The following is a 230,686-nucleotide window of genomic DNA, read 5'->3' on the forward strand; positions in this document are numbered from 1 at the left end:
GCGCCTTGTGAATATCTGGTGCCGAAAGGCATTGCGAGGCACGAGCAAAAGAGATTCGCACAGCGCGATGCCCGAAGGCGGGGCCTCCCGGCCGTGAGGGCACCAAAGCTAAAGATGAAACTATAGGTAAGTTAAGCTCCCAGGATTGGAGTTGATTTGAATCGATAGCTTGGTTTAGGTTGGAAAAAACAAACTATAGAACCCGGATTTCTCCTTGCGTCGAAATGACAATTGGGATAGGACATATAAGATCCCTCGGCTGACGCTCGAAATGACAATTGTAAAACTATAGAACGATAGCTAAGCTCCTTTCCCTGTACTCAGGAGAAGGCTGGGAAGGGGTAAAACTGAACAATAACCCTTAATTTATCCCGCCGATAACAAACCGTTCCGGATGAAACTGCTCATAAAGTGAATGGATCATGCCATCTTTCAAGCCAACATTTGGCACCATCATGTTCTCCAGTTTGGCCCAGCGCATGGCAGATAAATAAATTTCAGCGGCAGGAAGGATTACGTCGGCGCGGTCGGGGTTAAGGAGGAGTTTGGTAATACGTTCTTCCATGCTCATTTCCGAAACAATACCTACCACTTCCTCGATCTGTTTCCTGAAAATGGGTTTGCCGGCTGTTTTACCGGCCATGTCATAGATCTTATTAATGTTGCCACCTGTACCTATGGCGCGGGAGAGCTGGTATTTCCGAGAATTTTCTTCGATCCAGATGCGCATGTTGTTCCAGAGTTCCTGCGAGTCGCGGCCGTGCATGTGCCGGATAGAGCCTTGCTCAAAAGACTGGGAAGCTACTTTCTGGCGGTTTACATAAATGTTAAATTCGGTGCTGCCACCACCTACGTCAATGTGCAGGTAATTGCGCTCATCCAGGAAATTAACGATCACTTTGTTTATAAGCTCCGCTTCGGCTACACCGTCAATCACGTCTATTTTCATGCCCAGGCGTTCTTCTACCAACTGCAGAATTTCAGGTGCGTTCTGGGAGTTTCGCATGGCCGACGTGGCGCAGATCATAAAATGATCTACATCATGCACATCTAAAAGCAACTGGAAAGCGTGGAGTAACTTTACAAACTTATCGATCTTAATATCGCTGATATAACCTGAATTGAACACGTCTTCGCCGAAGCGGATGGCGTAGCGGATGTATTCAATCCGTTTAAAAATTACACTGGCATCCTGTTTCAGGGCACTCGAGATCTGGCACCTTACGGCGTTAGAACCTATGTCGATGGCGGCTAATTTCAAACGGTGATCGGTTAAAGTTGTAAATCGCTTCTCTAGTTCAAAGATAATCAGAAATAGGTTTCCGGTGAAACTATAGTGCAGGTATACGCGCACATTAGCAATTGTTTTTATTTCAAAATATGTGCACTTCAAACGTCTCTGATAGGGATAATACATACAAACTATAGCCGGAAAGTTGCAACAGGTCAGCTATTCCAAAACTAAACTGGCCAAGGTTTAAAATTAAACTATGAGAGGTGCAGGGCGTACAATAAGGAGTTAAAAGACGGATTTTAGAGGATAAGAATATGAAAAACCCACGCTGGCGTGCACGCAAACGAAAGGTAGCTAAAAGACTTTTTCCGCTGTTTGCGCCGCTTATATTTTCGCCGATGGCTGCCCCTATTAGCAGTAGTGCAGCTAAAACAAAAACCAAAAAGACCACCAAGGCATCTGTATCCAACTATAAAATTATGCAGTTTGACCAGGTGGCTTATAGTTTATACAATGAGATGGGACTAAGGCAAGCCGGCCTGAAGTACGAAATATTTACAAAGGCGCTTACCGGTTACTATAATATGAAACACCAGGGCAAGTTATCAGGCAAACCGGTGCTTACCATGGTCGATTTTACTAAGTCATCTACTAAAAAAAGATTATGGGTAGTAGACATCGAAAAGAAAGAACTGTTGCACCATACCTACGTGGCGCATGGCCGCAATTCGGGAGAGGAGTTTGCCGAAAATTTCTCGAACGAAAACAAGTCGTTTATGAGTAGTATCGGCTTTTATGTAACCCAAAATACCTACCAGGGCAAGCATGGTCTCTCTCTGAAACTAGAAGGCGTGGACGAAGGGTTTAACACCAATGCCATGGAGCGCTGCATCGTTATTCATGGTGCCGAATATGCCAGCCCTAAGTTTATAGACCAGGCCGGCAGACTTGGACGAAGTTTAGGTTGCCCGGCTTTACCTATGGAGGAGCATGAGGAAATCATAAACACAGTAGTAGGCGAAACGGCAATGTATGTACACGCTAAGAACGATGACTATACATCAAATTACCTGGACCATGCTACTGCGATGGCAGAGGTCGTGAACGGAAACCCGAATAATGCCTTGCCGCCTAATACGGATGTTTCCATTTAATACTGCATCCTATGGCTGGTTGCTGCGCTACTGTTGGGTGTTGGCCTTGCAGGAGAGCATCGAGCGCATTTGTCAGGTCTTCGCCGGTTACAGGGGCATCTGATTTTGGCCTCGAACTATCAAACTGACCATGGTAAGCTAAACGCTTGTTGGCATCGAATACAAAAAACTCTGGTGTACAAATTGCCCGATAGGTGCGTGCTACCTGCTGGGTCTGGTCGTAAAGGTACGGGAAGGTAAAGCCGTATTGCTGGGCCAGGGCTTTCATTTTTTCTGGTCCGTCCTGTGGCTGTATAGTTGCATCGTTAGAGCTGATGGCAACAAAACTTACTCCTTTTTGCTGGTACACTTTCGCAACTTCTACCACCTTATCCAGGATATGCAGCACATACGGGCAGTGGTTGCAAGTAAACATGATAACCGTTGCTTTAGTTGATGCCACATCGCGCAGCGAGAAAAGTTTACCGGAAATAGTATCGAGTAACGCGAAGTCGGGTGCGAGGGTACCTAAAGCAATTTCAGAAGTTGCGTAAGCCATAGTTTTAGGTTTGGAGGTGAAAGTTGCGCCGGAGGGTAATCTGCCGGCACTTCTAAAATAAGCTTTTTGCCCGACATAACAAATTAGCGGCAGGTAAATTAAGGCTTGGGGTTACTGTTGTGCCGTTGGTTTTGCTGCGTGTATGAGATATTAAAGCGTAATGCTGGCGCGAGTCTCCAGACTCGTGACTTAGGATGGTGTTGAGTCTCCCGACTCAACTGGCCCGATAGGGACAAGCATGGTAGTAACTATGGCGATAGTTTGCAATATCCAGCCCCCCCAATACCTCTCCCGAAACAAGTCCTGGACTCTTCGACTTCTCTAATGCGGGGAGCTTTCTGCCTTTACCAAGTTTCAAACTATAGTTTAATAGTTGCAGCCTATCACGCGAACAGGTCGCGACCTGTCCCTACGGAACTATGACCACGATCAATTTCGAAGCTTAGCATTTAAACTATAGATAGGCAGTTACTATGCGAAAGATCGCAGTCTTTGGGTTGAGCGCCTTTGATTTGTTGCGGTGCCGCAGGCAACCCGAGGTACGAGGGTAGCAAGAAAGCAGCAGCGCGATGCCCGAAGACAAGGCCTCCCGGCCGTGAGGGCACCAAAGCTGGTTTGAAACGATAGGTAAGTAAAGCTCCCAGGATTAGAAGGCATTTAAAAAGATAGCTTGGTTCAATTTAGAACTATTGCCAACTATAGGACATATAAGATCCCTCACAGCTACGCTGGCTCTCTTCGACACTCGTCTCGAGAATGCTCGGGATGACAACGGAGAAACTATAGAACGAATAACTATGATCTGCCATAGATCTCTGTTATTTTCCTCAACCACTTTATCGCTTTAGTATCGAACTGATTTTTTTGGAGGCGCCATTGCCAGTTTCCGTTAGTAGTGGAGGGTTTATTCATGATGCCCTCATGGCCCAGGCCAAGCACATCTTGTATCGGAACTATAGCCAACTGTGACACGGAGGCATATGCCAGTCGCAGCATTATTTCATGCGCATTGTCTTTTGTAACCTGCTGATTGGTATAGTTGCGGAGCATTGTTCTGTCTTCGGGTTTTGCATCTTTAAACCAGGCGCGGACGGTGCTATTGTCGTGGGTACCGGTATACACCAGGCTGTTACGCGTATGGTTATGCGGTAAAAACGAACCTTCGAAGGCCTTGTCGTTACTCTCAAAAGCAAACAGCAATACCACCATACCCGGCAGGTCAAAGTCACGGATCAGGTCGCGCACCGGCTGGTCAATGTCTCCTAAGTCTTCTGCAATAATAGGCATATCAGGGTGTTGTCGCTTAATGAGGGTGAGCAGTTCGTTGCCCGGCGATTTTACCCACTTCCCGTTAATGGCAGTTTCTTCGCCGGCAGCTATTTCCCAGTAAGCCGAGAAGGCCCTGAAATGATCTAAGCGCAGTATACGGAATAGTTTCAGGTTGTGGCTGATGCGGCGCAGCCACCAGTCGTAGTTATGGTTTGCCAGGGCTTTCCAGTTATAAACGGGGGTGCCCCAAAGCTGGCCGGTCTCACTAAAAAAATCGGGTGGCACCCCGGAAACTGCGCTGGGCTTTTCGTCTTTGTCGAGCTTAAAATAGTCGGGATTTGCCCAAACATCGGCACTGTCATAACTTACATAAAAGGGCATGTCACCGATAAAGTGTATGTCTTTTTGCTGACAATAGTGTTTCAGGTTCTCCCATTGCCGGTAAAACAAAAATTGCAGGAATTGCTCCTTTTCTATTTCATCGGCCAGATCTTTGGCAAGCGCACTCAAGGCGGCAGGCTTCCTGGTTTTAATGTCTTTGTCCCATGCTACCCAAACCTTGTGCCCGAAGTGTGCCTGGAAAACAACAAACTGACTATAATCCTCGAGCCAGGAAGCATGCTCATGCCGGAAAGCATTAAATTCCTTTGCAAGCCTGCGCGTATGGCTGGTTTTATAGTTTATATAAACCCTCTGCCAGATATATTTCTTGAAAGCTGTTGCGGCTTCGAAATCTACTTTATCGTCGCTGAATTTATAGGAATGCCTGAGGTCTTTTTTCTCCAAAAAACCATCCTCTAACAGCAGGTCAGGGCTCAGCAACAAAGGGTTTCCTGCAAATGCTGAGTGGCTACTATAAGGTGAATTTCCCATCCCGATCTCGGTTGGGTTAAGCGGCAGGATCTGCCAGAAACGTTGTCCAGCTAAATTCAGTTGGTCTGCAAATTTGTACGCTTCCGGACCCAGGTCCCCGATACCGTATTTTGATGGAAGGGAGGTAATATGGAGCAAAATGCCACCGCTGCGTTTTTTAATAATCATGCGTTTATACCGGTTAATAAGGCCACAGGAAAAGTCTCAGTTATAGTTGCTATACTTAGTTTGCCAGTTGCAGTTACCTTGCGGTTGCCAAGTTCATCCTTCCATTGTCCCGGCGCATTCTCTGGGAGCAGCACTGCTGTATCTTCCCAAATCTGTTTACCCAGCGGAAGTTGTTTTTCAGGTACCAGTTGCACCAGCAGGCGCGGAACTATAACAAGGCACCACTGCTCTTTTAGCTGGCGTGCAAATGCAATTACATGGTCTTTATGTTTGCCGGATGTTTGCAGCGGGAAGTAATTACCCTGCTTAAACAGCTCCTGGTTAACATTACGAATGGCCAGTGTTTTCCAGAGCAGGTATAGTTTTACTTTCCCGGTTTCGGGCTCCTGCAGCAGTTGTCTGTGCAAATCTGTGGTATCTGTCGTATCCTGTTGCTGTTGATCGTTTAAATATTCCTGGCGCAAACTATAGTCTACTTCTCTTCGATTGTCGGGGTCCACTAAGCTCAGGTCCCATAGTTCGCAACCCTGGTAAATATCGGGCAAACCGGGGCAGGTCAGTTTTAGCAGCAACTGGTTTAAACTATAGAGCCAGCCATAATGTGCCAGCTTCCTGAAGAACGGCAGAAACAATTCTATAAAGCGCTTGCTCTTCAGTAGTTTGGCTGCCAGCTCTTTTGTAGCCTCTTCGTATTCTTCGTCCGGGTTTGTCCAGTTGGTGCGGGCTTTGGTTTCGCGCAGAGCTTTGGTAATGTATTCTTGCACCCGCTCTATCAGGGTGTCATCTATCGTTTCATCGATCGGCACAACACCCAGCAGCGCCTGGAAAAAAAAGTACAGGTCGTTGCGGCGTGGCACCATGCCCGGCGCTACATCCACTGCAAAATCTATCCATTGCTGCACCTGTTCTTCCCATTCTTCCGGCAGTTCGCTTATCACGTTAATGCGCATGCGGGCATCTTCGCCGCGTTTGGTGTCGTGGGTAGCGGTGCCGTTTATGGAATGCTCGAACTGCTGCTGCCGGCGCTTCATATGCTCATGAAACTGCGCTGTTGTCAGGTTAAATATTTCCGGGCTGTTACCTACTTCGTTCAGCGAGATCAACCGGTTATAGTTGTAAAAGGTAGTATCTTCCACACCTTTGGCTGCCAACGGACCTGTAAACTGCTGACTGCGCATTACAAAATATAGCTTATCGCTCAGCAGGTCTGCCGCTTCATTCAGGTCTGGTTGATACACTTTGCGAAGTGCTTCCAGTTGTTCTGATCTGTCGGGAGCTTTCTCTAGGGCAGTGGCATAGGCTTTTTCAATTACGTCATGCGCCACGTCGGGTAGCGGAAAGCTGTTGCCATATACTCGGTAAACCGGGAACGATGCCAGCCACACCGCCAGCGCATGGTACCAGGCCTCATCTGTTTCTTCAGGCACGATTTGAAGGTGTTGCAGCAGGCGCAGCAGGTTCTGCAGTTCGCCCTGCATGCGTTTTTCCAATATGAACAGCTTCTTGTCGAATACCAGCTTTTCGTAATCGGTGGTGGCGGTGGGTACAACACGTTGGTAAACTTCGGTCAGTTTTTCTTTGCCATCCGGGTCTGTTAAAACGTTGCTTACCCAGGCTAAAAAATCGTAACCGCTGTTGCCTTGTATCGGCCAGTAATCGGGCATCTGTTCTTCCCCTTCCAGTATTTTCTCAACTACCAGGTACATTTCATCGCCAGCCATTTCGCGGAGATGCTGCAGGTATTCATCGGGGTCAAACAGGCCATCAACATGGTCTACGCGTAGACCCTGCACCAACCCCTGGTTACAAAGCTGTTTTATAAACTGGTGATACTTTTCAAAAACTTCCGGCTTCTCAATACTTAAACAGATCAAGTCGTTGACGGTAAAAAAGCGGCGGTAATTTATCTTTTGCTGCGACTCCTGCCAGAAACATAGTTTAAAGAACTGCAGATCGAGTAACTGCTGTAACTCCTTCTGGCTCGCATTTATAGTTTGAAGTAAATTTTTTAGATCAGCGTTATCCTTTATAGTTGTATACAGATCCTGTTTTGCCTGTTGCCAACGGGCTATGTCCAGCTTATCCGAAGCTATAGTTTGTTCCAGATGCTGTCGCTTTTCAACTATAGTTTTATCACCTGATTTATCTGTTAACTTTTGCAACAGGTAAGGGTAGGAGTTTATGCTGGCAGGGTAACTGTTGTCGAAATAGTTGATGTGAAATCCGGTCTCATCAAAAGTAAGGTGAAGCTGTTTTTGCTCCAGTACTTTCTCCAGCGGGTCACCTAAGAATGGTACCATCACTTTGCCTTCAAACTCGGGGTGGGTAAAGTTGATGTCGAAGAAACTATAAAAGTTAGATTTCTGGCCTTTCTCCAGTACATCCATCAGCCACACGTTGGTTGGGTGGTAGGCCATGTGGTTGGGCACGATGTCCTGCAGCCAGCCCATGTTGTGTTTGCGCAGTTCATTGGCTATTTCTTCCAGTTCTTCCAGGGTGCCAATTTCAGGGTTTATCTGGTGTGGATTTACCACATCATACCCATGCTCGCTGCCGGGGGCGGCTGTAAAAAAAGGCGCTGCATAAATGGTGCTGATGCCCAGGTCGCGCAGGTATGGGATCAGTTGTTTTACTTCCTCTAGTTTAAGTTTTGGCGAAAGCTGCAGGCGGTAAGTGGCCAGTGGTATATAAGTCATGTTATGCTTTCATGTTTAGGTTATCGGATAGGGAACTGAACTGTTCTCTCCATTCGGAATCGTTGGTGTGCTGTGCATAATGCTGTTGTTTTATCCGGAAGGCGATATTCTGGGCATGCCAGAAGTCAGGTTTCAGGGTAGTAGCCTGTAATGCAGTTAGAAGTTTGTTGAGCAGCTGCATCAGTTCCAGGTTATCCGGTTGCTTTTCGAGTTGCTGCATAAACCGTTCTACGCGCCGGGAAATGGCAAACGTAATGGGTTCAGTTTCCAGTTTCAGCTGCATGCGCTCAGCCTGGTCGTTCAGGCGTTTCATTTCTTCCAGGTCCGGAACATCCGAGGCCAGTTCTTCCAGCATTTTCTTGTTCAGTGTATATTCTACAATTACCTGCAGCGGGCGCGGAAGCTTTACATTTAACGTGCGCATGGCAGCCAGCAGGGGGTAATTGTTATAGTACACCTGCTCAAAATCTCCTTCAATGGCATGCATCGTATAGCCCAGCACTTCGTTCAGTATCTTATTCTGATCATCGCGGAACAGGTGCCAGAACGAATAATTATGCGACTCGAAGTGTTTGTCGAGCAGCATAATCACTTCACTGATCATCCCTTTCTTAAAGGCTTCTTCCATCTCGTTGTACAAGGTGTCAAATGCTTCGTTACCCCTGAACTCGCGCACCCCGCCCAGCAACTGGTGATCACCAATGTGCAGCACTCCATAAGAAATTATAGTTTCATCCCAGGTAATGGCAGATCGGATCTTTGCACGGCCTACAGCCAGCTTCTGCCGGCCTGCCTCTGCTATTTCGTGCTGTTGAGAAGTTACATTGTAACAGTATAGTTTGCTCTCCGTGGCATAGTCAGAGAACAGCGAAGAGACGGCATAATGTGCACCAACCCGCAGCAGGTCGAGCATGGTGGTTTTGGCAATGGCCCAGTAGGCTTCTGCTGCATTCTTGTATTCTTTTTTATTGCTCTCGGCGTTGGCCAGGTATTCCAGTAAAGTGGTTTCGTAGTCCTTCCCGCTGATACTTTCTGCCAGCTGCAGGGCACGTGTTGCGTATAGTATATCCTGCATAGTTTCTATGCCGGTCACTTCATCAAAAAACCAACCGCAGCTGGTATACATCAGCATGGCATGGTACTGCATCTCCAGCAATTTCAGGAAGGTGCGCTGCTCAACTATAGTTAGCTCACGGTTGCAATGGTTAGCTATAAAGCGACGTACATTTTCTTCTGATCTGTCTGAGATAACCTGGATATAATCGTTGCGGGTTTGCCATGGGTCAGCGCCCAGTTGCTGCATTTGGGTTGCATATAGGGGCCCCAGTGCATCGCGCAGCCAGTCAAAAGCTTCTCGCAGAGGTTTGCGCCATTTCTGGTTCCAGGTAGGGTTGCCCCCGGTGTTACAGCCGCAGTCGCGTTGCCAGCGCTCCACCCCATGAAAGCAGCTCCAAGAGCTTTTTTCGATGATCTGTGCTTCGTATTGTGGTGGATGTTTTTCCAGGTACTCCCCGTAAATTGTCAGATTAACATGATGGTCGTGGAAGAGATGATGCAGGGTGTACGATAAAGCCATTTCCCCGAAGCGGTGGTGGTGCCCATAGGTTTCGCCATCTGTGGCAATATGCAATAGTTGTGGTTCGGGATTATGGCTATCCAAAGCGCCCAGTAACCTGTTTGTAAATTTCTCGCCGTTGTGCAGCAAGCCTTCAAATGCCACACCTTGCGATATCGGTGCCTGGTAAAAGAACAGAACTATAGTTTTGCCAGATGGCAGGTTGCACAGGTAAGGCCGGTTGGTGTTGATGTGTGCGCCGGTTGCATCGTGCCAGTTGGCTTCACCAATCTTTCGGTAACTTTTGGCCTGGTATGGCGATAATATCGTGAATTTGATGCCATGATCTGCCAGCACTTCCAGAGTTGGTGTATCGGCGGCTGTTTCGCCCAGCCACATGCCTTCAGGGTCGCGGCCAAAGCGTTTTTTAAAGTCATAGATTCCCCAGATTACCTGCGTATGCTTGTCGCGCTCGTTGGCCAGCGGCATGATCATGTGGTTGTAGACCTGCGCCAGTGCCGAGCCGTGCCCCGAAAACCGTTGCTGACTTTCCTTGTCGGCAGCCAGTATGGCCTGGTAAGTTTCCGGTGCTTTTTTCTCCATCCACTCCAGCAGCGTAGGCCCGAAGTTGAAACTCATCCAGGCGTAGTTATTCAGAATATCAACTATAGTTCCTTCGTGGTCCAGTATGCGGGATGCGGAATTTCGGGCATAGCATTCGTCTGTAATGCGCTCGTTCCAGTCGTGATACGGTGCAGCCGATTCCTGCATTTCCACTTCGTTTAGCCACGGGTTTTCGCGCGGTGGCTGGTAAAAGTGACCGTGTATACAAATGTATTTTTCCATAGTTAAGCCTTTGCCTGAAGTACTATAACGGACTCGGGCTGTAGTGTGATGTCTCCGGAACTATAGTTGCTGGAATAGGAACCCGGCCCGCCCCATTTTTCATCCGCAGAATCAAGCACAACTTCCCAGCCTTTTAGCTCTGGAGCTATAGTTTGCGGCTCTTTACTGAAATTGATGATACAGTCTAAACCTGCCGAAGTATGCGTGAATCTCAAAACCGTTTCGTCGTCGTTCAAGATAGCTTCCAGGTTTTCCTTGCTAAGTTTCTGAACTATAGATTTCCGAAGCTGGATAAGCGATTTATAAAACTCGCGGAGCTGGTTCTTTTTTTTGTTGTTGCTATAGTTGTGCTGAAGTTTAGAGTTGTTGAAAGTCTCTTCGGATTGCGGGTCGGGTGCTTCGCCCTGCCAGGCAAATGCTTTAAATTCTTCCTTACGGCCTTTGCGCACGGCTTCTACCAGGTCCTTATCCGTATGGCTCACAAAAAACTGGAACGGGTTTTCTTCGCCGTACTCTTCGCCCATAAACAACATTGGTGTATAAGGCGAAAGTAGAACCATAGCAGCTACAGGCTTCAGCATTTCAAAAGATACAAGTTGGGTCAGGCGCTCGCCCAGCATGCGGTTGCCTACCTGGTCGTGGTTTTGGCTGCAAACAACAAATTGTTTGGCCGGGTTAATAGTTGCATCAGTGCCTATAGTTCGCTTGCGGTACTCCGAATACATGCCGTTGTAAATAAAAGAATGCTTCAGTGTTTTTACCAGATGCTCCGGCTTACCAAAATCAGCATAGTAGCCATCGGTTTCACTGGTAACTATAGTATGTATGGCGTGGTGGTAATCGTCCATCCACTGCGCGGCCAACCCGTATCCACCTTCCTTTATCGGGTCAATGAGCCGGACGTCGTTCAGGTCACTTTCCGCTATCAGGTAATATAATTTGTTTTGCTGTGTAGCCAGGTGGTCTACGTGTTCCTGCAGTTCCTGCAAAAAGTGTTTGGCTCCGGTGTCCAGTATCGCATGTACAGCATCTAATCTCAACGCATCTATATGGAAATCTCTCAACCACATGAGCGCATTCTGGAAAAAGAAATTCCGGACATGGTCGGAGTGGGCATCATCAAAATTCAGGGCTGCGCCCCAGGGTGTGTTGTATTTGTCGGTAAAATAAGGGCCAAAGTTAGAAGTATAGTTTCCTTCCGGACCCAAATGGTTATACACTACATCCAGCACCACAGCTATACCTGCATTATGGCAGGCATCCACCAGTTTTCTCAAGCCATCAGGCCCGCCGTAAGAGTTTTGCGCAGCAAACGGGTAAACACCATCATACCCCCAGTTTCGCTTCCCCGGAAATTGGGCTATCGGCATCAACTCTATAGCGGTTATTCCCAACTCTTTCAGTTCGGGCAGTTTGTTAATGATACCTGCAAAAGTACCTTCCTCTGAAAAAGTGCCAACATGCAGTTCGTATACTATATACTCTTCCAGTGGCAGGTTTTTCCAGTTCTGGTCGGTCCAGCTATAGTTGGGGTCAACTACTTCCGAAGCTTTGTGCACGCCATCGGGCTGCGACAGGGAAGCCGGATCTGGAAATTTGTTGTCGTTATCGAGCTTAAAAGTATAGCGGGTGCCGGGCTTTGCATCTTCTGCAAGCCCTACCCAATAGCCATAAGCCTCACGCTGCAGCGCTATAGTTTGGTCTGATTTTCCGTGAATAATTACCTCAACCTGTTCTGCCGCTGGTGCCCAAACCGTGAATGTAGTTCCTTCCTCCTGCGCGTAATGTGCGCCTATCGCTCTGGTTATTCCCATATTTCAACATGTATACTATGGAGGATTAACTGTACCTGAACGGTTTAGGTTGTAGCAGATTTTGACAGCAGGCCCTGAAATAAGGGTTTGTACTTACAAGTGAATAATATTTTATACTTCAGGTAGTAAATGATACTCTGTAAAAAGACGCCAGGTTAAGTTGAATAGGGGTATAGCGTTGACCGATGCTTATACCTTTTCCAGGAAAGGCAAACCCATCAAAGGCTACGCATTCATATTGCCCATTAATTCTGAGTAACCCTTGTTTTTGAAGTTAATAATGGACCTATTATAGTTCAGGTTTATGTTACACAGTTACTTCACAAATCTTTAAACATCTTATAGTTCAGGCGGTTTATGAACTGGAAAACAATACTGTTATGAAAAATATAAAAAGTAATACCCCAATAGGTCCCGATACCCGAACCCGAATTATAGAAGCTTTTGTACAACATGTGCTGGAGACTGGAAGAGAGCCTGTGTCGGTCTTTAAATTTGCTCAGAGTTTAGGTATCAAAGAAGAAGAGTTTTATACCTATTACACTTCGTTCCTGGGTGTGAAAGGTGGCGTTTGGGAACAGATTTTCGAGCGTACTGTTGCCCAGATGGAAGCACAGCCGGTGCATGCTTCTTACTCGGCCCGCGAAAAACTGCTGGCCTTCTACTTCACCTGGATCGAGGAAATGAAGAAGAACAGAAGTTACCTGCTGGCATTGTACTTACAGCCGGATGGTTTTAAGAAGGCAATGCCAGAAGAGTTGAGAGGTTTTAAAGCGAAATTCCAGGCGTTCGCCAACGAACTGATCGTGGAAGGGAAAGCGACCGACCAGATAGCCGAAAGAAAGTACATTTCAGATAAATATGCGGATGCCCTGTGGCTGGAAACGCTGTTCATCCTTCAGTTCTGGCTGAAGGATACCTCGCCTTCTTTCGAGAAGACCGATGCCGCTATTGAGAAATCAGTAAACCTGGTGTTTGACCTGATGGGCAAAACGGCTGTTGATTCCTTAGTCGATTTTGCCAAGTTTCTTTACCAGTCTAAATAACCCTTATGAGTAATAATCCGCAGGAACAAAGTCATATACCGACCTCCAAAGTGCAGCGGGCATCAAAGTTTATAGGCACGGGTGCCAAAGTAGGAGGCAATTACATAAAGCATTATGCTAAAAAGATGGTAAACCCATCGTTAAGCAAAGATGAACTACATGCCAGCAATGCCGAAGATATTTATGCCTCGTTGAGCGAACTGAAAGGCAGCGCCCTGAAAGTAGCCCAGATGATGTCGATGGATAAGAATGTGCTGCCGGGCGCTTACCAGGATAAATTTATGATGGCCCAGTACAGCGCGCCACCCTTGTCTTACCCGCTTGTTGTCCGTAATTTCCAGAAGTCGTTTGGTGCCACACCAGATAAGCTATTTGATACCTTTACAACTTCTGCTGTAAATGCAGCCTCTATCGGGCAGGTGCATAAGGCAACCAAAGACGGGAAGATATTTGCGGTAAAAGTGCAGTACCCGGGCGTGGCTGATAGCGTAAGCTCGGATCTGAAAATGGTGCGGCCTTTTGCTTACCGCCTGCTTAACATGAATGCCAGGGAACTGGACCATTATATGGAAGAGGTGGAAGGAAAGCTGCTGGAAGAGACGGATTACAAGCTGGAGGTACAACGCTCCGAGGAAATTTCGCAGGCCTGCAGCCACATCCCGAATCTGAATTTCCCGAAATACTACCCGCAGCTAAGCAGCGAGAAAATAATTACGATGGACTGGCTCGATGGCGTGCACTTAAAGGAGTGGCTCAAAACCGATCCGTCGCAGGAAGAACGCAACAAGATCGGGCAGGCGTTGTGGGAGTTTTACCACCACCAGATACACAACCTCAAAAAAGTACACGCTGATCCGCATCCGGGCAATTTTATCATACAGGATGGTGTAACGCTGGCCGTTATAGATTTTGGTTGTGTTAAAGTTATTCCGGAAGATTTTTACCAGGGCTACTTTTCGCTTCTCCGCAAAGATGTGCTTTTAAATGAGGCAGAGCTTGACCGGCTGTTCCGGGCCCAGGAATTTATCAGCGACCAGGATACGACAGCAGAGCAGGTATACTTTAAAAGTGTTTTCAAGGAAATGATCTCTTTGCTGGGCAAGCCTTTTCATACAACTGAGTTCGACTTTGCTGATGATGCCTATTTTAGCCAGTTGTACGCCCTTGGTGAGCGGGTATCGAAAGATAAAATGTTCCGGAACTCTCGGCAGGCGCGTGGTTCCCGACATGGCCTGTTCATCAACAGAACATACTTCGGCCTTTACAGTATTCTAAACCAGCTTCGGGCCAGAATCCATACCACCAAACCTGATTGGTTCATTTAACAAAAAGCCGTTTGACTTACATCAAACGGCTTTTTACTTTATGGCCCAGCTTCTATAGTTTGATCAGTCAGCTTTGCTATAGTTATGCCCCCTTTACCAAGATCAGGGCAAGAAATGATCCGATTCAGAATGAAGGCTTCCATCTTTTGGTCAGCACTTCGGGGTATGTTGCGTTCCAGTAGCTTTTACAAACTAAATTCTGCCTTAAACCACCCTGCAGAATACTTTCACAGGTATTAATGGTAACCTAATTCCAATACTATAGTACCTATTCTGAGGCAAACCTTATTATAATTCATGGAAGGACTGGACGGAACCCACAGAGTAATCATAGAGAATGTAAAACCTGAATTAAACTGCGGACAGTACCCTGTAAAACGGGTGGTAGGCGAAGAGCTGACTGTAACTGCCGATATATTTGGCGACGGCCACGACGAAGTGAAAGCAGCCTTGCTATGCCGCCACGGCCGCAAAAAAAACTGGAACCAGGTACCTATGCAGTTCCTGGGCAACGACCATTGGCAGGCCACTTTTGTACCCGATACTATGGGTATGTTTGAATACACGATACAAGGCTGGATCGATCATTTTTATACCTGGCAGAAGGGCCTCCGCAAAAAGTTTGAAGCCAACCAAGACATTACCGTAGAACTACAGATCGGTGCCCAGTTAATGGAAGAAGCCGCTGTTACCGCCAAACCGGGCCAGCAGAAGCGGTTGCGCAAATGGGCAGAACAACTTCGCGGTAACATTTCGGGAGCAAGCGGCGTGGAACTAGCCACAAGCACAGATGTGTCGGACCTGATGCATGCCTGCTGCGATCGCAAAAATGTAACGACTTATAAAATCTTACGGGTTGATGTGGAGCGGCAGAAAGCCCTTTTCAGTACCTGGTACGAGTTCTTTCCAAGGTCTGCGGCGCAGGAAGCCAACCGGCATGGCACGTTCCAGGACTGTATAAGATTGCTGCCACACATTGCCGAAATGGGTTTTGATACGATCTATCTGCCACCTATTCACCCTATTGGCCGTGCCTTCCGGAAAGGAAAAAATAACTCGGTTACAGCAGAGGCGGGAGAACCGGGATCACCGTGGGCCATCGGTGCCGAAGAGGGCGGCCACAAAGCTATACTTCCGGAACTGGGCACACTGGATGATTTTCGACATTTTGTGCACGAAGCCCGCGAACATGGCATAGAAGTAGCCCTGGATTTTGCCATTCAATGTTCACCGGATCACCCGTATGTAAAAGAGCACCCACAGTGGTTTAAATGGCGACCGGATGGTACGGTACAATACGCCGAGAACCCACCTAAAAAATACCAGGATGTATTGCCTGTAAACTTTGAGACCGAAGACTGGCAGAACCTGTGGCAGGAGCTCAAAAGTATAGTGTTGCATTGGATAGAACAGGGCGTTTACATTTTCAGGGTTGATAATCCGCATACTAAAACTTTTCATTTCTGGGAATGGATGATCCGGGAAGTTAGGGCGCAGCACCCGCAGGTCATTTTCCTGGCTGAAGCCTTTACGCGCCCACGTGTAATGGAGCGACTGGGCAAGATCGGCTTTACACAATCCTATACGTACTTTACCTGGCGCAACAGTCCGCAGGAAATGCGCGAGTACCTGACGGAGCTCACCCAGACTGACATGCGGGAATACTATAGACCGAATTTCTGGCCGAATACGCCGGATATTTTACCGGAAGTACTGCAGCATGGCGGCGAGCCGGCACACATCACGCGCGTTATTTTAGCAGCTACTCTTTCATCAAACTATGGCTTGTATGGGCCAGTGTATGAGTTTTCGATGGGCACGCCGTATCCGGGCAAGGAAGAATACATCGATTCCGAAAAATACGAAGTGAAGCATTGGGACTGGGGCAAGAAGACCAAGGTGTCAGAAGTGATCACGCTCATTAATAAAATACGGAAAGTAAACCCGGCCCTGCAAACCACCTGGAACATCGCGTTCGGGGAAGCCGACAATACCAACTTGCTATGCTTTGCCAAATGGGACAGCGCTAAAAAGAATAAGATACTGGTAGTTGCCAACATGGATCCCTACCATACCCAGGCGGGTTGGGTAAAAGTGCCAATACGCGAACTACAACTACCGGAAGGTGAGCAGTACATGGTGCACGACCTGCTTACCGAACACAAGTATACCTGGCAAAACGAATGGAATTACGTAGAGCTGCGCCCACATGAGATGCCGGTACACGTTTTCCGTATAGAAGAAGCTAATACCGGAATGGGCCACAATAACCTGGATGATACCTGGCTACCAACCGAACATACCACCCACGAATAAAAAATAAAACGATACTATGGCAGCGGACAAAGATCTGTTAGACGACAACTTACACTGGTACAAAGATGCCATTATTTACGAACTGCACATTAAAGCTTTTAAAGACGGAAGCGGGGATGGCATAGGCGATTTTAAAGGCCTGATGCAGAAACTGGATTACCTGGAAAGCCTGGGCGTAACGGCCATCTGGCTGCTGCCTTTTTACCCCTCGCCACTTCGCGACGATGGCTATGATATTGCCGACTACTATAGTATAAACCCGAGCTACGGGGAAATGCGCGACTTTAAACTCTTTGTAAAAGAAGCGCACCGCCGTGGCCTGAAAGTTATCACCGAGCTTGTCATCAACCATACTTCCGACCAACACCCGTGGTTCCAGCGGGCACGCAGGGCAAAACCAGGCTCAGCGCACCGCAACTATTATGTGTGGAGCGACGACCCGACCAAGTATAAAGATGTCCGCATCATATTTACCGACTATGAGCCAAGCAACTGGACCTGGGACCCGGTAGCTAAACAATATTACTGGCACCGCTTTTTCCATCACCAACCCGATCTGAACTTTGAAAACCCGGTTGTACAGAAAGAAGTATTTAAGATGCTGGACTACTGGCTTGATCTGGGTGTAGATGGTTTCAGACTGGATGCTGTACCATACCTGTTTGAGCGTGAAGGAACCAACGGCGAGAACCTGCCGGAAACACACGACTTCCTGAAAAAACTCCGTGCTCACGTAGACCAAAAATACACAGGCAAGCTGCTTCTGGCAGAAGCCAACATGTGGCCGGAAGATTCTGCGTCCTATTTTGGCAATGGCGATGAGTGCCACATGAACTATCACTTCCCGATCATGCCGCGTTTGTTCATGTCGGTTAAGATGGAAGACCGTTACCCGATCATCGACATTTTTACGCAGACGCCCGAAATACCGGAAACCTGCCAGTGGGCGATGTTTTTGCGTAACCACGACGAACTGACCCTTGAAATGGTAACCGACGAAGAGCGTGACTACATGTACAAAGTATACACACGCGATCCGCTGGCTAAGATTAACCTGGGTATCCGTCACAGACTGGCGCCGCTGCTGGGCAACGACCGCAATAAAATAGAGCTGATGAATGTGTTGCTCTTCTCGATGAAAGGAACGCCGGTGGTGTACTATGGCGATGAGATCGGGATGGGGGATAACTTTTACCTCGGCGACCGCGACGGCGTGCGTACCCCAATGCAGTGGAGTGATGACCGGAATGCCGGATTTTCAAGCGCCAACCCTCAGAAACTATACCTGCCGGTTATCATCGACCCGGAGTATAAGTATGAATCTGTGAATGTAGAAACGCAGGAACAGAACAGCAACTCGTTACTCTGGTGGACACGACGCATCATAAACATGCGCAAGCGTTACAGGGCATTTGGCCGTGGTAGTATCCGGTTTCTGAATCCATCTAACTCAAAAGTACTGGCTTTTATCCGCTCTTATGAGGACGAGAATATACTGGTGATTGCTAACCTGTCGCGCTTTCCGGAGGCTGTGGAGCTGGACCTGAACGAGTTCAAAGGCTATACCCCGATGGAAGTGTTCAGTAAAAACAAGTTCCCGGCTATAAAAGATGAGGAATACCTGTTTACGGTAGGCGCACACGGCTATTATTGGTTTGAGTTGCAACCACAGGATGTTTCGGCACAGCAGGTGCTGGATATGCAGCATTCGGCCATGCAAATCTCGTCGTTAAGCAACCGCTTGCCACAGGAAGTTATCCGTCAGCTGGAAAATAGAGTGTTGCCACCTTACATACTGAACAGACGCTGGTTTGGTGGCAAGGCACGCACCGTGCAGCGCATGCAAATTGTAGATAACATGCCACTGCAGATCGGGAACAGGGGAGCAACTATACTGCTGATCGAGGTAAACTATAACGAAGGCCTACCTGAACTATACCAGTTGCCACTAGCATTTGCCTCCAAAGAGCAGGAGCAGCAATTGATCAGTCAGTACCCGGTTAGTGTTATTGCGCGTGTTACGCAAAACGGGGAGGAAGGTATATTATACGATGCCCTGTATGGAGAAGAGTTCAGGCAGTTACTGTTGCAACTGATAAGCAAGCGTCGCCGCGTAAGGGCAGATCATGCAGAGTTGCAGGGCCACAGTCATCAGCAGGTAAGTGCCATACTACGTGAGAGCAATAACACGCTTTCGTCTAAAATACTGGGCGCGGAGCAGAGCAATACCTCTATCATTTTTGATAACCAGTTCTTCCTTAAAATTTACCGCAAACTGGACCGGGCACTTAACCCGGATGTGGAAGTTGTGCAGGCACTTACGGAAGGGGTTGGCTTTAAACAGGTACCACGCTTCCTGGGTGCCCTGGAACACCATACACATGGCGCTGCCCCTATGGTGCTGGCTATGCTGCAGGAACTGGTGCCAAACCAGGGAGATGCCTGGGAGAACATGGAAGACTCGCTGAAACGTTTCTTTGAGCGGCTTGAGACACAGAATGAGCAGGTTAACCTGGGTAAGAAAGTAGGTACTTTGTCAAGGCCTGTATCTTTCAGTGATACGCCCGAAGAAGTGCAGTTGCAACTGGGTGGTGCATCTGTGAACAGGATAGAGTTACTGGGTTTACGCACCGCAGAACTACACCTGGCGCTTGCCTCCATGACCGATCAGAAAGACTTTGCTCCTGAAGATTTTTCACTGCATTACCAGCGTTCTCTTTATTCTTCACTCACATCGCTGGTACGCTCCAACTTCGACAGCCTGCGTAAGCATTTGCCAAAGCTGCCAGACAATGTGCGTGCCGAAGCAGAAGAAGTGCTGAACATGCGGGCCGAGATACTGGAAAAACTGAAAATGATCTTCTCCCGCAAAATTGATACACTGAAGATAAGAACCCATGGCGATTATCACCTGGGCCAAGTACTCTTTACCGGCAAGGACTTTATCATCATCGATTTTGAAGGGGAACCGGCACGTGCCTTCAGCGAAAGAAGATTAAAACGCTCGCCACTGCGTGATGTGGCCGGTATGCTTCGCTCGTTCCACTATGCGGCTTACAATGCGCTGTTCCAGCAGGATATTACAAACAAAGAAAACGGGGGCTACCTTGAAGAATGGGCAGAGCAATGGTACCATTACGCCAGCAATTTCTTTATGCATTGCTATCTCGATAAAACGATGGGCACAGGTATAGTTCCGGCTAAAGAAGAGGACTTTGAAATACTGATGGAGACCTTCCTGCTGGAGAAAGCGATCTATGAACTGGGATATGAACTGAATAACCGACCGGACTGGGTATTAATCCCGATCCGGGGCATTAAGTACATCATGAAAAAGTATCAGAATGGCTAAGAAGAAACTAGAGAAGGCACCGGAAACAAACTTAAACTCACCAGCAACTGACACAGGCAATGTTACACCTGCGCCAAAACGCGGACGCACTAAAAAAGCGGACCTGGCAGCAGAAATGGGCGCGCCTGTAACTTCTGAGGCAGCTGCTCCCAAACCCAAAACCAGGAAAGCTAAAGCTGTAGCCGTTGAAACTACAGAGCCAAAACCAGCTCCTAAGATAAAAGCGAGTAAAAAAGCAACACCGGCAACTATAGCTACCCCGGAAACTATAGTTGCTGCACCACAGGAAAAGAAAGCGGTTTACCACGATGTGAGCCGATTTACAGAATTCGATATTTACCTGTTCAAAGAAGGTCGTCACTTCTCGTTGTATGAAAAACTGGGAGCGCACCCAATGGAACATGCCGGGCACAAAGGGACTTACTTTGCGGTATGGGCACCTAACGCAGAGCATGTAACGGTCATCGGAGACTTTAATATCTGGAACCGCGACAACCATCCTTTAAAAGTGCGTGATGATGGCTCCGGCATTTGGGAAGGTTTTATTCCTGACATGACCGGTAGCGAACTTTATAAGTACCATATCAAATCGCAGTATCATTTTTACCATGTAGATAAGAGCGACCCCTTTGCTTTTGCCCGCGAAAAACCACCACAAACTGCCTCCCGCATCTGCGATCTGAAGTATGAGTGGCAGGACCAGGAGTGGCTGGAGCATCGCAAAACTATAGCCGGACAGGCCCAGCCTATGAGCGTGTACGAAGTGCATTTAGGTTCGTGGCGCCGCAGACCGGAAGACAATAACCGCCCGCTGACCTATCATGAATTAGCCGAAGAACTGCCGCAATATGTAAAAGAAATGGGCTTCACGCACGTAGAGTTCATGCCTGTTATGCACCATCCCTTCCAGGGGAGCTGGGGCTATCAGATAACCGGGTACTTTGCAGCTGCCAGTATATATGGCTCGCCGCAAGAGCTCATGCATTTAATAGATGTGCTGCACCAACATGGCATCGGGGTAATTCTGGATTGGGTTCCTTCACATTTTCCGTCGGATGAACATGGTCTGGCTTATTTTGATGGAACACACTTGTACGAGCACGCCGATCCGCGCAAAGGCTACCACCCGGACTGGAACAGCTATATCTTTAATTATGGCCGCAACGAGGTCCGTTCTTTCCTGATAAGCAATGCGCTCTTCTGGCTCGAGAAATACCACATTGATGGATTACGTGTAGATGCAGTGGCCTCGATGTTATACTTAGACTATAGCCGCAAAGAAGGGGAGTGGATACCAAACGAACACGGTGGACGTGAAAACCTTGAAGCCATATCTTTGATAAAAGACTTTAACCAGGCTGTGCATGAGAAATTCCCTGATGTACAAACTATAGCTGAAGAGTCTACGGCCTGGCCTGCTGTTACCGGCAACGTACACGACGGTGGTCTTGGGTTTGATATGAAGTGGATGATGGGCTGGATGCACGATACCCTGCACTATTTCTCGAAAGACCCGATCTACCGGAAACACCACCAGGGCGAGATCACGTTCAGTATCATCTACGCTTTTTCAGAGAGATTTATGCTGCCGCTCTCGCACGATGAAGTGGTGCATGGCAAAGGCTCGCTCATACGCAAAATGCCAGGCGATGAGTGGCAGCAGTTTGCAAACCTGCGCATGCTCTATAGTTACATGTATGCGCACCCAGGCACGAAACTGATGTTTATGGGTGGCGAACTGGCCCAAAGTGCAGAATGGAACCATGACCAGAGTTTAGACTGGCATTTGCTGGAGTATGGTCTCCATAGTGGGGTACAACGACTACTGCAGCAACTAAACAAACTTTACCAGCAGGAACCGGCTTTATATGAACTGGGCTTCAAAAGCAGTGGCTTTGAATGGGTTGATTACCAGGATGCCCACAACAGCGTGATCAGCTTTTTGAGAAAAGGAAAAGAGCCAGGAAGTGATCTGCTTATAGTTTGCAACTTTACGCCAATCGTTCATAACCATTACCGCCTGGGTGTGCCAACAGGAGGCGAGTGGCGACAGCTGTTTAACTCTGATGATCAAATGTTTGGCGGCAGCAACGTGCAAAACGATGAGCCGCTTCAAGCTGTGGCAGAACCATCGCACGGCCGCGACTACTCCCTGGAGCTAAAGCTTCCACCACTGGCTGTAGTTTATTTTAAGAAAAACCAATAGAGTTCCAGAGTTTGTAAGTTTAGGAGTTAGAGAGTTTGTGAGTTTTGGAGTTACAGGGTTAAATAGAAATTATAAAAACTATAAAATCACTTTCTAACTTTTTAACTCCTAAACTCTCTAACTCACAAGCTCTCTAACTCCTAAACTATAAATCATTTTCCTTTACGGAGCGGGAAGATGCGACGTAAGCTTAGTCCTCTTTCAGATTCTTCCTGGGGCGTTCCATGGTCAGAAACCGATCGTACGTCTTCTATAGAATAAAAAGCCTGCGGATTATACTCCCGGATAATATCAATAACGTGCTGTAACTTTTTGCGCTTCACGATCATGAAGAGCAGATTTACTTTGCCACGGGTTCCGCGGGCATCTACACAGGTTAGCCTGTAGCCATGTCCTTTTAGTCTGTCAATCAGCTGGGTGGCAGAGTCTACGGTGATAACACGTACCACCATCTGGCCAAGCGCCAGTTTCTGTTCTATGCGCAGCCCCAGGAAATTGCCGGTCGCAAAGCCACCTGCCCAGGCCAGATAAGAGGCCACATTGTTCAGGTTCTGCATTACCTGTGTTATAGCCACCAGCCAGATCAGCACCTCCAGGAAACCCAGTGCAGGCGCTATCATCTTGTCACCTTTCGAGATAAATACAATGCGCAACGTACCCAGCGTTACATCTATAATTCGGGCAAAAAAGATCAATAGAGGAATAATGACCCACTCTACTATAGTTGGGTCCAGTCCGTTAAATAAGTTCATGAGCAAATAAAGTTATAGGCAGGCAGCTATAGTTCTAGTTCGGTGCGATGTTGCCTGTTACGGATGCCCGTAGTTTAGGTAACGCATCCGGATAGTTTTTCTGGATAAAGAAAAGTAGTTTTTCCCGCACAATGCAACGCAGGTCCCAGGCTTCGCCGGAGTTTCGGGCACTGAAAAGCGCACGGAGCTGTACATTATCCTGTTGCGCATCTGTTACCTGCAGGCCGGCCACTTCCCCGCTCCATAGTTCAGTTTCCGTTAGTATGCGGTTCAGCTCTTTTCTAAGTACATCAACAGGTACGTTGTAATCCGTGTAAAAATAGACCGTGGCCAGAATTTCGGTACTTGTGCGTGTCCAGTTCTGAAAGGGTTTCTCGATGAAATAATTGAGCGGAATAATAAGACGCCGGTTGTCCCAGATGCGCACTACCACATAGGTCAGCGTTATTTCTTCTACACGGCCAAACTCATTTTCAAGCACCAGTACATCATCTATACGGATAGGTTGAGTAAAAGCGATCTGCAAACCGGCCAGCAAATTTGCCAGCGACCGCTGCGCTGCAAAACCGACCACCACACCTGCAATACCCGCCGATGTAAGCAAACCTGTACCCAGCGACCTTACTGCCTCGAACTGTAGCAAGACCATAGACCCGGCAATAAACGCGATCATGATAATTGAAAGCCTCCGGATAAACTGCAGTTGTGTAATAAGTTTGCGTTCCCTGAAATTGTCGGCTTTGCCAATATCATATTTATGGCGAACCATGTCCTGAACTACAGAAACCAGTTTTATCAGTATCCAGGCAAACACAAGAATATTGAGTATCTCTAAAATACGCCGTAAGGTGTGGATGCTGTTATCTGAGAGCGGTACCGTAGGCAATGCCATGGCCACAAAAAGTAAGGGCAGAAACAGCGTAAGTGGCTGACTGAGGTGTTTGGTAAGCGAGGATACCAGCCGCGGATCAGCGTTGCGGTTGTACAGGTCCAGCATCTTAAACAGGATGTATTTGAGCAACAGGCCCAGTAGTATGCTGATGAAAAAGATCAGCAGCGTAATGGCCAGGTTATCGAGGTGGTCAATAAAAGTTCGGAGTCTATCCATGAGCTATAGGTTGTCAGCAGGTTTCATGCTGCTTTTACTTCTGCATAGGTACTGTTTAAGTTTGCCAGAGGTTATCGCCAGGCTTTTGCAGGTATAGGTTGGGGTGGGGATGAACTATAAAACAGTAATAAAGAAAGCTTTATAGTAAAAACTGAATATAGTCGGAACGTAACATGATTTCCTACGTAATATTACAAGAGCCACCTTGGATTCAGCTCAGGCTCATACCACATATTGTACTATAACCGGCTGAAAAGCCATTAAATAAGCTAGTTTAATTGCCAGTTTATAACGTTACTTTTTTCTAATGGCAAAACTCATTATCGTATCTAACCGGCTGCCGGTAAAACTGCAGGAGAAGGATGGAAAACTTACTTATACAACCAGTGAAGGGGGCCTGGCTACAGGCCTCGGATCGATCTATAAAAAGCAGGATAACCTCTGGATAGGCTGGCCAGGAATGGTAATAGAAGATACCGGGAAACAGAAAATCGTTATCGAGGATATCCGGAAGGATAATATGTACCCTGTTTTTTTGACAGAGAACGAGGTAAAAGAATTTTACGAAGGATTTAGCAACGAAACCCTTTGGCCCACCTTTCATTATTTCAGCCAGTATGCCATTTACGAGCAAAACCTGTGGGAAACATACGTTGAAGTAAACCAGAAATATTGCGATGAAATAGTAAAGCATGCCAGCCCTAACGATACCATTTGGGTGCATGACTACCAGTTGCTGTTGTTGCCCTCTATGCTCCGCGAAAAGCTGCCCGATGCAACGATAGGTTTCTTTCAGCACATACCTTTCCCGAGTTACGAAGTTTTCAGATTATTGCCGTGGCGTAAAGAGTTGCTGGAAGGCATGCTGGGTGCCGACCTGGTAGGTTTTCATACGTACGACGATATGCGCCATTTTCTGAGTTCGGTTAACCGCATTATTGGCTACGGCGGCATGCATGGCTGGATAAACACCGGTAACCGTTCGCTTTTAGTTGATTCATTCCCGATGGGTATCGACTATGATAAGTATTCTGAAGTTGCAGCCTCTGAAAAGGTAATGAAACTGGAGCAGCAATACCGCAAAAATGTAGGTACCGAAAACATCATTATCTCCATCGACAGGCTTGATTACTCTAAAGGTATTCCGCAACGCTTACAGGCTTTTGAGTTGTTCCTTGAAAAATATCCTGAGTTTCATGGCAAAGTAACGCTGGTAATGCTGGTGGTGCCTAGCCGAGATGCTGTTGAGAAGTATAAAGAACTGAAAGAAGAAGTTGATGAGTTGGTTGGCCGCATAAACGGTAAGTACAGCGATATTCACTGGAACCCTATACAATATTTTTACAGATCGTTGCCTCTGGAGGTGCTTTCTGCATTTTACCGCATGGCCAATGTAGCGCTGGTTACGCCAATGCGCGATGGCATGAATCTGGTCTGTAAAGAATATGTGGCCAGTAAACTGGACCAAACCGGTGTGCTGATTCTAAGCGAAATGGCCGGAGCATCCAAAGAGTTATCTGATGCACTGCTGATCAACCCGAATGATATAAATAAAATGGTAAGCGCTATGTACGAGGCCTTAACGATGCCTGTTGAGGAGCAAAAGGTACACATGGCCACCATGCAGGACACTCTTAAGCGCTATAACATCCACCACTGGGTAGGCCTGTTCATGGATCGCTTGTCTTATGTGAAGATCAAGCAGATGTCGCTGGAGACAAGCTATCTTGATGATGCTACGTTCCAGGAAATGAGCGACTCTTATGAATTAGCCGGTTCACGCCTGATATTCCTGGAGTATGATGGCGCGCTAACCAACTATAAAGCTAAACCACTGATGGCACGTCCGGACGAAGACTTGCTGGAGTTGCTGGAGAATCTGAGTAATAACCCGAAAAACAGGGTAGTCGTGATCAGTAGCCGCGAAAAAGCAAACATGGAAGACTGGCTGGGTCACCTGAACCTGGATATAGTGGCAGAGCACGGTGTCTGGCTGAAACAACGAGGGTCGGGCTGGAAAACCATGATGAGCCTGATGGACGACTGGAAAAGCGATATCCGCCTGATTCTGGAACTATATGTTGACCGCACGCCGGGATCGTTTATTGAAGAAAAGGAATACTCGCTTGTATGGCATTACCGCCGCGTCGAAACCGGGTTAGGCGAACTGCGTGCCCGTGAACTGGTAAATCACCTGAATTTCCTGGCTACCAACAGTAACCTGCAGGTGCTGGATGGGCAAATGGCTGTAGAGATTAAAGCCCAGGAAGTGAATAAAGGCAAAGCAACCAGCCACTGGCTGAACATGTACCCGCATGAGTTTGTGCTGGCCGTAGGCGACGACTGGGGCGACGAAGAAATATTTAAAGCCATGCCGCGCAATGCATACACTATAAAAACCGGCAACTCCTATTCTATAGCCAAGTACCATTTAGATGGCCCGGGTGAAGTAAGGGATATGTTAACTAAGCTGGTGAAACAGGAATCGAAAGAAATTCCTCCTAATGCTAAAATGACGGGATGAACTTAAACAAGTAAAGCCACTGTAAAGTGGCTTTACTTGTTTAGAGGAATTTATATGAATATCATCCCGAGCGATCTTATTTGTCCTATAGTTTTACTTTTGTCATTTCGAGCATTCCTGAGATGCGAGTCGAAAAGAGCCAGCATAGCTGCGAGAAATCTTATATGTCCTATAGTTAGCCATAGTTCTAAATCGTACCAAGCTATCCTTTCAAATGCCTTCTAATCCTGGGAGCTTTACTGACCTATAGTTCTATAGTTAGCTTTGGTGCCCTCACGGCCGGGAGGCCCCGTCTTCGGGCATCGCGCTGTGCGAATCTCTTTTGCTCCTTCGTCGCAATGCCTGCGGCACCAGATATTCACAAGGCGCTCAACCCAAAGACTGAGATCTTTCTCATAGCAACCGCTGAACTATAGTTAGAACCGGTAAGCTGCGACATTTATCGTGGCTATAGTTCCGTAGGGACAGGTCGCGACCTGTCCGTGGATAGAATGTAACTATAGAACTATAAAGAAACTATAGCAATGGTGGAAAGTCCCCCTTTGAAGGGGGCAGGGGGATGACAAACAGTTAAAATGAAACTACAAGGCTAACTATAGCTGTATCAGATAAAACTCCCCGCCTTAGACTACCGAGAAGTGATTTCGAAGGTAGATATCGTAGCTCTGAAGGGTTGGGGGTGGTTGGATTACACAGACTATAAAATTATAGCTTCAGCCTTTGCCATGTTTGTCCCTATCGGGCCAGTTGAGTCAGGAGACTCAACATTCACAGGAAGTCACGAGTCTATAGACTCGCGCCAGTAACGCCAACTATAGAACTATAGCCCAAACTATAGTTAAACCCTAAAACAAAGTACCGCTTGCCTTACCTTCTGTTTTCTTTGGCTTGGCTGGTTCTTCGCAGTTCTCTTCGTTAAATACCTGGTCTATTGCTTTTTCGGCGGCGCGTAGCTTATCCTTGCACAACTTTATGAGCTGCGACGAGCGCTGCACTTTCTGGGTTAGTTCATCTACATCAACCGCGTCGTTTTCAATGGCTCTCAGAATTTCTTCAAGTTCCTGCGTTGCCTCGCGGTAAGTCATGCTGCTGATATCTTTAAAGGGTGTCATTTGCTTCTTTGTTTACAATTATACTATGGATGGTGCCGTCCTTCATTCTGGTTTCTACTACATCGCCATCCTGCACCTGGGCTATACTTTTTATGATCTTGCCATTAACCAACGTTAAGGTATAACCACGCAGCAACAGCCTTTCCGGGTTATTAGCATGTATACTTGCCTCAATTAACCTGAGACGGTGTTCGTCGTTCTGCAGTTTTCGGGTTGTGGCAAATGCCAGCTTATCGCTTTGTTTGGTAAAACTGATCTGTTTTAGTTTAATGTTCTCTTTCACTTCCGTCTCCACACAATGGCTGAGTGTGTTCAGTTCGTGCTCTTTCATGTGCAGATAACGCTGTGCTTTTCCTTCCACGCAAACGGCAAGTTCGCTCAAATAACGTTCCCGCTGGTGCATCCGGTCTTTGGTGGTCGCACTTATATCACGCTCCAAGTCACTTACAACATGCTTCTGTCCTTCGAGGAAAGCTTTTGGTTTAACCAGTAAACCCCGCGATAAATTCTCCAGTAACTCCCGGCCTTCTGTCAGGAAATCTTTGGTCGTGTTTGAGATGCGTAGCCGTACACGCTCCAGTTTATCTTCTGTCAGGTTCAGTTGCTGTGCTGTAAACATCCGGATGCTGTCGTATAGGCTTTCGGTATATTCTTCTGCCGTTCTGAAACGATCGATCAGGAAAGTAGCTACGGCTGTCGGTGTTTTTAGCCGCGTGTGTGCTACCAGGTCGGCAATACTTTCGTCGCGCTCATGGCCTATACCTGTCAGTACCGGCAACGGGGCATTCCCAATAGCTGCAGCTATAGTATAGTCATCAAAACAACTCAGGTCGGTCTGCGAACCACCACCACGAATGATCACAATAGCATCAAACCGCTCTTTATAGTTTGCGATCTGCGCCATGGCTTTGTTTACAGAAGCCGGTGCTTCGTTGCCCTGCACTGTGGCGGGGAAAAGCGTGGTATGGAAACTATAGCCGTACGCATTATTTTGTAACTGATGAATAAAATCCTGGTAACCGGCTGCTGTGGCTGATGAAATTACAGCCAGACGTTGAGGTACTTCATTAAGCTCCAGTTCTTTGTTGGCTGTCAGTAAGCCTTCTGCTTCCAGTCGCTTAAGGGTTTCCTGTCGCTGGCGTGCAAGGTCACCGATGGTATAGTTCGGGTCAATGTTCTGGATATCCAGGCTAAGGCCATACAGTTCATGGAAACGCACCGTTGCCTGAAACAGGATCTTTAACCCGGCTTTCAATGGCTGGCCGGTCTTGTCTTCGAAGAAACGGCTTAGCATGGAAAAACGGGCGCTCCAGATTGTAGCCCGTGCCTGTGCCACTACATTGCGGGCATCGTCGCCTTTGTCAACAAGAGTCACATAGCAATGGCCTTTTCGCCGGTCAGGAGTGATCTGGGCTATTTCGGCTACTACCCAATAACTTTCCGGGAAAGCCACTTCCAGCTCCTCCCTGATCTGCTGGTGCAGCTCAAAGAGCGATAGCGGAGTCTGGAACTCCTCGTACACGGTGGTTTGCCGGAAAAATAACTGGGACATCTGCCGGATTAATGGTTAGCCTAATACAAGTAGCAAATTACAAATTGATTTTATAGATATAAGATTAAGATACCGGAATTTTTAAATTTTTAGCTTTCGTAACTTTATATAGTACTATAACTATACTCTCAAAGTTGCTAATATATTTGGATTTATAGTTGCGTTTCAGGTTTCTGAAGTTGCTGCAATACCTTGTTTACCTCTTGTTGCCATTGTTGTTTCTGAAGTATAACCGGACGTGCTGCGCGTTCCATACAATCCAAAGCGTTTGTAGGTACCGGTTACTTCGATGCCGTGCAAAATACTGTAACCGCCGGAGCAACTTCAACGACTGCCTTAGCAGGTTCTACCGAGGCAGAACAATTCCATTAGAAGCTTCTCTTATAAACAGCAAAAACCGTTGGCGCCTGGATGCCAGCGGTTTTTTGTTTTATAGGTATGAGACGGAAATCCGTTAAACTATAGGTTGTTAATGTACAACACGTAGCACTGGTTCAGGCAACGGCTGGCGGGTTTCGTGATCGATGGTGAAGTAACCAACCATGCTTGGGCCATAGCCAAGGTTTATTTCTATGAATTTATTTTTCTCAGGAAGCATTTGTATGAGCTCGGAACGAAGGTGGTTATACTTGTCCAGAAGCTCTGTCATTTTCTGCTCCTTATCATTAAGGTCGCTTTTTCCGGCTCCCTCGTTCATCCCCTGCTCCAGGTCGTGCTGCTCCGGGTTAAAGTCCGATTTTATGCTTTGCAATGAAAGTAGTTCTACATCCAGTAAGCGAATATCACGCTCAATGTTAAGATATTCTTTTACTTTATCTTCCAGCGGCAAAAGTGATTTGTCTAAGTATTGTGTCAGGTTCTCCATATTAATTTGTAGGGTGATCGTGTTAAAGAAGTATACGCAACTCACCGAAATTATATGCACCTTTTTTAGAGATCACTTCCGGAGCTATAGTTTGCCGGTCAATCAGCTTACAGCCTGTTACAGCCAATCAAAGAATTTGCGGAGTAGTTTTAGCTTATTGCCGTAAGGCGGGTACCGGAAAGGTAGGTCAAGCCAGGTGCCACGATTCAGGATACTTTTCTGGTGCGAAAACACATCGAAGCTGGCAATTCCATGGTAACTACCAAGACCACTATTGCCCACTCCACCGAACGGCAGGTTAGGGTTAGCCAGGTGTGAAATGGTGTCGTTTATGCAGCCTCCTCCAAAAGTTACTTCTCTGAGTATGCGTTGCTGCTGGCTCTTGTTTGTAGAGAAAAAGTAAAGCGCGAGCGGCTTCTCGTGCCGGTTAACCATGTTAATAGCTTCGTGCAGGTCATTAAAAGGGATAACCGGTAAAATCGGGCCGAAAATCTCTTCCTGCATAGACGGATGATCCCAGGAGGATATCTCTAAAATGGTAGGGGCAATGTAGCGGCTTTCCGCATCTGTTTTGCCACCAACCCGGATGCTTTCCGGAGTAAGCATGTTGCAAAGCCGCTTGAAATGACGGTCGTTTATGATACGGGCAAAGTCGGGGCTGTCGGCTGGCTGGGCGCCGTAAAATTCCTGTAAGCTTCGGGCCATTTGCTGTATCAGTTCCTCTTTCACATCTTCCTGCACCAGCACATAATCCGGGGCAACACAGGTCTGGCCTGCATTCAGGAATTTACCCCAGCAAATGCGACGGGCAGCCAGCTCCAGGTCAGCATCCATATCAACTATAGCCGGACTTTTTCCGCCAAGCTCCAGGGTTACCGGCGTAAGATTTTCGGCTGCGGCTTTCATAATTACTTTACCTACCTGGGTACTGCCGGTAAAAAAGATATAGTCGAAGCGTTGAGCCAGTAAATGCTGTGTCGTCTCTACGCCACCTTCCACAACGGCAATATAGCGCTCATCAAAATTTTGTGAGATGATACGCTTCACGACTGCAGCTGTATTTGCTGCAATTTCAGATGGTTTTAAGATAGCGCAGTTGCCGGCTGTCATGGCCCCGATGAGAGGGGTAAAAAGCAGGTTAAGCGGATAATTCCAGGGAGAGATGATGAGGGCCACACCATAGGGCTGCGGGTAAACATAGCTTTTTGCCGGAAAATTGATCAGCGTTTCAGGTACTTTGCGGGGCTTGGTCCAGTCGTCAATGTTTTTAATGGCAAGCTTCAGTTCCAGCTCTATAAACCCGATCTCAGTACCAAACGCTTCCAGGGCTGGTTTTCGGAAATCGGCATATAGAGCATCAAACAATTCCTGCTCGTGTTTTTTTAGTACACGCTGCAACTTTCGGAGCTGCTCTTTCCGGAAAGCGACAGGTTGCGTGTTGCCTTCTGTAAAATACCTGCGCTGTAACCCGCAAAGCAACTGCACCTGGTCCAGGGTTGTTTGGTCAGCAGTGTTTGGTTGAGCAATGGACATGGCTTAAGCTGTTGGTTTGGTATAGTTGGAAGTTTGCTCAGTTGCAGGGCGACCGGTAAACTGATCCATAGAGGTGTATACGTTAAAAATCCGACCAACTATAAAGTCGAATACGCGTGTTGGCAGAAGCCCCCTAAACAAGGGTAAAAGGTGCACGATGGCAGGTTTACGAACTATAATTTTATTGGCAACTATAGCCTGTACAATAGCTTCCGAAATAACTTCGGGGTCGAGGATGGGGGTGAGGAGTGGGCCGCGTGCGCCGGCAAACATACCTGTGTTTATGTAGCTTGGCGTAACCGAGGTAACATGCAGATCTTTGCCTTGCTGTTCCAGTTCCAGGCGCAGGCTCTCGGACCAGCCCAATAGTGCCCATTTGCTGGCGGCATACACACTCATGCGAGGATTGGGGGTTAAGCTTGCTGCTGAGGCAATGTTTACAAAATGACCGTTTCCCCGGTCAATAAATGCCTCTATAAAAGCTTTGGTAACATACATTGGCCCGGCTGTATTAATGGCAAGTGTACGTTCAATATCGCGGTAACTGTGCCCCTGAAACGTATTGCCTACCACTATACCGGCATTATTGATAACTATAGTTGGGGCACCAATTTCGTTCAGCACCTGTGTTGCTGCCTGTTGCACTGCCACTGCATCAGAGACATCAACTATAGCCCCGCTAACTGTAAAACCTTCGGCTGTAAACTCAGTTATAGTCTGTTCTAAAAGAGTTGGATTTAAATCCCATATAACAAGCTGGCTGGCGCCGCGTTGCAGACACTTCCGGCCCATTATTTTACCGATGCCCGATGCACCGCCTGTAATCAGAACTATACTTCCTGAGATCTGTGTCATAAACCGGCTATAGTTTACAGGTGAGAGTCATAGATTATTATCAGAATGAAGTTACGCATGATTTTCGAAATTAAAACGAAGTACCTGTTAAAAGTAATCGCGCAGGCAAATACTATAAATTTGTATCTTTGGTATTAAAAGTAACCCGGAAACAACAGCCCAAACTATAGGTAACCAAACTATGAAGCTAATTGAATGTCCGCGCGATGCCATGCAGGGCCTCCACAAGTTTATACCCACCGATGTTAAGATCAGCTACATAAACCAGCTGCTGCAGGTAGGGTTTGATACTATAGATTTCGGGAGTTTTGTGTCGCCTAAGGCCATACCGCAACTTAGCGATACGGCCGAAGTGCTGGCTAACCTTGACCTGGATAACACCACATCTAAACTGCTGGCTATAATTGCCAATGTGCGCGGTGCCGAAGATGCTGCACAACACAAGCAGATCGATTACCTGGGGTTTCCGTTATCTGTTTCCGAAACGTTTCAGCAGCGCAATACCAACAAAAGTATAGCCGAAGCCATGGAGCAACTGGCTCATATCCAGGATATCTGCCATAAGCACGATAAAACATTGGTAACTTATATCTCCATGGGTTTCGGAAATCCGTACAACGACCCCTGGGATACCGAAACTGTGTTGCACTTCGTTAGCGAACTGGATAAACTACAGGTAAAGATCATTTCGCTTTCTGATACCATTGGCGTTTCTAACCCGGAGAATATTGATTACCTGTTCAGTTCGTTGATACCGGAGTTTGAACATATTGAGTTTGGGGCGCACCTGCATACCACGCCAACCACCTGGAAGGAAAAAGCAGAAGCCGCCTATACAGCCGGTTGCCGCCGTTTTGATGGCGCTATTCGTGGGTTTGGTGGTTGCCCGATGGCGAAGGATGAACTGGTAGGTAATATGGCGACCGAAAATTTAGTAGCTTACTTTAACACGATTGGTGTAAATTTGAACCTGAACAACGCCGCACTTCAGGCGGCCATTGCACAGTCTGATGCTGTGTTCTCTTAACCTATGGCAAAAAAGATAATTGTAGATATTTTCATTCCCTGCTTCGTGGACCAGATGTTTCCGGAAACAGGCATGAACATGGTAAAAGTGCTGGAAAGTGTTGGCTGCGAAGTTAACTATAACCCAAACCAGACCTGCTGCGGACAGCCTGCATTTAACGCCGGTTTTTTTAGCGAAGCCCGCGAAGTTGCAACCAAGTTTTTAGATGATTTCTCAAACGAGACTTCCAGTTACATTGTAGCGCCTTCGGCCTCGTGTGTGGGCATGGTGCGCAATGCTTACCAGGATATTTTTGTGAAGTCGTCGAACCTGGTGAAGTACCGGGCTATGCAGAAAAAAGTGTACGAGTTTACCGAGTTTCTGACTGATGTGTTGGGCATAACAGCTATTCCAGGAGCATCGTTACCGGCTAAGTTTACCTACCACGACTCCTGCAGTGCCCTGCGCGAATGCGGTATAAAAGCCGGCCCTCGTGCGTTGCTGCAAAACGTAGAAGGCTTTGAACTGGTGGAGATGGAAGACAACGAAACCTGCTGCGGATTTGGTGGTACGTTTGCCGTTAAGTTCGAAGCGATCTCCTCAGCAATGGCGGAGCAAAAAGTAGACAACGCGTTAGCTACCGGAGCTGATTTCATCGTTTCGACGGACAGCAGCTGCCTGATGCACTTAGAAGCTTACATCAAAAAACAGAACAAGCCTATCAGAACCATGCACATTGCCGATGTGCTGGCAAGTGGTTGGTAAGTATAAATTGTTGAATTGCTTGATTGCTGATTCAGAAGAAATAGAAAAGCCTGTGCAACTATAAATGCACAGGCCTTTTTGTTTATACAGTTCGTACTTGATGTTTAAAAATGATAACTGAAGCCGATACCGAATGTGCTGCTGCTTAAATCCAGTTCAAAATCTTTACTAGTTGATTTGTAACCATTATTTTCATTTTCTGAAGTAGTATAATGATATCCTAAATCGCCAAAGCTAGCAGATATGCCAAACTTCTCTGATGGGAAAAATGTGATTCCGGGAATAAAGTTTGCAGAAATACCTTTAGACTTATATTCTGAAGTAGCTGGGTAGGCATTCGTACTTTCATAATTGCTTCTGCCAAAGCTTAAGCCTGCAGAAAATTTTGTGCTTAATGCTACCTTTTCTGATATCGTAAAGTATTTTTTCAGATAAGGGCTAAAACCATATGTATTGCTTTTGTTGGCACTATTATAATCATCCGAAAGATCTCGATCCTGAGTAGATTCACTTTCATTATATGTATACCCAACTGATAAACCTGCTTCAAGGTTTTCTTTAAATAAATAGCCAAAACTAGGAGAGAAATACAAATACAATGATGAGTAATTTTGACTGGAATATCCCTGATGCATACTATTATCAGAATCGGTTGAAATTCTCATAGATCCCGATACCACTTTAGTGCCCTGACTAGTTTGTGCAAATGCGCCTGTGCTTAAAAGGCCTATAATAGTAATTGTAAATAATTTCTTCATGTTTGTTTTAGGTTAAGATTAGAAGATATTTAAGTATAGCGATGTTGCAATATTTATGCCAGAAGTAAGTGGTTCATGTGCATCCATCTTATAACCTATTTACCAATTAGAAATTCTGGGTTTGCTAAACAGAAAGGCCTGTGCAACTATAAAATGCACAGGCCTTTTTTGATGTTACTTAACTATAATTTGTTAACGGTTGATATAGTAGCTAAAGCCGATGCCAAATGTGCTGCTGCTTAAGTTAAGGCCAAAATCTGACTGAACTTCTTTGTTTGACCCCTCTTCAGATTTCCATGTCGTTGCACTATATCCAAGCGAACCAAAAGTGGCACTCAATCCTATCTTTTCAGTTGGAAAATAGTAAACACCAGGGGTTATGTAAGCAAAAGCTCCCTTTGTTGAGGATTCTATAGTAATTGGGCTAGTGCTACCCTCAAATTCATGCTTACCTATAGAAAAACCTGCTGATGCAGTTCCTGTAAAAGCAAACTTATCAGAAAGCATAAAATACTTTCTGATAAATGGGCTGAAATCAAATCTAGTGTTAGTGTCTTTACTTTTGTAAGTATCCGATTCTTTATTACTGTCTAGCTTATAGGTAGAGTAGTTAAGTCCGAAAGAAGCTCCTAACTCAAGACCGTCATTAATAAAATAGCCAACACCCGGTGTTAAACTCACACTTGTTAGTGTCGTTGTACGAGGGTTGTAAAGATTTTCGCTTTTAACATTATTCCTGTTAATTCCTAAAGAACCAGAAATGACTATAGTGCCCTGCGTAGTTTGTGCAAATGCGCCTGAGCCCATTAAAGCGAAGATTGCTGTAGCAAGTAATTTTTTCATGTTTGTTTTCAGACTAGTTTACGCAAAAATATAGAAACATCTATATAACACAATGTAAACTATAGTTTAGGCTTAATCTCTCACTCCATATCTATACAAATTCTTGGGTGTAGTAAAACGGTATAATACCTGTATAACTGCTGAATTTTAGTGCAATCTCAGGATGCCATTAACATGATTTCTTACAAAAGCTCGAACTATAGATCTTACAAATTTTATAGTTGGTTGGAGTTAAATTGAAATCAGTTACTAGTACCTGTCAGGCTATGCCTATCCTTAAATATTACACAAGCGTATACTGCCATAAAATAACTACAGTACAAAAAAATAGAGCTGCTTGTTAGGAAACAGACCTGTAAAAAAATCGCTGAAAGAGTATGCACGGGGCATAACAGGAGGCCTGCTTTTTAGTTTTCCGTTGCTGTATACCATGGAGGTTTGGTGGGCCGGGTTTAGTGCTACTCCGCTGCAATTGCTCCTGCTGGTAGTGGTAACCTACCTGTTACTGTTAGGCTATAACCGCTATGCCGGCATGCGACCCGGCGTTTCGTGGCGCAGCGTCATGATCGACTCGGTAGAAGAGATGGGTATTGGGCTGGTACTTTCTTACGCTGTACTTCTAGTGCTAAACCGTATTCAAATAGCAGATATGGCGCTAAACGAGATAATGGGTAAAACGATTATTGAAGCGATGGCTGTATCTATAGGGGTATCGATAGGGACGGCTCAACTTGGCTCCGATGGCCAAGAAGAGGAAGAGCGCGAACATAATGAAGAGCTGGAAGAAGAGAAGAAGCCAGGGCATATAGGTATGGCGGTGCTGGCTTTTTGCGGCGCGCTGCTGATCGGCGGAAACGTGGCACCTACCGAAGAAGTGGTGATGCTGGCCGTGGAGGCAACCCCGGTGCATGTGTTGCTGATGGCTGTAGCCTCCTTGCTGTTGAGTGTAGTAGTGGTCTATTTCAGTGATTTTAAAGGTACAACTGGTAAAAAGCCTGGTGACCTGTGGTTCTGGCTGACCTTTGATACCTGTGTAAGTTACCTGGTGGCACTTATGGCTTCGGCGTTTGTGCTCTGGTTCTTTGGCAGGTTCGATAACGTAAGTTTCTGGACTGCATTTTCTCAAACTATAGTTTTAGGCGTACTGTCGTCGCTGGGTGCATCAGCCGGCCGTTTGCTCATAAAATAAGAAAGCGCACATGGATACCCATCATCAAAAAGATAAACAGAAAGATAACAATCATGACGAAAAGAACTGGCTGGAATGGCTTGTTTTCGGAATCAGCCTGCTCATGTTGCTTGCCATATTCGGCTACCTGGGCTACCAGGTAAAAACGTACAACCCATCTGATCCGGAAGTGATGGTAGAAGCCCGCCATGACCCCTCTGCTGAATCGCCAAACCGGTACCAGGTCACTGTTATGAACAAAGGCGGCACTACCGCCGAAGAAGTTATTGCTGAATTTACACTGTTTAGTAATGGCAAAGAGAAAGAAACATCGGAATTGCAGATCGCTTTTGCGCCTAAGGATTCTAAACGGGAAGGATGGGTCATATTCTCTGTCCAGCCCACCGCTTCCGATTCGGTTGTAGCCAGAGTAAAAAGCTTTAAAAAACCCTGAAATTATGATTAACCTGTAAAAGCTATGGCAAAGAAGAAAAACGAACCGCAGAACATGACTTCTAAAAAACGCCAGGCTAAGTTGCCTGTGCCAAAAGGCAAGTTACTGGCCATTGGTGGCAAAGAGAGCAAAGACGATGAGGAGACCGAAGTGCAGCGCCTTAGTTCTGACTTTATAAAAGAAGAGATACTGAAGCGTTTTGTAAAGGAACTGAAAGGTGTTAATCCGATGGTGGCAGTTTTACCTACCGCATCAGCAGAGCCCGAATTAAGTGCCGAAAGTTATGTGAAGGTGTTTACAGAGCTTGGTGTTAAAAATGTGCAGGTCATCAACATACAGGACCGGAAAGATGCTGAGAACGAGGAGTACTGTGATATTGTGCGAAAAGCGGCCGGCATTATGATAACCGGCGGTGACCAGCTTAGACTTACAGCTATACTTGGCGGCACTTGTTTTCTGGAGATAATTAAAGAACGCTATACCTTCGATGACTTTATAGTTGCCGGAACCAGTGCCGGAGCGGCTGCCCTCTCAACCCCGATGATCTATGAGGGCGAAACAAATAAAGGCATGCTGAAAGGCGATGTGCGCATAACCACCGGGCTGGAGTTCATGAAAAACGTGGCGATAGATACCCACTTTATTCAGCGGGGCCGCATAGTGCGCATGACCCAGTGCATTGCTACTAACCCAGGTTGTATAGGTATAGGCCTGGAAGAAGATACTGCTATACTTGTTACGAACGGTGAGGACATAGAAGTGATCGGGACGGGACTTGTAACTGTAGTTGATGGCATGAACATTACCCGCAATACCATTTTTGAGATAGAGACCGGAGAGCCTTTTACGGTGTGTAATTTGAGGGTCCATTTAATGGCTGATAAAGAAACGTTTACGCTTCCTACCTTCGATCAGCTGCATGCCTGATCTGATAGCATGAAACTACATACAGTTGCCATACTGCAAGGGCTTTACTGGTTTATAACCGGCTTATGGCCCTTTTTGCATTTAGGCAGTTTCCTGTTTGTGACCGGGCCTAAGCAAGATATCTGGCTGCTCTACACTGTAGCTACGCTTATAACTATAGTTGGCGCTGTGCTGCTCTCGGCAGGTTTCCGAAAGCGGGTGACTCCGGAAATAAAGTGGCTTGGAATTGGCGGTGCCTCCGGCCTTATTGGTATCGATGTATATTATTCGCTGATGGATGTGATCAGTAACATTTACTTGTTGGATGCTGCAGGTGAAGGAGTGTTTATACTGCTATGGTTGTGGGCCGGCAGGAAAGGTATGGATATAGTACAAACCCACTCCTGATGCCGGAGTGTTGTTTTCGCCCTCGCTCGTGTCCCGCGAGCGTGAGTTACATGCGGACTCTGGCCGCTTTAAACTGTGCCTAAGGCAAAAGTGGTAAGACGTTGGTAAGTAGTTCACAACTTGGCTAACACCCCTATAATCCCCTCAAGGGGATAGTTTTTCAGAACTTAACGGCCTAACTCCTGATATCGGGGATAGCCATAAAAAAAGTGCCCCGTTTATCAAGGCACCTTTTCTATAGTTTGTGATCCTATCTTATACTGCTTCAGGTTTCAGCCTTACCACAAGCCCATCCATATCAGGGGTTACACGCAGCTGGCACGATAAACGACTGGTTGCCGTTGCATGCGGCAAAGATTCGAGCATAAAAGCTTCGTCGTCGTTCATTTCGGGTAATTCACCGCTTTCGAGCACTTCAACATGACAAGTAGCGCAAATAGCCATGCCGCCGCAAATAGCAGGTACATTCAGTTCATTGGCTTTCATTACTTCCATAACCGAAAGGCCCATGTCAGTCGGGGTTTCCAGTTCTACACGCTGGCCATCCTGGGTCTCAACTATAATCTTTATTAAATCTTCCATGTGCTATAGTTCCTGTATGCCGTTTACGGTGGTGTATTTCAGTACGAATTTCTTATCCGGGTATACAATGTTGTAAGCACTCTGCGCCATCAGAGCAGCCTCATGAAAACCGCAAAGGATCAGTTTTAATTTACCCGGATAGGTATTGATGTCGCCGATGGCATACACCCCCGGAATGTTGGTAGAATAATCCACGGTGTTCACTACGATCGCACTCTTATCCAGTTCCAGTCCCCAAGCATCGATAGGGCCAAGCTTTGGCACCAACCCGAAGAGCGGGATAAAGTAATCGGTTTCTATATTATGAGGCGTGGCATTATCTACAAGTACTGTTACAGCATTCAGTTTACCGTTGCCGTGCACATCTGTTACATTCGATTTCAGGAGAAGCTTAATGTGTCCTTCTTCAGCCATGCTTACTACCTTTTGCGCCGATTCGGGAGCTCCACGGAAAGAAGTTCCACGGTGCACCAGTGTCAGGTCTTCGGCAACGCCGGCCAGGTAAATAGCCCAGTCCAGAGCAGAGTCGCCGCCGCCGGCTATCACTACTTTTTTGCTTCGGAAGGTTTCCGGGTCGCGTACCATATAGTTCACGCCTTTGCCTTCAAAGGTTTCCAGGTTTTCGATGGCAGGTTTGCGTGGCTCAAAAGAACCCAGTCCGCCGGCAATAACCACCACTTTACAGGCTACTTTGGTGCCTTCCGATGTCTCCACTATAAAGCTGCCATCTTCCTGTTTGTGCAAGTGCTCTACGCGCTCGCCAAGGGTAAAAGTAGGGTGGAAAGGCTCGATCTGTTTCTCAAGGTTCTTTACCAGGTCGCCGGCCAGAACTTCCGGGAAACCAGGTATATCGTAGATCGGTTTTTTAGGGTAAATTTCTGATAACTGTCCGCCAACTATAGGCAGGGCATCGATAACGTGGCAGCGCATTTTAAGCAATCCTGCCTCAAAAACGGCAAACAAACCCACCGGGCCTGCGCCAACTATACATATATCTGTCGTTAACATGTGTAAAATTTATATTCTCGTTTCAGCATCCGCTGATGGTGTAAATGTAAGAGCAACAGACGAGCATCCATAACCTTTTCTTGATTAATTAACCCTTCTGCAAGCCTATTGTTTTAGCTGTTCTGCAGCGGGTTTGTCCATCGGTTTATAACAGGTTTTCTGGCAGATTTTGTTCCGGGTTTCTGGTCTGCAAACGCTGTGTGGTTTTGTGGTTTTAAATCAGCCATACTATGTGAAAAATATCTCTGAGCAACCGTTTTTATGAGGTAAGAGAGCCTCTGTAAACTATAGCTAATGTTGCTTTTGAATTGATTTTAGTAAACTATAGATCTTATAGTTCGGCTAGTTAAGCAGCGATTGAGTTATCAGTAAAAGTCTGGTAATTAAATGTGTAAAGCAGAACCGCAACCGGATGGGGACGTTTATAAAAGAATGTTGTACGCTTAAACCAATGAACTATGAGAAGACGAGATGAGTATGACCGCGACAGATCTTATGGCGGATTTTATGGTACAAGCTCCGATGGCGGCTATACCCATGATTACGATAACCAGAACAGATCGGTGGGAAGAGACGGCGGACATGAATTGGGTGCGGCGCGAAGCATGCGTGGCAACGATTATTACTTTAATGCCGACCGGGATAGCGAACGAAACAGCTTTTACCGACAAGGCAGACATGACTACAACGATGGCGCTGCATATGGCTACTCCAACTATAGCCGCCAACAAAACCAGGACCAATACAACACAGCTCCGTACGAAGATTATATAGACTATAGCAGCCGAAACTATGGCAGCTTTGAAGGTAGCCGCGAACCAGACTATAGCAGCCGGGGAAATTACAACACCGGTGGCCGCGACAGAAACAACGACTACGAATCACGGAACTATGGCATCGATAACTATGAACGTAACCAGGGTTTTGACAGATCTTTTGAAGGAATGCCGCGTGGCTATGGCTCAACCCGATACGACGAGCGTGACTTAGACCGCGAACGCAGTGTTTTTGGCGGCAGCAACAACTATAACCGCTCCTGGGACCGCGACAACGAAGAGCGATACCGTTAACTATAGAAGCAAAATGCAGTGCCTGTACTCCAGGCGAGTTTCTTTTTTTAAAAGGATGCAGATCTATAGTTGTACACTGGAAATAAACTGTAAAACCAAATTTAGAAAGCTATGGAAAGATACGATAGAGATAATTATTACCACAGCGGACTTGGTGCTGAAAACCGCAGAGACTGGGACCGCTCCACCCGTGATGGCGACTTTGGCCGCGACTATGAGAACCGCTTCCGTACAGACCGCGACCGCAACGAAGAGTACCGACGCCGCAACCAGGACATGCGTGATAATTACAACCGGAATGTAAAAGGAGATACAGGCGGTTTAAGTAATATACGGCAGAGCTATGGCATCTCGGGTTTTGGGAGCCAAGGCCGCTTCACTGATACCGGCGAAGATATAGCACAGCGCATGCGTCGGGACCGGGATCGACTTCACGATCAGGGGTATGGCTCGGGCAGAATAAGCGGCTATAGTGGTTCCGCTTTCGGAGGATCGAACTATAGCGCGCATGGCGATTTTAGCGGCTCTTCTGATTATGGTGCCATGAGTGGCGGAGAAGGCAATGTTGAGGATTATGTTTCGATGTCGGGGTATGGCGGTGGCCGGGGTAATTTCTCAGGAAGTTCTGGCAGAGATGCTTCAGACTATAGCAGAAGAAGCTACGGGAATCGTTATGGTGACGAAGGCGCAGGTTTCGAAAGAAGAACATCCGATTTTGAAAGCAACACAAATGTAGGCCGTTATAGCCCCGATAACCAGCGTAGCTTGTACACCAGTTTCAGCGATATCAGGCACAAAGACAGCGAAAACGTTAGATACGGTCGCAGCCAGAACAGTGGCGGCTACGAGACTTACGAACCTTATAACAGGTAGCGTTCCTGCTAAAACTATAAAAGGTCGGCTGAGAAGTCGGCCTTTTTGTTTGCTGGCTGCTATAAACTATAGTTGTACGGTTGGTTTGCATAATTTTGCTGTCGATCTCGTACGTTGTAGAAAAACTAACTATAGTTACCATGAAAAACAGAACTGTAGCGCGCCTGCTGTATGCCGAAGAAGTAGATATGAACGGAGCACCTGTGCGTCAGCCTTTTCCTACGGAGCAGGTAGACCAGATAGATCCGTTCCTGATGCTGCACCATCATGTCTCCACTATTTCACCCGACATTGATCCGCGCAAGGCTGGAATCGGTCCACATCCGCATCGTGGCTTTTCTCCGGTTACGTTCATTTATAAAGGAGGCGTGCACCACCGCGATTCCAGGCGCAACAACAGTATAGTTTATGAAGGCGGCACCCAATGGATGGATGCCGGAATAGGTATTATGCATAGCGAACGCCCGCCACACGACATACAGGAAAGGGGAGGAGTGCAGGAAATAATACAAGTGTGGGTAAACCTGCCACGCAAATACAAAATGAGCCAGCCCAACTACCAACCCCTGCACGCCCACGAAACACCTGTTGTAGCCGGAGATGGTTATGAAGTACAGGTTGTAACCGGAAGGTTTGAAGACGTAAAAGGCCCGATACGAACGCTAACGCCGCTACTGATTCTGCGCATCACTATTAAAGCAGGCGCTACATGCACCATACCCATTCCTGAAACCTATAATGCTGTATTATACCTGCTGGATGGAAAAGTGACCTTGCAGGGGTATGGTTTGATAGAAGGTCACCATGCTGCAGAGCTTAACTTAGATGGAGAAGGCTGTACATTAACGGCTAAAGAAGATGCCCGGATACTGCTGCTTGCCGGAGAGCCCATAGATGAAGAAGTATCGATGTACGGACCATTTGTGATGAACACCCAGATAGAGGTGATGCAGGCCATGCGTGACTACCAGCTGGGCAAAATGGGTATCCTGATAGAAGATTAATGTTGTGAGTTAACTATAACTATAGTTTGCTGGCATCCGGATACAAACTATAGTATCGGGTTTAAGCCATTAGCTGTTCCAGCATTTTTTGGATTTCTGCTTCGGTGCTTACCAAGCCACAGTCTTTTAGCACACCATTTTTGAAGGTAGCTATAAACGGGGAGCTGCTGAATTCTACTTCCTTCCGGGAAACCGGATTTTCTTTTGCATCCATTTTCAGGAAAAGCACATCTGTATACCTGTCCTGCTTCGAAAGGGCTAAGAACGATGGAGCCAATGCTTTACAAATCTCACAGTTCCGGTCTATAAATTTCACTATCACACGTTCCTGCTGAAAAACTAGCTGCCTCAGATCTGCGTCGGTTGCATTTAAAATGGTAGTCATGTTGCTTGTTTGGTCCATAGTTAGATAACGTAGAAAGACAACCATAGTTAGCTGCTGAAGAAATCCATCATCCCGTCACTACCAGTTTTATATCATTTATCCATTAAATATGTGTGTTTACCAATTACACTACAAAGTGCTGGATACTTGTAAAAGTTAGTATTAATTTTATAAAAAAATGAACTTAGTGAGTTAGCCGCTTGTATAGTTAGTAGATATGTTAATTGAAATGGAAGAGCTTGAGAGATTAAAGATGGGTCTGGAAAACAGCCAGACAATGGTTATTAAAGATAGTGAAGACGGGCTGAACTGTTCTTTTATCCGCTACGGATTAGTGCAGGATAATTTCCTGGTGAAGGACGAAGAGCTTGTTAATGTACTTTCAGAAACCGGGTTTAAGGGTATTGTGGAAGGTAACAATTTTGAGCGCCTGCGCAGTAACTATGGCTGGCTTTCAGTTCGTGTAAAATCAAGAAAACTGCTGAAAGAACTGGCGTAACAACTATAGGCATGCTTTTAAAACGAGGCATGGCTGGATGCGCTATTTATTTTTATAGATAAGACTAAAAGATATTTCAATAAGGTTTACCTATTTTAAAGCCATTTTTTAATGGCTTTAATTTTTTGTGGATGATGTGAATTCTTTGATCATTTTATTGCTCCCGTCTTTCATTTTAACCATTCTTCACTTCATCCCAAGCCATTGTTGGTGTTTTCACCAACAATCTAAGTACCTAATTGTATACTTGCTGGTGAAAACACGCAGCAAGGGCGTAATCTATAGCCATATAAAACACTAATCAGCTTCTGAGGTAAACGAATATACCTGTCATTATTCCCTCCTTTCATTTTTAACACACTGCATTTCATTTGGCTTTCTTAATTCTATACTTGCAGTATTTTTTCTTAAATAGATTTTCTGCCGGTTAAGTTAAACGCTACCATCCGTAGCGCGCCATACTATATAATTATACTTGGAAAAGAGTAGGAACTATAGCTTGAAAATAGCAACTATAACTTGGTATAATGAACCATAGGCTGCTAAGGATAGTTTTTGGTAAGATATCGGGCAGAAATGTCCTTTTATCCAAACCCTCTACTTACACTATCTTGAAGGAAACATTTAAATCGTACTATGCTGCGTTAATGGCCGAATTACCGGCCTTATACACGCCAAATGCTTTTTGCAGAAACCAGGTGTTGCCGCTTGTAGCAGAAGAAGTGCCAGTTCCGCTATCCAAAAAAATAACGTATTACATTGAAGAACTGGATAAACTGGAAACGATACCGGCCTGTTTACTCGAGTTCTGTGGTTACGAAGCGATAGATGCAGAACACTACTTCTTCTTTTTTAAAGCTGACCCTAACAAACTGTATGGTAAGTTTAAAAAGCTGCAGCGGATATTGCGGGCAACTATAGCGCTGGTTCCTATACAAGGCTTCAGGCATTTACTGGTGCAACACGTAGAAGCTATCCCGGAAAACTGTTTTATAAAAGATCACCAGCCCCTGATAAGTTACCGGCAGCCTATGGCAGGTTAAACGGATATTTTTATCCGGGCAATTTCTTGCTCATCCAGTGGCTTTCTGAGGAACCCGCTTACAAGTTTATAGCTTTGGGCCAGTTCTTTTTCCTGCTTATCAACAGAGGAGGTCAGGATGTAGATGCTGCATTTGCCTAGATACCTGTTCTGTTGCTCGGTCAACGAATCAAGGAAGTCCCAGCCGGTAAGTCCGGGCATGTTCAGGTCAAGGAAAATAACTTCGGGGAGCTGTTGGTCAGGTATATGCTGCAGCTTTTCGAGGGCTACTTGGGCAAATTGGTAACACTCTATATGCCGGGCAAATGCTGCTGACTCCAGCAGTGTCGATGTCAAAAAAACGCTTATTTCGTCATCGTCAATTATATACGCTCTTTCGATCATGCTGCTGCGTCCTGAAGAATACCCGGAATGTAGTGCCATGCCCTTTAGCACTTTCTACATCAATGGTGCCACCCATAGCTTCTACCTGAGACTTAACAAGATACAAACCAAGGCCCGTTCCTTCAGTATGTACATGAAAACGTTTATAAAGTTTAAAAATATGTGGTCGTACAACTTCCATATCCATTCCCAACCCGTTATCGCGCACCTGTAGCGTTGTGCCCTGTGGCTTGTGTTCTGCTACCAGTTCAATGTGCAGCGTTCTTTCTTCAGCGCGGTATTTAATGGCATTGGTTACCAGGTTATGTATGATGCTATGCAGATATGCTCTTTTAGCGTTCAGTATAATGTCATCGGGTATGTGCAGCCTTACTGTAGCATTCAGGTTATAAAGGGTATCCTGCATACTGGTAATCACTTCTTCACTGATGCTTTTCAGCTCTATAGTTTCAGTTGTTTCCGCGTTTTCAGGGTTCTTAACAGATAGAATTTTGGTCAGGTCGCAGATCACGTTATCGAGACGCAATACCGATTTATCCAGGCTTAGCAGGGCAGTTGTATAGCTCGGCGAGTTTATATCAAGTTTAGGAAGTATGCGTGTCAGGCCCATCATGTTAGCCACTGGTGCCCGCAGGTTATGAGATACAATGTAGGTGAACTGCTGCAGGTCGCGGTTCTGCATCACCAGGTTCTCATTCATCTGCAAAAGCTTTTCTTCTGCAAATTTACGGTCCGATACATCGGTATAGATCACGATGAACTTTTCGATCTTATCCTCGTCGTTCAGGATCGGGGTAATATCAGCGGCTATCCAGATCCTTTCGCCATCTTTTTTGTAGCTAAGCAGTTCCTCCGAAAAAGGGATAGCCAGGCCCAGCAACCTTCTGAGGTTAATAATGTCTTCTTTATTTGTGTCAGGGCCCTGTAATTTTGATATCGGGTCCTGTTGCTGCATCTCCTCCTGGGTATAGCCAGTCAGTTTTGTAAACGAATCGTTTACCCATTCAACTTTTCCTTTTTTATCTGTAATAATAACACCGTTGGTCGTTTTGCTTGCCACCAGCGACAGTTTTTTCAATTCGTTCTGTGTCGCGTTCTTAGCCGTTATATCCGTAAAACAAACCGCTACCCCATCCTCAAAAGGGTATATCTTATAGTTGATGGTTGCCTCTATAGTTTCAATGTACTCTTCAAACTCCGTTGCCTCGCCGGTTGCCATTACCTGCAGGCATTTATGGTAAAAAAGGGTGTACACCAGTTCCGGCGAGTTCTGCCAGATGTTGCGGTTAATAATGCTTTCGGCAGGTACTTTAAAGTAATCGGCAAAAACACGGTTAGCATAAGTAAAACACCACTGTTTGTTCAGGGCAAAAAAGGCCTCGGTTATGCTGCCCAGTATGTTGCTTAGCTGTGCAGCCTGCTCTTTCAGTAATCTTTCGGATAGTTTTACCTGCGTAATGTCTTTTGCAATGCAATGCACTGCCGTTATTCGGTTACCAAGCCACACGGGCACCAGGGTCACGCAAAGGTCTATTAATTCCTGGCTTTTGTTAATGATCCTGGTTTCGAAGGTATGTGCTCCTCCGTCAATAACTTTGCGAAACGCTTGCACCGCTTCCTGCAGGTGAGAAGAAGCAATATAATGCGTGAAGTGTTTGCCTATGGCCTCGGATGGTAAGTAACCCGAGATACGGGATACACTGGCATTGCTTTCATCTATTAGGCCATTTTCGTTGAGCGTAAAAACAAGATCCGGGTGGTTAAAGAACAATGCCTTATAGTATGCCTCGCTCTTTTCGCGCTTCCGGTCCAGTTCAACTTCGTCGGTTATGTCGTGCGCGTTAGTTACATAGCCCTGTATTACCGGGTTTTCGAGCATGTTAGTTAATACCAGGCTGAGCCAGCGCCAGCTACCATTCTGGTGCAGGTACCGGAACGGCTTCACTTTTATCTGCTTTTCGGATGGTATCGCCTGTAGTACTTCTAAAATATATGGCAGGTCATCGGGGTGGATGTAATGCAGTGCATTATTGCCAACCAGCTCACAGGGCTTAAAGCCTACATGTAATTCTACTGAATTGCTCACGTATTTATAAACCCCGGAAGGATCTAAAATCGAGATCATGTCGTGGCTGTTCTGTATAATAGTACTATAGAACTCTGAGGTCAGCGTGCTATTCATTCAATACCCGGCTAAAAGTTGACTTTTACCCGATATGTGTTCAGGTAAAAGAGCTACAAGTATAGGCGGATAATACCTTATAACCTAGCATGAAAGCGCATTTATGTTTAACGGTGTAATTTGTATAATTTAAGGAAGTTTGCTTTTTGTTTAGATTTGATAACATAGTTGAATATTAATATTTTAAACGCGTTTTTGTTGGATTTTAAATAAGCTGTCAGTAGGAGGGAATTGTAATTTTACAAAGTGCGTAACTGAGTTCTAACCGCGTTCTTTTGCTTCTGGTAAACTACAACTATAGTTCGTGAAAACTATCCAAAGGAGTAGTGTGAACGTATGAGCTTATAAAAGCAGATATGCAGAAAATCATATACTGGATAGAGGAGAATACGGGTATCTCAGCTGAGATACTAGAGAATCTGCTGCTTTCCGTGGCGGTTGTACTGGTGCTTTGGTTGCTGAGCCACATTTTCCTAAAGATCATCTTCAAAAATCAGCTGGACCTGCGGAGGCAATACTGGTGGCGCAAGGTTACCAACTATACGGTTATGCTGCTCGGGTTCCTGTTACTGGCCAATATCTGGTTTAAAGGATTTCAGCCTATCGCTACTTTTCTGGGTTTGCTTTCTGCAGGCCTGGTGCTGGCCTTAAAAGAGCCTGTACTTAATATGGCAGGCTGGCTGTTAATTATCTGGAAGCGGCCGTTCCGGGTTGGCGACCGCATAGAAATTGAAGGGCAGATAGGCGACGTGATCGATATCAGGTTGTTCCAGTTTTCATTAAATGAAGTGCACGCCTGGGTGGATGCAGACCAGACTACCGGACGTGTAGTGCATGTGCCCAACGGAAAACTATTTACAACACCGCAGGTAAACTATAACTATGGCTTTCCGTTTTTGTGGCACGAAATAAGTGTGAATATTACCTTCGAAAGCAACTGGAAAAAAGCAAAATCAATCCTGTCAGCGTCTGCAGGGCGGCATGGCGAACAACTAAGCAAAGAGTCAGAAGAACAACTAAGGCGTTTGTCGCAGCGGCATCTTATTTTTTATGAAAGCCTTGCCCCTAAGATCTATACCAAAGTAGTAGAAAACGGTGTGCGACTAACCATGCGTTACCTGTGCAGTGTTGGCCGCCGACGCGAAAGCGAGCACCTGGTATGGGAAGAAATACTGGATGCCTTTATGGCCTCTGACGACATTCGTTTTGCCTACCCAACTATGCGGTTTTACCAGCCTGGCGGTACGGCAACTACACAGCCCATGCCTTAATTTATAGTTTATCCTTTCAGCCTAACAATCACGCCTTCATTCGCTCTCACTTCCAGTTTGTCGTTCACCTGCTCAGTTCTTCGTTTCAGGTTTGTGTCAAGTATGATCTGTCCTTTGAGTGTTGCATGTTCTGGTGTAAACATCGTATCCTTATCGCCCAGGTTTAGAACAATAAGCAGGTTGGTGTTTTCGTGCTCGCGGCGGTAAGCCAGCAGATCGCCTTCTGTTTGAACCGGAATGTATTCGCCAATACTTAACGCCTGTTCGGCTTTGCGCAATTGTATCAGTTGTTTATATAGCTCCAGTGCCGACTCCTTGTCCTGCTGCTCAGTTTCTACATTTAAGTTTGTATAGTTGTCTGCTACCCGCAGCCATGGGGTGCCGTTTGTAAAGCCAGCGTTGTTACTGGTATTCCATTGCATGGGTGTGCGGGCAGGGTCGCGGCTAAGGTTAAGCCCAGGCATATTCAGTCCCTGCGGATCTTGTATCTCATCTTCGGGTATAGTTACATCGGTCATGCCTATCTCATCGCCATAATACATGGTAGGTGTTCCGCGCAAGGTCAGCAAAAGCATAGCGGCCACCCGTGCCTCTTCTATCCCGATCCGCGTTCCAATCCGGGATTTGTCGTGGTTGCCTAGTACCCAGTTTGGCCATCCACCTTCCGGCAAAGCTCCTTCGTATTCGTTTATGTGCGCCCCTATTTTCTGAGCATTCCAGGGCAGGTTTAACAGCATAAAGTTAAATGGCAGATGTGCGCCGTTACCGTTTTTGCCATAGTAAGTTACCAGTTTATGGATGGGAAGGTAAATTTCCCCTATGATCACCCGTTCTTTATAAGCATCTACTACTTTTCTCATTTCCTGAACAATGTGGTGGATCTCAGGCTGGTCCGTAGAGTAAGCCGGGATCAGTTTCTCGTAAGTGGCCATCTCGGGTTTATAGTCCGGGTTAGGAGGGTTGTCGCGTAGCTTTTCGTCCTTTATCATGTGCCACATCACATCTACCCTAAAACCATCTACTCCTTTATCGAGCCAGAAACGCATGACATCAAACATGGCTTTTTGTACGTCGGGGTTTCGCCAGTTCAAGTCAGGCTGCTCTTTCAGGAAAGCATGGTAATAATACTGTTCTGTTTTCTCGTCCCATTCCCAGCCGCTGCCGCCAAACATAGCCAGCCAGTTATTGGGTTCGCTGCCATCAGGTTTTGCATCTTCCCAGATGTACCAGTCTCGTTTCGGGTTGTCTTTGGAGGAGCGGGATTCCAGGAACCAGGGATGCTTATTGGAAGTATGGTTAGGCACCAGGTCGAGGATCATTTTCATGCCCCGGGCATGCACTTCCTGCAGCAGGTCATCAAAGTCAGCCATCGTTCCAAACAACTCATGAATACCGGTATAGTCTGAAATATCATAACCGAAATCAGCCATAGGGGAAGGGTAGATAGGGGAGATCCAGATCGCATCCACTCCCAGCCACTGCAGGTACTCGAGTCGTTGCTTTATACCATTCAGATCGCCAATTCCATCGCCATCACTATCCTGGAAAGACCGGGGATATACCTGGTAAATGATTCCGCTTTGCCACCAAAGATATTGTTCGTTACCTACTGCCATACCTGCTTTCTAGTTTGTTTTATAGTTCTGTTTGTACGGTAGTTGCGGGTTGTGGATATGGTTCGTGGTTTTGATTTGTCGTTCTGAGGGGCAGCAGAGGGTTTTTATATGTTTTATAATTATTGGATTTACCCCTTCCCAACCTTCCGCTAAGAACAGGGGGAAGGAGTTTGGCTATCGTTCTATAGTTTTACCATTGTCATTTCGAGCGTTTGCCGAGAAATCTTAATAGTCCTATAGTTGGCTATAATTCTAACGAGTACCAAGCCATCGTTTCAAACTCCCTCTAATCCTGGGAGCTTTACTTACCTATCGTTTTATAGTTGGCTTGGCTCCCTCACGGCCGGGAGGCCTCGTCTTCGGGTATCGCGCGGTGTACATTTCCTTTTCTCGTGCCTCGAAATGCCTGACGGCAACGGAAATCTACAAGGCGCTCAACCCAAAGACTGAGATCTTTCTCATAGCAACCAGCATCTATAGTTTCAACCAGTAAGCTTCGTTATTTATCGTGGTAGTATTTCCGTAGGGACAGGTCGCGACCTGTCCGCTCAGCAGGCTGTAACTATAAAACTATAATGCTAACTATAGCAACAGCAGAAAGTCCCCCTTTGAAGGGGGCGAAGGGGGATGTTAAGCCGTACCAGATCTCTCACGCTGTTCGAGATGACAAAGTAAAAAGCAATATCAGAAAAACTCCCTCTCCTGTTAAAAGGAGAGGGCTGGTGTGAGGTAAATACTATAACCTATACTTTACTGCAAAGCCCTTGTCCCGAAAAAATCATCTTTATTCCAGGTGGGTCTTTCAGGTTGGTTGGCGATTAGATAACCGATCAGGAAATTGAGTTGGGTGTACTTTTTGCCGGCATTATAATCGAAAATACCATCCGGGCCATCCTGTGGTTTGTGGTAGTACACCTCGCGCCATTTCTTTACGGTTTCATCCAGGTTGTTCTTTCCGTCTGCGGTTTTGTTGCCATATTTAATATGTAATGCTGGCACGCCCTGCACTACAAAACTATACTGGTCACTGCGGATAAAGCGGTTCTGCTCCGGTTCAGGGTCTTCCTCTACAGTTAAACCCATGTACTTACTAGCTTGTGCTACCTGATTTGCCAGCGACGAATTCAGAGCTCCCAAAGCCACTACCGATAACAGAGGCGCAATAATAGCTGGCATATCGGTATTCACGTTGGCCACCATGCTTTGAGCAGGCACAGTTGGAAAATTTGCAAAATAAGCGGAACCCAGCAAGCCCATCTCTTCGGCAGTAACCATAACCAACAGCACCGAACGCTTCGGTTTTGCTTTAATGTTTTTGTAGATGCGGGCTATCTCCAGCAGTCCGGCTACACCAGATGCGTTATCATGAGCACCGTTGTAAATAGAGTCGCCGTCTACAGGTTTACCAACACCAACATGATCCAGGTGGGCGCTATGCACGACATATTCATTCTTCAGTGTTGGGTCAGATCCGGGTATTTTGCCAACTACATTGTAGCTCTCGATATCCTGGTAAGCAGAACTATAGTTTGCTTTTATACTTGCCTGAAGTGCTGCCGAAGCTGGATTGCCTGATCTGATACTTGCCTGTGCTTTGGTCAGGTTCAGGTTGCTGTCTTTAAATAATTTCTCGAGTGTATTGTAACTAAGGTTGGCCAACAGTTTAATGTCATCAGAAACGTAAGAACGCGATGCACCTACTTTACTATCAGCCGTCATAACACTATATACACTGTTCTGCAGATTTGGTACTCTGGCACGTTCGTTAGGTGCGGCTACTATAACACCAACTGCGCCGTGGGCTGCTGCATTTTTCAGAGTGTTCTGCAGGTCCATGCTATAGTTTGCGATCGTGTTTGGGAATTGCTCCGGCGCACCTCTGAAAACAACCACTATCTTTCCCTTTGCATCAATACCAGCATAATCGTCATAGCCCATATCAGGAGCAGAAATTCCGTAGCCTGCAAAAACCAATGGCGCCTCTATAGTTACATTTTGCAGCACCGGGTTCGGGTAGATCACGGCATCGCTACCGAGCGCTAATGCCTGCTGTTCGCCTTTGCTGTTGATGGCTGTTATAGTTGCATCGGGGCCGGTTTTAGCCTGGCGCAGGCGCACTGTTTGCAGGTAAGTGTCGTTTTCGCCGGCAGGAGCCACACCGTTGTTTTTAAACTGATCGATCACATAATCCACGGCCATCTGGTAACCCGGAGTGCCTGGTTTTCGGCCCAGTAATTTATCATCGGCCAGGTAATCGATATGAGCTTTTATGGCAGCCGGCTCTACTGCTTTCATAGCTTTTGCTACTTTCTTATCAACTTTTATAGTTTGCGTAAAAGCGGGTCCGGTAGCCAGTATGCAGCTAACTAGGGCGTATAGTATGAAGTGGCGCATAGTTACCTATGGTATTTAAGATAAGTGGATATTTATTAAAAGAGGAACAAGTAAACGTCAGGCGTTTTGCTCTGAAAGTGACATTATCTTTTGCAGCGATGTTTCGGCAAACTGAACTGACATATCGTAATATTGTTGCCCATTGGGCACCGGGGCAAAATCGCCTATCTCAAAATCAAGCACGGTCTGGTCGTTGTCGGGGAGTAGTATAAAACGATAGGCAATGTTATACGCATCAGGGTCCATGTCAACGTTGGGCAGGTAAACAGTTAAAACCAACAGCTTGTTTACTTCAAAGGTTGTCACTGTCAGCCTCGAGAATCCTTCGTAATTAATTACACTTCCTTGTTGTAAATATTCATCCCCAAAGTTCTCAGGCATTTCTTCCCATTGGCGCATGTAAGCAGGGTTTGTCAGCACTTCCCATACCTTTGCTGCGGGTGCCTGTATCTTAACCTGGTCCTTAACTATAAATGTATCTTGCATCGCTTCGTTGATCCTACTTTTATCCCCGAAAATATCAAATCATCAGGATAAACAAATATAAGATTTGTAACCGGAAATGCGCAGTTTATAGTTTAGAAAGGATAGCCGATGGCGATGTTCAGTGTCAGGCTGTTATCACCTTTAAAACCGAATTTAAGATCTGAGAGCACATTCTTTTCGCCGTCAGGCATGCTGGGTACGCGCACAGGGATACCTACATCAAAGCGCATCACAAAGAACTCAACATCTATACGTAAGCCAAAGCCTGTACCAACGGCCAGCTCGCTCAGGAACTGGCTGCTTTCAAATTTGCCACCTTCCCGGTCTATCGAGCCATCCGGGTTTACCTCGTCGCGGAGCAGCCAGATGTTACCGGCATCTAAAAACAAAGCGCCTTTAAAAAAGCCTGCCAGCGGAAAACGATACTCCACGTTGGCTTCCAGTTTCATTTCGCCCGTCTGGTCGAAGTAAGAGAAAACAAGTGAGTCTGCATCCTGGGAAACATCGTAAGTGCCGGGGCCAATGCTACGTGCCCTGAAAGCGCGGATACTGTTAGGGCCACCAATAGAGAACTGCTTTACATAAGGCAGCACCGTAGAGTTGCCATGCGCATACCCGATACCAGCCAGCAAACGGGTGGCTATCTGGCTCTCTGTACCAAAGTTAAAGTAATAGCGGAAGTCATTTTGTGCCAGCACATACTGCGAATACGGTTTGCCAAAAAGGGTGCGGGGTTTGTCGTCTTCCGGCTCGGCGGCGCCGGTTAAGGATTGCAGGCCGTTTATCAGGTTGCCTGATCCATCCAGTATAAAGTTATCGAAGAACTGGTGTGTGCGGTTGGTTTCCAGCTGGTTAGTAAATGTAAACTGGTACATAGAACCAATAATGAATTGATCCTCAAAACTACGGCGCAGAAACTGGTTCCTGTCCAGCAGTTCCTGAAACGTTTCGGTGATCTTGACCAACTGCACATACTGTAAATTGATAGGGGTAACATCGTGGGTAAATTCTTTTTTAGGCCGCCAGTTGTAAGCATAGGCCGCATTAAAAGAATTCATCTGGAAATACTGCACCCGGTTCAGGAAGTTAAAACCCAGGCCAATGCGTGTTTTAGGCAAAAACTCGGTACGCAGGTTGCGCAACTCAAACGGCGACACAATGCGCGGTATGGTAAGGCTGGTTTGCACGCCCAGTTCATAAGAGCTAAGGTTAGTGTTTGTATCTTCCTGGCCTTCGGGCGGCGTTCCGGAGCCACGGCCACCTACCTGGCTTTCAAAGTTGCCTGTAAACTCCACCGTAAGCAGTTCTGATCCTTTCAGCGCATTCCGGTTACGGAACGAGATGGTTATGCCCGGCCCCGCAAAATTGTTGGACTTGCTGACGTACCGGCCCTCTATGCGCAGTGTTTTTTTGAAAGCAGGGGTCAGGTAAATAAAGCTGTCGAGTTTATTTTGCTGGGTGGTGTCGGGTTTATAGTCTATGTTCACAAACTTGTAGGCTGGCAGGGCAGATAGCCTGTTCATAGTAAGCAGGTGGTCCTGGCGGGAGTACAAACTATCCTGCTCTAAAAAAACACCCCGAAGCAAATGGCGCGCCCGTACATAGTTCTCGTTAGGTATATAAAAGTAGCCCTTATAGTCTATGGTATCGCTTACCGATAGGCTGTCGCCCAGGTTATAGTTGGCGAAAATGTAAACGTCATCAATTTTATAAGGGCGGAGGGAAGCACTCGGCACCTCTCTTTTTAATCGCATTAAAACATCGGCTTGGCGGTTTCCTACGGTGGTATCGACACTAAAGATCAGCATGTCGGGACTAAAGTAGTAATAGCCTTTGTTTTTGAGATTTGCATCTATCCGTACCCTTTCGCCGGTCATTTTCTCGAGGTCGTAAGGTTCCCCGGGAACAATGATAGACTCCGCTTTGGTCTGCTGTATGTCCTGGTGTACAGGCAACGAATCGGTTAACGTGTATTCCAGTTTACGGAAGCGGTACGGTTCACTTACATAGGCGGTCCAGTCTATAGTTGCTTTTTTGCCTTTAATGTTGGTCTTGCTTAGTACGGCATTATTAAAGTAACCACGGTTGTGCAAACGGCTGCTCATTATCTCGCTTACAGTTCCGGTATCTACTGCAGAGATCAGCACCGGTGGCTCACCCAGTTTGGTTTGTATCCAGTGCTTAAGGCCTTTCTCTTTTTCGGTATAAAACGTGTTGTAAATAGCGAGTTTAGGGCGCATCCCCAGGATAGAGAAATTTGGCTTAGGTCGCACTGTTCCAGCTAATTCTGTTTCCATCTGCTTCTGGCGGTTGCTGCTATCGTTTTTGCCTTCTACCTGTACATTAAAGCCTGTAAAAAGGGCGTCGTCGGCGGGTATGCGTTTGGTGCCGGCACACCCCGAAACTATAAGCAGCACAATGGCAGCCAGCACTTTGCTGTATTTTCTGAAAGTAAAGGTTACAGGTAAAGCTGCGAGCATATAGGGTTATTTTGTAATGTCTTCTCTTATTTTTTTTGCTGCCTCCAACTGGCGTTCTCGTTCTCTTATATGGCGGCTTTCCAGGTCACGGAACAGGTCTGAAAAGTTATCGTACTCGCGCTGGTAAATAAGGCCGGCACCGGTAGCACGCACATCTCCCTCCAGGAAATCCTCATACTGGTTACGCTGGAATGCCTGTATTCGTAGCCTGCCATCCTCGGTAAGCGAATATTCTACAGAGATATCACCTGCAAAACCGCTCATGTTGCTTTGTTCGCGCTGTCCACCTTCCAGGCCTATGTCGGTACCAACCCGTACGGTCATGCGGTCGTTCAGGAACTGCTGGCGCAGGGCTACGTTCAGGTCGGTGCGTCCCTGTGCATTGCCGGTCGAATAATCTTCGTAAGAATCTACACCTAGCTCCAGGCCAAGACCACCGGCGTAGCGCTGGGTAAGGTTGTTGAGCTGGTCGGTCATGACCTGGCTTAAGCTGTTGCGGGCCGTAGAGGCAAACCCACCACCGGAACTTGTAAACGGATCGGGCGCCATAAAGCGGTTAAGGACCAGTAACGAGAATACCTGTTTGTTCATTTCAGATTCGTCGGTGCGCAGGTTGCCAAGGCTGGTTACCACTTCGCGCGGCAACTGGCCCCGCTGGTTTTCTGCAGCCTGTATATCAAAATTTATCTCCGGTTTCAGCATATCACCTTCCACATCTACAAAAACCTGGAATGTAAACTGGTTACGAAGCACAGGGTCCTGTGTACCGCCTATCTGCGAAGCAACTAGCTCTAATGGGGCGGTCTCTACGTTGTAAATAGCGGTAACCTGCATATTAGCCTGCAACACATCGCCGGTCCAGGCTATGTAGCTGCCTTTCGCAATTTCCAGTTCCCGCGATACTAAGTCGTAAAAATCCATGCTGTACTTGCCTTCCGTTATCTCGTACCTGCCGGCCATATTTATCTGTCCGGCCGGTGTCATGCCGATGAACATCGGGTCGGCGTTGCCTTTCACAACCAGGTTATCGCCGGTTATCGGGTCCAGGATTATAGTTACAGGGGTCTCATCGGTAATGGTTAATTGCGTGCTTACATCAGCCCCAACAAAGCCTGTGACCTGGGTAGTATCGTCCTGTTTCTGCCCTCCGATGATAGCTGTAAGCGAGTCGTTCAGGTTCACAAATTCTACAATACCATCCCGCTCTGCAGCGCCCGCTTCCGCAGCCGGAATAACAAGTGTAAAATCAGAACCGGGCAATATCTTAACAGTTGATTCTATGACAGGCACGGAAAAGTCGCCGCCTATAGTTGCATCCGCATCAATGTACACGGTGCCATAGTATAGTTCATTGTCCTGGGCTGTGGAGTTTAGTGCCAGGAATTTGTCGGTACTGGCTGTCAGGTCGTAGCGGTATTCGGTATAGTTCTGTGTAAAGATGTTGCCGTTCAACTCAAGTGTATTTCCGAGTGAATCGGTCAGGGTGAAATCCGGTAAGCTTATGCCGCTTTCGTTAAATACCATGCGCTCATTCTGTAGTTTGTAAAGCGAGCCGAGCTGGGTAATGGTAAACTGGGCCTGGTTAAAGTTAAGGGTACCGAGTATGTTCGGATCATCTAGTGTGCCGGTAATGCGCAGGTTGCCGTTGGCGCTGCCATCCATGTTTTTAATGGCTCCGGCTGTAAAACCCTGCAATGATTTTAAGTTGATGCTGGATATGTTGGCAGTAAGGTTAAGCAGTGTAGCATTAGGTCGCATTTCCACAAAACCGTCTATCAGCATCTGGTTTCCTTCGTCTGTCAGGCGGGCATCTATAGTATAGCGGTTATTTGCTGCTGTGCCAGCCAACAGCGCCAGGTCCCCGACAGGCACGCCATCGTAGGTAAAATCTGTAACAGTTATGTCAGAGGTAAAGCCCGGTGCATCAGACATAATATTCCGCAGCGTTGCTTCCCCGTTTATAGTTCCGGTCATCAGGCTGTCCTTTTGCTGGAATGAGCGCGTAAGATACCCTATCTCGAAATTCTCGAAAGTGGCTATCATTGGTGCTCTCGGACCAACCGGACCCTGGCTGTTTAAGCCCAACGTCATGTTATTATGCTGCAGGTTAATGTTGTTGGCGTAAACAAAGTCGGTGTCGAATTGCAGGTAATTATCTTCGGGCACTGTCCAGGTGTCGCCGTTTATAACCAGTTGTTCCGGGTTAAAAGCAAACCTGTAGCCACGGCCCAAACTGTTGAGCACGCCTCCTACTATAAATTTGGCATCCGTGCTGTCTTCCGCTACCGAAAGCCGCAAGAGAAGGTCGTTGTCGCGGGCGGCACCGGTAAGCGCAACATCTTTTGCCCGCAACGATGGCGAAAGTAGTTGTGTGAGATCGGCGCTATAGTTCATTTTTTCGCGGTCGCCGCGCACCTGCAGGGTAAGTCCGTTGAGTGTATAATCGGTGTACTTTATTTTGCTGAAGACACCATCCATCTTGAAATTTTGTGTTTCTCCGTCGTACGTACCGGTTATCGGGCCGGATGTTCGGAGCTCCTCCAGGCCGGGCACAAAGGAGGTAACTATTGCCGGTTTTTTCAGGTCAATATCAAAAGTAAAATCTCTGAGACTCAGGTTAGCGGGGTATGGCGGGTCAGGCTGCAGGTCGAAGTAGTTGGAGAAGTGCTTCATGAGCGCAGTCGGCAGCGTCTCGAGTGAGTTTCCAAACTGCATGTTGGCTGCCATCACATCAGAGCGCACCTGCACTTCGGTATTGCCGGTTTGTTGTGTCAGGGTAAGCATCAGCGAATCTATAGGGTACTCTTTCTTGTTATGCTGCACTACTAACTGTCGGGCATCCATGGTTCCGCTCAGGGTGCTGGCATCGGCCCCGGTAAAATTGGCTTTAATATTCCCTTTTATGCTGAGTGGTTCGGTGTAAAGATTAAGTGCCTGCAGGTTGGCCTGGTTCAGGTCTAAGGTAAAGTTATAGTTTGGTTTCTCAGCGTTACGCAGGTTAAAGTTACCGTTAAGTGCTAAGTCGAGGTTCTGGTCTTTGGTGCGGGCTTTTACAGTGTACAGGTTCCTGTTGATGTCTGCATCGAGGTTTATGTCTTGGTATGTATAGTTGTTGTATTCAAACTTGCTGAGATCGGCTTTTACGTCGGCAACCATCGTTTCAGGTGTTAAACCCCGGCCTTTGGCGGTAATAGTGCCGGCTATAGTTCCCAGGCCCAGGCTGTCTGTAAACAGTTCATCCAAAGCAAAACCGCCGGTTTTTATAGTTGCGTTAAATGAGTCGTTTGCTCCCATATCCACATCAGCTACCAGGTTACCGATAGAGCTGTTGATCCTGGTGCGGGCATCAAAGTTGGTCAGGCTTCCTTCCACAACACCTTCTATACTTATCCTTTTCGGAATGCGGATGTTTGGCGGAATGGAGCCGGCAGGAGCGAAGGCCAGTATCGTGGCGCGGGTAGTCTGCAGTTGGTTCACATCCAGGTCCAGGAACAAGTTGTCGGGGTCGGTAGCGTTGCGGATGTTGCCGCTTACATTTACTATCGTTCCATTCAGCCCCGAGGCCCGAAGATTACGCACGATCATGTTGTCTATAGTTCCTTCCACGTCGCCGCTGAGTTGCACCGTAGAGTTGGCTATGTTACTGAAAGATGGATTTTCGCGCAGATCGGGCACAAAGTAAAGCACGTCCTGCATGGCAATGCGGCTATCCACAATATTCAGATCCAGTTGGGTATTGCCGGGATTTTCGGCCAGCGCATCCAGCGAAGTATAGCGCATGGCCAGGTCGCGCTGTATGTGGCTGTTTGGCGTGCGCAGATCTAAGTCAGCCAGTTTGGTCTGAACAGAATCGAAAAGTACGTTTACCTGCAGGTTCTCAACTATAAAACCACTTTTCTCTTTTAGTTTGAGCTGGTTTATGTCGGCTTGGGTTCTGTTTAAACTATAGCTCAGGTCGCTGGCCTGCAGCACTACATCGGTAAATAACAGGTGGTCGTAATCCATGCCGCGCGGCTGGGCAGGCGTGTTAAAGTTGTCGAATTTTATGTTGACGCCCGAGATATCTGTTTTATCTAAACTTACTACCCAGTTAACCTGCTGGCCTTGTTTTTTCTCTACTGATTCGTCCAGGTCGCGCACAATTTTAGCCGGATTTACGGCCAGCGAATCAGATGGCTTATATTTTTCCTGGGCATAAACTATAGTTGTGTTGTGCAGGTCCAAGTTGCTGAGGTCTACGCGGGCGTTCGGCAGATCGATGTTATCTGAAGTCAGGTTGGCTTTACCTAAGTCTACTTCAATGCGCTGTTCGGCTACACGGTTCTCGTAACGCAGCCGTATATTTTCCAGGTCTACCTTGTTCAGCCCGAAATCAAAGGCAATCGGTTCGGGTTCCGACTCAGGCGCCAGTTTGGTCTGAATGATGTTGATCCAGGTGTTTTTCAAAGCCACGTTATCTACCAGGTATTTCTGTTCTTCCAGGTTCAGCTCGTCCATGGTGGTGTTTAGCTGACCGATGTGTGTTTCTACCAGGTTGCCGCCGGCTTCGTCTTTAAAGCTGATACGCACATCATCCAGGTTTATCACACCCAGGTTTATGGTCATGGCTGTGGTATCGGCAGGGGTAGTAGTGGCAGTTGTATCGGTGGCGAAGGCCTCCATCAGGAAATCGAAGTTGGAAGTGCTGTCGGGGTTAATGTGCAGTTTTAGGCGGGCGTGGTCGAGATCAATTTTACTGATATCTATCTTTCCGCTCAGCAGGCCCAGTATGTTCATATCCACACCCAGGCGCTGGCTATACCAAAGGGTGTCCTGTTGCTGGTCTTCAATGTAAACGTCAGTCAAAACCATGGCATTGCGCCAGTCAGTGGTCAGTCCGCCGATCTCTACCTTCGTGTCGAGCATTCCCTCCAGGTAGTCTGCGCCTTTTTTGGCGGCATAGTTCTGCACCCCCTGGAACTGCAGGGCGATAACGATGATAATGATCAGGGTAATAATAAACAGCAACAGGCCAAGGATGACTTTGGCTGTTACTTTACCGATATGTTTGGCAGTTGCGATATAAATTTCCGTTTCAGGTTCTGACTTGCCTTTACGGAATTATGCAACTAAAGATAAGGTACTATATAGTTGATTTGATGATTTTTGTAAAAACAGCTATAATTTATAGTTGGGCTGTACTTGAAAAGTATAATTAAAAGATGCAATTTATAGTTGACGGAGGAAGATAAAATTGAAACTATAGTTCGTGAAGCAAATCGTTTGTTATTGTGATCCCTGTTATAGTTGATACAGATTCAGTCAAGCTACAGTATTATAGTTATGCTATAATTTATTACTTTAACCTAGAATCAACTATAAGCTGATGTTCCAGAAAGTAGTAAATGCTTTGTTTGCTCTGTTCTTTTTTGCCTGGGGCTTAAACAATTGGTTTCATGGATTTAAAATACCTTTTTTTACAAAGTACCCAGGATTTATGTGGACCTATGTGTACTATACCTTGGTCTTGTTTGTGCCTGCACTGCTACTGTTTATAGTTTACAAAGCAGGTTTGGGATTGGCTAGCAAACATAAACATGACAAATGGAGCTTTATAATGTTGGGGTTTGCACTGTTTTCTATAGCAGCTTATCTGATTTTAATTAAGTTAGGAGTCTTCCAATTCTCATAATTCCAGCAGTTTTAAAATAAAAAGAGAGCCGCAACTATAGTTACAGCTCTCTTTTGCTTTAGGCTATCTGCAAGCTTAACTGGCTTCCTTCAGCGATTGAACATACACATAATTCACAAAATCATCTACGGTATACACCGGCACTTCATCCGGAATAGTTAACTGGTAGGTTTTTTCTACTTCCAGGATAATATCTACTACATCCAGTATATCAAGGCCTAAGCGGGCCAGGTCCTGATCTTTTTGCAGTTCGGTGGTTTTAAGGTTGGTAACAGAGGTAATGATGTTCATTACTTCATTGTAGATTGCCTGTATGTCTGGAATTATATTCTGCATGGCATATAAAAGTAAAAAGTAAATCTTATCTGCTTCGTGCTTCAGATCGCGGGCTAAGCAGAGACTGCAGCGGCTGTGAGCCACCGCAGTCTCATTACTAAACACACGTATGAAAAACAGGTAATGCTGCTTAGTGCACGAACTCGTGTGCCATTTTCTTTTCTTCCAGTTCCCTGGTTTCGTGTTCTAGTTCTTCCACAGTCTTGTCTACTAACTCGATCTTGGTCTTTTTATCCAGGCCAAACTTGGCAAGTATCCTGTCGAAACCATAATAGATGATCGGAACCACGATCAGAGTAAGGAACATGGAAGAGCTCAGACCACCGATAAGTGCCCAGGCAAGACCGTTCTTGGTTGCAGCCACAGAGCCACCTGCCAATGCAATTGGCAACATACCAATCACCATCGCCAGCGTTGTCATCAGGATCGGACGGAAACGGATTCTAACAGCTTCTGTAAGGGCTTCTTTTACTTCCACACCTTCTGCTTTTAGCTTGTTGGTAAAGTCTACCACCATAATGGCGTTCTTGGCAACCAGACCGATCATCATGATGATACCAAGTATAGAGAAAATACTCAACGACTGGGCAGCAAGTGCCAGGGCAAGTAAGGCACCGATAATCGCAAGCGGGATAGAGAACAGAACCACAAGCGGATACACATAAGAGTCGTACAGCGCCACCATGATCAGGTACACGAAGATGATGGAAGCCAGCAGGGCAATGCCCAGGGTACCAAAACCTTCGCTCTGGTTTTTAAGGTCGCCACCAAATTCCACGCTTACACCTTTCGGCATATCTATCTCAGCCAGTTTTGCCTGTATGTCGGCACCAACCGAGCCAGACGGACGGCCGATTACCTGGGAGTTCACGTTAACGGAAGTTACGCGATTAAAGCGCTCCAGCTGCGAAGGACCAGTAGACTGACGGATGTCAGCGAACTGAGCCAGGCGAACGATCTGACCTTTGTTATTTACAAAAGACAGGTTACCAATGTCATTCACGCTTCGGCGGTCAAACTCATCCAGGCGAATGTTGATGTCATAGTCTTCGGTGCCTGAACGGAAGGTAACATCGGAGTTGCCACTAAAAGCCAGCTGCATGCTTGCACCTACACTCTCAAGCGACAGGCCAACGTTTGCCATCTTATCGCGGTCCACTACTACTTCAATCTCGGGGTTTCCACCTTCTACAGATGTCTCCACGTCGGCGGTACCATTCACACTTTCCGTAATAGCCATTACCTTTTGAGAGAAAGCCATCACGCTATCCAGGTTTGAGCCAGAAATAATGATTTGGATCGGAGCCTGAGCGTTACCCACCAGACCTACCGGCACCGGCGTTACTTCCACATCCGGAATTCTACTTTCGATGTCGGCTTTTGCCTGTCGGCTGAACTGGTTTGTGCTGAAAGCACGTTCCTTCACATCAACCAACGATACATATACATCTGATTTATATGCCGTGTTCTGACCTGCCTGTGCCGAAGATGTTGTACCTACTGTTGTAAATACTTTCTCTACCTCAGGTATAGTTTCTAAATATTCTTCTACCTGGCGTGTGGCAAAGTTTGTCTGCTCCACGGTAGCATTTTTTGGTAACTCCAGCTGTAAGCTCACTTCGCCACGGTCGCCGGCAGGTATAAACTCCGAACCTATAAAGCCGAACGGCACCAGCGCAAACGAAGCAACCAGCATCACTATAGTTACAGCCAATGTGATGAACTTATGGTTAAATGCCCACTTCAGTGCTGCTGTAAAGCCATCGATGATTCTGTCTAGGAAGCGCTCAAAAGCAAGGATAAATCTTCCGAAAATGTTCTTGTCCGAGATGTGCTCCAGGCGTGAGAAACGGCTGGCAAGCAACGGGATCAGGGTAAAGGCTACGAACAACGAGATCATAGTTGCAACGGCTACCACCACCGCAAACTGACGCAGGATATCCGAAACCAGACCTGTTGACAAAGCGATCGGGATAAATACCACCACAATTACCAGTGTAATGGAAGTAACTGTAGCAGATATCTCCCGGATACCATCATAAGCCGCCTGGGCAGGCTTTTTACCCATCTCCATGTGGCGGTGAATGTTCTCGATCACAACTATAGCGTCATCAACCAGGATACCTACCACCAGCGAAAGTGCCAGCAGCGACATCAGGTTAAGTGAGTAACCCAGCAGGGACATGGCAATAAAGGTAGCCACCAACGATGCCGGGATAGAGATCATAACGATGACCGCGTTGCGCAGCGAGTGCAGGAACAGCAACATCACAATGGCAACAAGTATAACCGCGATCACCAGGTCATGTATAACCGAATCGGCAGCTTCTAAAGTAAAGTCAGAAGAGTCGTTGGCGATGTTGAATTTCAGGCCTTCGGCAGCATACGTTTTCTCCAGTTCGGCAAGTGCTTCCTTTGTCAGACGGCTTACTTCCACGGCATTCGCATCAGACTGTTTTTGTATGGTTATACCCACCGAAGCTTTCCCGTTGATGCGGTTCATTACTTCAATATCTTTCTGCGTGTCCTGTACTTCGGCCACATCCGAAAGGCGAACTATACCTTTGTCATCTTCGCGGATAATCAGGTTATTTAACTGCTCCAGCGACTGAAACTTACCAGCCAAACGGATCTGTGTCTGGCCGCTTTCCTGCTTTATTTTACCGGTAGGGAAGTCCAGGTTTGAGTTGCGGATCTTCTGCTGTACCTGAAGTATAGACAGGTTATAAGCTTCCAGTTTATTGGCATCAATATTTACTTTGATCTCACGTTCCTGGCCACCCAAAACTTTAATGGCAGCCATACCTTGTATGCGCGAAAGTTCGGGCTTTATCTTTTTATCGATAAGGTCATAGAACTCGGTAGCGGACATGTTGGCCGTGGCACCCATCTTGATGATAGGCAAATCGTCGAAGTCAAATTTGTTCAGCGTTGGCGCATCCGCATCTTCAGGCAACTTAGCCAGAATGGTGTTAATCTTACGCTGCGCTTCCTGTAAACTTAAGTCCACATCCGTGCCTTGGTTCAGGTTTATCACGATCATGGAAAAGCTCTCCAGGGAGGTACTTTTCATTTCCTTCACGTTCTCCAGCGAGGCAAGGGCATCTTCTATCTCTTTGGTTACAGAGTTCTCCACCTCGTTTGGCGACGCACCCGGGTAAATAGTACTTATAGTTAGTACAGGAGGGTTGAACTTCGGTAGAAGCTCATAGTTAAGCGATTGGTAGCTGACAACCCCAAGCAGTGTGAGGACGGTAAAAACCACCACCACCAGGGTTGATCGCTGTATTGATAATTTGGTTATGTTCATTTCTTAGTTCTTCTTTAAAGAAACATTCTTGTTTTTGCTCTGCTAAAGTGAGTCATCCACCGTAATTAAGCTGCTTCGGATTTGTAAACCGTTTTTTACCTATAGCCACTGCCTTTACTATTGCGGATTACAAATCCGCAGGTACTATACTTTCGGATTGCAAATCCGAAAGAGCAGCAGAACTATACTTGAGAACAAGTCCCCTTCTGAAGGGGGTTGAGGGAAGACAACTATAGCACGGTTCTTACTTCAGCACAGACACTTTAATGCCTTCGCGCAGGTTTATCTGGCCGCTTTGCACGATCTGCTCGCCTGGTTTTACACCATCAAGTATCTCTACTTTATCCTGTGTAACCACACCTACTTTTACCTTGCGCTGGTTCGCAACACCATTGTTCACCACATATACACTTGGGTTCTGGATGCTGCCAACTATAGCTTCGCGCGGTAAAAGAAGTGCATCGCGCTGATCGGCTACTTCGAAGTAAGCTGTGCCGTACATACCTGCTCTCAGGTTATTGTTAGCATTGTTCTTAACTTCAATCTCCACGTCAAACTTCAGGGTAGGGTCGGCTTGTGCGCCTATGGCTGTAACCGTTCCTTCGTACTGCTGGCCTGCACCGGCATCTGCTTTTATAGTTACCTTCTGGCCTTTGTTAATAAGCAGCACTTCGCTTTCGTTTACCTTAACTTCCAGTTTCAGCTTGTCCACGTTCACGATGTCGTATAGTTTGGTACCCATGTTCAGGTAAGATCCAACTTCAATGTGCATGGCGTTTATTTCGCCGCTAATGGGAGCAGTGATGCGGGTCTTGTTCATGCGCTGGCGGGCAGCTACTAACTGTGCCTGCGTGGATTTTGCAGCTAATCGGGCATCTTCCAACTGACGCTGGGTAATTGCGTCGCCGGCAGCCAGGTTCTCGAAACGTTCTAAGTCACGCTTTGCTTTTTCAGCATTGGTCTGGGCAGTTGCCAGGTCTGCGGCCATAGTGTTGCTTTCTACCTGTATCAGTAACTCACCTGCTCTTACTTTATCACCTTTGCGTTTTAACACGCGCTGTATCTGGCCAGTCGTTTCCGACAAAAGTGTTAAGCTCTGGATAGGAGCGAAGTTACCCTGCGCCGTGAAAGACTTGTCCAGCCTGGCTGTTTTCGCTTCAGTTACGCCCACCGGTATGGCATCGCTTTTAATTTCTGCCACAGCTGCATTGGCGGCCATCTGCTCTTTGTTATCCATCAGCTTAAAGCCAATAGCGCCCAGAATTAAGATAACAACTACGATATAAATTAACTTCTTCATTTTAGTATATGGTGTATGTCTTACTTTGTTATGGATTCTAATTCACCTCTGGCTTTCATGTAATTAAGCTGTGCCAGCTGGTATTTAAGTCTTTCGTTGTTCAGGTTTGTCTGTGCCTCGCGCAGGGCGGTCTCTGCATTCAGCAGGTCGCTTAGCGGTGCCAGGGCTTCTTTGTATAGTTGGTTTGTAGTGTTGTAAACCTCTTGTGCCAGCTCCACATTCTTTTCCTGCGATGTGATGTTGTTCTGGCTGTTACCTAACTGGCTAAGGGCATTACTTAGCTCTACCTGGGTGCTTTTGTTGTATTGCTGTATATCCAGGTCCATTTTCTTCAGCTCAATTTCGCGCTGCTGCACCTGGCTCTTCTTGCGCAAACCATCAAAAATCGGGATGTTAAGCTGCAGGCCTACCTGCGAGTTCGGAAACCACATGGCATCAGAATTTCCGATCATGCGGCCATCGTACTGCGACTGGTAGTTATAGTTACCAAAGGCAGCCAGCGAAGGGTAGTAGCCTGCCCGGATATTCTCGATCTCCAGAGCTTTCAGTTCTTTCATCTTGTTAAGTACTTTAAACTGGGCACGTTCTGTAGCAGCTTCTGTTAAGCCGGCCATAGTTGGGTGCGTATCCAGTAACTTGTCTTCTGCCGAGCCTGTTAAGGTTATCTCTTCTTCCAGGGGCATGCCCATAAAGAATTTAAGCACATTCAGTTGCTGCACATAAGCTGCCTGCAGGTTCTCTTTCTGGTTCTGGAGGTTTATCTTATTTACCTTAATGCGGTTCACATCTACCTTTTTTACCAGGTCGTTCTTGTACTGCAGCGTCAGTATCTTTTCCAGTTGTGTAAGTTTGGTCAGGTTGGCGTTGATGCTGTTGAATTGCTCTTCGGTTTGCAACACCTGGTAATAAGCGCTGCCCACGTTATAGATCACATCTTCAGTAGCCATTTCTTTGCGGATGCGATACAGGTCTTCTGCACTTTTAACAGCCTTTAGGCCCACAAAGTATGATTTGCTGAACAGCAACTGTGTTACCGACAGACCAGCCATTACCGTATTGTCGGTACCCATCGGTTTAATAAGCGGGCCTGTACCTTCGGGGTTAAATTCGGCAGGAAGCGCGATCATCGATTTTTCAAGGGTTCGTACTGCCGATCCTTTTACATCAACCTGTGGTAAACCTGCACTGCGTACTTCGTTAACCTGGTATTTGGAGCCAAGCTCATCGTAAGAGGCCTTCTTTATAGACTCGTTATTTTCGAGTGCGTATTTTACTGCCGTTTGCAGGTCCAGTTCCTTCACGTCGGGCTGGCTTTGTGCAAAAGCAGGCGACATAGAGAAGAGCGCTAATCCTACTAATAAGTGTTTGATATTCACGTTTATAGTTCTTTTAGTTTTGATATGTATAGTTGGTTCTGAATTTAGTGAACTAAAAAGACAAAAAAATTATGCTTTTTGTTTTTCGTTTTCCTTCTCCCACTGCTCGATCAGGTTCGGAAGCTGTGTTTTAAGGTAATCCAGGAAGCTGATGAAGTATTGTAATTTCTCGTCGTAAATAGGGTTATCTCTTTTTCTTACTTCCAGCACACGCTTCAGTATGTCGTTGAGTTTGCCGAGGTCTTCCATCTTTTTGTTAAACAGGTCGCGCCAGTTAGATGATTTTATCCGGAAGTAGCGTTTCCTGTCGCCATGGAAGGTGGTGTATTCTATATGGCCCGTGTTGAGCAGCATATTTAACGCATTGCTGGTAGCACTTTTGCTTATATTCAGGGTCTCAGAAATTTCCTCGAATGTAAGCTCCGGCTTGTCAGATACCAGTAACAAACCCATAACACGCGCAACAGCCGGCTGAAAACCATTGTTCTCATGGTAAATCCCGATCTCCTCGATCAGCTCCAGTTGTTTATCGCTTAATGTCATTGTTATTATATCTGTTACATACTCTTAACAGCACAAAGGTATAGATTCGTTCCGTTAGTTTATAATTTACAGAACCAAATTTTGTAAATATTTATTAAGATGGTGATTTTTATGAATTGTAATTTTAACGGACTTGGCCATAAGGCGGCGTAGCTGGCTTATGGGGGTGGTTAGCCTAAGTAGTTTTTATCTGATTTCGTACTCAAAAATTCTTCTTTCTGTAGTCGAATTATTTATGGAGTCGAAAATTATGGTACTAAAAACATACTTGTCCTTAAACTCTTTTTCAGTGACAATAGCGACCTTTTCTAAAGTACTTGAATCTGCATGAGCTGGCTGTACAAGTTCTATTGACAACATTGCAAAATCAGCTTCTTTCCATAAATTCAGATTAACTCTTTTGCTGTTTGTCATTTTTTTGATTCTGATCGCCAAATCATTTTCTTGAATATATTCCCCATGATGGATTAGTTCATCACCATTCCATTCTTCCCATTCTCCAGTTGGTAAACCATTTTTAAATTCTTGTTTAATAACTGTCTCTCGTGAATAAGGGCGTAGAGTCACACTTTCAAACTTTCCATCTAGAAATTTACCAGTAGATTTATCAAAGTAGAGCCCATCCTTATTTTGTATGTTGTCATATTCGATACTTTGGCTGCAAGAGGACAAAAGCATCAAGACAAGAAATATAGCTACAAATTCAAACTTCATGATTGCAATTAGCTCTAACGTGCTGGTGCAGCCTAAGCCCTTAGCTTAGTAAGGGTTAAGGCTGAACTGTGTTGGGTAAAGTTGTTTTAATTGTTTTAATGGCTACCTTATCATTATTACAAATAGAGAGATAAATAATATAAGCAGTATCCCTAGTTTGATTAGCCAATTAAGATAGACTTGTTTTCTGGTTTTTAAATATAGGCGGTATAGTAGGATTAAATCAAAGAAAGTTCCATAAAACCAAGTTACCTGGTAGCCATGCGTTCGCAGCTCCGCTTTGATTTTGAAGATGACTATATTCAAATAGAGAGCAATTAGTGCTTCTACAACGATAAATAAACCGAAAAGCATTGCATGAATGTTACTTGCATCCATAGTCCAAGGTGTGGGTATAAACTGAATCCTGCCGAATGAGTGTTACTACAAAAGATCCTTTTTCCTTTATGATAGAATCTCCTACCTGGATATGATCATAGGTGTCACTGCCTTCTAAAACGAAGAAACTATTGTCTACTCTAACTTTCCCCCTTCTATAAGCAAAATGCCTGAGATCCCTTTTGTCTCTGTACTTCGCAATCACTACACCTATAATACTTTTTTCCTTTATCAAAGCTGCAGTCTCGCAACGTTCTTTATCACCATTTTCCCTTGTATTAGTTGAAATCAATGGCTTGATAAACACCCAAAACACAATAAGTATAACAAAAGGAAAAATGAAACGAAGAAAGCGGTTCGTTAGTAAAGATTCTAAATTCATATTAATTGCTATTTTACCCAACTATAGTATAAACCAAAACATACGCTTATCTGCACTATATCTGTAGGTATAGAACGCTATAGTTTATACTTCTGAAAGCAATATAATAAATATCTAATGTAATCTTTAACTATAGTTTCCCGGTTTCGTGCCAGCGCATGCGGTAGGCGTTCATGGCGGTTTGGCCAAGTTTGCGGAGCAGTCTATAGTTCACAACAGCCCCTACAGGTGCCCCGATAATGGGTATGAGCTGGGCCATCTTGGCAAGGTCAATATAGTCGCGGTACTCCTGCTGAAAGCTGCGCCAGTTAAATTCGTTTATATCGTCGGGGAGGTGTTGTTTGCGGGTTTCCCAATCGGTCATGTGCAGGTACACGTCGCGGCGGTGCTCGTGGCTGCTAAAAGCCAGCTGAAAAATGTAAAGCAGGTATAAGCGCTCCCTGTAGTCGTTCACATCATAACCGTAAAGTGCAGCGATCTCGAAAAGCAATTTCATTTTAAACCCGAACAGTAACGGAAAATCTGCCAGGCCCAGCAGTATGCCACCGGCGCCGGTTATGCCACCTTCTGCGGCCGCAGCGTGTTTATAAAAATCAATACGACCCAGTACCAGTCCTTCCTGTAGTTGTAGGTTTTGTGCTTCGGAAGGTTTGCGGGTTACATAGCCCGCCCCGAAAAGCGTGGCACGCGTCATTTGCTTTATGGCTGCGGTTATGGCGTTATGTACTTTGTCGGGTATGTAACTGTTTATCTTGTGTTGCGCTTTGCGGGCGAGGTTGTTAAAGAAGGAGGGAGGCCGTTGCATTTCCTGCTGCCAGGTACGCAGCTCCTGTAAGGCCATCAGGTTATAGTTGTTCTCAGGAAGCGGAATAGCCATCAGTTCTATAGTTTGTGTGTTTAGAAGTAAGTACGTAAAGCTAAGCTACAGAAATAAACTATAGTTTTTGAGCATCTGTTTTTAGTATGCTGAGTAAAAGGAGACGAAAAGAATTACTTCTCTACAATTTTATTCCGTAGGGACAAGTTGCGTCCTAATGCCGTCAACTTAAGCAGAGATTGTCATCTCGACGAAAGGAGAGATCTATCTTGAATACATCTTAAATAGATTTCTCACTGAGTTCGAAATGACAGTTAGGAACGTAAAAGTTATTCACTTGACGACATTGGTCGCGACCTGTCCGTGAATAGGCTGTGACAATAAAGCTGTTGAGTCAACTATAGCAAAGGAGGGAGCATTCCCTTAAGGGCAGGGTCGTTTCATTCTATTATTTGCCCTCGCTCGCCTCTGGCGAGTGTGAGTTACCTGCGGACTCTGGCCGCTTAAAACTGTGCCTGAGGCACAAGTGGCGGGACGCCACTAAATAGCTCACACTCGCCAGAGGCGAGCGAGGGCGTTATTTTATATGATTTTAATATAATGAAACGACCCTGCCCTCAAGGAAACACTCCTGGATTAAAAACAGCACCAGTATATAGGTTCGGACTAACTATAAAAGCGACAAGCCACCCAAACTATAGTTCGGGCGGCTTGCCATTTATAAAACAGGAAAAGAAATTATGCTTGTTTTACCAGCTGTATTTCACAGTGGAGTTTTATTTCGTTGCTAACTACTACCTGGCCGGCTTCAGTTACGGCATCCCAGGTAAGATTAAAGTCTTTACGGTTTATTTTACCATCTACCGTAAAACCAGCTTTTGTCTGGCCATATGGGTCAACTACAATACCACCATACTCAACGCTCAGGGTAACCGGTTTGGTAATATCTCTGATGGTCAGGTCGCCGTGCAGTTTATAATCGTCGCCTGATCCTTCGTAAGTTTTACCTACAAAAACCAGCTGCTTGTGCTGTTCAGCATTAAAGAAGTCATCCGACTTAAGGTGCGTATCGCGCTGTTCGTTATTGGTGCTGATAGAGTCAATATCTGCTGTAAACTCGATGCGGGAAGCTTTGGTAAAGTCCTCGTCTTCTGTTTCTACTTCCAGGTCAAACGATTTGAAGTAACCCGTTACAGTCGTGATCATCAGGTGTTTTACCTTAAATTGTATTTCGCTGTGTGTCGGGTCAATTACCCATTTTGTAGTTGCCATAATTATCTTTCTGGTTATAAATTTTATGTAAGTTTAATTCTACGGTACTAATTACAAATGTATAAACATTTAATGTATATACATGTAATTGGTGTTAAAAGTTTCAAAAAATCTCAGAAAGTGTTTTAAGATGCTCGGAAGCAGGCTATAGTTGTAAATGCAAAAAGCCGCTCCGGTATAGTTCCGGAGCGGCTTTTTAGTAGTTTGATATCTTATTTTAAGCGTGTTGCTTTTTCTGAATGGCGGCCAGTTGCTGGCTCAGTTCTTCGGCACGGTTAAACTCAGTCTGCATTTCGCGCTTCAGCTTCAATTCGCGTTCGCGGGCAGCTTTTTTGTATTCGTTAAACTCGTTGTCGATGTCGTTAAAGGCTTTTACCTTTTCTACAGTCGTGCTCTTGCTGCTCTTATACTGCATCATAACTATAGCCAGTATAATAATAAGCGCCACTATAATTACAGAGTTCAGGATCACGTAAAACTGCTTGCCCATATCTATCCCGAAAAACGAGATGTTATTGATCAGGTGCTGGCTTTTCTGTACTTCCAGTTCTTTGCGGGCCGTTTCTTCGGTCAGGGCTTTCAGTTCCTTTTCCTGGGCTGCTACGTTGGCGCGGGCTTCAATCAGTTCTTTGTCGGCGCCTGCACGCGCATCGGCCAGTTTTTTACCAATTACCTGCAGGCTATCGTTTACGCTGCTATAAAAAGTATTCAGCGTTTTTACGTTCACTACCTTGTACTGCTGGCCTTTCTCGTTATAAGAGTTGGCATTGTCTTTAAGGTTATCGAACTGGCTTGATAACGAGTTTTTAGCTGCTTTTGCTTTCTGAGGGGCTGGGCTCTGGGCCTGTACAGCCGTAAACATTACAACTAAAATGAAAGATAAAAAGGTTGATTTCATGGTAATTTGATTAATGTCTGGATGCTATACCAGAGTAAACATAAAATAAAGTGCTATAACGCGCAATAAAAATGTGAATATGGACTAAACTTATTTTACGGATTCTCCCCTTAAACTCCTTAGCGGGCAATTTATTGTAGTTTAATAGCTTGTAAACTATAGTTATTGCCTATTCGTGTTTATAAAGAGCTCAGTATTAGCTGCTTTATGGTATACATAATCATAAAAACGGTGTTATAGTTCCTGAAACAAAAGAGCCCTGCTAATTGGCGGGGCTCTTTTGCATTATAGCTGGCTTTTAAGCCTTGTTATAGTTATAACTACTCGTGTTATTGTACGTCTACATTTGCTTCAATAACAGTCTCTACGTTATCAGCTACCAGGTTAAAGAAGTCGTAACCGGTCTTAGCTTCAATGGCATCCACGGTGGTGCGGTAAGCTCTCCAGTCCGATAAAATGTTCTGGTCATTTGGCATATCAACGGCAATAACGCGGGTGTTTGATGTTACACGGGCTGCATCGTTGTCGCCATCCGGAATGATCAGGATAACTTTCCAGGTGTTGGATGGTACGGTAACGTTGCCGTTGGCTATAGTTGTGGCATAACCATTAGAGCCGGAGCCACCAATACCATAACCTCCCGAAATAATATAGATCTCGTAACCACCCGCTAACATAGAACGGCAGTAACCTTCTAAAGTAGCCCAGGCGCCCTGGTTGTTGCGCGGAGCCTGCGGTATCATGTTGGTCATTAAGAACGTAGCAGAGTTATCAGCTACAGTTGCTGTTCTGTCTGCTGATGGAGACATATGGCCTCTGTCGAAACCGCTTCCGGAGTAGTCAGTAGACCCGACACGGTACCAGCCCGATGGCAGCGTAATATCAGCACGGAAATCGTCCTGGCGTGGTGTGCTGCCTATCCAAGATTCATCCAGGTGCCAGCTTACCCAGTTGGCTGTTCCTTTGTCGCGGCTATACGACATCACAAATTGTGGCTTCTGCAGCAGGTAATTGTTAGGGTAATTTACATCTGTAATGGCCCCCGACGGGTTACCCATTGTCAGATTTACATTATCTATAGTTGGGGGAGGAGTGGTTGGGTCGCCAGTACCCGGGTCGCCGCCACCACCGTCTCCGGCAGCTGTACCACTTATCACAAAGTCATCAATATTAATGCGGATACCGCTGCCCGAAAGCTTCACTACCCTGAAACGAACGGCCGAACTATAGTTTACCGTGAAAGTAACAGGCTGTAATGTAGTAGAAGTGGTGTTAACGATGTTGCCTACAGCAGTCCATGACGTTCCGCCATTTGTTGAGGCTTCCAGTTGCCAGGTGCTTGGGCCATCGGTGCCGTACAAAGCATGGGCTATAGTTACCGACTGTGCGCCCTGCACATCAAATTGCATTTCAAGGGTGCCCAGGTCACGGATACGAACTGATTTTGTGCCTGATTTACGGTCGCCATCCAGTGTTCCGATCAGGGCTTCGTTCAGGTACCAGTTACCAGATGTCAGCGCAACTGTTCCGGCAGCATAACTTCCCTTAGAGCCCGTTTCATAGTCTTCCGTGATAGTTTCCGTGTTCTGTACCGGAGCAGGGTTCGACTCGATCTGAATATCATCAATGTTGGCACGGTTGGTGCTTCCATCTGTCTTCCTTATCTCGAAACGGACAGTACCGGTTACATCTAACGGATAGGTTATAGTTTGTAAACTGGTTTTGCTTACACTAACGGCAGCACCGGCGCTTGTCCAGCTGGTTCCTCCGTTAGTGGAGTAAAACACCTGCAAAGTGGTAGCTTTATCGCTCCCAAACTTGGCATAGCGCATCGTAAACGATTTTGCTCCTTCAGCCAGGTCGAAGGCCATCGTTAGTTTACCACTGTTGCGTACACGTGCCGACTGCGTTCCTGATTTTCTATCGGAGGTAGAGTTCCCGGTCAGGGCATCATCAAAGGTCCAGGTGCCGTTTACAAAACTTACCTGCTCTGTAGCATAGCTTGATTTGTAGGCACTCTCATAATTCTCAGTAAAGTAGGTAGATAAAGTGGTTGCGTCCGGTTCAACCTCAATTATTTCCTGTGGTGTAATTTCCTGCTCCTGGTCGCAGGCGGTAAAAGAAAAGAAGGCCACCAGGATAAAGGCCCATCTGGTAAGGTAACTGTGTTTCATTTGTATGGTGTTAGAGTTGATAATACAAAGTCGGGGAACAGTATAACTATAAAATTCCGGTAATATTAAAGGATGCAAATATAGCATAATTAAATATCTATAAAAGCTGATAACATATTGATAATGTGAAAGTTGTTGTTGCAACATGTAATAAGGCAGAATATTTATACCAGATGTTTTTATAGTACCTCAAAGATTGTCTTAAAAAGTTTCCGGAGCCTGACTATAGCTATGTGAGCAGAGCGGATGTAACCCGGCAGGCAGCTGAAAGTATAGTTAAAAACACGTTTTAACCGTAATCCTTTAGATACCCGCCTGCCGGTGCAGGAGACTATAAGATGAAACCAGATAGCTATGAACAATAAAATTAACCTTGCCGACAACCCGGATGTGATACTGATAGGGGCCGGCATAATGAGCGCCACCCTGGGCATGTTGCTAAAAGAACTGGAGCCTAACCTGAAAATAGAAGTGTATGAGCGGCTGGATGTAGCCGCCGCCGAAAGCTCTGATGCCTGGAACAACGCCGGAACCGGACACTCTGCTTTTTGCGAACTCAACTATACCCCCGAGCGCCCCGACGGATCGATAGACATAAGTAAAGCAGTTAAAATTGCGGAGTCGTTTGAGGTGTCCAAGCAGTTCTGGTCTTACCTCATCGAAAAGAACCAGGTCAGGCTTCCTGACTTTTTTATCAACAGTATTCCGCACATCAGTTTTGTGTGGGGCGACAAAAATGTAGACTTCTTAAAAAAGCGTTACGATACCCTTACCGACTGCCATTTGTTTAAAGGCATGCAATACTCCGAGAACGCGCAGCAACTGAAAGAATGGATGCCGCTTGTAATGGAAAACCGCGACCCGAACGAAAAAGTAGCGGGTACCCGCATAGAGATAGGCACGGACGTGAACTTTGGCGCACTAACACGCCGCATGCTGGAGCGCCTGGGTAATGACGGACAGGTAAAGCAATATTTTGGGCATGAGGTGCGCAATCTTCAGAAAAAGAACAATGGCTACTGGCGCGTAAAAGTGAAAGACCTGGCCACCGGCGAAAAACGAAAAGTGTATGCCAGGTTTGTGTTTATAGGAGCTGGCGGTGGAACGTTGCCATTACTTTTAAAATCTGATATTCCGGAAGGGGATGGCTATGGTGGTTTCCCGGTGAGCGGGCAGTGGCTGCGTTGCACTAACCCCGACATTATAGAGCAACACAAAGCAAAAGTGTATGGCAAGGCTTCGGTTGGTTCGCCGCCTATGTCGGTGCCGCACCTGGATAGCCGCTTTATAAACGGTAAAAAAGAGCTGCTTTTTGGGCCGTATGCAGGTTTTTCTACCAAGTTCCTCAAAAAAGGCTCTTTCCTGGATCTGGCCTTATCCATCAGACCGGATAATTTGCGGCCTATGATCTCGGCAGGTATCAAAAACATACCACTTACCCAGTACCTTATAAATCAGGTAAGGCAGGAACCCGAAGACAGGCTGGCAGCACTGCGCGATTATTACCCGAATGCAAAAGAAGAAGACTGGGAACTGGAAATAGCCGGACAGCGGGTACAGGTCATCAAAAAAAGTCCGGAGGGCGGTGGTGTGCTGGAGTTCGGTACCGAAATGGTAACTGCTTCGGATGGCTCGTTAGCAGCGTTGCTGGGAGCTTCGCCGGGAGCTTCTACGGCAGTGTCTATCATGCTGGAGCTTGTACAGCGTTGTTTCCCTAAGCAGGTGCAATCGCCGGAGTGGCAGGCCAAACTAAAGCAGATGATACCATCCTACAACCAGTCTTTGGCAGAGAACGAGGAACTGCTTTATAAAGTAAGAGCCTGGACAAGCGACACCCTGGACCTTCCCAAGATAGGTGCCAACTATAAACAGGAAGCCGGAAAAGTGTAGATTGTAATTTAGCAGTATAAAGGCTGCTTATTTACTTTTTTAATGGATGTAACATGTAAATTATGTTGTGCTATAGTTACTTAAACGGTCTTATACCCGCCAACTATAGGTTTGAATTAAATAAAGCCGTGTATCCTGTGTTTTTGGTTTTACGTTGAAACTAAGCCTTTACATTATATATTCTGCTTATTATAAGGTAACTTACTAATTCCTGCTATCAGGCAGCGATCATAAATATATACTTAATGCCTTCAGAATCTATACAGAATACTACAACTACGCCGGCCTTTTTGCAGGGTGGTGGAGAAATGGGTGCCTTGATCCGGGAGTACGACTGGGAAAACCATCCGCTAGGTAAACCAGAAAACTGGGAGGAGACGCTGAAGACCACTGTCCGGATCCTGTTGAATTCTGCTTTTCCGATGTTTTTATGGTGGAGTAAGGATTTGTTCATGTTTCATAACGACGCGTACCTGCCTGCCCTTGGTAATAAACACCCGAAAGCACTGGGAGCAAGCGCCCGCGATATGTGGGCCGAAATATGGAACACGGTTGGTGTAGTAGCTGAAGATATATTAGAGAATGGCAACCAGTTTTATGCCGAAGAACTATACCTGGTGCTGGAGCGGAAAGGTTTTCCGGAGGAGACCTACTGGACATTTTCTTACAGCCCAGCCTTTGATGATAATGGAGACGTTAACGGCGTTTTCTGTGCCTGTACCGAGGTAACTAAAACAGTGCTGAACCAACGTCGCATCCGCACCATGAAAGCCATAGCAGATGCCACCGCATTGGTGCAAACCCTGGAACAAGCCTGCCAGACAGCCAGCGACATACTTAGTCATAACCCTCAGGATATTCCGTTTAACCTCATTTACCTGTTTAATGCACAAGGCTCCGAATGTAAGTTAGTTGGTAAAGCAGGAAACATTGCTGATGATGACGCGCCAGATCTAATACTGATAAAAGGTAAGGAAGCTGGTGCCCCGATCCGCAGACTGATCGAAACAAGACAGCCTGTTCTATTAGATCAGATGACACATAACGACGCTGCTACAGATGTAGCGTCAGGCTTGTCGATACCAGGTAAAGCGGTTCTGCTTCCCATCTTCCGGCCGGGGCAGGATGAAATTATCGGGTTGTGTGTCTCCGGTATCAGTTCATTTCTGGAATACGATGCAGATTATGTGGGCTTTCATCAATTGATGATCGGACAGTTTGCTACTTCCATTACCAGCGTGCAGGCCCGCCAGGAAAGTATAAGGCAACAGAAATACCTTAACGAGATTTTTCAGCAGGCACCGGTGGGTATAACTATACTGCGCGGACCGGAATATATTATAGACCTGGCAAACCCGGGTGTTTGTGAAATATGGGGACGTAATCAGGTAGATATATTGGGTAAGCCAGTGTTGGATGTGTTGCCGGAAGTAGCCGACCAGGGCATAAAAGAGCTGTTGGATAACGTGTATAATACCGGCACTCCTTTTATAGCCAATGAACTGCCGGTACATTTTGAGCGCGATGGCAAAATGGAAGAAGTGTACCTCAACTTTGTGTACCACCCGATGCGCAATATGGCAGGCGAAATTACAGGCATTATTGCAGTAGCTATCAACATTAACGAGCAGGTAGAAGCCCGGATGAAAATAGAAGAAATGAACCGAGAGCTGCTGGGTATAAACGCTGACCTCGACAACTTTGTATATTCCGCCTCCCACGACCTGAAAGCGCCGATCTCCAACATAGAGGGACTGATGAAAGCGCTTGTAGATTACCTGCCCTCAGAAGTGGTACAATCTGAAAAGGAGATTCCACGCGTGCTAAACCTGATCCAGAACTCAGTAGATAGGTTTAAACGTGCCATAGCAGACCTGACTGAAGTTGCCAAGATACAACGCGACAGCGTAGAGGATGTAGCGAAAGTTAACCTGAAAGAGGTAATTGAAGACGTTAAACTGGATTTTGAAAGACTTATCAGGGAGAAAGATGCAACTATAGATGTGCAGTTCAGTGACGATACAGTAGTAGAGTTCTCGGCTAAGAATGTGCGTAGTATCGTTTATAACCTGCTCAGCAATGCACTGAAATACAGCTCGCCGGAGCGCAAACCCCTGATAAAAGTAACAATAGAAAACAACCCGGAGTTTACTGTTTTATGTGTATCTGATAACGGACTTGGCTTTAACCCTGCCGACGAAAGCAAGATATTCGGGATGTTTAAGCGCCTGCACGACCACGTGGAAGGCTCGGGAGTTGGCTTATACATTGTAAAACGTATCCTCGAAAATGCAGGTGGCCGCATAGAGCTCGACAGCGAACCAGGCAAAGGCTCTACCTTTAAAGTTTACTTCAAACGCTGATAAACTATAATTTTTTGTGCTGATAATCAGGTACAACTATAGTTACGGTTGGTTAAAGTTGATGCGTCCGGAATTAAGGCAGCTGCTTTGCGGTTTTCTATTTGCCCCCGGTTGGTATAAACTATAAATTACCTTTTCTTTGTAGGCACATGCAATTGCAGATCACATCCTTAAATTCTGGCAGTAACGGTAACTGTTATTACATCGGTAATGAGCACGAAGCAGTGTTGGTAGATGCCGGTATTTCGTGCCTCGAAACTGAAAAGCGAATGAAGCGCCTCGGCCTTTCGATGCGCAAAGTAAAAGCCATTTTCATCTCTCACGAGCATTCCGACCACATCCGGGGCGTATCAGTAATGGCGCGCAAATATGAGATACCGGTTTACATTACACCCGACACTTTATACCATGGCCGTCTGACCCACGAAAAATTTACCTCCATTTCTTTTCTGGCACATGAGCCGGTGCAGGTAGGTGGGCTGATGATAACTGCCTTCCCGAAATGGCACGACGCATCCGACCCACATAGTTTTATAGTTAGTTACCAGGATATCAACATTGGGGTTTTTACAGACATAGGTGCACCCTGCGAGCATGTTATCAAGCACTTTGGTATGTGCCACGCCGCTTTCCTGGAAGCCAACTATGATGATGGTTTACTGGATAAAGGCCGTTACCCTTATCACCTGAAACAACGCATCCGCAGCAATCATGGGCACTTATCGAACGAGCAGGCACTGGCGCTTTTTATGGAGCACAAACCGGCGTTCATGAGCCACATTCTGCTGTCGCATTTATCAAAAGATAATAACTGCCCAAAGCTGGTGCAAAACCTGTTCCGGTTAAATGCTGCCGGCACTGAGGTAGTGGTGGCCTCCCGTTACCAGGAAACCCCGGTCTATACCATAACCAATTCCTTTAAACCGATAAAGCATTATAAAGGCGAACAGCTGCAGCTTTTATAGTTTAGCTATAGTTCAATTTAACAGAAAATCCCGCTCAAACTATAGTTCAGGCGGGATTTTCTGTTTTTGGTATTGTTGTTTTTACTTTCTGATTCTGTGGCCTTTGGTAGCGAAAAACCAGATAAACAGGTAACACGGCACCATGATCCAGTAGGCTTGCTGCGCATCAGCCAGATCCGTGAAGCGGCCATACACCAACGGGATAATAGCACCACCGGCAATACCCATGATCAGTAAAGACGAACCAATTTTAGTAAAGCGACCCAACCCCGCAATAGCCAGCGGCCAGATAGCAGGCCACATCAGGGAATTTGCCAGACCAAGCAACGCGATGAACAGCACCGAAATGTAGCCTTCCGTTAGTATGGCAGCGATAGTGAACAACACTCCCAGTATGGCAGATATCTGCAGGGCTACATCCTGTTTCAGGTATTTTGGTATTGTTACAATGCCAATAAGGTAACCCACCAACATAGCGCCTAATGTGAACGAAGCAAAGAACTTAGCATCATCAAGTGTAAAACCTTGTTCCTGGCCATAGCTGATGATGGTATCTACAGAAATAACCTCTACGCCCACATACAGGAAAATAGCCAGCACCCCCAACAACAAATGCGGAAACTGGGTAATGCTTGTTTTGCCTGTGTTGGTCGTAGCCACCACTTCATCTTCCTGGTCGGTGTCAATTTCCGGCAGCGAAGAGCGCAGCACCATAAAAGCCAGTACCACTAGCGATGCAGCCATGATAATATAAGGAACTATCACCCGGTCCAGGGAAGCAGTCTCCTGACTTTGAAGCGAATCAGAATCCAAAAATAAAACGGTACCCAGCACCAGCGGCGCTATAATACCGCCTACTTTATTTGCAATGCCCATTACACTAATGCGTTTGGCAGCACTTTCGGCTGGGCCAAGTATAGTTATGTAAGGGTTTGATGCTGTTTGCAGCAAGGTTAAGCCGGCGCCCTGTATAAACAGACCTACCAGGAAAATAACAAAAGTGCTCGATTGTGAGGCAGGTATAAAAACAAGTGCACCGGCAGCCATTACAGCCAGCCCGATCGCCATTCCTTTTTTAAAGCCTGTCTTTTTAAGTACCCACGCAGACGGTACCGCCATGGCTACATAAGAGATGTAAAAAGCAAACGTAACAAAGTACGACTGGAAATTACTGAGCTCAAAAGCTTCGCGGAAATAAGGTATGAGTACAGAGTTGATCCAGGTAACGGACCCGAAAATAAAGAACAGCGCCCCGATGATGACAATCGCGCGGGTGTCGTTGTTACGTGTGGCAGATTGCTGAGACTGCATAGGTTTTGTATTAACAGACATAAAAAGTTGGTTAAGGCTGTTCAAGATAACCTATTTTTTTAAAAATACAGCACAGCAGCTCCGCAGGAACTATAAACCGGCTACAAGCTATAGATTTTTGATCAAAGCGTGTAGTTGGGGCATTGAGGACGTTCAACACTTTTATCTTGTCAACCTGAGCGAAGCCGATGAATCATATTTGTCTTTCAATTTCTCTATTTGTTATTTCGACGACAGGAGAAATCTGGGTTCTATAGTTTGATTCTTTGCTCCTTTGAACCAAGCTATCCTTTCAAATAAACTCTACTCCTGGGAGCTTTACTTGCCTATCGTTTCAAATAACCTTTGGTGCCCTCACGGCCGGGAGGCCCCGTCTTCGGGCATCGCGCTGTGCGAATCTCTTTTGCTCGTGCCTCGCAATGCCTGCGGCACCAGATATTCACAAGGCGCTCAACCCAAAGACTGATACGTTTCTCATAGCAACTGCTTTTCTATAGTTTGAACCGGTAAGCTTCGACTTTTATCATGGTCATAGTTCCGTAGGGACAGGTCGCGACCTGTCCGTGGGAGATCGTCAACTATAAAACTATGATTTGAAAATTGGTAAAGGCGGATAATTCCCCTCTTGGGAGGGGCAGGGGTGGGTTAATACTCTCGGGAGAGGTAGGGGTGAATTAAACCTGCAACTATACAAACTCACCGGATGAAATGTGGTACGATCGGCCTTTAGGCAGAACATGTATGATCAGGTTCTCGACACAGAGAGCATCGCCGGAATCTATAGTTCTATAGTTGTTCTCCAGCAGTTTTCGTCCGTCCAATACAATGACCAGCCCGGAGCCGATGGTTTCGATGCAGTTATTTTCTGTTATCAGGATGCCCGTATCTTCGCCAAGCCCAATGCCGATATGGGTCGGATTACTGGCGATGGCTTCTATCAATCTGGGAATGCGACGGCGGTTCACGAAGTGAGTGTCAATGATGATCTTATCCAACAGGTCCAGCCCCGTTGTAAGTTCAACGTTTCCTTTCAGCAGAGGCGCAGTCTCAATGGACCCGTTTATCATAACTCCCGATAACGCCATGGCGCCTGCGCTGGTACCCGATACCAGGAATTTTTCTTCGTGCTGGTAACGTTCCTGTAATATGCGTAGAGCTTCCGAACCGCTAAAAGTAGTAGTAATGCGCTGTTGGTCTCCGCCGGTAAACATTACTGCATGGGTTTGTTTCAGGCGCTCCAGGTATTCGGGTCGGTTGGCATCTTCTGGGGTTTGAATTGGTAAAACACCCACGTTATCACAGCCCAGCAGTAAGAATGCATCCGTATAAACCTTGCCGGCTATTTCGGGATTTATAGTTGCCGTAGTTACCACTTCTATGCGGGTGCCCTGGCCATGCAGCTCATCATGTATCCGTTTCAGAATACCTTCGTCTACAGAATGAGAATGCTCATCTATGGGTACAGGAACCGGCTCATTCCCTTTTCTTTCGTTGCCACCGATAGCCATAATCTTACCTTTTGGGATATTCATAAGCTGCTGTTATTTAACTATAAAACGGTAATCAGAGCCTGACGGTGTAAAGCTTTTACACTATAGTTCAGATGCAGTAACAGTCGGAAAAGTTACTCGACCACTTAAGATGAACTATAGATTTTTGATCATATCGAATAGTTTGCGGGCATCGAGTACGGCGTTTCCTAAAATAGTATTATTAAAGAAAATCCAGACCTGTTTTTCATCCTCCAACCAATCTTTTACCATGTAGGCGTAGCGTTCCAGTTTTTCGTCGGAGTAAGCAGAGGAGTACATTTTTTCGTCGCCGTGCAGGCGCAGATAGGCAATGTTGGTGGTGGTTGCTTCGGTGCCCGGAAAGCGCTTGCCGGCGCTGGCTATAACAGTTGTAATGTCGTAATCACGCAGCAAATCCATCGACTCATCGGTAAACCAAGACACATGGCGGGCCTCCAGGGCAAAAGGCTGGGCTGGATATTTATCGCGGAGCAATCTGTAAAAATCCTCCGCAGTTGGTCTGTCGAACCGGAAACTGCCGGCGATCTGGACAAGCACCGGACCTAACCTGTCGCCCATTAAACTATAGCTGGACATAAATTTATCCAGGGGTGCTTCGGCATCAACAAACTTGCGCTTGTGTGTTATCTCCTGGTTCAGCTTAGGTGCAAATTTAAAGTAAGCGGGTGTGGTAGTCAGCCATTTCTCCACGGTTTTGGCCATGGTAAAGTGGTAAAAGCTGCTGTTTATTTCGGTGCAGTTAAAATTGGTAGCATAGTAGGCCAGCCGGTCTGCCGATTTTAGTTCGGGTGGGTAAAGTACTTCCATCCAGCGGTAACTCCATCCAGACGTGCCCATATTTAAGTTCGGTATCTGTTCCATAAACTATAGTTGTTGCAGCTACCTACGTATGTTGTGCCTGGCTGTTCATCCCTGTTAAGTGCAAACCAGTAAAACATTCACAAACTATAGTTGTTAGGTCATCCTATAACAGGTTTATCATTTAAAGCTTGCAATTTTTGAGGCAGTGGTCTTACCTTTGCAGCATCTTTATCAAGATTTATAAAGAAGAGGGAAGAGAGCAGGCTCCGAGAACCTCTAGCAACCGTCAATAATATTGAAATGGTGCTAACACCTGCCCAGTTTTTGGGAACTATAAATTACTACACATGTACTTACCACACACTCTTTCAGTATTTATTCCGGCTATTTTGCCCGTTACCGCAACGCCTGTTGCTATGGCAAACTGTTGTTGCTGTTGTAGCTAATTCCCACTGATGGCTGCCTTACAGTGTGGCCACACCTTAATATTCATTTCAATTCTTTTATCAAAATGGCATCTGTGGTTAACAGTAAGTTTACTGTGGCTATAGTTCGCTTTTCTTTCAGGTTTAACTTTACAATGGATCAGATTCAAAAGACGGGCGGATTAGCCCTGTTTCCCTTTTTAGTATTCGTATTTATTTTCCTGGGCGCCGGTATTGTGCTCAACGACTTTTATGCTTTGCCCTCGCCGGTTGCTGTAGTATGCGGTATCATAGCAGCATTTCTGATTTTAAAAGGAAACATAAATGCCAAAGTAGATGCCCTGGTGCGCGGTTGCGGCGATTCCCAGATCGTGACCATGTGCGTTATTTACCTGCTGGCCGGCGCTTTTGCGGTGGTTTCTAAAAGCATTGGCGGCGTAGATGCTACCGTAAACCTGGGCTTAAACTATATTCCGGTGCAGTACCTGGCGCTGGGCGTGTTTGTGCTGGCAGCATTCCTGTCTACGGCTACAGGTACGTCGGTGGGAGCTATAGTTGCCCTGGGGCCGATAGTAGTGGGGCTGGCCGAGCAAAGCGATACCTCGATGCCGCTGATGTTGGGTGCATTGCTGGGTGGTTCCATGTTCGGCGATAACCTCTCTTTTATTTCCGATACGACTATAGCGGCTACTCAAACGCAGGAGTGTGAGATGAAAGATAAGTTTAAAGTGAATTTCCTGATAGCGGGTCCGGCTGCGTTTGTTACCATCGGGCTTTTGCTTTTCGCTGGTTTTCAGAACGATGCAACCCAGGCTGTTTTACCTGTAACACGTGAAATTGAGTTTCTGAAGATAGCGCCTTACCTGTTGGTGTTGTTTTTAGCGGTGTATGGGGTAAATGTGTTTGCGGTGCTAATAGCGGGTATTGTGGCTTCGGGCCTGGTTGGTATAGTTGGCGGCGAACTGGATGTGCTGCTTTTCAGCAAAAAAATATACGAAGGCTTTACCAGCATGACCGAGATCTTCCTGCTATCGATGCTGACCGGCGGACTGGCCGAAATGGTGCGGCAGGCGGGTGGTATCCAGTTTCTGCTTAGCAAGGCAAACAAGTTTATCAGTGGCTACCGTTCTTCGCAGGTTGGTGTGGGCTTGCTGGTGAGTGGTGTAAACAGTGCCATAGCCAACAACACGGTTTCTATAGTTATAACCGGGCCTGTAGCCAAAGATATAAGCCAGCGCTACCACATAGACAAACGCAAAACAGCTGCCATACTCGATATTTTTGCCTGCATTGTGCAGGGCCTGCTACCCTACGGCGCACAGATCCTGATCATGCTGAACTTTACAAACGGAGAAGTTTCTTACCTGGAGGTATTGCCTTACGCGTGGTATTTATACTTATTGCTGTTCTTTACCGTGTTGGCTATCCTTACACCTTTTATAGATAAGTTTCTTCAGCAAAAACCTGTTCTGGCAGTAACCAAAGAGGCAGTCGTAAATTAAGCCATGCGGTCGCAGACTATAGTTCAGGTTATGTAGGGCCAACATAAAAGAACCACTCAGGCCATAGTTTAAGTGGTTCTTTTTAATGGTATCGGGTACACTATATTCAGCTATAAACCAGCAACCGGGTTGCCGTCGAACAGCCAGTTAAGTGCCGCTTCTTTAGAGCTGAAAACTTCGAGCTGGGTCTTTAATTTAAACTCCGGCAATTGTTCAATAGTGTTACAAACGCGGGCGCCATCCATCAGAGCAATACTCTCCAGTGTGTTAACTCGCGCAAACTTCAGTAGGTTTGCTTTTGGCAACAAAGGGTAAACAAGTTCTAATATCCAGTTCTGGTCTGCAAACTCCAGGTAATGTATAGCACGAGAGTCGCTCAGCCAATATTCACATTTTTTATCGATACATGTTTCCACAGCCTTCATAAAATTTTGCCTGAACACTTCGCTCGGCGGGTGCTGAAGCCACTCCACATAAACGAATTTTAACTGGTCGTTCAGCTGAATGTTGATATAGTTATCCTGGTACACGATGCTGAAGCACTGGGTGAGGGGGGCTGTAGTTTGTACTGTTGTCATGCTGTTGCTTGTAAATTGTCGTGAAGCAGGTTTAGCCATTCAATAGCTTCGTCCTCAGTCATAAAATATTGTATAGTTTGCGGGCAAACATGCTTTGTTACCCGTTTATTCATGCTTTCGCTGGCCATTTGCTGCATCACATCCGGTGCCGAAACAATTGCTAAACGTTCAATCGGGTTCTTTTTGAGAACAAATACTGTAACGCTCACGGCCCACGTCTGGTCTTCGAGGTTGATAATGCCTAACTGTTGGTTGTTCACCAAAACGGAGCGAATGTTATTGTTGATGACAGCGCGTGCCGTTTTTAAAATAGCATACCTGTATTCGCGGCTGGTTACCCTGCGGAGCCAGCGTAGTTGCAACTGTTTTGTGTTTCTGTCTGTCGTTATGCTCACAAAATCGGTCTGGCAACGGGTAACAGCTTGTGGGGGCTGGGGTATACTGGTTGTTATAGCATTGTTGCCAGGTGCGATCTGCTTTTCAGGAGTTGCTTTAGGATAAGCCTGCGTATATTTTTTCAGGGTTTTTAATCCCGATTGCAACGAAACAGAAACTTTACTGCTGTGCAGGGCTGCTTTTGGGAACGGTGCCTGTAAAAGCCATTCTTTAGCCTCTGCCTGGTCGTAAAAAAAGCTTACCTGGTAAGGTAAAGCAGGACCGTTTTTTATAACTGCCTCGTAAGCCCGCTGCTGCGTACCTGTTTTAGCGAGTACCCTGGCGCTCCGGATCAGTGGCGACTTCTTTTTTACCTGTGCCAGAAAGTGGTTTGTATTCTGCTGGTCTTCTAATGTAGGGTCTCCCATCTTCGTGAAATCTATCAGCAAAAACTCTACACGCAGTGCAGCAATACATAACCCAATAAACCGGATGTACTGGCGGTATTCGCAACTGCTGACAGGGCGTTGCCACACAGCTTCCATAAGCCTTGTTTCCGGCTGAAAATCTATAGTTAGTGGCGGTATTAATTCAAAGCCAGATACATCATTCCTCTTGAAAGACTGCTGTAACTGATTACCGTCTAATACTACGCCTTCCGAATTGTTATAAGTTTGTTTTGGTGTGTGCTGCATTACAAATACTCCTGCTCCCGATTATTTATGAAAGCTATTTTAAATACTCTAAAAATCAGATTATCACAGCTTTATAAACCTATTACGATTGGGTCTGGTTCAATAGTTTTACTAATTCCCTGTATAGTTATAGTTTGTTCAGCCTTAAGATGCTTTAATTGAACTACTGTACCTGATAAGTCTATGAAAATTAATGTGGGAGCTTGTTGTAAGGGCCTGTTATTTAGGTTGATATTCTTGTTGGGGTAGGTGTAAACGCAAGTATGGGAAACGATAAAAGCCATGCAACGGATGGCTGCATGGCTTTCAGGTGATGGGTTTAAACTATAGCTTTCTAATCCAGTTTGGCTAAGAACTTACGGATATATTTCTGGAAATCCTTTGGTTGCTCCTGGTAAGGGCAGTGGCCGGTTTTCATAACGCGGTAGGTCGCCTTCGGAAACTGGAACGATTTATAGTGCTCAGGACCCACAGAGTAATCGTAAATACCCGCAAAAACCAGGGTAGGTACATTTATGGCAGCGGTTTTAAGGGTAAAGTCCTGTTCATATTCCGGGTAATTCCAGACGTTGCTGCCAAAGTGCCAGTTTAGCGTTGTGTCCATTACTGCAGCCATTTCCTGGAACTGTGCTTTGTCGCGGTACATCATTTTATATGCCATGTCCTTTTCGTTCAGTTTGCTCCACACGGCTCCAAACGCCTGCGTTTTGCTTACTCCCGGCTTCAGAAAATCCGATTCAGGTACGTTTAAGATGCGCGCAGCCTGTGTAATGCCATTCGATTTGGCATAATCAAGGTTAAGGGTGGTATTAACATAAATGGTGGCCAATACACGGTTCGGATGGCTGTAAACGTACTCGGTAGCTATCGTTCCGCCAAAAGAGTGCGGCATCACGATCCATTTTTCGTAGCCCAGGTGTGCCCGTATCTCTTCCAGGTCTTTTACCACACGCGCCAGCGAATAATCGGTGCTGCCATCGCCACCCGAACGGCCGCTGCCGCGCTGGTCTACGTAGATCATGGTCATGTCCTGCTCGGTAATGTTGCCGCCCAATGCATAGTAGTATTTTGGCCATGAGCCCGGCCCGCCGTGTATGAACACGCATGGTTTGCCCTGTCCGGCTACCCTCACGTATAGTTGCACCGAGTCGGAAGTAGTAAAGTAAAAGTTTTTGTTTTGTGCCTGCACGCTGCCCGCAGCAACTATAAACAGGAACATTAAAAAGGCAAAGATGTGATTTCTCATAGTAAGGTATCTGGCTAAAAATATAGTTGAACTATAGACGCGGCGAATGTACAAAAGACGCATGAAATATTAATTAAAAATTAAAAAAGGCGCTCCTTACTATAGGAGCGCCTTTTAACTTAAAGTTCAAGAACTGTTATTTTGGATTTACACCTCAGCACTTGGGTCTACTTTTTCAACTTTAGAGCCTACGAAGCCATAGTACACAATATACAGGTAGCAAAGCATCGGCACTATGAACGACATTTGCAGGTTGCCTGTAACATCGGCTATATAACCTTGCAGTGGTGGAATGATAGCGCCACCAACTATAGCCATAACCAGCAGCGATGATCCCTGGCTGGTATGTACGCCCAGGCCTTTAATAGCCAGCGTGAAAATAGTTGGGAACATGATAGAATTGAACAGACCTATCGCGATAACAGACCACATGGCTACCGAACCAGTCGCAAAAATGGTGATCAGCAGCAATACGATAACCGCAGTGGCAAAGAAACCAAGCGTACGGCCCGGCAGGAATCTGCCCAGCAGCAATACCAGGAAGTTCACAACGATCATGCCTAAGGCAATTAAAGCCTCTTCCTGTCCGTAAACAGTGAACATAAGCGTAAACACGATAGCCGTAATAGCACCGATGATCAGGTATTTGGTATTGTTGTTTTTAAAATCAGCCAGAGCTACTGCTCCAAAGAAACGACCGATCATGGCGCCACCCCAGAAAAAGGCAAGATAATGTCCGCCTTCTGCCTCAGTAAGGCCTGCAATTTGTGGCAGTTTAAAGAAGTTTATCAGAGTGCTGCCAATTGCTACTTCACCGCCAACATACATAAAGATACACACAATGCCCAGCACCAGGTGGCGGTACTTAAGTGCGCCGGAGTCAGGTATAATTCTGCCTTCGCCTTTTACATGGGGCAGTTTGGCAAGTTTTATCAGTATGGCAATAACTATAAGCGTGGCAGCAAGGCCCAGGTAAGGCATTTTAACCGACTCAGCACCGGCTGCAGCTACTGTATTTACAGTCTCAAAAATAAGGTAACCACCAATCAGTGGGGCAATGGTAGTACCGAAAGAGTTAAGGGCCTGCGTCATGTTCAGGCGGCTGGCAGCACTACTGGCCGGGCCAAGTATGGTTACGTACGGGTTAGCCGCGATCTGCAGTATGGTTATGCCCGATGCAAGCACGAAAAGCGCCATCAGGAAGAAGCCGTAGCTCTGCATATCGGCGGCAGGGTAGAACAGTGTACAACCTACAGCTGCCACTACAAGCCCTACAATTATCCCGTTCTTGTACCCGATCTTCATAATAGGGTCGCCTTTGGTAACCGAGAAAATGAAGTATAGCAACGAAATGAAAAAGTAAGCCCCGAAGAAAGCTGTCTGTATAAGCATGGCCTGCCAGTGCTGCAGTACAAATACCTGCTGTAGTTTCGGTATCAGGATGTCGTTCATGCAGGTAATAAAGCCCCACATAAAGAAAAGAAGGGTCACGATAATCAGCGGACCTGTAAAGTTCTTAGCCGTAACTTGTTCGTTAGCTGGCGTACTTTGGGTAGTTGGTGCAACTCCGGCCATTGGGTAAAAATGTAATAGTTATAGTTGATTTAGTTTTGGTTTGTATTGCGTTATGCCCTTGCGTTTTTGGTTAGGGGCGCTGCATATAGCAGTTGTTATAGAAATACTCGTCAAGATAAATAAAATCTCTACGCTTCGTCTATTTTCCTCTTAAATCTTTTCTGACGATGTTTTTTATGTCCGCTTGTTTGCCTCTTTCAGTGATAACAAAAAAACCAACTGACCCGACACATTGGAACCGACTATAAACTGCCGGAAGGAATTGGTATAGTTATAATTTTAAAGGTGTGTAAATGGTTGATTTATAGTTTTGTAGAAGGGACGGAAAGTGGTATGAAATAATTGTGAGCTCATAAATTCTTTATATTTTAAATTCTTTGGTAGATTATCTTTAACTTTAATCGGTTTATATTACTTTATTTATATGCGACAATTTTACTTTGCTCTGACCCTTTTTTTTAGCTTTATAGTTTGCCTGCCTGCTGTAGCACAGGTAGTTACTGTAAAGCCAGTTCTGCCAACTTCCGAAAAGCCTATCACGCTGATCTTTGATGTCAGCAAGGCAAAAGACTCCCGTGCCGCCAACCTGATCAGCAATCCAAATGACGTTTACCTCTGGTCCGGAGCCGGCTCTGCTGACACCGAGGCAGGCGCTTTTGAATTTGAACCTGCCGGACAAACCAACTGGGCTGCCCCTTTTGCTCCCGGAAAAATGACACACCTGGGCGGGAGCCGCTGGTCCATCACGCTTACGCCACGCACATACTATGGCGTTCCGGCCGGTACCCCGATCCGTAAACTTGGCCTGTTGCTTAAAAACGGAGCAGGAACCGCCCAGACCGAGAACTTTTATGTGTCGCTTTACCCGGCTACCGGTATCGTTGGGGCATTTATCGCACCAGCAGAGAAATCCTTTTTTACAGATGCCAACACCACGATCCCGGTAAAAGCTTATACTTCCGTAGATGCCAGCCTCTCGCTTAAAGTTGACAATACTATCGTTTACACCCAAACCGACAAAGACTCCCTGATCTATAGTTTAAATACCGGCTCCGAAACCGGCCTTAGAAGAACCGTAGTTTTTGAAGCAACGCTTGGTACTGATGCCGTTACGGATACTTTTTTCTTCACTAACCGCCCGGTTCCGCCAGTAGCGCAGCTGCCGGCCAATGCAAAAGACGGTGTAGTGTATACTGGTCCTGATAAAGCCTTGCTAACCCTGTTTGCCCCGAACAAGAAGTTTGTGTACGCAATAGGAGAGTTCAGTAACTGGGAGGCCCTGCCGGAATACCTGATGAAGCGCACACCGGATGGCAACCGCTATTGGATCGAAATTGACGGCCTGGAGCCAGGCAAAGAGATCGCGTACCAATATTTAGTAGATGGAACTATAGCCGTAGCCGACCCTTACACACACAAGATACTGGACCCGAACAACGACAGATACCTGACAGCTGTCAACTACCCAGACTTAAAACCTTACCCGACTGGCGCAAAAGGCATTGTGTCTATTTTGCAAACCAACCAACCAACCTATAACTGGAAAGTACAGGACTTTAAAAGACCTGCTGCTGATACATTGGTTGTGTACGAAATGCTGCTGCGCGATTTCCTGGCAACGCAGAACTATGGAACCCTGGCAGATACACTTTCTTACCTTAAAACCCTGGGTGTTAATGCTATTGAGCTGATGCCGATCATGGAGTTTTCGGGTAACATTTCGTGGGGCTATAACCCTAATTTTTATTTCGCGCCAGACAAGGCATATGGCACTGCCAACCAGCTAAAGGCCTTTATAGATAAAGCACACGAAATGGGAATTGCCGTTATTCTGGACATGGTACTGAACCAGGCCGACTGGGAATTTCCGTACATGCAACTATACCGCAACGGCGACCGCCCGTCTGCCGACAACCCTTTCCTGAACCAGCAGGCCACGCACCCGTTCAGCGTTTTCTTTGACTTTAACCACGAAAGTGAAGCGACCAAGGCATTTGTGGAGCGCGTAAACCGTTACTGGCTCGAAGAATTTAAGTTTGACGGTTTCCGCTTTGACCTTTCGAAAGGATTTACCCAGAAAAATAGTGGAAACGATGTAGGAGCCTGGAGCGCCTATGATGCCGGTCGTGTTGCCACCTGGAAGCGCATTTACAACGAGATCAGAAGCTACGACGAAACCGCCTATGTTATTCTGGAGCACTTTGCCGACAACGCCGAAGAGAAAGAACTGGCCAACTATGGCATGATGTTCTGGGGCAACATTAACCACGAATACCGCGACTTTGGAAAAAGCTACGATGCCTACCTGGATGGAATATCCTACAAGAATCGTGGCTGGAACGAACCACACCTGATCGGGTACATGGAAAGTCACGACGAAGAGCGGTTTGTTTTTGACGTAAAGAAAAACGGACGCTCGTCGGGCACTTACAACACCCGAAATGTAGAGACAGCCCTTAACCGTGCAAAATTGGCGGCAGCCTTCTTTATTCCGGTACCGGGCCCGAAAATGATCTGGCAGTTTGGTGAGCTTGGTTACGATGTATCGATCGACTCTATTGGCCGTACAGACCCTAAGCCGATCCGTTGGAATTACCGTGCCAGTGAGAGCCGCATGAAGCTGTATAAAGTATACGCCGAGTTGATCAATCTTAAAAAGAACTACCCTGTTTTCAGTACCACTGATTTTAACCTGGCATCCGATAACATGATCAAGCGCCTGACGCTGGTTGATAATTCGATGACCGTCTTTATTATTGGTAACTATGATGTGAAGCAGGTGAGCCCACAGGCTAATTTCCCGATGGCTGGTACCTGGTACGACCACTTTACCGGCGAAGCCGTGAATGTTACCAACCCTGCCGAGGTGATGATGTTGCAGCCTGGCGAATTCAGGATGTATACTTCTGTAAAACTGCCTACGCCGGAGGCTAACCTGTTGCCTTGGAAAAGTGTAGTGCTGGATGCAGAAGATGAACTGCCATTAGCTGAAAGAATAGAAGTTTACCCTAACCCAACCCTGCATATTGCCCAGATGGAGTTTACAGACGACTACAGAGGCGATGTTTCTGTGCAGGTAACAGATATTACAGGTCATGTGTTACGCACCGTGAAGTATAAAAAAGGCCAGCAAGCCTTCAGGCAACAACTGGATCTGAGAAATGTAGCTGCCGGCGTTTACCTGGTACAAATAGAAGCCGGAAAGCGCAAAGTAGTGAAGCGACTGGTTAAACTTAACTAATCGCCCACTAGTACATGGCATTTATACTGCTATAACAATTTAAGCCCCTGCCAGCGACTGTACTTTTACACGCTGGCAGGGGCTTTTTCTTTTAAGACCTCCACCCAACTATAGTTTATAGTTACCATGATGAACCCGTTCAGATTTTTGCTTGCCGCCTGTGCTATAGTTGTACTGGCCCTTAACCCGAAACAGGCAACCGCGCAGCAGAAAAGTAAGGAAGAAGTTGCGCCTGTTTATGTAGATAAGCTGGGCGTGCTCCGCTGGAAAAAAGGTAACAAGGAAGCTACCTTTTTCGGGGTGAACTACACGGTGCCGTTTGCCTATGGCTACCGCTCACACAAAGCGCTGAATGTTGATCTTGAAAAAGCCATTGACCAGGATGTTTACCACATGGCGCGGCTTGGTTTCAATGCTTTTCGGGTACACGTCTGGGACACTGAAATTTCAGACTCTACGGGCAATCTTTTAAATAATGAGCACCTGCGTTTGTTCGATTACCTCATCTATAAACTAAAGCAGCGCAACATTAAAATACTGGTAACGCCGATCGCTTTCTGGGGTAATGGCTACCCTGAGCGCGACGAGAAGACCACCGGTTTTTCGAGCATGTATGATAAGCAAAAGGCCGTAACCGAAGAGGACGCTTTTAAGGCACAGGAACGCTACCTGCAGCAGTTCTTTGAACATGTTAACCCTTACACCAAACTTACTTACCAGAACGACCCGGACATTATTGCCGCCGAAATAAATAACGAACCCAAACACACCGGCCCTAAAGCCAGGGCCACCGAATACGTGAACCGCATGGTAGCCGCCGTGCGCAGCTCCGGCTGGACAAAACCGATCTACTATAACATCAGCGAGTCGCCGACCTATGCCGATGCCGTGGCCAAAGCAAATATTGATGGAGTAAGTTTCCAGTGGTACCCGACAGGCCTGGTAGCCAACCACACTTTGCAGGGCAATTACCTGCCGCACGTAGACCGCTACCAGATCCCGTTTGATACGATTCCGGCGTATGCCAACAAAGCGCGTATGGTATATGAGTTTGATGCCGGAGATATTCTGAACTCTACCATGTACCCGGCTATGGCACGTAGTTTCAGGGCGGCTGGCTTTAACTGGGCAACCCAATTTGCTTACGACCCTTTGGCAACCGCTTACGCCAACACCGAATACCAGACACATTACCTCAACCTGGCTTACACGCCATCCAAAGCCATCAGTGCCCTTATTGCCGGCAAAGCCTTTACCAGATTGCCACGGCTAAAAACATACGGTAACTACCCAGCGGACAGTGTTTTTGATGTGTTCAGGGTGAGTTACAAAGAGAACCTGAGCGAGATGAATACGCCTCAGGAGTTCTATTATTCTAACACAACGCGCACCAAACCGTCCAATGCAGCCAAATTACAGCATGTGGCTGGGGTGGGCAGCTCAGCTATAGTTCAGTACCCGGGGCGCGGGGCTTATTTTATTGATAAACTGGAAAACGGCGTCTGGCGACTGGAGGTAATGCCCGATGCCATTCATATCCGCGATCCGTTTGCAAAAACCTCTCCACAGAAAGAAGTTACACGCATCCAATGGGAAGCACACCCAATGCACCTCAACCTTCCGGACCTCGGCAACGATTTTACGATTAAGGGACTGAACACAGGAAACACAGATTCCGGAAAAGCGACAAAGGGCAGCTTTACTGTTGCACCGGGTACTTACCTGCTGGTTAAGAAAGGTAAAAACGCCAAACGCTGGACTGGCGCGAGTAAAGCCGGAGAACTCAGGTTAGATGAATTTGTAGCACCATTGTCGGTTAAAACAGAACCTTACGTCAGCCATGAACCAATTTCAGAGGTTTCTGCGGGCGCACCTTATACCATAAAGGCAACTATAGTTGGTATTAAACCAGATTCCAAAGTAACGCTGCAGATCAACAACCTTTCCGGGGTATACAAAACTATAGACATGCAGCGCAAGGCACCTTATAGTTACGAGGCTATAGTTCCAGCTGAACTGGCAACACCGGGCATGGTGAACTATCGCATTATGGTGCAGCGGCCTGATAACTCTATTTACACGTTCCCGGGCGGGCATAAAGGTGATCCTTGGGCATGGGACTACTACCAAACCGACTCCTGGCAAACCTTTATTGCTGGGGAGCAAAGCGTGCTGGAGCTCTTCAACGCCGGAAACGACCGAAACATTAAAGTATACCCGAACCTATGGCGCAGCGACGAACGCCAGTTAATTACCGCTGACAAACCGGGCCAGCTGGTACTTAAACTTTCAGCTAAAGAGTTGCCTGCTGAAGGCGTCATGGGTTTTCAGTATTATTTCGGTGATAAGTTACAGGACAGAACTAAGGAGTTAACCAACTATAAAAAACTTGTCATCAGGGCCCGAACAACAAACCCGGAACCGGTAAAAGTTAGGATAGCGCTTATTTCTGACGACGCCACGGCACACGCTGCTACGTTTACAGTTGACCAGAATTTTAAAGATATCGAGATACCGTTAAGCAGCCTGAAACCGGAGGAGTTTATGTTGTTGCCAAGGCCATATCCCGGTTTTCATCCGTTTTGGTTTAAGCCAAACAAACCTGAGGCATTTAACCTGAATCAAGCAGAGAAACTGGAAATTATAGTTGGCAAAGATCTCCCGGAACAGGACAAAGCAAAACCGTATAGCCTGGAAGTTGAAACCATCTGGCTCACCAAATAACCTGGCAAATCAAACTAAAACTATGCATCTGAAAACGATACACTATAAGCTAAGTCAACTGGCAACTATAAGCTTCTTGCTTATGCTAATGGTTTCGGCGTGCAATACACAAAGCAAAATCCCTGCATCGAGTGAAGCAGCAACTATAGCTACGGAAGTTATTTTTAATGATGACTGGGAGTTTGTACGCGATGAGGCTATAGGTGAAGATACAGAAATTACTGATATACCTCTTGATGAAAGCTATTTGAAGCAGGTTTCTTTACCGCATACAGCGCGCTTAGAGCCTATCGAGAAAGCGGAGCAACAGTGGCAGGGCGATGCTTTTTACCGAAAAGCTTTCACCATTCCGGCATCAGACAAGGGTAAACACATAGCTGTAAAGTTTGAAGCGGCTATGCAGGTGGCCGATGTGTATCTCAACGGTAAACATATTTTCAGGCATTTGGGCGGTTATCTTCCCTTTTATATTGACATGTCGGATAACGTGAAGTTTGGAGAAGAGAATATGCTGCTGGTAAAACTGAATAACGAGGATAACCCGAAAGTGGCACCTGGTAAACCGCTCGCCGACCTGGATTTTAACTATTATAGTGGCCTTTATCGCAATGTATATCTCATCACAAAAGATAAACTCCACATTTCAGACCCGATCGCGGCAGATCGTGTAGCCGGCGGCGGCATATTGCTGCATTACGATACGGTGAGCCAGAAATCAGCCACGCTAACTATACAAACCGACCTGAAGAACGACCACGTCCAAAACAGAACAGCCCAGGTCAGAACTATAGTTACAGACAGACAAGGAAATAAAGTAGCTGAAATTATCTCAAATCCTAAAATCGTTGGAGCCGGCGCTTTCGAAACTATAAAACAAACTATAACTATAGCAAATCCGCAACTATGGTCTCCCGAAAGCCCTTATTTGTATAATCTTTCGGTAGCGCTGGTACAGGATGGAAAAGTGATTGAAGAGCAGAAGATGCGGACAGGTGTAAGAAGTTTCCGGTTTACGGCTGGCGCATTTTACCTGAATGGCGAGAAGCTGTTTCTGAGAGGCACGAATCGTCACCAGGAATATCCTTATGTGGGTTATGCGATGTCTGATAACGCCCGTTTTCGTGATGCCTGGAAGATAAAAGATGCCGGTTTCAATTTTGTGCGTTTGTCGCATTACCCGCAGTCGCCTGCGTTTCTGGATGCCTGTGATGAGTTGGGACTTTTGGTGATGGATGCGATACCGGGCTGGCAGTTTTTCGGGGATGAGGAGTTTCAGAAGAATGCCTTGCAGGATGTTAGAGATATGGTGCGTCGCGACAGAAATCATCCTTCTGTAGTCTTGTGGGAAAGTTCCCTTAACGAATCAGGCATGACAAAAGAATTTATGAAACTGGCGCATGAGGCTGTGCACGAAGAGTTTCCTTTTGAAGACGTGTATACCTGCGGCTGGCTGGATGAAGCTTACGATGTGTTTATACCTGCCCGACAGCACGGAAAAGCCCCTGATTACTGGAACAAATACAGCAAACAGAAACCACTTTTCATTGCTGAATATGGCGACTGGGAATATTATGCGCAGAACGCGGGCTTTAACCAGAAACAATTTGCAGACCTGAAAGAAGAAGAGCGCACGTCGCGGCAGCTGCGTGGTTTCGGGCAGAAAAGACTTTTGCAGCAGGCACTTAACTACCAGGAAGCACACAACAGCAACCTGCAGGGACCGGCCGTAGGCGATGCCAACTGGCTTATGTTCGACTATAAACGTGGCTACGCAGATGATATTGAATCGTCAGGAATTATGGACATTGTGCGCCTGCCCAAGTTTGCTTTCTACTTTTACCAAAGCCAGGCCGACTCCAGAACAGGTAGTGAGTTTGATAAATTAATGATCTTTATCGCCAACTACTGGAATGACCCGGAATTGAAAACGGTACGGGTTTATAGTAATGCCGATGAAGTGGAATTAAAGTTGAATGGCAAAACGATAGCGCGTCAGAAACCGGACAAAGACAAATACTCCACACACCTGAACCACCCGCCTTTTACATTTGAAGTACTAAAGTATGAGCCGGGTACACTAACGGCTATCGGTTACACAAACGGCAAGCATGCAGGTGAATTTACACGACGCACTCCTGAAAAAGCTGCAAAGCTGCACATGACGGTCGACAAAAGTGGGAGAGAGGTGACCGCCGGCGTAAACGATGTGGTATTTGTGTATGCCTACATTCAGGATCAACATGGTACTATGGTGCCGGACGCTACCAACAAAGTAACGTTTAAAGCCGAAGGTGATGCAGAGATTGTAGCGACTAACAAAGTTAATGCAGAAGCAGGCATTGCCGCCATTCTTTTAAAGATAGGTAAGAAGCCCGGAGCTATAAAAATAACTGCCACTGCTGATGGCCTGCAACCTGCTACTATAACTATAGATGCTAAACCGAAAGGTCAACTATAGTTTGGTTATCTTGCTTTCTGCAAACTGTAAATTGATTATCTTAAACAACGAAATACCGACTGCCTTATAGTTGGCTATAGTATAAATGGAATATAATATAAAATTCATTTCAGGAAACAGACTTATAGCACTTGGAACTATAGGCGTGATACTTTCTATAGCCATTCCGATTTACCTCCGAATCAATTTTAGCATAGGCAGTGGCCTTATGGGTGGGCTTATCTTCTCAGGCATCCTCCTGTCTTTTCTTTTTGCATACCTTAATTCAAAGCGAAACGAATACTTTGTAATAAATGAGCAGGGTATGACTACCAGAAAATATGGAGAAATTAAATGGGAGGAAGTACTGGGCCTTAATTTAGATGACAGGGATGAACATGAGGTATTTACTATTAAATTAAAGTCGAATCATAAAATCTCTATTCCGAGCAAAATTGATGATAGCCTTAACAGAAAAATATTCGTGGCCTTTCAGGAAGAAGTTACCAGAAGAGTCGCTGAAAATAAAAAATCGGGTGATGAAGTTTTGCAGTACTCCAGCACTTATGATGGGAAAGTGTATAGGTATATTGCCTTTGCAATGGCTATTGTCTTGATTCTGGTCACTCTCTATGTTTTATACCTAATCATTACAGGCGAAATCACTTTAAAAACATTGAGTGCTGTCTTTTTGATATATGCTTCATGTTTACCTCTGATCATAAAAGTTGCGCAGGCTAAAATGGTAAAAAGTAAGCATCGCAGAGGCTAAAAAGTAGCAGTGTTAAACCCTGATTATGCTGCACGCATTAAGCGTACAAAATGATTTACCGCGCTTTACAAATACTTACATGCAACAAGCAATCATAACTAAATTCAAAGAACTATACGGGCAGGAGCCTTTGCTTTTCCGTTCGCCGGGCAGGGTAAACCTGATCGGGGAGCATACCGATTATAACGACGGTTTTGTGCTGCCTGCCGCTATAGATAAGGAAATACATTTTGCCATTGCCCCCAACCAAACCGAAACTATACGACTGTACTCTTTTGACATGCAGGAGCAGGCTACCTATAGTTTGCAAACTATAAAACGCACCGAAAACAGCTGGGCAAATTACCTGTTGGGTGTGGTGGCGCAGTTTCAGGAGTCGAACTATAAGCTTAACGGTTTCGACCTGGTATTTGGTGGTAATGTTCCGATCGGGGCCGGGTTGTCGTCGTCAGCAGCAGTAGAGTGTGGGTTGGCATTTGCTTTAAACCAAATATTCGGTTTCGGGCTGGACAGGTTTACGCTTGCTAAAATGGCCCAGAAAGCAGAGCATGAATTTGCCGGGGTGCGTTGCGGCATCATGGACCAGTTTGCCAGTTTGTTTGGTAAAAAAGAGCACGTTGTAAAGCTGGATTGCCGTTCGTTGGCCTACGAGTATTTTCATTTTGATATGAGCCTTTACCGCATCGTGCTTTGCGATACGCAGGTAAAGCATTCACTGGCTTCATCAGAGTACAATACCCGCCGCATGGAGTGCGAAACCGGCGTAGCCACGCTTCAGAAACACTACCCCGACATAACCAGCCTGCGCGATGTAACGATATCAATGCTCGAAAAACACCAGCCCGAACTTGACCCGGTGGTGTACAGGCGCTGTATGTATGTGGTGCAGGAAAACAGTAGGGTAGAGGAAGCCTGCCAGGCATTACAGAATGGAGATTTAAAGTTATTCGGCGAAAAAATGTACGCTTCACATAACGGCCTGCAGCACGACTACGAAGTAAGCTGCCCGGAGCTTGATTTCCTGGTAGAAGAAACTAAAAAGCATGACTCTGTATTAGGTGCCCGCATGATGGGTGGCGGTTTTGGTGGCTGTACTATAAATATTGTAAGCATAGCAGCCCTCGATGAATTCACTCAGAAAATGAGCGAAGCCTACCAGAAACAGTATAACGTACAGCTCAAAACCTACATCACCGAAATTGTGGATGGCAGCAGCCAACTATAGTTTGGTTTAAATTTAGAGTTTATTCTCCGGCTGTATAGTTTGCTTGCGCCGGACCTTAAGATTACATAAATGGATGCATTTAATTTAACGGATCACCCGCACAGGCGCTTCAACCAGTTAACAGGCGAGTGGGTGCTTGTGTCGCCGCACCGCGCAAAACGACCGTGGCAGGGGCAGGAGGAAAATATAAACAAGGAGCAACGCCCCGAGTATGACCCAACCTGTTACCTGTGCCCGACCAACGTGCGCGCCAATGGTGCCAAAAATCCTGATTACCCGGCTACTTTTGTTTTTGAGAACGACTTTGGTGCATTGCAGGAGACTACGCCTGGTGGTAACTATGAACTGGGTGGTTTACTTAAAGCGGAGAGCGAACGGGGCATCAGCAAGGTGATCTGTTTTTCGCCGCGCCACGACCTAACCCTGGCTGATATGGAAGTTGCAGACATCCGTAAAGTGGTAGATTTGTGGCAGCAGGAGTATGAAGAACTGGGTAGGCTGGACTTCATAAACTATGTGCAGATCTTCGAGAATAAAGGTGCTGTGATGGGTTGCAGCAACCCGCACCCACATGGCCAAATCTGGGCGCAAAGTTCTGTGCCAAACGAGCCGGCCAAAGAAACCGAACAACAAACCCGCTACTACACCCAACACCACCGGAGTCTGTTGCAGGATTACCTTGAATTAGAGCTGAAAGAAAGAACACGTGTGGTGTATGAGAATGCTGCCTTTGCCGTGCTGGTACCTTTCTGGGCTGTCTGGCCATTCGAAACTATAGTTATCAGCAAGCGCCACTTTCAGCACATCGGCCAGATGACACAGGAAGAAAAAGATGCCTTTGCAGATGCCATTAAACAGATAACTGCTATTTACGACAAGGTATTCAACGTTTCGTTCCCGTATTCTGCCGGTATTCATCAGCAACCAACCGACGGGCAGGAGCACCCGGAATGGCATTTTCACATGCATTTTTTTCCGCCACTGTTGCGCTCTGCCAGTATCAAAAAGTTTATGGTCGGTTACGAAATGTTGGGGAGTCCGCAACGCGACATTACCCCCGAAACAAGCGCAGAGCGCCTGAAAAGCCTCCTCTAACTATAAATTTTAATGCAGGCTACTGAGAAATAAGAAATTATATTCATATTTATACATATTTTCTCCCAAACTAAGCTATAGCTTTTAACACTTAATCAAACCTTATTTCCTGGACTAACTTTACAGCTTCATGAATTTTTCTACACTGGATTTTATAATCTTCTTCGGGTACTGTGTGTTCATTATCGTGTTCGGCCTCTGGATATCGCGCGAAAGAAAAGGACACATAAAGAACTCAACCGATTACTTCCTGGCCAGTAAATCGCTGCCATGGTGGGCGATAGGTGCCTCTTTAATTGCCGCCAACATCTCCGCTGAGCAGTTTATCGGTATGTCGGGCTCTGGTTTTGCCATTGGTCTGGGTATTGCCAGCTACGAGTTTATGGCGGCCGTTACGCTGTTGCTGGTAGCAAAATATTTCCTGCCTATCTACCTGAAAGAAGGCATTTTTACGATGCCACAGTTTCTTAAACTTCGCTACGACGACCGTATCCGTACCAGCCTTGCCGTGTTCTGGATCATGCTCTACATATTTGTTAACCTGACCTCAGTGCTTTACCTGTCGGCGCTGGCGCTTAGCGTTGTGCTGGATATCTCTACAACACAGGCTATCATCGGGCTTGCCTTTATTGCAGTGGCTTACTCTAGTTACGGTGGTCTTACTGCCGTAGCCTGGACGGACGTAGTGCAGGTGATCTTCCTGGTTTTTGGTGGTCTGGTTACAACGTACCTTGCGCTGGATGCCGTTGGTGGTGGCCAGGGCGCTTTGGTTGGCCTAGGTGACCTGTATGAAAAAGTGCCGCAGAAGTTCGATATGATCCTTTCAGAAGATAACCCATTCTACAAAGACCTGCCCGGCATGACCGTGCTTTTTGGTGGTATGTGGATCGCAAACGTTAGCTACTGGGGTTTTAACCAATATATTATTCAGCGTGCGCTGGCTGCCAAAAGCTTAAAAGAAGTGCAGTGGGGCCTGGTGTTTGCCGCTTTCCTGAAACTATTAATTCCGCTGGTAGTTGTGTTGCCGGGTATTGCGGCCTTTGCGCTGAACGCCGATATCGACCGCTACGACCAGGCTTACCCATGGCTGCTAAATAACCTGGTGCCAACCGGTGTGAAAGGCCTTGCCTTTGCTGCCCTTATCGCTGCTGCCCTGTCGTCGCTTAGCTCTATGATGAACTCAACGGCTACCATTTTTACGATGGATATTTACAAAGCCCACTTAAAGCCTGAAGCAACCGAAAAGCAGCTGGTAACTATAGGCAGGCTGGTAAGTTTGGTGTCTATTATAATAGCTGTGTTTGTAGCAGAGCCATTGCTTGGCGGCGAAGAGCAGATCTTCCAGTTTATTCAGAAATATACTGGTTTTGTAAGTCCGGGTATAGTGGTGCTGTTCGTGTTTGGCCTTTTCTGGAAAAAAGCTACCTCAAATGCTGCTTTGGCAACAGCTATTGCATCGGTTCCTGTCAGCATTCTGATTGATGTGCTATTCCCGGCCATGCCGTTCCTGGACCAGATGGGGGTTGTGTTCCTGTTGCTATCCACTCTTATCATCGTGTACTCCTTAATAGAGAATAAGACCAGAGGCACAGTGCCGGAGAACTATATCAGGATAGAAAAGCAACTGTTTAAAACGGACTTTATATTTAACGTGGCAGCTATGGTTATCCTGCTTGCTACAGCGGCGATCTATATTATCTTCTGGTAAGCTATAGTTTGCAATCTATAGTTTTAACTGAAAACGATGCCTGCTCTTTTTATACAGTTGCGTATAAAGAGGGCAGGCATCACTGCTTTTTAACGCAACTACTATAATTATTTGGTTTCAAGCATTTAGCAATATCTAATATGCCCCATCGCGCAGGTAGGTTTTCACTTCTGTTAACTTTAAAATAATGTCCTTTACAAAATTCTGGTCAATCTGGCAATGACAAAAAACTATATATAATCACTTGTTTTTTATAGAATAATTTCCGCTCTTAGCATGAGAGAAGTAGTGGGCAAAGTGTGCCCTGTATAACCGGAGGATCAAATACATAAACCAAATAATAACTGCTCTTCAGCTTTTGTTATTTACACCTGATAAAACACCAATCTTGCGACCTGAAAATAACAGGAGCTATACATCGTGAACCCGTGTTTCTGCCAGCCTGTAGGGTAAGCGAAACACTTTTATTACATACACTATTGATTTAAATTTTACTCAATTGAACAACTATGCGAGACAAGTCTAAAAGACGAATGAGCTTTGGCTTAACTGTGGCTATTTGTTGCCTGTACATGACGGGTAATGCAAATGCCGGTAATGTAGGAGGCACTATAGCCGAATACAAAGCAGAAAGCAGTTACATAGCACCTGGCAAACAACAAGGTGTTACGTTAAAGGGAAAAGTGGTTAATGAAAACGGGGAGGGTCTGCCGGGTGTAACTGTCGTTCTGAAAGGAACAACAACTGGTACATCAACAGATATAAATGGTAACTTCTCGCTTAATGTTCCGCAAACTGGTGGTACACTGGTGCTTTCATTTATTGGTTATACAACTCAGGAAGTAGCAATCGGAGGGCAGACAACATTTAATGTTGCGTTACAGCCTGATGTAAAAGCACTTGAAGAGATTGTAGTAGTTGGTTACGGTACTCAGAAAAAGAGCGACGTAACAGGTTCTGTAACCTCCGTTAGTTCTGATGATTTTGTGCAAGGCCAGGTAACTACCCCGGAGCAGCTGATCCAGGGTAAAGTAGCCGGTGTGGCGATCACGTCTAACAGTGGTGCACCAGGTTCAGGTAGCACTATCCGTATCCGTGGTGGTTCATCACTTTATGCAACCAACGATCCGCTTATCGTTATAGACGGCGTACCTGTTGACAATGGTAGTATCTCTGGATCTGCCAATGCACTTTCCATGATCAACCCGAATGATATCGCTTCGTTCAACATCCTGAAAGATGCATCGGCTACGGCTATTTATGGTTCACGCGCTTCGAACGGTGTAATTATCATTACTACTAAAAAAGGCAAGGCCGGAGATAAACTGGCTGTGAACTTCAGCACCCTGCATTCACTTTCAACTGTTCCGAATACGATTGATGTACTGTCAGGCGACGAGTTCAGAACGCTGGTTAATCAGTATGGCAACTCGGATCAAAAAGCATTGCTACGAGGCTTTAATACTGACTGGCAGGATCAAATTTACAGAACTGCTTATACAACAGATAACAACATCAGCGTAAGTGGATCTGTTAAAGATATTCCTTACCGTGTATCTGTTGGTTACCTGAACCAGGATGGTGTACTTAAGACCTCCAACTTCGAGAGAACCTCGCTTGGTGTGAGCTTAAACCCTAGCTTCCTGGATGACCACCTGACAACTAACGTGAACTTTAAAGGTTCTCAGACAAGCAGCGTGTTCGCAAACGAAGGAGCTATAAGTGCAGCTATTATTTTCGACCCAACCAGACCTGTATACACAGGTAGCACCAGAAACGGTGGTTTCTTCCAGTGGGAGAAAAACGGCGTATTTAATCCACTTGCTCCAACTAACCCACTTAGTTTACTGATGCAGCGCAACGACCAGGGCGAAGCAAACAGATGGTTAGGTAATGTGCAGCTGGACTATAAATTCCATTTCCTGCCTGAGTTAAGAGCAAACCTTAACTTAGGTACTGACCGCTCAGACAGTGAAGGCTACATTCTGACGGATGCTGACCACGCACCGAACCAGTGGAAAGTACAGACAATATCGGAGTACGCCCAGGAAAAAGAAAACAACCTGGCTGACTTCTACCTGAACTATCAGAAAGAGTACACTTCTATACAAAGCCGTGTTGATGCAACTGCTGGTTATTCTTTCCAGGAGTTCATCGCTGAGTCTCCGGAATTTGCATTCCGTAACAACGAAACAGGCGAGCCACTAGGGCAGGAGCCGGATTACATTCCGTCTTACTCACAGCACCGTCTTAAGTCTTATTTTGGTAGACTGAACTATACGTTCATGGACCGTTATATTTTAACAGGTACTGTTCGTTACGATGGTTCAACCAGATTCTCAGAAGATAACCGTTGGGGTGTGTTCCCAGCGCTTGCATTTGCCTGGAGATTAGGTGAAGAAGCATTCCTTCAGAACGTAAATGCACTATCTGACCTTAAACTACGCCTTGGTTATGGTATTACAGGTCAGCAGGATATCGGACGTTTATTCCCTTACCTTGCCTTTTATACAAGAGCAGATAATACAGCGCAATACCAGTTCGGTGATACATTCTACCCAACTTTCCGTGCACAGGGATATGACGAGAAAATTAAGTGGGAAGAAACTGCTACGTTTAACGCAGGTTTAGACTTCGGTTTTGCCAATAACCGTGTAACTGGTACTATTGATTACTTCTTTAAAGATACAAAAGACCTGTTAGCTGAGATCACAGTTGCAGCCGGTACCAACCTTACAAACCGTTTAGCTACGAACGTAGGTAACATGGAAACAAAAGGTCTGGAAGTTGCCCTTGATTTTGTAGCTGTAAGCAACTCAAAGTTAACCTGGAACATTGGTATTAACGGTACAGTGATCGATCAGGAAATTACAAGCCTTAGTAAAGTAGATAACCCTGAGTTCTCTGGTTATGATGTTGGTGGTATTACAGGTGGAACAGGTAACTTTATTCAGAAATATGCTGTCGGATATGCCCCTAATACATTCTATGTATACAAGCAGGTATATGATGAAAGCGGAAAACCGGTAGAGGGACTTTATGCTGACATGAACGGTGATGGTGTGATCGGCTCAGATGACAGATACTTGTTCAAAAAACCAACTGCTGACTTTACCCTTGGCTTTAACACGCAGGTAGCTTACGGCAACTGGGATCTGAGCATGGTGTTGCGTGGTAGCTTTAATAACTACGTGTACAACAACGTGTACTCTAACCTTGCTGCAAGGCAGTCATACTCATTTGGTGACTACCTGAACAACGTATCTAGCAATGTGCTGGAAACAGAGTTTGGCAACTACCAGTACTTCTCTGACTATTATATTGAGAATGCATCTTTCCTGCGCATGGATAACATCAGCTTGGGATACAATTTCGGTAATATCATCGGTGATAAAGTAGGCCTGAGAGCAACAGCAAACGTGCAGAATGTGTTTACGATCACAGACTATAACGGTCTCGATCCTGAACTGGGCACAGGTATAGATTATTCGCTGTACCCAAGACCAAGGGTTTTCTCTGTGGGCTTAAATGTTAACCTGTAATTTTAAATTTCTGAAATCTATGAATACTAGATTTATAAAAAATATGGCACTTGCCGGTGTAATTACACTTACGGCAGCAGCCTGCGACCATAGCCTGGATATAACACCGAAGTATGATGTTGTATCTTCTAAAGTGTACCAGGACTTTAATAACTATAAGCCAATCCTTGCTAAACTATATGCCGGTTATGCGGTTACAGGGCAGCAGGGCCCGGCTGGCAGACCTGACATAACTGGTGGTGATGAAGGTGCATCGAACTATCTACGCCAGTACTGGCAGGCACAGGAGCTTACCACCGATGAGGCAGTAATTGCCTGGAACGATGGTAACCTGCGCGACCTGCACGAAATGGACTGGACATCAAGCAACGAGTTTCTTCGTGCCCTGTACGATCGTATATTTTACCAGGTAGCGCTTACAAACGAATTTGTACGCGAAACTACTGACGCCAAACTTGGCGAGCGTGGTATTACAGGTGCAAACCTGGATGCTGCGAAGGAGTTCCGTGCGGAGGCCCGTTTCCTGAGAGCACTTAGCTACTGGCATGCTCTTGACCTGTATGGTAATGTACCTTTCGTAACAGAAGCTGATAAAGTAGGTTTCTTCCTGCCAAAGCAAACCAACAGAGCCGAGCTGTTTAGTTACATCGAGTCTGAATTACTTGCGATTGAGAACGAACTGGTAGCAGCCCGTCAGAACGAGTATGGCCGTGCAGACCAGGCAGCAGCCTGGACGCTTCTGACCAAATTATATCTGAACGCTGAAGTGTACACAGGTCAGGCGAAATATACCGAAGCCATTACGTATGCTCAGAAAGTGATTGATGCAGGCTTTACACTGGAGCCTGAGTACGATCACCTGTTCCTGGCTGATAACCATACATCTGATGAGATCATTTTCCCGATCACGTTTGATGGCTTGAGAACTACTACCTGGGGCGGTATGACCTACCTGGTACATGCACCGGTTGGTGGTAACATGGTTCCTGCTGATTATGGTATCAATGGTGGCTGGGCAGGTCTTCGCACTACTAAAAACATCGTAAACTTATTCCCGGATATTTCTGGTAATACCGATGAGCGTGCCAACTTCTTTACAAATGGCCAGAACCTAGAGATCAACGATGTGTTTACTTTTAAAGATGGTTATGCTATCGAGAAGTTCAAGAATATTACATCTGAAGGTGTAAAAGGATCTGACGGAGAAGGTAACCACCCTGATACTGACTACCCGATGTTCCGTTTGGCAGATGTGTACTTAATGTATGCTGAGGCTGTATTGCGTGGCGGTTCAGGCGGTAGCGTGGCCCAAGCAGTTGACTATGTGAATGAACTGCGTGAGCGTGCCTTTAACGGTACATCAGGTAATATTTCGCAAAGCCAGATGACGTTGCCATTTATACTGGAAGAAAGAGCCCGTGAACTGAAGTGGGAAGCACACCGCAGAACAGACCTTATCCGTTTTGGCAGATTTACTTCTGATGATTATGTATGGCCTTGGAAAGGTGGCGTAATGGAAGGTAGAGGCGTGGAGTCGTTCAGAATTCTGTTCCCGATTCCGGATACTGACCTGACTGCTAACCCTACGCTGGAGCAAAATACAGGATATACACGATAGTAACATGATGAGGCTGCAGGTCTTTTCTGCGGCCTCATTCATATAAAAACATTTTTAATTAATTGGTTTATGAAAAACTGGCTAAATAAATATTTTATGTTCTTCGTCGCATCGCTGGCACTAATGAGCTGCGAGAAAGATGAAGATATGGCTATAGTTAGAGCGGGCTCGGAGCCTGTGCTTGCTTTAACTACAAACACCGTGGTGCTAACCGAAGAAACTGCTGCTGACGAGGCTGTAACATTCTCGTGGGATAAAGCAGACTTTGGTTATAACGCCGGTGTTACGTACACGATTCAGTTTGATGTTGCTGACGACGATTTTGCATCAGCGCACAACATTCTGGTAGGTGGCAGCAACGAGAAAACATTTACTGTAGAAGAGCTGAACGCATTGCTTACAAAACTGAAGTATGAGGCTGATGTTGCCCATAACATTGATGTAAGAATCAAAGCTTCGGTTTCTGATAAAGTAAATGCTACTTATTCTGATGTAGAGACGATTACAGTAACACCATATTCTACTTACATTGAGCCTGGTTACCTGTATGTACCGGGTGGCTACCAGGGCTGGAGCCCTGAAACAGCTCCGGCGCTTATTTCTGTAGAGAACAATGGTATCTATAAAGGAATCATCAGCTTTGTAGGTGCATCTGGTCTTACCTTTAAGTTTACTCCTAACAGAAATTGGGATATGGACTATGGCAATGGTGCTTCAGCAGGTTCGCTTGCTGAAAAAGGCAGTGACCTGAGCGTGCCAACTGCTGATACCTACGAGATAACTGTAAATACCAACACCATGACATGGTCTTACAAGTTACACTCATGGGGCCTTATTGGTGATGCAACGCCAGGTGGCTGGGGTGCTGACACTAACCTGAAGTATGATAATGCTGCAGGTGTGTGGAAAGCAACTATGGACCTGACTGTCGGTAACATCAAATTCAGATATAACGATGACTGGGCTCTGAACTATGGTGACGATGACACATCAAACAATATCCTGAACCAGGGTGGTAAAGACATTCCGATCGCTACGGCAGGTACGTATGATATCGTATTTGACAATGAGAATGAAGACGGAAGCGTTACTTACTCTGTTACCAAAAAGTAATTAAGCTTCATCCTGAAAAGGAAATCATAGTAAAAAGAAACCCGGCAACTATACATTGCCGGGTTTCTTTTTTTAATTTAGGAGCAGTAACTATAGTTTCAGGTATAAAGCTGCACGCATGAAGATATTCTACCAATCCTTTCTGATACTAAGTATAGTTTCTGGTTTATACTTGCCCACACAGGCACAGACTGACCCGGTGAAACCAATAGGCAAGGTAAGTACTGTAACTGTAAAAGAGCAGCAGGTTATACTTACCACCGACCAGCAAGCACATATAGAAGTCAGTGTTTATAGCCCAACTATAGTGCGTGTCCGGATAGATAAGCAAAAGCTGGGCGATGATTTCTCGTATGCCGTAGTGGGCAAACCCAAACAGACCAAGGCTGCCATAACACAGAACAGTAACGAGATAACTATAACCACCGACTCACTTGTTACACGAATCAGTAAAAATCCATTCGCGGTAGCTTTCCTGACTAAAAATGGGAACGTGATAAACCAGGATGAAAAAGGTCTGACTACTTCGTGGATCGGGGAAGAGGTTACTACCTATAAAACCATGCAGGAAGGTGAGCGCTTTATTGGTCTCGGCGAGAAAACCGGCGGCCTGGACAGGAGAGGTAGCGGCTACACTAACTGGAACACCGATGCCTATGGTTACAGCACCGGACAGGACCCGCTTTATGCCACCATTCCGTTTTACATTGGCATTCACAGCGAGCTTAACTATGGCATCTTCTTCGATAACACCTACCAGAGCGATTTTAATTTTGGGGCCAGCAACAACCGCTTTTCTTCTTTCGGGGCGCAGGGTGGCGAAATGGATTATTACTTTATTTACCACACCAATCTGGCCGATATCATCACCTCATACTCAGATCTGACCGGCCGCATGGAAATACCTCCGCTTTGGAGTTTAGGATATCAGCAGAACCGTTATTCATACTACCCCGATACCGAAGTATACCGCATTGCCCAGACCCTTCGCGAAAAAGAAATTCCGGCAGATGGCATAACGCTGGATATACATTACATGGATGCCTACAAGCTGTTTACCTGGAACCCGCGCCGTTTCCCGAACCCGATGGAGATGAACAAAAAACTGGAAGAGATGGGCTTTAAAACTACAGTAATTGTGGACCCGGGTATTAAAGTAGAAGAGGGCTATGGTGCTTATGAGCGTGGCAAGAAATCCGATATTTTCCTGAAATACCCCGATGGTACCAACTATACCGCGCAGGTATGGCCGGGCTGGACTCACTTTCCTGATTTTACAAGCGAAAAAGGGCGTGACTGGTGGAAGGATGAGATCAAATTTTTTGCAACGACCGGCGTAGATGGTTTCTGGAACGACATGAACGAGATAGCTACCTGGGGACAGAAAATGCCAAACAATGTGCTGTTTAACTATGATGGCCACCTGACAACCCACAAAGAAGGCCGCAATGTGTATGGTCTGCAAATGGCCCGCGCCAGCTACGAAGGTGCCCGCAAACATACTTCCAACAAACGTCCGTTTCTGCTAACCCGTGCTGCTTACTCCGGCATACAACGCTACTCCGCTATCTGGACAGGCGACAACCGCTCAGAAGACAGCCACATGCTGTTAGGTATTAGATTGCTGAATAGCATGGGTGTGAGTGGTATACCTTTCTCGGCGATGGATATCGGTGGCTTTACGGGTAACCCCTCAACAGGTTTGTATGCCCGCTGGATACAAATGGGTGCCTTTACGCCATACTTCCGGAACCATACCGGTGTCAATTCAAAAGCATCGGAGCCGTGGGCTTATGGCGAAGAAGTAACTGAAATTGCCCGGAAATATATCAGCCTGCGGTATAAACTGATGCCATACATCTACTCGAGCTTTTACGAAGCCTCCCAGAACGGGCAACCGCTGATGCGAACGCTCGCCATAGACTATACCCACGATCCGAAAGTGTACCAGGGCGAATTTGATACCCAGTATAAGTTTGGAGAAGCCTTCCTGATCATGCCATTCGAGAGTGGCAAGAATTATGGCAAGGTATACTTCCCGAAAGGCAACTGGTATAACCTGTATACCGGCGAAAAGGAAGCAGGTAACCGTGAAGAAGTGATCGGGATAGCGTTCGATAAATTACCGATCTATGTAAAGGAGAGTAGCATAATCCCGATGCAGTCGCTGGTGCAAAGTACTTCCGAAAAACCAACGGATACGCTGACCGTGCATATTTACAAAGGTGACGTGAATAACTCGTTTGTATACTATGAGGATGATGGCGCCACTTATGATTACCAGAAAGGTGAATACCATAAGCGAACTATAAACTACGATGCCCGCAAAAAGACCATTACATTTGAGAAAGCGGAAGGCAACTATAGCTCAAACTTTAAGCATGTGAAAGTGATGCTGCATGGTTTTGGCGGAACAGGCAAAGTAAAAGTGAACGGAAAAAGCCAGGCTTTGCGCCAGGAATTTGTTTCGTTCCTGGGACCTGTTTCCCGCTTCGACCCACACCGTGAAACCGGCCCTGCCGAGGGATATAACGTGCAGAGCATCCTGCTGAAAAACGATAAAGACAGATTTACAATAACTTACTAAGTATAAAACACCTGAAACAGGCATAACCATTAACCGGCAACTCATGAAAAAACGAAATTTACTCCGACTTATCCCTTTTGCTGCATTCGCGCTTACTGCAGGCTGTAGTGCACCGGCCAATGTTACTACCCAACCACAGGCTAAAGTAAGCGAATGGCCGAAAGGGGTATCGTATGAGATATTTGTACAGTCTTTCTGCGACTCTGATAATGATGGAATCGGGGATATAAAAGGGATGACCTCGAAACTGGATTACCTAGATGAGCTGGGTGTAGAGGCAGTGTGGTTAATGCCGATAAATCCTTCACCGTCTTATCACAAATATGATGTTACCGATTACTATGCCATTCACCCGGACTATGGCACCATAGAAGACTTTAAAGCGTTTATAGCCGAAGCACATAAGCGCGGAATTAAGGTGGTAATGGACCTGGTGATCAACCACTCGGGCAGCGACCATCCGTGGTTTAAGGCAGCAGCAGACCCGAAAAGTCCGTACCGCGATTACTATGTGTGGGCGCATAAAAGTGACCCCAGAACCACAGGCGAAGGCAAAACCACCGGGGCCGACTCTTACAACACCCGCCACTGGCACGAAGTGAAAGGAGACGAGTACAAATATTTTGGTTACTTCTGGGGAGGTATGCCTGATCTGAATTTTGATAACCCGAAGCTGCGCGAAGAAATATATAAAGTAGGCCGTTACTGGCTGAAAGAGATAGGCGTAGATGGCTTTAGATTGGATGCGGCTCGCCACATTTTCCCGAACGAGCGCGAGCAGGACAACCACGGATTCTGGCAGGAATTTAAAGCTGAGATGCAGAAAGCAAAACCGGATGTATATCTGGTAGGCGAAGTATGGGCCGAGGCTGAAACAGTAGCACCTTATACCAAAGGCTTGCCGGCACTTTTTAATTTCGAGATGAGCTGGGCTATATTACGCGCCCTGAAAAACGGCTATGGCGATACATTGGCCGTGAAGCATGCCGAGATAATTGACCTCTACAATAAGCAAAACCCGGACTTTATAGATGCGACCATCCTGAGCAACCACGACCAGAACAGGATCATGAGTGAAGTAGGCGGTGACATGAACAAAGCAAAACTGGCTGCAGCACTTCTGCTCACGCTGCCGGGCTCACCATACATTTACTATGGCGAGGAGATCGGCATGAAAGGCAAAAAGCCGGATGAAGAAATACGCGAGCCATTTTTGTGGGATGTAAAAGCCAACGATGAGTGCCGCACTACCTGGATGACACCAAAAAATTCGACAGAGCAAACCGTGGCGCCAGTGGCTGTTCAGGAGCAGGACCAGGCCTCTATACTAAATCACTATAAATCGCTGATAAAACTACGTAACAACAGTGCTGCACTTACATACGGAACTATAGAACCTGTAACCTTAGAGAATAAAGCGATCAGTGCGTTTGTGCGTGCGCACGAGGGTGAGTCTGTTTTGGTATTGCATAACTTATCAGGTTCGTCGGTAACTATAAATTTACCAGCTGAGGTGCAGAACTATAAAACAACCACTTTCCAGCTCAATAATGCAGAGAAGGTTAATAAATCTGTTGTGTTGCCAGCTTATAGTTCGCTTGTGCTTAATAAGTAACTCAGGATACACAATTTAACCGGGTTCAAGATCACTTATGAAAAAACACAATATTAAATGCACCCTTTTACTGCTGGCACTTTTTGGAAGTGTTTCGATGACAGGACTAAGCGGTTGTAATAACAAAGAGAACAGCATGGAGCAGACCGGGACGACAGCAACTGAAACAGCCGAAGCAAAGATCAAAAAACAGACCTTTGGTATAGCACCGAACGGCGAAGAAGTACAGCTTTATATCCTTACAAACAAAAATGGGATGCAGGTGAAAGTTACCAACTATGGTGCTATCGTTACATCTATCCTTACCCCGGGCAAAGACGGAACTATGGGCGATGTAGTGCTTGGCTTTGACGATGTGAATGGCTACGTACCGAATGACCCACACATTGGCGGGATTATTGGGCGTTATGCCAACCGCATTGCCAAAGGTAAATTTACTATTGACGGGAACGAGTATACCTTAGCCACCAACAATGGACCGAACCACCTGCACGGCGGTAATATTGGTTTCGATAGAGTAGTTTGGAAAGCAGAAGAATTGCCGGCACAAAATGCCCTTAAACTGACCTACGTAAGTAAGGATATGGAAGAAGGCTATCCGGGTAACCTGACTGCAGTAGTAACTTATACCTTGACCGATGACAACGGCCTGAAGATAGACTACGAAGCCACTACCGACAAGGCTACTCCGGTAAACCTGACCAACCATAGTTACTTTAACCTGAGCGCCGGCAAAAACAAGGATATTCTGAATAATGAAGTAACTATAAATGCCGATACCTATACCGCATCCGACGAAACACTGATTCCGACAGGAGAGCTGAAGCCTGTAAAAGCTACGCCTTATGATTTTACTACGCCGCAGGTAGTTGGCAGCCGCATCAATAACCTGCAGGGCTACGGTTACGACCTGAACTACGTCATCAATAACGGAGGCGAAAAATTAACCCATGCAGCTACGGTTTATGAACCAACTACAGGCCGTGTAATGGAAGTGCATACCACGCAACCGGGCATACAACTATACACTGCTTACCACCTGGATGGGAGCCTAACCGGAAAGAACAACACGCAATATGAAAGCTACGCCGGCTTGTGCCTCGAAGCGCAACATTACCCGGATTCTCCTAACAAGCCGGAGTTTCCGAATACAGTCATAAAACCAGGTGAGAAATATCAGGAAACTACCATCTATAAATTCTCGATAAGAAAATCGTAAACTATAGTATCGTAAAATAAACATTGGGCTGGCTGCGTAAAGTAGTCAGCTCTTTTTATACCGCATCAACCTATCATTTTAAGCCGGAATTGTGCTGGGGCATCATCAAAATTATAGTAAATTTAGGCTTTACAACTATAGTTGAAGGCTCTCGAAGCTCTTTCCAAAACCTAACCTCAACCTCATGAAATACATCTCGCTCAGGTCAAGTCTGCTGTTTTCTTTGCTCGTGATGGGCGCCTGCCAGTCGCAGAAACCAAGCTCTGAAACAACTATAACTTCCGAAGTTACAGCTGCCAACCCCATTTACAAATCAGACGCTTATGCTATTTACCCGGACAGCGTGGTGCAGGGCGAACATGTGGCGCGTATACTTTCGCCTACCGAAATAACATCTAACTATAAGAGCCCTGTTAATTTGTTCATGAGCCCGGGTGTTACGTTTAAGTTTGCCATAAATGGCCGCGACAACGAAATGGTACCCGGTACCGATCACTTCTTTAACTGCATTCCTGCTGATGGCGCCTGTGTTACGCCGGTTATCACGTTTGGTAAGCAAATGAAAGATGATGCCGAAGTGCCGAAAGATGTGTACCTGGCTCCGAACAGTAAAATGACGGTGCGCCTTAACATGAGCCCGGTGCTGGATGCTTTTAAAAAACAGGGTTTCTACACAACGCCAACCGGTGACAAGATCTATAAAGAAGATTTTAAAGGCGTTTACATTGCCGGCGGCACCGACCCGCTGAGCTGGGATTTCGATAACCTGGGTGGCAAAAAAGAAGCGGAACTGACTGACCCGGACAGCGACGGAATTTACGAGATATCGTTGCTGATGAACGAGAACCGCGACGAGAAAATGACTGCCCAGCAATGGACCATGTCGCATAATACAAGCGCTTTCCCACAGTACCTGTCTGATTACCCGGTAGCGAATGCGTTATACAACCTGGCGTTGGAAGAGATGATAAATGCCGTGGAGCCGGATAGTACCTTAAGAACAGGAAAAGAATGGGCTGGCGTCTGGACCCGCGATATCAGCTATAGTATCATTTTGTCGATGGCGCAGGTACAGCCCAAAGTATCGATGTATAGTTTGATGCGCAAAGTGAAAGATGGCCGCATTGTGCAGGATACAGGTACCGGCGGCGCATACCCCGTCTCTACGGATCGGGTGATATGGGCAGTGGCAGCCTGGGAAGTTTATAAAACTACCGGCGATGAAAAGTGGTTGCGTGAGACCTATGCGATCGTTAAAAAGTCTTTGCTTGATGACCAGAAAAATGCGCTGAACCTGGAAACTGGTATGATGCGTGGTGAGTCGTCGTTCCTGGACTGGCGAGAGCAAACCTACCCACGCTGGATGCAGCCTGCCGATATTTTTGAATCCGAGAACCTGGGTACCAACGCGGCACATTACCAGGCAAACATAGTAGCCGCCCAGATGGCCGATCTGCTGAATGATAAGGAGTCTGCTGCACTGTTCAGAAAAGTTGCGGAAGGCATAAAGGAGGGAATAAACAAACAGCTGTGGCAGGAAGATAAAGGGTACTATGCGCAGTACCTGTATGGCCGTAACTATAAAATCCTATCGCCGAGAGCTGAGGCTTTAGGGGAAGCCTTAACCGTAATTTTTGATATTGCCGATGATGCGCGCAGCAAAACTATAGTTGCCAGCACACCAGTTACGGACTTTGGTATCCCGAACATTTACCCACAGATTCCGGGCATCCCGCCGTATCATAACAATGCTACCTGGCCGTTTGTGCAGTCGTACTGGAGCTTAGCCGCCGCCGATGCCGGCAATGAAAAAGCCCTGACCGAAAGCATCAGCGCCATTTACCGCCCCGCTGCCCTGTTCCTGACCAATAAGGAAAACTTTGTATCAACCTCCGGCGATTACGCAGGTACTCAGGTTAACTCTAGTAACATGTTGTGGAGTCTGGCCGGCAGCCTGAGCATGGTGTATAAAGTGTACTTCGGGATGGATTTTAAAGCCAACGAGATTGAACTGAAACCTTTTGTACCGAAAGCCTTTGCCGGCACACACAAACTGACCAACTATAGCTACCGAAAGGCCGTGCTGGATCTGGAAGTAAGCGGCCATGGCAACCAGATAAAATCGATAACGATGGATAGCAAACCCATGGATAAACCAGTGATACCTGGCAACTTAACCGGAAAGCATACTATAAAAATAGAGCTGGCAAACAACGAAGTTGGAGGGGAGTTGAATCACACAGAAGGTTATACATCACCAGATACTCCGAATGTAACTTATAGTTCAGGAAAGCTTAGCTGGCCAGCTGTAGATGGCGCTGTTGCCTACCAGGTTATGAAAAACGGGAAGTTGCTGGAAAGAACTATTAGCACTACCCTGAATGTGAACCCTGGTACCTATGCAGAATACATGGTGCTGGCTGAGGACAAAAATGGTGTTACTTCGTTTGGGAGCGAGCCGCTGGCTATAGTTGCCGATAAATACAAACTGGTTTATGAACTGGAAAAGTCTGCACCAAAAGCAACCCAGCCTTACCGCGATTTTTCAGGATCCGGTTTTGTAGAGATCAGCAAGCAGAAGAACAAAGAAGTAAAAGTAACTATAACTGTTCCGGAAGATGGCGTTTATGCTGTCGATTTCCGCTATTCGAATGGTAACGGCCCGATCAACACCAGCAATAAAGCAGCCATCAGAACGCTGAAGCAAAACGGTACATTTGCCGGTACCGTTGTGCTACCGCAGCGCGGCACCGACGAGTGGAATAACTGGGGCTTTACCAACTCCGTGGAAGTACCACTTAAAAAAGGAAAGCAAACTATAAGCCTGACCTTTGAGCCGCACAACGAGAACATGAACGGCGATGTGAACCAGGCAATGCTTGATTATATGCGTGTCGTGAAGATCAGGTAAACTATTGATTTAGGAATAGAAAGAGCTGACTTGTTTAGGTACCGGTCAGCTCTTTTTGTTGGTGTTTATGTTGCAGTTCTGTTCTGACCTTACAATTCACATCAAAACCGCCTACCTTTGTGAGCCAATACGGATTACTATAGTTTACACCTGGGCGAAGCAACTACGCTTACAAACTGCAATCCAGCCCAGATCAAAAGCATTGGTAACTATAGTTTTATTGCTGCATTTGCAGTTTTAACATGAACTTAAATTCCCATCCAGCATGAAAAAATACATGACCCTGTTGCTTGTTTTAGTATGTAACATTGTAGCCTATAGTCAGCATACTTTTCAGGTGGTCATCAAGGATAGTGAAACACAACAACCACTGATTGGGGCGACTGCTGCCATACAAGGAACCAGCATTGGCGCGAGTACGAATGCCAACGGCGAACTTGAACTTACAAATGTGCCTGCCGGCAAACAGGTCATCAGGTATAGCTATGTTGGGTATGAGGAAAGATCAGATACTGTTACTTTTCCTATAGTGCAGGCAGGTCCGAAAGTAATATTTTTAATGCCGGGCGGAGAAGAACTGGAAGAAGTTGTAGTTACTACCACCCGGAGCAGCCGAACTATAGAAGACATTCCTACAAGGGTAGAAGCCATCACACTGGAAGAACTTGGTGAGAAAGCCAACATGAAACCCGGTGATATACGTATGCTGCTAAGCGAAAGTACCGGTATTCAAACCCAGCAAACATCTGCTACCAGTGCTAATGCCAATATCCGAATTCAAGGTTTGGATGGACGTTATACCCAGATCTTACAGGATGGATTTCCGCTTTATTCAGGGTTCTCGAGTGGGCTGAGCATTATGCAGATACCGCCGCTTAATCTGTACCAGGTAGAAGTGATAAAAGGCAGTTCGTCTACACTATACGGTGGTGGTGCTATTGCCGGACTCGTAAACCTGATCACAAAAAAACCGACAGAGGAGGGTGAACTGAGCTTTATGGCGAATATTACCAGCGCTAAAGGACTCGACCTGAGTGCGTTTTATGGTAAGAAGTTCGGCAAGTTTGGTGTTACCGTGTTTGCGTCACGCAATGCCAACCAGGCCTATGACCCGGCTGATATAGGGTTATCTGCCATTCCGGACTTTGAGCGTTACAGCGTAAATCCGACCTTATACTTTTATCCTGGTCAGAACACACAGGTATCGTTCGGTATAAACGCATCCGAAGAAGACCGTTTGGGTGGCGACATGCGCTACATAAATGGTGAAAGAGGTGACTACTATTTTGAGCAGAACAACACTGAAAGACTCTCTACCCAATTTAACCTCGAACATAAACTCTCAGAACGGGCTGTTTTTTCTGTAAAGAATAGTGTTAGCTTTTTTAACCGGGACATTGCAGTGCCTGACTATAACTTCAGGGGCAAGCAAACTGCCAGTTTCAGCGAAGCAGCCTATAGTTTAAATAGCGGAAAACTGGACTGGGTGTTAGGGGCAAACCTATGGACAGATAAGTTTTCGGAGCAGCAGGCTGATGCGGTAGGCAAAAGAGATTATGACAATACTATAGTTGGTGCTTTCGTGCAGAACACATTTACCCCGGTAGATTGGTTTGTACTGGAATCAGGGCTTCGAACAGACTATGTAACTCCAGAACCGGCAAACAAGTCGAAGGGTGTTTTTGTACTGCCTCGTGTATCTGCTTTATTTAAAGTAAGCGACAGACTTACATCACGTATCGGTGGGGGAATGGGCTATAAAACACCAACTATTTTTACCCAGGAAGCTGAGAACCTTACTTTCCGGAATATCCTGCCGCTCAATATCAGCCAGACAGAAGCAGAAACATCCATTGGAGGTAACGCTGACATAAACTATAGCACCCTGATCGGGGAGGATGTTACCTTCAGCATTAACCACATGTTCTTTTACACCTACCTCAATAACCCGCTCATCCTGACACTGCGCCCCGATAACCTGTATGAGCTCCGAAACGCAAACGGACACATAGATACTAAAGGAGTAGAAACGAACATGAAGTTTGGTTACGAATGGGTAAAACTGTTTCTGGGCTATACCTACACCGACGCCAGGCAGCATTACAACGGCACTGTTACCGATATGCCACTTACGCCAAAACACCGGGTAAACACGGTACTGATGCTGGAAAAAGAAGATAATTTCCGTATTGGCCTGGAAGCCTACTATTTTAGTAAGCAGCAACTAACAGATGGCAGCCGCGGCCAGGATTATTGGATAAATGGCGTGATGATTGAAAAGATGTTTAACCGGTTCTCCCTATTCCTGAACTTCGAAAACATCTTCGACACAAGACAAAGTAAGTTCGGAGATATCTACACAGGCAGCATCACGAACCCGCAATTCAATGAGATTTATGCACCTGTAGATGGTAGAGTGATAAACGGTGGAATAAAACTGAATTTGCTATAAGTTAGAATTGAATATGGCTTTACTGATTATTTTCCTGCTCATAATTACACTTGGAGTTTGCTATTTTTGCTACTGGCTACCGATGAGATTGGGCAACAAGAAGCTTGGTTACTTTATAGCTTTAACTTTGTTTTCCTTTATAAGCTATAAAACTTATGAAGGGTTCTACCCTTCCGATGATTTTTATGAAAAAGAATTTATAGAAGTTACTGGATTAGAGTTGAAGGATATGGAAGTAGTGGAAAGCGACGCTTCCTATCCTGATATGCAAGGTGATTATTGTTCTGCCGCCCTGATTAAATTGGGGGAAAAGGAATATCAGGATCTGCTTTTTAAAATTCAGGCTGATACCGCATTTAACGGAAGTGAACAAATGGGTAGCCTGCCATTAAAGAATGTGACAAATGGGGTAAAGCTGGATTTTGAATTTAAAGCCTCTAGAGGCACAGATGCAAGTGAAAATTTCTTTATTGGTTTTCTATCAGATAATAGAACTATAGTGATTGAGAAGTGCAAAACTTAGTATCTATATGCCCGGTTGTTTAAGCAGATACTTCCTGCAATAAACTGCTTAATTCTGATTGCTGCAGATGGCGCCATTCGCCGGGAGCCAGTTCACCCAACTCTAGAGAGATGATGCGGACCCGAACAAGTTTTAGTACCTGGTAGCCCAGCTTGTAACACATCCTCCTGATCTGGCGGTTAAGGCCCTGCGTAAGAATGATGTTAAACGTTTGCTCATCTACCTGCCTGACATTTGCGGGCCGCGTTCTTTTACCCATGATAACAATACCGGCAGCAAGCCGATCAATAGCCTCTTGTGTTAACGGTTTATCTACTGTTACCCTGTATTCCTTTTCCTGTTGTTTTTCTGCATGGATGATGTTGAAAAGCGTTCTTCCATCATTGGTTAAAAGCATCAGGCCTTCCGATTCTTTATCCAGTCGCCCCACAGGAAACACACTCTCAGGAAAGTCCAGCGCCTCTAATAAATTGTTCTCGATCGCAACATTTAAAGTAGACTCTATGCCACGAGGTTTATGATAGGCCAGGTACACATTCTTTCTGCCCTCTTTTAGTACCTCTTCATCCATCCGAACCTCATCTTCCGGTAAAAGGACTTGGCTCAAAGTCCCTTTTTGTCCGTTCACCAATACTCTCCCCGAAAGAATATACCCGATAGCTACCTTGTTGGATACATTCAGTTTCTGGACGATGAAATATTTTAAAGAGGAATTAAGGATCTTCATGTAAAAGCAGTCAGTCAGCCAGTTATAGGTCAGGATGTTTGCTCTGACTTAATAAGTTAACGACCTATATAAAACAACTGTTCCCCTTAGGATAAACTGAAAAGTCTATAGTTGTAAATGTACTTACCGCACTAAATACAGAAAGTCTTACTCAACTTAAAACTGACTATGTACTAAATTATACGTGTATAGCCTTTGTTATAACGTTAGAATCATAAAGATGCGAGCACATCATCTAAGAGTGTTGTTTCAAGTGGCTTTACAAGATAGCCGGCTACATTGTTAAAATTTTCTGCTCTTTTCCGATCCAGATCGCTGGTTGATGATGTAAGGATATAGACTTTGTGCTGCATTTGTTGTTGTTGCATTTGTTCTAAAAACTCCCAACCGTCCATTACCGGCATATTCAGATCCAGGAATATCACATCGGGGTTGATGTCGTTTACTTGTGTAATAGCCTTTTCCGGTTCTGTAAAATCATATACACTGTATTGTGGATTGATGTGCTGGATAAACTGAATGGTGATGAAATTAGTGATTTCCATATCATCCACTAACAGTATTTTCTTCATGATGGGTTATGCTTTTAAATTGGCTACTTCAGCGGTAGCTTTGGTAATTACTTCTTTCAGGGTTTCGTCCAGGTCTGCTGCCGATTGCTTTAGCCGGGGGAGCACCTGCAGTTTCATTTGCTCAGGAGTCTTGCAAAAATCTACAAGACTTATCAATCCTAAAATACGACTGAGTGGCTCTCGTACCTGGTGCGCGTTCATGATAGAAATCTCTACCAGTTTTTCATTTTTAGCTGCAATTTCGCTGGTGCGCTGCCTGATAACTTCCTGTTGTTGCTGGTTAATGTTTGATATAACCTGGTTTTTCTTATCCAGTACCCTGAACAGGCAAAGTTCCAGCAGTTTAGACTCCAGGCTTTCGGCTACCAGTTTAATAAAAGTAGCGTCACGACCCGAAAAATACTTGCTTTTGCCAGATAACAACGAAATCACAAGCTGACAATCTAAGCGCTCAAAACGCCAGCCCCACAACTTTGCTTCTTCATCTGGTGGCATCGAAAATTCATCCGGTAAGCTAAGCGAACCAGGATCAGTCCAGTGCATAGGGCGCTTGGCTTGGTGCAGAATAACTTCATGCGGAAGTAAACTGTCCAGCTCTTTTACCGTGGCATTTGTCGGACTGACATTGATCTGGATACTATATTCTTCCCAACTGAAATTTACTCTGAATACATGAAAGTTGAACAGGTACTTTAGATGAATCCGCAAGGTATATGCGATCTCATCTATAGTTCGGCACCGCATTAAAGTATTAGAGAACTTCGAAAAAGCCTCGTAGGTAATGCGGTAAACCTGACTGTCTGTACCGGAAGGTTGTTGCCTTATCAGATTTTCCACAGGTTGTTACAGGGTGGGCTCCAGCAGTTCGTTATCTAACTTTATACCTGAAATGGTAGCAATTGTATTCAGCATATTTACAAGGTCTGCCTGTGCCATCAACTCCTGAACTTCATCTTGTGTGAAGCCTTCCTGCATCAGTTCTGCAAAGTCAGTGTCGGTTATAGTATCGGTATAAAGCGCTGCTTTTGTGGCAACACGAATGGCCACTTTATAGCTGGTAGGCAGAACCGGGGACTCTAAATCTTCTGTGGCACGGTAATCTTCTTTGGTACTGATCAACTGACTCATGCTATCAGCAAAAATACCGTGGGCAGCAGCGCAATATTCACATCCACGTGCTTTAGAAGCATTATAAATGATCAACTGCTTTAATACGTTGGGCACCTGACCTTCCAGTAAAGTCGACTTTAGTTTCTCCCAGTTACCTCGCAATAGAGTAGCGTTACTTCCCTGGCATTTAAACCAGTTAAGTACAAAAGGTAATTGCAAAGATTGCATGGTTTCATCATAAATAGCCTTTACTTCAGGGCTGGCTTGGTTGTATTCTACCAAGCGGTAACGGGTAGAAGGGGTATGGGCAATAATTGTCATTAGATAAAAGTAATGTGCGATTCCTTCAAAGTTATAACCATTTTTCTACATAATTACTATTAATCTGAACGATAACTCTTTTTGATTTTAAACATTTAAAGCGCGGGAAAAATTTTGCAGAATTGCACTGGATAAAAGGCGCACTTCCACTACCATCCAGGCTTTCCGGACACATCTTAAGGGTTAAACTATAGATTTGTCATATCCTTTAGAATTCAACTATAAAGCCAAGTGTTGGTACAAGGTTTCCGTCGTTGTTTTTGAGGATGACAGGGATGGCATTGCTTCCGTCAGTGCGAAGCGGCTCACCATCTGTAGTGGCGAAGCTAGTGTTATCTTCGTTCCGCTGGAAGGTATACCGGTCGTAACCCGGCGTGTTGCTGCCCAGCACATTGGCAATATCCAGGAAGAGGTCGAGCGTGATACGGTTCAAATTCCACTTCTTATCAATACGTACATCAAGCTGGCTGAATGCGTCTAGTCGCTCGGAGTTTAACCTGGTGTAGTCTAGCACGCCTACACCCAACGAAGCATAGTTTAGCTGTGATGCCTCCAGGTCGAATGGGGTGGCTGGCGCACCACCGGCATACCTGTACTTAGCCCCGAATTCCCAGTTTCGCGGCAGCTTCTTGCCGAGCAAGCCCGATAACAGGTGGCGATAATCCCAGGCACTTGCAATGTAACGGCCATCTGTTCCTGTAAATTCGCTTACCACATAGGTATAAGACAGAACTGAAAACACAGTACCAGTCAGTTTTTTCTGCAGGTAAAACTCGGCCCCGTACGCTCTGCCTTTACCGCCTGATGTTACAGCCTCATTTCCGATAGCGCCAAATTCACCGCCCTGGTTCGCCAGCGAAATGCCATCTCTGATAGAAACCGGATAGTTGCTATAGTCTTTGTAAAAACCCTCCAGTGTAAAGCGAAGATCCTGGCGTGGCAAAAACTCTGTACCCATTACATAATGTACAGATTTAATGTAATCGGCTTGCTGGTTCAGGTAAGTATTGTCGTCCTGGTAACCCAGCACGGTATAGGAAGGAAGTTTATAGTAGATACCCGATGAAGCGTTGATAGTCCATCTGCTACTAAACAGGTACGACAAGGACACTCGCGGTGATAGGGTTTTCAATGGGTTATTGCCTTCTTTTGTAAATGAGTTCATATCTGTACGGATACCCAACGACAAACCCAGCTTATTGTCCAGTACGGACCTGGAAACCTGCCCGAAAGCCCCATACCGGAAGAAGTCCAGGTCAGCGTTATAGTCCAGGGTCACGCCTGGCTGCACCAGATTATTTTGATCATCGCGCAGCTCTTTCCGGATCACGCTGTAAATATCATTTGTAAACTGCACATACTGTCCCGCTACACCATAACTATACCTCCAGCCATTTTTATATTTATTGATGTCCAGGCGCAGCTTGTTCTCTGTTTCGCGGGAGCTGGTGTTTAGCGTCATCTGCTGGTTTTCTCCTTCTTCAGCGGCCTCGTATTTAGTGAGCCCATTATCAAAAGCGTTACGGCTCAGGGCCAGGTTTATGTAGCCGTCATCCACAAGTCTTTTTACTGCTACACCGGTCGTATAATTCCACTGTTTAATGTAGGGCACCGAGCGCAGGATATATTCATTCTCCGGAGTACTTTCGCGGGGCACACCAAACGAAAAGTCATCAATAGCCCCAACACCAATAAAAGAAACGGTTGTTTTATCATTCAGCTTATGGTCTACTTTATACTGGAAATCCCAGTAACTGGGGCGGATGGGCAGGTCGAGTAACTTGAACAGGAACTGTAGATAGGACCTTCGTGCAGATACCAGGTAAGTTGTTTTTGCACCTACAGGCCCCTCCAGGGTAGTGGCAAACTCTGAGCCGCTCAGACGCACATTACCTGAAAAACGCTCGAGGTTGCCGTAACGCTGGTTAAACTCGAACACAGATGCCAATGCATTATCGTAACGGGCATCAAAAGCCGACGAACTTACTTTCAGGTCTTCTATAAACGAGACATTGAGAATGCCGGTAGCTCCACCGGCGCTGCCTTGAGTGGTAAAATGGTTTATAAGCGGTATCTCAATGCCATCGAGGTAGTACACGTTTTCGTTTGGTGCGCCACCACGTATGATCAGGTCGTTGCGGCCTCCGCTGGTTCCGTTGGTGGCTACACCCGGCAACACCTGCACTACCTTCGAAATATCGAAATTACCGCCCGGGTTGCTGCGGATCTCTTCTGTGGTAAGGCTCTGCACCGACAACGGCGTGATAAGATCAGCCACAACTGCACTTTGCCTACGGTTGGCTACTACTTCTATCTGTTGCAACTGGCTTGTGGCAGGCACCATTTCAAAATTCAGTATCTGAACATTGCCAGTCGTTACATTTACATTAAACCTTGAAACAGGCTGGTAACCCAAATAAGAGCTCTGTATGGTGTAACTGCCCACCGGTATGCTTTCTATCCTGAAAGCGCCTTCTGCATTGGTTATAGTGCCCAATTGGCTTCCGATCACTTGAACCGTTACACCGATCAGGGGTTCCTGTGTATTACGGTCGCGTACTGTCCCGGTAACAATACCTGTTTGCGCACTGGCAAAGAACGGCAGTAGTAAAGCAAGTAAAAATATAGATCTCATAGTTGTGGGGCTACCTCTGATGTTGGTATGACAAGCTTCCTGCAAAATTGTTTAATTGCAGAGTGCGCTTTAATTTAAAAAAGGTATTTATTTTCTGAAACCCATTTACCATAGGACATTATTTGTTTGTTTACTGCTTGTACAAAAGATGCCTGTTATAGTTGATCGCTCAACTTTTGCCCTATGTGTAGTGTTACTTACCAGCATGAAATTCTTTCTATAAAAGCTTTGATTTGAGTTGGAATGGGGTGAGTTTTTAAATCAAAAAGCCGCTCCAGATCAATGAAGTGGCTTTTTAAGAACTGGTATAACTATAGGTAACTATGAAATTATAGTTTTTACAACTTTGTATCTCTGTCCCAGTTCCTCACCATATCAGCATAACTTTTATGAGCCTTTTTCTCCAAGACAGATACTAATTGCTGATCGCTTAATTTCTGTTTTTCGCTTTTGAGGGCATTCCATAGTTTCCTGCTTACCAACCTGCCTCCGGTATCATAAATTTGTCTGGCTGCCATGTGCCACCTGCATTGGTACCAACCATAGTTTTTAGGATGTTCCTGACCTATTTCATCATATAGCTGGTCTATATCCTGCAGGCTGGTGTAGGTATATGCTTTTGCGCCACTGCCAACTACCATCTCCGGGAAAAGCGTTAAGGCAGGTAGCGATTCGGGTTCATTTTCTGCTACATAAGTATGCAGCAAGGTATTAACAAAAAGTTCTCCCATCCATTTGCGCTGCATGTTTAGCCCCGCCTGGAAATGGAAGGCATGGCCAAGTTCGTGCAGGGCCAGCAGGTCAAAGAAGGGCTGCATACTCAGGTTTCCGTTTTCATCTTTATATACCTCCTTTATTTGTTGGCTTAACTGTTGCGGAAGCTGATCAAGCGGAGGAGTAAAACTCTTCCAAAAGGCATTGTCTTCGGCAGCCATCACCAGTGTATTGGTATTTGCATAGTGGGGCATACCATATACTACAGGCACGCTCGTATACTTTGTCCAGTCATCGGGGCTAAGTATAAGCAGAGTTACGGCAGGTTTAAAGCCAAGTAATTGCTGGTAATAGGTCATAGCTTTATCCACCCGGTTGGCTATAGTTTTTGCCCGATCCGCATGACCAGTACTATAGTATACTTGTGCTTTGTGGTTATCTAAAGCGTGGAGTTGGCTGTATTGCTGTGCCTTTATTGGCTTGGCCAGTAGCAAGGCTGCTACCATGTAAAGTAAAATGTACGGTTTCATAAATCTGATCTTTAGTTTGATCAAATTTCGACTTATAAACCGGCAGAGAATAGTATAAAAACGACAACTATAGACGTAGTTCAGCCTGCAAACGCACCGGTGTTTGCTTCAGTTCTTTCTCTATTATACCGGGTGCTACACCGGCAAATTGTTTAAAGTCACGGATAAAATGCATCTGGTCGAAATACCCGCACTCGTAGGCAATGTGTGTCCAGCTTAGTTCGGGAAAGTTCTCACGCATCCGGTAGGCTTTGGAGAAACGAATGAGCCGGGCAAAAAATTTAGGAGGAATCCCGATGCGTTCTTTGCTGACCCGCTCGAACTGGCGCAGGCTCAGGCAGGCAAGGGAAGCTATCTGTTCAATAGGAATATTGCCGTTTACGCGCATTAGTTCCAGCATAGCTTTATCAAATGGCAAAGCGGGTTTTAGGGCAGACACCTTCTGGAGCAGGAACTGTTCTACTACATCCTTAATCTGGTCAAAACTCTGCGCTTCCTGCAATCTGTTGTTTACCTCCGCTATTTCATTTCCGAAAACTGTTGTGGCATCGTAATGGTCATCTATCATTTCAGCCATCGAAATACCCAGGAAACGATGTAAACCACCCGGATGAAATCCGACACGCACAGCTTTATGACTTTTATTAATATCAAGCAAAACACGTGTAACCATGGGCCCTACCACTACGCTTCTTGGCTGCATGGTAAATTCCGTATCGCCATGTTTCTGCACGCTGATACAATCGTTAATGTAAAAGAAAAGTGAGTTTTGAGGAGCAGGAGGATAGGGGCATATGACAGCAGGTGAGTTTGCTTCTATTTCTGCATGTATAACCATGATACAGTTGATGAACTCCTGTAGCAGTACATGCGGCTTGTAGAATTTTGTCTGCAATGTCGTAGGTTTAGGAAGTAAAGAGTTTTCCGGTTTAACAGCTGCAATCCGTTTATGAAATTACTAAATATAGTAAAACTCCCAGTTGGATAGTAAGTGCTCTTTAACACAACCTGGTAAAATCTCCTTTTTATTAGTAATGTTTTTTCATACGTCCAGCGGTATGTGGTGTTGTCAGGTATGGAGGTAAAGGTTGGAGTCTGAAATGTGCAGCTGGTTCCAGGCTTTATGACAATGTTTAAACTATAGCAATTTTGAAGTACGGAATAGAATTGTATAGCCTTCTGTAAGTCGAGATACAGGCAAAGTATCACTACTAACAAAAGGCTTTTCTAATTTCTCTTTATCCCGAACTCAATTAATTTGAAAGGTGTAAGATTGGATTACTTTGCTTTTTCCTTTGCTGCTATAATTTGTTTGAACGGGCCATACTTGTGCTGTTTTTCATCAAAAGTGTCTGCATAAGGGCCAAATGGGTGGTCGAAAGGTTTTCCAGAAATATCCGGCCAGTCTTTGCTCAGGTCCTTTTTGGGGCGAGGCTGTGAGTTTACAAAAGCTGCCACATCCCAGGCCTCTTCATCGGTTAACTGCGGGTTTATATGGGTAGCGCCGAGCGGCATGTTGGCTTTTGCATACTTGGCAAAGTTGGATATGCGGTAAAGGCCGGCACCGTCGTTATAGCTGTTTTTACCCCACAGTGGCGGGAACTGGTATTCGGCGCTTCCTTCTGCTTTTATGCCTTCTCCCTCTTTGCCATGGCACACCTGGCATTTCTGCGCATACACTACTTTGCCTTTTTCGGGGCTGGCAGCACGGTCCAGTAGCTCAATATCCAGCAGACCTGCACCTTTCGGTTTTTCCCCTTTCTGTACATCTTTGCCAACCCAGTTTATATAGGCCATCATAGCCTGCATTTCCTTTGAGTCTTTGGTAAGTGGTTTGCCGTTCAAACTGCGCTCCATGCAGTCGTTCACGCGCTTAAAAATATCTTCCTCCCGGCCCGATCTGGCCCTGAATTTTGGGTAGGTGGACGCTACCAACGAGTAATTATTTCCAAACGGTTTGGTACCGGCATCCAGGTGGCAGTTCTGGCAGTTCATACCATTGGTAATCTGCAGCACGCTTCCCTGTGGGCCCAGGTATTTGGCCGTATGGGCTATGAGCTCGCGTCCATAAGCCAGTTGCTCTTTTTGGGCACCTTCTGGTAAGGCATTCAGGTCAGCCGGATGCCACAGATCATCGGCAGAGGCTTCGGTTTTTGCCATAGGAGCAGGTGTCGTTTTTGGTGTAGCAGGTTGCTCCTGTACTGTTTCACTAACTTCAGGTCTGAAAAACAACTCTGGCTTTACAACCATATACACTATCAGGCCAAGTAGTAATAAACCTGCTACAGAGCTAACAATTTTCAATGTTGTCGTACTTCCAAGAAAATCTTCTTTTTCCTTATCCTCATTCGGTTTCATATCTGTTTGGTTTAGGTGATCTATAGTTTAATAAAAGACAAGTTATCAAGTCTGCGTTCGACTTTATGTAACATTTGTCACACTTGGGAGGGCGGGGTAACTTTATCAGCTGGAACTGAATTATTATACTGTTATTTTCTGGAATGGGTGTATAGCTACGAAAGCCTTTTTTGTAAGAACATCGTTCTGGTTTAAGGAGTGTTTTTTTAGCTGTTTGCCTACAATTAAGTGTAATGTAAACACTGTTTTATCTGACGACTGACTTGTGTGACTTGTATCACTAAACAGGTGATTTTAGATTAGGAACTTGCATCAATAAAGCTTCCCAAAAAACTGAACAGAAATGATACCGATAGGCGGACCGAAGATGAGAAATTATACTATAGCGCTGGCTATAGTAGCGGTTATCCTGCTGGCGAAGGCTGGTATAGTAAAAGCGCAGCAGCCTGGTTCACCTGATACTATAGATCAAGCAACTACTATACTGCAACAGGATACGATAAAGGCAGGTCAGCAGCAAGTCGCGGTTAATGCAGCACAGCACAAAACTATAAAGTCGTTTCTGAAAAGCGGGAAGTTTACGGGGCATGCGCGTAGCTTCTTTATGTATACCGATAACACCGATGATTATCCAGATTACCACGCTCTGGCGCTGGGGGCAGGCCTGTACTATGAGTCGCCGCAGCTTTATGGTTTCCAGGTGGGAGTGGGTGGCTTTTTTGTTTCTAATGTGTGGTCAAGTAACTTGGGTACGGACCCGGCGACCAAACTAAACAGCCGTTACGAGATCGGTCTTTTTGATCTGCTGGACCCAAACGATAAGCAAGACTTGGGTCGTATGGAAAGCCTGTTTCTGCGCTACAACTATCGCAAATCGAAGGTAACGCTGGGTCGTCAGAAAGTAAACTCTCCTTTCCTGAACCCCCAGGACGGACGTATGCGCCCCACGTTGGTAAGCGCGCTTTGGCTTGAGATAAATGAATTGGAGAAGGTGCGTTTTCAGGGTGGTTGGGTCTATGGCATTGGGCCGCGCTCTACGCAAGACTGGTTTAGCGTTGAGGAAAGTATAGGCTCTTTGCCGGCTGGACGCAGTGCTTATGGCGGGCCCTCACAATTTGTCGGTAATATCAAAAGCGCCGGCATGGCTGTGGGTAATGTAGCTTACGAGCCTTCCAAAGTCTTTAAAACCAGCCTGTGGCATTACTTTGCCGAGAACTTGTTCAACTTCACCTTTGCCCAGAGCGATGTGAGCCTGCCACTAAGCCAAAATGATGAAAACGCCATTGTGCTGGGCTTACAGGCCGGTTACCAGGCAGTTCACGGCGATGGCGGGAACAAAGATCCACTGAAAGCCTACATGGCCCCGGGTGCTGAAATCTGGCTGTACAGTGGCCGGTTGGGCTATAAAACGTCACTTTTTACCACTAGCCTCAACTATACCCGCATTGGAGACGGTGACCGCTGGCTTTTTCCGAGGGAGTGGGGCATCGAGACCTTTTATACGTTCATGCCGCGTGAGCGCCTGGAGGGCACAGCGGATACGCGCATGGTCGCGCTCATCACCGATATCAACCTGAACAAGCAGTGGAAAGCAAGAGTTGGCTACGGGTTGGCCGAGCTGCCAGACGTGAAGAATGTGGCCCAAAACAAGTATGCCATGCCATCTTACTCGCAGTTGCAACTAATGACCAACTATAGTTTTGCCGGAATGCTGGATGGACTGGATCTGCAGGCACTTTACATCTACAAAGGTGAGCGCGGTAACACATATGACACCCCAAACTTTATCGTGAACAAAGTAGACATGTCGCACTATACTTTTGTGATGAACTATAGATTTTAACCAAATGCCTATACACCCGGTTTGCTTGCTGAAAGCAAAGTAAGAAGCTGGTTTGCCCAGGAAGATGTTACGTGACTTTTAATGATTGACCTGATGCCAGTAGACTGAAATTTTCAGGCGTTTTCGAGTTCCTTTGTTGCTTTAACAGGGTTTGCTTCTGCTTTGGTGTTTCCTTCTGTAAAAGGATATAATTGCTGAGCAGCAAATGACCTGGGATACTTCTCCACTTCCTCAAAACCGAGCTCTATATCCCGTCCATCTTCGGGCATATAATATGTTTTGAAAAGATAATCCCAGACGCTTAAGCTGATGCCATAATTAGCCCCGTAGCGGTGCGGCATGTGCTTGGCGTGGTGCCAGATATGCATCTGCGGGTTATTGAACAGGTAACGCAACGGGCCCAGCGGCACACGGATATTAGAGTGGTTAAAATGCCCGATAGCCGTCGCAAAGATGTGCACCAGAAAAAAGTCCTGGATGCCGAATCCGATCATGGCCAGTGGAATATACTCCAGGGTACGGTAAACTATAGTTTCGCCCCAATGGAAACGCAGATGCGCGGCAAAACCCATCTGCTGGACGGAATGGTGTACTTTATGGAACCGCCACAAAAAATCGGAGTGGTGCAGCAGGCGGTGCACATTCCATTGTATAAAATCGCGAACTATAAATAAGGTAAGCAACTGTGCCCAGACCGGCCACGACTGCACTTCAAATGCCACCAGGTTACTAATGCCAAAAAATCCCAAAAAGTCATTGAAAGCCTGCACACCAATAGTAGAGATAGCATTAAAACCTACCAGCGAAAACAGGAAAAAATTGAAGAACATGTAAAAACCATCGAGCCAGAAATCCTGCCGGATCTTGGCCTGGTGCTGCCGCCACGGAACGATAACCTCCAGCAGCCAGAAGACCAGCGAAATACCCAGCAACCAGTAAAAATAGTTTCCCCAGCCTGGGTGCAGCATTTCGTGCCACAGGTAATTGCCGTAGTCGGTAAAAGAAGAGGTAAATATGTTCCGGTATTTTTCCATGCAGGAGGTTAACAACTATAGCCGGCTCAGAGTTTAATATAGCTCCAGCCTTCTTCCTGTTTTATCACTATTTCACCGACTGCCATTGGTACTGTTATAACAGCTGGCAGCAATTGTGCTTTGGTTATTTTACGAGCACGCATAGTATTCTCGCATGCTGCAAAAACTACTCCCTTCGCCTGAAGTTCTTTTATAGCTGTTGCCTTTGTAGTGTTTTCTGTAACAAGTAAATTCAGTGCTTTGCCATACACAACCACTTCTACCCGGGCATCGGGCCAGGCGCGTTTCAGGTTATTCAGCTGGCGTATTAAACCGGCGTGTTGTGCCGTGTCTGCAGCATTTACATCATATATAATGCGGTGCTGTCTGGTTTGTTCTGTTTTGGCAGATTTCTGTTTTACCTGGGCAAAGGATGCAGGTGCTGTTACTGCAAAAAAGGCCAGCAAAAGGATAACTCTTAGTTTCATGGCGGTAAGTTTAAATGTGCCTGCACGTTTTTTACGCAGATTGGCAAGGTATAAGTACAAAAAATAAGTTGGAAGATACGTTATCTCTGCCAGGTTATTTTTCTTTTGAATGCTTTGCCGGAAGTTGCGGAAGGTATTACAAACAGCCATAACTTTCTACATTGTTGCTAACTAACATACCGAAGAGTTGAAGATTGTAGCCACGATGGCGATAAAGCAAAACTACTGCGGGAACTGTATGGCTGCTTTGCGGCTTGATTTTAAACCTGTTGGTAGCTCATGCAAACTAGAGGTATAAATTACCCTATATGCAACAAATTCTTACAGTAATTCCAGCACTTTAATAAAATGAAATCAGCCCGATAACACAGAACCGGGAAAATTAATTTGAGTTTAAGCAAATAAAACAATTTGTATAATATTTTGAAACATTACGGCCCGATAAGAGTTAAATTCTAATATTATTCAGGCCATTTTTAGCCTCTTACAGAGAAGTGATAATAGCCTGTTTGCCCATAGTTTTATTCAGGTTTTGGGTATGGCAGAGGAAACAAAAGTTTTGTTAACTGGTAGTGCCGGGTTTATCGGGCATCATTTAATACAGTTATTGGGACAAGCGGGCAAAACCATTCTGGGGCTTGATGTGCTTAATTCCTTTTATGATCCTGGGCTAAAGTATGACCGCCTTGCCCTTCAGGGTTTTGAAAAAGCTACTATCAACTATAACACGGTTATCCCTAACCAAAATAACCCCAATCTATACTTTGTTCAGTTAGATCTGGCGGATGCAAAAGGGATGCAGGAACTCTTTGATACCTATCAGTTTGATATAGTGATAAACCTGGCCGCGCAGGCTGGTGTCCGGCATAGCATTGATAACCCGCAGACGTATATTGATAGCAACATACTGGGCTTTATGAACCTGCTGGAATGTTGCAGGAAATTCAAAACCAGGCACTTGCTGTTTGCTTCTTCCAGTTCTGTATATGGCAATAGTGCTGAAGTGCCTTTCAAAACGGACCAGTGCACTGATTATCCCGTTTCGTTATATGCGGCTACCAAAAAAGCGAACGAAATTTTAGCTTATAGCTATGCTCATCTTTACGGCATTCCAACCACCGGATTAAGATTCTTTACGGTCTATGGGCCATGGGGAAGGCCTGACATGGCGTATTATAATTTCACAAAGGCCATTCTGAATGACCTGCCTATCCATGTGTTTAATAACGGCGATATGCAACGCGACTTTACCTATGTAGGAGACGTGGTAAACTGTATTGCAAAACTACTTGAACTTCCACCTTCAGCCGGCCAAAGCAGTGCTCCCTTTAAACTCTACAACATCGGGAAAAACAAGCCCGAAATTCTGCTGGAACTGATCGCCATACTGGAGCGCCTGTTAGGAAAAAAAGCCATGCTACAGCTTGAGCCCATGCAGCCGGGAGATGTGTACACGACCTACGCGGATGTAAAAGAGCTGGAAGAGAAAATAAACTATAGACCAGCCACTTCCTTGGAAACCGGTTTAGCTCAGTTTGTACAGTGGTTTAAACTATACCATCATTATTCAGAAATGGAGGCCACAAAGCAATGAACTTTTAACTATTACGATGCATGCCTATGGAAGCTACCTCTTTAACTATACTAGTGCCGGTTTACAACGAAATTGAATGCCTTGACAGGTTCTGCGAGTCAATGGACGCTTTTCTGCAGCAGTCGCCCATGCCAACCCAGGTGTTGTTTGTAAATGATGGGTCCACGGATGGCAGTCTGAAAAAGATAAAAGAGATCTGCAGCCTTAAACCCAACTATAGTTTTATTTCCTTTGACCGGAACTATGGGCTAAGCACTGCCATTAAAGCAGGTATTGATGCGGCCGATAGCACCTACATAGGTTACATAGATTCTGATCTGCAGACCTCCCCGCTGGATTTTTTGTTTTACTTTGAGCACCTGCCCGGCTACCAGATGGTGAATGGCATCAGGGCAAGGCGCAAGGATACATTCGTAAAAAAAATGTCTTCTAAAATAGCCAACAATTTCAGGAGGTTAATGATAAACGATGGCATACAGGATACCTGCTGCCCGCTAAAGATCATGGAAGCTACCTATGCCAAACGGATTCCTTTTTTTGATGGCATGCACCGCTTTTTGCCGGCCTTAATTAAGTTGCAAAACGGAAGAGTGAAGCAATTGCCGGTGCAGCACTTTGAACGTTATGCAGGCACAGCAAAGTACCACCTTTTCAACAGGCTGTGGGGCCCTCTTAACGATACATTTGCTTTCAGGTGGATGCGGAAGCGTTACATAAACTATAGTATTGCCGAGCATGCGGTAGCCCAAACAACTCAAACGCATGAGCAGGTCTGAGATCGGGGTCTATAGTTTAGGGCTGTTAGCGCAGGTACTATTCTCGTCGCGCATACTTGTGCAATGGATAAAGTCGGAGCGGGCAGGCAGGGTGCTTTCGCCTACCTCTTTCTGGACCTTCAGCATACTAGCCTCTTTTCTGCTGATGGTTTACGGAATCTTACGCAACGACCTGGTCATTATCGGGGGCCAGGTGATCTCCTACTTTATCTACTTGCGTAACCTGCATTTCAAGAATGTATGGCAGGAGTTGCCCTGGTGGGTTCGGTGGCCTTCGGTGCTTTTCCCGTTAGTGGCTATGCTGTGGCTTATCTTCGGGGATGTGTATAGTTTAGTCTACATCTGGGAGCACAGTACAATATCCGGAACATTGGTGGCGTGGGGAGGAGCCGGGCAGGCCATTTTTACGATACGCTTTGTATACCAATGGTATTATTCCGAAAAAGTGCAGGAGTCGGTGCTGCCAAATGGTTTTTGGGTGATCAGTTTAGTTGGTAGCCTGATGATCATACTATACGCAGTTTTTCGGCTGGACCCGGTTATATTCATAGGTCAGGCTTTTGGTATAGTTGCCTATAGCCGTAATTTATTTATCGGGCTACGGCAGCAAAAATCATCTCAATCAGTTTCAGGATAACCAGCCCGCCATGCACTTGCAAAACTGGCTGCAAAGCCGCAGCACTGTCTGGGTGCTTCTGGCAATTTTGTTAGTTGCCTTGCTTTACAACCTGGGCGGTTGGGGAGTGCTCGAAACAAGCGAGGCGCGGTATGCTGAGATCAGCAGGGAGATGCTTGTTTCCGGTAACGTGTTACACCCACGTTTGCTGGGTATATTGCACTATCATAAGCCCCCGGTAACCTATATTATTTCGGCAGCAGGCATGAGCTTGTTTGGCGTAAATGCGTTTGGCGCCCGTTTTTTTCTGCAACTCTCCTTTATACTTCAGGCACTGCTGGTGTATCAGGTAGGGTGGCTTTTATTTAAAAACCGCTCCGTTGCCTTTACAGCGCTTATAGTTTATGTAACTACACCAGCAGTACTTGTATCTGCCCGCAATCTTACAACGGACTCTTTCCTGGCTACTTTTGAGCTGCTGGCCATCTGGTGCTGGATAAACTATAAGCTGCAAAGTAAACCTGCGTGGCTGTTCCTGTTCTATAGTTCGCTGGCACTAGCTTTCCTGACCAAAGGACCGGTCGGGCTCATCTTTCCGGTTATGGTAGTTATCGGTTTCAAAAGTAATAACACATTTACAGCAAAGCATTCTGTCCGGCACCTGGCAGGGATAGTGTTTTTCCTGTTGATGAGTGCATCGTGGTACATCTACCTGATGGTGCAGGACAAGCAGTTTGTAGATTACTTTATCCTCAAACACCTGGTTGACCGGTATGCTAACCCCGAAACATTCCACCGCTCCAAACCCTGGTGGTTTTACTTGCTACTGGCACCTGCGTTAAGTCTGCCATGGATTGCTATTTTATTTTTATACTTTAGAAAGCTTAAACATTTGGTAGCAGTACAAAAGCGGCTGTTTATACTATGGCTGTTGGCCCCGCTTTTGTTTTTCTCCATTTCCAGCTCTAAGCTTATCCTTTATATACTCCCATTTTTTTCGGGATTGGCCTTATTGGTTGCCTGGCTGCTGCACCAGCTGGATGATAGGCAGAGAACTATAGCAGCAACTATAGGATTCGGATATTTCATCCTGGTAAGTGTCGGGCTTGGTGTCGTTCCCCAGTTTACACCAACGTTTTCTTTGCCAACTATAGCGTATGGTTTGCTTGCATGCATACTGCTGAGTTTGTTCTTGCTTTGGAAGAATGTTGGGGAGAAGCTCCCCAAACTGTTATTAGCTGCGTTAGCATTTACGCTTTTATTGATACCGCTTTCCACGCATGTTTTAGAAGCTGATCCGGATAAAACAAACGCTACAGGGCACCTGGCTACCGTATTGAAAAAGGAAGGTTTAACGAACCATAATCTGATAGTATATGACAAATTATTGCCTTCGTTAGCATTTGAGCTACAGCAGAACCTAGTGAGCATACACGATAAAAACAGGAGCCTGGAGCGGGAAACGCAGTTTGAAAAAGATGACAAGTGGCGGCAAAACTACTTACAGTTAACTAACCCGGCAGATTCTGCTGCCTTCGTAAAGCTGTTAACACAGCAGTCAGTGTTTATAGTTAAAGGCGAGCTACCCGAAAACCGGAGCTGGATCATAAAGCACTTTACAAGATACAAGAGAGTCGGGAGCTGGCAACTTTACTATTAGCCCTGGTTTACAAAAGACCCAGAACTATACCGATTCTTGAAACGCATTTTCTGAAGAAGTGAAGTCTATGAAAAGCAGGAATAAGTGGTAGTTTTACTCTTTTTGATAAACCTGTGAGCTGGAAAAGAAAGCAAGGTACACCATAACGAACAGTGCTGCCAACCCCGAGGCTATGAATGTAACTGCCGGCCCATACAATTGCCAAAGCAAACCAGCTAATGCAGATGCGATGAGGGTGGCAATACTTTCAAAAGCGGTGAATGTGCCGATGGCTGTAGCTGTATCCTGCGGAGCGCAGATGTTGGAGATCCAGGCTTTGGCTATGCCTTCGGTAGCGGCGGCATATAACCCATAAAGCACAATAAGTACAATGTATTGCCAACTCTGTAGCCCAGCAGCCATACCCAGGTAAACCATGGCAAAAAAACCAAGGCCTGCAAAATATACCCGCTTCATTCCCCATCTGTCAGCAACTATACCCATCGGGTAGGAAGAAAATGCATAAACCAGGTTATAGAAGATGTATAACCCGATGAGATAGGTGTCGTCCAGGCCAGCTTCTTTCATGCGCAGCAACAGGAAAAAATCGCTGCTATTGAACATCGCAAAAAATAACAGCCCAACAGCAAGACGCCTGTAAGCCGCAGGACTTTCTTTCCAGTAGCGCAGAAAGTCAAAAAAATTATACTTGCTTTTGGCAGCATCTGCCCTTGCCGGTTTAGATCGCTCCTTTAAGATGAAAAGTAGCATAACGGCTAAAATGCCCGGTATAAAGGCAATAAAAAACAGGGGTTTGTACTGCGCAGGGTTAAAGTAAAGGTAGGCAAGTGCAAAACCCGGCCCGATACAAGCACCCAATGTATCCATGCTGCGATGAAAGCCAAACACACGGCCTTTGGTTTGGGGCGTAGACTCATCAGAAAGCATGGCGTCGCGGGCGCCTGTACGGAGGCCTTTACCAATACGGTCTATGGTGCGGGCCCCAAATACCCAGAGCGGCAAAGATGCAAGTGCCAACAGCGGCTTGGAAACAGCAGCTAACAGGTAACCCCACCGGACAAAAGGCAAGCGTTTGCCCGTTCTGTCAGACAGCCTTCCGAAGTAGCCTTTGCTAAGCCCTGCCGCTGCCTGTGCCACACCTTCCAGTATCCCGATGAACAGAACCGAAAACCCAATGCTCTTCAGGTAAAGTGGCATAACAGGATATAGCATTTCGCTGGCTATGTCGGCAAACAAGCTAACTATAGACAATACCCAGACCGTGCGGCTCAGCAGCTTCTGCTCCATCTTATGCTAACTTAAATTTCCTGCCATGTTATTATCTCCGGGCTTATACCTGGCTACGTAAAAAATCTCAATTTGCCGGAGCAGGTATAACGATGTAATTAACCATATTAAACCTATCAGATAGCCTGCGGCCACATCGGTCGCATAGTGTACTTTCAGGTAAATACGGCTGAGCCCTACAAGCACTACAATTAGTGTAAAAAACAGAGAGAGAGCCCAGCGCCATGCTTTATTTTCAACAGTAGTCCAGATGATATAGATGATCAGACCATGAAAAACCCCTCCTATCATGGTGTGGCCGCTCGGAAAACTAAAACCAGACATATCAACCAGAGCGAAAGCGGGTCTTGGTCGCTCAAAATAATTTTTCAGGAGCTGGTTAAGCATGGAGGTGGTAAAGGAAATGATAAGTACCCGAAGCCCGTTCCAGCGCATATCCCTGTAAAACGAAAACAGCAACACCAGCAGCGCAGGCACGATAATGAGATACCGTACAGAGCCCAGAAACGAAATGATACGCATGGTGCGCGTCATGGCCGGGGAAGAGATGCGATCTGATAAGGCAAACAACATGTAGTCAAGGCCAGTGTCTTTATCCGCGAAAACATCATGGATAAGGTGGAAAAGCAAAAACAGGCTTACCAGGAATAGCAGACCGACCAGCAGGAACTTGGCAGAGAGCAGTGCCACCAGGTGCCATATCGTTCTAACTATTTTTAACATCAGAAGATCATCCCGCAATGCTTATGCCGATCAGTTTGCCAATGCCATAGGTGATGGCCGCAGCAGCTAACCCGAACAGTACCTGCCGGAAGCCGGAAAACCAGATACTTTTGCCTGTAAAAAGGGTAATCGCAGCGCCAATCACAAACAAGCCTATTGCACTTAAAGCAAGGCTCTGAAGGATGGCCGCGTAACCGGCAGCATAGAAAAAGGGAATAACGGGTAATATAGCCCCGATAGCGAAAAGAATGAAGGACGTAATAGCTGCTTCCCAGGCAGAGCCTTTTAATTCTTCTGTGTTTATCCCAAGTTCTTCCTTCACCAGAACTTCATGGGCGTGGGCGGTGTCCTGTATAGTAGCGGCTGCCATTTGATGGGCCTGCGCTTCGGGTATTCCTTTGGCTATGTAAATAAGTGCCAGTTCGCGCATTTCACCTTCGGGGTTGGTCTCTATTTCCAGCATTTCAAGTGCCATCTGCCGTTCATACAGTTCCTGCGAACTCTTTACCGAGATCCACTCGCCCAGGGCCATAGATAATGCCCCGGCCAACAAACCTGCCATACCTGCCAGCAGAACACCACTTTGGCCGTCGGTGGCTCCGGCAACACCCATTACAAGGCTTAAGTTGGAAACCAGTCCGTCGTTAGCGCCAAGCACGGCAGCACGCATCGCATTGCCGCCAATAGTCCGGTGCTTGCCTTCTATTCGGGAGAGGTGCTCGCCGGTGACCTTGCCTTTATTGTTGAGCAGCGACTGCAGAATTTTAACATGGTTTGCTTCGTCGCCGGTAATAGGCATGTGCTTTTTTTCTTTCTGAGCCAGCTGCGCAGCGGTTATGCTTTTCTCGGTATCCAACAGTACCCCAATTACATAGCCATACCCAAAAGTCTTTCCGATCCGATCCAGCATACGGGCGCGCCAGGAGGGTGAGGGTAATGTAACGTCTATGCCTCTGCCGCGTAAGCCTGCTTCCATTTTAGTGGCGTGTTCGTGCTCAATGGCACCCAATTCCCGGAACATGCTGGCTATTGCCGGCACTTCCTCAGCTGCCGCGATGCGCTCGTACAGAAAAGCAGCGTCTACTTCTGTCTGTAGGCTTGCTGTATGTTTTTTATCCGGTATTGATCCTGATGTAGCCATAAGTTATTGCGCGCATTACCTAAATTCAAGTAACAATATTGTTAACCCTATCAGCAGAAGAGGATCCTGAATAAGTTATGCGTTGACTGCATTAGCTTGGCTTCTGGATCTTAGTGCTTTACAATCAGAGTTATGGCTATTTAAACGCAGAATTGTTTTTAATGTATTGGATATTATCAGAACTGACTGGTATATCTCTTAACACACAACTATTCATCGGCAACTAAACTGCCAGCTGCCCAATATAGCTGTGCCCTGGCTTTTGCATATTTAGCCTTTAAGTTCAGTAGCTTCACTTGTGCTTCCATCAACTTCATTTCCCGGGTATTGATCAGGAAAAGGGAGCTTTCCCCATTCTGAAAACGGGTCAGTTCTCCATTTCGTAACGTCCTGGCATTGTCTACCATGCGTTCCTGCAAAGCAATCTGGTTTTCCAACGACAGCCACTCGTTGTAAGCCGCCAGAATACCATTTTCCACCGCTCTGGTAGTATGTGCCAATTCCAGTGTGTTATGTTGCTGTTTTACTTTGGTAAGCTGTAATTTGCCCCGTTCTTCCCGCATAAAAAGCGGTATACTAAGGCTTGCCCCAAGTTTATAGTTGCTTCCTAAATGCTCTTCTTCAAATGCCTCCGGGGTAACAAAAAAGTCGCGTTGAAGCACATTGTAGTCGGCGTTCAGTTTTGGGAGCAGCTTATTGGTAGCCATCCGGCGCTCAAATGTTAGTTGCTGTCCCTTCAGATCTACCTTTCGAAGGTCCGGGTGGTTTGTGCGGGCACTTTCCAGCACCTGTTGCATCCTTTCAGTACTTAAAACTATAGTTTCAGTATCAGTCACTGATGGTATAGTTTGCGCTTCCAGTTCAAGTGGCACATTGTTTTCAGCCCACAGGTGCTGTGAGATCCGTAACCGGGCATTATTATAATCGAGCAATGCTTCCTGCAACATTACGTCCCTGTTTTGTACTTCTGTAAGCGCTTCCACCGTATCAATTGCTGCCAGATCACCTTCCCACACGCGTGCTCTTACAGCGCTTAACCGAAAGGCTGCCAGCTCCAGCGATTCCCGGTACACAAGCATGGTGTTATAGTAAAGCTGCCAGTCCCGGTAATCCTTTGTCGCCTCCAGCAAAAGTTTGTTAATCATCTTTACACGGTCTGCTTCCGCAATGTCCTGTGCCAGCCGCGCCTGCTGTATGGTGTTGCGTCTTTCATCTATAAACAGGCCCTGGCCAAGCGGCACCGATATACCAGCATAGCTAAGCCCGTTTTCGGGAGTTTTATTTTCAGGGTTCAGGTACTGGCCCTGCGCTTTATCGAAACCAGCCCTTATCTCGGGGCCAAACCAGGTTGGTATGCGCAGTGTGTTCGTCCAGGTGGTGTAATACTCCTTTCCGCCAAATTCTTTTCTGGATAATTTACTGTTAAAGACCGGGTCCAGGGTGCCACGCGCCATCCGTAATTCCTGCTTTGCCTGTTCTGTCAGCAGTTCGGCCTGCGACGCTACGGGGTGGTGCTGAAGTATAAGTTGGTAAAACTCTTTTAAGGTAAGTATCTGCACCGAGTCAGGAGTAACCGGCTGTGCTTTTGCTGAAATGGCGGTTAGCAGGCCCATCACCAGGATATAAATTAACAGGCTGTATTTTTGCAATTTTTTCATGCCTTACTGTTCTTCTTTTACAGCTGTTTCCTTATCCTTTGTAACTACATCGCCCTGCCCCGTATAGTCTGCCGGGAAACCATTTAACTGCCGCCATATCTCGTACCAGACCGGCACAGTTTCCAGCATGGCCCAGCCCTGTACCCCTGATCCAACACGCAGCGCATCCGGCCAGGGTTCTTTTGCGGTGTCCGGCACCACCAGCAAGCGGTATTTCCCGTTAGTGCCAGCATTATCAATTACAGCTACCTTGCCTGCAAATGTGCCATAACTAACACCGGGCCAGCCTGAGAAAACAACAGTGGGCCAGCCTTCAAACTGTAGTCTTACTTCATCACCCTGGCTCAAAAGCGGAAGGTCTATTGCATTTACATATAACTCAGCTGCCAGTTTGGGATTATCTGGCATAATAGTGGCCACTGCTTCATTTTCTTTTATAGTTTCACCGATGCCTGCCTTAAGTGTCCGGACAACATAGCCGTTCTGTGGGGCTGTAATATGGTAATACTGACTCCTGACCTCGGTGCTGCTATAGTCGCTTTGCAGCTTCGAGACTTCTGCCTGTGTTCCGTACAGGTACGATTGGGTGGCATTCAGTTCTGCTTCCGCCTTTGCTATCTTGTCCGAATATTCTGCCTGCAGAGAGCTTAGCTCAGTGCGTGAATTCTGTAGCTCTGCTCTGCCTGAGGCAAGCTTGTTTTCCATAGATAACAGCTTAGCCTGTGCCTCCTGTAGTTTTAAGCGCCTGGTCTCCAGTTCTGTCAGTGACTTTAAGCCCTGTTTGTACAGGTTTTCCTGCCGCTCGAACTGCGCTGATGCTATCGCTAGTTCTGTTCGCTGCGCTACAAGGTCCATACTGTCGCTTTGTACTTTCAGTCGGTTTTGCTCTACCTTGTTACGGCCTTTCTGTAAGCTTAAGATTAAACCCTGGCGCAAAGCGGCAATTTGTTCCTGCATAGATTTTACTTTCTGGGCAGTAGCTTCTGCAGCACCTTTTTTCGCATCAACCTGTTCCCCGATCCGCTCCAGCAGGTTAGGGTCCAGGTACTTTTCTTTTACTTCTGAAAGGCTGACGATCGTATCTCCTTTTTTCACAAACTGCCCTTCCTGTATATGCCATTCTTCTATCCGGCCGGCTATAGTTGCTTCAATGGTTTGCGGCCTGTCCGCCGGAGATAAAGCGGTCAGGTTGCCCTGCGAGGAAATGTTCTGTGTCCAGGGGAGGAAGAGGGTCATTATAAGAAGCAGCAATATTCCCGTGATCCAATAGCTGAGCACGCGGGTCAGTTTAGGCGTCTGCAAATGACGCGACGCCTCCATGTATGCCTCCTCAGCGTTATTGTATGATATAGACTCTTTTGCCATGATTATAAGGTAATATCAGTCAGTTCTTTAAAAAGGTCCTGCTGCCGTATGGTCTCGTAACTTCCTGATGCCACGATCTTCCCGTCTTTCAATAACAATGTCCTGTCGCATAGTTGCATCACGTCACTATCGTTCGAAACGATGAGTATGGTCCAGTCGAACTGTTTGTCTTCCATCAATAACCCCAGGAAGCGCATCTTTTCGCGTTTTTCCATACCCACCCAAAAATCATCAACTATAAGCAGTTTTGGTTTTTGCACCAGGCTGCGTGCCATTACTATTTTGCGTGCAATGCTGCCGGGCAACCGCATGCTACCACCGGTCAGGTAAGAGTGCAGTCCTTCAGGTAGTGTATGCACAAAATTGGTTAAACCGGCTACCTCGATTGCCCAAAGTACATCCTGCAATGGGAGCTGCCGTCCAAGGGTTATATTATCCATAAAGGATCCATCAAATATCTGCTCTTTGGAGATATTATCACCTATAAGGCTTCTGAGTTTGCCGGTGTGCAGGTCGCGTAAAGAGACGCCATTATAAGCAATGCTGCCTTCATAAGATGGCAGTAAACCGAGCAACAGATTAATAAGGGTCGTTTTACCGGAGCCATTGTAACCAGCCAGACAAACATGTTCTGATGATCTCAGCTCAAAGTTCACATTATCTAAAGCTATCCTGTTCGTGTCCTGGAAACGATAACGCAGGCCCTTCACCTGTATGCTCAGGCCGCCGTGCGCAGGCAGTTCATCCAGGTTAATGCCGCTGTCTTCTTCTATAGGTATATCTGTCACCTGCCCAATCTTATCTAAGCTTGTTAATACATCATATACCGTATCCAGCTTCATGATTATTTTTTCGACGGCAGCCATAATTAGGATGATAATGATCTCAGAAGCTACGAACTGACCAATATTTATCTCTTGCTGCACAACCAGTATACAGCCTAAAACAAGCAAACCACCTGTTATAAATGTTTTAAAACCAACAAAGCTGAAGTACTGGGTCATGAGTACACGAAAGTGCTGACGTCGTACATCAAGGTAGTTTTTAACATAAGCATCCGTTCGCTCCATTGGCAGATTTGTATGGCCTACCAGTTTAAACGTGCTGAGAGATCGTGCCATTTCCTGCAGCCAGGCAACAAGCTTATACTTGTATTTAGACTCCATGATACTGGTCTTTATACCTTCTTCACCTGTCCACCAAATAATGAACACCAACGTTATGATCAGGATGATGCCAAAGAAAATAAAGTAGGGGTGATAGAAAGAAAGCAGTATAAGGCCGAATACTATTTGGATTACAGCGGTCGAGAAATCGATCAGCAATTTGGCGACCCCTTTCTGTAGCGACACTACATCGAAGAACCTGTTCATGAGTTCGGGAGGGTAGTGTTTTGAAAGTGCTTCTACTTTAAACCGGGGCACGCGGTAAGAAAAGCTAAAGGCAGCACGGGCAAAAATGCGCTGTTGAATATATTCCACTAACCAAAGCTGCATTATCTGCAGGCCACCCACCAGCAGCAAAGCCAGCACAATAAGTGAGATCAGAACTACCACAGAAACTGGGATGGTACCGCTCGATACAAAATTTATGATACTCTGTATACCCAACGGCAACGACAAGCTTATGAGACCTGCAGCGATGGCATATATGTACAGGTAAACGATCTCCCGACGCTCTGTAGCCAGCAGTTGAAGCAATCGCTTCATGGGCTTCTCAGATTTATTTTTTACTTGCTCGCTCATACTTGCTTTTCTAAGCTTTTATCTATTGTCTATAGTTGCGAATGCCAGGTTCTTTAAAAAAGCTGTAATTCCATCCCTGGATTGTGGGCCGCCTTTCACTTCCGTAAGGGATGGAAGGTGTTCTGCAAAGAATAACTGCTGATGTGCAGAGTCGAGCAGGGTGCTGATAAGCGCATGCGGGTAGGGGTAGGCTGGGTTAATGGCGGCTACAGTCTCTGCAACATTCCGGCAAAGTTTTTTAAGCTCCAGAAAATAACCCTCCTGGTTTTCGGCATCTACATCTTTTGTATGGTATACCTTAGGCGATTCTGCCACAACGATCCTGAAAAGTGTACGCTCATCAATGTGGGATGTGGTAGGGTCGTTCAGGTCGGAGGTAGTGATAACCTCTATAGCGCGGCTGAGGCGTTCACGCGGATCAGAAATATTATGCGTATGGTAGTTTATAGTGTAATTAAGCCATGCCCAATACCAGGATACCAGGTACACCAGCAGCTTATGTTTATTTTCGAAATAGCGGTAAACAGATGCTTCCGTTGTGCCAATTTCTGTGGCCAGCTTCTTAAAAGTAAACTGTTCAAACCCAAGCTCATCTATCAGTTTTATGCTTTCACTCAATATTCTTCTGCCAAGTTCGGTGGCTTCCGGCTCCCTTAGGTAAGACCGATGATTAAGATTCAGGTTTATCTGGTTATTCGGCATTATGTTAAGCTTTAATACACACAAAGGTATGGATACTTTCATGTATAATAGTAATACTATCAAAAAGGTTTAAATTTTTTACAGAATTCTAAAGGGCGGGTAGGGGAAGTTAAAGATCGCTAGCCAAAAGCTATTTATAAATTGATTGATTCCTGTATTTTGAAAGCAATTATAATAGTAAAGCAGAGCCTCTTTAATAAAGGAGAAAGCAAATTCAGCCATTAAAGATTAAGCCAGAGGAGCGCTTCTGTACGTGAAGAAAAAAATCTGAATTCGAATGGTTTGCTTAACGATTCTTTAATGTCGTTGTATGCAGCCATTATGCGGTCTTTGCGCACCGTGCTGGATGTGCCAATACAGGCTATTTTCTGAATTGGTGTTGGTAACAGGCCAACTAAAAGCTGCGCCAGCACAGTTTTATACTCTTCTTCTGTCAGGTCCTGGATATTATCAGCAAAGTTTAAAAGTACTTTTCTGATGTTAAGCTCCCTCGCAGATGATACCACATCCATAAAAGCTGTTTTAACTTCAGCAGCATTATAAGATCGGTGCTCCTGCCAGGCAGCATATAAAATACCCTGTTCAGGCGAATAGTGTATCCTGATCAACTTATCACTGTAAAGTTTCATATTTGTTTAACCATCTTTTTTTTAATTTGTTGCATATATAAATGATTGAATTGTAATTAAAGGAGTGGTATGAAGTAGAAAATTTTACGATCTGTAATAGGATTAAGGCATTTTTATAATAGAGCACAAACTATAAGCAGAGGGACTTACACGCTGTTTTGATGCAGGCATTTTACAGCAACTATAACCTGCATATTTTTATTGCCATCCGAAGTAAACTACGGACATCTAAGTATAGCTGCCAGCCGTTAAACTCTACGAAATATAAGTGTAGGCTTTGAGTGGTAAAGTGGAGAACAAACAAAAACTACTAACATTCACTTCTTAAAAGAATATTATCATGAAATGGCAAGGCAGAAGAAAGAGCAGCAATATAGAAGACCGTAGAGGGCAGTCAGCGGGTGGCAGAGGTATCAGCCCCATGCTTCTTATCCCTTTATTCAGGCTTCTTTTCTCAAAAGTTGGGCTGGTTATAGTAGCAGTGCTGGTACTCATAATGGTTGTGACAGGAACCAATCCCCTGGCACTTCTTCAGCAGTTTATCGGCGGTGAGCCGCAATATGCGCAGTCAACCGACTACCAGCCAAGCCCGGAAGAACAGGCGCTGGCAGATCAGACGGCCGTGGTGCTGGCAGACACAGAAGATGTATGGAACAAGATGCTACAAGACTACAGAGAACCAACCCTGGTCCTGTTTTCGGAGCAGGTTAATTCGGCCTGCGGGCTTGCTTCATCAGCTACAGGTCCGTTTTACTGCCCCGGTGATGAAAAACTGTACATCGATCTTAGCTTTTTCAGTGAAATGGAACGGAAACTTGGCGCTGATGGAGATTTTGCGCAGGCCTATGTGGTGGGCCACGAAGTAGGGCACCATGTACAGAAACTCACCGGTACTATGGACCAGGTAAACGCCATGCGGGGACAGCTGTCCGAAACAGAATTTAATAAGCTGATGGTAAGGCTCGAGCTGCAGGCTGACTTTTATGCCGGTGTGTGGGCACATCATACGCAACGTTCAAAAGGATTTCTGGAGCCCGGTGACCTGGAAGAAGCCCTGAATGCGGCGAGTGCCATTGGCGATGACCGTTTGCAAAAACAAGCCACCGGAAGGGTAATGCCGGATTCTTTTACACACGGCACATCTGCACAAAGGGTTCGCTGGTTCAGAAAAGGCTTTGAAACTGGTGATGTAAACCAGGGAGATACCTTTAACGCAGCACAGCTATAGTTCAGTACCAGCTTAAAAAGATAGTTGGAGCCTTTTAATCAACGCAGAAATTGAATATCAGAAAAACCGCTTCATGTTATATGGAGTGGTTTTTTTTAGTTTGTTAATTCAGCTGAATAAAGGCTTATTTCATTTAGGGATTTCAAAGGGTTTGCTACTAACAATTTGGTTATGCAATTTTGTTATATTCTTCTGCTCACTAATGCTGTGTGGCTATAGTGGTAAACAAAGTATTCCATATCTTTAAACAATGCTGAAAAAGATCTCTTTGCTGCTTTCCCTTATAATTTTGGCTGCCTGCGATAACGATAAATCCGAACCTGTAACCCCCATACCACAACCCACCTTACGGCAGGCATGCTACTGCACTGAGATGCGGTTTGATTCCTGGAGCGGAAAGGGTAGTTACAAATATTATTATGATTATTTCAACAGGCTGAATCAGATAAACTTTTATACAGTAGATAAAGGTTTTGACGGCAATGATTATGACAGGCTGTGGCGTTATGATAAATTTGAATATGACGCTAAGGGCAACATCATTAAGGTGAAAGTATATAACTCTTTCACCGGAGACTGGAATGTGGCGTTGGAGGCTAACTATAGTTCGAATGGTTTACTGGCTGAGAAGAAAGAGTATACGTTAAGCAGACCTTATCCGTATCAAAACTCTATCAACAACATAGTTACTTACCAGTATTCTTCTGCCACGCAACTCTTAAGTTCAAAAACAACATTCAGAGATAAAGACGGAGGAACCTCGTTACTATCGTATCATTATGGTGCAGATGGTGTTTTAACAAAAAATTATGATTCGTCTACTCGTACAGATACAGGATATCGCGCTAAAATAGAGTACACTTTTGATGATAATGCACATCCACTCGCGGCATCTCCAGCTTATCTTAAACTTGTTGGTGAAGATTTTACAGCATTACCTGTGAATGTTCGTTACCCAAATGTGCTCAAATACGAATATTCTGATTCAGAAAATGGAGTCGAGCCCACTCTATACGAACCTATAAGCTATAATGCTACCTTTGAGTATAACTCAGCTGGATATCCAATAAAAGAGACAGTAACTTATCTTGATGGAAAGGTTGATACCTATACTTATAGTTATGATTGTAAATGATGTGTTGATTTAACTCCAGGCATCAACCTGTTTAAAAGTAACTTAGTGGTTTACTTTTGTACTACCATCTTTTCGAGCAGCTCTTCTACTTTATCTGTTTCTACAACAAGGTGTCCTTTTTGGCCCTGAGTGGCATTTTTCGCTTTTTCGCCTTGTGCCTTGCAGATGATATAGTTATAGTCTAAGTTCAGTTTTGTTGCAATATCAAAGAAAGGCTCTATTACAAAACCTTCGTTAAAGATCTCTACCAGCTTTGTGCCCGGCTGGCAAAAAAGCATGCTGATCAGTCCGGCACCTGTCGGGGAAAGTATGAACTTGGCTTTGGAAAAGAGGCGTACCTTTTCTGCTATCGAATGCTTGCTGGAAACAATAGTGTTAAAACCATACTGACCAAGCATTTGCTGTAGTTCGTCTTCGTTCAGTACATTTCGCACACTGGAGTCTTTGCGGCTGATAAATAGCATTGGTACTTCAGCCTGCACTGTTCGTTCGTCCTGCTGTGTTATGCCAGGCAGAAAGGCCGCCCGCATGTAGTGTATCAGCCATTGAGGCACCAGTGTATGGTTACCTCTTGGAGCAGTAGAAGCCAGAAGGCGGTCAGCTGTTATATGGTTGTAATCTTCTCCTGAAAGGATTTTGTATTTCGGTATTCCAAGCATGTCCAGGGTTTCGGTCTGGTAACTATAGCGCGTGCTTGGCACTAAAAACCAATCTACTTGTTCCAGGAGCCCACTTTTTTGTAACAGGTGTAAGCGAGGCAGCACATCCAGAAACCAATGCCCTATGTTATTGATGCCTGCACCCCCCGAAAGCATAGTAAACAGGGTTCCCTGTATTTTAGCCGGCTTTGTAAACATGCGTTGCCTGAAAACATTGTTCTTTTCGGGAATTGTAACTTTCCCGTTCTCCAAACTAAGCGATACATTGTCTATCAGTTTATTATCCTGAGTAATGATGGCGATACTGCTTTCGTTGTCGGTATGCAACCGTCCGTTGGGCACTTCTACCACTACATAATCTGTTACGACACTGCGTTGGGGCTTCCAGTACTCTGAACACGCCTGGTAAAGCTCATCCGATATATCCAGTGTAGTTTTGAGACCGGGGTAAATGTTGTATATAGTTACCGAATCATCCGGTTTCTGAGCAAAAGCATCCGGAGAGGGCAGCCGGAGCACACCCGTCGGGCGAAAATATTTCTGATAGGGTACAAGTGATCTGGATATTTTACCTAGCCGTTTAGTGGCTTTGCGAAGTAGAATGTTGTAACGCATATGTCAGCGACTAAAATGGATCTTAAACTACACCATTTGAATTGAACATATTCAACGATGTAGCCTTTTAAAAGTTAGTATTAATGTATAGTAATATTAGCAGTAACTAAAGTTGATCCGAATTAACGCGTCGGGTTTTTCAACATTAACAATAAAGTAGTATTGAAGCTCTGCGTTTTGGTAAAGGCCGCAGCTATTTTCAGAAGATTATTTCGGATATTGACCACAAACAAATTTAGTGAACTATGGAGTACAGAAGATTTGGCCGCACCGAGTGGCAGGTAAGTGAAATAGGCTATGGCATGTGGGGCATGGCAGGTTGGACAAACTCAGATGACAAGCAATCAGACCGGTCGCTGGATATAGCTGTGGAAAGTGGTTGCAACTTTTTTGATACGGCCTGGGGCTATGGCCACGGTAAAAGCGAAAACATATTGGGCAGGCTGGTAAAACGGCACCCAGGAAAGCGGCTTTACCTGGCTACCAAAATCCCGCCTAAAAACATGAAATGGCCTGCCAAACCAGAGTATAAACTAATAGATTGCTTCCCGGCTGACCATATAATTGAGTACACGGAAAAAAGCCTGAAAAACCTGGGAGTTGAAACTATAGATCTGCAGCAGTTCCATGTGTGGCAAGATAGCTGGGCAGAAAATGAAGAATGGCAGCGGGCTATAGAGAAACTAAAAGCAGACGGTAAGATACAGCACATGGGCATCAGTGTAAACCGCTGGGAGCCGGAAAATGTACTAAACACTTTGCGTACCGGGCACATCAGCAGCGTACAGGTCATCTACAATATTTTCGATCAGGCCCCGGAAGATAATCTTTTTCCGTTGTGCAGGGAGTTGGATATTGCTACTATAGCCCGCGTGCCTTTTGATGAAGGAACGCTGACCGGAACACTCACAAAAGAAACTACTTTTCCGGAAGATGACTGGCGCAGCACATACTTTGTGCCAGAGAACCTGAACGCTAGTGTAGACCATGCTGACCAACTAAAACAGCTGGTACCTGCGGGCATGACGATGGCAGAAATGGCACTACGATTTATACTGAGCAACCCAGACGTAAGCACTATTATACCCGGCATGCGCAAAGAACAGCACGTCAAATCTAACCTCAGCACCAGCGACAGCAAAGGCTTACCTAAAGAGCTTTTAGCTAAACTAAGATCTCACCGCTGGGACCGTAAGCCAACAGGCTGGTCGCAGTAGAAGGCTTTAAGTTAAGCTGATATGAGAAGACTGAATTACTTCTGTGAAATTCAGGAATAAAAACGGGCAAGTACGATCTTAACTGATAGCACTTGCCCGTTTTTATAGTTGCTTATGTAGCGGAAGTCAGTATTAAAAGAGATGCTGCAGACCTTATTTACCAGCCAATGCCATAATCTTCACCGTGGTTGCTGGAGCCGCCCCAGAAGCTGTTGTGTTTCCAATCGAAGTAAATGGCATTGATAGGGCCGCTGGTTCGGTCATCAAAGCTCAAAGTATAGCCCATCTTTTTAAGTTCGTTTCTTACGGATTCCGGGGTGCTGTCGTGCAGCAGTATGTGCCCCGGTTTGGGTTTGCGGTCATCTGTTTTGGTACCGCCCAGCGAGAGCCATAGTTGGTTTGTGTTAATATTAGCTGCCTCTGAAGCCTGTTGCACATTCATACCGAATTCCACTACATTTAAAAAGAACTGCAGCAGGTTCTGGTCCTGCGTGTCGCCACCCTGCACTGCAAACGACAAGTAAGGCTTCCCATCTTTTAAAGCCATTGTTGGAGTAAGCGTAACCCGTGGCCTTTTGCCTGGTGCAACGACATTAAATGGATTTAAATTTTCGTCCAGTACAAAACTCTGCATGCGCTGGCTCATTCCTATTCCTGTGTTGCCTGCTATAGTTGCAGGTACCCATCCACCACTCGGCGTAATCGATATTACCCATCCTTCTTTATCGGCAGCTTCCACGGTGGTTGTTCCTCTCCAGAGCCTGTCCTGGTAATCTACACTAGAAGAGCCGTTTCTGGTATCGTGAGCAGGAGCGAAGTTGCGTTTGGTAGTGTCCATTTCAAATCCCCTCTTTTTAAGGAGCTTCAGGTATGGGTTCTTCTTACCCTCGAACGGGTAAGGATCGCCAGGACCTATAGTTGGGTTATTCTTATCGTAGTTTATCTGGTTTGCCCGATGCTTTGCGTATTCCTTGCTTAATAGTCCTTTCATCGGTTCCAGCGGAGCGAAGTATGGATCGCCGTAATAAAAGTCACGATCAGCAAAGGTAAGGTTCATGGCCTGGTACAGCGTATGTATATACTTGGTGCTGTTATAGCCCATGCTTTTCAGGTCAAAATTTTCAAGGATGTTCAGTGCCTGTAACATAACGGGGCCTTGCGTCCATTGCTGTAATTTATAAACATCTACTCCTTTGTAAGTTACCTTCAGTGGTTCTTCCTCTAGCGGCTTCCAGTTAGCCAAGTCCTCCATTGTAATCAAACCTCCTTGCTCTTTAGAGCCACGCACAAATTCTTTTGCAATATCGCCAGTGTAAAAGCGGTCGTAGGCAGCCATAATCGCATCTTTGCGGCTTTTCCCGTTTTTAAGTGCTTCTCTTTCAGCGTCTACTAGTTTCGTAAGGGTTTGTAGCAGGTCTTTCTGGATAAAAATCTCGCCTGCTTCCGGGGCTTCGCGCTTTTCGCCGGGGTGTGTCAGGAATACCTTTTTGCTGTAAGGCCACTGCTTGATAAGGTCTTTGTTTCTCTCGATGCTGTTGGCAGTCTGGGCTTCTATGGGGTAGCCGGCGGCCATTTCCATGGCAGGAGCGAGTACTTGCTCCAGACTCAGGGTGCCATAGTTGGCGAGCATATATAAGAGCCCGCCGGGCGTACCTGGTGTGGTAGCTGCCAGCGGCCCGTTCTCAGGCGGAAAATTATAGCCTTTGCTTTTAAAGAACTTAGGAGTTGCACTTGTTGGGGCCACGCCCATCGCGTTTATGGCAATTACTTTTTTGGTTTTAGGGTTATAAATCAGTGCCTGCGTTTCACCACCCCAGCTCAAAACATCCCACATGGTACAGGTCGCAGCTAGCATAGCACAAGCAGCATCAACCGCATTTCCACCTTTCTGAAACGTCATAGCGCCTGCGGTAGCAGCTAAAGGTTTGCCTGTAATGGCCATCCAGTTCTTGCCATGTAACACAGGTTTTTGTGTTTGCTGGGCTAAGGTTGGGAATGCAAAAAATGTGAGTATAAAAACGGAAAGTAGCTGTTTCATAAGTCTCATTATTAACTAACTAAAGATAAGAAAATCTTACATAGGATCTGTAATCGTAGTTTCCAGTTCAAATTAGAAGCAAAATTGATAGGTATAAAAGTATGAGCGTAAGCCTATGCTTCGGAAGGTGTATATTTTGACCGTGAAATGGAAGGTTATCGAACCCAAAGAGTAAATGGTTTTTTTGCCCTTTCCAGCCTAATGTAGAAGAATTAAGTGGAAAAATAAAAAGGGAAAAGCGATCAAAATAATCACTTTTCCCTTTCAGTAGTCCGTAGGGGAATCGAACCCCTGTTGCCAGAATGAAAATCTGAAGTCCTAACCCCTAGACGAACGGACCATGTTGTGTTTTGCCAACCACTTCCTGATTGGTGATGCAAATATAGGCTACAAAAATGTTTTGCAAAACATTTAGGGCAAAAAAAAGTGAACAGAAACGTAATTGCTTCGTTCTCAGGTTAGAAAAAAATATTGGTTTTACTATAAGCTAATCGTAACTTCGCACCATATTAAATACTCATCATACCAAACATAGATATCATGTCTAAAATTAAAGTTGCAATTAACGGTTTTGGCCGTATCGGTAGACTTACTTTTAAGGCACTGCTACAGAAAGAGAATGTAGAAGTAGTTGCTATCAACGACCTAACCAATACTAAAACACTTGCCCACCTGCTTAAGTATGACTCTGTGCATGGCAAGTTTGATGGTACCGTAGAAGCCACTGAGAACGGCATTGTTGTAAATGGTCGCGAAATCAGAATCACAGCAGAGCGTGAGCCTAAAAATCTGCCTTGGGGTCAGCTTGGCGTAGACGTAGTTCTTGAATCGACTGGTCGTTTTGTGGATGAGCAGGGCGCTGGTGGTCACCTGGAAGCCGGAGCAAGAAAAGTAGTTATCTCTGCACCAGCAAAAGGCAACATCCCTACTGTGGTACTTGGTGTGAACGAAGATATCCTGAAAGGTGATGAAACTATAGTTTCAAATGCATCGTGCACTACAAACTGCCTTGCGCCAATGGCTAAGGTTCTGGACGATACGTTCGGTATCGAGAAAGGCTATATCACAACAGTACACGCTTACACTTCTGATCAGAGCCTGCAGGACTCTCCGCACAGCGACCTGAGAAGAGCTCGTGCTGCTGCTTACTCTATCATCCCTACATCAACCGGCGCTGCTAAGGCGGTAGGTCTGGTATTGCCACACCTGAAAGGTAAACTGGATGGCGTTGCAATGCGTGTTCCTATTCCGGATGGCTCACTTACAGACTTAACCTGTATCTTAAAGAGACCGGTTACAAAAGAAGAAATTAACGCAGCGATGAAAAAAGCGGCGGAAGGTGAAATGAAAGGCATCCTGGAGTATACTGAAGATCCTATCGTTTCTATCGATATCGTTGGTAATGCGCACTCATGTATCTTTGATGCTGAGCTGACTTCGGCTAACGAAACGCTTGTAAAAGTTGTGGGCTGGTACGATAACGAAACCGGTTACTCTAACAGAGCAGCTGACCTTATTGCCAGAATCGGTCAATAAGCTATAGTTGTATCTTACAAACGAAAGCCCGCCTTATGGTGGGCTTTCGTATTTTATATGCGTATAAATAGCAATGCTATAAATCTAATTGGTATATTGATATATATCATACTTTTCGTAGATTGAGTGTTATACTTTTGAAACATCAAATAACCCAACTAAACAAACCGCATGAGACGCATTCTTGTACCCACGGACTTTTCAGAACAGGCGCATTACGCTTTTGAAGTAGCTGTTAATATAGCCAAACGCACCGGGGCCGGCATTAAGTTACTACACGTAGTGGATATGCCAGGTTCATCAAACTTTAGCACAGCAGGCGATGGAGGTTACCACGATGGTATGGAGCAGCTGTTTATTCTGCGCCTGATGGAAACTACAAAAACAAAGATGGCCAAACTGATAAGCAAAGTGGAGCATGAAGGTGTGGTAGTGGTACAGGAAGTAGACGTGGATAGTATTGTAAATAAAATAAAGCGTGTAATAGAAGCAGATAAGGTTGATCTGGTTGTGATGGGTTCGAAAGGATCCAGTGGGATGGATGAGTTCCTGGTTGGCTCAAACACCGAGAAGGTTGTTCGCGTTGCCCAATGCCCGGTGCTAACTATAAAAACCTCAAACCCAACCTTTGATATAAAGGAAATTGTACTGGCATCGAATTTCAGACGTGAGGTTGGCAAGGCGATGGATGCTTTTAAATATTTCCAGCAACTGTTTAATGCTCGTTTACACCTGGTTTATATTAACACACCGGGTGCGTTTGAGTCGAGCAGCAACCTGCGCAGTAAACTGGCCCATGCCGCCGAAAAGTATGACCTGCACAACTATACTATAAATATTTACAACGATACTATTGAGGAAGATGGTATCCTGCACTTTGCAGAAGATATCAATGCCGATATGATCATGATGGCAACACATGGTCGTACGGGCTTGTCGCACTTGTTAAGCGGAAGTATAGCAGAGGATCTGGTTAACCATACCAGCCGCCCTGTGCTGACATACCAGATATAAGATAAAGAGCTATAGTTAAAGCCCGGTCATAGTCTTATGGCCGGGCTTTTTGTTTAGCGTTTGTATAGTTACTTTTGTGATATGAGTTCACTTCCACGCATCAGGTTCATTATTAACCCTGTTTCCGGCACCAGGAGCAAGGTAGATGTGGCTGCACGCATTAAACTGTATCTGGACAGCCAAAAGCACGAACACGATATAGTTTATACCGACTATGCCGGTCATGCTACCGAACTGGCCCAGGCTGCAGCCGCTGAGAACTATAAAATAGTAGTGGCAGTGGGCGGCGATGGCACAGTAAATGAAGTTGCGCGAGGACTGCTGTACACCAATACGGCCCTGGGCGTTTTGCCTAAAGGTTCCGGTAACGGACTGGCCAGGCATTTGCAACTACCGCTAAACCTGGACCGTGCTATTAAAACGCTGAATACCGGGCAAATATCCCAGATAGATAGTGGCACTATAAATGATTTCCCGTTCTTCACTACGGCAGGTATCGGTTTTGATGCTTACATAAGCTCGGTGTTTGCGGGCAACAAACGTCGTGGGTTAAAGACCTATGTAGAGCTGGTTTTAAAAGAGGTTCGTACCTATAAACACCTGCCGGTAAAAGTCTGGATTAATGAGCAGGAACTGGACACAGATTGTTTTGTAATGGCTTTTGCCAATGCAGCGCAATATGGCAATAATGCTTACATAGCTCCGCTTGCCGATATACGCGATGGATTATTGGATGTGTGCCTGGTGCGCCAACTCGACTTTGTAAAAGCGATAAACCTTAGCTATTGTATGCTAACCAGGCAACTGGCAAATGTGCAAAGTGCCGAGTATTTTAAAACAACAAACGTAAAAGTAGAGACCGAAGAACTCATGATGTTTCATGCAGACGGCGAATACAAGGGTAAGACCAATAGCTTCGAAGTAAAGATGAACCCTCAGTCGTTAAAGGTTATAATACCTTCCTAATGAGTAATGACAAATGAGTAATTAATAATATCTCATTATCATAACTCATTACTCATTAATAATTAGTCATTAAGAAATATGAGCGATAAAAATAAGAAAGGCCGTCAGGGTGTAGTTTACTCTACTAGCTCTGATTTTAACTACCAGTACGACCAGGAAAACGAAGCCGAAACGCTTCCACCGCAACAGCAAAACCTGAAAGTGATGCTCGATAAAAAGTCGCGTGGGGGCAAGCAGGTGACATTAGTGGAAGGATTTGTGGGTACTGATGATGACCTGAAGGAACTGGGCAAAGTGCTAAAGAACAAGTGCGGCGTTGGTGGCTCAGCCAAAGACGGAGAAATACTGATACAAGGCGATTTCAGGGATAAAGTAATGCAAACGCTACAAGCTGCCGGCTATAAAGTAAAGCGGGTAGGAGGGTAGTTGTAGTTAAAGAGTTTAGGAGTTATAGAGTTTCTGAAGGTAGAAAGTTAGAAACTTTTGAAGTTTGTAACTTTAGGAGGTGGTTGATGTTTTCTGCTTTTCTTCGAATTCTTTTTTAATTATTTTCAGGATTTCCGTTTCCTTATTATTCCCCAATTTAAGGAAGAGGAAAACGATCAGGGTGATGGCTGTGCCTCCAAAATAGAAAACTGGTTGTAACCACCCTTTGTTCTCAAGAGTAGCAACCAGAATAAAAATCCAGAGTAAGAAGAGAATTAACACTCCTATAGTTATTGAGAATGCACGTGACTGGGGAGTTAATTCAAGTATAGTCTTTCCTGTAGCAGCGTCTTCTTTTAGCCTGAATTGTATCGCGAAAGGATTTATAGAGGCTGTTTTAGGCATGAATTGGTGTGCTGTTGGAGATAAATAATATTCGCCATACAACACCTCCATTTCTATATCAAACGGGTTTCCGCCTGCAAACATTTGTTTGAGCTTTCGTACTGTTTCCTCTTTGGAGAATCTGGAGTAAATCAGTATGTCTTCCACTTTATACTCGCAATGAATCCGACCAAAACCCCTGAGATAGTAAAGTTAGAATGAAATAATCTCTCTACTTTTCTAACTCTATAACTCACAAACTCTCTAACTCCAAAACTCCCTGACTTTCTCCAGATCCTCCAGAGAGTCAATGCCTATGGTTTCGAACTCGGTGAGGGCTGTGGTAATTTTATAACCGTTCTCCAGCCAACGCAACTGCTCCAACGACTCTGCCAGCTCCAGTGCTGAAGGAGGCAGTTGAGTAATCTGCTCTAAAATGTCGGCCCTGTAGCCATAGATACCGATGTGTTTATAGTAAGTATGCTGTTTGTGCCAGATATCCTGGGGTACGTTGCGGCAGTAGGGTATAGCCTGGCGGCTGAAATATAAGGCATCGCCAGAGTTGCTAAGGACTACCTTTGGTGCGTTTGTGTTAAACAGCTCTTCTTCGGTAGTTATCTTTTTTACCAGCGTGGCTAATTGCGTGTTCGGGCGATTAAAGCAGCTGGCAACCAGGTCTATTTGCTCTGGTTTAATGAAAGGCTCGTCGCCCTGTATGTTTATTATATACTCGTAGGGTTTGTTGTGCAGTTTGTAAGCTTCGAAGCAACGGTCGGTGCCGCTCTGGTGATGTTCGGCTGTCATGACGGCTTTGCCGCCAAACTCCTGCACATGTGCAAAAATACGATCGTCGTCGGTAGCAACTATAACTTCGGATAAACCTGATGCTGAGGCCTGTTCGTACACCCGCCGGATCATGGTTTTGCCATTGATGTCGGTCAGTGGTTTGCCCGGGAAACGGGTTGAAGCAAAGCGGGCCGGAATAATGCCAAGTACGTCCATAGTCAATAGTGTTTTGCGAGTCCAAATATACGGAAGAGCTACCGTTTTATAGTTTATCAGCAGCGGGCAGTTTTTCTCTTTTTACCAATGCGCCCGGTTTTCTCCAGTTTCTCCAGGTAACTATAAGCCTCTGGAGTTTTGCACGCAGTATCACCCATGTTCACTTTTACCTTACCTATAGTTTGGGCTACCGCTTTTGCTTTTCCGGTAAGTGGCATTACATAGCAACCAACAGCAATTACAAAGCCGTTCATGGTGTGCCGCACGCGGTTTGGGCTGTCGTGTATAGTTTGCGCCACATGGTCGAGTTGCGTGCTATAGTAGTCCAGGTCCAGGTCGGTATCTGCTTTTATGGCTGCCAGGCTCGAGAGTGTGGCCCAGCCGGCAGTGGCTATTTTTTCGTCGTCAGACCTTATCCATTCTTTTGCCAGCTCAAAACCATAGTTGCTTTCTGATGCTACCCAGGCTACTGTAAATTCGCTGATCATGTACCAATACGCCTGTTCGGCCCACAACTGCAGGTCGGCTTTGGTCATGGCTTTTTCATCGGCTATCAGTCCGGCCAGGTACATGGCGTCTGAATTTCCTGTCTGGTATAGTTCTTTAGCTAAACTATAGTTCTTCTTTAGCTTTTTCTGTATTGGCTTCAGGTCGCCGACTTTAACGCCATAAAAAGGTTCTTTGGCGCCGTGATTCAGGTATATATTCTTAATGGTCTGGCTGCCGAGGCTTTCCAGTTGTTCCATTATTTCAGGTGCTGTCATCTATCTGAAAGTAAGATTTAAAACTATAGTTTCTCGATAGAAATGATCCGGATGCCGGGCATTGACCGGTCCTGTGTAGACAAGCCACAGCGACGGTCTATAATTTCGCCGGTTTCGGTGTACGTTACTTTTACCGGAATCATATTGTCTTCCTGCTTAAACTCTTCGCCAATGGCGTTTTCATCTTCAGGTTTATAGTCCTTGCCATCTATCGTTAACTTAAAGCCGCAACCATCTACCATGTATTCCCCGGACCATTCCAACTGGGCTTCTTTAGTGATAGCATTATTTTCTGTAGTCATATTTTTCTGGGAACAGGATGTAAAAGAGGCAGCCATAAAAGTGATAGCCGCAGCCAAGGAAAGGTATTTCATATAGTTTAGAAAGTTAGAAAGTTAGAAAGTTTCGGGTTTTAATATCAGGCAAAAATCTGCAATTAAGCTTTTTTGACGATGAGGGAGAAGGTGCTGTGGTTCAGGACCTCTACAGTTTCACCTTTTTCGATGAAGCCTTCTCTTGCCTGTGCATCATACAACGTGTCCTCAATCATTACTTTTCCGGTTGGTGCCATGCGGGTGTGCGCAATCCCGGTTCTGCCAACTAAATGCGACGAATCAGCCGATGACTGGTACCCTTCAGAACTCTCGAATGTATTGTTAAGCACCATGCGCTGCATCGTTCGGCTGGCAGCAAAACGTTTCCACGTGAGCGCCACCAGTATTACAGCGCCTATCATACCCAGCAAAACCGAAACCATACTTTGCATAATGGCACTGGATGGTACAAATGTGAAGTCGAAATTCTGGTTGTTAATCATAACCAATACCAGCGAAACGAACACCAATATGATGCCGCTGATACCTGTGATGCCAAACCCCGGAATAACCAGCACCTCAATACCAATCAGTATCAGGCCAACTATAAACAACAGAATTTCCCAGTTCTCGGCCAGGCCATTCAGATAATAAGGTGTCAGGTATAAAACGCCCGCAACTATAGCCGCCGCCAACGGAAAGCCAACGCCCGGCGTTTGCAGCTCAAAATACAAGCCACCCATAATCAGCAACAGCAAAATGCCACTCACAAACGGATTAAGGAAAAAAGAAATGATCTTATTGGTAGTGCTTAACTCGTATCTCACAATTTCGGCATCCTGTAAATTTACCTGCTTTAATACATCATCTACAGTTGTGGCTATGCCATCACAGAAACCGTATTTCAGAGCTTCAGAGGTAGTAAGGGTAAGTACCTGATCTGCAGAAAGTGTGCTGTCTACGCTGGCTTCTACCATGGCTTCTGCGAGGTGCGGGTTGCGGCCCTGTGCCTCGGCAGTAGAACGCATGATTGAACGCATGTAACTCTGGTATTTGCCCGGAGCAGCTTCGCCGTTTGCCCCAACCACGGTGGCAGCACCAATGTTTGCGCCCGGTGCCATGTAAATACTATCGCATGCCAGCGAGATCAGAGCGCCCGCCGAAGCAGCATTTTTATTGATGAACACATACACCGGCTTCGGATATTCCAGGATGCGTTTCCGGATCTCGTCTGCATCGTTCAGGGCACCTCCAAATGTATCGAGTACCAGCAACACGTGATCAGCTTTAATTTCGGTAGCATGATTCAGGGCAAGCTCGGTATAGCGGTTGGTGCGCGGGTCTATCTCAGACTTTATTTCCATCAGCAGCACCTTCTGCTTTTGGGCTTGTGCTGCTGCAGGCAACATTAAAAATAGTGTAAGCAGATACAGGAATGAGTAATGCCAACGTTTTGAGTCAGATTTCATACATTTGGGGCTGAAAATGTGCTATTTTGCATGAATATAGTAAAAAGTTAAGAGTTATACTTCCGCTAATTTATACATACGACTTTGGGGCGCCCGTGTGGCGTATGCGACTTGATGCCGCAGCAAACCGGCTTGCCTTTGAAGTTCGCGACGCCGACTTACTGCTGGCTGACTTTTATACGCTTTCCCTGTGCAACTATAAACTTGACAAATTGCCGCTACCTGCTGCTAAAAACTGGTGGCTGGGCCTGGAAGATGCTTACGAAGGTTTGTTGTTTTTGCACGGCTACGGCGATCGCCAGGTCGGGCAGCACAAAGGTATACTTGCCTACAACGCGGCAACTATAAACCTGCAATGGCAACAACCTGAACTGGCTTTTTATGGTGTAACTATAGATGGCGTTTTAGCCCTTAATTTACAGGGCCAGAATTTAAAGTTGCTGCAAACCAAAACCGGAACTATAGTTTCCCAAAACGTGTCATTGGACGGCGGTGCAACTGCTGTAGCCAGCTTTAATACGGTGAGGTCACAGGCCTGCACATACCCGATGCTTTACCTGGAAGGGGAGCCATACTATAGCGAAGTATGTGATTTTCTGAAGCATAAGCTTAAGGTAAAACCCGTTAAAGGAATTGAGTACGCCGAAACGGAGCAAAACATTTTTACAGGATTTTATACCGAAGATGCCCACGGAAATTTAGATAATACGCTGTGTGTGTTTAATTTGGATGGAGAATTGCAGTTGCAGGAGCGCATTGCCCACGGATTAAGTGGCATAGGTTCAGATACTTTTATTATCTTTAACCACAAATTATACTTTATCCGGCAACGAAATATTTTGGTTGTTTATAGTCTTACATAGTTTACCTTTTAGCCATGGTACGCATACTTTTACTTGCACTTTTACTGTCACCGGTACTTTCATTATCAGCTTCGGCCACCAGCTATGTTGCCCTGCGCGACTCTGTAGGAGTGGAGCGTCGCAACGGTAAGTTTTTTGTAAAACACAAGGTAGAGCCTAAAGAAACCCTTTACGCCTTGTCGCGCAAGTATGGGGTGCCTGTTGCCAAAATTGTGGAGTCTAACCCAGCAGTAGAAGCAAGTATAAAAATAGGCCAGGTAGTGCTTATTCCAAGCAAAGCGCCTTTTTCTGCTGCAGTAAACTCAGCCATTACTCCTGCACCTAAAACAGCAGCCCCAACTGCCAGTAACCGCACCTTTACTGTAAATAACAGAGGCGAGAAGATACATGTTGTAGAAGCCAAGCAGACTCTTTACAGCATATCGCGTATGCATGGCGTTTCTGTAGAGAGCATTAAAACCTGGAACAGCCTGACAGATAACAACATTGAAATTGGTACAGGACTTATAGTTGGTAAAGGCGCAGTGCCTACTGCCAACAAACCGGTTTATGTTCCGGAGGCAGATGATGAAGTAGAAAAAACAACAACTCCTGCTGAAACGGCCCCTGTAGCTACCAAGTCAACTCCAGCACCTGCTAAAACTACTACAGCTACAACTACTGCTGGACCGGCAACAACTGCTACACCAACTGAGGCTGCTACAACTGTAAGTGAGCGCGAAGAAGAAGCTGGTACCACAGAAACTGCAGCCGGTGTTAAAAAGGTTATCGAAAATGGTATGGCCGAAATGATAGATCCGAAAGCAGATACAAACAAATACCTGGCTTTGCACAAATCAGCCCCGGTTGGTACTATTATGCAGGTTAAAAACGCTATGAATGGCCAGGTGGTGTATGTTCGTGTGATAGGAAAATTGCCTGAGACGGGTACCAATAATAATGTCGTGGTTCGTATCTCCAAAAAAGCTTACCAGAAACTCGGCGCCGTTGACCAGAAGTTCAGAGTTGAAGTTTCGTATATGCCGTAACAGGGGTTTAAGATATACTTTTTGAAAGCCTGAACATTAAAGTTCAGGCTTTTGTTTTTTTATTCTCTTTCTTTTCGAGGGTTAGTGAAGGTATCTTAAGTGTCCTAGTGTTGGAGTCTATATCAACCTACAACAAGAAGCAAAGTATTGCGTTTCTACAAACCATGCTGTAGGGACAAATCGCGACCTGTCCGCGGGATAGGCTATAACTATAGAACTATAGACGTAACTATAACAATAGCAAAAAGTCCCCCTTTGAAGGGGGCGAAGGGGGATGTTAAGCTGTACCAGATCTCTCACGCTGTTCGAGATGATAAAGTGAAAAGCAGAATACTCCCCTCCTTAGACTACCGAGAAGCGATTTCGAAGGTAGCAAGCGTAGCTCTGAGGGGCAGGGGTGGTTGGACCACGGCAACTATAAGAACTATAGCTTTAGCCATTGCTATTCTTGTCCCTGTCGGGCCAGTTGAGTGAGGATACTCAACCCCATCGTAAGTCACGAATCTGGAGACTCGCGCCAGCACAAACTGCAACTATAAAACTATAAACTCTATTCTTTCATAATTTAGTAAATAGCCCGTATACTGCAGCTACAGAACTTTAAACCCATGAAGCAAGATATTGCCGCTATAAAAGCCCTGCTCGATGACAGAGTAGAGAAATATAACCAACCCAGTTTCATACCGAACGACCCGGTTTCTATTCCGCACCGGTTCACTAAAAAGCAGGACATTGAAATTAGCGGATTCTTTGCATCTATCCTGGCTTGGGGACAGCGAAAGACCATTATCAACAACTGTATAAAATTGATGAATCTAATGGATAATGCGCCGCACGATTTTATACTCAACCACCAGGAGCAGGATCTGCAGCGCTTTCTGGGTTTTAAGCACCGCACTTTTAACGATACCGATCTGCTTTACCTCATCCATTTCTTTAACTGGTACTATAGCCAGCACGAAAGTCTAGAAACTGCTTTTACCGGCGAGCGGAACGAGATCAAAACACAGAAAGAACGGCTAATGCATTTTCATGATCTGGTTTTTAGCCTGGAAGATGCGCCGCACAGAACAAAAAAACATATATCAACACCGGCCCGGAAATCGGCTTGTAAACGCATTAATATGTACCTGCGCTGGATGGTGCGACAAGATTATAAAGGTGTAGATTTCGGGATATGGAATACCATGAAGCCTGCTGACCTGGTGTGCCCCTGCGATGTGCATGTGGAGCGTGTTGCGCGGCGCCTGGGCCTGATTACCCGCAAAGGTATGGACTGGCAAACTGCGGAAGAACTGACCGATCATCTAAGAACCTTCGACCCGACAGACCCCGTGAAGTATGATTATGCTTTATTTGGTTTAGGCGTGGAAGAAAAGTTTTAGACTATAGTAACTGGCTGGAATTGGACCTATAGTTATGGTTTGGCTGCGGATATAACTACAGGTTATATGCCTGCATATCGGGAGGATTGGATAAAACCGTTTTAAAAGTGTATATTTGTTTAACCTGAACTTTTAATTCCCATCTAAAACATACGCGAATGACTGTTACCCAGAAGCTGAATGTGAAAGTAATTGGGCAAGGAAAACAACCTATGCTTTTCGCTCACGGCTATGGTTGCGACCAGAAAATGTGGCGTTATGTTACGTCCGCCTTCGAAAACGATTACCAGGTCATTCTTTTCGATCATATCGGTTTTGGGAAGTCGGATGCTTCAGGTTATACGATAGGTAGGTACAACTCTCTGGAAGCATACGCCGACGATGTACTGGCCATTATAGAAGAGCTGAACCTACAGGATGTGATCTATGTAGGGCATTCCGTGAGTGCTATGATCGGGGTATTGGCATCTAACAAACAACCGGAGCGGTTTGCGAAGCTAGTGCTGATAAGCCCCTCGCCATGCTACGTAAATGATGACAACTATATTGGTGGCTTTACAGAAGAAAACATTAACGGCCTTATCAGCAGCCTGGAAAGCGACTACCTGACCTGGGCTCATACTATTGCTCCTGTAATTATGGGCAACCCCGACAGACCTGTACTTGGTCAGGAGTTAGCTGATAGTTTTTGCAGTAGTAATATAGAAGTAGCCAAAGACTTTGCCCGTATCACCTTTTTATCTGATAACCGCCATGACCTTGGCAATGTAACAACTGACACGCTGATCCTGCAATGTTCAGAAGACGTGATAGCGCCAGAAGTTGTTGGGGAGTATGTGCACGAGCAGATAAATGGCAGCCAGTTTGTAAAGATGGAAGCTGTGGGGCATTGTCCTAACCTGAGCGCTCCGGAAGAAACGATCACTGCTATCAAAAATTTCTTGAAAAGATAACTGTCGGATTTGTGTAGGGCGTACAATGAGTATGCTGCTATACAGATAGATATTGAATGGATAAACAGGAATTAAAGAAATCGAACGGAAATGTCTTTTTTGAGGCAGAAAGAGAGGCTGATAATTCCTATATCTCTGCTAATTGGATCGGGGTGCAATCGTTGGAAAGTATTGTGATGGGTGGCAACCTGCTGCTGGCCATGCTCCGGAAACAGCCCTGCGCTGCTATAGTTAACAATAACCACGAATTGGTAGGCCCTTGGGAAATTGGAGTGAATTACATGGTGTATAAATGGGCTCCTGAAGCAAAAGTTTTAGGAGTGAAGTATTTTGCACATATACTCTCGTACGGTATCTTTGGCCGTAACTCTTTTAGTATGTTTGAGCCACTGGTAAAAAGCTTTTTTGATGTAGAGGTTTTCGAAACTGAAGAAAATGCGAAAGAGTGGGCCCGGTCTAAATCAGGATCATATCAAACATAAAAGCCAGCCTGCCAGCCACTGTTTTTAACTATACAAGTGCACTTCCAGTTTGTCCGGGCAACTTTCTAGTAAATCATTTATAGTTTGCTTTAATACCGGATGTACCAGGTCGGGTGCGATCTCGTGAAGAGGCAGCAGCGTAAAGCGGCGAAGGTGCAGTTGCGGATGTGGTATAGTTAAACGTTGCGTTTGCTGAACCAGGTTGCCATAAAACAGGATATCGATATCAATAACGCGGGCTCCCCAATGCTCTGTTCTGATGCGGCCCAGGTCGTGTTCAACCTGGTTTATAGTTTGCAGCACATCTTCCGGGCTAAGTATAGTTTCTACCTCCAGCACCTGGTTCAGGAAAGCAGGCTGGTCAGTTTTGCCCCAGGCTGCGGTTTCGTAAAGCGACGACGTTTTTGTTATAGTTCCAACCTGCGCAGCTATCGATTCGCGGGCCTGTTGCAAGTACAGGGTGCGGTCGCCCAGGTTGCCCCCAAGCAGCAGGTATAGTTTAGGCATGTTTCCTGAAAAATGCGATACTCAGTTCTGCGGCGGCACGGGCGGCTTCCGGCAATTCGTCCTTTTCGTAAGGGTGCATGCCACCAAACGAGTGGTCGGCGCCGGGTAACAGGTGCATTTCAGCATCAGGTTTCCAGCTGTGCAAATCATGAGCCATTTGTAGAGGGAGTGTCTCGTCTTCCTTGCCATGCAAGATAAGCAAAGGCTGCTGCATGTTCTGTATCACCTTCGGAATCTCGAGTCGCTGCCGGTTGGCTATGTAGTTTTCCATGATCTGGTAATACATCGGCATTTTCTGGCCGGTGCGCGCATTGGTTATCCATTGCACTCCCTCGCGTTGCCACTTATCATTTTCAAGCTCATCCCAACGCTGGTCAAACTTGTTTACGGCAGCCCAGGTAGCTACGGCTTTTACACGGGTATCTTCTGCAGCTTTAAGAATAACAGTGCCTCCGCCACGGCTATGACCGATCAGGTATAAATGTTCCAGATCCAGTTCTTTGTAAGGCAAAGGACCTTCCACGTTCTCGATCATGTCGATCAGGGCTTTCAGATCGTCCAGTTCCAGGCAGAAGTTGTTATTGCCAAAAGCTTCCAGGTCGTGCAGGTCTGAATATTCCTCCACGGTGGTGCCGTTGTAGGCAAAGTTGAATTTTACAAATACAAAGCCTTGCTCTGCAAAATACTGTGCCAGCAAATTATAATGTCCCCAGTCTTTAAAACCTTTGAAACCATGCGTAAAGATCACGATTGGTTTAGGTTTTCCGTTTGGTTCGTACACCGCATCAGCCGTAAATGGCCGTCCATGATCAGGGTAAACAACAAAATCAACTTTAAGGGTATCAGCCATAGTTCGGGTGAAATTTAGCTATGTATTATAAAAAGCTTAAACGGGATAATTCAGAGATTTGTTGAATGCTGCTTTCCTAAGTTGTATACTGGTAAAATATAGCTGACATTATAGTTTAACTATAAGCAGTGAGCCAGTTTTTTGTTAAAACTATAGTTTAGCGGGCTGTGATGCAATATTTCTGAACTCAATTGGTAGCAATTTAACAATTAAACCCGGTTTTGGACCTACGCGTTTGGAAACCACTACAACAGACCGTAATATTGCAATACTAACACATGAGTAGCAAGCTAGACCAGATACAGGCGCCAATTGCCGGCGAAATGGAGCTTTTCGAGAAGAAGTTCCGGGCTTCTATGAAGTCGAAGGTGCTGTTGCTGGATCGTATCATGAGCTACATCGTGAAGCGCAAAGGCAAACAGATGCGCCCGATGTTCGTGTTTTTCTCCGCTAAACTTCATAACGAAACTATAGCCGACCCTACCTACCGGGGTGCTGCGCTAATAGAATTGCTGCACACGGCCACGCTGGTACACGACGACGTAGTGGATGACGCCAACTATAGACGTGGTTTCTTTTCGGTAAATGCCCTCTGGAAAAATAAAATTGCGGTATTGGTTGGTGACTACCTGCTTTCCAAAGGCTTGTTACTTTCGCTCCATAACGATGATTTTGAATTGCTCAAGATCGTATCGAATGCGGTGAAGGAAATGAGTGAGGGTGAATTGCTGCAGATCGAAAAAGCCCGTCGTCTGGATATTGACGAATCTATTTACTTTGATATTATCCGTCAGAAAACAGCTTCTTTAATTGCCTCTTGTTGTGCTGTGGGTGCTGCCTCGGCAGGTGCTTCTAAAGAAGAGATTGAGAAAGCCCGTTTGTTTGGCGAAAAAGTAGGTATTGCTTTCCAGATAAAAGATGACCTTTTTGATTACGGAACTGCTGAAATAGGCAAACCGGTCGGCATTGACATCAAGGAAAAGAAAATGACCCTGCCGCTGATCCACGCCCTCCGCCAGGCCGACTGGATGACTAAGCGCCGTGTTATCTATAACGTTAAAAACAACAACGGCGACAATAAACGCGTGCAGCAGGTAATTGATTTCGTGAAGCAATCCGGAGGTATCCAGTACACCATCGAAGTTATGAACCGCTACCACGCCGAAGCACTGGATATCCTTTATACTTATCCTGATTCCCCATCACGCCGCTCACTCGAGCAACTCATTGCTTATACTATAGAACGGGAGAAGTAATTGTTGCATTGCTGACCCTGCCAGGTAGAAAATCTATAAACATCAACTATAAATTTGTAATGGAGTAGGGCTATAGTAGGATAGTTTTGTGAACGCAAAATAACCTATGAAAAAATGAGCCTGAACACCAACACCTGGAACCGCCTACGGTACACGCTGTACCTCCCCATCTACGACCTTATTGCTGACCGCATTTTCCGGAAGTACAGAAAGCGATCTGTAGAACTGCTGCAAGCTAAACCCGAGGATGCTATCCTTATACTTGGAGCCGGCACCGGCCTTGACTTGCCTTACCTGCAAGGCTATACCAATCTTACAGCGATCGACATCACACCCGGCATGATAACCAAACTACAGGAGCGCGCTGAAAAATTACGGATACCGGTTGATGCCCGCGTAATGAATGGCCAGCAGTTGGAGTTTGCCGATAACAGTTTTGATGCCGTGATCGCCCACCTGATACTCGCTGTTATCCCTGACCCTGTAGCGTGTATAAAAGAAGTGGAACGGGTGCTAAAACCTGGCGGCACAGTTATGGTTTTCGATAAGTTTCTGCCGGACGGACAAAAGCCAACTATAGTTCGCCAGTTCTTTAACCAGATAGCCAGCACCCTGTTCTCCGACATCAACCGCAGCATCGGAACTATAGTTAGCCACACTTCTCTAACTATAGAATTAAATGAGCCTGCTGCTTTGAATGGTACTTTCAGGATTGTAAGGTTGAAGAAGCCAGAACTATAATATGCTATGGCGCGATCGTCCTCGCTCGTGTCGGACTATAGTGGGGCCTCCGGCCAGTTGAGCTACAAACCCAACATTATAGTTAGGCACGAGTTACAAACTCGCATCATCAAAAGACAAAAAAATACCCCCTCCTGAAAACAAGAGGGGGTATTTTTATAGTTGCCGAATGACGAATAACTATTTCTCAGCCAGTAGTTCTTCCATGGTTTTGTTAAAATCCGCTACCCAGTCGTCGTAGTATTTACCAGTACCGGGTCCTGAAAAACCAGTGTGTATCTTGCGTACTTTACCATCGCGACCTATGTAAATGGTGGTCGGGAAGGAGAGTACGTGGTTCAGGGCTGGCAAAGCTTTAGCGGCTGCTTCTTTATCTGATGTGCCGGCTACTGCCAGGTCATAGTTCACATTCATGCGGTCCTTCATTTTCTGAAGGCGAGGGGCTGCCTTTTCAAACTCGGGGCTGCGTTCAAATCCAAGCCCTATTATTTCCAGGCCACGGTCTTTATTCTTGTCATAGTAAGGCGCCAGGAACTTGGTTTCATCCATACAATTAGGGCACCACGAACCCAGCAACTGCACCAGTACTACTTTGCCTTTATACTTTTCATCGCTCAGCGAAATGTTGCCGCTGCCATCAATTTGCGGGAAAGAGAAGTCCAGCTTTTCGTAACCAGGTTTTAAGAAAGTTAAGGTGTTAGCGTCGGCAAGTTCGGCGTTGGCGTTTCGTTTGGCAGTCCATGTTTCGGTATAGTTCATGCCCGAATAAAAATCGCCTTTCAGTGTGTTCTCATCCTCCGGAGTTGCCGTGAACAGGTAAGCATGGTTGCCATCAAACGTAGACAGGTTCAGCTGCTTTCCATCTACCTGTCCTTCCAGGTACCTGTAGTCGCCGGTTTCAGTCAGGAAAGTGCCGGTCAGCTTGTTACCATTCTGTTTAAATACACCTACTGCATTATAGTTATTGCCGGTTGTGTCTGTAAACACTACTTCCCATTTGCCATCGTAACTATAGTTTGCATCAGCCGGGTCAGCTTTAAAGCGGTTTGTATTACCGTGCTCAGCTGTAAAAGGCACGGAATACGGATACGTTAAATCGTTGCGCACAAAGCGGCCGGCCATTTTTCCGTCATCCACTTTCGCGATCAGGTCCGCATCAAAAATATGAAGCCTTACTTTTACAGAATCTCCTACAGTTGTAATCTCATCTACCAGGATGCGCTCTTCACCGTTGACCAGGTATAAAATAGTGCTGTCATTGCGGGTTTCGGCTTCCATGATAAACGGAATTTCAACACCGCCGGCATGTTGCAGGGCAACGCGCCAGGTACCGGCTTTTATAGTTGTGGTAGTTGTTTCAGGTTTATCCTGGTTACAGGAGCTAAGTCCTGCAGTTAGTAGCAAGGTAAATAACAAAATCAGCCTTGCAGAAGTATTAGAATAGGTACGTTTCATGGGGTAAAATTACATTATCGAATCTGTAAAAGCCAAACAAGGCACGGGGTATACTTGTTTATAGTGTAAAGGTTATATTCGTGGGCTCTAATGTTGCTGAATAGCGTCCAGATTTCGTACATTTGTGAACTTCGGAAAAGAAGCATTTTATACATTAACAATAGCAAAACTATGGCATTTGATTTAGGAATGATCAAGGCAGTTTATGCCGGTATGGGTGAGCGCATTTCGGCGGCCCGTAATACAGTTGGCAGACCGCTGACTTTGACTGAAAAGATCCTGTATGCACACCTATATGAAGGCAACGCTTCGCAGGCTTATGAGCGCGGAAAATCTTACGTAGATTTCGCTCCGGACAGAGTTGCGATGCAGGATGCCACGGCACAGATGGCCTTGCTTCAGTTCATGCAGGCTGGCAAGCCTACCGTTGCGGTTCCATCTACGGTACACTGCGATCACCTGATCCAGGCCCGCACAGGCGCAGATTCAGATCTGAAAGACGCTTACACAGAAAACAAAGAAGTTTACGATTTCCTTGCTTCGGTATCAAACAAATACGGCATCGGTTTCTGGAAGCCGGGTGCAGGTATCATTCACCAGGTAGTGTTAGAGAACTATGCTTTCCCGGGTGGTATGATGATCGGTACGGACTCACACACACCAAATGCTGGTGGTCTGGGTATGGTAGCGATCGGTGTTGGTGGTGCTGATGCCGTTGACGTAATGGCCGGTATGGCCTGGGAGCTTAAATTCCCGAAAGTAATAGGTGTGAAGCTGACAGGTAAACTGAACGGCTGGACATCTCCGAAAGACGTGATCCTGAAAGTGGCTGGTATCCTTACTGTAAAAGGTGGTACAGGCGCTATCGTGGAGTATTTCGGCGAAGGTGCTGAGAGCATGTCTTGTACCGGTAAAGGTACTATTTGTAACATGGGTGCTGAGATCGGTGCAACTACTTCGGTATTTGCTTACGACAACAGCATGCGTGCTTACTTAAACTCAACAAATCGCGAAGAGATCGTTCAGATGGCTGATGAAGTGGCTGAGCACCTGCGCGCAGATGATGAAGTATACGCTGATCCGGCTGCTTTCTACGATCAACTGATCGAGATCGACCTTTCTACCTTAGAGCCACACGTAAACGGACCATTCACACCGGATGCTGCATGGCCAATTTCTCAGTTCGCTGCTGTAGTTAAAGAGCACGGCTGGCCGGCTAAATTAGAGGTAGGTCTTATCGGGTCTTGCACCAACTCATCTTACGAAGATATTACCCGCGCTGCATCTATTGCAGAGCAGGCAGTAACTAAAAACCTGGTTGCTCAAGCTGAGTTCACGATCACGCCGGGTTCTGAAATGGTGCGTTACACAACTGCCCGTGATGGTTTGTTAGATACATTCGCTCAGATGGGTGGTGTTGTACTGGCTAACGCCTGCGGTCCGTGTATCGGTCAGTGGGCGCGTCATACCGACGACCCTACGCGTAAGAACTCTATCATCACGTCATTCAACCGTAACTTTGCGAAGCGTAACGATGGTAACCCGAACACACACGCGTTTGTGGCGTCGCCAGAGATCGTAACTGCTTTTGCCATAGCCGGCGACCTTACATTTAACCCGCTTACTGATACCTTAACCAACAAAGATGGCCAGCAGGTAAAACTGGATGAGCCAAGAGGTATTGAGTTACCTGTTGATGGGTTTGCTGTAGAGGATGCAGGTTATGTAGCCCCAGCTGAGGATGGCAGCACTGTAGATGTTGTAGTTGATCCGAAATCAGATCGTCTGCAGTTACTGGAAGGCTTTAAGCCATGGGAAGGCACTGATCTGACAGGCCTGAAGCTGCTTATTAAAGCACAAGGTAAGTGTACTACTGACCACATTTCGATGGCTGGCCCATGGTTGAAATACCGCGGTCACCTGGATAACATCTCTAACAACATGCTGATCGGTGCAATTAACGCATTCAACGGTGAGGCTAACAAGGTTTACAACGACATGACCCGTGGTTATGATACTGTACCTGCAACTGCCCGTACGTACAAGGCTGCTGGTATTGGTACTGTTGTAGTGGGTGATGAGAACTATGGTGAAGGTTCATCTCGTGAGCATGCTGCCATGGAGCCGCGCTTCCTGGGTGTTCGTGCCGTTATAGTTAAGTCATTCGCACGTATCCACGAAACCAACCTGAAGAAGCAGGGTATGTTAGGTCTTACATTCGCTAACAAAGCGGATTACGACCTGATCGAGGAGAACGATACAATTGATATCCTGGGGCTGGAGAACTTCACACCAGGTGTTCCTTTAAAGGTTGTTCTGACCCACAAAGATGGCTCTAAAGACACGTTCATGGTTAACCATACCTACAACGAAGGCCAGATCGAGTGGTTCAAAGCTGGTTCAGCATTAAACCTGATCCGTTTACAGCATAAGCAGAATGCTAACGCATAAGCTTAGCCGCTAACTATATCCAAAAGGCCTTACCAATCGGTGAGGCCTTTTTGTTTTTGTGGTAAACTATAATTATAGTTTTAGCTAGATAGAATGAGCCATTGTTGGTGTTTTCACCAACAATCCAACTATACAGCTTTTACTACTTGCTGATGAAAAAACACAGCAAGGACATAACTATAATGAATGTAAACTAAAAAGAGAAAGGCTTTACAATTCGTAAAGCCTTTCTCTTTTTATAGTTAGCTATAGTTTGCTCTTATCGCATCAGCATGATTCTTTTTATAAAGCTGGTATTTTTGTAAGTAACGTGGGCAATGTACAAACCATTGGGTATACCTTTAAAGTCAAACACCAATTCTTTCGAACTTTGGCTAGATACCGTTACCTTGAACTTGCGGCCAACCTGGTCGCTGAACCACACTTCGGGAGTTGCGCCAGCCTGTGGGTCTGCTGCCCAGTTTATGCGCACAAGGCCTGTTGTAGGGTTCGGGAATACATCTGTAAGCTGGGCGTTCCTTTCAGTTTTATCTTTCGAGAGCTGCTTCCTGACAAAGTATGTTTTAGTAACACTGTCTTCAAGGCAACCGGCTGGGTCTGTTATCTGTAACGTTACCTGGTAAGTGCCTGGCGATGCAAACGTATAGCTAGGGTTCTTATCGGTTGCAATATCTTCTGTCCCAAATTTCCATTTCCAGTTAGCGCTATTCGTACTCTTATCTTCAAACGTAACAGGCGTATTGGCAAATAATACAACAGAGCCTGCTTCAAAATCTGCTTCCGGTTGCTGTGGTAACCTAATGTGTGCAGGCGCAACTTCACTTTCAAACAAGGAGTCGGCATTGGTAGCGTAAACTATAGTGTTCTGGGTGAAGTTATTAATGGTAAAGCTATTGCCACGGCCCAGCAAGGTCTTTTTCTCAGGGTCGGCATAAAAGTTATAGTTGGTACCGCCGGTAGGAGCCCAGGTAAATGTACTTCCTTCACAAACAGTGTTCTCTATAGCCAACGGAGCGGGCCCGCTTTTTACCTGTTTGTACTTTAACTGTGCTGCGTCGGCGTGTTGTTGGAGTGCTTCCAGGTTATCGCCGGAAAGGATGGCAAAAGTAACAGTTTGGCTCTGGCCAGGTGCAATAACAGGTATAAGTCCGCCTACCACATGCGAAACGTTATCACCGTTAGCTGTACCTGTAGTATTTGTGCGGGCTACACCACCAGCTAGCAGCGCATATTTTTCGGCATTGGTAAAGCCATCTTCTACGGCAACGCTACCGCCTGCCCCCATGTTATTAATGGCGTAATAGACTGGCGCATTGGGTGTAAGTAATTTTATACCGACTACAGGAAGCTGAGCAGTTGTATTGTAAACATATCCTAGGTTTCTTTCTGCATCCCAGTCAGCGGCATTCTGGTAATATACGCCAATATCCCAGTCAGCAAACAGCGCGGCCGATACATTCTTAAGCGTATCTGTGGTCGGGTTTCTGATCGTAAATTCCTGGATAACATAATCCATGTCAGGGGCTGTACCCCAGGATAATGTTTTATGCTTTACTTCCACACCTACTGTTATGGTAGAAGGGTAGATATCGCGCATGAAGCCATGTACTTCCTGTGTTGCGAGCGGGGCATCATAGTAAATGCGGGCCGGTTGCACAGGTGTAAAATCGCCGTCGTTCTGCCAGTTGGCGTTACGCAGGTTATCGGACACACGTTCTGCTGAAGTCCCTATCATCAGGCCGCCTTCAAACAGCATACTGCTGCTGCCCTTGTACTGCATGCCCGCACCTTGCGAAAAATTGAGTCCATTATAGCCCAGGTTTCCTTTGCTGTTAACAGTAATGCGCACATTATTGGCATCCAGCGTATGGAAATCAGGGTTTATAGTTAGCTCGAAGTACTGGAAATCAGAATATTCGCCATCCGTATAGGTTAGCTTCAAGGCTATAGTTGTATTAAGAGGCGTTTCAGGAGCTATTGAAACCAGGAAAGGATTCTGGCGATTATCAGCAATGCCCATCGTTGCCAAAGTGCCCAACGCCAGTTCCGGGTTTGCAATGGTAACATATGGCGACGAAGTGGATAACGTAACTAGCGTATTGCTGACAGGACTAAGAATATTCTGGAAAAAAGCTTCGATAGCTACCGTGCTGCCTGATTGAGCGGAGCGGTTATTCTGTACAAAAAAGTCTGTGCACCGTATCGCTTTTAAATTCTGTGTTGTTAGTGCTTTTTTTATGTTAAGTCGGCCGGTGCCCATCATACCTACGAACGGCTGGTTGGCAGGTAAGTGTGAAACGTTATCTGTTGTTACGCGCAGGCGTTCCATCACCTGTTGTGCATTCAGGTTGGGGAACTGGGCGCGAACCAAAGCTGCGGCACCCGCAACCATCGGCGAGGCAAACGAACTTCCCCAGTTGTAGCCGTACGAGTTGTTATTGCCTACTGTAGTGGAATAAATATCGACACTTGGTGCCATCAGGTCCATGTAGTGGCTCCAGGTGTAATCTTTGTACTTATAGTCGCTTTTATCAGAGCCGCCCACTGACAGTACATTGTTATAAGAAGCAGGGTACAGGTTTAGCTGCTTTTTGGTATTACCCGCCGCTGAAATCACAACCACATCTTTTTCCAGCACTACATAATCAATGATATCCTGTTCGTACTGCGAAAAGCCTTCGCCACCCCACGAGAGGTTAATGATCTTGCAGCCCTTTTCGGCAGCATAAACTATAGCTTCGTAACCGCCCCCAAATGTGCCGTCAGCGTTCGATGAAAATACCTTTAGTGGCAGGAATTTAGTTTTGTAGCCTACGCCGGCAATACCCGTTGCATTGTTGGGTGTACCGGCAGCCACGCCAGCTACGCTCATACCATGGCTTCCCCAACGCGGAGCATTTGATACATTGTTATCGCGGTCAGCAAAGTCCCAGCCGGCAAAGTTATCGGTGTATCCATCGCCATCGTTATCTATCCCATCTATCGGGTCAGCATAGTTATACTTTATATTGTCTTTCAGGTCCAGGTGGTCTGTCCGGAAACCGGTGTCTGCAATGCCGATAACAATGTTAGTATCACCCTGTTGTATATCCCAGGCTCCGTAAGCTTTTATAAGTTTAAGGTGGTAAGCAGTAACTTTGGTAGAATCCGAGAAAGGATCTGAGGTCTGGTAGAGCGGCTCGCGCAGGTAAAGCGGCTCTACGTAAGCTACCTGTCCGGTTGCCATCAGGGTCCATTTTACAGCTTCAAAGCTAAGGTCTGAACTATAGGTTGCCTGGTAGATCTGTGTTATATCAACTATAGATGCACGGCGTAAACTGGCTGCAGCCCCCCGGTTCGGGAATTTCTGGTGTACATCTTTTGCCCTGACCTTTATGAGCGCTTCCTGTAAAGAGCTGTTTGATGTAGCGTAGCGAGCTTTGGTTGGGTCTGATTTTAGTTTATACACAACTGTGTGAGGCACGGTGCGGGAACCATGACCAACCTGCTGTGCGAAAATTGGCGCCGAAGCCAATAGAAGGAGGATGAACGCAATACATCCCTGGCGGAAGGGCGCCTTTAGTAGGGTAAACATTTATACCAAAAATTAAAAATCTAAGTTGATGATAAGAACTGTACCTGTAACTAAGGTAAGTGCACTAAAACACTTTTAAATATAAGGCGAATTACCCCAATAACACCCAAACCTTTCTGTTTTTTTACGTAACTTTCCAAGGTTGGATCATACCCGATCATTTTAAAAGCATAATTCTGAAAAACTATGGCTATTAACCTGGCAGACAAACACCAAACTACACTTGACACCGCCGTACGTGCCCTGCACGAGCGAACTTTTTTTGCGCATTACCCTGAGAATCCGACTCCGGAAGTTTACGGTGAGAACGCTGACAAAGAAGGCCGCGAAAAATATACATCCAGATTGAATAATAAGTTCGAAGAGCTGCTACAGGAAAATCCTGAAAGCTGGACAGGGCAGGAAGATTCGCCTTACGAGCAGCAGCCTTTGGGCGTTAAATACCCGTTCTTTTCCCCGGAAACACTTATCAGCAGATCCGAAGAAGCGTTCCACCAGTGGCGTAAAGTAAAACCAGCCGACCGCGCTGCTATACTGGTAGAATCGCTGGAACGCATGAAGACCCGTTTCTTCGAGATAGCTTATGCCACCATGCACACAACTGGTCAGGCCTATATGATGTCGTTCCAGGCATCGGGTCCGCACGCTGCTGACCGTGCTCTGGAAGCCATTGCATCTGGTTACGAAGAAATGACCCGTTTCCCGGAAAGTACGGAGTGGGAAAAGCCGATGGGCAAATACAATCTGAAACTGAACAAAAGCTGGAAAGCGGTACCGAAAGGTGTGGCACTGGTTATTGGTTGCTCTACATTCCCGACCTGGAACACGGTGCCGGGCATGTATGCAAGCCTTGTTACGGGTAACCCGGTTATCGTTAAGCCACACCCGAAAGCCGTTTTGCCAATAGCTATAGTTGTAGCCGAAGTGCAGAAAGTGTTAGCTGAAAACGGTCTGAACCCGAACATCTGCCAGTTGGCCGTTGATGCTGAAGACAGACTGATTACAAAAGAACTGGCCGAAAACCCGAAAGTAAAACTGATAGACTATACCGGCGGTACGGAGTTTGGTAACTATATCGAAAGCCTGAAAGGGAAGACGGTATTTACAGAAAAAGCCGGCGTTAACTCAATTATCCTTGACTCTGTTGATGACCTGGACAAAGTAGCGCAGAACCTGGCATTTTCGGTTAGCTTATACTCCGGCCAGATGTGTACGGCTCCGCAGAACTTCTTTATCCCGGAAAAAGGCATTAAAGTAGGTGGCGAAACAGTACCTTATGAAGAAGTAGTTCAGAAACTGGCTGATGCCGTAACCGGCCTGGTTAATAACCCGAAAGCTGGTCCGCACATTTTAGGCGCTATCCAGAACCCTGCCACTACAGAGCGTGTAAAAGGCGCTTCAACTATAGGCGGTAATGCTGTGCTTACTACCTGCGATTTCAGCAACCCGATGTTTGCGAATGCGCGTACCTGCTCACCGGTTATCTATGAAGTAGATGCCAGCAACAAGGAAAGCTACAGCCGCGAACTGTTCGGCCCGATCATGCTGATCATCAAAACAAAAGATACAGACCAGAGCATTGAGCTTGCCAGTGACATGGCCCGTGAACATGGCGCTATTTCGTGCGGTGCTTATACCACAGACCCGGCTGTAAAAGAAAAGATAATGGATGAGATGAGCCTTGCCGGTACACCGGTTAGCTTTAACCTGACAGGTGGTATCTTCGTGAACCAGAATGCGAGTTTCTCAGACTTCCATGTAACAGGTGGCAACCCTGCCGGTAATGCTTCTTTCACTAACCCTGAGTTCGTGATCAAGCGCTTTACGTGGGTAGGTTTCAGAGAGCCTGTGGTTGGTTAAGCAACTATAACTATAAACTATAAAAGCCCGGCTGCTGTAACGTAGCCGGGCTTTTTGTTTTCAAATCATTATAAACTATAGCTATAGTTTATTTGAACATATTCTCGATGTCGTTTTTCAGGTTGTCCAGGCCGCTGCGAAGGTTTTGCCACTTGTCATGGGTATCTTCGGTGTCGTTTAGTTTGTTGGCAATCAATTCGCGTTTCTTTTCCAGGGCGGCAATGTGCTCATGATAGGTATGGTTTGAGTCGGCAGTAGTGGCATTCACTTTCGCTCGCAGGGTTTTTATCTTACTATCCAGTTCGTCCAGGCTTTTCTGTATCTCTTCGCGGCTCAGGTTATCGGGTGCACGCATGTGTTCGGGCTTCATGTTATATGTATCCATATAAGTAGCTTTAATTCTGTTTGATGTTATACTTCCTACATACTTACCAAAAGCTGAAAAGGATATAGTTAAGCACTGGCTATAGTTAGAAAAGTGAGTTTTGTCACTATTTAGAAAAAATCTAAATAAATCGTTTGTGCTTATCAATTCGGTCTTTACTTTTGTGTCTGCTTAGAATTAATCTAAATAAACAAGAACATACTCATGTCCCGAAGTCTACTTATCCTGTTAGTTTTTCTGTTCGTTGCACCTGTTGCTATTGCGCAAAGCATTGGCCGTATTGAAGGACGAATAGTTTCCGAAAGAAATGAGCCGCTGTTAGGTATTAGCGTTGCTTTACAAGGCACTACCGTTGGTACTACTACCGACGAAGAAGGAAAGTACGTGATCAAATCTGTGGCGCCGGGTAACTATACCCTGGTTGCAAATGGCATTGGTTATACTACTGTAAAGCGCGAAGTGAGCGTTAAAGGCGGATCAACTATAACAGAATACTTTTTACTGCCATCTACAGCTACAGAACTGAACGAAGTAGTTATAACGGCAAGTAAGAGTGGTGAATTTGTGCAGCCGATCGGGTCTACAGCTACTAAAATGGAAGCTCCTTTAAAGTCGGTGCCGCAATCAGTTCAGATCATTTCTCGCCGCGCCATGGACCAGATGCAGGTTATCCGCCTGGATGATGCCATGCGCAACGTGAGTGGCGTAACAATGGAGACCGGTTTTGGTGGCCGTACTGATATTTTCCAGATCCGGGGTTTCAGAACAAGTACCGAAAGTATATTCAAGAACGGCTTCCGTAACAGCGTACGTACTTTCCGTGAGACAGCCAATATACAGCAGCTGGAAGTAATGAAAGGCCCTGCATCGGTATTATATGGCGTAAGCGACCCGGGCGGTATGGTAAACATCACAACCAAAAAACCTACTGCCTTTACCTTTCACGATATACAGTTAACGGCTAACAGCTTTGGCCAGTACCGGCCGGCTATAGATTTTGGCGGTGCCCTGAATGAAGAAAAAACACTGAAGTACAGATTGAATGCCGTTTATGAAGATGGCGATACGTACCGTGACTTTGTAAGCACTAAACGTTTCTTTGTTGCGCCAGCTTTTACGTATGATTTCTCCGACAGAACCTCACTTACAGTTGAAGCCGAGTACCTGGACCATGACCAGGCTTCGGACAGGGGTATAGTTGCCTTTAATGGCGTGATTGCTGATGTTCCAACCAACCGTTCTATCGGCGAACCGGGCAATGTGGGCATACATCAGAACAGGTTAGTGCAGTATAATTTGCAGCATCGTTTCAACAACATGTTCAGTTTGCGCCACGCTTCTAACTTTACCTATTCTTCTGAGCAAAGAACAGTCGTAGAATTTGCCGGCATCCCTAAGAAAGACGACTCCAACTCTAAGGTGATCCGTCGTTTGCAGGACCAGTATAACTTTGAGCGTAACTTTGCCACACAGAACGAACTATATGCTACGTTTAAAACAGGCGCAGCTTTCGAACATAAAACAGTAGTTGGGGTAGAAGTTGCCCGCTCTATGTTTGATATCTGGTATAACCGTGGAAACTACGATACCCTGAATGTTTACAATCCGAAGTATAACAGTAAGCTAAAGCAGGTTAAACTTAACTTCGGAGACGACTACCGCGACAACACCCAACTATACGGCGTGTATGTGCAGGACTTTTTATCGATAAGCCAGAAACTGAAAGTATTACTGGGTGCCCGTTACGACATCTGGGACCTGGAGAAAGTAAACCAAAAACTGGACAAAGCAACAAACACCTTCTCAGAAGTAATTACAACGCAGCGCAATACAGCCTTAAACCCACGCGCCGGCTTGCTTTACGAAGTGGCAGGACCTGTATCGGTTTACGGTAACTGGTCTAAGGGTTTCCAGCCGGAAGTCGGTCGCACCAAAGATGGCGAAGCGTTTGAACCTGTAACATCAGACCTTTACGAAGCAGGTATTAAATCAGGATTGCTGAACGACAAGATCAACCTAAAGGCCGCTTACTTTAACATCACCCGCCGTAACGTAGAAGTTACTGACCCATCGGACAACGCTTATAGTATGCAGATCGGTAAAGTGCGAAGCGAAGGGTTTGAAGCTGATGTTACCGGTGAAATTGCGACAGGCCTTAACGTAATTGCCACCTATAGTTACACAGATGCCCGCATAGTTAAAGATACTAAGGCAACTAATATCGGCAAGCGCTTCAGAGGCGTAAGCGAGCACAGTGGCAGCCTGTGGACAACATACGAAATACAGGACGGACCTATGAAAGGACTTGGCATTGGTGGTGGCTTTACCAGCTTCGGCGACAGACCGGTTGATGCTGCAGACAGCTTCAGATTACCGGGCTACACCCGTTACGATGGCACCGTGTATTACGACAACCAAAAATACCACGCAGCCATAAATGTACGCAACCTGACAAACGTGAAATATTACGATGGCTCACAATCAGCGACAGCCATCATGCCGGGCGCTCCTTTATCGGTGCAAGGTACAATAGGTGTTCGCTTTTAATCTGAATAAACTATAGTTTTGCTAAAATCTGGCGGCGCAGCTTCGGTTGTGCCGCTAATTTGTTTTAAGACCTCATGAGAAAACTGATCCTGCAACTGCACCTTTGGGTAGGCCTTACAGCTGGCGCTATAGTTTCTGTGGTTGGCCTTACAGGTTCAGTTTATGTTTTCCAGCCCGAGCTTACTGCTCTTTTATATTCCGATCTTTACCAAAGCTCTAACCCAACAAAAGATGTTGTAGATGCCAGAACTATAGTTGCCAAAGCAGAAAAACAGTTTGATGCCGAGGTAGCAACCATACTTTTCCCGCTGCGCGAGCTCGAGAATTACATCGTGAAAGTGGAGGGTAAAAAAGAGTTCGTATTTTATGATGGCGCCACCGGGGCTTACCTTGGCGAAATGGCCAAACGCCGCGGCGTAATGGAAGATGTGTTGGAGATACACCGGCAGCTAACTATAGGCGAGATTGGTTCTACAATAACAGGTATTGCATCGTTGCTGCTGGTAGTAGTATTGCTATCGTCGGGGTTATACCTGTGGTTGCCTTACAAAAAGAAAAAACTGAAAGACGGCCTGCGCCTGAAACCAAATGCCAGCTTTAAGCGCCGCAACTACGACGTGCACAAAGTGTTTGGGTTTTATTTTATCATTCCACTGTTCCTGGTCAGTTTAACAGGTGTGTACTTTGCTTTCTCAGAACAGGTACAGGCTGTGGTAGATTTTGTTACCCGCACCGAAGTGCCAACACCAGATGTTACAAAAATAAAATCCACGTATCGCACTGACTTGCCTGAGGTAACTATAGTACAGGCTCTGGATATGATGGAAACTATGTACCCGGGATACCATAAACGCAACCTGATCATGCCGAAAGACAGTGCTGACAGGGTTTACTTTTCGGTGGTTAATGCAGCTGAAATAGACGCAGGTCCCGAGTACAGGCCACAGGTTTATATCGATCAGTACACTGGTAAAATATTGTTTGCTTATGAGCCACACACTGCACCAGCCGGCCACCAGCTTACCCGTAACTGGTTTGTGCCTATTCACTTCGGCGAGATAGGAGGGTGGTTTACCCGCATACTATGGTTTTTTACCGGCCTTATGCCTGCCCTGCTTTGGGTAAGCGGAGTTATTATCTGGCGTAATCGTACCTCGAAAAATAAACGACAAAAAGCACCTGTAACAATTAAGCCTGCAACCAGATAACAAGAGTCGTACGCAGGCAATTTACCGGTGCCTATAGTTAAAGAATTTTAAAAAAATCAGTATTGAATTAACTATAGTTTATACCGTAATTTTGAATTAGTAAATCTTAATTTGATATTTGCAGTTATAATAAAACCTCTGTGATGTTATAGCGGTATTATTGCTCAAAATAAATGACATGCCAATGCTTGATCTAGTACTACTTATTGACGATGACGATACAACAAATTTCCTGAATAAACGACTGTTGGAAGAAATGCAGGTAGCCAGGGAAATTATGGTGTATAACAATGGCAAAGAGGCAATAGATTATTTAAGCGAAGCATGTTCCGAAGATCAGTCATCAGACAAGCGTTGCCCTGACCTGATATTCCTGGATATTAAAATGCCGGTTATGGATGGTTTCTCTTTCCTGGACGAGTACCAGCGCCGAAAATTAGATGCTAAAGATCATGTGATCATTATGATGCTTACTTCGTCGGCCAGCTTTTACGACCTCGAACGCCTGAAGAACTATAGCCGCGTAAAAAAGCATTATTCTAAAACACTTACAAAACACGACGTGCAGGAAGTGCTGGAACAATTCTTCTCGAAAAACTAAGTTTCGTAAAACATAAAAAAAGGGCCTGCAAACTAACATTGCGGGCCCTTTTTACTTTATAGCTATAGTTAAGATCTATAGTTGTATTATTTCGGAAGCTGGCCATGTAAACATAAACCGCGAGCCGCGCCCTTCAGACTCCACCCATATTTTGCCGCCTTTACCGGTAACTATCTTTTTAACTATAGATAAGCCCAGGCCCGTGCTGTTGCCGGAGCTATTGATGTTTATAGTTTGGTAGGCATTAAAAATATCGCCTTGCGATTCAGGAGGAATTCCGGGGCCATTGTCCTGCAACGAGAAATAGATCCAGTCGTCCTGGAGCCTATAGGTTACCTCGATACTTGCATTTTGGTTCAGATCGTGGTGTTTAATGGCATTCCCGATAAGGTTACTGAAAACCTGGTGCAACAGTATGGATTCTGTCAGCAGTATTAGTGGTTTTTCCGGGAGTGATATCTTTATATGATCGGGAAGGTTAAGCAAACCTATTACACCAGCCAGCAGCGCGTGCAGTTCAGTTTCGGTTTTCGTTATGTTCTTGCGGCCTGCCAGCGAGTAAGCCAGTATGCTCATGATAAACTGATCCATACGGGCGGTTTGCTGGTTAAGCATCGGGAACAGTCCTTTAGCTTCTTTTACCCTATCGGTGTTCAGGCAATCTTCCAGGGCTCTGGATAAGCCGTTTATATTCTGAAGCGGCGCGCGCAGGTCATGCGAAACGGTATGGGCAAACGTATCCAGATCTTCGTTTATATCCTGTAGCCTGGCGTTCTGTTCCTCACGTTCCTGTAACAGTTGCTGTATGTCCAGGTTGGTTTGCTGCAGTTTGTTGTTCAGCCTCCTGATCTCCAGAAGTTGCTGTTCGGCTACTTCGTTGCGTTCACGCAGTTGGTCCATTACTTCCAGAAGCTGCATATTCTGCCTTTTGATCTCGGCATACGGCGACACGCTGTCAACATCAAACTCCAGCATCCACTCTTCGGCAAGCGCTTTTGTTACGGTAGGGGCGTTGTGTGGCAGGCGCTGGCGCAGTGTTATTCTGGTTCCTTTCTCAAACTCGCTTTCTATGTTAAAATAGTCTACCAGTTTGCGGGAGTTTGCCAGGCCAGTACCTTTTGTATTCAATGCATTTGGTTCGCGGTTCAGGAAGTAATCAATGTTGCCCAGGCCGCGCCCCCTGTCGGCCACTATAGCTTCTATGTATTTAACGTTTTGCTCTTCTATTATACTGAACTGTATGTTACCGTTTCCCACATGCTCTACCACGTTGCGGCAAATTTCGGATACAGCAGTGGCAAATTTGGTTTGGTTACCTATTGTTATACCTAAACGCTCCGAAAGCTGCTTTGCTCTTTTGTAAGCCAGCACCACATCAAGCTCGTTGTTAATATTAATTTTTAAGAGGCTTCTCAGCATAACACTCAGGATTTAGAACGGACAACTACAACCAGCGAATCATCTGTATCACGCTTAAAATCGCGGTAAACTACGGCAGCAATTATACTGGCATCGTGGCGGTGCAGGTTCGTGTATTTGCTCAGGTCCCACCTCGATTTTATGCCGTCAGAATGTAGTATAAGTAATTTGCTGTTATTCCACTCAATTGTTTGTGTATTAAGGGTAGCCGGAATGTTATGCCCCAGGATACCATTATAAGCCATGATATTCTTGCTTAATGAGTTTACTATTGCTGGTCCGTCTATTTGATAAAGCCTGCCTGCAATGTTGCCCACACCGCAATAACTTATCCGTTTCTGAGCTGCATCAATATGAACTATAGTACCTACAGCTCCACGCGTTTTACGGATAGAGGCGTGTATGTGGCGAAGGTTCTGGGCAGCATCAGTGGTATGTTGTTGTAAAAAAGCTGCAACTGCTTCGCTACTTGCATCGTTGGCAGCTGCGCCATGGCCTAAACCATCCAAGGCTATCAGGTAACAATGCTTTCCGTGTACTGTCGCTGCAAAGCCATCGCCGCAGAATTGTTCGTTTGGTTTAGGAACAATAATAGTACCTATCTGGAAGGTATTGGTTTGCTTGGGAGCTTCGGTCTGGCCTTTGTAAAAGCGTGTCAACAGTATAGTGCCGCAACCCGGTTGTGTGTACATGTCGAACGTATGCGACTGCCGAACTATAGCACCCAGGCCTTCGCCGGCTGTTCCGGCCGTAGACGAGCCGTCTTGCATCATGCGCTGCGGGTCTTTCATGCCGGGGCCACTATCAAAGCATATTATTTCGAGGGCATTGGCAGTGGTGTATTTTACCAGAAGTTCGCCACCCTGCGGAGAATGTTTGAGCAGGTTTGATGCCATCTCCGACACTACAATATTAATACGGCCAACCTCGGAAGGTGAGAAGCCATAACTCTCCGCAATGCGGGTAATATCCCGTTTAACAATATTGGCAAAGCTTCTATCTGCCAGCAAAAAACGCTGATGGTGCTTAACGTCCATTCTTCCAGTGTGTAATTACAACTGTAGTCCCCTGGCCAACTATACTTTTAACATCAAATTCGTTTACCAGTCTTTTTGCGCCTGGCAAGCCCAGGCCAAGGCTTTTGCCGGTCGAAAATCCGTCCTGCATGGCCTGTGGTATGTTTTCTATTCCGGGACCTTCGTCGGTAAAAGTTAATCTTACGCCGTTTTGCCCGTTTTTATTAACTATTTCAAGGATTGTTTTTCCGCCATTGGCATACTTAAGCATATTCCGGACAAGCTCGCTGGCAGCAGTAATAAGCTTTGTCTGGTTTACCAGGCTCATGCCTATTTTTGTGCTCATCTCCCGCACCCGGTTCCTAAATGGTACAACGTCTTGTTCCCGCACGATTTGCATCGTGTCTTTAGTCATTGTAATCATTTGGGTCCTCTCTGTCTTCTTCGTCGTCTTGTTGTTGGCTAAGTAAATCTGTTTTATTGTAGAGCAGGTCCATGCCTTTTTCTACGTTCAGGGCCGTGTGTACTCCCTGCAAGGTTAGTCCAAGTTCTACCAGCGTAATGGCAACAGCCGGCTGCATGCCAACTACTACCGTTTCAGCATCCATTATACGCGACATAGAGGCTATATTACCTAATATGCGGCCCATAAAGGAGTCAACTATATTTACTGCTGATATGTCGATCAAAACTCCGCGGGCACCTGTTTTGCTTACCATCGAGATAAGGTCGTTTTCCAGGTTCAGGGCCAGCCTGTCGTACAGGTCTACTTGTATAGTAACCAGCAGGAAAGGCCCCATTTTTAATATTGGAATCCTATCCATCGTGTTACCTGATTATTTTAGTTGGTACTGTTACGTTTTTCTTTTTCACCTCAAGGGCCAGCATACTGAATGCTAACTGCAGCGCACTTGCCAGGGAGGCTTTTGTTTTGATATTGGAAAGGTCGATGCCCAGGTGAACTATAGTTTGCGCGATCTCGGCACGGATACCACTAATGATACACTCTGCACCCATAAGGCGTGTTGCAGCAACAGTTTTGATAAGGTGCTGTGCTACTAAAGAGTCTACGGCAGGTACACCCGAAATGTCCAGGATGGCAATGTTACTGCCTGTGTTCACAATTTCCTGCAGCAGGTTTTCCATCACGATCTGGGTACGTGAGCTATCCAGGGTTCCGATAATTGGCAACGCCAGGATACCATCCCAAACACGGATAACAGGAGTAGAGATCTCGTTTATTTCGTCGGTCTGGCGAAGGATAACTTCTTCACGGCCTCTTAAATATGTTTCGAATGTGTGGATGCTCAGGTTATCGAGTAATTTGTTAACCTGTATAACCTCTTTGTATAATATTTCAGGCTGATCGCGGCGCTCTTTCTCAAGCACATCGGTCAGGGCTTGCTTCAGGCTTAATACATACATTGTGATTTCGCGTGGCGAGAAACCCTGGCGCGCTCTTGTTACCGAGATATCACTTAAAATGTCATTAACCTGCTCAAAATTGCTGGAGTAAATGTTTTCCAGGTCACCTTTTTCAATTGCAATAAGCAGTTCATCCAGGAGCTCTTCAGACTGGCGGCGCAGGTCTTCGTTTGAGATCAGGTCATCGCGAAGCGAATCGTCAGCTAATTGGTTTTTCACCCAGTTTTCAAGGATCGCTTTTTTTCTCTTTTTGAGCAGCTGTGCTGTTTGGTTCATGTTATGTGTTGCTTAAGCGTGATGTTTGTCTTAGGGAATTTAAATAAGATAAGCTCAAAGATAAGGTTATATATATTAATACTTAGAATTAACTGCAGATATACAGTTATATGACCCTACGATGAAAGACACCCTTTGGAGTAAGTGTGAAGTTATCACATACGCGTACGGGCAACTTTAGATATATATTAAAAAAACAACCTCATAGCCAAATGTTAAAAACAAAAAAGCCTTGTAAGGATGTACTTACAAGGCTATTATAGTTTGTGTGCACCCGAGAGGATTCGAACCCCTAACCCTCGGAGCCGAAATCCGATATTCTATCCAGTTGAACTACGGGTGCAGGACGTGTGCAAAAATAGAAACAAAGCGGATAAAAGGAAACATTCACCCTAAAAATGTACAAGATAGTTTCGGTTTATAGTTGCGCTTGCTCACTATTCGGCTGAAAGGCAAAACAATACTTTTAAAACTATGGTTAATATTACCTGAATCAGAACTATAAATACATTACATAAACTATGGAAAGAGTATATACGGCAGAGGTTACTGCTACTGGCGGCCGTCGTGGCCATGTTTCATCTTCGGATGGTGTTTTGGATATGCCGCTTTCGTTACCGGAAGGACTGGGAGGGGAGAAAGGGAAGACAAACCCTGAACAACTTTTTGCTGCCGGCTATTCGGCTTGTTTCCTGAGTGCCTTGCTGTTAGTGGCAGGCAAACACCACGAGCGCATAGACCCGACAGCTACGGTAAAAGCACACGTTGACCTGTTAAAATCAGAAAACCATGCTTATGGCCTCGGTGTAAAACTAACAGTAGATCTGAAAGGCATGGAAAAAGAAAAAGCCCGCCAGCTGGTAGACGAAGCCCACCAGGTTTGCCCATACTCTATTGGGGTGCAGGGCAATGTGGAAGTGCAGCTGGAAGTAGTTTAAGAGTTAATGAGTTTAGGAGTTTGAGAGTTAATGAAGTTAGAAAAGGATTAGTTAGAAAGTTTTATAGTGAATTATTGCTCGCGGTTCGGCACGTTTGTTAATATCAAAGCGGCCAGAGTCCGCAGGTAACTTACACTCGCGGGACGCGAGCGAAGGCGGAAAACCACCAACTTTCTAACCTGCTAACTTCCAAACTTCATTAACTCCTAAACTCTCTAACTCTTAAACTTCTCCTCAAGTATAAAAACAAAAGGGGCTGCCAATTATGGCAGCCCCTTTTGTTTTTATACTTGAGGAATTAAGCTCCTACTTCTGCTAAAACCTGCTTTACTTTTTCAGCGGCTTCTTTTAAAGCAACTGCAGAGTAAACTTTCAGGCCAGACTCGTCTATGATGCGTGCACCTTCTTCAGCGTTTGTACCTTGAAGACGAACGATGATCGGAACACGGATATCACCAATGTTTTTGTACGCTTCTACCACACCATTTGCAACACGGTCGCAACGAACGATACCACCGAAGATGTTGATCAGGATAGCTTTTACGTTCGGGTCTTTTAGGATAATGCGGAAACCAGCTTCAACAGTCTGTGCATTTGCCCCACCACCTACGTCAAGGAAGTTAGCGGGCTCGCCACCAGAAAGCTTAATGATATCCATAGTTGCCATAGCAAGACCGGCACCGTTTACCATACAGCCAACGTTACCGTCAAGCTTTACATAGTTCAGGTTAGATGCGCTTGCTTCTACTTCCAACGGATCTTCTTCCGAAGTATCGCGCAGGGCAGCCAGGTCTTTGTGGCGGAACAGTGCGTTATCGTCTAAGTCTACTTTTGCATCTACAGCCAGGATCTTGTTGTCTGAAGTTTTCAGAACAGGGTTGATCTCGAACATAGAAGCATCAGACTCTACGTATGCTTTGTAAAGGCTTGTGATGAATTTAACCATCTCCTTGAAGGCTTCGCCCTGTAAACCAAATGCGAAAGCGATCTTGTTAGCCTGGAACGGACGCAGACCTACAGCCGGGTCGATCCACTCTTTAATGATCTTCTCAGGAGTGTGCTCAGCAACTTCCTCAATGTCCATACCACCTTCAGTAGATGCCATGATCACGTTCTGACCTTTTGCACGGTCAAGCAGAATGCTCAGGTAAAACTCTTTCGGATCAGACTCGCCCGGGTAGTACACATCCTGCGCAACCAATACTTTCTGTACCAGTTTACCTTCAGGACCTGTCTGGTGCGTTACCAGTGTCATACCCAGAATTTCGCTTGCGATCTGCTTAACCTGGTCAAGGTTTTTAGCCAGCTTTACGCCGCCACCTTTACCGCGGCCTCCCGCATGTATCTGAGCTTTAATAACATGCCAGCCAGTACCGGTTTCTTCGGTAAGCTTCATGGCAGCTTTTACAGCCTGGTCAGGCGTTTCAGCCACGATGCCTTCCTGTATGCGTACGCCGTAGCTTTTTAAAATGTCTTTACCCTGATATTCGTGTATGTTCATGCTTTCAGTTTTAATGGACGCACGAAAGTACGCCTTTATCGCTTTAAATTCAAGTAATGGATTTTTAAAATATTGAGGCTTCGTTCTAACTCTCTAAAATGGTTTTTACATAACCGTAATGAACGCAACGAGTATAATACGAACAGAGTTTTAACTATATATTCTGATAAACAGATTGCCATGACGGATAACTATAGTTTTGCGAAACGAATTGCCATTGCAGCATTTGTAGTTGTGCTGGTTGCCGGGGGATTTTACCTGCTGGTAAAGCAGTTCTATTTCTTTCTGCTGGTGTTTGCCGGTATTTTACTGGCAGTACTTTTCTGTGGCATGGCCGACTGGATAACCAGTAAACTGCATTTGAAAAGAGGATGGAGTTTGCTGTTGTCTGTACTAGTCTTTTTCGGATTACTGGTTGGCGCATTTCTCTGGATTGGGCCAACAGTGGCAGAGCAGGGCCAGGAGATGCGGAAAACGTTGCCTCAATCTTTACAGGAAGTAGAGCAGTGGTTAGGCCAATTTAGTTGGGGTGAAAAAGTAGCAGAACAATTACCCGAGAATTTAAATAAGGTCATGCCCAAACAGAGTTCCCTTTTCTCAAAGGTAACAGGCGCACTTACCACTACGCTGGGCATTCTGGCCGATCTGCTTATCGTAATCATTACCGCGCTTTTCTTCGCATCAAACCCTAATCTATACACCAAAGGCTTTTCAAAACTTTTCCCGCCACGGCACCGCAAACGTGTACTTAATGTACTGCACGAGTGCTACCACACACTTAAACTATGGCTGCTGGCCATGCTTTCGGCAATGGCTATAATCGGAATATCTTCGGCAATAGGCTATAGTTTAATAGGGCTGCCCATGGCATTCGCATTAGCCCTGATTGCTTTTTTGTTCGCTTTTATACCAAATATCGGTCCCTGGTTAGCAGGCATTCCAGCTGTGTTGATAGGGCTTACCCAAGGTCCGCAAATGGCCCTTTATGTTATCCTCGTTTATGGGGGCATTCAGATGGTAGAAACATATCTTATCACACCTATCATTTTTCAGAAAACCGTAGACCTGCCGCCTGCACTGTTGTTATTTTTCCAGGTGTTGCTGGGCTTGGTACAGGGTGGGTTAGGACTCATGCTGGCCGCGCCGATACTGGCGGTATTAATGGTGGTGGTAAAAGAACTTTATGTAAAAGATGTGTTGAAAGATGAATCTGACACTGACACGGAGCGATATAACGCCAATGGACCTGCTAAATCCGGAATTTCCTGAGTTTGACGAGACCTGTTCTCTGCAAACTAAATCCGGCAAAAATTTTGTAGCTTTGGAGCTTGCATAGTTTCATTTCACTACTATAGTTTTTTCAGCGTGCTGCAGGTATCCAACATCCACAAAAAATACGGTAAACTAGAAGTTCTTAAAGGCATCGACCTGACCATTGGAACAGGCGAAGTAGTGTCTATAGTTGGCGCTTCGGGGGCAGGTAAAAGTACCTTATTGCATATACTGGGCACTTTGGATAATGCTGATTCCGGGGAAGTACTGTTTGAAGGAAAGAACATTGCCAAATACAATGCCACCGACCTGGCTAAATTCCGCAACCGACACATCGGCTTTATTTTCCAGTTCCATAACCTGCTGCCTGAGTTTACTGCCGTTGAGAATGTTTGCTTACCGGGTTTCCTGGCTGGCCGACCTGAGAAAGAAGTTGTAGAGCGCGCCAAGGAGTTACTGATGATGCTTAACCTGTCGCACAGACTCGACCATAAACCTTCTGAAATGTCGGGTGGGGAGCAGCAGCGTACAGCAGTGGCGCGTGCCCTTATCAATTCACCGGAAGTAATTTTCGCCGATGAGCCAAGCGGTAACCTCGATTCCAAAAACGCCCAGGAACTACACGATATCTTCTTTAAGCTCCGCGATGAGTTCAACCAAACCTTTGTTATAGTTACACATAACGAACTGCTGGCCTCCATGGCCGACCGCACACTGGTCATGAAAGATGGCCTTATCGTGCAGGAAGTCCTATCAAATCAGGGTTAGTTGTTGGTTGTTAATTGTTGATTGTTGAAGGTTAAATTGTTGGATCAGCTCAAGTATAAGACGCCACGTATTTCGTCTCTACATTTTATCCTTCTTTAACTCTCTAACTCTTAAACTCTTTAACTATAAATAGCTTTCTAACTCCCAGCCTCTTTCTCTCGTAAATACCTTTCACCCTTTCTCTTTTAGCCAAAGCTTGCACAGCTTTAGTAATGGTACTAAAAATTTTAGAAAATAGTTTGTAACTACTTGATAATCAGTGTTATAAATTGTGTAATTTTTTGCATTTTTTGCACCATTTCTGTAGCCATTGTGTTTAGATATTGTACTTAAACTAACAAAGCTAATAGAGATGAATCAACCTAATAAAGAACTAAAAGTACAGAAGCCTAAGGTCGAGAGTTATGACATTGCGAAGTCGGATGAAACTATGCATCTGGCGGTAGACCTGGCAAAGTTCATTAAAGAGAACAGACTATACCAGAACATACAGGGCAAAGAATATGTGAACGTGGAAGGCTGGCAATATGCCGGATCGCGCTTAGGTATTTTGCCTGTAGTGGAACATGTGGTGAATATCAGCACCGATGATGAGATAAAATACCAGGCTAAAGTTAACCTGCTTGACCTGCGTAGCCAGCAGGTAGTAGGAGCAGGTTTTGCGATCTGTTCTAATAAGGAGCAGGGTAAAAAATACTACCAGGAATTCGCGATTGCAAGTATGGCGCAGACCCGTGCCATTGGTAAAGCATATCGTAATATTCTGGCCTGGATCATCAGAGCAGCTGGTTACGAGCCAACTCCTGCAGAAGAGATGGACTATAGTGGCAACGATACTGTAAAAGCAGCTAAGAGCCCTGCAGTACCAACCGAGAAGAAAGCAACTATGCGCGCTTCGGAAGCGGCAGCTACAGCTGATAAAGAAATAGCAGAGTCGCCATCAACGAGCGTACGTTATGCATCGGCTAAGCAGAAAGAAGAGATTATTCGTTTACTTAATAACCCGGTGATCACGCGCCAGGAAAAGACCAAAATGTTACTGAACATCAACCGGTTTGATGAGGAGCGTGCAGCCCAGGCTATCGATAAACTGAAGAAAGTGATCGAAGAGCGTGAAGACGGACAATCTGCAGCGGCGTAACCACTACAATAGCTATAGCAAAGCCTGCTTCAAAAGAGCAGGCTTTTTATTTATTTAATTATTATTTTAGGTTAATCTAAAATATTTTAAAACATTTGCCTAAACATTCGTAATGTATTGTAAAAGCAAATGATGAAACACACGTTTACTAACACCAGATCAGCTCTGAAATGGGCGCTAACTATAGTTATAATTTTACTAACCACACATGCCTATAGCCAACAGCAACCAATACCTTTACCTGACTTAATAACCGATCGTCCCGACCAGACAGAAAGCGCATTTACTGTCCCTGCCAGATCCATACAAGTAGAGTCCGGGTTGTATTTCGAGAAAGCAAGGGATGGTGAAGCAGTCAGTACTTACACGGCTTACCCTGCTACACTGATCAGAGTTGGTATCATTTCGTGGCTGGAATTGCGGGCAGAGGGCTCTTACCAGAATCTTACAGTTGAAGACGAAACCTCTACTCAAGTAAAAGGATTCGGGCCGCTGACAGTGGGTGCCAAAGTGAAACTATGGGAAGAAGAGGGCCTAAGACCTCAAGCAGCTTTCATGACAATGGTTGATCTGCCGATAGGCGATGAGGCATTCACACCCGAAAATCCGGAACCCAGTCTGCGCCTATTGTTTAAGAATTCGCTTAGTGAGAAAATGGATCTGAGCTATAACCTTGCCTATGGCTGGGAAGGCGGCAAAGCAGTTAAGAGTTACTCCGCAAGTATAGGAGCAGGGATTAGCGATAAACTAGGCATATTTGGAGAGGTATTTGGTGATAAAACGAACGGGGAGAAAGCTGTGCATTGTGTTGATGCCGGATTAACATTTGTGCTGTTTCCCAACTTTCAGATGGATCTAGCCGCAGGTACTTCTATCAAATCCTCCACCCCTGATTATTTTGTTACAACCGGTCTTAGTATCAGGTTGCCGAGGTAAGTGATTTAGTTGTATGAATCAGGATTTTCAGGATTAGTTCGTACCACTGGCGCGAGTCTCCAGACTCGTGACTTAGGGTGGTGTTGAGTCTCCTGACTCAACTGGCCCGATAGGGACAAGAAAAGTAGTAGCTGTGGTTATAGTTTTATAGTTACCGTAATCCAACCACCCTTAACCTCTCAGGACTACGCTCGCTACCTTTGAAATCTCATCTCGGTAGTCTAAGGCGGGGAGTTTTTGGCCTTTGCTATAGATAGCCTTATAATTTTGTAGTTGTTGATTAACACCCCTATAATCCCCTCAAGGGGATACTTCTGCTATAGGTATAATTTAATTTATCGTTTCATAGTTACAGCCTGTCGAGCGGACAGGTCGCGACCTGTCCCTATGGAACTATAACCACGATAAAGCTCGAAGCTTATCAGTCAAGTTAAACTATAGAGTTGCTATGAGAAATATCACAGTCTTTGGGTTGAGCGCCTTGTGAATATCTGGTGGCGAAGCCATTGCGAAGAATGAGCAAAAGAGATTCGCACAGCGCGATGCCCGAAGACGGGGCCTCCCGGCCATGAGGGCACCAAAGCTGAATTGAAACGATAGGTTTATAGAGCTCCCAGGATGAAAAATGGTTTGAAAGGATAGCTTGGCTAAGAAAGTATAGAATCAAACTATAGAATTCAGATTTCTCCCGATGGTCGAAATGACAAGGAAGTAACAATAGGACTTATAAGATTTTTCGACCGAGCTTGAAATGACAATATAGGAGTTACAGGATTAAGATAAAGTAACCCCACCCAACCTGACAAATCATTAAAATATTCTGACTTCTCTACCCAATAGATTATCTTCGCTGAATAAACGGCCATCCCTTGCAAGACATTCATCATATCCTTAAAACTTACTGGGGCTACGACCAATTCAGGCCGTTGCAGGAGGATATTGTGCGGTCGGTGCTGGATGGTAAAGATACGCTGGCGCTGTTGCCTACGGGTGGTGGTAAATCTATCTGTTTCCAGGTGCCTGCGATGGCCAAGGATGGAATTTGCCTGGTAATTACGCCACTTATTGCCCTGATGAAAGATCAGGTAGAGCAACTGAAAAAGCGGGATATTCCGGCGGTGGCTGTTTACTCGGGCATGAACCGCCGTGAGATAGATATTGCGCTTGATAATTGCGTGTATGGAAACGTGAAGTTCCTTTATCTGTCGCCGGAACGCTTGCTGACCGATATTTTCCAGGAGCGCGTGAAGCGGATGAAAGTAAATTTATTGGCCGTGGATGAAGCACATTGTATCTCGCAGTGGGGTTACGATTTCAGACCACCGTATTTGCAGCTGGCAGCATTACGCTTGCTGTTACCTGGCGTGCCGGTTATAGCCCTTACCGCCACAGCTACCGAACACGTCCGCAAAGACATACAGGAAAAACTTCACTTTAAGCAGGAAAATATTTTCGTTAAAAGCTTTGCAAGGGCCAACCTGTCATACTCCTGCCTTTACACCGAAGATAAAATAGGCCGTTTGCTGGAGATATTGCAGCGCATGCAGGGGCAAACTATAGTGTATGTGCGCAGCCGCAGGCAGACCGTAGAAATAGCCCGTTTTTTACAGAGCAGGCAGATCTCTGCCGGTGCCTACCACGCCGGGTTAAAGTTTGAGGAACGCAGCAGAGCGCAGCAAGCCTGGATAGATGATAAAGTGCGGGTAATAGTAGCAACCAATGCCTTCGGGATGGGAATTGATAAGCCGGATGTGCGGTTGGTAGTGCACCTGGATCTGCCCGAAAGCTTAGAAGCTTATTACCAGGAAGCAGGCCGAGCCGGGCGAGATGAAAAGTATAGCTATGCCGTGATCCTGTATGGGCCAAGCGATGTAGCAGATCTGCAAAAGAAAGTAGAGGAAGCACATCCGCCGCTGGAGTTAATCCGGAGGGTGTACCAGTGCCTGGCTAACTATTACCAGTTGGCTGTAGGTAGCGGACTAATGAGTAGTTTCGATTTTGAGCTGGCCGACTTTGCGCGCAACTATAAACTGAAGCCACTGGAAGTGCACCATGCCATAAAAAGGCTGGAAGGCGAGGGATATCTGCAACTCAGTGAAGGATATTACGCACCGTCACGCATTTTTATACAGCTGAATAACACGGAGCTGTACGAATTCCAGGTGATTAACCCGGAGCACGATAGCTTACTACGCCTTATTTTGCGCATGTATGGTGGCGAAGCCTTTGCCAATTTTGTAAAGATATCGGAGCGCAAACTGGCTGAGTACCTTAAAAAGCCGGAACAGGATATCCGTCGTAAATTAGAGTATCTGCATAAGCTGCAGGTTATAGTATACGAACCACAGCACGATGCCCCACAGTTAATATTTACGAAGGCCCGACAGGATGCACTTAACCTCCCGCTAAACCATAAGAAGCTAGACGAACTGCGCGAACGTGCCCTGAAGCAGGTAAAGGAAATGAGTAAGTTCGTAGAGAATACCAACCGTTGCCGTACACAGTTGCTACTGGCTTATTTTAACGAGATATCAGATGAGAGTTGCCGCATCTGCGACTTTTGCCTGGCCCAACGCAAAAAAGCCCGGCAAGAGAAAGAACTTAAAAGTTTGCGCGAGAAACTGCTCACTTTAGTGCAGCAAAAACCTTACCTGCCAAAAGAGCTCGTGCAGCAGTTCGAACCTAAAGATGCAGCCACCATAACAACACTCGTACGCGAGCTGGTAGACCTCGGAGAAGTAGCTTATACCGTTGGTGGCCAGGTGCAGAAAACTTAAACTATAGTTCCTGCAAATTCAGTACAATACCATTTCACCTCTCTCATATTTTTAATTCAATTTCTAGTTTTAACTCATCGCCTGGGCTGGAGTTCTTCTTCCGGATCTTAAAAGGAAGTTTAAACTTTAAGGCTTTGATTAATAGGGTTTAAACGATTTAAAAAGGGAAGTTCAGCAAGAGTCTATAAATTATCACAGGTCAAGAATTATACTTTCGCCATAAAAAATAGTGTTTATACTAAAATAAACTGCAAAAAATAAATGATCTGTGTGGCGTGCGTATATGATACTAACCAACATTGTGCAAAAGATGAGGCGGATATAACGATATTATACTGAAAATTAAAGTAATGGCAATGATCGTAATTTTGGAAGCCCGGATAAGAGAGGAGTCTGTTGATGAGGCCAAAGCTTTTTTTCAGAAGGTTATACCTGATACACGCATTTACGAAGGCTGCCTGGCCAGCAAACTTTTTCAGAGTGAAAAGGAGCCGACGTCGTTACTGATGGTTGAAGATTGGGAGTCACAGGACCACCACAGGAAATACCTTGACTGGTGTACCAGGACTGGCATGTTGCGCAAGTTACTTCGTCTTTCATCGGGGCCTCCTAACTTACGTTATTATCACACACTGGACACCTGAACTATAAACAAATTTTAGATTACCTGAATACTTGTTAAACAAAGCTATAGTTTGTTGGTTTTTATTGTAAATGAAGTAGTTAAGTTGTTTAGATGCAACCTTTTACAAATTCCGACATCTTTAAATAAGAGATAAACCTACGTAACGCATAAATACATAAGCAAGCCAAAGGAGAAAGATATAGCAAAGCCTGAGGGCCAATTGTTACGATAAACTCCTTTTGAGGTAGAGGGCAAAAGGAGCTAACAGGTACAACCACAAGTATACAGTGGTTGTACTTCGTTTTTTAAGTGGTTTGTGTTTTCAGGAGCGTTTCTATAGTTATTTCAGTACCATGACCATGTGCTGTGTGGATGTCGAAAAGCCGATACCCTCCCAGAAATTGACAGCACCCGGGTTTTTTACAGAAACCTGTAGCTCCAAGTGGTCGGCGCCATTGTCCTGCAACCAGTTGCGGGCTGCTTCAAACAACTCTTTCCCGATCCCTTTATGCCGGTAAGCTTCCTTAACTATAGTTTCGGCTATATACCCTTTGCGGCTCAGTTCAAAGCCATTAACACTTTGCCTGATTGTGCAGATGATCATACCTATCCAGTTGCCTTCCTGCTCGTACGCAAACACCTTTGTGCCTTTCTCCCTTATCCGTTTCAGCAGTTCGGTTTTTAGAGTGTTTTCGTGGTTGGGCTTACATTTAAATACTTTATGCAGGCGCTGGTGTTGTTGCATCAACTCAAGCCACAACGGGAACAGTTCATCTATTTCTTCTGGGGTAGCTTCTACGATCATGGGGGTAATGTACTTGCTAAAACAATCTTTTCAGGTCAGCCGGAGATTTTAAATAAACTGTATAATCCGGGGTTTTGCCAAAACCATACGCGGCGTACACAAACGGAACTCCCGCTACCAGGCTGGCTTCATAATCGCCTTTGGTATCGCCAACATACACAGGTTGCTGCAGGTTGTTGCGCTGGATAATATCTTTCAGGTTATCGCCTTTAGGGTTGCCGGTACGGCCGGAGCATTCGTAGTCCTGGAACAGGTTGCCAAGGTTGGTGTATTCGTAAAAAGCTTCGATATACCCATCCTGGCAATTACTGACTATAAACAGTTTATAGTTGTTGTGCAGGTACTCCAATGCTTCCTTTATGCCCGTAAACAGGTCGCCGCCATCCTTTTTTAGTAACTCCATTTCCTTGCGGCCGCTAACCTCCATCAGCTCTTTTTTCTGAGCACCGGTCAGATCCGGGAAGAACTTGTCGTAGATCAGGTCGTGTTGCATGCCTGCCACAGAGCGTATGTCATACTGCGTAATTTTCTGCACTTCAAAATCTACCTGTTCACGGGCTTTGTTCCAAGCGCGGGCCACGGTTGCGGTTGCATCCCAGAGGGTGCCATCCAGATCAAATATCAGGCTGTCGGTATTGGTTTTCATAGGTTGTTAATTCTGCTGATCAGGGTAAATAAAAGTAACTTCATAGATCTTGTTGTCGCGGATACGGTACACGGCAATGGCTTCTATACGAGGTTTGGTCTTATCCGTCTGCACCCGCTCATGGTCTATTACCACATTTCCGGACACGATCCGGTTTACAAGTTCGCAGTGCAGGTCCGGAGTTTCGGCAAATTTCTGCGCATAACGCTTTCGCATCTCCTCTATACCCTGGTAGGTCAACACGCCCGGCTGTCGGTACACTTTTACATCATCGCTGTATGCTTTTATAAATTCATCGATGTCGCGGTTGTTATACCCCTGCAGTTGCAAGGTAGCAGGTGCCTCTATGCCGGTAGTTTTAGGTATATGTTGTGCCGAAGCAGATAAAGCAGCCATTATCAGAACTATAGTTAGTAAATAAAATCTCATTTTCAGGGTCATGTAAATTACGTAAATCCCGGGAAGTAAAGGTGCGTATATGGCTCGTATGTTAGAAGAACTCATCATACGCACCCTCTGCGATACCTTACCCGCCACACCTGCTGATGCCTTATTCCTGTTCGGGCAGACAGAGGATAACCAGGACACCGCCTTTGCCACTGCAAAGTTACTCTTACAGGATAACTATACCACTAAGGTTTTATTTTTAGGAACCGACCCAATGAGTGGTTACCCCGGTGGAGCCAGTTGGTTTGCAGCCATGCGCGCACTCGGTTTGCCACAGGATGCCCTCGTGCAGATACAGCCCGTTCCAGCCAACACCAATATGTTGCACACAGGCATTGAAGCTACCTCAATGGTGAAGCATGCGCTGGCGCAGGGCTATAAAAAAGTCATCGTTACGGCAGCGCCTTTTCAGCAGCCACGCGCTTTTATGGCTGCAGCCACAGCCGCTATGCGCCTTTACCCCGAACTAAAGCTCTATAGTTTGCCCGGCAAACCATTACCATGGCAGCAGGTAGCCGTGCACTCGCAAGGCAAAACAGAAAGCACCCGCGCCGGGTTAATTGCCGGCGAAATGAAACGGATCGAGAAGTATAGTAAGCACGGGGATCTGGCTACGGTTGACGAGGTGCTGACGTATCTGAATAACAGGGATTGCTGATGTTGTACAATAGCATTTCAAGTGCTTTCTCATGTCATCCCGAGCTTTAGCAAGGTATCTTATGTGTCCTATCGTTCAAGCTTTCTGCAACCCGAAAAAAGACGCAAAGTATTGCGTCTCTACAATCCCATTCCGTAGGGACAGGTCGCGACCTGTCCACTCGACAGGCTGTAACTATGAAACGATAATGTCAACTATAGCAACAGCAGAATGTCCCCCTTTGAAGGGGGCGAAGGGGGATGTTAAACCGTACCAGATCTCTCACGCTGTTCGAGATGACAAAGTAAAAAGCAGAAAAACTCCCCGCCTTAGACTACCGAGAAGAGATTTCGAAGGTAGCGAGCGTAGCTCTGAGGGGTTAGGGGTGGTTGGACCACGGCAACTATAAAAACTATAGCCAGCGCCATTGCTATTCTTGTCCCTACCGGGCCAGTTGAGTCGGGAGACTCAACACCATTCTAAGTCACGAGTCTGGAGACTCGCGCCAAGAAAGTGAATTATAAAAATATAGCAGAAATTCCCCTCAAGAGAGGGGCAAGGGTGGTTAAATCCTCCACCTATTCTTAGGTTAAAGCTGGTAAGAAGTAAAGGCTAGCTGAGTTGCAATGCAAAATTATTATGGTGTTTGAAGCATTTCCCGTACCTGCAGTTTATTTACCGTTAACTTATCTATCTCCAGTTCGTCTATCTTCAACTTCAGCACCCTGGAGTAGCCCATCGACATTCTGCCGATGGCTATAGTTCCGATGGCTAATGCACCAACGGCTAACGCGCCGCAGGCAAACGCCCCGATAGCAAGTGCACCCGATGATACTGCTCCTGCAGCAGCCCGCTTAATCGCGAAACTTTCTGCAAATGTTCTGGCAATTTTTGTCATGGCTATAGTTGTAAGGTATGATCCTGAACTATAACTAACGCACTGGCATACTTAAAGTTAAGGAGTTTGGTTATCAGCTATAGTAGCAAGGCTAACTGCCAAATATTACTGGTCATTATCTTCATAAAACTCTATAAGGGCACCAAAATACGCTTCGTCCCAGCCTTCGGTGATGTCGGTGTAGTCGTGATCGGGGATATTGGTGTGGCGGAGTTCGGCAGAGGTTCCAAACTTATGCGGATGCAGTTTTATAGTTACGATCGACGGCTCTGCCTGCTCGCCGAAATACCATTGCTGCACCAGCTTTTTGCCTTCCTCAAACTCGAGGTTTTTGCCAACTATACTTCCATCAAACAACGAAAACTCAGAACCGGGCTCGGTACTCATTTCGGCTTCGTCGCCGGTCCAGGCTTGCAGGGTGAGCGGGTTTGTGAGGGCAGCGAACACAATTTCAGGCTCGGCAGGTATAACGTAGTATTTTTTATAGTCTTTCATGGGGCAGCTATTTTTTGGCAAACGTGCGGATGTATAGTTCTTCTACTTTCTGGCGGGCCCAGGGCGTTTTGCGCAGAAACTTCAGGCTGGAGTTAATGCTTGGGTTAACGTTAAAGCTGTTGATATTTATCTTGTAGCCAAGCTCATCCCAGCCATAATAATCTACGAGCTGCACCAGTATGCGCTCCAGTGTTTTTCCGTGAAGGGGGTTGTTCTTTTGTTCTTCCATGCTGTTCAGGCCCTTTTCCTGTTTGCTACATACGTGTTTGGCCTGTTGGGTGGCAAGTTATAAATAAGCTACGGCCTTTTCTGCAGCTTCCGGCAATAAATGTTACGTGTTAGCTGCATAACTTTTTACCGCAGGGTAAGTTTAGTAACTATACTTTTTCTGATAACCAAACCGATACCCATGAAAGCATTTGTAGTAAACGAGCCCGGCCCACCGGATAGCCTGACACTGACCGAACTCGAAAAACCAACTATAAAAGAAGGCGAAGTGCTGATAAAAGTAAGGGCCATCAGTATTAACCCCGTTGATACCAAAACCCGGGAAGGCAAAGCGTTTTTTAATACTTTAAAAGAGACCCCACCTGTTATACCTGGCTGGGATATTTCGGGCGAGGTAGTGGAAGTGGGAGAGAAGGTGTCCTACTTTAAGCCTGGAGACGAGGTGTTCGGGATGGTTAATTTTCCGGGAAATGGCAGCGCCTACGCCGAATACGTAGCAGCACCCGAAGCACACCTTGCCCACAAACCAGCTAATATACCACACCACGAAGCCGCTGCCGCTACCCTTGCCGCTCTTACTGCCTGGCAGGTATTGGTAAACGAAGCCGACATACAACCGGGCCAGCGCGTACTGGTGCATGCCGCAGCAGGAGGAGTAGGCCATTTTGCCATCCAGATAGCCAAGTATTTTAAAGCATTTGTGATCGGTACGGCATCAAAAGAGAACCACGATTTTATCCGGAATATGGGCGCCGACGAGCAGGTAGATTATAATGAATATAAAGTTGAAGATGTGGTAACAGATGTCGATATTGTATTAGATTCGCTGGGGGAAGAGAACTCGTTACGCTCCTTAAAATGCCTGAAGGCTGGCGGCAAGCTGGTGTCTATACTTGGTGGCGCAAAAGAGGCGGTGCAGCAGGAAGCACAGAAGCGAAACATTGAAGCAAAAAGTTACCTGGTGCATTCCAGTGGCGAAGACATGGCCAAAATTGCCGACCTTATGAGCCAGGGAAAACTGACGGCGCACGTATCGCGTGTATATGATTTTGAAGACATAGCCAAAGCGCACGCCCAGGTAGAGACCCGCAAAACACGCGGCAAAGTAGTAGTGAATATAAGTTAATGTAAACTATAGTTCATACTTAAAACCAATACCATGACACAGACTAAGAACCTGGAAGTATGGCTGCGCGGCCCTATAAACGGCGTACCCGATCTGTTGCAGCCAGTAGCGCACGCGCTGTTGCAGGCCCGCGACGAAGTAGAAAGTTTTATGCAGGATTTCCCGGAAGACTTGATCTGGGAGCGGCCGGCCGGGGTGGCCTCGGTGGGTTACCATTTGCAACACTTAACCGGCATACTGCAGCGCCTGCTAACCTATGCCCGCGGCGAAGCCTTAACCGAAGACCAACTGGCCTTTTTGTATGCCGAAGGCAAGCCAACCGAAGCAACAGCCCAGGATCTGGTGCAGCAGTTTCATGAGCAGGTTGATAAGGCACTGGAGCAAATTAAACTAACAAATGCAAACACTTTAGCGGAAGTGCGACGCGTGGGTAGGGCACAGGTAGAGTCTACGGTGATGGGGCTGCTGTTTCATGCAGCAGAGCATAGCATGCGCCATGTAGGGCAGCTGCTGGTAACGGCACGTGTGCTACGCGGACAAACCAACGGCAGATAACTATAGTTTACGATTACACTCCTGGTTTCATAAAGTCGAAAGCGCCTTTGCGCAGGTTAATGCCATGCTCCAGGTAAGCTTTCAGGCATGCCAGGAAATTGGCCCAACCGGCAGTGTTGCCCATCAGCCAGGTTAAACCAGCCTCGTTGTTATCCATTTCTTTTTCGGTAATGGTAACAACGGTGGCCTGGTTGCCTGTTGGTGCTAATGCGATCTCTACCTGTAGTTCGGTACCGTCTGTGCCATCCCAAAAGAAAGATAAGGACTTATCCGGCTCCACGTTGCTCACCCGCACCGGGAAAGTTTCTGCAAACTCCGGGAATTTCCAGGTTACGGTTTTACCTGCCTCCATGGGGCCGGAGCTTTCAGAAATAAAGTAATTCGACATTTTTGCCGGATCAACTATAGCTTCGAAAACCTGCTGCGCCGGTTTCAGGATCTGTATTGCTGTTTTTATCTGTAGTTTTTGGGTTGCCATGTTAGTTTATACTTACTGCTTTAAACCATTCTGTTAGCAGATTGTGATCAATGTCGTTTATAGTTTTAAGCTTGATGTGGCGCATGTCTTTGCCTGTTCCTTCAAGCCGATGTGGCGCATGTCTTTGCCTGTTCCTTCAAGCCGGTTATGCGGGTCATTCAACTTCTGGAAATTGAAGAAGCCCAACGTAACGTAAGCTTTAGCCGATTTAAGATAAGCAAAGTCTTTGTTAGTTCTGAAGACCGGCCGGCCCCATTTAAATTCTTCGGTTACCTGCGGTACGGTATCGTGTATCAGCTGGCGTATAGTTTTCAGAATGTCCTGCTGGTTGCCGGAGTTGATGATGTAGTCAGTTACTTGTGGGTGCATGGGGGATGTTTAATTAAACTTTTTATTTTACCTGCTAAAACGACTCCCTTTCTATTTAGCTTTAAGTTTTTGAATCTGTTGCTTTGCATCAGATTTCGCACCATCGTCTCCATGCTTAAACATTAGCTCATAATATTTCAAAGAATTTTTTTTATCACCTTTCATCTTATAAGCTTGAGCAATGTTACCTAATATAATGTGATCTGTTGGTGCAACTTTTTCAGCTTTCAATAGAGACACTAGGCCTGCATCAATTTCATTCCTGAGTAAGTGCACAACAGAGATATTTGACAAGCTCTGTACATGATCTGGATAATATTTTAACACTGTTTCAGAAATTTGTTTCATGTTTTCAAGCAGTGCATCATCATTAGTTTCATATAACTGCATTACATAATCCTGTATTGATTCCAGCATCATTTCTTTCCCATCTTCTCTTAGCGCATTCTCCGACCAACGCCACCTGTTTTTATTGTTATTAGAATACTCAATTGTTTTGATAATTTCAGATGTGAAATCATCGTACATTCCAAATTGCCCAAGTGCATAAATTTTCCCAAAACGCATGTCGAGTCTATCAGGAAACTTGTTTATTCCGTTGTTTATGTACTCGATTCCTTTTTTCAAATCATCTTCATTTAGTTGTATCTCGGAGTTAATAAAACCGGCCGTAGTTCCTGAAGAATCGGTTAATTGAAGACTTTCAGTATCATTTGAGGTTGCATCCATAGTCAGAACTTCTGTAATGCTCTTCTGTACATAATGATTGAAGTAGGCAACATATAACTCCGGATCATCGGGAGATTTAGCTTCCCACTCTTTCAGTACTGATGTTTGCCCGGCTATATCATTTGAGGTACATAGTGCTAAGAATTTTTCTCTTAAGCTTTGGGCAAAGGTATTTGTAGATAAAAACAGAAGTACTGCTAGGAAGAGGATTCGGGTTGCTTTCATAATTAGTTATAGCCTGATCTATAAATATAGCGATTTCTAATTATATAAAGTAAAACGCCCTGCCACTTTTCAGCGACAGGGCGTTTTGTAAGTATTGGTAACTATAGTTTAGTAATCGTCGCGCTCAATGGCGGCTACACCTGGCAGCGTTTTGCCTTCCATGTATTCCAGTAGCGCACCGCCACCCGTCGATACATATGATACCTTGTCGGCATAGCCAAACTTGTTAACGGCTGCAGCAGAGTCGCCACCACCAATCAGCGAGTAGGCACCCATGCGTGTAGCATCTACTACGGCATCAGCAACAGCTTCAGTACCTACCGAGAAGTTCGACATCTCGAACACACCCATCGGGCCGTTCCAAAGTATAGTTTTTGAGTTGCGGATCACGTCAGCATACTGTTCGCGTGCAGTTGGCCCGATGTCAAGGCCCATCCAGAGCGGTTTAATGTGGTGGCTCAGGCTGGTGTCGATGTTGGCATCGTTACTGAAGGCGTCGGCCACCACCGAGTCAACTGGTATCATCAGGTTCACACCTTTTTCGCGGGCCATGGCAATAAGGCGTTTCGCCAGGTCAATCTTATCTTCTTCAACCAACGAGGAACCAATCTGGCCGCCATCTGCCTTCACAAAAGTATAGCTCATGCCACCGCCTATCAGCAGATTATCCACGCGGTCCATTAGTTTTTCTATAATCAGGATCTTGTCAGATATCTTGGCACCACCCATAATAGCTGTGTAAGGGCGCTCGGCATTGCCCAGCACGCGACGCGCATTTTCCAGTTCGGCGGTCATCACATAACCCATTACTTTGTCTTTCGGGAAGTAACGTGCAATTACGGCCGTAGAAGCGTGCTCGCGGTGCGCCGTTCCGAAGGCATCGTTCACATACACATCGCCCAGCGTAGCCAGTTCTTTCGCAAAATCAGCATCGCCTTTTTCTTCGGCCTTATGGAAACGCAGGTTCTCAAGCAATAAAATTTCGCCCGGTTTCAGGTCGTGGGCCATTTGTGCTGCCTGTGGGCCAACACAGTCTTCGGCAAAAAGTACGGTGGTGTTAAACTCCTGCGATAAACGGTTAACCAGGTGCTTTAATGAGTATTTTTCTTCCGGGCCAGCCTTAGGTCTTCCCAAATGCGACATCAGGATAACAGCGCCGCCATCGGCTAATATTTTCTGAATGGTAGGTACGGCCGCTCTGATGCGGGTGTCGTCTGTGATGCGGTACTCTGCGTCGAGGGGTACGTTAAAATCTACCCGCACCAGCGCTTTTTTGCCTGCGAAGTTATACTCGTCTATCGTTCTCATGGAGTAAGGTTATAGTTTTATTTGTGTTACTCGTTGTTCGTGTTTCAGCTTTTTTTGTTGCTGAAATTTAAAAGGATGAACAAATATAGTAAAAGGCTATTATTGGGAGTTAGAAAGTTGGGAAGTTAAAAAGGTAGAAAAGTTTGGGTGCTTTGACCTGGCAGTGTGCGCAGCTCCTGCTAGTCGAAGATCCCGGACTTGTTCCGGGGCGTCTGGGGTTATAGTTTATAGTTGACGTGGTCCAACCACCCCAACCTCTCAGTGCTACGCTCGCTACTTTGGAACTCTCGTTCTCGGTAGTCTAAGGCGGGGAGCTCTTCTGCTTTTTACTTTGTCATCTCGAACAGCGTGAGAGATCTGGTACAGTTTAACATCCCCCCTCGCCCCCTTCAAAGGGGGACTTTCTGTCCTTACCAATTTTCAAACTATAGTTTTATAGTTGCAGCCTGTCGCGCGGACAGGTCGCGACCTGTCCCTACGGAACTATGACCACGATAAATGTCGAAGCTTTTCAGTTCAAACTTTAGATAGGGGTTGCTATGAGAAAGATCTCAGTCTTTGGGTTGAGCGCCTTGTAGATTTCCGGTGCCGCAGGCATTTCGAGGTACGAGAAAAGGAAATGTACACAGCGCGATGCCCGAAGACGGGGCCTCCCGGCCGTGAGGGAGCCAAGTTGAAGATGAAACTATAGGTTTGTAAAGCTACCAGGATTGAAAGCACTATGAGAAGATAGCTTGGTTCGAAAAGTAGAGTTTCAGACTATAGGACATATAAGATCCCTCGGCTGACGCTCAGGATGACAAAAGAGAAAGTATACTAATGAACCACTTCTCCGAGTTATCACTTTTAACTTTAAACCCTTACCTTTTAACCCTATTAATTAACGCTTCCAATTTATTACCTTTGCAGGAATGAGAGTAGGAATAATTTTCGGTGGGCCATCACGTGAGCGCGAGATCTCTTTTGCGGGTGGCCGTACGGTTTACGATAACTTAGATAAAGCATTGTTCGAAGCTGTTCCGGTGTTTGTGGACAGCCTGGGCAATTTTATATTGTTGGATTGGCATTTCATCTATAAAGGCACTATCCGTGACTTTTACCCTCCGGTTGATGTATTGCCAGAGAGCGAGCATAGCTTGCAGGTGTACCTCGAGTCGTTGGGTGAGCTGAGCATTGAAGAGCAGGATAAGATCATAGCCAAAGCTGGCAAGCGTCTGCAGCCAAACGAATTCAAGAACCATTTCGATTTTGCTTTCCTGGCCCTGCACGGACCTTACGGCGAAGATGGCAGCATTCAGGGTTTACTGGAGTGGTATCATATTCCTTATTCCGGCTCTGGTATACTTCCGTCTGCTATAGGTATTGACAAGGTAGCGCAGAAGGAAATGCTGAAACAACACGGCTTCCCGACACCGGATTACCGCATCATCAACTATAGCCAGTGGTCTGAGAAGCAGAACCGTCCGCAGATTTTTGAGAAACTTGTTGCTGACCTTGGCTTGCCGTTGGTTTTAAAAGCTCCGCATCAGGGTTCATCTATCGGGGTTTCTATTATCAAGGAGAATGACTTTTCCGCTTTTGAGTTAGGTGTAGAGCGCAGCTTCTTTACCAAAACCATCTACAAAGCACAGTGGCTGGCGATGGGCGAGGAGAAGCAACTGATGAGCATCAAGCAGCTGGTAGATATCCGTGAAGGAATAGGGATGCCTGTGCAGCTGGAAGACGGAACTATAGTTTACCATCCGGAAGAGCTATTAAATCACATCAACAAAACCTTTACTTCATCTGCCACCGATAGCATCACGCTTACGAACATCGAGCATGAGCAGCAAGTGTTGGTAGAGGCCTTTATCCGTGGTAAGGAGTTTTCTTGTATTGTGGTGCAGGATGAGCAGGGACAGCCGATTGCGTTGCCGCCAACCGAGATCGTGAAAGGCAGCGAAGTATTCGATTACCGTTCTAAATACCTGCCAGGCCTGAGCCGCAAAATTACGCCAATCAACCTGCCAACCGAGCAGATTCAAAGTATAAGACAAGCTACTAGCAGGTTATTTACCGCCTTCGGGTTTAACGTGTATGCGCGTCTGGATGGCTTTATTACAGATAACAACGAGATTTTCCTGAACGACCCGAACACCACATCAGGTATGTTACCGTCGTCGTTCTTCTTCCACCAGGCCGCTGAAATTGGTTTGAATCCATCGCAGTTCCTGACCTATATTATCCGTACTTCGGTAGCTGAAAGACTGAAATCTGGAAAGGATACTGTGAAGTTTACAAAGCTGCTGGCTGAGCTGGATAAAAGTATAAAAGAAGAGCAGGCGCACCGTCATGACAAGATTCGTGTGGGTGTGATCATGGGCGGTTACTCTTCGGAGCGCCATATTTCGGTGGAGAGCGGCCGTAATATCTATGAAAAACTTTCATCGTCCGTGAAGTATGAGCCTGTTCCGGTTTTCCTGACAGGCAGCAACGAAGAGCACCGTTTGTACACGATCCCGATCAATATCATGCTGAAGGATAATGCAGACGATATTAAAGAGAAGGTGTTGTACTTTGAGAATGGTGGAAAGCCGCACCCGGTGCTGGCCCAGATCGCAGAAGAAGCTGAAAGTATAACCCGCAAGTATACAGGCAGCACCTTACAGGAACCACAGCGCATCAGCTATACGCAATTAAAGAATCTGGTTGATGCGGTGTTCATTGCGTTGCATGGTCGTCCCGGTGAGGATGGCGCGTTGCAGGCTGAACTGGAGAAACTGTACATTCCATACAACGGTTCCGGCATCCGCTCGTCTCAGATCACGATCAACAAGTATGAGACCAATGAGATACTTGCCAAGCATGGTGTTCCGGTAGCCAAACACCGCATGGCCTGGAAAGAGGAATGGCAGAAAGATAAGGACGCATTCTTCCAGCAATTAGAAGCGGAGTTTCCATATCCGTTTATTGCGAAGCCAGCCGACGATGGTTGCAGTTCTGCCGTGAAAAAGATAAAGAACCGTGCTGAACTGGAAGCTTTCACTACCCTGATCTTCCGGGAAATGGAGGAACTGGATACCGATTGTGCACGTACGTTATCGCTCGGTTTTAAAGAAGAATTCCCGAACAAGCAAGGCTTTTTAGTGGAGACGCTTATCTCCAGAAACGGCGCGAAGCACTTCCTGGAAGTTACCGGCGGTTTGCTAACAACACATGCTCCGGATGGCAGCGTAAACTACGAAGTGTTTGAAGCATCAGAAGCACTGGCAGAAGGCGAAGTACTATCTTTGGAAGAGAAGTTTTTAGCTGGAGAAGGACAGAACATTACGCCTGCACGTTATGCCGCAGACCCGGACCGCCGCCAGAAGATATCAGACCAGGTAAAAGAAGACCTGAAGCGTGTGGCCCAGATTCTGAACATTGAAGGCTATGCCCGTATTGATGCCTTTGTGCGTGTGCTGGAGAACGATGAAGTGGAAACGATCATCATAGAAGTAAACTCGTTGCCTGGTATGACACCGGCCACTTGTATCTTCCACCAGACCGCCATTAACGGTTACAAACCATACGACTTCATCGACCGCATCCTGACCTACGGCGTGGAGCGAACGAAGATGAAAGCGACGGTATAGTTAGAAAATTAAAAAAATTATAAGTTAGAAAGTTGGTTTATAGTTAGGAGTTAGAAATTAACAGGTTAACCATCAACCATCAGCAATTAAATTATATGTTAAAAGCGAATTCGTTTGCCGATGTAGTAAAACATCTGGCTATTATGGGAGCTATAGTAGGAGTGCTGGTTATCGGCTTCTTTTACTTTTACCTGCCATCTACCACCAACCATGGCGAGAGCGTGCCGGTACCTAAGATAACAGGTATGCTGTTGCCAGATGCGGAGGCTTTTCTGGAAGAGAAGAACCTGCGGTTCTTTATAAACGACTCCAGTTACAACTCAGACCATAAACCGTTCGAGATCCTGACCCAGGATCCGGAGCCGGGTGCACAGGTAAAAGAAGGCCGTAAGATCTATATTTCGGTGAACATGAAAAACCCGCCGATGATCAAAATGCCAAAGCTGATAGATGGGTCAGTAAAAAATGCAGAGCTTATCCTGAAAAGCTATGACCTGAAAGTTGGTAAAATTACGCCTGTGCCGGACCTGCAGAAAAATGCGGTACTGAAGCAGTTCGTAAATGGTAAAGAAGTTGCCCCCGGCGAAAGTATAGCCAAAGGTTCTGTAGTAGACCTGCATGTGGGCGATGGTTTGGGTAATACGGAGTTTGAAGTACCGGAAGTAATTGGTATGCCAGTAGACGAAGCTTCGGTATTATTAGTAGGACAGGGACTGCAGATCGGTAACATCTTGTATGTGCAAGGCAGCGGTGAACCGGATGGTACCGTGCTGAAGCAGCGTCCGTTTGCTGAAGTGGGAGCCAAGATACGTGTAGGCGAGCTGGTTGACCTTTGGGTTGCAGGAACGGAGCCTGTAGAGACAATAGAGTAACAACTATACGCGACGCCTGCCAGCAATGGCAGGCGTCGCTGTTTTATACCAGTACGGTACACCAAATCGTTATTAATGCGTACAGTCGATGGCTTTTAAACGATAAATTCCTATCTTCTTACCTGATACCCTGACCCTATGAAAAAAACCTTACTGTTTGCAGTTATACTTTGGAGCTATAGTTTGGCAACTATGGCGCAGGCAGTGCTTGTGCCTTTAACAACAGAGCAGCGCAGCCAGGTAGGTACAAACTATAGAATAGCGGCAACTATAGCAGCGGTCAGTCTTCCTTTTTTCGATGATTTTGCAACCGTAAATACCTCTCCGGATCCGGCGCGCTGGATAAATGGTGGCGTGTTTATAAATAACAGGTTCGCGTTTGAGCCACCAACTAAAAATGTAGCTACGTTCGATGGTCTGAATGCAGCCGGGCAACCTTATCTGGCAAATGCTACCAGTCCTGGACCATCCGATACACTTACCTCACAGCCTGTTCGGTTAGGCGCGCTTTCGCCTTCCGATTCTGTTTACCTGAGTTTTTACTGGCAGGCAGGTGGCTTAGGTTCTGTTCCTTTAAAAACGGTAGAGAATGCTTTTTACCTTGTGCTTGAGTTTAAAGATAACGCCGGGAACTGGCAGCAAGTCTGGCGACAGAATGCAACCGGCCAGGCCTCCGGTTTTACCCAGGTATTTGTTGGGTTAAAAGATGCCCGCTATTTCCATAACGACTTTCAGTTCCGGTTCCGTAACATTGGCCGACGAAGTGGCTTGCAGGATATCTGGAACCTGGATTATGTGGAACTGGATAAAAATCGCCGCAAAGGTGTGAATACCACCCGCGACATAGCCATCAGTAAACCCGTAACGCCCTTACTGAAGAACTATACCGCTATGCCGGTGCACCAGTTCCTCGAAGACCCGGCTGCAGCGCTGGCAGACACAGTTTCGGCCACTGTGAATAACCTGGGAAATGTACCCGGAGCCATTAGCTGGCGTGGGTTTCTGAAAAGAGCAAATTCAGCTACAGCCGATACTTTCCTGGTAGAGCAGGGCCTTATTCCTGCCAATGTGCGTCAGTACAAGATCGCGGGTAAACCAACCATAGCTAAAATCGCGCTTCCTTCCGAGAGCTTTAGTTTAGTGCATGGTTTCAGGCTGAACACACGGGAGCAAAACCCATTACAGGCCGCTAACGATACCACTTTCCGGGTAACTACTTTTGCCGATTACTTTGCGTTTGACGATGGCAGCGCGGAAGCCGGTTTTGGTTATCCTGCCGAAGGAAACACGACCCAGGTAGCGCTGCGCTATGAGCTGGCAAAACCAGATCAGGTACGCGGTTTCAGGATCTATTTCCCGAGGGTTGGAACAAGCACGGAAGGCAGAATTTTATCGGCCCGCATCTGGGAAGACGCAAATGGCCTGCCCGGGCGTGTACTGCACCAGGAGAACTTCGAGGTGAAATACACCGAAGGTAACAATGAATTTTATGAAGTTGAGTTCAGTGAGCCTGTTTCAGTTAAGGACATTTTTTACCTGGGATGGAGTCAGCCGGCCAACCAGTTCATCGTGTTCGGTTTCGACAGGAACACTAACACACCGAACAGCCGCTACTTATGGAACAGTCAGAGCAACTGGCACCCGGATACTTTTCTGGAGGGAGCCGTGATGATGCGACCACTGATGACCGGTCTGGCTTTAGGAATTGAGGATGAAGACCCGGTTGCAGCAACTATAGAACTATACCCGAACCCAACTACCGGCATGGTGCAGCTAAGTGGCCCTTACAAAGCACTTACCGTATTCGATATTACAGGCAGGCAGGTGCATCGTCAGCAGCGGAATACTTCTGTAAATAGTGTAGATTTGCGCCATTTGCCGGCGGGTATGTATACTTTCCGGATAGAAACAGGTAAAAAGATTATCACCAAAAAACTTATAATAACATTATGATCACGACAGATATCACGGCAGAAGAACTGAAAGAACGCTTAAGCAAAGGCGAAACTCCTGTTATTATAGATGTACGCGAAGATTGGGAACACCAAGAAGGAAACATTGCAGGAGCCCAGAACATACCACTCGGAACGCTACCACTGCGCCTGGAAGACCTAGAAGATCTGAAAGAGCAGGAAGTAATTGTGCATTGCAAATCAGGTGCACGCTCGGCTTCGGCCAAAGCGTTTATGCAGCAGCAGGGCTTTACCAATGTACGGAACCTATTAGGCGGTTTCCAGGGATACAAAGGCTAAGCTAAAAGATCAGTTTAATCAGAGCCCGGTATAGTTATAAACTAACTATACCGGGTTTTTGTATTTTGCCAGTCTGTATTTTGTCTTTTTACTACTGATTACTATTTCTACAGGCTATCTCCGATAAGTTTCTGATGAATTTTGAAGTCAGTTTCCTCCTTTAACAATCTCCTATAGTTAAACCTACCCGAATACATCAACTGCAGATAAAACCTGGGATATACTCTCCGTGTAAAATAGATGTTTCAACTTGGATTAAAATTAGATTAAATTCCTTTAAGGATTTTAATTGTGTGTTAGAAAAGTATAATTATTAGGTGTGTCGCATTTCGTATTAAAGCCATTAAACTATATTTTCCTGGTCTTACAGTTCGCTGATTATCAGGTTCTGACACCTTTTACTATTTCACCTTAACTGAATACATGTCTAACTTTTACACCTTGATCAAATGAAAAAAATTCTAGCTCTATTGGCCTTTTGGCTGGTAGCTACGGGCCAATTGCTTGCACAGGCCTATGTAGATCCAAAACTGAAGGCAGCCCTGGCTGAAAGAAATGTAGTACAGGTTGTTGTTACTTTTAAAGGCGAAGGCGCCCCGAATCTGCTTGATGTTTCGGCACTATCCCAGGTCGGCATTCTGCAAGGCTTAACGCTTCGTGCCTTGCCAATGGCAGGTATTATTGCCACTGCTTCCCAGGTTGATGCCTTATCTAAAAACAACAGAGTACTTTCGTTATATCTGAATGAGTCTTTGAAATATGAGAATGATGCTGCTACGGCAGTTACCGGAGTTTTAAAAGTGCGTAACGAAATGGCTTTTACTACCAAGAATGGCGGCATGCCGGTTACAGGTAAAGGCATTGGCGTACTTGTTAACGACAGCGGGGTGGATGGCACACACCCGGACCTGCAGTTTGGCAAGAACCTGAAACAAAACGTAATGGCAGCCACTAACCTGAATGCTGTTTCAGGCATCCTACCTTATACTCCGATCGAGAACATACCGAACACAGATGCTACAGGCGGCCACGGCACACACGTAGCCGGTATAGTTGGCGGTACTGGTCAGGCTTCATCCGGCAAGTATACCGGTGTTGCGCCGGGCGCTGAGCTGGTAGGGTATGGTTCTGGTGCTGCACTGTTGTTGCTGGATGTACTTTCTGGTTTCGATTACGCGCTCATTAATCAGGCTACTTACAACATCCGGGTTATCACCAACTCTTTTGGTACCACCAGCGATACAGGCACGGACGTGAACCCGGCCGACCCGATCACGCTGGCTACCAAACGTTGCGTTGACAGAAACATTGTAGTTGTATTCTCGGCTGGTAACTCCGGCCCAAGCTCAGGGACCATGACAGGCCAGTATAAAAAGGCACCATGGGTAATTTCAGTTGCCAATGGCGAAAAGTCTGGTCGTTTAACACCTTCCTCATCCAGAGGTATAAAAGGCAAAGGTGGTTCTTTTACCTTAGATGGTAAATTCTATACCTGGGAAGATCGCCCGACTGTTACTTCTCCTGGCGTTGACATTGTTTCTACGCGTGTAATTGCCCCGGTTTCGTCGCTTTCTATTGATAAAGATGTGACTACCCTGGATCCTGCGCACGTGCCCTACTATACACACATGACAGGTACGTCGATGGCTGCGCCTCATGTGGCTGGTATTGTAGCGCTGTTACTAGATGCGAACCCTGCTTTAACAGTAGCGCAGGTAAAAGAAATAGTGCAGCAGACAGCCACCAACATTCCGAACCGCGAAGCATGGGAGGTAGGTGCCGGTTATGTAAATGCCTATGCCGCTGTAGACAAAGCTTTCAGATCAACTGCTCCGTATGGTTCTACCCTTAACCTGACCCGTACATTTAACAGCAATGTAAATGCAAATACGATAACCGAAAACTTCTCTATCAACTATAATCCTGTCACTGCTGAAACCAACGTTTATCCGTTTAATGTGGCATCCGGGGTAACTGGAATGGAAGCTAAAATTAAGGCCAGGGGTATAGAAGGCGAGACAGGTAACCCGATCAGGCTGACACTTATCTCTCCGAGCGGTGTACGAACAAGCGCGGGTATACCTGTTCTTTTTGCTACAAGCTACGACCGTGGTGTTTCGGTAGCTTCGCCGGAGGCAGGAACCTGGAAAGTGGAGATCTCCGGCCTGAACGGTGTTGGTCTTCCTGAGACGATTGATGGTTCGATAAATATGATGGCCATAGCTAACACGACAGGATTGAGTGATATTGCTGGTCACCCGGCAGAAGCATCTATTAAAATGGCCGTTAGCGCACGCCTGGCCGATGGTCTGGCGGGTGGTTACAAGCCGGATGAGTTGCTGAAGCGCATCGACATGGCGGATTACCTGATGATGGGGGAAGGCATACGTCAGTTCCTGCCAATTGATGGTAGCTTTACCCTGACTGATGTAAGAGAAAGAAACCTGCTGGCTGAGTCTATAGTTGCAAAAGGTGGTGCCCTGCGCGACAGGGAGCATGTAGCTAACGGTATTATGTTACCGGTTGCACCTGGTAAATTCTCGCCAAACGGTAAAGTAAACAGAGCAGAAATTGCTTATTCGCTGGTGCAGGCCTTAGGTTTACAGGTATTTGCTTTGGAGCGTAACGGCAAAACGCCAACTGTACACTATAACGGAAAAGACTATGCCATTGAAGATGCCGCAACTATACCAGCAGGTCTGGAAGGCTATGTGAGCGTAGCCCTGGAGCTGAACCTGATCAATGCGTACTTTACTTCTACACAAGGCCCATACGACCTGGAGCCTGTACTGCATGCCAACTTTAAGCCCGTACAGGATGTTACCCGCGCCGACTTTGCCGTGATCATTACCCGCACACATGCACAGTGGAATGCAGCTACACAGCCGGTGGCTACGTCAACTGCATCAAACGCTGTTGTTGCCAACCAATTCGAAAATGTAAACTCTTACAGCTATCCTAACCCATTCTCAGGTAAAACTACCATTAGCTATGTAGTACCACAGGATGGCGCTGTGCAGGTGAATGTGTATGACTTGCTTGGTAAAAAAGTAAGAACGCTGGTAGCTGAAAATGTGAAGGCCGGTACCTATACTACAACTTTTGATGGAAGTAGCCTGCCAGGTGGTACTTATATTTATCGCATCGAGGCTGGTAACAAAGTGTATACAAATAAAATGATCCTGACTAAATAAAGCTGGTCAGAGACCGTAAACGAAAAGAGCAGCTCCGAAAAGGGCTGCTTTTTTTTATTCTATCACAAAAGGAGTGGGGCTGAAACAAAGCAGGAAGATCAGGATCGCTATAACGCCAAGCACCTTACGGAAAGGTGTAAGCGGTTGTTCGTTAGGGCACGACGGGTGAAAAAGCCCCATAACTCTCGAGAGGAGCAAACTATAAACCAGCCAGCCACTATAGCCATCGGCTTCCGGAAAGAAAGAGGATATAAGCACCTGCACTACAACTATAACTATAGCCGCGTAGATCGCGAACTTTAGTTTAGGCACAGCTGGCTGCAGTACAAATACCAGGTAAAGCGCATACGTTGGCCAAACCCAGATATAGCCTGCAAAGTCGGGTAGGGTAGTGGCTAAACTATACTGGAACATCAGCATAAAAAGCGCTGCGCCCATACTATAACGTCTGTCCTCTATCAGCTTCCGGAAAGCCCAGTACGTGAAAGGCACGAATATCACCATCAGTTCATCACCCCATAGCGGCTCGTTGTAAGGCGATATCACACCCAAACCGGCATACAGTACAAAGAGTGCGAAGAAGATAGGGGAGAGCTGATTAAAACGCCTGTAACCTAACAACCCATAGAGTATGTGTCCACCATCCAACTGGCCAATCGGTAACAGATTAAGCGCTGTAAAGAATAATGCCAGGTATCCGGCAAATAAAATAGGATAATGGATGATCTCGTAAGCATTTGGAACCAGTGCCGGGTCTGTGGCTACATACCGCTCAAAGAACATGAACAGTAGGTTCTTGCCCAGGGAAAAATTACCTGCGCTTTGCTCGTAAACATGCGCCGCATAGTCCAGTCCATATTTTTGGTACTTTGGATGGATTGTGAAAATATGCTCGGGTTCAGGCAAGTGTGTGAAGCCATACCAAAGCAACGGAATAGCAACTATAAAACCAGCTAACGGCCCGGCAATGCCAATATCGTAAAACTGCTGTCGCGAGTAAATGCGACTTTTGATGCGAATAAAGGCCCCCATGGTACCAATTGCAGCTGTAATACCAAACCACAATGGAATATAATAAGGAAGCGAAACTTGTGTACGATAATGCCTGGCCGTAAAATAATGCCCGAACTCATGTACGGTAAGCACGCCCAGGAACGGAACAGAAAAGTACAGCCCAGCCAGAAACTCCGCCCAGGTTATGCTTCCGGTCCAGGTAAATTCTTCGGGGCCCAGGAAAAACAGTTTGCCTGTCATCCACTCGGCCCCGGCTATAGTTGTTGTAATAAAAGTAACTATAAACAGCAGGAGATGCAGGCCATACTGCCGCTGCTGCTTAGTTAACAACATCCTTAAAAAACGCATTTATAGTTAGCGGTGGCTGCAGGTGCAAGGTGTTTATACCTAAGTTGTTTGCGCTGTTAATATGCTGTATGCTGTCGTCTATAAACAGGGTTTCTGCTTTGTTCAGGTTATTTTCTGCTAGTATCTGTTCAAAAATGGCGGTATCGGGCTTGCGTTTGCCCACCAGGTGCGAGTAATAGGTCTGCTCAAATAAAGAATCCAGGTTAGGTATGGTGAAGCTGTGCGCTACTATCTCGTTAAATTTTTTGAGGTGGATGGCGTTGGTATTGCTCAGCAGAAAAAGCCTGTACTTTTTGCCCAGTTCCTGCAGCAGGTCTATCCGCTCCTTAGGTATGTCGAGCAGCATAGCGTTCCAGGCGGCATCTATCTCTTCGTCGGTGGCCTCCAGGTTATATTCACGGCGCAGGCTGTCGCGGAACTGCTCGCAGGTACTGTTGCCTGTTTCGTACAGGTCGAACAACTCAGACTGCGCTTTCTGGGTAAATTCCATGGCACTGCCTGTCTTACTGTACTTTAGCAATTCGTGTATGCTTTTATGATAATCTATATTGATGATAACTCCGCCCAGGTCGAAGATGATGTTCTTAATATTTTGTAAATCCACGGAAAAAATTTTTGCGTTGCATTTGAAAATCTCGATACAAATATGTAGAATTGCACTCCCAAATCAAAGAAAGCACTTTTTAGCGCCGACTTTCAGGGACGGGCCTATAGCTCATTCGGTTAGAGCAACTGACTCATAATCAGTAGGTGGCTGGTTCGATTCCAGCTGGGCCCACAAACTAAAAAAGCACTTCTGAAATTCTTCGGAAGTGCTTTTTTGCTTTCTGGTCCTGTACCAACATCAGTTTAAACAGGAATAACTGCGCTAATTAGTAATGACTATCAACAGTAAGCTGAATTTATAATTGAATCAATAAACAGAATGGATCACTTCTGTTTATTAAACTGCTCCAGCCACTCAAGGGCGCTGGTTTTATCCGTAAACATGCGGGTAGGGTTTTGTGGTTTATTTACCATAATGTAAAAGTTAGCCATCATTTTAATGGTAGTAGAGCTAGTAAGAATGGCGCTGGCTATAATTCCTTCGTTGCCTTCGTTGGCGAAATAATCCCGGGCTTCTTTGGTAAAGTGTTTTATACTGATAGCATCTATTAGGCAGGGATAATCCTGAAAATCTGTGTATTCCATTCTGTCTTTTACACACAATTGGGCTACTCCCAAGTCCAGATTGTCGATCTTCTTATAGTAAAAGTGCAAAATGCCACTTTCTATAAACATCCTGACATAAGGTGTTTCAGCCGATGCTTTATTCTTTTTCAAATTATTTCAATAAAGTGAAATACTTTCCTTTGCAATGTTGTTAGAGATTTCTAATTAGCAATAATACTAAAATTAGTGGCAAAAATCAGATATAATAACATTATAGATACGGTAGACTCTGTTCTGTCTGTTTCTAAAAAGAAAGGAATTATACATTTGCATGCTGAAGATGAATCGCTGACAGGCGAATCACTAACCTTGAATGGACAAAAAGTGCTACATTTCGGGACCTGTGGTTACCTGGGGCTGGAGCATCATCCTGCACTTAAACGTGGCGCTATAGATGCCATTGAACGTTATGGTACACAATTCCCGATGTCGCGCACCTATGTATCTAATCCATTATATCGGGAGTTGGAAGGCCTCATCAGGGAGATGTATAATGCGCCTGTGGTAATCTCTAAAAACTGCACGCTGGCCCACCAGACAACTATACCAGGCCTCATCCGTCAAACCGATCTTGTAATACTCGACCACCAGGCACATGCCAGCATTCAGGAGGCGGTAAAAAAACTTCTGAGCCAGGGAGTAACCGTAGAAATGATTAGGCACAATAACCTGGAGATGCTCGAAGAGCGCATAAAAAAGCAGCGCAACAAGTATGAACGTATCTGGTATATGGCCGATGGTGTGTACTCGATGTACGGCGACTATGCGCCTATAAAGGAAATGATAGCACTGGCCGAAAAGTACGAGCAACTATACCTGTATGTTGATGATGCTCATGGCATGAGCTGGGCCGGCAAGCACGGTACCGGTTATGTAATGAGCCAGATGGAAGATGGTCTGTACCGCAAAATGGTATTAACTGCTAACCTGGGTAAGGCATTTGGGGCATGCGGAGGGCTATCAATTTTCCCGAACGAAGAATGGTATAACAAAGTAAATAATTTTGGCGGTCCGCTTACTTTCTCAGTCCAGATAGAGCCGGCTACTCTGGGAGCTGCGCTTGCATCGGCAAAGATTCACCTGAGCGATGAGATCTATAGTTACCAGCAAGAGCTGCAGAAGCGGATAACTTATTTTAACGAACTGCTGAAGCAGACCAACCTGCCATTAGTGCACGAAAACAATAGCCCGATCTTTTTTATAGGTACCGGAACTATGGACATGGGTAACTACCTGGTACAGGAGCTGCTCAAGGATGGAGTTTACGTAAATCTGGCAACTTTCCCGGCAGTGCCTGCAAAAAATATTGGTATCCGGATAACGATTTCGCTGAATAACCCCATTGAAGATATGGAAGTGATGGTTAGCAAGCTGAGCACTAACTTCAACAAAGCCTTGCAAGCCACCAGCCAGACCGACGAAAAGATCCGGAAGGCTTTTAAAATGCCACTAGCTGCCGAATCAAACTATAAAGTAGAAGAAACAACTGCTGATAACGGACTTACATTAAAAAGCTATAGTTCGGTAACACAGATTAACCAGGCCGACTGGAATTACTATCTCGGCAATAATGGCATGTTCGACTGGGAAGGGGTAAAGCTACTGGAGCAGTCTTTCAACCATAACTCTGAACCAGAAAATAACTGGGGTTTCAGGTATTATGTGGTGGAAGATAAAAATGGCCATGTGCTGCTCATGACCTTTGTAGTAGTTGCGCTGCACAAAGAAGACATGTTCTCGCAGGCATCCGTATCCAGGATCATCGAAAAAGAGCGTGTAGTAAATCCTTATTATCTTACATCTAAAGGTATAGTGTTGGGCAGCCTTTTTACCGAAGGAAACCACCTGTACCTGAACCGTAAAAGCGCCGACTGGAAAGCCGCTCTCAAACTGGTCTTTACTGAACTTGCTGAATTACAGGAAAAGGAGCGAGTAAGTAATATACTGCTCCGAGACTTTGAAGCCAACGATCCGGAAATGCATGAGTTTATGGTTGACCAGGGATTTGTAAAGATAGACTTACCGGAATCCTGTGTGGTGGATAATTTGAGTGGGCAGACGGAAGCAGAATATGTGAGCTTACTATCGCAGAAGAACAGGCGACATTATGTACAGAAAATTAAACGTAACCAGCATTTTTATAAGGTAGAAGTAAAGAGCAGGTTAACAAACGATGAACTGGATTATGCCTTTATGTTATTCAGGAATGTAAAGAATAATAATTTGGCTATCAATAATTTCCTGTTTCCGGAGAAGCTCTTTCAGGAATTAAACTATAGCCCTGACTGGGAGTTTATAGTTCTTTACCTGAAAGAAGAATACAATGCGACGCAGTTACCGGTTGCTGTATGTTTCTGCCACAAAAATGCTGCAAATGTCTACAGCCCAATGCTTATCGGTTTGGATTATGAGTACCTTATGGAGTACGGTGTATACAGGCAGGCACTTTTTCAGGTAATAAACAGGGCAAACGAACTTGGCTGTACAAAGATCAACTTCGGTATTTCTGCCTCCATTGAAAAGAAAAGAATAGGTGCTACTTTACACCCAAAAGTGGGCTATTTGCAGGCAAAAGATAACTTTAACCTGGAATTGATGGAAATCACTTTTATGATTGAAAGAGAGTAACGAACTTTGCAGACAATAACTTAGGTAAGTACAAAAAAGTGCAGGTGCTGAAGAAGAGAATAGAGGAGATAATTACGCTTATAGCGGAAGTAGCAAACGGAAACTTCGATTACGAGCTCGAACTGTCGGAGACTGGTAACGAAATGGACGCTGTTATTGCCGGAATAAGTATGCTCGGGCAGGAACTGAAGAGGTCGACTGTATCCAGAGACTTTATGCAAAGCATTTACCAGGGCGTGGTAGATATGTTGCTTGTCCTGAACACCGATTATACTATACGGAATATAAATGAAGCCCTGGTAGAGGCAACCGGCTATAAAGAGGAAGATCTGGTAGGAGAGCATATTTCAGTTCTGTTCAACGAAACCGAGAGCCTTAGGGTGCTGGAGGCATTCTTTAAACTGGAGAATGATGGGAAATGCCTCAATACTGAATTCCTGGTACGTACTAAGGATCAGAAAGACCTTCCCACATCCTGTTCTTTCTCTTATCTCAAAAACAGCAAACAGGACATAGACGGTATCCTGATTATTGCCAAAGATATTACTGATCTCAAAAATAAAGAGCGTGAGCTGCAGGAGGCCAAAGAGAAAGCTGAGGCTGCCAATGAAGCAAAAAGCAGTTTCCTGTCAAGCATGAGCCACGAGATCAGGACACCACTTAACGGCATGATCGGCTTTACGGAACTGCTGAGGGAAACAGCCCTGGACAACCCACAGGCACGTTATGTAGACCTCATCAAAACTTCGGGTACTACACTTGCCAGGCTCCTGAACGATATACTGGACCTACACCGGATAGAGCAGGATAAGATAGAAATAGAAGCAATACCATTTGATATAAGGAGTACAACAGCTTCTCATCTGGAGCCTTACAGGTACCTCGCCTCTAAAAAGAATGTAGCATTAACCTATACTTTTGATGAAGAGGTGCCGCAGGTTGTAACCGGAGATCCTACACGTATAAATCAGGTGCTTGTAAATTTAGTGACTAATGCCATTAAGTTTACCGATGCTGGAACTATAAATGTGCATTGTAATGCCCAAACTATAGACAAACTGCTAGGAGAAGTTGTGCTGGAGTTTAGGATAACAGATTCAGGTATTGGTATACCATTGGATAAGCAGGAGCTTATTTTCGAATCGTTTACCCAATCTGACCAGTCAACCACACGCAGGTATGGCGGTTCCGGGCTTGGGCTTGCAATCAGTAAAAAGCTGGTGAACCTGATGAATGGCGAAATAGGGATACTTAATCCGCCTGCTGAACAGCCAGGCACTACCTTCTGGTTCACAGTTAAACTTGCGTATCAGGAAGAAGGTGCTGCAGCGCCAGAGACAACCGAAACAGACAATACTTTTAAACTGTCAGAAGATACCCACATACTGGTAGTAGATGACAACCCTATAAATGTACTGCTGATGCAGGAAGTGCTGGAGCAAATGGGAGCAACCGTAACTACAGCCACCAATGGAGAAGAGGCTTTACAACTAGCCAAAACCCGGTCTATAGATTTAGTGTTTCTGGATATACAAATGCCCGATATGGACGGCATGGAAGTTGCGCGGAGGTTACGTAACAGCAGTTTTATTAACCCGGTAATTGCTTTCTCGGCCAACGCTTACAAAGCTGACATCGCTAAAAGTTTACAAGCCGGTATGAACGGACACTTATGTAAACCATTTACTAATAAAGAGCTGATAGGAGTGCTTAAAAAATGGACTTAAATTGCCTTATCATTTTATAGTGGATAAAAGTAAAAAGCCTCTCCCGAAACAGGAGAGGCTTTATTTATTCATTAAACAGGTTAGTAATTTTTATTGAATTCCGTTGCCGTCGCCTTGCTTGGTATCGTCGTTACGGATCGATTTTTTGCGCTTAGGCGGACGCTGCTGGTCCATTTTACCGAAGCGGTAGTCGAAGGTTACTTTGGCGCCACGGTTATAGTTGTTGATGCGGATGTGCTGTTCATAATCCAAGGCGTTCACATCGATTTCCATTACCATGCTCTTGCGGAACGGGTTATCTAGGCCAAGGGCCAGGCCACCTTTACCACCAAACAGCTCTTTCTTGAAAGCTAAACTATGGTAAGAGAACGATGCGAAATTACCCTGCAGCTGTATTCTTTTAGAGTTAAAGCCTCCGTTAAACTGTGCGCTGAAACCTTTGCCGAAGTTGTAAGAAGAGTTTGCATTAATGTTGTACATCCAGCCACTGTTTGAGTACTCTTTGCTCTCCAGATTTACAAAGTAGATATTGGAGCTACCACCGATCGTCCAGGCGTTAACAGGTTTTACAGATCCAAACAAGCTGATACCGTATGTTTTGTTCTGGGCTACGTTATCAAATGTCAGGATAGTCGTGTTTGTTGCTTCGTCGAAATCAGGAACTGTTTCGATAGCGTTGTCTGTCTGGCGCATGTACAGGCTGGTGCTGATAGAAGCTGTTTTAAAGTACGTACTATAACCCAGCTCGAACAGGTTAGTAAGTTCTGCATCCAGGTACGGATTACCTTTTACAACTGTACCCGGCGCCTGTTCCTGCTCAAACGGGTTCAGGTAAAACAACGACGGACGCTGAATACGCTGTGTATAGTTTGCCTTCAGGGTGTGTTTTTCTTTAATGGTATAAGACAGAGCTACACTTGGTATAAGGTTGTTATAATCGTCGCTATAGTCTTTATTCAATAGCGGACCATCGTTTTCAGAGCGTGCATAATCTCCGGTGATCTCGGTTTGCTCAAAGCGGGTACCAAGTTTTACGTTCAGTTTTTTCTGGATAGCGAAGCCGTAGGTAAGATAAGCGGCATATACATCCTGGCCATAATCAAACGAAAGCTTATCTTTTTCCTCAACGCCTGCTTCATTGTCACTTAAAAGACCATAACTCGTCACTTCTCTGAAGATAGATTTGGCACCAATTTCCAGCATGTGCTTATTCTCGAATGGGTGCACGTAGTCGGCCTGGAAAGTTAGCTCGTTGTTGCCACCATCGTTGTTGTTGCGCTGCAGGTAGAAAGGAGCCTCGCCGGAACGGAAACGGTCCTGGTCGTTGCGGGTATCAGCGTCGGTAACTGAGTACTGCGACAGAATAGAAAGCTCCTGCTGTGGCTTGGCAAAGGTATGTACAAAGTCCAGGTTATAGTCTGTGCCCAGGCGTTCGTTGCGGTTTCGGATGTCTGTAGAGAACGACTGTGATTCCTTTTCGATGCCGCCTTCCGTTACCAGCTGGTTCTGGTCGTTGTTCATTTTAAAACGCCCGCCGTTGGTACGTATACTTCCGGATAAGGTGTTTTTCGGTGTAAAATCGTAATCAAAGCCAAGCTGGCCATTCAGGAACATACCGTTTATAGTGGTGTTACCATACTGGCTCCTGATCATACGGTTTACAGATGGCTCACTGTTTTTAGGCGATGTCGTGATGTTGCTCATATCGCCTTTGTTGTAGAACGTATGGGCCCCCAGATTGGCATTAATTCCCAGTTTTCCGCGACGTACGTTCAGGCTGGCGTTGCCGTTGCTGGCACGTGTACCGCCGGTTAAAGCCACAGAACCGGTTACGCCCTGCAGGCCACCGTCTTTTTTAGTGATGATATTGATGATGCCGGCTGTTCCTTCGGCATCGTACTTGGCAGATGGCGAAGTAATTACTTCTACCGATTTGATCTGGTCGGCCGGGATCTGCTTCAGGGCATCGGCAATGCTGCCGGCCATAATAGCAGAAGGCTTGTTATTGATAAGTACACGCACATTAGAGCTACCGCGCAGCTGCACATTGCCGTCCGTGTCCAACGACAAGGAAGGTACTTTCTGCAGCACATCGGCGGCGTTACCACCAGCGTTGGTAATATCTTTTTCGGCGTTGTAAACAGTGCGGTCTATCTTTTCCTCAACCAGTGGTTTTTCACCGGTTATTACTACTTCATCCAGCCTTTTTGCATCCGAAGCAAGGGAAATGCTCCCCATGTCCATATCCTGGTTATCCGAATTTATAGTAAACTCGTTCAGGGTTTTCTGCTGGTAGCCGATAAACGACACCAGCAACTTGTATTTGCCAACACCCACTTTGCTGATCGTGAAACGACCTTTTTCGTCGGCCATAGTTCCATCAATCGGTTTGCCGGTGCTCACATTTATAAGCGCTACCGTGGCAAATTCTACCGGGTTTTTGGAGTCGGCATCAACCACCACACCGCTAATTTTAGCGTTGCCCTTTGGCGCTGTTGTACCTGGTATAGTTGCTGACTGCTGCTGTGTCGGACGACCTTGTGGCGCCGCCTGCTGACCTTGCGCAAACACAGGAACTGTGCTCAGGCCAAGGAGTAAAAAGAGTACATGCTTATTCATAGTTTTTATATAGGATAGGTTCTTGAGATCCATCTACAGCGAGTTATTCCAAACTTCACAATGCAAAGTAAAACTGCTTTTCTGAGCTGCTAAAACAGATTATACCAATGCACTTCATTTCCATATAAAGAGGCTTAAGAACCCGACAAATTTTTGGTCGGGATGGAAGGGGGCTTGGTCGGTAAATGCCGGGAACTATAGTTGCAGCTGCATAAGACCGAAAAACTATAGTTGAACAAGTATTATTTTGAGCGGAAGGGCAGAGTTTCTATTTTCGTGAAAAGAAGAACAATGGAAGTTAACTTAACACGAGTAGACCAGGATTTTCATTTCGCGGCAACCGGCAATTCGGGTGTGGCGGTGCACATGGACGCTAACCCCGAAATTGGCGGCCACAACATGGGTGCCCGCCCCATGGAAATGCTATTGATGGGACTGGGCGGTTGTAGTGCGATAGATGTGATCATGATCCTGAAAAAGCAGCGCCAGGAAGCCACCACCTTCGACATAAAAGTAACTGCCGACCGCGAAAAAGTAGAAGAGTACACCGAGTTCCGGAACATAAACGTGCACTTTAAACTAAGCGGCGATCTTAACGAAGATAAAGTACGAAAAGCGATCGAACTTTCGCTGGAGAAATACTGCTCTGTAGCGATGGTGCTTTACAAGACCTCCACTATAACCTATAGTTTAGAACTGCTATAGTTTAAGCGCTGAGCTTAGCCACATACTTCACTAACTTGCGTTTAGCAATAGGCAGCAAGCTTTGCTCCAGGGGTGCTGGCACACTGGAAATTACCGCAAAAGTGGCAGGGTTGGGCAACTCTTTCCGCTCCTTTAAAAGTTGCGATTTCAGATTCTCGTGGGTCAGGCTGAGGCCGCGGCGTACGGTTTGTACATGCTCGGTATTAATGCCCCGGTACTGCTCGTAGGTGTTCTTAAAAACTGTGATGCGGTATAAGTACACCTGCGTTTCCTTGCCCGGAAATGCGTCCAGGAACAGGTAGCCTTCGTTGTGATAAATAGGCGTAATACCGACCGGTGTTATCTCTAAATGGCTTTCTACAAACTCGTATAGTTCCTTGCCTTCTTCCAGGGTTTCGCTGAACAGGGGAGAAGCATACTGAATGATCTCTTCGATCTGCGCCATCGTTTCGTCGTCTTCCACTATTTTCTTGTATACCAGTTCCAGTTTCTCAAAATCGGCACGGCTGATGCGCTGCGGAAACTGCTCGTACACCAACTGTTTGTGCTCTTTTATCTGCACCAGGTTGCGGTAATGCATGATCAGATCTGAGAAAACAGGATAGAGGCGGTGTTGCCCGAACTCGGATTTTACGGCTTGCAGGTAAGCCAGCAGCATATACTTCTTATATTCAAAATCGAGTAAGCCTTCGGTAAGCCAGTTGATGGGTAGGGTGTTCATAGCCTTCAACTTTTAGAGGTTAAACTTGCTGTATTTAACGTAGGAAGCTGAAAACAGGGTTATAGTTGTTCGTAAATTTCTGTGACACAACTATAGTTACCACCAACAACTTACTTATAAATTGAGGTTTGATCTATAGTTCTGAGACTAACTAAACTATAGGCTTTACGTTAGTTATGCATAACCTAAAGGTGTAAAATGCCGGACAAACTGCATCAGAACCTTATCACATAAACTTAATTAAAAGCAACCATGAATAACCACACAGAGAATTTTGAAGGTATAAAGCTAGATATACAGGCTGTTGGCGTAGAACTATCAGATGTGATCCATGAGAACATCCGTGAGAAGATTTCGAAACTAAAGCGACATGGCAGTAAAATAGATTCAGTGGATGTTTATTTTAAGGAAGAAGCAAACCATGCTACTAATGCTAAAAGCGTAAGAATGCGTGTGGGTGTGCCGGGCAACGATGTTTTTGCCCAGGATGAAGGCGATAACTGGTACCAGTTGCTGGACAGCGTTGAAGAAAAACTGAAGCGCCAGTTAGGAAAAAAATAAAGGGATTATAGTTTTACAGAACTGCAACTATAAAAAAGCCTCTCAGCTACTGTTAGCTGAGAGGCTTTTTTGTGGTCTTAATTATAGTTACCCGAAGATCTCGTTCAGGAGGCCAGCCAGGTGAATGCCACCTTTTAACAGTTGTTTGTTCAGGGTTTCCACGTTATCGTAGTTATAGCGGTAGCTCAGTTTTTGCTCCGGCTGCACTTCGCTGTAAATCTTGTTGCTGATCAGGTAAGACTCATACAACCACTGGCTTACCGGCTGCTTCATCCACTCTTTGCGCTGTGCTTTGGTGGTGTGGTTAAGGTGTGTGCTGTATTCGGTGTAGCTCAGGTCCTGAGACTCGATCAGGTCGCTGTCCCAAAGGCGGTGCAGGTTGGTTGGCTCACCAAACCAGAACAGTTTTACACGGTTGCCACCTAAGTCTTCAGGGCGGCCAGTATGCATCGGCTGATGGATATCGCCTACAAAGTGAATTATCAGGCGCAGGTACATTTGCTTTTTATCCTGGGGCAGGTCCTTTTTCTTTAGCTCCGTTACCAGCATATTCAGTTTCGTGTGTATGTTGGTAGCAGTATCAGCCATCAGGGCAGTGGTAAACTCGTCCTGGCTCATGCCTGACTTAAAGTTAATGTAGTGCCAGTTATCCAGGTACTTGTAGCTAGGCTCCGACTTCACAAAATCGGCCCAGTTGCTTGCCATTGCTATCGACTCGCTTCCCAGTATCTTTTTTACCTCTTTTTTTGCTTTGCAGCTCAGGTTGCGTTCTGCAATTTCGCCAACAACACGGTGCCCTAGCATACCCCAGGCCATCGACTGGAACGGAAGAGACAGGAACAGACCGGCCAGCAGTAATTTTTTCAGCGCGTTAAATGCCATTGATGTATAAACTATAGGTTAGAAATTTCGCTGGCAAAGGTCTGAAATTTATGTTAAAAGATGCTACCGGGAACTGAGAATTGTTTGTGCTGTATTTGCCTGGCTATAGTAGTTCTGGTTTTTGATGATCGTAACTATAGCCTGTGGTAATTCCTGCTTTTGCGCAACAGTTACATTTACCAACCTGAAGTTCGCTTCTCCTTTCAGCATGCGGGTGCGCCAGTCCCATTGGTTTATCGTTCGGTGCTGCCCGTTATCCATCCACCAGGCGGTATAAAGGGTGTCTTTCCCTTTTTGTAGCTCGCCCACATATACACTATAGTTACCGAACTGCCGTTGCTGCACATGCCTGAACTTATAGCCGCTTCCTTCCCAGCAAATCAAGGGGTGATGCTCGGTAGAATAAAATGCCTGTACCGGCTTCAGGTACACCAACACATCGTCGCTACTATACTTTGTAACGCCGTTTTCCAGCGTGGAGGTCTCAAATCCTTTTAACTCTGGAACTGTCTGTTCAAGTGCCAGCATAGGTTTTTCACTTCTGATCTTCAGACCTGTGCCTGCCAGTAACAGCAATAACATATAGTTCAGGAGCAAAGAACCTCTTAAGCTGATAGTAGATTTCAGATCTATAGTTTGTGAGACTTCAGCCAGGTGTTGTTGCAGCCATTTTGAAGTAAAATAGAAAG

The 230,686-nt window shown here is 45.8% G+C and carries 180 protein-coding genes, 3 tRNA genes and 1 riboswitch (1 of these 184 cut by a window edge); of the genes, 84 read left to right on the forward strand and 99 right to left on the reverse strand.

Translation table 11 applies throughout. The features are described from left to right. Positions 1–361: 361 nt before the first annotated feature. Complete coding sequence (locus ABS362_RS08085) at positions 362–1,261, reverse strand: Ppx/GppA phosphatase family protein (protein WP_350412194.1); 900 nt, start codon at positions 1,259–1,261, stop codon at positions 362–364. Between the two features lie 287 nt (positions 1,262–1,548). Between ABS362_RS08085 and ABS362_RS08090 the strand changes: the two genes are divergently transcribed. After that, the gene (locus ABS362_RS08090; RefSeq protein ID WP_350411901.1) at positions 1,549–2,388 is read left to right on the forward strand and encodes a murein L,D-transpeptidase catalytic domain family protein; all 840 of its coding nucleotides are present in this window, start codon (positions 1,549–1,551) and stop codon (positions 2,386–2,388) included. On the opposite strand, the gene ABS362_RS08095 is transcribed toward ABS362_RS08090, so the two are convergent. The 5 genes from ABS362_RS08095 to treZ form a co-directional block, all read right to left on the reverse strand. Continuing rightward, positions 2,366–2,926, reverse strand: coding sequence for a thioredoxin family protein (locus ABS362_RS08095; protein WP_350411902.1), 561 nt, complete (start codon positions 2,924–2,926; stop codon positions 2,366–2,368). The two genes, ABS362_RS08090 and ABS362_RS08095, sit on opposite strands and share 23 nt — an antisense overlap. A gap of 795 nt (positions 2,927–3,721) precedes the next feature. Then, the gene (gene malQ, locus ABS362_RS08100) at positions 3,722–5,236 is read right to left on the reverse strand and encodes a 4-alpha-glucanotransferase (protein ID WP_350411903.1); all 1,515 of its coding nucleotides are present in this window, start codon (positions 5,234–5,236) and stop codon (positions 3,722–3,724) included. Beyond that, positions 5,233–7,932, reverse strand: a complete 2,700-nt coding sequence (treY, locus tag ABS362_RS08105; protein ID WP_350411904.1) for a malto-oligosyltrehalose synthase — start codon at positions 7,930–7,932, stop codon at positions 5,233–5,235. The genes malQ and treY overlap by 4 nt, the downstream gene beginning before the upstream one ends. A gap of 1 nt (position 7,933) precedes the next feature. Then, the gene (locus ABS362_RS08110; protein WP_350411905.1) at positions 7,934–10,333 is read right to left on the reverse strand and encodes a DUF3536 domain-containing protein; all 2,400 of its coding nucleotides are present in this window, start codon (positions 10,331–10,333) and stop codon (positions 7,934–7,936) included. A gap of 2 nt (positions 10,334–10,335) precedes the next feature. Further along, positions 10,336–12,147, reverse strand: coding sequence for a malto-oligosyltrehalose trehalohydrolase (treZ, locus tag ABS362_RS08115; protein WP_350411906.1), 1,812 nt, complete (start codon positions 12,145–12,147; stop codon positions 10,336–10,338). A gap of 380 nt (positions 12,148–12,527) precedes the next feature. Between treZ and ABS362_RS08120 the strand changes: the two genes are divergently transcribed. The 5 genes from ABS362_RS08120 (at position 12,528) to glgB (ending at position 22,392) form a co-directional block, all read left to right on the forward strand. After that, on the forward strand, positions 12,528–13,193 hold the full coding sequence (locus tag ABS362_RS08120) for a TetR/AcrR family transcriptional regulator (protein ID WP_350411907.1): 666 nt from the start codon (positions 12,528–12,530) through the stop codon (positions 13,191–13,193). Between the two features lie 5 nt (positions 13,194–13,198). Then, a complete protein-coding gene (locus tag ABS362_RS08125) occupies positions 13,199–14,518 on the forward strand; it encodes an ABC1 kinase family protein (protein ID WP_350411908.1) in 1,320 nt (439 codons plus the stop codon). Positions 14,519–14,815: 297 nt separating this feature from the next. Then, a complete protein-coding gene (locus tag ABS362_RS08130) occupies positions 14,816–16,834 on the forward strand; it encodes an alpha-1,4-glucan--maltose-1-phosphate maltosyltransferase (protein ID WP_350411910.1) in 2,019 nt (672 codons plus the stop codon). A 16-nt stretch (positions 16,835–16,850) separates the two neighbouring features. Continuing rightward, entirely contained in the window at positions 16,851–20,186 is a 3,336-nt protein-coding gene (treS, locus tag ABS362_RS08135; protein WP_350411911.1) for a maltose alpha-D-glucosyltransferase, read from the forward strand. Further along, on the forward strand, positions 20,179–22,392 hold the full coding sequence (glgB, locus tag ABS362_RS08140) for a 1,4-alpha-glucan branching protein GlgB (RefSeq protein ID WP_350411912.1): 2,214 nt from the start codon (positions 20,179–20,181) through the stop codon (positions 22,390–22,392). The genes treS and glgB overlap by 8 nt, the downstream gene beginning before the upstream one ends. 152 nt (positions 22,393–22,544) lie before the next feature. Here the strand turns inward: glgB and ABS362_RS08145 are convergent, their stop codons facing one another. After that, positions 22,545–23,144 (reverse strand): DUF2179 domain-containing protein, encoded by a 600-nt coding sequence (locus ABS362_RS08145; RefSeq protein ID WP_350411913.1) that lies wholly within the window; start codon positions 23,142–23,144, stop codon positions 22,545–22,547. Between the two features lie 34 nt (positions 23,145–23,178). Continuing rightward, positions 23,179–24,252 carry a mechanosensitive ion channel family protein gene (locus tag ABS362_RS08150; RefSeq protein ID WP_350411914.1) on the reverse strand — a complete coding sequence of 358 codons (1,074 nt, stop codon included), beginning with the start codon at positions 24,250–24,252 and terminating at the stop codon, positions 23,179–23,181. A gap of 307 nt (positions 24,253–24,559) precedes the next feature. Between ABS362_RS08150 and ABS362_RS08155 the strand changes: the two genes are divergently transcribed. Further along, on the forward strand, positions 24,560–26,776 hold the full coding sequence (locus ABS362_RS08155) for a bifunctional alpha,alpha-trehalose-phosphate synthase (UDP-forming)/trehalose-phosphatase (protein WP_350411915.1): 2,217 nt from the start codon (positions 24,560–24,562) through the stop codon (positions 26,774–26,776). A 236-nt stretch (positions 26,777–27,012) separates the two neighbouring features. Here the strand turns inward: ABS362_RS08155 and ABS362_RS08160 are convergent, their stop codons facing one another. The 6 genes from ABS362_RS08160 to ABS362_RS08185 all read right to left on the reverse strand — a co-directional run bounded on the left by ABS362_RS08160 (position 27,013) and on the right by ABS362_RS08185 (position 32,693). Then, positions 27,013–27,138, reverse strand: coding sequence for a hypothetical protein (locus ABS362_RS08160; RefSeq protein ID WP_350411916.1), 126 nt, complete (start codon positions 27,136–27,138; stop codon positions 27,013–27,015). Between the two features lie 483 nt (positions 27,139–27,621). Then, on the reverse strand, positions 27,622–27,888 hold the full coding sequence (gene xseB, locus ABS362_RS08165; RefSeq protein ID WP_350411917.1) for an exodeoxyribonuclease VII small subunit: 267 nt from the start codon (positions 27,886–27,888) through the stop codon (positions 27,622–27,624). Continuing rightward, the gene (gene xseA, locus ABS362_RS08170; RefSeq protein WP_350411918.1) at positions 27,875–29,440 is read right to left on the reverse strand and encodes an exodeoxyribonuclease VII large subunit; all 1,566 of its coding nucleotides are present in this window, start codon (positions 29,438–29,440) and stop codon (positions 27,875–27,877) included. The genes xseB and xseA overlap by 14 nt, the downstream gene beginning before the upstream one ends. Before the next feature lie 469 nt (positions 29,441–29,909). Further along, positions 29,910–30,305 carry a hypothetical protein gene (locus ABS362_RS08175; RefSeq protein ID WP_350411919.1) on the reverse strand — a complete coding sequence of 132 codons (396 nt, stop codon included), beginning with the start codon at positions 30,303–30,305 and terminating at the stop codon, positions 29,910–29,912. A gap of 117 nt (positions 30,306–30,422) precedes the next feature. Beyond that, positions 30,423–31,838, reverse strand: a complete 1,416-nt coding sequence (locus ABS362_RS08180) for an aldehyde dehydrogenase (protein ID WP_350411921.1) — start codon at positions 31,836–31,838, stop codon at positions 30,423–30,425. A 3-nt stretch (positions 31,839–31,841) separates the two neighbouring features. Continuing rightward, positions 31,842–32,693: an SDR family oxidoreductase gene (locus ABS362_RS08185; RefSeq protein WP_350411922.1), complete on the reverse strand. Its 852-nt coding sequence runs from the start codon at positions 32,691–32,693 to the stop codon at positions 31,842–31,844. Between the two features lie 181 nt (positions 32,694–32,874). On the opposite strand from ABS362_RS08185, the gene ABS362_RS08190 reads away from it, so the two are divergent. Beyond that, on the forward strand, positions 32,875–33,720 hold the full coding sequence (locus ABS362_RS08190; protein WP_350411923.1) for a hydroxymethylglutaryl-CoA lyase: 846 nt from the start codon (positions 32,875–32,877) through the stop codon (positions 33,718–33,720). A gap of 3 nt (positions 33,721–33,723) precedes the next feature. After that, positions 33,724–34,464 (forward strand): (Fe-S)-binding protein, encoded by a 741-nt coding sequence (locus tag ABS362_RS08195; protein WP_350411924.1) that lies wholly within the window; start codon positions 33,724–33,726, stop codon positions 34,462–34,464. A gap of 104 nt (positions 34,465–34,568) precedes the next feature. On the opposite strand, the gene ABS362_RS08200 is transcribed toward ABS362_RS08195, so the two are convergent. Further along, positions 34,569–35,222 carry a hypothetical protein gene (locus tag ABS362_RS08200; protein ID WP_350411925.1) on the reverse strand — a complete coding sequence of 218 codons (654 nt, stop codon included), beginning with the start codon at positions 35,220–35,222 and terminating at the stop codon, positions 34,569–34,571. Positions 35,223–35,414: 192 nt separating this feature from the next. After that, positions 35,415–36,065 carry an outer membrane beta-barrel protein gene (locus ABS362_RS08205; RefSeq protein WP_350411926.1) on the reverse strand — a complete coding sequence of 217 codons (651 nt, stop codon included), beginning with the start codon at positions 36,063–36,065 and terminating at the stop codon, positions 35,415–35,417. 337 nt (positions 36,066–36,402) lie between these two features. Here ABS362_RS08205 and ABS362_RS08210 point away from each other — a divergent pair, with 337 nt between their 5' ends. Genes ABS362_RS08210 through ABS362_RS08225 form a run of 4 tightly spaced genes read left to right on the forward strand, consistent with a single transcriptional unit; the run spans position 36,403 to position 39,001 of the window. Then, the gene (locus ABS362_RS08210) at positions 36,403–37,254 is read left to right on the forward strand and encodes a TIGR02587 family membrane protein (protein ID WP_350411927.1); all 852 of its coding nucleotides are present in this window, start codon (positions 36,403–36,405) and stop codon (positions 37,252–37,254) included. A 10-nt stretch (positions 37,255–37,264) separates the two neighbouring features. Beyond that, entirely contained in the window at positions 37,265–37,687 is a 423-nt protein-coding gene (locus ABS362_RS08215; RefSeq protein WP_350411928.1) for a hypothetical protein, read from the forward strand. Between the two features lie 24 nt (positions 37,688–37,711). Further along, on the forward strand, positions 37,712–38,614 hold the full coding sequence (locus tag ABS362_RS08220; protein WP_350411929.1) for a cyanophycinase: 903 nt from the start codon (positions 37,712–37,714) through the stop codon (positions 38,612–38,614). 9 nt (positions 38,615–38,623) lie between these two features. Further along, positions 38,624–39,001: a hypothetical protein gene (locus ABS362_RS08225; protein ID WP_350411930.1), complete on the forward strand. Its 378-nt coding sequence runs from the start codon at positions 38,624–38,626 to the stop codon at positions 38,999–39,001. 255 nt (positions 39,002–39,256) lie between these two features. Here the strand turns inward: ABS362_RS08225 and ABS362_RS08230 are convergent, their stop codons facing one another. Then, on the reverse strand, positions 39,257–39,583 hold the full coding sequence (locus ABS362_RS08230) for a 2Fe-2S iron-sulfur cluster-binding protein (RefSeq protein WP_350411931.1): 327 nt from the start codon (positions 39,581–39,583) through the stop codon (positions 39,257–39,259). A gap of 3 nt (positions 39,584–39,586) precedes the next feature. Next, positions 39,587–40,591: an NAD(P)/FAD-dependent oxidoreductase gene (locus tag ABS362_RS08235; protein WP_350411932.1), complete on the reverse strand. Its 1,005-nt coding sequence runs from the start codon at positions 40,589–40,591 to the stop codon at positions 39,587–39,589. 458 nt (positions 40,592–41,049) lie between these two features. Here ABS362_RS08235 and ABS362_RS08240 point away from each other — a divergent pair, with 458 nt between their 5' ends. The 3 genes from ABS362_RS08240 (at position 41,050) to ABS362_RS08250 (ending at position 43,538) form a co-directional block, all read left to right on the forward strand. Then, positions 41,050–41,661, forward strand: coding sequence for a hypothetical protein (locus ABS362_RS08240; protein WP_350411933.1), 612 nt, complete (start codon positions 41,050–41,052; stop codon positions 41,659–41,661). Positions 41,662–41,772: 111 nt separating this feature from the next. Continuing rightward, the gene (locus ABS362_RS08245) at positions 41,773–42,534 is read left to right on the forward strand and encodes a hypothetical protein (protein ID WP_350411934.1); all 762 of its coding nucleotides are present in this window, start codon (positions 41,773–41,775) and stop codon (positions 42,532–42,534) included. A gap of 140 nt (positions 42,535–42,674) precedes the next feature. Beyond that, the gene (locus tag ABS362_RS08250; protein WP_350411935.1) at positions 42,675–43,538 is read left to right on the forward strand and encodes a pirin family protein; all 864 of its coding nucleotides are present in this window, start codon (positions 42,675–42,677) and stop codon (positions 43,536–43,538) included. Positions 43,539–43,599: 61 nt separating this feature from the next. Here the strand turns inward: ABS362_RS08250 and ABS362_RS08255 are convergent, their stop codons facing one another. After that, entirely contained in the window at positions 43,600–43,941 is a 342-nt protein-coding gene (locus ABS362_RS08255) for a thioredoxin domain-containing protein (protein ID WP_350411936.1), read from the reverse strand. A 199-nt stretch (positions 43,942–44,140) separates the two neighbouring features. Between ABS362_RS08255 and ABS362_RS08260 the strand changes: the two genes are divergently transcribed. Together ABS362_RS08260 and ABS362_RS08265 are read left to right on the forward strand one after the other, a co-directional pair. Continuing rightward, the gene (locus ABS362_RS08260; RefSeq protein ID WP_350411937.1) at positions 44,141–44,422 is read left to right on the forward strand and encodes a hypothetical protein; all 282 of its coding nucleotides are present in this window, start codon (positions 44,141–44,143) and stop codon (positions 44,420–44,422) included. 611 nt (positions 44,423–45,033) lie between these two features. Continuing rightward, positions 45,034–45,465, forward strand: a complete 432-nt coding sequence (locus ABS362_RS08265; RefSeq protein ID WP_350411938.1) for a hypothetical protein — start codon at positions 45,034–45,036, stop codon at positions 45,463–45,465. Here the strand turns inward: ABS362_RS08265 and ABS362_RS08270 are convergent. Continuing rightward, complete coding sequence (locus ABS362_RS08270; protein ID WP_350411940.1) at positions 45,462–45,800, reverse strand: response regulator; 339 nt, start codon at positions 45,798–45,800, stop codon at positions 45,462–45,464. The two genes, ABS362_RS08265 and ABS362_RS08270, sit on opposite strands and share 4 nt — an antisense overlap. A gap of 22 nt (positions 45,801–45,822) precedes the next feature. Continuing rightward, positions 45,823–48,030, reverse strand: coding sequence for a PAS domain-containing sensor histidine kinase (locus ABS362_RS08275; protein ID WP_350411942.1), 2,208 nt, complete (start codon positions 48,028–48,030; stop codon positions 45,823–45,825). A 356-nt stretch (positions 48,031–48,386) separates the two neighbouring features. Here ABS362_RS08275 and ABS362_RS08280 point away from each other — a divergent pair, with 356 nt between their 5' ends. Continuing rightward, the gene (locus ABS362_RS08280; protein ID WP_350411943.1) at positions 48,387–49,301 is read left to right on the forward strand and encodes a mechanosensitive ion channel family protein; all 915 of its coding nucleotides are present in this window, start codon (positions 48,387–48,389) and stop codon (positions 49,299–49,301) included. 8 nt (positions 49,302–49,309) lie between these two features. On the opposite strand, the gene ABS362_RS08285 is transcribed toward ABS362_RS08280, so the two are convergent. From ABS362_RS08285 to ABS362_RS08305, 5 genes are all read right to left on the reverse strand, one after another. Continuing rightward, positions 49,310–50,917, reverse strand: coding sequence for an alpha-amylase family glycosyl hydrolase (locus ABS362_RS08285; protein ID WP_350411944.1), 1,608 nt, complete (start codon positions 50,915–50,917; stop codon positions 49,310–49,312). Between the two features lie 750 nt (positions 50,918–51,667). Further along, on the reverse strand, positions 51,668–53,311 hold the full coding sequence (locus tag ABS362_RS08290; protein ID WP_350411945.1) for a M28 family peptidase: 1,644 nt from the start codon (positions 53,309–53,311) through the stop codon (positions 51,668–51,670). A 57-nt stretch (positions 53,312–53,368) separates the two neighbouring features. Then, positions 53,369–53,797, reverse strand: a complete 429-nt coding sequence (locus ABS362_RS08295; protein ID WP_350411946.1) for an SRPBCC family protein — start codon at positions 53,795–53,797, stop codon at positions 53,369–53,371. A gap of 92 nt (positions 53,798–53,889) precedes the next feature. Further along, positions 53,890–56,277 (reverse strand): translocation and assembly module lipoprotein TamL, encoded by a 2,388-nt coding sequence (gene tamL, locus ABS362_RS08300; protein WP_350411947.1) that lies wholly within the window; start codon positions 56,275–56,277, stop codon positions 53,890–53,892. A gap of 6 nt (positions 56,278–56,283) precedes the next feature. Further along, the gene (locus ABS362_RS08305) at positions 56,284–61,284 is read right to left on the reverse strand and encodes a translocation/assembly module TamB domain-containing protein (protein WP_491568580.1); all 5,001 of its coding nucleotides are present in this window, start codon (positions 61,282–61,284) and stop codon (positions 56,284–56,286) included. 358 nt (positions 61,285–61,642) lie between these two features. Between ABS362_RS08305 and ABS362_RS08310 the strand changes: the two genes are divergently transcribed. Then, on the forward strand, positions 61,643–61,948 hold the full coding sequence (locus ABS362_RS08310; protein WP_350411948.1) for a hypothetical protein: 306 nt from the start codon (positions 61,643–61,645) through the stop codon (positions 61,946–61,948). Positions 61,949–62,023: 75 nt separating this feature from the next. On the opposite strand, the gene ABS362_RS08315 is transcribed toward ABS362_RS08310, so the two are convergent. From ABS362_RS08315 to ABS362_RS08365, 11 genes are all read right to left on the reverse strand, one after another. Next, complete coding sequence (locus ABS362_RS08315; protein ID WP_350411949.1) at positions 62,024–62,284, reverse strand: acyl carrier protein; 261 nt, start codon at positions 62,282–62,284, stop codon at positions 62,024–62,026. 130 nt (positions 62,285–62,414) lie between these two features. After that, positions 62,415–65,594 (reverse strand): efflux RND transporter permease subunit, encoded by a 3,180-nt coding sequence (locus ABS362_RS08320; protein ID WP_350411950.1) that lies wholly within the window; start codon positions 65,592–65,594, stop codon positions 62,415–62,417. Between the two features lie 244 nt (positions 65,595–65,838). Continuing rightward, positions 65,839–66,894 carry an efflux RND transporter periplasmic adaptor subunit gene (locus ABS362_RS08325; protein ID WP_350411951.1) on the reverse strand — a complete coding sequence of 352 codons (1,056 nt, stop codon included), beginning with the start codon at positions 66,892–66,894 and terminating at the stop codon, positions 65,839–65,841. A gap of 20 nt (positions 66,895–66,914) precedes the next feature. Next, positions 66,915–68,270: a TolC family protein gene (locus ABS362_RS08330; protein ID WP_350411952.1), complete on the reverse strand. Its 1,356-nt coding sequence runs from the start codon at positions 68,268–68,270 to the stop codon at positions 66,915–66,917. 69 nt (positions 68,271–68,339) lie between these two features. Next, positions 68,340–68,813, reverse strand: a complete 474-nt coding sequence (locus ABS362_RS08335) for a GbsR/MarR family transcriptional regulator (protein ID WP_350411953.1) — start codon at positions 68,811–68,813, stop codon at positions 68,340–68,342. 186 nt (positions 68,814–68,999) lie between these two features. After that, positions 69,000–69,527, reverse strand: a complete 528-nt coding sequence (locus tag ABS362_RS08340; RefSeq protein WP_350411954.1) for a hypothetical protein — start codon at positions 69,525–69,527, stop codon at positions 69,000–69,002. Positions 69,528–69,891: 364 nt separating this feature from the next. Further along, complete coding sequence (locus tag ABS362_RS08345) at positions 69,892–70,287, reverse strand: hypothetical protein (RefSeq protein WP_350411955.1); 396 nt, start codon at positions 70,285–70,287, stop codon at positions 69,892–69,894. Positions 70,288–70,417: 130 nt separating this feature from the next. Beyond that, positions 70,418–71,164, reverse strand: a complete 747-nt coding sequence (locus ABS362_RS08350; protein WP_350411956.1) for an EcsC family protein — start codon at positions 71,162–71,164, stop codon at positions 70,418–70,420. Positions 71,165–71,842: 678 nt separating this feature from the next. Further along, positions 71,843–72,376, reverse strand: coding sequence for a YceI family protein (locus tag ABS362_RS08355; protein WP_350411957.1), 534 nt, complete (start codon positions 72,374–72,376; stop codon positions 71,843–71,845). 217 nt (positions 72,377–72,593) lie between these two features. After that, positions 72,594–73,274, reverse strand: a complete 681-nt coding sequence (locus tag ABS362_RS08360; RefSeq protein WP_350411958.1) for a hypothetical protein — start codon at positions 73,272–73,274, stop codon at positions 72,594–72,596. A 329-nt stretch (positions 73,275–73,603) separates the two neighbouring features. Beyond that, on the reverse strand, positions 73,604–75,448 hold the full coding sequence (locus tag ABS362_RS08365; RefSeq protein WP_350411959.1) for a DNA/RNA non-specific endonuclease: 1,845 nt from the start codon (positions 75,446–75,448) through the stop codon (positions 73,604–73,606). Between the two features lie 354 nt (positions 75,449–75,802). Between ABS362_RS08365 and ABS362_RS08370 the strand changes: the two genes are divergently transcribed. The 3 genes from ABS362_RS08370 to ABS362_RS08380 all read left to right on the forward strand — a co-directional run bounded on the left by ABS362_RS08370 (position 75,803) and on the right by ABS362_RS08380 (position 80,666). Further along, entirely contained in the window at positions 75,803–77,338 is a 1,536-nt protein-coding gene (locus ABS362_RS08370) for a malate:quinone oxidoreductase (protein ID WP_350411960.1), read from the forward strand. Positions 77,339–77,583: 245 nt separating this feature from the next. Then, positions 77,584–79,701 (forward strand): PAS domain-containing sensor histidine kinase, encoded by a 2,118-nt coding sequence (locus ABS362_RS08375; RefSeq protein WP_350411961.1) that lies wholly within the window; start codon positions 77,584–77,586, stop codon positions 79,699–79,701. A 149-nt stretch (positions 79,702–79,850) separates the two neighbouring features. Continuing rightward, positions 79,851–80,666 (forward strand): MBL fold metallo-hydrolase, encoded by an 816-nt coding sequence (locus tag ABS362_RS08380; protein WP_350411962.1) that lies wholly within the window; start codon positions 79,851–79,853, stop codon positions 80,664–80,666. Positions 80,667–80,747: 81 nt separating this feature from the next. On the opposite strand, the gene ABS362_RS08385 is transcribed toward ABS362_RS08380, so the two are convergent. From ABS362_RS08385 to ABS362_RS08395, 3 genes are all read right to left on the reverse strand, one after another. Beyond that, the gene (locus tag ABS362_RS08385; protein ID WP_350411963.1) at positions 80,748–81,998 is read right to left on the reverse strand and encodes a sugar MFS transporter; all 1,251 of its coding nucleotides are present in this window, start codon (positions 81,996–81,998) and stop codon (positions 80,748–80,750) included. Between the two features lie 665 nt (positions 81,999–82,663). After that, positions 82,664–83,509, reverse strand: coding sequence for a cyanophycinase (locus tag ABS362_RS08390; RefSeq protein ID WP_350411964.1), 846 nt, complete (start codon positions 83,507–83,509; stop codon positions 82,664–82,666). A 114-nt stretch (positions 83,510–83,623) separates the two neighbouring features. Then, entirely contained in the window at positions 83,624–84,370 is a 747-nt protein-coding gene (locus ABS362_RS08395) for a DUF72 domain-containing protein (protein WP_350411965.1), read from the reverse strand. A 175-nt stretch (positions 84,371–84,545) separates the two neighbouring features. Then, a riboswitch (SAM riboswitch) is annotated at positions 84,546–84,650 on the forward strand. Between the two features lie 240 nt (positions 84,651–84,890). Between ABS362_RS08395 and ABS362_RS08400 the strand changes: the two genes are divergently transcribed. Next, a complete protein-coding gene (locus tag ABS362_RS08400; protein WP_350411966.1) occupies positions 84,891–86,237 on the forward strand; it encodes an SLC13 family permease in 1,347 nt (448 codons plus the stop codon). 110 nt (positions 86,238–86,347) lie between these two features. On the opposite strand, the gene ABS362_RS08405 is transcribed toward ABS362_RS08400, so the two are convergent. The 4 genes from ABS362_RS08405 to ABS362_RS08420 form a co-directional block, all read right to left on the reverse strand. Continuing rightward, positions 86,348–86,815 carry a hypothetical protein gene (locus ABS362_RS08405; RefSeq protein WP_350411967.1) on the reverse strand — a complete coding sequence of 156 codons (468 nt, stop codon included), beginning with the start codon at positions 86,813–86,815 and terminating at the stop codon, positions 86,348–86,350. Beyond that, positions 86,812–87,885, reverse strand: coding sequence for a SpoIIAA family protein (locus ABS362_RS08410; protein WP_350411968.1), 1,074 nt, complete (start codon positions 87,883–87,885; stop codon positions 86,812–86,814). Before ABS362_RS08410 ends, ABS362_RS08405 begins: the two co-directional genes overlap by 4 nt. 334 nt (positions 87,886–88,219) lie before the next feature. Then, on the reverse strand, positions 88,220–89,131 hold the full coding sequence (locus ABS362_RS08415; RefSeq protein WP_350411969.1) for an alpha/beta fold hydrolase: 912 nt from the start codon (positions 89,129–89,131) through the stop codon (positions 88,220–88,222). 147 nt (positions 89,132–89,278) lie between these two features. After that, positions 89,279–90,706 carry a sugar MFS transporter gene (locus ABS362_RS08420; protein WP_350411970.1) on the reverse strand — a complete coding sequence of 476 codons (1,428 nt, stop codon included), beginning with the start codon at positions 90,704–90,706 and terminating at the stop codon, positions 89,279–89,281. 424 nt (positions 90,707–91,130) lie between these two features. Between ABS362_RS08420 and ABS362_RS08425 the strand changes: the two genes are divergently transcribed. From ABS362_RS08425 to ABS362_RS08500, 16 genes are all read left to right on the forward strand, one after another. Next, positions 91,131–93,947, forward strand: coding sequence for an alpha-amylase family glycosyl hydrolase (locus ABS362_RS08425; RefSeq protein WP_350411971.1), 2,817 nt, complete (start codon positions 91,131–91,133; stop codon positions 93,945–93,947). A 126-nt stretch (positions 93,948–94,073) separates the two neighbouring features. Then, positions 94,074–96,671 (forward strand): cellulase family glycosylhydrolase, encoded by a 2,598-nt coding sequence (locus ABS362_RS08430; RefSeq protein ID WP_350411972.1) that lies wholly within the window; start codon positions 94,074–94,076, stop codon positions 96,669–96,671. A gap of 22 nt (positions 96,672–96,693) precedes the next feature. Further along, on the forward strand, positions 96,694–99,129 hold the full coding sequence (locus tag ABS362_RS08435; protein WP_350411973.1) for a glycoside hydrolase family 2 protein: 2,436 nt from the start codon (positions 96,694–96,696) through the stop codon (positions 99,127–99,129). Between the two features lie 85 nt (positions 99,130–99,214). Further along, a complete protein-coding gene (locus ABS362_RS08440; RefSeq protein WP_350411974.1) occupies positions 99,215–99,880 on the forward strand; it encodes a hypothetical protein in 666 nt (221 codons plus the stop codon). Positions 99,881–99,905: 25 nt separating this feature from the next. Continuing rightward, positions 99,906–101,105, forward strand: a complete 1,200-nt coding sequence (locus ABS362_RS08445) for a galactokinase (RefSeq protein ID WP_350411975.1) — start codon at positions 99,906–99,908, stop codon at positions 101,103–101,105. Positions 101,106–101,174: 69 nt separating this feature from the next. Beyond that, the gene (locus tag ABS362_RS08450; protein ID WP_350411977.1) at positions 101,175–102,200 is read left to right on the forward strand and encodes a UDP-glucose--hexose-1-phosphate uridylyltransferase; all 1,026 of its coding nucleotides are present in this window, start codon (positions 101,175–101,177) and stop codon (positions 102,198–102,200) included. 130 nt (positions 102,201–102,330) lie between these two features. Next, the gene (locus ABS362_RS08455; RefSeq protein ID WP_350411978.1) at positions 102,331–103,908 is read left to right on the forward strand and encodes a sodium/sugar symporter; all 1,578 of its coding nucleotides are present in this window, start codon (positions 102,331–102,333) and stop codon (positions 103,906–103,908) included. 641 nt (positions 103,909–104,549) lie between these two features. After that, on the forward strand, positions 104,550–107,450 hold the full coding sequence (locus ABS362_RS08460) for a SusC/RagA family TonB-linked outer membrane protein (protein ID WP_434086520.1): 2,901 nt from the start codon (positions 104,550–104,552) through the stop codon (positions 107,448–107,450). 19 nt (positions 107,451–107,469) lie between these two features. Then, positions 107,470–109,068, forward strand: coding sequence for a RagB/SusD family nutrient uptake outer membrane protein (locus tag ABS362_RS08465; RefSeq protein ID WP_350411980.1), 1,599 nt, complete (start codon positions 107,470–107,472; stop codon positions 109,066–109,068). 69 nt (positions 109,069–109,137) lie between these two features. Further along, positions 109,138–110,181: a SusE domain-containing protein gene (locus ABS362_RS08470; protein ID WP_350411981.1), complete on the forward strand. Its 1,044-nt coding sequence runs from the start codon at positions 109,138–109,140 to the stop codon at positions 110,179–110,181. Positions 110,182–110,299: 118 nt separating this feature from the next. Then, complete coding sequence (locus ABS362_RS08475; protein WP_350411982.1) at positions 110,300–112,768, forward strand: glycoside hydrolase family 31 protein; 2,469 nt, start codon at positions 110,300–110,302, stop codon at positions 112,766–112,768. Positions 112,769–112,811: 43 nt separating this feature from the next. Further along, positions 112,812–114,383, forward strand: a complete 1,572-nt coding sequence (locus tag ABS362_RS08480) for an alpha-amylase family glycosyl hydrolase (RefSeq protein WP_350411983.1) — start codon at positions 112,812–112,814, stop codon at positions 114,381–114,383. 37 nt (positions 114,384–114,420) lie between these two features. Continuing rightward, entirely contained in the window at positions 114,421–115,602 is a 1,182-nt protein-coding gene (locus tag ABS362_RS08485; protein ID WP_350411984.1) for an aldose epimerase family protein, read from the forward strand. Positions 115,603–115,786: 184 nt separating this feature from the next. Continuing rightward, positions 115,787–118,513, forward strand: coding sequence for an alpha-L-rhamnosidase-related protein (locus ABS362_RS08490; protein ID WP_350411985.1), 2,727 nt, complete (start codon positions 115,787–115,789; stop codon positions 118,511–118,513). A 265-nt stretch (positions 118,514–118,778) separates the two neighbouring features. Beyond that, entirely contained in the window at positions 118,779–120,965 is a 2,187-nt protein-coding gene (locus ABS362_RS08495; RefSeq protein WP_350411986.1) for a TonB-dependent receptor, read from the forward strand. Between the two features lie 13 nt (positions 120,966–120,978). Next, positions 120,979–121,488: a hypothetical protein gene (locus ABS362_RS08500; protein ID WP_350411987.1), complete on the forward strand. Its 510-nt coding sequence runs from the start codon at positions 120,979–120,981 to the stop codon at positions 121,486–121,488. 19 nt (positions 121,489–121,507) lie between these two features. Here the strand turns inward: ABS362_RS08500 and ABS362_RS08505 are convergent, their stop codons facing one another. From ABS362_RS08505 to ABS362_RS08540, 8 genes are all read right to left on the reverse strand, one after another. Next, entirely contained in the window at positions 121,508–122,215 is a 708-nt protein-coding gene (locus tag ABS362_RS08505) for a pseudouridine synthase (protein WP_350411988.1), read from the reverse strand. A 212-nt stretch (positions 122,216–122,427) separates the two neighbouring features. Continuing rightward, positions 122,428–122,787: a response regulator gene (locus tag ABS362_RS08510; RefSeq protein WP_350411989.1), complete on the reverse strand. Its 360-nt coding sequence runs from the start codon at positions 122,785–122,787 to the stop codon at positions 122,428–122,430. 6 nt (positions 122,788–122,793) lie between these two features. Further along, the gene (locus ABS362_RS08515) at positions 122,794–123,624 is read right to left on the reverse strand and encodes a hypothetical protein (RefSeq protein WP_350411991.1); all 831 of its coding nucleotides are present in this window, start codon (positions 123,622–123,624) and stop codon (positions 122,794–122,796) included. 6 nt (positions 123,625–123,630) lie between these two features. After that, positions 123,631–124,218: a carboxymuconolactone decarboxylase family protein gene (locus ABS362_RS08520; protein ID WP_350411992.1), complete on the reverse strand. Its 588-nt coding sequence runs from the start codon at positions 124,216–124,218 to the stop codon at positions 123,631–123,633. A gap of 208 nt (positions 124,219–124,426) precedes the next feature. Next, the gene (locus tag ABS362_RS08525) at positions 124,427–126,853 is read right to left on the reverse strand and encodes a TonB-dependent receptor (protein WP_350411993.1); all 2,427 of its coding nucleotides are present in this window, start codon (positions 126,851–126,853) and stop codon (positions 124,427–124,429) included. Between the two features lie 338 nt (positions 126,854–127,191). Next, positions 127,192–128,097 (reverse strand): hypothetical protein, encoded by a 906-nt coding sequence (locus ABS362_RS08530; RefSeq protein WP_350411995.1) that lies wholly within the window; start codon positions 128,095–128,097, stop codon positions 127,192–127,194. Positions 128,098–128,164: 67 nt separating this feature from the next. Beyond that, positions 128,165–128,992 carry a helix-turn-helix domain-containing protein gene (locus ABS362_RS08535; RefSeq protein WP_350411996.1) on the reverse strand — a complete coding sequence of 276 codons (828 nt, stop codon included), beginning with the start codon at positions 128,990–128,992 and terminating at the stop codon, positions 128,165–128,167. A 383-nt stretch (positions 128,993–129,375) separates the two neighbouring features. Then, a complete protein-coding gene (locus ABS362_RS08540; RefSeq protein ID WP_350411997.1) occupies positions 129,376–130,455 on the reverse strand; it encodes a c-type cytochrome in 1,080 nt (359 codons plus the stop codon). A 343-nt stretch (positions 130,456–130,798) separates the two neighbouring features. Between ABS362_RS08540 and ABS362_RS08545 the strand changes: the two genes are divergently transcribed. Then, positions 130,799–132,298 (forward strand): OprD family outer membrane porin, encoded by a 1,500-nt coding sequence (locus tag ABS362_RS08545; RefSeq protein ID WP_350411998.1) that lies wholly within the window; start codon positions 130,799–130,801, stop codon positions 132,296–132,298. A 113-nt stretch (positions 132,299–132,411) separates the two neighbouring features. Here ABS362_RS08545 and ABS362_RS08550 read toward each other — a convergent pair whose 3' ends face one another. Then, entirely contained in the window at positions 132,412–133,332 is a 921-nt protein-coding gene (locus ABS362_RS08550) for a sterol desaturase family protein (RefSeq protein WP_350412000.1), read from the reverse strand. A gap of 26 nt (positions 133,333–133,358) precedes the next feature. Beyond that, on the reverse strand, positions 133,359–133,949 hold the full coding sequence (locus ABS362_RS08555; RefSeq protein WP_350412002.1) for a DsrE family protein: 591 nt from the start codon (positions 133,947–133,949) through the stop codon (positions 133,359–133,361). Positions 133,950–134,337: 388 nt separating this feature from the next. Between ABS362_RS08555 and ABS362_RS08560 the strand changes: the two genes are divergently transcribed. Genes ABS362_RS08560 through ABS362_RS08575 form a run of 4 tightly spaced genes read left to right on the forward strand, consistent with a single transcriptional unit; the run spans position 134,338 to position 138,445 of the window. Beyond that, positions 134,338–135,393: an NAD-dependent epimerase/dehydratase family protein gene (locus ABS362_RS08560; RefSeq protein ID WP_350412004.1), complete on the forward strand. Its 1,056-nt coding sequence runs from the start codon at positions 134,338–134,340 to the stop codon at positions 135,391–135,393. 26 nt (positions 135,394–135,419) lie between these two features. After that, complete coding sequence (locus tag ABS362_RS08565) at positions 135,420–136,169, forward strand: glycosyltransferase (protein ID WP_350412005.1); 750 nt, start codon at positions 135,420–135,422, stop codon at positions 136,167–136,169. Continuing rightward, complete coding sequence (locus ABS362_RS08570) at positions 136,156–136,806, forward strand: lipid-A-disaccharide synthase N-terminal domain-containing protein (RefSeq protein ID WP_350412006.1); 651 nt, start codon at positions 136,156–136,158, stop codon at positions 136,804–136,806. Before ABS362_RS08565 ends, ABS362_RS08570 begins: the two co-directional genes overlap by 14 nt. A 10-nt stretch (positions 136,807–136,816) precedes the next feature. Further along, positions 136,817–138,445, forward strand: a complete 1,629-nt coding sequence (locus ABS362_RS08575; protein WP_350412007.1) for an ArnT family glycosyltransferase — start codon at positions 136,817–136,819, stop codon at positions 138,443–138,445. A 93-nt stretch (positions 138,446–138,538) separates the two neighbouring features. On the opposite strand, the gene ABS362_RS08580 is transcribed toward ABS362_RS08575, so the two are convergent. From ABS362_RS08580 to ABS362_RS08615, 8 genes are all read right to left on the reverse strand, one after another. Continuing rightward, the gene (locus ABS362_RS08580) at positions 138,539–139,732 is read right to left on the reverse strand and encodes an MFS transporter (RefSeq protein WP_350412009.1); all 1,194 of its coding nucleotides are present in this window, start codon (positions 139,730–139,732) and stop codon (positions 138,539–138,541) included. 6 nt (positions 139,733–139,738) lie between these two features. Beyond that, on the reverse strand, positions 139,739–140,455 hold the full coding sequence (locus ABS362_RS08585) for a phosphatase PAP2 family protein (protein ID WP_350412010.1): 717 nt from the start codon (positions 140,453–140,455) through the stop codon (positions 139,739–139,741). 7 nt (positions 140,456–140,462) lie between these two features. Then, positions 140,463–141,596: a VIT1/CCC1 transporter family protein gene (locus ABS362_RS08590; RefSeq protein WP_350412011.1), complete on the reverse strand. Its 1,134-nt coding sequence runs from the start codon at positions 141,594–141,596 to the stop codon at positions 140,463–140,465. A gap of 209 nt (positions 141,597–141,805) precedes the next feature. Further along, positions 141,806–143,254, reverse strand: a complete 1,449-nt coding sequence (locus tag ABS362_RS08595; RefSeq protein WP_350412012.1) for a TolC family protein — start codon at positions 143,252–143,254, stop codon at positions 141,806–141,808. A gap of 3 nt (positions 143,255–143,257) precedes the next feature. Further along, entirely contained in the window at positions 143,258–144,619 is a 1,362-nt protein-coding gene (locus ABS362_RS08600) for an HlyD family secretion protein (RefSeq protein WP_350412013.1), read from the reverse strand. Between the two features lie 2 nt (positions 144,620–144,621). Then, positions 144,622–146,364, reverse strand: a complete 1,743-nt coding sequence (locus tag ABS362_RS08605) for a peptidase domain-containing ABC transporter (RefSeq protein ID WP_350412015.1) — start codon at positions 146,362–146,364, stop codon at positions 144,622–144,624. 18 nt (positions 146,365–146,382) lie between these two features. Next, the gene (locus tag ABS362_RS08610; protein ID WP_350412016.1) at positions 146,383–147,066 is read right to left on the reverse strand and encodes a TetR/AcrR family transcriptional regulator; all 684 of its coding nucleotides are present in this window, start codon (positions 147,064–147,066) and stop codon (positions 146,383–146,385) included. Positions 147,067–147,287: 221 nt separating this feature from the next. Further along, the gene (locus tag ABS362_RS08615; RefSeq protein ID WP_350412017.1) at positions 147,288–147,695 is read right to left on the reverse strand and encodes a hypothetical protein; all 408 of its coding nucleotides are present in this window, start codon (positions 147,693–147,695) and stop codon (positions 147,288–147,290) included. A 340-nt stretch (positions 147,696–148,035) separates the two neighbouring features. Here ABS362_RS08615 and ypfJ point away from each other — a divergent pair, with 340 nt between their 5' ends. Continuing rightward, on the forward strand, positions 148,036–148,923 hold the full coding sequence (gene ypfJ / locus ABS362_RS08620; RefSeq protein ID WP_350412018.1) for a KPN_02809 family neutral zinc metallopeptidase: 888 nt from the start codon (positions 148,036–148,038) through the stop codon (positions 148,921–148,923). Between the two features lie 250 nt (positions 148,924–149,173). Continuing rightward, positions 149,174–150,058 carry a hypothetical protein gene (locus tag ABS362_RS08625; protein WP_350412019.1) on the forward strand — a complete coding sequence of 295 codons (885 nt, stop codon included), beginning with the start codon at positions 149,174–149,176 and terminating at the stop codon, positions 150,056–150,058. 50 nt (positions 150,059–150,108) lie between these two features. Here the strand turns inward: ABS362_RS08625 and ABS362_RS08630 are convergent, their stop codons facing one another. Beyond that, complete coding sequence (locus ABS362_RS08630) at positions 150,109–151,332, reverse strand: glycosyltransferase family 61 protein (protein WP_350412020.1); 1,224 nt, start codon at positions 151,330–151,332, stop codon at positions 150,109–150,111. Positions 151,333–151,577: 245 nt separating this feature from the next. On the opposite strand from ABS362_RS08630, the gene ABS362_RS08635 reads away from it, so the two are divergent. Further along, positions 151,578–152,549: an aldo/keto reductase gene (locus tag ABS362_RS08635; RefSeq protein WP_350412021.1), complete on the forward strand. Its 972-nt coding sequence runs from the start codon at positions 151,578–151,580 to the stop codon at positions 152,547–152,549. Positions 152,550–152,706: 157 nt separating this feature from the next. Here ABS362_RS08635 and ABS362_RS08640 read toward each other — a convergent pair whose 3' ends face one another. After that, positions 152,707–154,587, reverse strand: coding sequence for a gamma-glutamyltransferase family protein (locus ABS362_RS08640; RefSeq protein ID WP_350412022.1), 1,881 nt, complete (start codon positions 154,585–154,587; stop codon positions 152,707–152,709). A gap of 268 nt (positions 154,588–154,855) precedes the next feature. Then, a tRNA-Glu gene (locus tag ABS362_RS08645) sits at positions 154,856–154,927 on the reverse strand. Positions 154,928–155,127: 200 nt separating this feature from the next. Between ABS362_RS08645 and gap the strand changes: the two genes are divergently transcribed. From gap to ABS362_RS08665, 4 genes are all read left to right on the forward strand, one after another. Beyond that, positions 155,128–156,123 (forward strand): type I glyceraldehyde-3-phosphate dehydrogenase, encoded by a 996-nt coding sequence (gap, locus tag ABS362_RS08650; protein WP_350412023.1) that lies wholly within the window; start codon positions 155,128–155,130, stop codon positions 156,121–156,123. A 171-nt stretch (positions 156,124–156,294) separates the two neighbouring features. Further along, positions 156,295–157,137 carry a universal stress protein gene (locus ABS362_RS08655; protein WP_350412024.1) on the forward strand — a complete coding sequence of 281 codons (843 nt, stop codon included), beginning with the start codon at positions 156,295–156,297 and terminating at the stop codon, positions 157,135–157,137. Between the two features lie 81 nt (positions 157,138–157,218). After that, complete coding sequence (locus ABS362_RS08660) at positions 157,219–158,103, forward strand: diacylglycerol/lipid kinase family protein (protein WP_350412025.1); 885 nt, start codon at positions 157,219–157,221, stop codon at positions 158,101–158,103. Positions 158,104–158,181: 78 nt separating this feature from the next. Beyond that, on the forward strand, positions 158,182–158,529 hold the full coding sequence (locus tag ABS362_RS08665) for a translation initiation factor (RefSeq protein ID WP_350412026.1): 348 nt from the start codon (positions 158,182–158,184) through the stop codon (positions 158,527–158,529). A gap of 72 nt (positions 158,530–158,601) precedes the next feature. On the opposite strand, the gene ABS362_RS08670 is transcribed toward ABS362_RS08665, so the two are convergent. The 5 genes from ABS362_RS08670 to ABS362_RS08690 form a co-directional block, all read right to left on the reverse strand. Further along, positions 158,602–159,081 carry a hypothetical protein gene (locus ABS362_RS08670; RefSeq protein ID WP_350412027.1) on the reverse strand — a complete coding sequence of 160 codons (480 nt, stop codon included), beginning with the start codon at positions 159,079–159,081 and terminating at the stop codon, positions 158,602–158,604. A gap of 96 nt (positions 159,082–159,177) precedes the next feature. Further along, on the reverse strand, positions 159,178–159,915 hold the full coding sequence (gene kdsB / locus ABS362_RS08675) for a 3-deoxy-manno-octulosonate cytidylyltransferase (RefSeq protein ID WP_350412028.1): 738 nt from the start codon (positions 159,913–159,915) through the stop codon (positions 159,178–159,180). Positions 159,916–159,971: 56 nt separating this feature from the next. Further along, the gene (locus ABS362_RS08680; RefSeq protein WP_350412029.1) at positions 159,972–160,679 is read right to left on the reverse strand and encodes a DNA alkylation repair protein; all 708 of its coding nucleotides are present in this window, start codon (positions 160,677–160,679) and stop codon (positions 159,972–159,974) included. Positions 160,680–160,702: 23 nt separating this feature from the next. Next, positions 160,703–161,053, reverse strand: a complete 351-nt coding sequence (locus ABS362_RS08685) for a hypothetical protein (RefSeq protein WP_350412030.1) — start codon at positions 161,051–161,053, stop codon at positions 160,703–160,705. A 62-nt stretch (positions 161,054–161,115) separates the two neighbouring features. Next, complete coding sequence (locus ABS362_RS08690; protein WP_350412031.1) at positions 161,116–162,462, reverse strand: NfeD family protein; 1,347 nt, start codon at positions 162,460–162,462, stop codon at positions 161,116–161,118. A 104-nt stretch (positions 162,463–162,566) separates the two neighbouring features. Between ABS362_RS08690 and ABS362_RS08695 the strand changes: the two genes are divergently transcribed. The 5 genes from ABS362_RS08695 (at position 162,567) to ABS362_RS08715 (ending at position 167,173) form a co-directional block, all read left to right on the forward strand. Continuing rightward, positions 162,567–163,325 (forward strand): DUF4905 domain-containing protein, encoded by a 759-nt coding sequence (locus ABS362_RS08695; protein WP_350412196.1) that lies wholly within the window; start codon positions 162,567–162,569, stop codon positions 163,323–163,325. A 14-nt stretch (positions 163,326–163,339) separates the two neighbouring features. Next, on the forward strand, positions 163,340–164,353 hold the full coding sequence (locus ABS362_RS08700) for a septal ring lytic transglycosylase RlpA family protein (protein ID WP_350412032.1): 1,014 nt from the start codon (positions 163,340–163,342) through the stop codon (positions 164,351–164,353). A 608-nt stretch (positions 164,354–164,961) separates the two neighbouring features. After that, positions 164,962–165,738 carry a TIGR02757 family protein gene (locus tag ABS362_RS08705; protein WP_350412033.1) on the forward strand — a complete coding sequence of 259 codons (777 nt, stop codon included), beginning with the start codon at positions 164,962–164,964 and terminating at the stop codon, positions 165,736–165,738. 158 nt (positions 165,739–165,896) lie between these two features. Next, the gene (locus tag ABS362_RS08710) at positions 165,897–166,691 is read left to right on the forward strand and encodes an alpha/beta fold hydrolase (protein ID WP_350412034.1); all 795 of its coding nucleotides are present in this window, start codon (positions 165,897–165,899) and stop codon (positions 166,689–166,691) included. 56 nt (positions 166,692–166,747) lie between these two features. Beyond that, positions 166,748–167,173, forward strand: a complete 426-nt coding sequence (locus ABS362_RS08715) for a hypothetical protein (protein ID WP_350412036.1) — start codon at positions 166,748–166,750, stop codon at positions 167,171–167,173. A gap of 24 nt (positions 167,174–167,197) precedes the next feature. On the opposite strand, the gene folK is transcribed toward ABS362_RS08715, so the two are convergent. Both folK and ABS362_RS08725 read right to left on the reverse strand, forming a co-directional pair. Beyond that, positions 167,198–167,680, reverse strand: coding sequence for a 2-amino-4-hydroxy-6-hydroxymethyldihydropteridine diphosphokinase (gene folK / locus ABS362_RS08720; RefSeq protein WP_350412037.1), 483 nt, complete (start codon positions 167,678–167,680; stop codon positions 167,198–167,200). After that, a complete protein-coding gene (locus ABS362_RS08725; protein ID WP_350412038.1) occupies positions 167,673–168,530 on the reverse strand; it encodes an alpha/beta hydrolase family protein in 858 nt (285 codons plus the stop codon). The genes folK and ABS362_RS08725 overlap by 8 nt, the downstream gene beginning before the upstream one ends. Before the next feature lie 278 nt (positions 168,531–168,808). Between ABS362_RS08725 and ABS362_RS08730 the strand changes: the two genes are divergently transcribed. Together ABS362_RS08730 and ABS362_RS08735 are read left to right on the forward strand one after the other, a co-directional pair. Continuing rightward, positions 168,809–169,786 (forward strand): polyprenyl synthetase family protein, encoded by a 978-nt coding sequence (locus tag ABS362_RS08730; RefSeq protein ID WP_350412039.1) that lies wholly within the window; start codon positions 168,809–168,811, stop codon positions 169,784–169,786. Positions 169,787–169,900: 114 nt separating this feature from the next. Beyond that, positions 169,901–170,527 carry a class I SAM-dependent methyltransferase gene (locus tag ABS362_RS08735; RefSeq protein ID WP_350412040.1) on the forward strand — a complete coding sequence of 209 codons (627 nt, stop codon included), beginning with the start codon at positions 169,901–169,903 and terminating at the stop codon, positions 170,525–170,527. 180 nt (positions 170,528–170,707) lie between these two features. Here the strand turns inward: ABS362_RS08735 and ABS362_RS08740 are convergent, their stop codons facing one another. Beyond that, positions 170,708–171,982, reverse strand: a complete 1,275-nt coding sequence (locus ABS362_RS08740; protein ID WP_350412041.1) for a peroxiredoxin family protein — start codon at positions 171,980–171,982, stop codon at positions 170,708–170,710. Between the two features lie 171 nt (positions 171,983–172,153). On the opposite strand from ABS362_RS08740, the gene ABS362_RS08745 reads away from it, so the two are divergent. Then, complete coding sequence (locus ABS362_RS08745) at positions 172,154–174,433, forward strand: aconitate hydratase (protein ID WP_350412042.1); 2,280 nt, start codon at positions 172,154–172,156, stop codon at positions 174,431–174,433. A 259-nt stretch (positions 174,434–174,692) separates the two neighbouring features. Here ABS362_RS08745 and ABS362_RS08750 read toward each other — a convergent pair whose 3' ends face one another. Beyond that, on the reverse strand, positions 174,693–178,007 hold the full coding sequence (locus ABS362_RS08750; protein ID WP_350412043.1) for a S8 family serine peptidase: 3,315 nt from the start codon (positions 178,005–178,007) through the stop codon (positions 174,693–174,695). A gap of 186 nt (positions 178,008–178,193) precedes the next feature. Between ABS362_RS08750 and paaN the strand changes: the two genes are divergently transcribed. Next, positions 178,194–179,867 (forward strand): phenylacetic acid degradation protein PaaN, encoded by a 1,674-nt coding sequence (gene paaN, locus ABS362_RS08755; RefSeq protein ID WP_350412044.1) that lies wholly within the window; start codon positions 178,194–178,196, stop codon positions 179,865–179,867. 88 nt (positions 179,868–179,955) lie between these two features. Here the strand turns inward: paaN and ABS362_RS08760 are convergent, their stop codons facing one another. Beyond that, positions 179,956–180,252 carry a sll1863 family stress response protein gene (locus tag ABS362_RS08760; protein ID WP_350412045.1) on the reverse strand — a complete coding sequence of 99 codons (297 nt, stop codon included), beginning with the start codon at positions 180,250–180,252 and terminating at the stop codon, positions 179,956–179,958. Between the two features lie 204 nt (positions 180,253–180,456). Here ABS362_RS08760 and ABS362_RS08765 point away from each other — a divergent pair, with 204 nt between their 5' ends. The 3 genes from ABS362_RS08765 to ABS362_RS08775 all read left to right on the forward strand — a co-directional run bounded on the left by ABS362_RS08765 (position 180,457) and on the right by ABS362_RS08775 (position 184,608). Then, complete coding sequence (locus ABS362_RS08765) at positions 180,457–182,799, forward strand: TonB-dependent siderophore receptor (protein ID WP_350412046.1); 2,343 nt, start codon at positions 180,457–180,459, stop codon at positions 182,797–182,799. Positions 182,800–182,873: 74 nt separating this feature from the next. Further along, on the forward strand, positions 182,874–184,007 hold the full coding sequence (locus tag ABS362_RS08770; RefSeq protein ID WP_350412047.1) for a PepSY-associated TM helix domain-containing protein: 1,134 nt from the start codon (positions 182,874–182,876) through the stop codon (positions 184,005–184,007). Positions 184,008–184,191: 184 nt separating this feature from the next. Next, the gene (locus tag ABS362_RS08775) at positions 184,192–184,608 is read left to right on the forward strand and encodes a response regulator (RefSeq protein ID WP_350412048.1); all 417 of its coding nucleotides are present in this window, start codon (positions 184,192–184,194) and stop codon (positions 184,606–184,608) included. Between the two features lie 75 nt (positions 184,609–184,683). Here ABS362_RS08775 and ABS362_RS08780 read toward each other — a convergent pair whose 3' ends face one another. From ABS362_RS08780 to ABS362_RS08805, 6 genes are all read right to left on the reverse strand, one after another. Next, positions 184,684–186,027 carry an ATP-binding protein gene (locus ABS362_RS08780; protein ID WP_350412049.1) on the reverse strand — a complete coding sequence of 448 codons (1,344 nt, stop codon included), beginning with the start codon at positions 186,025–186,027 and terminating at the stop codon, positions 184,684–184,686. 5 nt (positions 186,028–186,032) lie between these two features. Then, positions 186,033–187,064: an ATP-binding protein gene (locus tag ABS362_RS08785; RefSeq protein WP_350412051.1), complete on the reverse strand. Its 1,032-nt coding sequence runs from the start codon at positions 187,062–187,064 to the stop codon at positions 186,033–186,035. Beyond that, a complete protein-coding gene (locus ABS362_RS08790; RefSeq protein ID WP_350412052.1) occupies positions 187,054–187,458 on the reverse strand; it encodes an anti-sigma regulatory factor in 405 nt (134 codons plus the stop codon). Before ABS362_RS08790 ends, ABS362_RS08785 begins: the two co-directional genes overlap by 11 nt. Beyond that, complete coding sequence (locus ABS362_RS08795; RefSeq protein ID WP_350412053.1) at positions 187,451–187,867, reverse strand: STAS domain-containing protein; 417 nt, start codon at positions 187,865–187,867, stop codon at positions 187,451–187,453. Before ABS362_RS08795 ends, ABS362_RS08790 begins: the two co-directional genes overlap by 8 nt. A gap of 4 nt (positions 187,868–187,871) precedes the next feature. Beyond that, positions 187,872–188,744 carry an STAS domain-containing protein gene (locus ABS362_RS08800; RefSeq protein ID WP_350412054.1) on the reverse strand — a complete coding sequence of 291 codons (873 nt, stop codon included), beginning with the start codon at positions 188,742–188,744 and terminating at the stop codon, positions 187,872–187,874. Positions 188,745–189,013: 269 nt separating this feature from the next. Then, a tRNA-Arg gene (locus ABS362_RS08805) sits at positions 189,014–189,087 on the reverse strand. 178 nt (positions 189,088–189,265) lie between these two features. On the opposite strand from ABS362_RS08805, the gene ABS362_RS08810 reads away from it, so the two are divergent. Beyond that, positions 189,266–189,682 (forward strand): organic hydroperoxide resistance protein, encoded by a 417-nt coding sequence (locus ABS362_RS08810; RefSeq protein WP_350412055.1) that lies wholly within the window; start codon positions 189,266–189,268, stop codon positions 189,680–189,682. 298 nt (positions 189,683–189,980) lie between these two features. On the opposite strand, the gene sucC is transcribed toward ABS362_RS08810, so the two are convergent. Then, positions 189,981–191,183 carry an ADP-forming succinate--CoA ligase subunit beta gene (gene sucC, locus ABS362_RS08815; RefSeq protein ID WP_350412057.1) on the reverse strand — a complete coding sequence of 401 codons (1,203 nt, stop codon included), beginning with the start codon at positions 191,181–191,183 and terminating at the stop codon, positions 189,981–189,983. 180 nt (positions 191,184–191,363) lie between these two features. Here sucC and ABS362_RS08820 point away from each other — a divergent pair, with 180 nt between their 5' ends. The 6 genes from ABS362_RS08820 (at position 191,364) to ABS362_RS08845 (ending at position 198,721) form a co-directional block, all read left to right on the forward strand. Beyond that, positions 191,364–192,452 carry an AI-2E family transporter gene (locus ABS362_RS08820; RefSeq protein ID WP_350412059.1) on the forward strand — a complete coding sequence of 363 codons (1,089 nt, stop codon included), beginning with the start codon at positions 191,364–191,366 and terminating at the stop codon, positions 192,450–192,452. 96 nt (positions 192,453–192,548) lie between these two features. After that, the gene (locus tag ABS362_RS08825; RefSeq protein ID WP_350412060.1) at positions 192,549–193,223 is read left to right on the forward strand and encodes an ABC transporter ATP-binding protein; all 675 of its coding nucleotides are present in this window, start codon (positions 192,549–192,551) and stop codon (positions 193,221–193,223) included. A gap of 352 nt (positions 193,224–193,575) precedes the next feature. Continuing rightward, entirely contained in the window at positions 193,576–194,364 is a 789-nt protein-coding gene (locus ABS362_RS08830; protein ID WP_350412061.1) for a hypothetical protein, read from the forward strand. A 129-nt stretch (positions 194,365–194,493) separates the two neighbouring features. After that, positions 194,494–195,300: a transporter gene (locus ABS362_RS08835; RefSeq protein ID WP_350412062.1), complete on the forward strand. Its 807-nt coding sequence runs from the start codon at positions 194,494–194,496 to the stop codon at positions 195,298–195,300. 869 nt (positions 195,301–196,169) lie between these two features. Beyond that, positions 196,170–198,077: a RecQ family ATP-dependent DNA helicase gene (locus ABS362_RS08840; RefSeq protein WP_350412063.1), complete on the forward strand. Its 1,908-nt coding sequence runs from the start codon at positions 196,170–196,172 to the stop codon at positions 198,075–198,077. A gap of 350 nt (positions 198,078–198,427) precedes the next feature. Beyond that, positions 198,428–198,721 (forward strand): putative quinol monooxygenase, encoded by a 294-nt coding sequence (locus ABS362_RS08845; protein WP_350412064.1) that lies wholly within the window; start codon positions 198,428–198,430, stop codon positions 198,719–198,721. A gap of 321 nt (positions 198,722–199,042) precedes the next feature. Here the strand turns inward: ABS362_RS08845 and ABS362_RS08850 are convergent, their stop codons facing one another. The 3 genes from ABS362_RS08850 to ABS362_RS08860 are packed head-to-tail and all read right to left on the reverse strand — an operon-like array spanning position 199,043 to position 200,582. Then, positions 199,043–199,507 carry a GNAT family N-acetyltransferase gene (locus tag ABS362_RS08850; protein ID WP_350412065.1) on the reverse strand — a complete coding sequence of 155 codons (465 nt, stop codon included), beginning with the start codon at positions 199,505–199,507 and terminating at the stop codon, positions 199,043–199,045. A 16-nt stretch (positions 199,508–199,523) separates the two neighbouring features. After that, positions 199,524–200,153 carry an HAD family hydrolase gene (locus tag ABS362_RS08855; RefSeq protein ID WP_350412066.1) on the reverse strand — a complete coding sequence of 210 codons (630 nt, stop codon included), beginning with the start codon at positions 200,151–200,153 and terminating at the stop codon, positions 199,524–199,526. A 6-nt stretch (positions 200,154–200,159) separates the two neighbouring features. Next, positions 200,160–200,582 (reverse strand): nuclear transport factor 2 family protein, encoded by a 423-nt coding sequence (locus ABS362_RS08860; protein ID WP_350412067.1) that lies wholly within the window; start codon positions 200,580–200,582, stop codon positions 200,160–200,162. Positions 200,583–200,631: 49 nt separating this feature from the next. On the opposite strand from ABS362_RS08860, the gene ABS362_RS08865 reads away from it, so the two are divergent. Then, the gene (locus tag ABS362_RS08865; protein WP_350412068.1) at positions 200,632–201,258 is read left to right on the forward strand and encodes a YdcF family protein; all 627 of its coding nucleotides are present in this window, start codon (positions 200,632–200,634) and stop codon (positions 201,256–201,258) included. Positions 201,259–201,874: 616 nt separating this feature from the next. On the opposite strand, the gene ABS362_RS08870 is transcribed toward ABS362_RS08865, so the two are convergent. The 3 genes from ABS362_RS08870 to ABS362_RS08880 form a co-directional block, all read right to left on the reverse strand. Next, positions 201,875–202,135 (reverse strand): hypothetical protein, encoded by a 261-nt coding sequence (locus ABS362_RS08870; RefSeq protein ID WP_350412069.1) that lies wholly within the window; start codon positions 202,133–202,135, stop codon positions 201,875–201,877. A 105-nt stretch (positions 202,136–202,240) separates the two neighbouring features. Beyond that, positions 202,241–202,630 (reverse strand): SRPBCC domain-containing protein, encoded by a 390-nt coding sequence (locus ABS362_RS08875; RefSeq protein WP_350412070.1) that lies wholly within the window; start codon positions 202,628–202,630, stop codon positions 202,241–202,243. A gap of 7 nt (positions 202,631–202,637) precedes the next feature. Then, the gene (locus tag ABS362_RS08880) at positions 202,638–202,859 is read right to left on the reverse strand and encodes a VF530 family protein (RefSeq protein ID WP_350412071.1); all 222 of its coding nucleotides are present in this window, start codon (positions 202,857–202,859) and stop codon (positions 202,638–202,640) included. A 180-nt stretch (positions 202,860–203,039) separates the two neighbouring features. On the opposite strand from ABS362_RS08880, the gene ABS362_RS08885 reads away from it, so the two are divergent. Both ABS362_RS08885 and ABS362_RS08890 read left to right on the forward strand, forming a co-directional pair. Beyond that, positions 203,040–203,984, forward strand: coding sequence for an NADP-dependent oxidoreductase (locus ABS362_RS08885; protein WP_350412072.1), 945 nt, complete (start codon positions 203,040–203,042; stop codon positions 203,982–203,984). A 33-nt stretch (positions 203,985–204,017) separates the two neighbouring features. Beyond that, a complete protein-coding gene (locus ABS362_RS08890) occupies positions 204,018–204,539 on the forward strand; it encodes a DinB family protein (protein ID WP_350412073.1) in 522 nt (173 codons plus the stop codon). 13 nt (positions 204,540–204,552) lie between these two features. Here ABS362_RS08890 and ABS362_RS08895 read toward each other — a convergent pair whose 3' ends face one another. The 4 genes from ABS362_RS08895 to ABS362_RS08910 all read right to left on the reverse strand — a co-directional run bounded on the left by ABS362_RS08895 (position 204,553) and on the right by ABS362_RS08910 (position 207,648). Then, a complete protein-coding gene (locus ABS362_RS08895; RefSeq protein ID WP_350412074.1) occupies positions 204,553–205,017 on the reverse strand; it encodes an SRPBCC domain-containing protein in 465 nt (154 codons plus the stop codon). A 57-nt stretch (positions 205,018–205,074) separates the two neighbouring features. Continuing rightward, a complete protein-coding gene (locus tag ABS362_RS08900) occupies positions 205,075–205,386 on the reverse strand; it encodes a DUF1801 domain-containing protein (RefSeq protein ID WP_350412075.1) in 312 nt (103 codons plus the stop codon). A gap of 51 nt (positions 205,387–205,437) precedes the next feature. Then, positions 205,438–206,340: a tetratricopeptide repeat protein gene (locus ABS362_RS08905; RefSeq protein ID WP_350412076.1), complete on the reverse strand. Its 903-nt coding sequence runs from the start codon at positions 206,338–206,340 to the stop codon at positions 205,438–205,440. Between the two features lie 108 nt (positions 206,341–206,448). Beyond that, positions 206,449–207,648, reverse strand: a complete 1,200-nt coding sequence (locus ABS362_RS08910; RefSeq protein ID WP_350412077.1) for a phosphoglycerate kinase — start codon at positions 207,646–207,648, stop codon at positions 206,449–206,451. A gap of 911 nt (positions 207,649–208,559) precedes the next feature. On the opposite strand from ABS362_RS08910, the gene ABS362_RS08915 reads away from it, so the two are divergent. The 5 genes from ABS362_RS08915 (at position 208,560) to ABS362_RS08935 (ending at position 217,580) form a co-directional block, all read left to right on the forward strand. Continuing rightward, positions 208,560–211,262 (forward strand): D-alanine--D-alanine ligase family protein, encoded by a 2,703-nt coding sequence (locus ABS362_RS08915; protein WP_350412078.1) that lies wholly within the window; start codon positions 208,560–208,562, stop codon positions 211,260–211,262. A 95-nt stretch (positions 211,263–211,357) separates the two neighbouring features. After that, entirely contained in the window at positions 211,358–212,134 is a 777-nt protein-coding gene (locus ABS362_RS08920) for a PASTA domain-containing protein (RefSeq protein ID WP_350412079.1), read from the forward strand. A 138-nt stretch (positions 212,135–212,272) separates the two neighbouring features. Continuing rightward, a complete protein-coding gene (locus tag ABS362_RS08925) occupies positions 212,273–214,087 on the forward strand; it encodes a T9SS type A sorting domain-containing protein (RefSeq protein WP_350412080.1) in 1,815 nt (604 codons plus the stop codon). Further along, complete coding sequence (locus ABS362_RS08930) at positions 214,084–214,386, forward strand: rhodanese-like domain-containing protein (RefSeq protein ID WP_350412081.1); 303 nt, start codon at positions 214,084–214,086, stop codon at positions 214,384–214,386. The genes ABS362_RS08925 and ABS362_RS08930 overlap by 4 nt, the downstream gene beginning before the upstream one ends. Before the next feature lie 449 nt (positions 214,387–214,835). Then, positions 214,836–217,580: a S8/S53 family peptidase gene (locus ABS362_RS08935; protein ID WP_350412082.1), complete on the forward strand. Its 2,745-nt coding sequence runs from the start codon at positions 214,836–214,838 to the stop codon at positions 217,578–217,580. A gap of 54 nt (positions 217,581–217,634) precedes the next feature. Here the strand turns inward: ABS362_RS08935 and ABS362_RS08940 are convergent, their stop codons facing one another. Next, positions 217,635–218,927, reverse strand: coding sequence for a site-2 protease family protein (locus tag ABS362_RS08940; RefSeq protein WP_350412083.1), 1,293 nt, complete (start codon positions 218,925–218,927; stop codon positions 217,635–217,637). Further along, entirely contained in the window at positions 218,914–219,546 is a 633-nt protein-coding gene (locus ABS362_RS08945) for an HAD family hydrolase (RefSeq protein ID WP_350412084.1), read from the reverse strand. Before ABS362_RS08945 ends, ABS362_RS08940 begins: the two co-directional genes overlap by 14 nt. Before the next feature lie 100 nt (positions 219,547–219,646). Between ABS362_RS08945 and ABS362_RS08950 the strand changes: the two genes are divergently transcribed. Further along, positions 219,647–219,720 (forward strand) — tRNA-Ile (locus ABS362_RS08950). Positions 219,721–219,872: 152 nt separating this feature from the next. Here the strand turns inward: ABS362_RS08950 and ABS362_RS08955 are convergent. Beyond that, positions 219,873–220,265, reverse strand: a complete 393-nt coding sequence (locus ABS362_RS08955; RefSeq protein ID WP_350412085.1) for a DUF7793 family protein — start codon at positions 220,263–220,265, stop codon at positions 219,873–219,875. A 75-nt stretch (positions 220,266–220,340) separates the two neighbouring features. On the opposite strand from ABS362_RS08955, the gene ABS362_RS08960 reads away from it, so the two are divergent. Further along, positions 220,341–222,782 carry a GNAT family N-acetyltransferase gene (locus ABS362_RS08960; protein ID WP_350412086.1) on the forward strand — a complete coding sequence of 814 codons (2,442 nt, stop codon included), beginning with the start codon at positions 220,341–220,343 and terminating at the stop codon, positions 222,780–222,782. A gap of 44 nt (positions 222,783–222,826) precedes the next feature. Beyond that, positions 222,827–224,509 carry a PAS domain-containing hybrid sensor histidine kinase/response regulator gene (locus ABS362_RS08965; protein ID WP_350412088.1) on the forward strand — a complete coding sequence of 561 codons (1,683 nt, stop codon included), beginning with the start codon at positions 222,827–222,829 and terminating at the stop codon, positions 224,507–224,509. 90 nt (positions 224,510–224,599) lie between these two features. On the opposite strand, the gene ABS362_RS08970 is transcribed toward ABS362_RS08965, so the two are convergent. Further along, positions 224,600–227,128, reverse strand: a complete 2,529-nt coding sequence (locus tag ABS362_RS08970; RefSeq protein ID WP_350412089.1) for a TonB-dependent receptor — start codon at positions 227,126–227,128, stop codon at positions 224,600–224,602. A 276-nt stretch (positions 227,129–227,404) separates the two neighbouring features. Here ABS362_RS08970 and ABS362_RS08975 point away from each other — a divergent pair, with 276 nt between their 5' ends. Then, entirely contained in the window at positions 227,405–227,833 is a 429-nt protein-coding gene (locus tag ABS362_RS08975) for an OsmC family protein (RefSeq protein WP_350412090.1), read from the forward strand. 1 nt (position 227,834) lies between these two features. Here the strand turns inward: ABS362_RS08975 and ABS362_RS08980 are convergent, their stop codons facing one another. Then, entirely contained in the window at positions 227,835–228,554 is a 720-nt protein-coding gene (locus ABS362_RS08980; RefSeq protein ID WP_350412091.1) for a hypothetical protein, read from the reverse strand. A 252-nt stretch (positions 228,555–228,806) separates the two neighbouring features. On the opposite strand from ABS362_RS08980, the gene hpf reads away from it, so the two are divergent. After that, positions 228,807–229,115, forward strand: a complete 309-nt coding sequence (hpf, locus tag ABS362_RS08985; RefSeq protein WP_350412092.1) for a ribosome hibernation-promoting factor, HPF/YfiA family — start codon at positions 228,807–228,809, stop codon at positions 229,113–229,115. An 87-nt stretch (positions 229,116–229,202) separates the two neighbouring features. Here the strand turns inward: hpf and ABS362_RS08990 are convergent, their stop codons facing one another. Then, on the reverse strand, positions 229,203–229,997 hold the full coding sequence (locus tag ABS362_RS08990) for a S1/P1 nuclease (protein WP_350412093.1): 795 nt from the start codon (positions 229,995–229,997) through the stop codon (positions 229,203–229,205). Between the two features lie 63 nt (positions 229,998–230,060). Continuing rightward, positions 230,061–230,686, reverse strand: partial view of an exosortase N gene (xrtN, locus tag ABS362_RS08995; protein ID WP_350412094.1) — the final stretch only. Its footprint extends 745 nt past the window's final position; 626 of the gene's 1,371 nt are visible here — the last part of the coding sequence; its start codon lies beyond the right edge, outside the window — the gene reads right to left on this strand; its stop codon occupies positions 230,061–230,063.

Source organism: Pontibacter populi (assembly GCF_040278685.1).
GTDB classification, from domain to species: Bacteria; Bacteroidota; Bacteroidia; order Cytophagales; family Hymenobacteraceae; genus Pontibacter; species Pontibacter populi.

Excerpts from the sequence above, each read along its gene's own strand:
- ABS362_RS08895 (WP_350412074.1), bottom strand. The coding sequence starts at position 205,017 with ATGGCAACCCAAAAACTACAGATAAAAACAGCAATACAGATCCTGAAA.
- ABS362_RS08480 (WP_350411983.1), top strand. The coding sequence starts at position 112,812 with ATGAAAAAACGAAATTTACTCCGACTTATCCCTTTTGCTGCATTCGCG.
- ABS362_RS08310 (WP_350411948.1), top strand. The coding sequence starts at position 61,643 with ATGTTCCAGAAAGTAGTAAATGCTTTGTTTGCTCTGTTCTTTTTTGCC.
- ABS362_RS08865 (WP_350412068.1), top strand. The coding sequence starts at position 200,632 with ATGGCTCGTATGTTAGAAGAACTCATCATACGCACCCTCTGCGATACC.
- ABS362_RS08640 (WP_350412022.1), bottom strand. The coding sequence starts at position 154,587 with ATGAAACAGCTACTTTCCGTTTTTATACTCACATTTTTTGCATTCCCA.
- ABS362_RS08120 (WP_350411907.1), top strand. The coding sequence starts at position 12,528 with ATGAAAAATATAAAAAGTAATACCCCAATAGGTCCCGATACCCGAACC.
- ABS362_RS08545 (WP_350411998.1), top strand. The coding sequence starts at position 130,799 with ATGATACCGATAGGCGGACCGAAGATGAGAAATTATACTATAGCGCTG.
- malQ (WP_350411903.1), bottom strand. The coding sequence starts at position 5,236 with ATGATTATTAAAAAACGCAGCGGTGGCATTTTGCTCCATATTACCTCC.
- ABS362_RS08740 (WP_350412041.1), bottom strand. The coding sequence starts at position 171,982 with ATGAAACGTACCTATTCTAATACTTCTGCAAGGCTGATTTTGTTATTT.
- ABS362_RS08510 (WP_350411989.1), bottom strand. The coding sequence starts at position 122,787 with ATGAAGAAAATACTGTTAGTGGATGATATGGAAATCACTAATTTCATC.
- ABS362_RS08400 (WP_350411966.1), top strand. The coding sequence starts at position 84,891 with ATGGATCAGATTCAAAAGACGGGCGGATTAGCCCTGTTTCCCTTTTTA.
- ABS362_RS08290 (WP_350411945.1), bottom strand. The coding sequence starts at position 53,311 with ATGCGCCACTTCATACTATACGCCCTAGTTAGCTGCATACTGGCTACC.
- ABS362_RS08365 (WP_350411959.1), bottom strand. The coding sequence starts at position 75,448 with ATGAAACACAGTTACCTTACCAGATGGGCCTTTATCCTGGTGGCCTTC.
- ABS362_RS08395 (WP_350411965.1), bottom strand. The coding sequence starts at position 84,370 with ATGGAACAGATACCGAACTTAAATATGGGCACGTCTGGATGGAGTTAC.
- ABS362_RS08570 (WP_350412006.1), top strand. The coding sequence starts at position 136,156 with ATGAGCAGGTCTGAGATCGGGGTCTATAGTTTAGGGCTGTTAGCGCAG.
- ypfJ (WP_350412018.1), top strand. The coding sequence starts at position 148,036 with ATGAAATGGCAAGGCAGAAGAAAGAGCAGCAATATAGAAGACCGTAGA.
- ABS362_RS08415 (WP_350411969.1), bottom strand. The coding sequence starts at position 89,131 with ATGAGAAATCACATCTTTGCCTTTTTAATGTTCCTGTTTATAGTTGCT.
- ABS362_RS08575 (WP_350412007.1), top strand. The coding sequence starts at position 136,817 with ATGCACTTGCAAAACTGGCTGCAAAGCCGCAGCACTGTCTGGGTGCTT.
- ABS362_RS08155 (WP_350411915.1), top strand. The coding sequence starts at position 24,560 with ATGGCAAAACTCATTATCGTATCTAACCGGCTGCCGGTAAAACTGCAG.
- ABS362_RS08475 (WP_350411982.1), top strand. The coding sequence starts at position 110,300 with ATGAAGATATTCTACCAATCCTTTCTGATACTAAGTATAGTTTCTGGT.
- ABS362_RS08320 (WP_350411950.1), bottom strand. The coding sequence starts at position 65,594 with ATGAACATAACCAAATTATCAATACAGCGATCAACCCTGGTGGTGGTG.
- ABS362_RS08335 (WP_350411953.1), bottom strand. The coding sequence starts at position 68,813 with ATGACATTAAGCGATAAACAACTGGAGCTGATCGAGGAGATCGGGATT.
- ABS362_RS08700 (WP_350412032.1), top strand. The coding sequence starts at position 163,340 with ATGGTACGCATACTTTTACTTGCACTTTTACTGTCACCGGTACTTTCA.
- ABS362_RS08935 (WP_350412082.1), top strand. The coding sequence starts at position 214,836 with ATGAAAAAAATTCTAGCTCTATTGGCCTTTTGGCTGGTAGCTACGGGC.
- ABS362_RS08695 (WP_350412196.1), top strand. The coding sequence starts at position 162,567 with ATGCGACTTGATGCCGCAGCAAACCGGCTTGCCTTTGAAGTTCGCGAC.
- ABS362_RS08845 (WP_350412064.1), top strand. The coding sequence starts at position 198,428 with ATGGCAATGATCGTAATTTTGGAAGCCCGGATAAGAGAGGAGTCTGTT.
- ABS362_RS08500 (WP_350411987.1), top strand. The coding sequence starts at position 120,979 with ATGGCTTTACTGATTATTTTCCTGCTCATAATTACACTTGGAGTTTGC.
- ABS362_RS08655 (WP_350412024.1), top strand. The coding sequence starts at position 156,295 with ATGAGACGCATTCTTGTACCCACGGACTTTTCAGAACAGGCGCATTAC.
- ABS362_RS08435 (WP_350411973.1), top strand. The coding sequence starts at position 96,694 with ATGCATCTGAAAACGATACACTATAAGCTAAGTCAACTGGCAACTATA.
- ABS362_RS08130 (WP_350411910.1), top strand. The coding sequence starts at position 14,816 with ATGGAAGGACTGGACGGAACCCACAGAGTAATCATAGAGAATGTAAAA.
- ABS362_RS08520 (WP_350411992.1), bottom strand. The coding sequence starts at position 124,218 with ATGACAATTATTGCCCATACCCCTTCTACCCGTTACCGCTTGGTAGAA.
- ABS362_RS08215 (WP_350411928.1), top strand. The coding sequence starts at position 37,265 with ATGGATACCCATCATCAAAAAGATAAACAGAAAGATAACAATCATGAC.
- ABS362_RS08470 (WP_350411981.1), top strand. The coding sequence starts at position 109,138 with ATGAAAAACTGGCTAAATAAATATTTTATGTTCTTCGTCGCATCGCTG.
- ABS362_RS08910 (WP_350412077.1), bottom strand. The coding sequence starts at position 207,648 with ATGAGAACGATAGACGAGTATAACTTCGCAGGCAAAAAAGCGCTGGTG.
- ABS362_RS08775 (WP_350412048.1), top strand. The coding sequence starts at position 184,192 with ATGCTTGATCTAGTACTACTTATTGACGATGACGATACAACAAATTTC.
- ABS362_RS08735 (WP_350412040.1), top strand. The coding sequence starts at position 169,901 with ATGAGCCTGAACACCAACACCTGGAACCGCCTACGGTACACGCTGTAC.
- ABS362_RS08980 (WP_350412091.1), bottom strand. The coding sequence starts at position 228,554 with ATGAACACCCTACCCATCAACTGGCTTACCGAAGGCTTACTCGATTTT.
- ABS362_RS08530 (WP_350411995.1), bottom strand. The coding sequence starts at position 128,097 with ATGAAACCGTACATTTTACTTTACATGGTAGCAGCCTTGCTACTGGCC.
- ABS362_RS08585 (WP_350412010.1), bottom strand. The coding sequence starts at position 140,455 with ATGTTAAAAATAGTTAGAACGATATGGCACCTGGTGGCACTGCTCTCT.
- ABS362_RS08540 (WP_350411997.1), bottom strand. The coding sequence starts at position 130,455 with ATGAAACCGAATGAGGATAAGGAAAAAGAAGATTTTCTTGGAAGTACG.
- ABS362_RS08590 (WP_350412011.1), bottom strand. The coding sequence starts at position 141,596 with ATGGCTACATCAGGATCAATACCGGATAAAAAACATACAGCAAGCCTA.
- ABS362_RS08635 (WP_350412021.1), top strand. The coding sequence starts at position 151,578 with ATGGAGTACAGAAGATTTGGCCGCACCGAGTGGCAGGTAAGTGAAATA.
- xseB (WP_350411917.1), bottom strand. The coding sequence starts at position 27,888 with ATGACACCCTTTAAAGATATCAGCAGCATGACTTACCGCGAGGCAACG.
- ABS362_RS08730 (WP_350412039.1), top strand. The coding sequence starts at position 168,809 with ATGAGTAGCAAGCTAGACCAGATACAGGCGCCAATTGCCGGCGAAATG.
- ABS362_RS08790 (WP_350412052.1), bottom strand. The coding sequence starts at position 187,458 with ATGACTAAAGACACGATGCAAATCGTGCGGGAACAAGACGTTGTACCA.
- ABS362_RS08745 (WP_350412042.1), top strand. The coding sequence starts at position 172,154 with ATGGCATTTGATTTAGGAATGATCAAGGCAGTTTATGCCGGTATGGGT.
- ABS362_RS08605 (WP_350412015.1), bottom strand. The coding sequence starts at position 146,364 with ATGAGCGAGCAAGTAAAAAATAAATCTGAGAAGCCCATGAAGCGATTG.
- ABS362_RS08860 (WP_350412067.1), bottom strand. The coding sequence starts at position 200,582 with ATGAGATTTTATTTACTAACTATAGTTCTGATAATGGCTGCTTTATCT.
- ABS362_RS08375 (WP_350411961.1), top strand. The coding sequence starts at position 77,584 with ATGCCTTCAGAATCTATACAGAATACTACAACTACGCCGGCCTTTTTG.
- ABS362_RS08915 (WP_350412078.1), top strand. The coding sequence starts at position 208,560 with ATGAGAGTAGGAATAATTTTCGGTGGGCCATCACGTGAGCGCGAGATC.
- ABS362_RS08770 (WP_350412047.1), top strand. The coding sequence starts at position 182,874 with ATGAGAAAACTGATCCTGCAACTGCACCTTTGGGTAGGCCTTACAGCT.
- sucC (WP_350412057.1), bottom strand. The coding sequence starts at position 191,183 with ATGAACATACACGAATATCAGGGTAAAGACATTTTAAAAAGCTACGGC.
- ABS362_RS08710 (WP_350412034.1), top strand. The coding sequence starts at position 165,897 with ATGACTGTTACCCAGAAGCTGAATGTGAAAGTAATTGGGCAAGGAAAA.
- treY (WP_350411904.1), bottom strand. The coding sequence starts at position 7,932 with ATGACTTATATACCACTGGCCACTTACCGCCTGCAGCTTTCGCCAAAA.
- ABS362_RS08665 (WP_350412026.1), top strand. The coding sequence starts at position 158,182 with ATGAGCGATAAAAATAAGAAAGGCCGTCAGGGTGTAGTTTACTCTACT.
- ABS362_RS08280 (WP_350411943.1), top strand. The coding sequence starts at position 48,387 with ATGCAGAAAATCATATACTGGATAGAGGAGAATACGGGTATCTCAGCT.
- ABS362_RS08565 (WP_350412005.1), top strand. The coding sequence starts at position 135,420 with ATGGAAGCTACCTCTTTAACTATACTAGTGCCGGTTTACAACGAAATT.
- ABS362_RS08900 (WP_350412075.1), bottom strand. The coding sequence starts at position 205,386 with ATGCACCCACAAGTAACTGACTACATCATCAACTCCGGCAACCAGCAG.
- ABS362_RS08125 (WP_350411908.1), top strand. The coding sequence starts at position 13,199 with ATGAGTAATAATCCGCAGGAACAAAGTCATATACCGACCTCCAAAGTG.
- ABS362_RS08485 (WP_350411984.1), top strand. The coding sequence starts at position 114,421 with ATGAAAAAACACAATATTAAATGCACCCTTTTACTGCTGGCACTTTTT.
- ABS362_RS08835 (WP_350412062.1), top strand. The coding sequence starts at position 194,494 with ATGATGAAACACACGTTTACTAACACCAGATCAGCTCTGAAATGGGCG.
- ABS362_RS08990 (WP_350412093.1), bottom strand. The coding sequence starts at position 229,997 with ATGGCATTTAACGCGCTGAAAAAATTACTGCTGGCCGGTCTGTTCCTG.
- ABS362_RS08150 (WP_350411914.1), bottom strand. The coding sequence starts at position 24,252 with ATGGATAGACTCCGAACTTTTATTGACCACCTCGATAACCTGGCCATT.
- ABS362_RS08810 (WP_350412055.1), top strand. The coding sequence starts at position 189,266 with ATGGAAAGAGTATATACGGCAGAGGTTACTGCTACTGGCGGCCGTCGT.
- ABS362_RS08905 (WP_350412076.1), bottom strand. The coding sequence starts at position 206,340 with ATGAAAGCAACCCGAATCCTCTTCCTAGCAGTACTTCTGTTTTTATCT.
- ABS362_RS08440 (WP_350411974.1), top strand. The coding sequence starts at position 99,215 with ATGGAATATAATATAAAATTCATTTCAGGAAACAGACTTATAGCACTT.
- ABS362_RS08185 (WP_350411922.1), bottom strand. The coding sequence starts at position 32,693 with ATGACACAGATCTCAGGAAGTATAGTTCTGATTACAGGCGGTGCATCG.
- ABS362_RS08235 (WP_350411932.1), bottom strand. The coding sequence starts at position 40,591 with ATGTTAACGACAGATATATGTATAGTTGGCGCAGGCCCGGTGGGTTTG.
- ABS362_RS08430 (WP_350411972.1), top strand. The coding sequence starts at position 94,074 with ATGATGAACCCGTTCAGATTTTTGCTTGCCGCCTGTGCTATAGTTGTA.
- ABS362_RS08870 (WP_350412069.1), bottom strand. The coding sequence starts at position 202,135 with ATGACAAAAATTGCCAGAACATTTGCAGAAAGTTTCGCGATTAAGCGG.
- ABS362_RS08380 (WP_350411962.1), top strand. The coding sequence starts at position 79,851 with ATGCAATTGCAGATCACATCCTTAAATTCTGGCAGTAACGGTAACTGT.
- ABS362_RS08760 (WP_350412045.1), bottom strand. The coding sequence starts at position 180,252 with ATGGATACATATAACATGAAGCCCGAACACATGCGTGCACCCGATAAC.
- ABS362_RS08610 (WP_350412016.1), bottom strand. The coding sequence starts at position 147,066 with ATGCCGAATAACCAGATAAACCTGAATCTTAATCATCGGTCTTACCTA.
- kdsB (WP_350412028.1), bottom strand. The coding sequence starts at position 159,915 with ATGGACGTACTTGGCATTATTCCGGCCCGCTTTGCTTCAACCCGTTTC.
- ABS362_RS08780 (WP_350412049.1), bottom strand. The coding sequence starts at position 186,027 with ATGCTGAGAAGCCTCTTAAAAATTAATATTAACAACGAGCTTGATGTG.
- ABS362_RS08255 (WP_350411936.1), bottom strand. The coding sequence starts at position 43,941 with ATGGACCAAACAAGCAACATGACTACCATTTTAAATGCAACCGACGCA.
- ABS362_RS08225 (WP_350411930.1), top strand. The coding sequence starts at position 38,624 with ATGAAACTACATACAGTTGCCATACTGCAAGGGCTTTACTGGTTTATA.
- ABS362_RS08525 (WP_350411993.1), bottom strand. The coding sequence starts at position 126,853 with ATGAGATCTATATTTTTACTTGCTTTACTACTGCCGTTCTTTGCCAGT.
- ABS362_RS08560 (WP_350412004.1), top strand. The coding sequence starts at position 134,338 with ATGGCAGAGGAAACAAAAGTTTTGTTAACTGGTAGTGCCGGGTTTATC.
- ABS362_RS08295 (WP_350411946.1), bottom strand. The coding sequence starts at position 53,797 with ATGCAAGATACATTTATAGTTAAGGACCAGGTTAAGATACAGGCACCC.
- ABS362_RS08920 (WP_350412079.1), top strand. The coding sequence starts at position 211,358 with ATGTTAAAAGCGAATTCGTTTGCCGATGTAGTAAAACATCTGGCTATT.
- ABS362_RS08880 (WP_350412071.1), bottom strand. The coding sequence starts at position 202,859 with ATGGAAGAACAAAAGAACAACCCCCTTCACGGAAAAACACTGGAGCGC.
- ABS362_RS08795 (WP_350412053.1), bottom strand. The coding sequence starts at position 187,867 with ATGGATAGGATTCCAATATTAAAAATGGGGCCTTTCCTGCTGGTTACT.
- ABS362_RS08355 (WP_350411957.1), bottom strand. The coding sequence starts at position 72,376 with ATGGCAACTACAAAATGGGTAATTGACCCGACACACAGCGAAATACAA.
- ABS362_RS08890 (WP_350412073.1), top strand. The coding sequence starts at position 204,018 with ATGACACAGACTAAGAACCTGGAAGTATGGCTGCGCGGCCCTATAAAC.
- folK (WP_350412037.1), bottom strand. The coding sequence starts at position 167,680 with ATGCCTAAACTATACCTGCTGCTTGGGGGCAACCTGGGCGACCGCACC.
- treZ (WP_350411906.1), bottom strand. The coding sequence starts at position 12,147 with ATGGGAATAACCAGAGCGATAGGCGCACATTACGCGCAGGAGGAAGGA.
- ABS362_RS08360 (WP_350411958.1), bottom strand. The coding sequence starts at position 73,274 with ATGAAATCAACCTTTTTATCTTTCATTTTAGTTGTAATGTTTACGGCT.
- ABS362_RS08820 (WP_350412059.1), top strand. The coding sequence starts at position 191,364 with ATGACGGATAACTATAGTTTTGCGAAACGAATTGCCATTGCAGCATTT.
- ABS362_RS08410 (WP_350411968.1), bottom strand. The coding sequence starts at position 87,885 with ATGCAGCACACACCAAAACAAACTTATAACAATTCGGAAGGCGTAGTA.
- ABS362_RS08715 (WP_350412036.1), top strand. The coding sequence starts at position 166,748 with ATGGATAAACAGGAATTAAAGAAATCGAACGGAAATGTCTTTTTTGAG.
- ABS362_RS08145 (WP_350411913.1), bottom strand. The coding sequence starts at position 23,144 with ATGAACTTATTTAACGGACTGGACCCAACTATAGTAGAGTGGGTCATT.
- xseA (WP_350411918.1), bottom strand. The coding sequence starts at position 29,440 with ATGTCCCAGTTATTTTTCCGGCAAACCACCGTGTACGAGGAGTTCCAG.
- ABS362_RS08205 (WP_350411926.1), bottom strand. The coding sequence starts at position 36,065 with ATGAAAAAATTACTTGCTACAGCAATCTTCGCTTTAATGGGCTCAGGC.
- ABS362_RS08385 (WP_350411963.1), bottom strand. The coding sequence starts at position 81,998 with ATGTCTGTTAATACAAAACCTATGCAGTCTCAGCAATCTGCCACACGT.
- ABS362_RS08490 (WP_350411985.1), top strand. The coding sequence starts at position 115,787 with ATGAAATACATCTCGCTCAGGTCAAGTCTGCTGTTTTCTTTGCTCGTG.
- ABS362_RS08465 (WP_350411980.1), top strand. The coding sequence starts at position 107,470 with ATGAATACTAGATTTATAAAAAATATGGCACTTGCCGGTGTAATTACA.
- ABS362_RS08405 (WP_350411967.1), bottom strand. The coding sequence starts at position 86,815 with ATGACAACAGTACAAACTACAGCCCCCCTCACCCAGTGCTTCAGCATC.
- ABS362_RS08850 (WP_350412065.1), bottom strand. The coding sequence starts at position 199,507 with ATGATCGTAGAAGCTACCCCAGAAGAAATAGATGAACTGTTCCCGTTG.
- ABS362_RS08455 (WP_350411978.1), top strand. The coding sequence starts at position 102,331 with ATGAATTTTTCTACACTGGATTTTATAATCTTCTTCGGGTACTGTGTG.
- ABS362_RS08090 (WP_350411901.1), top strand. The coding sequence starts at position 1,549 with ATGAAAAACCCACGCTGGCGTGCACGCAAACGAAAGGTAGCTAAAAGA.
- ABS362_RS08350 (WP_350411956.1), bottom strand. The coding sequence starts at position 71,164 with ATGGCTATTCCGCTTCCTGAGAACAACTATAACCTGATGGCCTTACAG.
- ABS362_RS08615 (WP_350412017.1), bottom strand. The coding sequence starts at position 147,695 with ATGAAACTTTACAGTGATAAGTTGATCAGGATACACTATTCGCCTGAA.
- tamL (WP_350411947.1), bottom strand. The coding sequence starts at position 56,277 with ATGCTCGCAGCTTTACCTGTAACCTTTACTTTCAGAAAATACAGCAAA.
- ABS362_RS08315 (WP_350411949.1), bottom strand. The coding sequence starts at position 62,284 with ATGCAGAATATAATTCCAGACATACAGGCAATCTACAATGAAGTAATG.
- ABS362_RS08885 (WP_350412072.1), top strand. The coding sequence starts at position 203,040 with ATGAAAGCATTTGTAGTAAACGAGCCCGGCCCACCGGATAGCCTGACA.
- ABS362_RS08830 (WP_350412061.1), top strand. The coding sequence starts at position 193,576 with ATGAATCAACCTAATAAAGAACTAAAAGTACAGAAGCCTAAGGTCGAG.
- ABS362_RS08970 (WP_350412089.1), bottom strand. The coding sequence starts at position 227,128 with ATGAATAAGCATGTACTCTTTTTACTCCTTGGCCTGAGCACAGTTCCT.
- gap (WP_350412023.1), top strand. The coding sequence starts at position 155,128 with ATGTCTAAAATTAAAGTTGCAATTAACGGTTTTGGCCGTATCGGTAGA.
- ABS362_RS08875 (WP_350412070.1), bottom strand. The coding sequence starts at position 202,630 with ATGAAAGACTATAAAAAATACTACGTTATACCTGCCGAGCCTGAAATT.
- ABS362_RS08600 (WP_350412013.1), bottom strand. The coding sequence starts at position 144,619 with ATGGCAAAAGAGTCTATATCATACAATAACGCTGAGGAGGCATACATG.
- ABS362_RS08250 (WP_350411935.1), top strand. The coding sequence starts at position 42,675 with ATGAAAAACAGAACTGTAGCGCGCCTGCTGTATGCCGAAGAAGTAGAT.
- ABS362_RS08725 (WP_350412038.1), bottom strand. The coding sequence starts at position 168,530 with ATGGCTGATACCCTTAAAGTTGATTTTGTTGTTTACCCTGATCATGGA.
- ABS362_RS08750 (WP_350412043.1), bottom strand. The coding sequence starts at position 178,007 with ATGTTTACCCTACTAAAGGCGCCCTTCCGCCAGGGATGTATTGCGTTC.
- ABS362_RS08390 (WP_350411964.1), bottom strand. The coding sequence starts at position 83,509 with ATGAATATCCCAAAAGGTAAGATTATGGCTATCGGTGGCAACGAAAGA.
- ABS362_RS08925 (WP_350412080.1), top strand. The coding sequence starts at position 212,273 with ATGAAAAAAACCTTACTGTTTGCAGTTATACTTTGGAGCTATAGTTTG.
- ABS362_RS08580 (WP_350412009.1), bottom strand. The coding sequence starts at position 139,732 with ATGGAGCAGAAGCTGCTGAGCCGCACGGTCTGGGTATTGTCTATAGTT.
- ABS362_RS08095 (WP_350411902.1), bottom strand. The coding sequence starts at position 2,926 with ATGGCTTACGCAACTTCTGAAATTGCTTTAGGTACCCTCGCACCCGAC.
- ABS362_RS08930 (WP_350412081.1), top strand. The coding sequence starts at position 214,084 with ATGATCACGACAGATATCACGGCAGAAGAACTGAAAGAACGCTTAAGC.
- ABS362_RS08195 (WP_350411924.1), top strand. The coding sequence starts at position 33,724 with ATGGCAAAAAAGATAATTGTAGATATTTTCATTCCCTGCTTCGTGGAC.
- ABS362_RS08370 (WP_350411960.1), top strand. The coding sequence starts at position 75,803 with ATGAACAATAAAATTAACCTTGCCGACAACCCGGATGTGATACTGATA.
- ABS362_RS08940 (WP_350412083.1), bottom strand. The coding sequence starts at position 218,927 with ATGTTGTTAACTAAGCAGCAGCGGCAGTATGGCCTGCATCTCCTGCTG.
- ABS362_RS08260 (WP_350411937.1), top strand. The coding sequence starts at position 44,141 with ATGTTAATTGAAATGGAAGAGCTTGAGAGATTAAAGATGGGTCTGGAA.
- ABS362_RS08285 (WP_350411944.1), bottom strand. The coding sequence starts at position 50,917 with ATGGCAGTAGGTAACGAACAATATCTTTGGTGGCAAAGCGGAATCATT.
- ABS362_RS08240 (WP_350411933.1), top strand. The coding sequence starts at position 41,050 with ATGAGAAGACGAGATGAGTATGACCGCGACAGATCTTATGGCGGATTT.
- ABS362_RS08450 (WP_350411977.1), top strand. The coding sequence starts at position 101,175 with ATGGATGCATTTAATTTAACGGATCACCCGCACAGGCGCTTCAACCAG.
- treS (WP_350411911.1), top strand. The coding sequence starts at position 16,851 with ATGGCAGCGGACAAAGATCTGTTAGACGACAACTTACACTGGTACAAA.
- ABS362_RS08245 (WP_350411934.1), top strand. The coding sequence starts at position 41,773 with ATGGAAAGATACGATAGAGATAATTATTACCACAGCGGACTTGGTGCT.
- ABS362_RS08190 (WP_350411923.1), top strand. The coding sequence starts at position 32,875 with ATGAAGCTAATTGAATGTCCGCGCGATGCCATGCAGGGCCTCCACAAG.
- ABS362_RS08175 (WP_350411919.1), bottom strand. The coding sequence starts at position 30,305 with ATGGAGAACCTGACACAATACTTAGACAAATCACTTTTGCCGCTGGAA.
- paaN (WP_350412044.1), top strand. The coding sequence starts at position 178,194 with ATGGCTATTAACCTGGCAGACAAACACCAAACTACACTTGACACCGCC.
- ABS362_RS08685 (WP_350412030.1), bottom strand. The coding sequence starts at position 161,053 with ATGAAATACCTTTCCTTGGCTGCGGCTATCACTTTTATGGCTGCCTCT.
- ABS362_RS08690 (WP_350412031.1), bottom strand. The coding sequence starts at position 162,462 with ATGAAATCTGACTCAAAACGTTGGCATTACTCATTCCTGTATCTGCTT.
- ABS362_RS08595 (WP_350412012.1), bottom strand. The coding sequence starts at position 143,254 with ATGAAAAAATTGCAAAAATACAGCCTGTTAATTTATATCCTGGTGATG.
- ABS362_RS08220 (WP_350411929.1), top strand. The coding sequence starts at position 37,712 with ATGGCAAAGAAGAAAAACGAACCGCAGAACATGACTTCTAAAAAACGC.
- ABS362_RS08230 (WP_350411931.1), bottom strand. The coding sequence starts at position 39,583 with ATGGAAGATTTAATAAAGATTATAGTTGAGACCCAGGATGGCCAGCGT.
- ABS362_RS08550 (WP_350412000.1), bottom strand. The coding sequence starts at position 133,332 with ATGGAAAAATACCGGAACATATTTACCTCTTCTTTTACCGACTACGGC.
- hpf (WP_350412092.1), top strand. The coding sequence starts at position 228,807 with ATGAATAACCACACAGAGAATTTTGAAGGTATAAAGCTAGATATACAG.
- ABS362_RS08555 (WP_350412002.1), bottom strand. The coding sequence starts at position 133,949 with ATGGCTGTTTGTAATACCTTCCGCAACTTCCGGCAAAGCATTCAAAAG.
- ABS362_RS08765 (WP_350412046.1), top strand. The coding sequence starts at position 180,457 with ATGTCCCGAAGTCTACTTATCCTGTTAGTTTTTCTGTTCGTTGCACCT.
- ABS362_RS08445 (WP_350411975.1), top strand. The coding sequence starts at position 99,906 with ATGCTGCACGCATTAAGCGTACAAAATGATTTACCGCGCTTTACAAAT.
- ABS362_RS08275 (WP_350411942.1), bottom strand. The coding sequence starts at position 48,030 with ATGAATAGCACGCTGACCTCAGAGTTCTATAGTACTATTATACAGAAC.
- ABS362_RS08660 (WP_350412025.1), top strand. The coding sequence starts at position 157,219 with ATGAGTTCACTTCCACGCATCAGGTTCATTATTAACCCTGTTTCCGGC.
- ABS362_RS08680 (WP_350412029.1), bottom strand. The coding sequence starts at position 160,679 with ATGACAGCACCTGAAATAATGGAACAACTGGAAAGCCTCGGCAGCCAG.
- ABS362_RS08180 (WP_350411921.1), bottom strand. The coding sequence starts at position 31,838 with ATGTCCATTGCTCAACCAAACACTGCTGACCAAACAACCCTGGACCAG.
- ABS362_RS08785 (WP_350412051.1), bottom strand. The coding sequence starts at position 187,064 with ATGGACGTTAAGCACCATCAGCGTTTTTTGCTGGCAGATAGAAGCTTT.
- ABS362_RS08855 (WP_350412066.1), bottom strand. The coding sequence starts at position 200,153 with ATGAAAACCAATACCGACAGCCTGATATTTGATCTGGATGGCACCCTC.
- ABS362_RS08705 (WP_350412033.1), top strand. The coding sequence starts at position 164,962 with ATGAAGCAAGATATTGCCGCTATAAAAGCCCTGCTCGATGACAGAGTA.
- ABS362_RS08800 (WP_350412054.1), bottom strand. The coding sequence starts at position 188,744 with ATGAACCAAACAGCACAGCTGCTCAAAAAGAGAAAAAAAGCGATCCTT.
- ABS362_RS08425 (WP_350411971.1), top strand. The coding sequence starts at position 91,131 with ATGCGACAATTTTACTTTGCTCTGACCCTTTTTTTTAGCTTTATAGTT.
- ABS362_RS08625 (WP_350412019.1), top strand. The coding sequence starts at position 149,174 with ATGCTGAAAAAGATCTCTTTGCTGCTTTCCCTTATAATTTTGGCTGCC.
- ABS362_RS08200 (WP_350411925.1), bottom strand. The coding sequence starts at position 35,222 with ATGAAGAAATTATTTACAATTACTATTATAGGCCTTTTAAGCACAGGC.
- glgB (WP_350411912.1), top strand. The coding sequence starts at position 20,179 with ATGGCTAAGAAGAAACTAGAGAAGGCACCGGAAACAAACTTAAACTCA.
- ABS362_RS08340 (WP_350411954.1), bottom strand. The coding sequence starts at position 69,527 with ATGAAGTTTGAATTTGTAGCTATATTTCTTGTCTTGATGCTTTTGTCC.
- ABS362_RS08630 (WP_350412020.1), bottom strand. The coding sequence starts at position 151,332 with ATGCGTTACAACATTCTACTTCGCAAAGCCACTAAACGGCTAGGTAAA.
- ABS362_RS08420 (WP_350411970.1), bottom strand. The coding sequence starts at position 90,706 with ATGGCCGGAGTTGCACCAACTACCCAAAGTACGCCAGCTAACGAACAA.
- ABS362_RS08505 (WP_350411988.1), bottom strand. The coding sequence starts at position 122,215 with ATGAAGATCCTTAATTCCTCTTTAAAATATTTCATCGTCCAGAAACTG.
- ABS362_RS08325 (WP_350411951.1), bottom strand. The coding sequence starts at position 66,894 with ATGAAGAAGTTAATTTATATCGTAGTTGTTATCTTAATTCTGGGCGCT.
- ABS362_RS08495 (WP_350411986.1), top strand. The coding sequence starts at position 118,779 with ATGAAAAAATACATGACCCTGTTGCTTGTTTTAGTATGTAACATTGTA.
- ABS362_RS08110 (WP_350411905.1), bottom strand. The coding sequence starts at position 10,333 with ATGGAAAAATACATTTGTATACACGGTCACTTTTACCAGCCACCGCGC.
- ABS362_RS08345 (WP_350411955.1), bottom strand. The coding sequence starts at position 70,287 with ATGAATTTAGAATCTTTACTAACGAACCGCTTTCTTCGTTTCATTTTT.